The 230,686-nt window shown below is 41.3% G+C and carries 217 protein-coding genes and 1 tRNA gene (2 of these 218 running past the window's edge); 80 read left to right on the top strand and 138 right to left on the bottom strand.

Going from position 1 to position 230,686, the window contains the following annotated elements:
- On the top strand, positions 1–654 hold the 3' portion of the coding sequence (locus AAU57_RS06405; RefSeq protein ID WP_055412124.1) for a lycopene cyclase family protein. 492 nt of this gene lie to the left of the window's left edge; the window shows 654 of its 1,146 coding nt (coding positions 493–1,146); the start codon falls outside the window, past its left edge; the stop codon is at positions 652–654.
- Here the strand turns inward: AAU57_RS06405 and AAU57_RS06400 are convergent.
- Positions 646–1,359 carry a hypothetical protein gene (locus tag AAU57_RS06400; protein ID WP_055412123.1) on the bottom strand — a complete coding sequence of 238 codons (714 nt, stop codon included), beginning with the start codon at positions 1,357–1,359 and terminating at the stop codon, positions 646–648. The two genes, AAU57_RS06405 and AAU57_RS06400, sit on opposite strands and share 9 nt — an antisense overlap.
- 98 nt (positions 1,360–1,457) lie before the next feature.
- On the opposite strand from AAU57_RS06400, the gene ggt reads away from it, so the two are divergent.
- From ggt to AAU57_RS06385, 3 genes are read left to right on the top strand one after another with little or no spacing between them, the layout of a single operon-like run.
- Entirely contained in the window at positions 1,458–3,146 is a 1,689-nt protein-coding gene (gene ggt / locus AAU57_RS06395; protein ID WP_055412122.1) for a gamma-glutamyltransferase, read from the top strand.
- Complete coding sequence (locus AAU57_RS06390) at positions 3,097–3,852, top strand: acyloxyacyl hydrolase (RefSeq protein ID WP_156340018.1); 756 nt, start codon at positions 3,097–3,099, stop codon at positions 3,850–3,852. The genes ggt and AAU57_RS06390 overlap by 50 nt, the downstream gene beginning before the upstream one ends.
- Before the next feature lie 60 nt (positions 3,853–3,912).
- Positions 3,913–4,695 (top strand): SDR family NAD(P)-dependent oxidoreductase, encoded by a 783-nt coding sequence (locus AAU57_RS06385; protein WP_055412120.1) that lies wholly within the window; start codon positions 3,913–3,915, stop codon positions 4,693–4,695.
- Positions 4,696–4,818: 123 nt separating this feature from the next.
- On the opposite strand, the gene AAU57_RS06380 is transcribed toward AAU57_RS06385, so the two are convergent.
- The 5 genes from AAU57_RS06380 to AAU57_RS06360 all read right to left on the bottom strand — a co-directional run bounded on the left by AAU57_RS06380 (position 4,819) and on the right by AAU57_RS06360 (position 12,749).
- On the bottom strand, positions 4,819–7,086 hold the full coding sequence (locus AAU57_RS06380; protein WP_055412119.1) for an aconitate hydratase: 2,268 nt from the start codon (positions 7,084–7,086) through the stop codon (positions 4,819–4,821).
- Between the two features lie 419 nt (positions 7,087–7,505).
- Positions 7,506–8,459 (bottom strand): AAA family ATPase, encoded by a 954-nt coding sequence (locus AAU57_RS06375; RefSeq protein ID WP_055412118.1) that lies wholly within the window; start codon positions 8,457–8,459, stop codon positions 7,506–7,508.
- A gap of 19 nt (positions 8,460–8,478) precedes the next feature.
- A complete protein-coding gene (locus AAU57_RS06370; protein ID WP_055412117.1) occupies positions 8,479–9,966 on the bottom strand; it encodes a peptidylprolyl isomerase in 1,488 nt (495 codons plus the stop codon).
- A complete protein-coding gene (locus AAU57_RS06365) occupies positions 9,926–10,774 on the bottom strand; it encodes a hypothetical protein (protein ID WP_231717779.1) in 849 nt (282 codons plus the stop codon). The genes AAU57_RS06370 and AAU57_RS06365 overlap by 41 nt, the downstream gene beginning before the upstream one ends.
- Positions 10,767–12,749: a peptidylprolyl isomerase gene (locus tag AAU57_RS06360; RefSeq protein WP_055413694.1), complete on the bottom strand. Its 1,983-nt coding sequence runs from the start codon at positions 12,747–12,749 to the stop codon at positions 10,767–10,769. Before AAU57_RS06360 ends, AAU57_RS06365 begins: the two co-directional genes overlap by 8 nt.
- Before the next feature lie 122 nt (positions 12,750–12,871).
- Between AAU57_RS06360 and AAU57_RS06355 the strand changes: the two genes are divergently transcribed.
- The gene (locus tag AAU57_RS06355) at positions 12,872–13,345 is read left to right on the top strand and encodes an SRPBCC family protein (RefSeq protein ID WP_231717778.1); all 474 of its coding nucleotides are present in this window, start codon (positions 12,872–12,874) and stop codon (positions 13,343–13,345) included.
- A gap of 45 nt (positions 13,346–13,390) precedes the next feature.
- Here AAU57_RS06355 and AAU57_RS06350 read toward each other — a convergent pair whose 3' ends face one another.
- Positions 13,391–14,026, bottom strand: a complete 636-nt coding sequence (locus AAU57_RS06350) for an SDR family oxidoreductase (RefSeq protein ID WP_055412116.1) — start codon at positions 14,024–14,026, stop codon at positions 13,391–13,393.
- Between the two features lie 91 nt (positions 14,027–14,117).
- On the opposite strand from AAU57_RS06350, the gene AAU57_RS06345 reads away from it, so the two are divergent.
- Positions 14,118–14,357 (top strand): hypothetical protein, encoded by a 240-nt coding sequence (locus AAU57_RS06345; RefSeq protein ID WP_055412115.1) that lies wholly within the window; start codon positions 14,118–14,120, stop codon positions 14,355–14,357.
- On the top strand, positions 14,342–15,727 hold the full coding sequence (locus AAU57_RS06340) for an FAD-binding oxidoreductase (protein ID WP_055412114.1): 1,386 nt from the start codon (positions 14,342–14,344) through the stop codon (positions 15,725–15,727). The genes AAU57_RS06345 and AAU57_RS06340 overlap by 16 nt, the downstream gene beginning before the upstream one ends.
- A 79-nt stretch (positions 15,728–15,806) precedes the next feature.
- Here the strand turns inward: AAU57_RS06340 and bglX are convergent, their stop codons facing one another.
- The 12 genes from bglX to AAU57_RS06280 form a co-directional block, all read right to left on the bottom strand.
- The gene (gene bglX / locus AAU57_RS06335) at positions 15,807–18,050 is read right to left on the bottom strand and encodes a beta-glucosidase BglX (RefSeq protein ID WP_156340017.1); all 2,244 of its coding nucleotides are present in this window, start codon (positions 18,048–18,050) and stop codon (positions 15,807–15,809) included.
- A 388-nt stretch (positions 18,051–18,438) separates the two neighbouring features.
- On the bottom strand, positions 18,439–19,779 hold the full coding sequence (locus tag AAU57_RS06330; RefSeq protein ID WP_055412112.1) for a T9SS type A sorting domain-containing protein: 1,341 nt from the start codon (positions 19,777–19,779) through the stop codon (positions 18,439–18,441).
- 279 nt (positions 19,780–20,058) lie between these two features.
- Positions 20,059–20,967 (bottom strand): glycosyl hydrolase family 17 protein, encoded by a 909-nt coding sequence (locus AAU57_RS06325; protein ID WP_055412111.1) that lies wholly within the window; start codon positions 20,965–20,967, stop codon positions 20,059–20,061.
- A 1-nt stretch (position 20,968) separates the two neighbouring features.
- The gene (locus AAU57_RS06320; RefSeq protein WP_055412110.1) at positions 20,969–23,308 is read right to left on the bottom strand and encodes an MFS transporter; all 2,340 of its coding nucleotides are present in this window, start codon (positions 23,306–23,308) and stop codon (positions 20,969–20,971) included.
- 16 nt (positions 23,309–23,324) lie between these two features.
- Positions 23,325–24,839 carry a glycoside hydrolase family 30 protein gene (locus AAU57_RS06315; protein WP_082438559.1) on the bottom strand — a complete coding sequence of 505 codons (1,515 nt, stop codon included), beginning with the start codon at positions 24,837–24,839 and terminating at the stop codon, positions 23,325–23,327.
- Positions 24,832–26,115, bottom strand: coding sequence for a glycosyl hydrolase family 17 protein (locus AAU57_RS06310; RefSeq protein WP_055412109.1), 1,284 nt, complete (start codon positions 26,113–26,115; stop codon positions 24,832–24,834). The genes AAU57_RS06315 and AAU57_RS06310 overlap by 8 nt, the downstream gene beginning before the upstream one ends.
- 68 nt (positions 26,116–26,183) lie before the next feature.
- Positions 26,184–29,645 (bottom strand): hypothetical protein, encoded by a 3,462-nt coding sequence (locus tag AAU57_RS06305; RefSeq protein ID WP_055412108.1) that lies wholly within the window; start codon positions 29,643–29,645, stop codon positions 26,184–26,186.
- A gap of 123 nt (positions 29,646–29,768) precedes the next feature.
- On the bottom strand, positions 29,769–30,614 hold the full coding sequence (locus tag AAU57_RS06300; RefSeq protein WP_055412107.1) for a family 16 glycosylhydrolase: 846 nt from the start codon (positions 30,612–30,614) through the stop codon (positions 29,769–29,771).
- A 10-nt stretch (positions 30,615–30,624) separates the two neighbouring features.
- A complete protein-coding gene (locus AAU57_RS06295) occupies positions 30,625–32,568 on the bottom strand; it encodes a glycosyl hydrolase family 16 (RefSeq protein ID WP_197275393.1) in 1,944 nt (647 codons plus the stop codon).
- 7 nt (positions 32,569–32,575) lie between these two features.
- Entirely contained in the window at positions 32,576–35,743 is a 3,168-nt protein-coding gene (locus AAU57_RS06290) for a glycoside hydrolase family 2 TIM barrel-domain containing protein (RefSeq protein ID WP_055412106.1), read from the bottom strand.
- Positions 35,744–36,033: 290 nt separating this feature from the next.
- Entirely contained in the window at positions 36,034–38,817 is a 2,784-nt protein-coding gene (locus AAU57_RS06285) for a triple tyrosine motif-containing protein (RefSeq protein ID WP_055412105.1), read from the bottom strand.
- Between the two features lie 58 nt (positions 38,818–38,875).
- Complete coding sequence (locus AAU57_RS06280; RefSeq protein ID WP_055412104.1) at positions 38,876–39,643, bottom strand: 3'-5' exonuclease; 768 nt, start codon at positions 39,641–39,643, stop codon at positions 38,876–38,878.
- 180 nt (positions 39,644–39,823) lie between these two features.
- On the opposite strand from AAU57_RS06280, the gene AAU57_RS06270 reads away from it, so the two are divergent.
- Both AAU57_RS06270 and AAU57_RS06265 read left to right on the top strand, forming a co-directional pair.
- Entirely contained in the window at positions 39,824–40,234 is a 411-nt protein-coding gene (locus AAU57_RS06270; protein ID WP_156340016.1) for a hypothetical protein, read from the top strand.
- Positions 40,235–40,236: 2 nt separating this feature from the next.
- Entirely contained in the window at positions 40,237–40,617 is a 381-nt protein-coding gene (locus AAU57_RS06265) for a hypothetical protein (protein WP_055413691.1), read from the top strand.
- Here the strand turns inward: AAU57_RS06265 and AAU57_RS06260 are convergent.
- The 5 genes from AAU57_RS06260 to argS form a co-directional block, all read right to left on the bottom strand.
- On the bottom strand, positions 40,614–41,903 hold the full coding sequence (locus AAU57_RS06260; protein WP_055412101.1) for an O-antigen translocase: 1,290 nt from the start codon (positions 41,901–41,903) through the stop codon (positions 40,614–40,616). The genes AAU57_RS06265 and AAU57_RS06260 overlap by 4 nt on opposite strands.
- Complete coding sequence (locus tag AAU57_RS06255; protein ID WP_262491944.1) at positions 41,900–42,973, bottom strand: DegT/DnrJ/EryC1/StrS family aminotransferase; 1,074 nt, start codon at positions 42,971–42,973, stop codon at positions 41,900–41,902. Before AAU57_RS06255 ends, AAU57_RS06260 begins: the two co-directional genes overlap by 4 nt.
- Positions 42,974–43,038: 65 nt before the next feature.
- Complete coding sequence (locus AAU57_RS06250; protein ID WP_055412099.1) at positions 43,039–43,338, bottom strand: hypothetical protein; 300 nt, start codon at positions 43,336–43,338, stop codon at positions 43,039–43,041.
- On the bottom strand, positions 43,335–44,282 hold the full coding sequence (locus AAU57_RS06245; RefSeq protein ID WP_055412098.1) for a GNAT family N-acetyltransferase: 948 nt from the start codon (positions 44,280–44,282) through the stop codon (positions 43,335–43,337). Before AAU57_RS06245 ends, AAU57_RS06250 begins: the two co-directional genes overlap by 4 nt.
- Positions 44,283–44,338: 56 nt before the next feature.
- Positions 44,339–46,123, bottom strand: a complete 1,785-nt coding sequence (argS, locus tag AAU57_RS06240) for an arginine--tRNA ligase (protein ID WP_055412097.1) — start codon at positions 46,121–46,123, stop codon at positions 44,339–44,341.
- Between the two features lie 79 nt (positions 46,124–46,202).
- Between argS and AAU57_RS06235 the strand changes: the two genes are divergently transcribed.
- Positions 46,203–46,628, top strand: a complete 426-nt coding sequence (locus AAU57_RS06235) for a hypothetical protein (RefSeq protein ID WP_055412096.1) — start codon at positions 46,203–46,205, stop codon at positions 46,626–46,628.
- On the opposite strand, the gene AAU57_RS06230 is transcribed toward AAU57_RS06235, so the two are convergent.
- Positions 46,625–48,301 (bottom strand): LIC_10190 family membrane protein, encoded by a 1,677-nt coding sequence (locus tag AAU57_RS06230; RefSeq protein ID WP_055412095.1) that lies wholly within the window; start codon positions 48,299–48,301, stop codon positions 46,625–46,627. The genes AAU57_RS06235 and AAU57_RS06230 overlap by 4 nt on opposite strands.
- A gap of 209 nt (positions 48,302–48,510) precedes the next feature.
- On the opposite strand from AAU57_RS06230, the gene AAU57_RS06225 reads away from it, so the two are divergent.
- From AAU57_RS06225 to AAU57_RS06215, 3 genes are all read left to right on the top strand, one after another.
- A complete protein-coding gene (locus tag AAU57_RS06225; RefSeq protein WP_055412094.1) occupies positions 48,511–49,410 on the top strand; it encodes an ABC transporter ATP-binding protein in 900 nt (299 codons plus the stop codon).
- Between the two features lie 3 nt (positions 49,411–49,413).
- Positions 49,414–53,085, top strand: a complete 3,672-nt coding sequence (locus AAU57_RS06220; RefSeq protein ID WP_055412093.1) for a M1 family aminopeptidase — start codon at positions 49,414–49,416, stop codon at positions 53,083–53,085.
- 104 nt (positions 53,086–53,189) lie between these two features.
- On the top strand, positions 53,190–54,617 hold the full coding sequence (locus AAU57_RS06215) for an SDR family oxidoreductase (protein ID WP_055412092.1): 1,428 nt from the start codon (positions 53,190–53,192) through the stop codon (positions 54,615–54,617).
- A gap of 56 nt (positions 54,618–54,673) precedes the next feature.
- On the opposite strand, the gene ctlX is transcribed toward AAU57_RS06215, so the two are convergent.
- The 37 genes from ctlX to rpsL form a co-directional block, all read right to left on the bottom strand.
- Positions 54,674–55,618 carry a citrulline utilization hydrolase CtlX gene (gene ctlX, locus AAU57_RS06210; RefSeq protein WP_055412091.1) on the bottom strand — a complete coding sequence of 315 codons (945 nt, stop codon included), beginning with the start codon at positions 55,616–55,618 and terminating at the stop codon, positions 54,674–54,676.
- Positions 55,618–56,538: a dimethylarginine dimethylaminohydrolase family protein gene (locus AAU57_RS06205; protein ID WP_055412090.1), complete on the bottom strand. Its 921-nt coding sequence runs from the start codon at positions 56,536–56,538 to the stop codon at positions 55,618–55,620. Before AAU57_RS06205 ends, ctlX begins: the two co-directional genes overlap by 1 nt.
- Positions 56,539–56,671: 133 nt before the next feature.
- On the bottom strand, positions 56,672–57,958 hold the full coding sequence (locus AAU57_RS06200; RefSeq protein WP_055412089.1) for a citrate synthase: 1,287 nt from the start codon (positions 57,956–57,958) through the stop codon (positions 56,672–56,674).
- A gap of 287 nt (positions 57,959–58,245) precedes the next feature.
- Positions 58,246–59,535 (bottom strand): phosphopyruvate hydratase, encoded by a 1,290-nt coding sequence (eno, locus tag AAU57_RS06195; protein ID WP_055412088.1) that lies wholly within the window; start codon positions 59,533–59,535, stop codon positions 58,246–58,248.
- On the bottom strand, positions 59,532–60,650 hold the full coding sequence (carA, locus tag AAU57_RS06190; RefSeq protein WP_055412087.1) for a glutamine-hydrolyzing carbamoyl-phosphate synthase small subunit: 1,119 nt from the start codon (positions 60,648–60,650) through the stop codon (positions 59,532–59,534). Before carA ends, eno begins: the two co-directional genes overlap by 4 nt.
- 76 nt (positions 60,651–60,726) lie before the next feature.
- On the bottom strand, positions 60,727–61,203 hold the full coding sequence (gene rplQ / locus AAU57_RS06185; protein WP_055412086.1) for a 50S ribosomal protein L17: 477 nt from the start codon (positions 61,201–61,203) through the stop codon (positions 60,727–60,729).
- A gap of 30 nt (positions 61,204–61,233) precedes the next feature.
- Positions 61,234–62,226 (bottom strand): DNA-directed RNA polymerase subunit alpha, encoded by a 993-nt coding sequence (locus tag AAU57_RS06180; protein ID WP_055412085.1) that lies wholly within the window; start codon positions 62,224–62,226, stop codon positions 61,234–61,236.
- Between the two features lie 20 nt (positions 62,227–62,246).
- Positions 62,247–62,852: a 30S ribosomal protein S4 gene (rpsD, locus tag AAU57_RS06175; protein WP_055412084.1), complete on the bottom strand. Its 606-nt coding sequence runs from the start codon at positions 62,850–62,852 to the stop codon at positions 62,247–62,249.
- Between the two features lie 85 nt (positions 62,853–62,937).
- Positions 62,938–63,327, bottom strand: a complete 390-nt coding sequence (rpsK, locus tag AAU57_RS06170; RefSeq protein ID WP_055412083.1) for a 30S ribosomal protein S11 — start codon at positions 63,325–63,327, stop codon at positions 62,938–62,940.
- 12 nt (positions 63,328–63,339) lie between these two features.
- Entirely contained in the window at positions 63,340–63,714 is a 375-nt protein-coding gene (gene rpsM / locus AAU57_RS06165; RefSeq protein WP_055412082.1) for a 30S ribosomal protein S13, read from the bottom strand.
- Between the two features lie 3 nt (positions 63,715–63,717).
- Positions 63,718–63,834, bottom strand: a complete 117-nt coding sequence (ykgO, locus tag AAU57_RS06160) for a type B 50S ribosomal protein L36 (RefSeq protein ID WP_015361145.1) — start codon at positions 63,832–63,834, stop codon at positions 63,718–63,720.
- A gap of 1 nt (position 63,835) precedes the next feature.
- Positions 63,836–64,051, bottom strand: coding sequence for a translation initiation factor IF-1 (infA, locus tag AAU57_RS06155; protein WP_015361146.1), 216 nt, complete (start codon positions 64,049–64,051; stop codon positions 63,836–63,838).
- A gap of 2 nt (positions 64,052–64,053) precedes the next feature.
- Entirely contained in the window at positions 64,054–65,388 is a 1,335-nt protein-coding gene (gene secY / locus AAU57_RS06150; protein WP_055412081.1) for a preprotein translocase subunit SecY, read from the bottom strand.
- A 9-nt stretch (positions 65,389–65,397) separates the two neighbouring features.
- Positions 65,398–65,850 (bottom strand): 50S ribosomal protein L15, encoded by a 453-nt coding sequence (rplO, locus tag AAU57_RS06145; protein WP_055412080.1) that lies wholly within the window; start codon positions 65,848–65,850, stop codon positions 65,398–65,400.
- 5 nt (positions 65,851–65,855) lie between these two features.
- Positions 65,856–66,035: a 50S ribosomal protein L30 gene (gene rpmD / locus AAU57_RS06140; RefSeq protein WP_055412079.1), complete on the bottom strand. Its 180-nt coding sequence runs from the start codon at positions 66,033–66,035 to the stop codon at positions 65,856–65,858.
- A gap of 5 nt (positions 66,036–66,040) precedes the next feature.
- On the bottom strand, positions 66,041–66,565 hold the full coding sequence (rpsE, locus tag AAU57_RS06135) for a 30S ribosomal protein S5 (protein WP_055412078.1): 525 nt from the start codon (positions 66,563–66,565) through the stop codon (positions 66,041–66,043).
- 17 nt (positions 66,566–66,582) lie between these two features.
- Positions 66,583–66,930 carry a 50S ribosomal protein L18 gene (gene rplR / locus AAU57_RS06130; RefSeq protein ID WP_055412077.1) on the bottom strand — a complete coding sequence of 116 codons (348 nt, stop codon included), beginning with the start codon at positions 66,928–66,930 and terminating at the stop codon, positions 66,583–66,585.
- A gap of 12 nt (positions 66,931–66,942) precedes the next feature.
- On the bottom strand, positions 66,943–67,485 hold the full coding sequence (gene rplF, locus AAU57_RS06125; RefSeq protein WP_055412076.1) for a 50S ribosomal protein L6: 543 nt from the start codon (positions 67,483–67,485) through the stop codon (positions 66,943–66,945).
- A 9-nt stretch (positions 67,486–67,494) separates the two neighbouring features.
- Positions 67,495–67,893 (bottom strand): 30S ribosomal protein S8, encoded by a 399-nt coding sequence (gene rpsH / locus AAU57_RS06120; protein ID WP_055412075.1) that lies wholly within the window; start codon positions 67,891–67,893, stop codon positions 67,495–67,497.
- Between the two features lie 19 nt (positions 67,894–67,912).
- Positions 67,913–68,182, bottom strand: coding sequence for a 30S ribosomal protein S14 (gene rpsN, locus AAU57_RS06115; RefSeq protein WP_055412074.1), 270 nt, complete (start codon positions 68,180–68,182; stop codon positions 67,913–67,915).
- 2 nt (positions 68,183–68,184) lie between these two features.
- Entirely contained in the window at positions 68,185–68,736 is a 552-nt protein-coding gene (gene rplE / locus AAU57_RS06110; protein ID WP_055412073.1) for a 50S ribosomal protein L5, read from the bottom strand.
- A gap of 2 nt (positions 68,737–68,738) precedes the next feature.
- Positions 68,739–69,050 carry a 50S ribosomal protein L24 gene (rplX, locus tag AAU57_RS06105; protein WP_055412072.1) on the bottom strand — a complete coding sequence of 104 codons (312 nt, stop codon included), beginning with the start codon at positions 69,048–69,050 and terminating at the stop codon, positions 68,739–68,741.
- Between the two features lie 7 nt (positions 69,051–69,057).
- Positions 69,058–69,426, bottom strand: a complete 369-nt coding sequence (rplN, locus tag AAU57_RS06100) for a 50S ribosomal protein L14 (protein WP_055412071.1) — start codon at positions 69,424–69,426, stop codon at positions 69,058–69,060.
- Positions 69,426–69,683, bottom strand: a complete 258-nt coding sequence (gene rpsQ, locus AAU57_RS06095) for a 30S ribosomal protein S17 (RefSeq protein ID WP_055412070.1) — start codon at positions 69,681–69,683, stop codon at positions 69,426–69,428. Before rpsQ ends, rplN begins: the two co-directional genes overlap by 1 nt.
- A gap of 11 nt (positions 69,684–69,694) precedes the next feature.
- The gene (gene rpmC, locus AAU57_RS06090; protein ID WP_055412069.1) at positions 69,695–69,877 is read right to left on the bottom strand and encodes a 50S ribosomal protein L29; all 183 of its coding nucleotides are present in this window, start codon (positions 69,875–69,877) and stop codon (positions 69,695–69,697) included.
- A 9-nt stretch (positions 69,878–69,886) separates the two neighbouring features.
- On the bottom strand, positions 69,887–70,306 hold the full coding sequence (gene rplP / locus AAU57_RS06085; protein WP_041494977.1) for a 50S ribosomal protein L16: 420 nt from the start codon (positions 70,304–70,306) through the stop codon (positions 69,887–69,889).
- An 11-nt stretch (positions 70,307–70,317) separates the two neighbouring features.
- A complete protein-coding gene (gene rpsC / locus AAU57_RS06080; RefSeq protein WP_055412068.1) occupies positions 70,318–71,034 on the bottom strand; it encodes a 30S ribosomal protein S3 in 717 nt (238 codons plus the stop codon).
- Positions 71,035–71,039: 5 nt separating this feature from the next.
- Positions 71,040–71,447, bottom strand: a complete 408-nt coding sequence (gene rplV / locus AAU57_RS06075) for a 50S ribosomal protein L22 (protein WP_055412067.1) — start codon at positions 71,445–71,447, stop codon at positions 71,040–71,042.
- 8 nt (positions 71,448–71,455) lie between these two features.
- The gene (gene rpsS / locus AAU57_RS06070) at positions 71,456–71,734 is read right to left on the bottom strand and encodes a 30S ribosomal protein S19 (protein ID WP_041494981.1); all 279 of its coding nucleotides are present in this window, start codon (positions 71,732–71,734) and stop codon (positions 71,456–71,458) included.
- Positions 71,735–71,737: 3 nt separating this feature from the next.
- Positions 71,738–72,562 carry a 50S ribosomal protein L2 gene (gene rplB / locus AAU57_RS06065; RefSeq protein WP_055412066.1) on the bottom strand — a complete coding sequence of 275 codons (825 nt, stop codon included), beginning with the start codon at positions 72,560–72,562 and terminating at the stop codon, positions 71,738–71,740.
- A gap of 13 nt (positions 72,563–72,575) precedes the next feature.
- Entirely contained in the window at positions 72,576–72,866 is a 291-nt protein-coding gene (gene rplW, locus AAU57_RS06060) for a 50S ribosomal protein L23 (RefSeq protein ID WP_055412065.1), read from the bottom strand.
- Between the two features lie 3 nt (positions 72,867–72,869).
- Positions 72,870–73,499, bottom strand: coding sequence for a 50S ribosomal protein L4 (rplD, locus tag AAU57_RS06055; RefSeq protein WP_055412064.1), 630 nt, complete (start codon positions 73,497–73,499; stop codon positions 72,870–72,872).
- Positions 73,499–74,116, bottom strand: a complete 618-nt coding sequence (rplC, locus tag AAU57_RS06050) for a 50S ribosomal protein L3 (protein WP_055412063.1) — start codon at positions 74,114–74,116, stop codon at positions 73,499–73,501. Before rplC ends, rplD begins: the two co-directional genes overlap by 1 nt.
- Before the next feature lie 71 nt (positions 74,117–74,187).
- Positions 74,188–74,493, bottom strand: a complete 306-nt coding sequence (gene rpsJ / locus AAU57_RS06045) for a 30S ribosomal protein S10 (RefSeq protein ID WP_041494987.1) — start codon at positions 74,491–74,493, stop codon at positions 74,188–74,190.
- Positions 74,494–74,503: 10 nt separating this feature from the next.
- Positions 74,504–76,645 (bottom strand): elongation factor G, encoded by a 2,142-nt coding sequence (gene fusA, locus AAU57_RS06040; RefSeq protein ID WP_055412062.1) that lies wholly within the window; start codon positions 76,643–76,645, stop codon positions 74,504–74,506.
- Positions 76,646–76,647: 2 nt separating this feature from the next.
- Complete coding sequence (rpsG, locus tag AAU57_RS06035) at positions 76,648–77,124, bottom strand: 30S ribosomal protein S7 (protein WP_055412061.1); 477 nt, start codon at positions 77,122–77,124, stop codon at positions 76,648–76,650.
- A gap of 54 nt (positions 77,125–77,178) precedes the next feature.
- Entirely contained in the window at positions 77,179–77,553 is a 375-nt protein-coding gene (gene rpsL, locus AAU57_RS06030) for a 30S ribosomal protein S12 (protein WP_055412060.1), read from the bottom strand.
- Positions 77,554–77,831: 278 nt separating this feature from the next.
- On the opposite strand from rpsL, the gene AAU57_RS06025 reads away from it, so the two are divergent.
- The 5 genes from AAU57_RS06025 (at position 77,832) to rlmB (ending at position 85,747) form a co-directional block, all read left to right on the top strand.
- Positions 77,832–79,370 carry a hypothetical protein gene (locus AAU57_RS06025; protein ID WP_156340013.1) on the top strand — a complete coding sequence of 513 codons (1,539 nt, stop codon included), beginning with the start codon at positions 77,832–77,834 and terminating at the stop codon, positions 79,368–79,370.
- A gap of 117 nt (positions 79,371–79,487) precedes the next feature.
- Positions 79,488–82,538 carry a SusC/RagA family TonB-linked outer membrane protein gene (locus tag AAU57_RS06020; RefSeq protein ID WP_055412058.1) on the top strand — a complete coding sequence of 1,017 codons (3,051 nt, stop codon included), beginning with the start codon at positions 79,488–79,490 and terminating at the stop codon, positions 82,536–82,538.
- Positions 82,539–82,550: 12 nt separating this feature from the next.
- Positions 82,551–84,053, top strand: a complete 1,503-nt coding sequence (locus AAU57_RS06015) for a RagB/SusD family nutrient uptake outer membrane protein (protein ID WP_055412057.1) — start codon at positions 82,551–82,553, stop codon at positions 84,051–84,053.
- Between the two features lie 17 nt (positions 84,054–84,070).
- Positions 84,071–84,922 carry a hypothetical protein gene (locus tag AAU57_RS06010; RefSeq protein ID WP_055412056.1) on the top strand — a complete coding sequence of 284 codons (852 nt, stop codon included), beginning with the start codon at positions 84,071–84,073 and terminating at the stop codon, positions 84,920–84,922.
- Positions 84,923–85,015: 93 nt separating this feature from the next.
- The gene (gene rlmB, locus AAU57_RS06005) at positions 85,016–85,747 is read left to right on the top strand and encodes a 23S rRNA (guanosine(2251)-2'-O)-methyltransferase RlmB (protein WP_055412055.1); all 732 of its coding nucleotides are present in this window, start codon (positions 85,016–85,018) and stop codon (positions 85,745–85,747) included.
- Between the two features lie 2 nt (positions 85,748–85,749).
- Here rlmB and AAU57_RS06000 read toward each other — a convergent pair whose 3' ends face one another.
- A complete protein-coding gene (locus AAU57_RS06000; RefSeq protein ID WP_055412054.1) occupies positions 85,750–86,430 on the bottom strand; it encodes a rhomboid family intramembrane serine protease in 681 nt (226 codons plus the stop codon).
- Between the two features lie 88 nt (positions 86,431–86,518).
- On the opposite strand from AAU57_RS06000, the gene AAU57_RS05995 reads away from it, so the two are divergent.
- A complete protein-coding gene (locus tag AAU57_RS05995; RefSeq protein ID WP_055412053.1) occupies positions 86,519–87,814 on the top strand; it encodes a replication-associated recombination protein A in 1,296 nt (431 codons plus the stop codon).
- Here AAU57_RS05995 and AAU57_RS05990 read toward each other — a convergent pair.
- From AAU57_RS05990 to AAU57_RS05965, 6 genes are all read right to left on the bottom strand, one after another.
- Positions 87,793–88,488, bottom strand: a complete 696-nt coding sequence (locus AAU57_RS05990; protein ID WP_055412052.1) for a YjjG family noncanonical pyrimidine nucleotidase — start codon at positions 88,486–88,488, stop codon at positions 87,793–87,795. The two genes, AAU57_RS05995 and AAU57_RS05990, sit on opposite strands and share 22 nt — an antisense overlap.
- A complete protein-coding gene (locus AAU57_RS05985; protein ID WP_231717776.1) occupies positions 88,481–89,788 on the bottom strand; it encodes a DUF7033 domain-containing protein in 1,308 nt (435 codons plus the stop codon). The genes AAU57_RS05990 and AAU57_RS05985 overlap by 8 nt, the downstream gene beginning before the upstream one ends.
- Positions 89,785–90,483, bottom strand: coding sequence for a RadC family protein (gene radC, locus AAU57_RS05980; protein ID WP_055412051.1), 699 nt, complete (start codon positions 90,481–90,483; stop codon positions 89,785–89,787). Before radC ends, AAU57_RS05985 begins: the two co-directional genes overlap by 4 nt.
- Positions 90,484–90,494: 11 nt before the next feature.
- Positions 90,495–91,256, bottom strand: a complete 762-nt coding sequence (gene yaaA / locus AAU57_RS05975; protein WP_055412050.1) for a peroxide stress protein YaaA — start codon at positions 91,254–91,256, stop codon at positions 90,495–90,497.
- Positions 91,257–91,329: 73 nt separating this feature from the next.
- Entirely contained in the window at positions 91,330–92,364 is a 1,035-nt protein-coding gene (locus AAU57_RS05970; protein ID WP_055413689.1) for an RluA family pseudouridine synthase, read from the bottom strand.
- Positions 92,357–92,986 carry a PASTA domain-containing protein gene (locus AAU57_RS05965; protein WP_055412049.1) on the bottom strand — a complete coding sequence of 210 codons (630 nt, stop codon included), beginning with the start codon at positions 92,984–92,986 and terminating at the stop codon, positions 92,357–92,359. Before AAU57_RS05965 ends, AAU57_RS05970 begins: the two co-directional genes overlap by 8 nt.
- Before the next feature lie 136 nt (positions 92,987–93,122).
- Here AAU57_RS05965 and AAU57_RS05960 point away from each other — a divergent pair, with 136 nt between their 5' ends.
- The 3 genes from AAU57_RS05960 to AAU57_RS05950 are packed head-to-tail and all read left to right on the top strand — an operon-like array spanning position 93,123 to position 96,309.
- Positions 93,123–94,103, top strand: coding sequence for a D-alanine--D-alanine ligase (locus tag AAU57_RS05960; RefSeq protein WP_055412048.1), 981 nt, complete (start codon positions 93,123–93,125; stop codon positions 94,101–94,103).
- A complete protein-coding gene (gene coaD / locus AAU57_RS05955) occupies positions 94,100–94,555 on the top strand; it encodes a pantetheine-phosphate adenylyltransferase (RefSeq protein ID WP_055412047.1) in 456 nt (151 codons plus the stop codon). Before AAU57_RS05960 ends, coaD begins: the two co-directional genes overlap by 4 nt.
- On the top strand, positions 94,552–96,309 hold the full coding sequence (locus AAU57_RS05950) for a M14 family metallopeptidase (protein ID WP_055412046.1): 1,758 nt from the start codon (positions 94,552–94,554) through the stop codon (positions 96,307–96,309). The genes coaD and AAU57_RS05950 overlap by 4 nt, the downstream gene beginning before the upstream one ends.
- Here AAU57_RS05950 and AAU57_RS05945 read toward each other — a convergent pair.
- A complete protein-coding gene (locus AAU57_RS05945) occupies positions 96,306–96,905 on the bottom strand; it encodes an NUDIX hydrolase (protein ID WP_082438558.1) in 600 nt (199 codons plus the stop codon). The two genes, AAU57_RS05950 and AAU57_RS05945, sit on opposite strands and share 4 nt — an antisense overlap.
- Here AAU57_RS05945 and pyrE point away from each other — a divergent pair.
- Together pyrE and AAU57_RS05935 are read left to right on the top strand one after the other, a co-directional pair.
- Positions 96,904–97,554 (top strand): orotate phosphoribosyltransferase, encoded by a 651-nt coding sequence (gene pyrE / locus AAU57_RS05940; protein WP_055412045.1) that lies wholly within the window; start codon positions 96,904–96,906, stop codon positions 97,552–97,554. The two genes, AAU57_RS05945 and pyrE, sit on opposite strands and share 2 nt — an antisense overlap.
- Positions 97,555–97,556: 2 nt before the next feature.
- Positions 97,557–97,943 (top strand): hypothetical protein, encoded by a 387-nt coding sequence (locus tag AAU57_RS05935; RefSeq protein WP_055412044.1) that lies wholly within the window; start codon positions 97,557–97,559, stop codon positions 97,941–97,943.
- Here AAU57_RS05935 and AAU57_RS05930 read toward each other — a convergent pair.
- Positions 97,940–98,653, bottom strand: a complete 714-nt coding sequence (locus AAU57_RS05930) for a biotin--[acetyl-CoA-carboxylase] ligase (RefSeq protein ID WP_231717775.1) — start codon at positions 98,651–98,653, stop codon at positions 97,940–97,942. The genes AAU57_RS05935 and AAU57_RS05930 overlap by 4 nt on opposite strands.
- A gap of 78 nt (positions 98,654–98,731) precedes the next feature.
- Here AAU57_RS05930 and rsfS point away from each other — a divergent pair, with 78 nt between their 5' ends.
- From rsfS to AAU57_RS05900, 6 genes are all read left to right on the top strand, one after another.
- Positions 98,732–99,103 carry a ribosome silencing factor gene (rsfS, locus tag AAU57_RS05925; protein ID WP_055412043.1) on the top strand — a complete coding sequence of 124 codons (372 nt, stop codon included), beginning with the start codon at positions 98,732–98,734 and terminating at the stop codon, positions 99,101–99,103.
- A 15-nt stretch (positions 99,104–99,118) separates the two neighbouring features.
- Positions 99,119–101,155: an ATP-dependent zinc metalloprotease FtsH gene (gene ftsH, locus AAU57_RS05920; RefSeq protein ID WP_055412042.1), complete on the top strand. Its 2,037-nt coding sequence runs from the start codon at positions 99,119–99,121 to the stop codon at positions 101,153–101,155.
- Between the two features lie 143 nt (positions 101,156–101,298).
- Entirely contained in the window at positions 101,299–101,844 is a 546-nt protein-coding gene (locus AAU57_RS05915) for an LUD domain-containing protein (RefSeq protein WP_231717774.1), read from the top strand.
- Position 101,845: 1 nt separating this feature from the next.
- Positions 101,846–102,667, top strand: coding sequence for a phosphatidate cytidylyltransferase (locus AAU57_RS05910; RefSeq protein ID WP_055412040.1), 822 nt, complete (start codon positions 101,846–101,848; stop codon positions 102,665–102,667).
- Positions 102,657–103,307: a phosphatidylserine decarboxylase family protein gene (locus AAU57_RS05905; RefSeq protein WP_055412039.1), complete on the top strand. Its 651-nt coding sequence runs from the start codon at positions 102,657–102,659 to the stop codon at positions 103,305–103,307. The genes AAU57_RS05910 and AAU57_RS05905 overlap by 11 nt, the downstream gene beginning before the upstream one ends.
- Positions 103,307–103,585: an acyl-CoA-binding protein gene (locus tag AAU57_RS05900; protein WP_055412038.1), complete on the top strand. Its 279-nt coding sequence runs from the start codon at positions 103,307–103,309 to the stop codon at positions 103,583–103,585. Before AAU57_RS05905 ends, AAU57_RS05900 begins: the two co-directional genes overlap by 1 nt.
- A 106-nt stretch (positions 103,586–103,691) precedes the next feature.
- Here the strand turns inward: AAU57_RS05900 and AAU57_RS05895 are convergent, their stop codons facing one another.
- Positions 103,692–106,325 (bottom strand): valine--tRNA ligase, encoded by a 2,634-nt coding sequence (locus tag AAU57_RS05895; protein ID WP_055412037.1) that lies wholly within the window; start codon positions 106,323–106,325, stop codon positions 103,692–103,694.
- A 108-nt stretch (positions 106,326–106,433) separates the two neighbouring features.
- Here AAU57_RS05895 and AAU57_RS05890 point away from each other — a divergent pair, with 108 nt between their 5' ends.
- Positions 106,434–106,811, top strand: a complete 378-nt coding sequence (locus AAU57_RS05890) for a DUF1573 domain-containing protein (RefSeq protein WP_055412036.1) — start codon at positions 106,434–106,436, stop codon at positions 106,809–106,811.
- Here AAU57_RS05890 and AAU57_RS05885 read toward each other — a convergent pair whose 3' ends face one another.
- Positions 106,812–108,152, bottom strand: coding sequence for an aspartyl protease family protein (locus tag AAU57_RS05885; RefSeq protein WP_197275392.1), 1,341 nt, complete (start codon positions 108,150–108,152; stop codon positions 106,812–106,814).
- Between the two features lie 73 nt (positions 108,153–108,225).
- Between AAU57_RS05885 and AAU57_RS05880 the strand changes: the two genes are divergently transcribed.
- The 7 genes from AAU57_RS05880 (at position 108,226) to AAU57_RS05850 (ending at position 116,268) form a co-directional block, all read left to right on the top strand.
- Positions 108,226–109,416: a pyridoxal phosphate-dependent aminotransferase gene (locus tag AAU57_RS05880; protein WP_055412034.1), complete on the top strand. Its 1,191-nt coding sequence runs from the start codon at positions 108,226–108,228 to the stop codon at positions 109,414–109,416.
- Complete coding sequence (gene murB, locus AAU57_RS05875; RefSeq protein WP_055413686.1) at positions 109,416–110,444, top strand: UDP-N-acetylmuramate dehydrogenase; 1,029 nt, start codon at positions 109,416–109,418, stop codon at positions 110,442–110,444. The genes AAU57_RS05880 and murB overlap by 1 nt, the downstream gene beginning before the upstream one ends.
- A gap of 45 nt (positions 110,445–110,489) precedes the next feature.
- Positions 110,490–110,696, top strand: coding sequence for a hypothetical protein (locus AAU57_RS05870; protein WP_055412033.1), 207 nt, complete (start codon positions 110,490–110,492; stop codon positions 110,694–110,696).
- The gene (locus AAU57_RS05865) at positions 110,697–111,803 is read left to right on the top strand and encodes a glycosyltransferase (RefSeq protein WP_055412032.1); all 1,107 of its coding nucleotides are present in this window, start codon (positions 110,697–110,699) and stop codon (positions 111,801–111,803) included. It begins immediately after the preceding gene.
- Between the two features lie 47 nt (positions 111,804–111,850).
- Positions 111,851–112,723: a lipoyl synthase gene (gene lipA / locus AAU57_RS05860; protein WP_055412031.1), complete on the top strand. Its 873-nt coding sequence runs from the start codon at positions 111,851–111,853 to the stop codon at positions 112,721–112,723.
- A 28-nt stretch (positions 112,724–112,751) separates the two neighbouring features.
- Positions 112,752–113,747, top strand: coding sequence for a type I glyceraldehyde-3-phosphate dehydrogenase (gap, locus tag AAU57_RS05855; RefSeq protein WP_055412030.1), 996 nt, complete (start codon positions 112,752–112,754; stop codon positions 113,745–113,747).
- A 154-nt stretch (positions 113,748–113,901) separates the two neighbouring features.
- Positions 113,902–116,268 carry an ATP-binding protein gene (locus AAU57_RS05850; protein WP_055412029.1) on the top strand — a complete coding sequence of 789 codons (2,367 nt, stop codon included), beginning with the start codon at positions 113,902–113,904 and terminating at the stop codon, positions 116,266–116,268.
- Here the strand turns inward: AAU57_RS05850 and lpxK are convergent.
- Positions 116,246–117,232, bottom strand: a complete 987-nt coding sequence (gene lpxK / locus AAU57_RS05845) for a tetraacyldisaccharide 4'-kinase (protein ID WP_055412028.1) — start codon at positions 117,230–117,232, stop codon at positions 116,246–116,248. The genes AAU57_RS05850 and lpxK overlap by 23 nt on opposite strands.
- A gap of 47 nt (positions 117,233–117,279) precedes the next feature.
- On the opposite strand from lpxK, the gene AAU57_RS05840 reads away from it, so the two are divergent.
- The 3 genes from AAU57_RS05840 (at position 117,280) to msrA (ending at position 119,927) form a co-directional block, all read left to right on the top strand.
- The gene (locus AAU57_RS05840; RefSeq protein ID WP_055412027.1) at positions 117,280–118,371 is read left to right on the top strand and encodes a Nif3-like dinuclear metal center hexameric protein; all 1,092 of its coding nucleotides are present in this window, start codon (positions 117,280–117,282) and stop codon (positions 118,369–118,371) included.
- 4 nt (positions 118,372–118,375) lie between these two features.
- Positions 118,376–119,155: a zinc ribbon domain-containing protein gene (locus AAU57_RS05835; protein ID WP_055412026.1), complete on the top strand. Its 780-nt coding sequence runs from the start codon at positions 118,376–118,378 to the stop codon at positions 119,153–119,155.
- Positions 119,156–119,276: 121 nt separating this feature from the next.
- The gene (msrA, locus tag AAU57_RS05830) at positions 119,277–119,927 is read left to right on the top strand and encodes a peptide-methionine (S)-S-oxide reductase MsrA (protein WP_055412025.1); all 651 of its coding nucleotides are present in this window, start codon (positions 119,277–119,279) and stop codon (positions 119,925–119,927) included.
- Here the strand turns inward: msrA and AAU57_RS05825 are convergent.
- Positions 119,924–121,186 carry an NRAMP family divalent metal transporter gene (locus AAU57_RS05825; RefSeq protein WP_055412024.1) on the bottom strand — a complete coding sequence of 421 codons (1,263 nt, stop codon included), beginning with the start codon at positions 121,184–121,186 and terminating at the stop codon, positions 119,924–119,926. The genes msrA and AAU57_RS05825 overlap by 4 nt on opposite strands.
- Before the next feature lie 185 nt (positions 121,187–121,371).
- Here AAU57_RS05825 and asnB point away from each other — a divergent pair, with 185 nt between their 5' ends.
- The 10 genes from asnB (at position 121,372) to AAU57_RS05775 (ending at position 130,395) form a co-directional block, all read left to right on the top strand.
- Positions 121,372–123,033 carry an asparagine synthase B gene (asnB, locus tag AAU57_RS05820; protein ID WP_055412023.1) on the top strand — a complete coding sequence of 554 codons (1,662 nt, stop codon included), beginning with the start codon at positions 121,372–121,374 and terminating at the stop codon, positions 123,031–123,033.
- Positions 123,034–123,224: 191 nt separating this feature from the next.
- A complete protein-coding gene (locus AAU57_RS05815; RefSeq protein ID WP_055412022.1) occupies positions 123,225–124,631 on the top strand; it encodes an anthranilate synthase component I family protein in 1,407 nt (468 codons plus the stop codon).
- Positions 124,632–124,633: 2 nt separating this feature from the next.
- Entirely contained in the window at positions 124,634–125,113 is a 480-nt protein-coding gene (locus AAU57_RS05810; RefSeq protein ID WP_156340010.1) for a hypothetical protein, read from the top strand.
- A complete protein-coding gene (locus AAU57_RS05805; protein WP_055412020.1) occupies positions 125,106–125,681 on the top strand; it encodes an anthranilate synthase component II in 576 nt (191 codons plus the stop codon). The genes AAU57_RS05810 and AAU57_RS05805 overlap by 8 nt, the downstream gene beginning before the upstream one ends.
- Before the next feature lies 1 nt (position 125,682).
- The gene (gene trpD, locus AAU57_RS05800) at positions 125,683–126,675 is read left to right on the top strand and encodes an anthranilate phosphoribosyltransferase (protein WP_055412019.1); all 993 of its coding nucleotides are present in this window, start codon (positions 125,683–125,685) and stop codon (positions 126,673–126,675) included.
- Between the two features lie 55 nt (positions 126,676–126,730).
- Complete coding sequence (trpC, locus tag AAU57_RS05795) at positions 126,731–127,534, top strand: indole-3-glycerol phosphate synthase TrpC (RefSeq protein WP_055412018.1); 804 nt, start codon at positions 126,731–126,733, stop codon at positions 127,532–127,534.
- On the top strand, positions 127,531–128,169 hold the full coding sequence (locus AAU57_RS05790; protein ID WP_055412017.1) for a phosphoribosylanthranilate isomerase: 639 nt from the start codon (positions 127,531–127,533) through the stop codon (positions 128,167–128,169). The genes trpC and AAU57_RS05790 overlap by 4 nt, the downstream gene beginning before the upstream one ends.
- On the top strand, positions 128,166–129,341 hold the full coding sequence (trpB, locus tag AAU57_RS05785; protein ID WP_055412016.1) for a tryptophan synthase subunit beta: 1,176 nt from the start codon (positions 128,166–128,168) through the stop codon (positions 129,339–129,341). Before AAU57_RS05790 ends, trpB begins: the two co-directional genes overlap by 4 nt.
- Before the next feature lie 3 nt (positions 129,342–129,344).
- Positions 129,345–130,127, top strand: coding sequence for a tryptophan synthase subunit alpha (gene trpA, locus AAU57_RS05780; RefSeq protein WP_055412015.1), 783 nt, complete (start codon positions 129,345–129,347; stop codon positions 130,125–130,127).
- A 4-nt stretch (positions 130,128–130,131) separates the two neighbouring features.
- Positions 130,132–130,395 (top strand): hypothetical protein, encoded by a 264-nt coding sequence (locus AAU57_RS05775; protein WP_055412014.1) that lies wholly within the window; start codon positions 130,132–130,134, stop codon positions 130,393–130,395.
- A gap of 164 nt (positions 130,396–130,559) precedes the next feature.
- Here the strand turns inward: AAU57_RS05775 and AAU57_RS05770 are convergent, their stop codons facing one another.
- From AAU57_RS05770 to AAU57_RS05745, 6 genes are all read right to left on the bottom strand, one after another.
- Entirely contained in the window at positions 130,560–131,636 is a 1,077-nt protein-coding gene (locus tag AAU57_RS05770; protein WP_055412013.1) for a hypothetical protein, read from the bottom strand.
- 8 nt (positions 131,637–131,644) lie between these two features.
- Positions 131,645–132,196, bottom strand: coding sequence for a hypothetical protein (locus tag AAU57_RS05765; RefSeq protein ID WP_156340009.1), 552 nt, complete (start codon positions 132,194–132,196; stop codon positions 131,645–131,647).
- A gap of 11 nt (positions 132,197–132,207) precedes the next feature.
- Complete coding sequence (locus AAU57_RS05760; RefSeq protein ID WP_055412011.1) at positions 132,208–132,702, bottom strand: hypothetical protein; 495 nt, start codon at positions 132,700–132,702, stop codon at positions 132,208–132,210.
- Positions 132,703–132,965: 263 nt separating this feature from the next.
- Entirely contained in the window at positions 132,966–133,274 is a 309-nt protein-coding gene (locus tag AAU57_RS05755) for a hypothetical protein (protein ID WP_156340008.1), read from the bottom strand.
- On the bottom strand, positions 133,252–134,151 hold the full coding sequence (locus AAU57_RS05750; protein ID WP_156340007.1) for a hypothetical protein: 900 nt from the start codon (positions 134,149–134,151) through the stop codon (positions 133,252–133,254). The genes AAU57_RS05755 and AAU57_RS05750 overlap by 23 nt, the downstream gene beginning before the upstream one ends.
- Before the next feature lie 6 nt (positions 134,152–134,157).
- Positions 134,158–135,471 carry an OmpA family protein gene (locus tag AAU57_RS05745; protein WP_156340006.1) on the bottom strand — a complete coding sequence of 438 codons (1,314 nt, stop codon included), beginning with the start codon at positions 135,469–135,471 and terminating at the stop codon, positions 134,158–134,160.
- A gap of 108 nt (positions 135,472–135,579) precedes the next feature.
- Here AAU57_RS05745 and AAU57_RS05740 point away from each other — a divergent pair, with 108 nt between their 5' ends.
- From AAU57_RS05740 to hisIE, 12 genes are all read left to right on the top strand, one after another.
- Positions 135,580–136,119, top strand: a complete 540-nt coding sequence (locus AAU57_RS05740) for an RNA polymerase sigma factor (RefSeq protein WP_055412007.1) — start codon at positions 135,580–135,582, stop codon at positions 136,117–136,119.
- A 1-nt stretch (position 136,120) separates the two neighbouring features.
- Positions 136,121–136,867, top strand: coding sequence for a tetratricopeptide repeat protein (locus AAU57_RS05735; RefSeq protein ID WP_055412006.1), 747 nt, complete (start codon positions 136,121–136,123; stop codon positions 136,865–136,867).
- Positions 136,868–136,964: 97 nt separating this feature from the next.
- Entirely contained in the window at positions 136,965–138,590 is a 1,626-nt protein-coding gene (locus AAU57_RS05730; protein WP_197275391.1) for a T9SS type A sorting domain-containing protein, read from the top strand.
- A gap of 7 nt (positions 138,591–138,597) precedes the next feature.
- Positions 138,598–141,555 (top strand): CHAT domain-containing protein, encoded by a 2,958-nt coding sequence (locus AAU57_RS05725; protein WP_055412004.1) that lies wholly within the window; start codon positions 138,598–138,600, stop codon positions 141,553–141,555.
- A gap of 283 nt (positions 141,556–141,838) precedes the next feature.
- On the top strand, positions 141,839–142,690 hold the full coding sequence (hisG, locus tag AAU57_RS05720) for an ATP phosphoribosyltransferase (RefSeq protein WP_055412003.1): 852 nt from the start codon (positions 141,839–141,841) through the stop codon (positions 142,688–142,690).
- On the top strand, positions 142,690–143,982 hold the full coding sequence (hisD, locus tag AAU57_RS05715; protein WP_055412002.1) for a histidinol dehydrogenase: 1,293 nt from the start codon (positions 142,690–142,692) through the stop codon (positions 143,980–143,982). The genes hisG and hisD overlap by 1 nt, the downstream gene beginning before the upstream one ends.
- Positions 143,983–144,042: 60 nt before the next feature.
- Positions 144,043–145,227, top strand: coding sequence for a pyridoxal phosphate-dependent aminotransferase (locus AAU57_RS05710; RefSeq protein ID WP_055412001.1), 1,185 nt, complete (start codon positions 144,043–144,045; stop codon positions 145,225–145,227).
- Between the two features lie 66 nt (positions 145,228–145,293).
- Positions 145,294–146,403, top strand: coding sequence for a bifunctional histidinol-phosphatase/imidazoleglycerol-phosphate dehydratase HisB (gene hisB, locus AAU57_RS05705; protein WP_055412000.1), 1,110 nt, complete (start codon positions 145,294–145,296; stop codon positions 146,401–146,403).
- Positions 146,400–147,044 carry an imidazole glycerol phosphate synthase subunit HisH gene (gene hisH / locus AAU57_RS05700; RefSeq protein WP_055411999.1) on the top strand — a complete coding sequence of 215 codons (645 nt, stop codon included), beginning with the start codon at positions 146,400–146,402 and terminating at the stop codon, positions 147,042–147,044. Before hisB ends, hisH begins: the two co-directional genes overlap by 4 nt.
- A gap of 145 nt (positions 147,045–147,189) precedes the next feature.
- Positions 147,190–147,954: a 1-(5-phosphoribosyl)-5-[(5-phosphoribosylamino)methylideneamino]imidazole-4-carboxamide isomerase gene (hisA, locus tag AAU57_RS05695; protein WP_055413685.1), complete on the top strand. Its 765-nt coding sequence runs from the start codon at positions 147,190–147,192 to the stop codon at positions 147,952–147,954.
- A complete protein-coding gene (gene hisF / locus AAU57_RS05690; RefSeq protein WP_055411998.1) occupies positions 147,951–148,769 on the top strand; it encodes an imidazole glycerol phosphate synthase subunit HisF in 819 nt (272 codons plus the stop codon). The genes hisA and hisF overlap by 4 nt, the downstream gene beginning before the upstream one ends.
- A 141-nt stretch (positions 148,770–148,910) precedes the next feature.
- Positions 148,911–149,570 carry a bifunctional phosphoribosyl-AMP cyclohydrolase/phosphoribosyl-ATP diphosphatase HisIE gene (hisIE, locus tag AAU57_RS05685; protein WP_055411997.1) on the top strand — a complete coding sequence of 220 codons (660 nt, stop codon included), beginning with the start codon at positions 148,911–148,913 and terminating at the stop codon, positions 149,568–149,570.
- 97 nt (positions 149,571–149,667) lie between these two features.
- On the opposite strand, the gene AAU57_RS05680 is transcribed toward hisIE, so the two are convergent.
- Positions 149,668–150,741 carry a hypothetical protein gene (locus tag AAU57_RS05680; protein ID WP_055411996.1) on the bottom strand — a complete coding sequence of 358 codons (1,074 nt, stop codon included), beginning with the start codon at positions 150,739–150,741 and terminating at the stop codon, positions 149,668–149,670.
- Positions 150,742–150,890: 149 nt separating this feature from the next.
- On the opposite strand from AAU57_RS05680, the gene AAU57_RS05675 reads away from it, so the two are divergent.
- Positions 150,891–152,003, top strand: coding sequence for an alkene reductase (locus AAU57_RS05675; protein ID WP_055411995.1), 1,113 nt, complete (start codon positions 150,891–150,893; stop codon positions 152,001–152,003).
- Here the strand turns inward: AAU57_RS05675 and AAU57_RS05670 are convergent.
- On the bottom strand, positions 152,000–152,566 hold the full coding sequence (locus AAU57_RS05670; protein WP_055411994.1) for a TetR/AcrR family transcriptional regulator: 567 nt from the start codon (positions 152,564–152,566) through the stop codon (positions 152,000–152,002). The two genes, AAU57_RS05675 and AAU57_RS05670, sit on opposite strands and share 4 nt — an antisense overlap.
- A 47-nt stretch (positions 152,567–152,613) precedes the next feature.
- Here AAU57_RS05670 and AAU57_RS05665 point away from each other — a divergent pair, with 47 nt between their 5' ends.
- Together AAU57_RS05665 and AAU57_RS05660 are read left to right on the top strand one after the other, a co-directional pair.
- Positions 152,614–154,296: an aromatic amino acid hydroxylase gene (locus tag AAU57_RS05665; RefSeq protein WP_055411993.1), complete on the top strand. Its 1,683-nt coding sequence runs from the start codon at positions 152,614–152,616 to the stop codon at positions 154,294–154,296.
- Positions 154,297–154,409: 113 nt separating this feature from the next.
- Entirely contained in the window at positions 154,410–156,371 is a 1,962-nt protein-coding gene (locus AAU57_RS05660) for a sensor histidine kinase (protein WP_082438555.1), read from the top strand.
- On the opposite strand, the gene AAU57_RS05655 is transcribed toward AAU57_RS05660, so the two are convergent.
- The 14 genes from AAU57_RS05655 to AAU57_RS05590 all read right to left on the bottom strand — a co-directional run bounded on the left by AAU57_RS05655 (position 156,368) and on the right by AAU57_RS05590 (position 167,470).
- Positions 156,368–157,015, bottom strand: coding sequence for a response regulator (locus tag AAU57_RS05655; protein ID WP_055411991.1), 648 nt, complete (start codon positions 157,013–157,015; stop codon positions 156,368–156,370). The genes AAU57_RS05660 and AAU57_RS05655 overlap by 4 nt on opposite strands.
- Positions 157,016–157,027: 12 nt before the next feature.
- Positions 157,028–157,399, bottom strand: coding sequence for a hypothetical protein (locus AAU57_RS05650; protein ID WP_156340005.1), 372 nt, complete (start codon positions 157,397–157,399; stop codon positions 157,028–157,030).
- 9 nt (positions 157,400–157,408) lie between these two features.
- Entirely contained in the window at positions 157,409–158,374 is a 966-nt protein-coding gene (locus AAU57_RS05645; RefSeq protein WP_055411989.1) for a hypothetical protein, read from the bottom strand.
- A 95-nt stretch (positions 158,375–158,469) separates the two neighbouring features.
- The gene (locus tag AAU57_RS05640; protein WP_156340004.1) at positions 158,470–159,420 is read right to left on the bottom strand and encodes a hypothetical protein; all 951 of its coding nucleotides are present in this window, start codon (positions 159,418–159,420) and stop codon (positions 158,470–158,472) included.
- Between the two features lie 30 nt (positions 159,421–159,450).
- Positions 159,451–160,182 carry a hypothetical protein gene (locus tag AAU57_RS05635; RefSeq protein ID WP_055411987.1) on the bottom strand — a complete coding sequence of 244 codons (732 nt, stop codon included), beginning with the start codon at positions 160,180–160,182 and terminating at the stop codon, positions 159,451–159,453.
- A gap of 8 nt (positions 160,183–160,190) precedes the next feature.
- Positions 160,191–162,236, bottom strand: a complete 2,046-nt coding sequence (locus AAU57_RS05630; protein WP_055411986.1) for a hypothetical protein — start codon at positions 162,234–162,236, stop codon at positions 160,191–160,193.
- A gap of 73 nt (positions 162,237–162,309) precedes the next feature.
- Positions 162,310–162,663 carry a hypothetical protein gene (locus AAU57_RS05625; protein ID WP_055411985.1) on the bottom strand — a complete coding sequence of 118 codons (354 nt, stop codon included), beginning with the start codon at positions 162,661–162,663 and terminating at the stop codon, positions 162,310–162,312.
- Complete coding sequence (locus AAU57_RS05620; RefSeq protein ID WP_055411984.1) at positions 162,656–163,567, bottom strand: hypothetical protein; 912 nt, start codon at positions 163,565–163,567, stop codon at positions 162,656–162,658. The genes AAU57_RS05625 and AAU57_RS05620 overlap by 8 nt, the downstream gene beginning before the upstream one ends.
- Positions 163,568–163,598: 31 nt before the next feature.
- The gene (locus AAU57_RS05615; protein WP_055411983.1) at positions 163,599–164,519 is read right to left on the bottom strand and encodes a hypothetical protein; all 921 of its coding nucleotides are present in this window, start codon (positions 164,517–164,519) and stop codon (positions 163,599–163,601) included.
- A gap of 2 nt (positions 164,520–164,521) precedes the next feature.
- Positions 164,522–165,415 (bottom strand): hypothetical protein, encoded by an 894-nt coding sequence (locus tag AAU57_RS05610; protein ID WP_055411982.1) that lies wholly within the window; start codon positions 165,413–165,415, stop codon positions 164,522–164,524.
- An 85-nt stretch (positions 165,416–165,500) separates the two neighbouring features.
- Positions 165,501–165,947 (bottom strand): hypothetical protein, encoded by a 447-nt coding sequence (locus AAU57_RS05605; protein WP_055411981.1) that lies wholly within the window; start codon positions 165,945–165,947, stop codon positions 165,501–165,503.
- A complete protein-coding gene (locus AAU57_RS05600; RefSeq protein ID WP_082438554.1) occupies positions 165,944–166,639 on the bottom strand; it encodes a hypothetical protein in 696 nt (231 codons plus the stop codon). Before AAU57_RS05600 ends, AAU57_RS05605 begins: the two co-directional genes overlap by 4 nt.
- A gap of 96 nt (positions 166,640–166,735) precedes the next feature.
- On the bottom strand, positions 166,736–167,080 hold the full coding sequence (locus AAU57_RS05595) for a hypothetical protein (RefSeq protein ID WP_055411979.1): 345 nt from the start codon (positions 167,078–167,080) through the stop codon (positions 166,736–166,738).
- Positions 167,081–167,083: 3 nt separating this feature from the next.
- Complete coding sequence (locus AAU57_RS05590; RefSeq protein ID WP_055411978.1) at positions 167,084–167,470, bottom strand: hypothetical protein; 387 nt, start codon at positions 167,468–167,470, stop codon at positions 167,084–167,086.
- A gap of 348 nt (positions 167,471–167,818) precedes the next feature.
- Between AAU57_RS05590 and AAU57_RS05585 the strand changes: the two genes are divergently transcribed.
- The 3 genes from AAU57_RS05585 to AAU57_RS05575 all read left to right on the top strand — a co-directional run bounded on the left by AAU57_RS05585 (position 167,819) and on the right by AAU57_RS05575 (position 170,718).
- Positions 167,819–168,658, top strand: a complete 840-nt coding sequence (locus AAU57_RS05585; protein ID WP_055411977.1) for a hypothetical protein — start codon at positions 167,819–167,821, stop codon at positions 168,656–168,658.
- Between the two features lie 142 nt (positions 168,659–168,800).
- The gene (locus tag AAU57_RS05580) at positions 168,801–169,643 is read left to right on the top strand and encodes a helix-turn-helix domain-containing protein (RefSeq protein WP_055411976.1); all 843 of its coding nucleotides are present in this window, start codon (positions 168,801–168,803) and stop codon (positions 169,641–169,643) included.
- A 142-nt stretch (positions 169,644–169,785) separates the two neighbouring features.
- Positions 169,786–170,718, top strand: coding sequence for an isoaspartyl peptidase/L-asparaginase family protein (locus AAU57_RS05575; protein ID WP_055411975.1), 933 nt, complete (start codon positions 169,786–169,788; stop codon positions 170,716–170,718).
- A gap of 35 nt (positions 170,719–170,753) precedes the next feature.
- Here the strand turns inward: AAU57_RS05575 and AAU57_RS05570 are convergent, their stop codons facing one another.
- A complete protein-coding gene (locus AAU57_RS05570; protein WP_055411974.1) occupies positions 170,754–171,617 on the bottom strand; it encodes a cyanophycinase in 864 nt (287 codons plus the stop codon).
- 90 nt (positions 171,618–171,707) lie between these two features.
- On the opposite strand from AAU57_RS05570, the gene cphA reads away from it, so the two are divergent.
- Together cphA and AAU57_RS05560 are read left to right on the top strand one after the other, a co-directional pair.
- Positions 171,708–174,350 carry a cyanophycin synthetase gene (cphA, locus tag AAU57_RS05565; protein ID WP_055411973.1) on the top strand — a complete coding sequence of 881 codons (2,643 nt, stop codon included), beginning with the start codon at positions 171,708–171,710 and terminating at the stop codon, positions 174,348–174,350.
- A gap of 152 nt (positions 174,351–174,502) precedes the next feature.
- Positions 174,503–177,646, top strand: coding sequence for a VPS10 domain-containing protein (locus tag AAU57_RS05560; protein WP_055411972.1), 3,144 nt, complete (start codon positions 174,503–174,505; stop codon positions 177,644–177,646).
- Positions 177,647–177,728: 82 nt separating this feature from the next.
- Here the strand turns inward: AAU57_RS05560 and AAU57_RS05555 are convergent, their stop codons facing one another.
- Together AAU57_RS05555 and AAU57_RS05550 are read right to left on the bottom strand one after the other, a co-directional pair.
- Positions 177,729–178,127 (bottom strand): hypothetical protein, encoded by a 399-nt coding sequence (locus AAU57_RS05555; protein WP_055411971.1) that lies wholly within the window; start codon positions 178,125–178,127, stop codon positions 177,729–177,731.
- An 80-nt stretch (positions 178,128–178,207) separates the two neighbouring features.
- Positions 178,208–178,858 carry a MarC family protein gene (locus AAU57_RS05550; protein WP_316931645.1) on the bottom strand — a complete coding sequence of 217 codons (651 nt, stop codon included), beginning with the start codon at positions 178,856–178,858 and terminating at the stop codon, positions 178,208–178,210.
- A gap of 263 nt (positions 178,859–179,121) precedes the next feature.
- Here AAU57_RS05550 and AAU57_RS05545 point away from each other — a divergent pair, with 263 nt between their 5' ends.
- Positions 179,122–181,479, top strand: coding sequence for a transglycosylase domain-containing protein (locus AAU57_RS05545; protein ID WP_055411970.1), 2,358 nt, complete (start codon positions 179,122–179,124; stop codon positions 181,477–181,479).
- Between the two features lie 144 nt (positions 181,480–181,623).
- On the opposite strand, the gene AAU57_RS05540 is transcribed toward AAU57_RS05545, so the two are convergent.
- The 8 genes from AAU57_RS05540 to AAU57_RS05505 all read right to left on the bottom strand — a co-directional run bounded on the left by AAU57_RS05540 (position 181,624) and on the right by AAU57_RS05505 (position 190,714).
- The gene (locus AAU57_RS05540) at positions 181,624–185,223 is read right to left on the bottom strand and encodes a ShlB/FhaC/HecB family hemolysin secretion/activation protein (protein ID WP_055411969.1); all 3,600 of its coding nucleotides are present in this window, start codon (positions 185,221–185,223) and stop codon (positions 181,624–181,626) included.
- Between the two features lie 177 nt (positions 185,224–185,400).
- Positions 185,401–185,814: a DUF6691 family protein gene (locus tag AAU57_RS05535; RefSeq protein WP_055411968.1), complete on the bottom strand. Its 414-nt coding sequence runs from the start codon at positions 185,812–185,814 to the stop codon at positions 185,401–185,403.
- 3 nt (positions 185,815–185,817) lie between these two features.
- Positions 185,818–186,375 carry a YeeE/YedE family protein gene (locus AAU57_RS05530; protein WP_055411967.1) on the bottom strand — a complete coding sequence of 186 codons (558 nt, stop codon included), beginning with the start codon at positions 186,373–186,375 and terminating at the stop codon, positions 185,818–185,820.
- Positions 186,376–186,505: 130 nt separating this feature from the next.
- Positions 186,506–187,198: a VIT family protein gene (locus tag AAU57_RS05525; protein ID WP_055411966.1), complete on the bottom strand. Its 693-nt coding sequence runs from the start codon at positions 187,196–187,198 to the stop codon at positions 186,506–186,508.
- A 10-nt stretch (positions 187,199–187,208) separates the two neighbouring features.
- Positions 187,209–188,537: an MBL fold metallo-hydrolase gene (locus AAU57_RS05520; protein ID WP_055411965.1), complete on the bottom strand. Its 1,329-nt coding sequence runs from the start codon at positions 188,535–188,537 to the stop codon at positions 187,209–187,211.
- Between the two features lie 140 nt (positions 188,538–188,677).
- Entirely contained in the window at positions 188,678–189,049 is a 372-nt protein-coding gene (locus tag AAU57_RS05515) for a rhodanese-like domain-containing protein (protein WP_055413683.1), read from the bottom strand.
- A 175-nt stretch (positions 189,050–189,224) separates the two neighbouring features.
- Positions 189,225–190,028: a sulfite exporter TauE/SafE family protein gene (locus AAU57_RS05510; protein WP_055411964.1), complete on the bottom strand. Its 804-nt coding sequence runs from the start codon at positions 190,026–190,028 to the stop codon at positions 189,225–189,227.
- 59 nt (positions 190,029–190,087) lie between these two features.
- Positions 190,088–190,714 (bottom strand): Crp/Fnr family transcriptional regulator, encoded by a 627-nt coding sequence (locus tag AAU57_RS05505; protein ID WP_055411963.1) that lies wholly within the window; start codon positions 190,712–190,714, stop codon positions 190,088–190,090.
- Positions 190,715–190,939: 225 nt separating this feature from the next.
- On the opposite strand from AAU57_RS05505, the gene AAU57_RS05500 reads away from it, so the two are divergent.
- Positions 190,940–192,100: a BamA/TamA family outer membrane protein gene (locus tag AAU57_RS05500; RefSeq protein ID WP_055411962.1), complete on the top strand. Its 1,161-nt coding sequence runs from the start codon at positions 190,940–190,942 to the stop codon at positions 192,098–192,100.
- 190 nt (positions 192,101–192,290) lie between these two features.
- Here AAU57_RS05500 and AAU57_RS05495 read toward each other — a convergent pair.
- The 17 genes from AAU57_RS05495 to mraZ form a co-directional block, all read right to left on the bottom strand.
- Positions 192,291–192,364, bottom strand: a tRNA-Arg gene (locus AAU57_RS05495).
- Complete coding sequence (locus AAU57_RS05490; RefSeq protein ID WP_055413682.1) at positions 192,342–192,602, bottom strand: GIY-YIG nuclease family protein; 261 nt, start codon at positions 192,600–192,602, stop codon at positions 192,342–192,344. Before AAU57_RS05490 ends, AAU57_RS05495 begins: the two co-directional genes overlap by 23 nt.
- 90 nt (positions 192,603–192,692) lie before the next feature.
- Complete coding sequence (locus tag AAU57_RS05485) at positions 192,693–193,139, bottom strand: GatB/YqeY domain-containing protein (RefSeq protein ID WP_055411961.1); 447 nt, start codon at positions 193,137–193,139, stop codon at positions 192,693–192,695.
- Between the two features lie 41 nt (positions 193,140–193,180).
- Positions 193,181–193,702 (bottom strand): hypothetical protein, encoded by a 522-nt coding sequence (locus AAU57_RS05480; protein ID WP_055411960.1) that lies wholly within the window; start codon positions 193,700–193,702, stop codon positions 193,181–193,183.
- Between the two features lie 127 nt (positions 193,703–193,829).
- Positions 193,830–195,827 carry a cell division protein FtsZ gene (gene ftsZ, locus AAU57_RS05475; protein WP_055411959.1) on the bottom strand — a complete coding sequence of 666 codons (1,998 nt, stop codon included), beginning with the start codon at positions 195,825–195,827 and terminating at the stop codon, positions 193,830–193,832.
- 83 nt (positions 195,828–195,910) lie between these two features.
- Entirely contained in the window at positions 195,911–197,269 is a 1,359-nt protein-coding gene (gene ftsA, locus AAU57_RS05470; protein ID WP_055411958.1) for a cell division protein FtsA, read from the bottom strand.
- Positions 197,269–197,991, bottom strand: a complete 723-nt coding sequence (locus AAU57_RS05465; RefSeq protein WP_055411957.1) for a cell division protein FtsQ/DivIB — start codon at positions 197,989–197,991, stop codon at positions 197,269–197,271. The genes ftsA and AAU57_RS05465 overlap by 1 nt, the downstream gene beginning before the upstream one ends.
- Positions 197,988–199,346: a UDP-N-acetylmuramate--L-alanine ligase gene (gene murC, locus AAU57_RS05460; protein ID WP_055411956.1), complete on the bottom strand. Its 1,359-nt coding sequence runs from the start codon at positions 199,344–199,346 to the stop codon at positions 197,988–197,990. Before murC ends, AAU57_RS05465 begins: the two co-directional genes overlap by 4 nt.
- The gene (gene murG / locus AAU57_RS05455) at positions 199,339–200,430 is read right to left on the bottom strand and encodes an undecaprenyldiphospho-muramoylpentapeptide beta-N-acetylglucosaminyltransferase (RefSeq protein WP_055411955.1); all 1,092 of its coding nucleotides are present in this window, start codon (positions 200,428–200,430) and stop codon (positions 199,339–199,341) included. Before murG ends, murC begins: the two co-directional genes overlap by 8 nt.
- On the bottom strand, positions 200,417–201,616 hold the full coding sequence (locus AAU57_RS05450; RefSeq protein WP_055411954.1) for an FtsW/RodA/SpoVE family cell cycle protein: 1,200 nt from the start codon (positions 201,614–201,616) through the stop codon (positions 200,417–200,419). Before AAU57_RS05450 ends, murG begins: the two co-directional genes overlap by 14 nt.
- Position 201,617: 1 nt before the next feature.
- Positions 201,618–202,979: a UDP-N-acetylmuramoyl-L-alanine--D-glutamate ligase gene (murD, locus tag AAU57_RS05445; RefSeq protein WP_055411953.1), complete on the bottom strand. Its 1,362-nt coding sequence runs from the start codon at positions 202,977–202,979 to the stop codon at positions 201,618–201,620.
- Complete coding sequence (gene mraY, locus AAU57_RS05440; protein WP_055411952.1) at positions 202,979–204,211, bottom strand: phospho-N-acetylmuramoyl-pentapeptide-transferase; 1,233 nt, start codon at positions 204,209–204,211, stop codon at positions 202,979–202,981. Before mraY ends, murD begins: the two co-directional genes overlap by 1 nt.
- Positions 204,211–205,677 (bottom strand): UDP-N-acetylmuramoyl-L-alanyl-D-glutamate--2,6-diaminopimelate ligase, encoded by a 1,467-nt coding sequence (locus AAU57_RS05435; RefSeq protein WP_055411951.1) that lies wholly within the window; start codon positions 205,675–205,677, stop codon positions 204,211–204,213. The genes mraY and AAU57_RS05435 overlap by 1 nt, the downstream gene beginning before the upstream one ends.
- Entirely contained in the window at positions 205,674–207,653 is a 1,980-nt protein-coding gene (locus tag AAU57_RS05430) for a penicillin-binding protein (RefSeq protein WP_055411950.1), read from the bottom strand. Before AAU57_RS05430 ends, AAU57_RS05435 begins: the two co-directional genes overlap by 4 nt.
- Complete coding sequence (locus AAU57_RS05425; protein ID WP_055411949.1) at positions 207,640–207,966, bottom strand: FtsL-like putative cell division protein; 327 nt, start codon at positions 207,964–207,966, stop codon at positions 207,640–207,642. Before AAU57_RS05425 ends, AAU57_RS05430 begins: the two co-directional genes overlap by 14 nt.
- A 1-nt stretch (position 207,967) precedes the next feature.
- Positions 207,968–208,885 (bottom strand): 16S rRNA (cytosine(1402)-N(4))-methyltransferase RsmH, encoded by a 918-nt coding sequence (gene rsmH / locus AAU57_RS05420; protein WP_055411948.1) that lies wholly within the window; start codon positions 208,883–208,885, stop codon positions 207,968–207,970.
- Positions 208,860–209,327: a division/cell wall cluster transcriptional repressor MraZ gene (gene mraZ, locus AAU57_RS05415; RefSeq protein WP_055411947.1), complete on the bottom strand. Its 468-nt coding sequence runs from the start codon at positions 209,325–209,327 to the stop codon at positions 208,860–208,862. Before mraZ ends, rsmH begins: the two co-directional genes overlap by 26 nt.
- Before the next feature lie 260 nt (positions 209,328–209,587).
- On the opposite strand from mraZ, the gene AAU57_RS05410 reads away from it, so the two are divergent.
- Positions 209,588–210,352 (top strand): alpha/beta fold hydrolase, encoded by a 765-nt coding sequence (locus AAU57_RS05410; protein ID WP_055411946.1) that lies wholly within the window; start codon positions 209,588–209,590, stop codon positions 210,350–210,352.
- A gap of 12 nt (positions 210,353–210,364) precedes the next feature.
- Entirely contained in the window at positions 210,365–210,967 is a 603-nt protein-coding gene (yihA, locus tag AAU57_RS05405; protein WP_055411945.1) for a ribosome biogenesis GTP-binding protein YihA/YsxC, read from the top strand.
- On the opposite strand, the gene AAU57_RS05400 is transcribed toward yihA, so the two are convergent.
- The 4 genes from AAU57_RS05400 to AAU57_RS05385 all read right to left on the bottom strand — a co-directional run bounded on the left by AAU57_RS05400 (position 210,964) and on the right by AAU57_RS05385 (position 213,062).
- On the bottom strand, positions 210,964–211,206 hold the full coding sequence (locus AAU57_RS05400; RefSeq protein ID WP_055411944.1) for a DUF3820 family protein: 243 nt from the start codon (positions 211,204–211,206) through the stop codon (positions 210,964–210,966). The two genes, yihA and AAU57_RS05400, sit on opposite strands and share 4 nt — an antisense overlap.
- An 8-nt stretch (positions 211,207–211,214) precedes the next feature.
- Positions 211,215–211,598, bottom strand: coding sequence for a hypothetical protein (locus AAU57_RS05395; protein ID WP_055411943.1), 384 nt, complete (start codon positions 211,596–211,598; stop codon positions 211,215–211,217).
- A 138-nt stretch (positions 211,599–211,736) separates the two neighbouring features.
- Positions 211,737–212,084, bottom strand: coding sequence for a gliding motility protein GldC (gene gldC, locus AAU57_RS05390; RefSeq protein ID WP_055411942.1), 348 nt, complete (start codon positions 212,082–212,084; stop codon positions 211,737–211,739).
- Complete coding sequence (locus AAU57_RS05385; RefSeq protein WP_055411941.1) at positions 212,085–213,062, bottom strand: hypothetical protein; 978 nt, start codon at positions 213,060–213,062, stop codon at positions 212,085–212,087.
- A gap of 50 nt (positions 213,063–213,112) precedes the next feature.
- Between AAU57_RS05385 and nadE the strand changes: the two genes are divergently transcribed.
- Both nadE and AAU57_RS05375 read left to right on the top strand, forming a co-directional pair.
- Positions 213,113–213,901, top strand: a complete 789-nt coding sequence (gene nadE, locus AAU57_RS05380; RefSeq protein ID WP_055411940.1) for an NAD(+) synthase — start codon at positions 213,113–213,115, stop codon at positions 213,899–213,901.
- Positions 213,902–214,007: 106 nt separating this feature from the next.
- A complete protein-coding gene (locus AAU57_RS05375; RefSeq protein WP_055411939.1) occupies positions 214,008–214,637 on the top strand; it encodes a response regulator in 630 nt (209 codons plus the stop codon).
- Between the two features lies 1 nt (position 214,638).
- On the opposite strand, the gene dnaG is transcribed toward AAU57_RS05375, so the two are convergent.
- The 6 genes from dnaG to era form a co-directional block, all read right to left on the bottom strand.
- On the bottom strand, positions 214,639–216,603 hold the full coding sequence (gene dnaG, locus AAU57_RS05370) for a DNA primase (protein ID WP_055411938.1): 1,965 nt from the start codon (positions 216,601–216,603) through the stop codon (positions 214,639–214,641).
- Positions 216,600–216,722 carry a hypothetical protein gene (locus AAU57_RS15285; protein WP_262491929.1) on the bottom strand — a complete coding sequence of 41 codons (123 nt, stop codon included), beginning with the start codon at positions 216,720–216,722 and terminating at the stop codon, positions 216,600–216,602. The genes dnaG and AAU57_RS15285 overlap by 4 nt, the downstream gene beginning before the upstream one ends.
- 33 nt (positions 216,723–216,755) lie before the next feature.
- Positions 216,756–217,862: a hypothetical protein gene (locus AAU57_RS05365; RefSeq protein ID WP_055411937.1), complete on the bottom strand. Its 1,107-nt coding sequence runs from the start codon at positions 217,860–217,862 to the stop codon at positions 216,756–216,758.
- Between the two features lie 78 nt (positions 217,863–217,940).
- Entirely contained in the window at positions 217,941–218,699 is a 759-nt protein-coding gene (locus tag AAU57_RS05360; protein ID WP_055411936.1) for a hypothetical protein, read from the bottom strand.
- On the bottom strand, positions 218,689–219,252 hold the full coding sequence (locus AAU57_RS05355; protein ID WP_055411935.1) for an RNA polymerase sigma factor: 564 nt from the start codon (positions 219,250–219,252) through the stop codon (positions 218,689–218,691). The genes AAU57_RS05360 and AAU57_RS05355 overlap by 11 nt, the downstream gene beginning before the upstream one ends.
- Positions 219,253–219,453: 201 nt before the next feature.
- On the bottom strand, positions 219,454–220,344 hold the full coding sequence (gene era / locus AAU57_RS05350; protein ID WP_055411934.1) for a GTPase Era: 891 nt from the start codon (positions 220,342–220,344) through the stop codon (positions 219,454–219,456).
- A 189-nt stretch (positions 220,345–220,533) separates the two neighbouring features.
- On the opposite strand from era, the gene AAU57_RS05345 reads away from it, so the two are divergent.
- The 3 genes from AAU57_RS05345 to AAU57_RS05335 all read left to right on the top strand — a co-directional run bounded on the left by AAU57_RS05345 (position 220,534) and on the right by AAU57_RS05335 (position 223,416).
- Entirely contained in the window at positions 220,534–221,475 is a 942-nt protein-coding gene (locus tag AAU57_RS05345; protein WP_082438553.1) for a mechanosensitive ion channel family protein, read from the top strand.
- 224 nt (positions 221,476–221,699) lie between these two features.
- On the top strand, positions 221,700–222,569 hold the full coding sequence (locus tag AAU57_RS05340; protein ID WP_055411933.1) for a flagellar motor protein MotB: 870 nt from the start codon (positions 221,700–221,702) through the stop codon (positions 222,567–222,569).
- Positions 222,570–222,765: 196 nt separating this feature from the next.
- Positions 222,766–223,416: a fasciclin domain-containing protein gene (locus tag AAU57_RS05335; protein WP_082438552.1), complete on the top strand. Its 651-nt coding sequence runs from the start codon at positions 222,766–222,768 to the stop codon at positions 223,414–223,416.
- Positions 223,417–223,981: 565 nt separating this feature from the next.
- Here the strand turns inward: AAU57_RS05335 and AAU57_RS05330 are convergent.
- The 3 genes in view from AAU57_RS05330 to AAU57_RS14985 are tightly spaced (at most 32 nt apart) and all read right to left on the bottom strand, a layout consistent with a single transcriptional unit that may run on beyond the window.
- Entirely contained in the window at positions 223,982–225,961 is a 1,980-nt protein-coding gene (locus AAU57_RS05330) for an OmpA family protein (RefSeq protein WP_055411932.1), read from the bottom strand.
- A gap of 9 nt (positions 225,962–225,970) precedes the next feature.
- Entirely contained in the window at positions 225,971–226,912 is a 942-nt protein-coding gene (locus AAU57_RS05325) for a type IX secretion system membrane protein PorP/SprF (protein WP_055411931.1), read from the bottom strand.
- Between the two features lie 32 nt (positions 226,913–226,944).
- Positions 226,945–230,686 carry the 3' end of a gliding motility-associated C-terminal domain-containing protein gene (locus AAU57_RS14985; RefSeq protein WP_055411930.1) on the bottom strand. The gene runs 12,293 nt beyond the window's last position, so the window shows 3,742 of its 16,035 coding nt (coding positions 12,294–16,035); its start codon lies off the right edge, out of view; the stop codon is at positions 226,945–226,947.

The following is a 230,686-nucleotide window of genomic DNA, read 5'->3' as shown; positions in this document are numbered from 1 at the left end:
CTAGGTTGGGTAATCAAAACAGAAAAAGAGATTTTTGATCCATCCAGATTCTTGATGATGGATTACCGCCTGCGAGATCCTGGCACGACAAGTTTTACCTATATCCTACCCTATTCTGCCACAGAAGCTCTGGTAGAGTTCACATATTTCTCTTCAGAAATCGTGAGTAACCGGACCTACGAGAAGTATCTCAAAACATATTTGAGCGAGTACTTTAATATAGAATCTTATGAAATCATCGCGACGGAACAAGGAAATATTCCAATGACGACGTACCGATTTGAGCAGCACAATACAGGATTGGTGCATAAAATAGGAACTGCTGGAGGTTGGGTCAAACCCAGCACAGGTTACAGTTTTAAGCGCACTGAAAAGTTTGTGGGAATTTTGATCGACAATTATCTAAAAGGCAAATCTCTGGAGACTGGGATGTTCTTGAAGAAGTTTCGCTTTTATGATGACATCATGCTCGATGTTCTAAAACTTCATAATGATCGTGGCCATCTCTTGTTCCAGAACTTGTATAAAAACAATCCCATCAAACGAATCTTATCATTTCTAGATGAGGAAACTGTACTGGCAGAAGAATTAAAAATCATGTTGCCACTTACCTCATGGCCTTTTATCAAAGGCTTTTTCAAAAAATTATTTTAGAGCCTCTGGGATTTCAAATTCTGGCCAGTCGCCAGCAATTTTATAGGGCTGGAATCTGGTAAAGAGTTCTTCTTTGTACCACTGCAGTGCTTGGGTTTGTTGCACGGCATGCCTATGGTTCTTACCACGATAGGCAAATTTCTTGAGGGCCTCTACATCATTCCACAAACTAAATGTAGCCATTTGGGTAACTGGTCTCTCGCCTATTCCAGCACTAAAAAGCAGATTGGGATTATCGACAAGATCCTTTTGAGAAGTAGGCACATATTTCCAGAATCTCCTAAGCATCGATAGTTTTATAGTCGCTCTGGTAATCACAGCAATGAAAGGATTTTCTGGATGCAGATCTTGAGAAACCTCAAACGGATTCTGGCTGGACCATTGACCGTAAGCTTTAATATTTTTCAAATAAAAAGTCAGTTGGTGGCTGCTATGTCGCTCATAACGGTTACTCAAATTAGAACTTGAAAAATATTCCTGAGCATGCGACGCATCATCCCAAACCTGCAGCACTCCATAAACGGAGAAATCGGGACGTGGATCAAAATGTTCACGACCACTTCCCAGTAACTTATAAAAATGCAGTCCTTTCGTTTTCTTGAGCTTGCTATGAGCAAACTGCATCATCGCAAAAGCCCATAACTGATCCTTCCAGTTGGCATACTTGTAAAAGGTAAGCGTGGTGATTTGTTGAGTAGCTTTCATAGTCTATCGCAAAGTTATGGATAACTTGTTCTGTGGTCGTATAAAATCGAGACTGCTATCCACAATAGGTTGTATCTTTTTACCCTTAAAATGATACTATGCTGGTTTGTACCAAAAGCTTTCTAATCTTTATCCTTGTCAACCTCAGCTGGACCATTGGTTATGGTCAAACCTATGCTCGCAACGGCATGGTGGTTTCTGACAACAGCATAGCTAGCGAGATAGGTGTTGACATAATGAAAAAAGGTGGTAACGCTATTGACGCCAGCGTAGCAACCGCCTTTGCTCTGGCCGTAACGCATCCCGCGGCAGGGAATATAGGTGGTGGTGGTTTTTTAGTGTATCGTCCTAATACTGGTGAAGCCACCACAATTGACTTTAGAGAAAAGGCACCTCTAGCAGCACATCCTAAAATGTTTTTGGATAAAAATGATTCATTGATTGTGGGCAGCAATCACAACAGCGCACTGGCTATAGGCGTTCCAGGCACGGTTGCAGGATTGTATCTCGCACACCAAAAATATGGAAAGCTGCCATGGAATCAATTGGTTGAACCATCCATTGAAGTAGCTAGGAATGGATTCCCATTAACCTGGGCGCTTTATAACGAGGCGAACTATTTGAGAAATTCGACTAGCGCTCCTTCCTTTTTAAAGAAATACTTTTTGGATAACGATGGACGTGCGCTGGAATTTGGCGACCTATGGAAACAATCTGAGCTGGCCCAAACCTTACAGATCATCGCAGATCAAGGACATGAAGGTTTTTATAAAGGTCAAGTCGCCCAACAGATTGAAAATTTCATGAAAGAGTCTGGCGGTATCATTACTAAAGAGGATTTAGGGAAATATCAGGCCATAGAGCGTCAACCTATTGTTTCTACATTTGAAGAATTTACTATTTACAGTATGCCACCACCTAGTTCTGGTGGTGTTACCATGGCTGCCATGCTCAACATTATGGAACTGGCAAATAAGGAGAGCATACCGTTCAACAGTACCGCTTATGTCCACTTAATGATCGAGTCCATGAGACGAGGCTTTGCAGATCGCGCTGAATTCCTAGGTGATCCAGACTTCAATCCAGACTTACCGGTAGATCGCTTGATATCCAAAGGACACGCTAAAAAAAGATTTGAAAACATCAATATGGATAAGGCGTCCGTGAGTGATCCTCAAACATTTGGTCACCCATATGATGGTGACAACACCACGCATTTCTCTGTAATTGATAAAGATGGAAACGCGGTAAGCGTTACCTATACTTTGGAACAATCCTATGGATCTGGATTAGGTTCTAGTGAACTTGGATTTATTTTCAACAATGAGATGGGTGACTTCAATCCAGTGCCAGGAGAGACCAAGACCAATGGCCAGATAGGAACTGATCCCAATCTTATCGAGCCCGAAAAACGCATGTTGTCGTCCATGAATCCTACTATCGTGGTAAAGGACGACAGGCCATTCTTAATCATGGGAAGTCCAGGCGGGCGCACCATTATCAATACCGTATTTCAAGCCGTCCTCAACGCAATGTTATATGATATGGACGTGAAACAATCCATAGAGTCCATGAAAATCCATCACCAGTGGTTACCAGATGTCACCTATTACGAGCAAGGCAAGCTGTCACCAGACACAGTGAAAAACTTGAAAGAAATGGGACATCAAATGGTTCCTGTGGATCAGCTGGGTCGCCTCATGGGCATACAGTTCAACCCATCTGAAAACATCATTATTGGAGCGTCAGACAGCTCCAGCCCAGACGGTGCCGCCATTGGTTATTGAAGACTTTTCTATGCAACAAAAATATTTATGGAGTTCGCTTTCGCGAAAGCGTCACTTTCCACAATTCCGTTTTCAAACCACCGTCCTTTTCCTTATTTGCTTGCTCATTGCACAATTGGCAATTGCACAGATCGAAACAGTTGCCAATGATAAAGGCAGAAGAATTGGCTTGAATCTAGGGTATTCACAGCAGGATCGATTCCCCTTCAATGATGAGGATTATGCACATATTACTAGGTCCATAAAAATTCAATTAGCGCAGGAAGTTTGGAAAAAAGACCAACAAGCCCTAGAAATTTTGATCGAGCCATCAGTGTATTTTGTGAACCACCAGCTTCTCAATCTGTTTTTTATAAAGCCAGACAAACCCAATTTTGAGGCACAACGCGCTCTTTTTACACAAAACCGATCTTATGAAGAGTACGCGCTCAATCTAGGATTATCCTACAGTTATAATTTGACACGCGATTTGCTTACCTACGGGTTGGTCAGCATAGGTCCGATGACAGCAACTGCCGATACAGAACGACAGAAAAAAGGGTTTTCATTTTCTGATGTTTTGGGCGCTGGAATGCGCTATCGAATTGAAAATCTGTCGTTTGACCTAAGGTTTAGTTTGAGACATGTGAGTAATGCCAACCTACGATCACCCAACAACGGTCACAACAGCGCTGGAGTCGAATTGGGTTTTTCTTATCATTTGTGATATTTTTTGAATATGGATCGAAATTTGTAAAGTAGATTTCCATATTGCTACTAAATTGATATGAAAGAAACTGCCCTAATCACTGGTGCCAGCAGCGGCATCGGTAAAGAAATGTGTATCCTACACGCCCAAGCTGGAAAAGATCTGGTCATCATTGCTAGAAATGAAAAAGACCTCAACGGATTAAAAGCCCAATTAGAATCCCAATATGATATTCAGGTTCATGTGATCTCAAAAGATCTCACTGACGCTACTGCCGTCGATGAAATTATCGAGGATCTTGAGCAACATAATATACAGGTGGAATACCTCATCAATAACGCAGGATTTGGAAAGGTAGGAATGTTTGCCGATAGTGATTGGGAAACTAGCTTGAGCATGATACAACTCAATGTGATTGCATTAAGTCACCTATGCCGTAGAATATTACCGCAAATGCTAGAACGCAATAGCGGTAGAATCTTGAACGTCTCTTCAACGGCCAGTCTCATGCCTGGTCCTTTACAAGCCGTATATTTTGCTTCTAAAGCCTTTGTTAGATCCTTTAGCAATGCATTGTCAGAAGAGCTTAAAGAGTCCAATATTACTGTAACGAACCTCATGCCTGGAGCTACGGAAACAAATTTTGCCAAAACCGCAGGATTACAAGACACAGCTTTATTTGACGATACCGCGAGCGCACATTCTGTAGCATCCACTGGTTATAAAGCTATGATGGAAGGCAAAATGGATGTCACTGCCGGTATCACTTTAGGTCAAAGCCTTATGCTCAAAGCAATCCCATTTACTCCGAAGAAATTGGTACTTAATCAGGTGCGAAAAATGCAAGAAGATAATTCATAGCTTATTAGCTTGGAATCATATTGACTTCATACCAATTCGGCTTTGAGTTAGATTTCATTTTATCCCATAAAAAAAGCGTTGCCAACGGCAACGCTTTTCTTTTAGGTATAAACTAAGCTTTTATTAAGCCGCGTTTTCTTCTTTGATCAAGTTCAATGCACTTCCCTTGCGATACCATTTTATCTGGGCATCGTTATAGGTATGATTTACCTTAAATGTATCCTTAGAACCATCTTTGTGAACCAATTCTACTGTTAAAGGTGTATCTGGCGCAAAATTTTCTAGATCTATGAAGTTGAATGTATCATCTTCCTGGATCAAATCATAGTCAGACTCATTAGCAAACGTGACACCTAACATACCTTGTTTCTTAAGGTTGGTCTCGTGTATACGTGCAAACGATTTAACGATAACTACATAAACACCTAGGTGTCTGGGCTCCATCGCAGCGTGCTCTCTTGAAGAACCTTCACCATAATTATGGTCTCCAACTACAACAGTTGGGATACCAGCAGCCTTGTAGGCGCGCTGTGTTTTAGGAACGGCATCATATTCTCCATCAATCTGACTCTTAACTAGATTGGTTTGCTTGTTAAATGCGTTTACTGCACCTATCAGACAGTTGTTGGAAATGTTGTCCAAGTGGCCACGATACTTCAACCATGGACCTGCCATGGAGATATGGTCTGTAGTACATTTTCCAAAAGCTTTGATCAATAGTTTTGCGCCCATAAGGTTCTTTCCATCCCAAGGTTCAAAAGGAGTCAATAATTGTAAGCGGTCGCTATCTTCTGCAACGCTTACTTTTACATTGCTTCCATCTTCTACAGGAGCTTCATAACCAGCATCCTCTACTTCAAAACCTTTAGGTGGTAGTTCAATCCCTGATGGCTCTTCCAACATCACCTCATCACCATCTTCATTGATCAGCTTATCTGTCATTGGGTTAAAATCCAATCTACCTGAAATCGCAATCGCGGCAACCATTTCTGGCGAACCAACAAAGGCGTGTGTATTAGGGTTACCGTCTGCACGCTTAGAGAAGTTACGGTTGAAGGAGTGAACGATCGTGTTTTTCTCATCACCTTTCATATCACTACGATCCCATTGACCTATACAAGGTCCACAAGCGTTAGTAAATATGGTAGCATCCAAATCTTCAAAGATCTTAAGGATACCATCGCGCTCTGCGGTGAAACGTATCTGCTCAGATCCAGGGTTGATCCCAAAGTCTGATTTAGGTTTTATTTTTTTCTTGACAGCCTGCTCTGCAATAGATGCAGCTCTGGTCAAATCTTCATAAGAAGAGTTGGTACACGATCCTATCAATCCCCAATCTACCTTAAGTGGCCAGCCGTTCTTTTCGGCTTTTTCACCTAATTGACCTACTGGTGTAGCAAGGTCTGGTGTAAATGGTCCATTTAAGTGCGGTACCAATTCGTCTAGATTGATCTCAATAACTTGGTCAAAATACTGCTCTGGATTTGCATAGACCTCATCATCTGCCGTTAGGTATTCCGCTACTTTGTCTGCAGCATCTGCAACATCTGAACGATCTGTAGCGCGTAAATAACGAGACATGGACTCATCATACCCAAAGGTGGATGTCGTCGCTCCTATTTCCGCACCCATATTACAAATGGTTCCTTTACCTGTACAGGATAGGTTTTTTGCACCTTCACCAAAGTATTCTACAATGGCTCCAGTTCCACCTTTTACGGTTAGGATACCAGCCACTTTAAGGATAACATCCTTGGCGCTGGTCCATCCATTAATTTTACCGGTTAGTTTTACTCCTATCAATTTAGGGAATTTCAATTCCCATGGCATCCCTGCCATAACATCAACGGCATCCGCACCACCAACTCCTACAGCGACCATTCCCAATCCACCGGCATTTACCGTATGGGAATCTGTTCCTATCATCATACCACCTGGAAATGCATAGTTCTCAAGAACTACCTGGTGGATAATACCAGCACCTGGCTTCCAGAATCCAATTCCATACTTATTGGAAACAGATCCCAAAAAGTCAAAAACCTCACTACTTACATCATTTGCGCGAGCAAGATCTTTTGCTGCACCTTGTTTTGCCTGGATCAAGTGATCACAGTGCACTGTAGTAGGTACGGCAACTTTGTCCTTACCAGCTTGCATGAACTGCAATAGCGCCATCTGGGCCGTTGCATCTTGACAAGCGATACGGTCTGGAGCAAAATCAACATAATCCTTACCTCTTGTAAAAGGCTTATCTGTGGTTTCATCCCACAAGTGTGAATAAAGGATTTTTTCTGAAAGTGTCAATGGTTTACCTACCAGTTCACGAGCTTTATCCACTCGTCCAGGCATGGTCTCATACACTTTTTTGATCATGTCAATATCAAAGGCCATATATATGTTTATTTGTTAAAATCTTAATGTAGCGAATTTACGAAAACCTAGGGCTTTTTTAAAATAAAGCGCTTAACAAAGAGGTGTTCTTTAAAAGCACAGAATTCATTCCTAAAGACCGTAAATATTCCGATAATGGCAGCGAAATGATGTTGTAATTACCAGATTCACATTCTTATTGTGAGGATGGGTAGATAGTTCGCTTTCGCGAAAGCGAACTATCTACCCATTCACTGATTATCGACGGCTTTTCAACCACGTTTTTACCGCAAGTACAATCGCAACTGCATCGATAAAATAACCTAAATAAAAGAGGACTGTAGATAATACCGTGTTAACTTCTCGCAAGGGCGCACTTATTGCGACTAGTAGGCCGCCTAGAAACAATAAAAAGAGTGGCAAGGAGTAAGCGGCCATGTTTACAGAATCTGAGAAATCAGACTGTCCTCGGTATGACCTTCTGCCTCGGCTTTGTAATTTTTGATGATGCGATGCCTGAGGATTCCAGTTGCCACGGCCTTTACATCTTCAATATCTGGACTGTATTTTCCATGAATTGCTGCATGCGTTTTTGCGGCAAGAATCAAGTTTTGGGAAGCTCGTGGTCCAGCGCCCCAATCTAGGTATTGTTTGATGACCTCTGGCGCGGTATCTGATTTGGGTCTGGTCTTCCCTACCAACTTTACCGCATATTCAATCACATTATCTGCCACTGGAATGCGACGTACCAACTGCTGGATGTCTACTATTTCCTGAGCATTGAATAAGGGATTGATGACGGGCTTGTGGTCTGAAGTGGTTGATTTTACAACCATTACTTCTTCCTCATAAGTTGGGTATTCCAAATTGATGGCAAACATAAAACGGTCCAGCTGTGCTTCTGGCAATGGATAGGTTCCTTCCTGCTCGATAGGGTTTTGAGTGGCTAGTACAAAGTATGGATTAGCCAGATCATAACCATGACCTGCAACGGTAACAGATCGTTCTTGCATTGCTTCCAGCAATGCGGCCTGTGTTTTAGGTGGTGTGCGATTGATTTCATCTGCCAGGACGATGTTTGAAAAAACAGGTCCTTTGATAAACTTGAAATTGCGACTCTCGTCCAGGATCTCACTACCCAAAATATCTGACGGCATCAAGTCTGGCGTGAATTGAATACGCTTGAATTCTAATCCCAAAGCTTTAGAAATGGTGTTCACCATTAAAGTTTTGGCAAGTCCAGGAACACCTATCAATAGCGCATGACCACCAGAAAAAATACTGATCAATATCTGATCTACCACATGATCTTGACCTATAATGATCTTAGAAATTTCTTTCTTTAATTCTTTGTGTCTTACTACAAGTTGATCAATAGCGGCAACATCTGACATAATCTATAATGGGTATTTTCTATTTATTCCACTCTTGAAGCAACTCACAATCATCAAAGTCGTCACCTATCTTGATGTAGGTATCCTTGATTTTTTCCTCGCGCCATTTTTCAATCTTGCGCACTTGCTTGTCTCTAAGAGCAAGATCCTTGATCTTACCATAATCTGAGGAATAATCTGCCTCGTGGTCTTTTACTTTTCTAATCAGGTTCACGATGGTAAAAGAAGTAGATCCTGTACCTCTAGGATCCTTTTCTTCAATAATCCCACTAACATCACCTTCCTGTAAAAACTGTACGGAAGAAACGATACTGGATGATATGTATCTAGGAGCAATTTTTGCTAGGTCCAACAAATTTTCACCAGTAATAGGATTCACGAACTGACCTCCTTTTTCTGCAGTTTCCTTTTCATCGCTTATGGCTCTTGCAGCATCTGCAAAAGTAGTGTCTCCTTGAACGATCTTATCGCGCATGGCATCAAGCTTAGCGCGAGCTTTAGACTCTTGCGCTCGACTAATATATGGATACAAGAGAATGTGTCGCACGTCTCTTACCTGACCGCGTATTTTTTCTACGTACAAAATGTGCCACCCGAAGGAAGTTTCAAACGGCTCACTGATCTCACCTTCTTCCAATGAAAATGCCGCTTCCTTAAACTCCTTTGCGTATGGATCTGAACGTCGCATGGACAGTACGCCACCTTGACGCTCTGTACCTATATCCTCAGAATACAAGGTTGCTTTGGCGGCAAAATTGGCACCGTTATTCAATACGTCGTCTCTATACTGATTGAGCTTGTCTATGGTTTCTTGAATTGCTTCTTCACTAGGTTTTGAATTCACAACGATACGTGCAATCTCCACTTCTGAATTGATGAAGGGCCTTTTGTCTTCTGGGATGGAATAGAAGAACTGACGCACCTCTTCTGGAGTGATTTGTACATCTTCAGTAAGTCTTTCCTGCATACGGCTGGCGAGTAATTCTTCTCTATTGAGCACATCCAACTCATCTCGCAGTTGTTGGAAACTATCCTTTCTAAAGAATGCTGCCATTTCTTCATCGCTGGCTCCATTCATTTGACTACGTAAAAAGTCAATACGATTGTCTGTAGCACTAGCGATTTCTCTGTCAGAAACCGTGATACTATCCTGTATGGCATGGTGAGCATAAAGCTTTTGTCCCATTAGGGACTGCATCACATCACATTTTGTAATGTCAGAAGCTCCAGTGCTTCTTCGTGCTTCTTTCAATTGCTTGTCGATATCGCTATCCAGCAACACATAATCACCTATAACGCCAGATACTCCATCGATCTTACGACGTATTTTGGTAGGCTTGACGGTATCATTCAACGCAGCCAGCACTTCTTGCTTGATGGCTTCATCCTGTTGAACGTTAGATGTTGTAGAGGTTTGTGCTGTTGCCGCTTTCGCGAAAGCGAACACTACCAAAACACTCACCCAGCTACGGATTGATTTTAAGTCTATTGCTTTGAATTGCATCATTTAATAAGTCCTTTTCTATTTTTTTAATATAAGCCAACTTGCGCTGGTTGCGTAAAATCTGTTTAATGGTTGGGTTTACGTAGGAAAGAGGAGCCTGCTCGCCACGTCGCAGGATATCTTTAATGTGCAGCAAATATACGCCAAGACTATCTTCCAGCTTCCAGGTGCGACCGGGAATTAGGTATTGGGCCTCGTTTGCCGCAGTGATAGGTGTCAAGCGTTCCAGCAATATGCTTTTCTTGATCCAGATGCTGTCGTTGAAAGAATAATTGCGGAATCCCAACGACATGTCTTCCAGTTCCTTCAGGTTTTTTGTGCTGCCACCTTGAAAGAGCTGGTTCACCTTCTCCAATTCTGAATAGGTCTGATCTACCAGTAGATATCTGAATTTGACCAAATCCTCATTGAGTATGAACTCATCTCTATGCTGCTGGAAATAATCCTTAGTTTCAGATGTGGGTACGGTAGTGTCTAGATTTTGCTTGATGAGTTCCTGTAGGTAGGCCTGAGTGTACAGCTCTGTTTTATAACGTGAGATGAGTAGATCCAGATCATCCTGCTTTTCCTCACTGATGTTTTGCAAGGCGTTCTTCATCAACATCTGGTCTGTGGTCCAGTCGTCAATGTATTTTTGAACGATCAAAACAGAGTCATTAGATGTATAATCTGCCGGTAGGATATTCTGAATTTCAGAACGCAAGAGATAGGAATCACCTATTTGAGCAATAGCGTCCACTTCTTGTTCCTTTTCAAAATAGGAACATGAAATGATGGTAAGCGAAATGATTCCTACTATAAGTCTACGCACGCGTTTTCTCTTCTATTTCCTTTTTGACTTTTTTGAGCACCTTATCGTGGATCTTAATGTCGCGACCTTCTCTTAAAGATTTCATCCACTCGTTCTCCAATTGCTGCTGGTAATCGTTGATGACCGCGCCACGAGCTTCTTCAAAAGTCTTTGCGGTAGGCTCTAACACTTCCTTGACGTTGACCACCTTATAAAATCCACTATCTTCTTTATCATAAACTCTGGAAACACCTTCTTTCACCTCAAAATTTTGGGGTAATCTAGAATAACCTTCTTCTACCACACCGCTGGATACCATCACCTTTGTATTTCCTTTTTCATTGATTTGCTCTTTGATTTGATCAAGAGCTGTTCCGTTTTCCAACATTTGCTTCACCTTGACAGCGGCTTCTTCCGTTGTGTTTTGAGTGAGATCAATGTCTAGTCTACGTTTCCATTGGTACTTTTCCTTGTTCTTTTCATAATAGGCCTGCTGCCCTAAAGAATCTACTTTGGCAGCTTCCCAAATTTTCTTCTCCATTAATTCAAACAACAACAATCCCTCTTTGTATTCTCCATAGATGAAGGCAAAATCTTCATTGTCTCTTTCCAGGTGGTCGTCGTAATAATCAATAACTGATTGGTTGACAAAATCATTGAAATACACCTTCAATTTTTCTTCAAGACTTCCAAACTTCCTATAATCCTTAACCTGTTTCTCTTGCACAAACTGGTAAAAATCATTTTGCGAATACTCTTTCTCTTCAATCTCAAATAAGCTAGCTGGCGCTACAGTACCAACCTCCATGTTCCAACTACCTTGCATGAGAGAATCTGTTACCACAGGAAATCTTTTCTTATAAGAATTGATCCTCGGTAGTTTGACGTCATATTTTGCTAAAAGTTTATTGGTAAAGGACTCAGTAATTTTTCTGGATCGTGCAGATTTTTTGATTTGGTCTCTCAAACCAGACTCAGCATCTTCAAAAGATGGCACTGGGAATCTTTCCAATAACTTGATAATGTGCCAACCAAATCTTGTCTTCACCGGCTCAGAATAGCTTCCTATTTCGGTCAAGTCAAAGGCAGCTTGTTCAAATTCAGGAGCATTCAGTCCACCAGTTCCAAACCTAGGAAGCTTGCCTCCGTTTCTAGCCGAATTGATATCCTCAGAAAACTCTGTCGCCATCGCACTAAAATCTCGTCCAGATTCCAATTGTGCATAAATCTCATCGATACGCTGTTTTGCAGTTATTGTAGTATCCTGACGCTTGTCGTAGGTCATGATATGAGCCACGACCACATCATCTGGTGTAGTCCTTCTATCATTCACTTTTAGGATATGATAACCAAAATCAGTTCTAAAAATATCGGATACCTTGCCAGTCTCGGTCTCATAAGCCGCAGTTTCAAACTCAAAGACCATTTTAAAGGGACCAAACCATCCCAACTCACCACTTTCCTTGGCACTAGGTCCTTCACTGTGGTTTCTAGCCACGGTGGCAAAATCTTCACCGTTTTGTACTCGATCCTTGAGCTCTTTGATCCTATTGTAGGCTACTAATGTATCTGCCGGTGCCGCACTGCGATCTACTTTGATCAAAATGTGGCTCGCATTGACCTCATTATTCATGCGCTCATAGGCCTCTTTCACCAAAGCTTCAGTGACTTCGTTATCAGTCAGATATGATTCGGCGAGACCGTCGCGGTAGGATTGTAATTCTGTTTTGTAAGACTCGTTGTTTTGCAAACCCATTTCTTTGGCTTGCAACAGTTTAAGGCGGTAATCAATGTACAGCTGTAGATAATTATCCAGGTCCTTTTGGGATTCATCTTGAACGATATCTAGGTTTTTAAGGTAAACACGCATAAACGTACCAGCGTCATAATCGTTCCCATCAATGGTCAACAAGGTTTGGTCCTTCAAATCTTGGGCAATACAAAAAACTGAAAAACAAACAGTTACTAAAAACAATAAATTCTTTAATCGATTCATGATCATGTTTTAACCAGAGCGTTCAAAAATAGGTAAATCACTCAGGTGAACAAAACGCAGGCGACACCAGCTTATTATGTGAATTTTGTTAAGTTGACGGCTTATTCTCGTACTTAAGAACTATGCAAAACGAGTACCGTATCACAATCGACCAGCCATTGGAAAAACTCATGGAGTTATTTCTCAATCAAGACAACTTCAAGCACTGGCAACGCGGACTCATAGGTTTTGAAAACTTGACGCCCCAAATAGGCATGAAAGGCAGCAAACGCAAGCTCAAGATCAAAACGCTGTTGGGAACGGTTACCATGACCGAAGAAATTACGAAACGAGACCTGCCTCGCCAGTGGGAAGCCACCTATCGCACAAAAGGGGTCGTGAATTATCAGAGTAATCGCTTTCGCGAAAGCGAAATAAAAACAGAGCACGGCATCCAAGTTCAAACCGTCTGGGAAGCTACCAGTATTTTTAAATTCACCGGAATGATGCGGCTGGTAGCCGCCGCAAAACCTGAGCTTTTTGAAAAGCAAACGTTCCAATTCATGCAGGATTTCAAGGATTTTGCCGAAAACGGCACCTCTGTCAGTCAGCTATAAAAAAAGCGAGCCTAGAGCTCGCTTTTTATCAATATTCATTTTGGATTACGACTCAGATTTTTGTTCCAGTGCTTTACCTATCAAGGTATCACCTTCTAAAATCTCGAACGTCGAATGGTTTGCCACATCATCGTGCAATACACGACTCAAGACTTGTGCTACATCTGCACGCGGTATTTCTCCCTTTTTCTCTAGTTTGTCGGTGAGCACGATATGGTCTGTCGCGTCATTGTTGTTTAACGTTCCTGGTCGCACGATAGCATAATTAAGATTGGACTTTTTCAAATGCTCATCGGCATTGTGTTTTGCCCATAAATAATCTTGAAGATCTTCTGCATTGGATGGAGCGTCTGCACCTCTCGAGCTGAGCATCACAAACTTTTTAATGTTGTGTTTTTGAGACGCGTCGATCAGTTTTTTGGCGCCTTCTTGATCTACTTCCACCACTTTTTTACCACCAGAACCAGCTGCAAAAATGACTTTGTCCATACCTTCTACGGCATGAGCGACATCCTTTTCTAAATCTGCCATGACGGTCTTGATGTTCTTGCTCTCAAATTGCTCTCTTTGTTCCTCTTTGCGTATCATCGCAATAGGCTCAAAGTATTGAGATTCCTGCAATAGATTTACTATTATATTTCCTGTGGTACCTGTTGCACCTGCTACTAATATTTTTTCCATGGCTCCAAGATACAAGCAAAACCAGAGTGACATTGTGAATACTATGTTGTTTAACGCCTCTTTAATACGCACTGTTTAGTACTTTTAACCCATGAGAAACCTCAAACTGATCTGGGATTTTAAAGGTCCCGATGCTGCACAAACCGCGAGACATCATTTAATACACCTCAAAGAATATATAGAGCGCAATGAGGTAGACACTCTAGCTACTGGTGTTGAGGAAGTCACACCAATGCATCACTTATGTTTTGTAGCGGTCAAGGAACCTGATATGCCACAAGTGCGAGACGATCTTAAACCACATCGCGGACAATTATGGATGGAATCATAAAACAACTTAAAGATCTTTTGCCGCAGGCCAGGCTATTGATGGGCGATTCTTTAAAAGAACGCTATAGCCACATATGGCGCATGAATGAGTCGCTAGAAGCGAAGTGTCTCTTGTTACCAGAGTCCACTGAAGAAGTGAGCCAAATTTTGAAGATATGTCATCAACACGATCAACCTATCGTTGTTCATGGTGGCTTGACAAATCTTGTAGGTGGCACAGAAACTAAGGGACATGAGGTCGTCATCTCTCTGGAGCGCATGAATGCCATTGAAGAAATTGATGAAAGTAGTCGCACCGCGACGGTACAATCTGGAGTGATTCTGGAACATCTACATCAATCTGTTGAGAATAAAGGACTGTTATTTCCGCTCAATTTTGGGGCACGAGGCAGTGCACAGATAGGTGGTATTATTTCTTCCAACGCTGGTGGTTTACGCGTTCTCAAATATGGTATGACCCGTCAATTGGTTTTAGGAATTGAAGCTGTCATGGCAGATGGCACCATCATCAATTCCATGAAAAAGATCATAAAGGATAACTCTGGTTATGATCTCAAACAGCTTTTTATAGGATCTGAAGGAACTTTAGGGATCGTTACTCGAGCGGTATTGCGTCTGCAGGAAGCACCCAGCAGTAGAAACGCCGCGTACCTTGCCGTCAATGATTATGAATCTGTGGTCACATTACTTAAATATTTTGACCAAGGACTGGCCGGTAAACTAAGCGGTTTTGAGCTCATCTGGAAAAACACCTATGAGCAAATGACGGCAACCGGTGAAGCGGTGCGGCCGCCATTGCCCTATGATTATGAGTTCTACATCCTAGTAGAAACACTAGGAAGCCAGCCAAAAACCGATCAAGCAGAATTTCAAGAAATGTTGGAAAATGCCATTATTAATGAAATGGCTCTGGACGCAGTGATGGCGCAATCGCCTAGCGATGTGGATTGGTTTTTTAGGATTAGAGAAGATGTCAATAATCTGACCGACTTTATGACGCATGATCAACATTTTGATATCAGCATGCCGGTAGCGCTTATAGGCAGCTACATACAGTCCTGCTATGATCGACTAGAGCACATCAAAGGTATTGAACAGATTTATGCCTTTGGCCACGTGGCAGATGGAAATATCCATTTCATGATTGGGAAGGAAAACCAGAGTGATGCCTTGAGACTGAAAATCAATGATGTTATCTACGGTGGAATTGAAGCCATAGGCGGATCTGTAAGTGCAGAGCATGGAATAGGAATTGACAAAAAAGCCTATCTCAAAATAAGTCGCACAGCTCAGGAAATTCAGCTTATGAAAACGTTGAAACTTGCCATGGATCCTAAAGGCATTCTCAATCCCAATCGCATTTTTGACTAGATGGAGAAAAAGTTCGCTTTCGCGCCTGCCTGTCGGCAGACAGGAAAGCGAACCCATCAACAATCATATTGCTCACCACCTATTGCTCCAATGTGAATCTTGCCATTAACTTCGCTTGTGACGAACCGCCTATCCAGACCTTAAACGCGCCATTTTCCAGTATCCAATCACCTTGATTATTGAAAAAACCTAATTGATCTCTGGTCAATTCAAAAGAGACTTGCCTTGATTCACCTGGCTGCAGGGTTACTTTCTCAAAGCCCTTCAACTCTTTGACAGGTCTGATAGTGGTCGCAAACTCATCCTGAATATATAGCTGAACAATTTCAGTTCCAGCAACATCTCCTGTGTTGGAGATCTGAGCCGTGACAACAACTTTTTGATTTTGGCTGTAATTATTATCTACCTGTACATCATCATACTTAAAAGTCGTATAACTAAGTCCAAACCCAAACGGCCACAAGGGTTCATTAGGAGCGTCTTGATAATGCGAGTAAAAAACCGTTCCCTCATTATAACCGTCGGGACGACCGGTATTCTTATGGTTATAGTAAATAGGAACCTGTCCTACATCAACGGGAAAGGTCATGGGCAACTTACCTGACGGATTGTAATCACCGTGCAAAACCTGTGCGATGGCGTGACCGCTTTGGGATCCCAACTGCCAGGCCTCTACGATAGCCGGAATGTTTTTCTTTGCCCATGGCAGCGCCAACGGACGACCATTAGTAAGAACTAAAACGATATTGGGATTCACCGCGTGAATTTGTTCCAAAAATTCCTGCTGTAAACCTGGTAATCCTAGATCTGTTCTACTGCGCGCCTCACCACTTTGAAGCCCGTGTTCTCCCAGCATGACGATGACCACATCTGCATTTTCGGCAGCTTTTAGGGCGGCAGCGGTTCCTGTAGTATCGGTCTTATTGTAAATTAACTCTTGGGTGAATTCTGCTTTTTGGTCCACAAATACAGGACCGCGTTCAAATACGACTGTGTTCTCAGTATAATTTGCAATGCCTTCTTTTAGACTAATGGCAGTGTCGTCTATGGCTCCTATTCTCCAGTTGCCCAGCACGCTGTTTTTATCTATCGCGAGATCGCCCAGCACGGCAATTTTACGTCCGCGTTTTAAGGGTAGCATTTCATTCTCGTTCTTTAATAAAACGATGGATTTGAGCGCCATGTCGAGTGCACCAGCTTTCATTTCTTCACTATTGATCACTTGCTTCTCAATAACCTCATCGCAATATTTGTAGGGATCGTCAAAAAGGCCCAATTCAAACTTGACCTTGAGGATGCGTTTGACCGCATCGTCAATGATTGTTACAGGTACTTTTCCTTCTCCAACGAGTTGTTCCAAGTGGTTCATATATACATAGGATTCCATGTCCATATCAATACCGGCATTGACTGAAAGTCTGGCAGCAGCCTCATCATCTGGAGCATAATGGTGATTGATCATTTCTTTGATGGAAGCCCAGTCAGAGACTACAAAACCTTCAAAACCCCATTGATTTTTGAGAATATCCCTAAACAAGAATTCGTTAGCTGATGCTGGAATACCGTTCAAATCATTGAAGCTGCTCATAAATGTACGAGCGCCTGCATCTACTGCCGCTTTGAATGGTGGCAACACCACATTGTATAGCGTAGAATTACCAATATCTACGGTGTTATATTCACGTCCTGCTTCTGAAAAACCGTAGGCCGAAAAATGCTTTGCACAGGCCGCGATGGTAAATCGGTCAGATAACTCGTTTCCTTGAAAACCATTGACTCGAGCGGTAGCAATCCTACTACCTAGATAAGGATCCTCGCCTGCGCCTTCCATCACACGACCCCAACGGGCATCTCTTGAAATGTCCACCATAGGTGCAAACGTCCAGTTCAATCCTGCTGCGGCAGCTTCTTTGGCTGCCAGTCGTGAAGAATTCTGGATAGCCTCTAGGTCCCAACTCGCAGCCTCGGCCAGCGGTATGGGCGCCATGGTCTGGTAACCGTGAATCACATCAAAGCCGAAAATCAATGGAATACCCAAACGTGTTTCTTCCACCGCTATTTTTTGAACCGCTCGTACATTCTCGACGCCTCTCACATTAAGCATGGAACCCACCAGTCCATCACGTATGTCCTGCGTTTTACTTGCAGCATCGTTCGTTTTAGAAACCGGACCTGTAAAATCCCTAAATCCAGAGTATTGGTTCATTTGACCTATTTTTTCCTTTAGGGTCATCATATTCAAAACAGAATCTACTTTTCTGTCTAACTCGTTTACAGGCATATTTTTTTCTTCTTCTACTTTTGGGGTAAGACTTTGGTTCATTGATGTGTGACAAGAATAGATGGGGACCAATAAAATCAGCATCACTATTCTATTTAAATAATATTTGAAACTCATAAGGTTTTTGGCTTGACTAATTGTAATGGCTGTAGGTGAACGTTCAGGATCTACCGAGAATCACAAAGATCTAGATTTTGAATTGTAAAAACGAATCACAGCTTTCTAAAGCTTTGGAATTGTGGTCAGACCAATGGATGTGAAATGATCCTGGGGTATTTCGCTTTCGCGAAAGCGAAAACACCATAAGATTATCATAAGTATTGATCCATTTGATGCTAGTTTCTTTCAAACTTTATACTCAAGAAACGTAAAAATGCTTCATAAAAAAAGCTGCCTTTTCAGGCAGCCTTTTATCAATAAATCTTATTGCTTAGTTTTTCGATAACTTAATACTGCGAACCTCTCCGTCAACAGAAGAAATTTTTGCAATATATAAACCTTGCGAAAGGGCAGATCCATCAATCGTCGCAGAAAGAGATGATTCTTTTTGCTCCTTAACCAGCTTACCAGTAATGTCGTAAACAGCAATAGAACTAATTGCAGATGCAACAGATTCAATGTTCCAAACATCTTGGGATGGATTAGGATATACTTTAAAGAAAGTTCCGTCTACTTGATCTACACTTGCAGTAGTTCCTTTGTGGAAATAAACATTATCAATATAAACAACGCCTAAATTTGATGAGAAAATCAATTGAGCAAATCCATCTCTTGTCAAGTTATTAGAAAAGGGAGGTGTCGTTATATCAACATCTACAGAAACCCAACTTCCAGTCGCAATAGCAGGTCTTCCTCCAGATAACGGCACACTTTCCAAATTAAGCTCCATGGCAGAAACTTCGCCGTTTGTTGTTCCCCACTGAGAAAATTTAGTATTGAATACCTTACCGTCTAAATTAGAATTGCCTGTCCAAAAATCAATGTGAAATTTTGTCATTCCAGAAGCGTCAATTCGATTATTCAAAAACTCTGCACCTAGGAAATTAGTAAAAGAAATCTTTTTAGTATCATTCCCTTCAATAAGAATATCTTCAGATGTTGAATCATCAAAAGCTGCGTTCCAAGTTTCTACCGTAGTATTATCATACTGATTACTATACAAAGAAATGACATCTGCCGCTGGCCTGTTGGGAGGCGTTGGCGCTGCAACCGTAGGAACTGGATCAGCAACTGGCTCCACACCAATACCAGAAATATTATCTACGTAAAAAACTCTATCAATTGCTGGATTGATGAATCCAGTATTATCTGCTTTCCATAAGTAATAAATTACCAAAACTCTATACACTCCATTTGCCGTAGTCGTATTATCGTATCCTTTATCGTATGTAAAGGATAGCGTTTCCCAACCACTACCTGTGTGAGTTGCTGAGGTTGTTGAATCTGGTGCTCCATCAATTCCTGATACCACTTTAGGCGCAATAGTGATTGGAGAATTGGAAAAAACATCCATCGTCATTGTTTTATTGGATGTTAATTCAACATTTTTAGTAAGGTCTATGTTAATCCCTTGAAAAAATTCTCCAGAAGCGGAAGCTGTTAGTAATGCAACTTGGCCTCTAGAACCTCCAGTGTCAGGATCAGCTACTAGTGAGAATGATGCACCTCCAAAAGGATCTCTAGGACCTCCGCTTTCAAAATCTTGCAACACTTCTTGTGAAAAACCTACTGAAGTAATCAATAAGCTTAATAATAAAGTAATTTTTTTCATTTGTTGTTCTTTTAGATTATTAGAGTTTAATTGTTTTAAATATAAATTTTAAGTCATTAAATTAAGTAATTCACAATGCTACAAAAAACATACAGTCATAATTTTTCCAAAACATAAGGGAAATCAGCTAATACGTTGGTTTATAAGGTTATCTAGCTACAAGCTCATCGATATTATCACCTGATGATGTAGTAATGTTGTATTGTTCATTAACAATTTGATAGACAAAGACCTTTACTAAATCGTTTGAGTATATAGTACTTTTGAGGTTTTTTGTGACTAGAACTTTAAGTTCTCATGCTTATCCCAAAGTCCCCAGTAAGCACCTACTTCACCTTCATCACCTTTTTTCCAGGATTCATCAAATGAGGAGAAATAAAATACATCAATGTTGTTTTCGTCAGACCAGCGTTGCGTATCGATAAAATATTTCATCGCATTAACCTCAGACGGATGAGCTCCTTTTAGACTTTCACCTCGGCTAGGCCATCCGGTTTCGGTTACGATAACAGGTTTTCCCTCACAAACAGAAGTTCCCTGGTGGTACATGTTATTCATGTGTCCCAAAGAGTATTCAACAGGAGTGCCTTCCCAGAACGGATAGCAGTTGGTCAGTATGACATCTGAGTTTTGAACCAATTCTGGATGTACTACAAACTCATAGTATGCGTCCACATAACCTACTGGAATATTTGGTAGCGCATCTTTTACTCGTTTCATATAATCCAACAGTTGTTGCAAAGTGAGGTCGTTGCGATATAACACCTCATTTCCTACCGCTGCAATATCGATATGACCATTTTTGCCTAAATCGATAAGTGCCTCGATCTCCTGCTCGTTCTTTTCTAAATCATCACTGAGCCATGCACCAACGAGCGTTTTCAAACCTTGTTCATGGGCAATCTGTGATACGTACTCGTTTCCTTCTATACAAGAAAACGATCTGATCCATTTGACATGTGGCTTAAGGATTTTAATGCGTCGTTCTACCTGCTCTCTGGTGATATGATCTCCTGGTTCTTGACCATCTTCATACATACTAAAGCAAATCCCATGCATACCTCGATTTAACGTATCACGCCATAGCTGTTTTAGACTCTCTTCATTAAAAGAATCTACATTGATTCCTGTGGTTTCCGTAAAGTTCTTACTGTTCCCTTTTACGAATTGTTCTTCTCTAAATGACATGTCAATATTTTAAGTTTTCGTTTTTATCCCAAATTCCCCAACGTGCACCTACTTCTCCTTCTTGACGCGCTTTCCATGATTCGTCAAAGGATGAGAAGTAGAAGGTTTCTACATTTTTTTGTGAAGACCAGTTATTGACGTTGATAAAATATCTCATCGCATTTTCCTTAGAAGGAACTGCGTCTTGATTTTCCTTTCCTTGATTAGGCCATCCTGTTTCTGAAACGATGACTTGTTTCCCTTTGGAAACTTCAAAAACCGCACTATACATCCCATCCAGATAAGCTGTGGATTTGTCGATGTGACAACCTTCCCAGAATGGATAACAGTTGGCCAGTATGACATCAACTTCTTCAATGAGTTGTGGATTCTCAACAAATTGATAATAAGCATCTACGTATCCAACTTTTAAATTAGGCAACTCTGCCTTGACACGTTTGATATATTCAATAAGTTCAGTTACAGATAAGTCTTCTCTCAATAACACCTCATTACCTACAACAGCAATATCAACCATACCGCTTTTGGCTTGTTTCAACAAACCAGCGATCTCCAGTTCATTCCGATCTCTATCATTACTGATCCAGGCTCCGGCGATACTTTTGATTCCTTTGGATCTTGCAGAAACCGGAATGAGTTCATTACCATCAGTACACGAGAATGATCTCACCCATTTTGTATAAGGCTGAATAACTTCCATCCTACCATCAATTTGGGTTCCTGTGAGTTGGTCACCTATATTCTGTCCTTCCAGATAAGGACTAAAACACAAACCGTGAACTCCGGCATTTAAGGTTTGATGAAATCGAGCTGCCAAGTCATCATGAGATAATCCAGACTCCACATCTGTTGGATAATTTGCCTCGCTATTAACGGCAATTAATGATTTGAGCTTGTTAAGTGCATAGAAGGATGATGTAGGTCTAATAGCTTTTCTCATTCTTCGTTTGGCAAGTTCTGCACTAATGACATGAGATTTCTGCTCAGTTAATTCATACTTACGCATGATCCACATGGCACCTAATGTTCCAGCAATAGGCAGACCTGAATAGAACAATCTAATTCCTGTAACGGATGCTTCTGTGTTTTCAGCATCAGGAACAAAGCCTACTAAAGTCATGATGGCTCCAGTTAATAAACCTGCGATTGCAAATCCAAATTTTACCATCCACCAATAAATAGCTCCAAAAACGCCTTCTCGACGCTTTCCAGTGTTGAGCTCGTCCACATCAATAACATCAGAGGTCATTGACATCATTAGTGTGAACAAACTACCTATACCAAAAGAGAAAAATGGTAGTGCAAACAAGAATAGATAAGGCTTACCAGGCACAAACAAGAACCATAGCATGATATAACCTAAAATGGAAATTCCCTGAGATACTAAAAAGGCTTTCTTCTTACCTAGTTTTTTGGACATTCTTGCTACTATCGGAATTACCAAGAATGTCGTTACTAACGCACCTATACTCCCCAAAAGCGTAGGCCATATTCCAGCAGCTGCGGCATCACCTGCAAACAAATAGTAGACGACTATAAAGAAGGAAAAACCAGCTACCGTGTTAAAAGCGTTGAATATCAGAAATGTAGCATAACACAACCTTTTAAAGTCGTCAATTTTAAAGGCCTCTTTAAAATTCTCCACAATTTCCTTTAAACTACCACCAACTGTTTTAAGCGTTAATGGCGCCAGGCTATCATCATCTTTAGTGGATTTACTGTCTACAAAAAATGCAGGAATCATTGCCAAAATCGCACAAATCACAGCCACCCATATAGCTATGGTACGTGTTGCGACCGCCGCATTTTCAAACCAGTCTGGATCGTACATGATCACCCAAAACCATGGTGCAATCACCCAAGCCCATTGCCCTATCCATTGAGCGACTGCCATGATATCAGTACGCTCGTGAAAATCATCACTCATCTCATAACCCATCGCCACATAAGGAACACTAAAAACCGTCAGACCCAAATAAAAGACCAGCGACCATAGCAGGAAATAGGTGAAATTATAACTCAAGCTATCCACTTCATACAACTGCCACATCATGGAGAAGGAAATTCCCATTACTATGGCACCAATAAAAACATACTGCCTACGTCTACCCCAGACCGACCTTGTATTATCAGAAATGAATCCCATAATGGGATCTGTAATGGAATCAAAAACCCGTGGTAAAAAGAACAAGATTCCCCACATCCAGGTAGGGAAACCCAAGTTTTGAACCAATACTACCATGAATATTCCCAGCGCAGCTGGAAACATTTGATTGGCCAGCATCCCTAAACCAAAGGCTACCTTCTGACCGAAATGAACTTTGTTTTTTGCAGTGGACATAATGTGATGGTTTAAGTTAGTTGTTTGGAAGGATCACGGTTTGTAAACTTTGTGGGCCTAGCTTGATGTTGATCTCGCTTTCGCGAAAGCGTAATGCATAATCCTTCTGCTCCATTCCTTCATTGAAAATGACAAATGCAATACTTCCGTCAGGATTCTTGGCTGCCGTGGCGACAAGATCCTTATCTGTGTTTTCTACCTCTATCATTTGCGCACCTGGCCTGATAAATTTGCTGAAATGAGCCATGGTGTAATATAGAGGCGTGAAATAGACCTCATCTGCATCTGGATCTACAATAACAGGTGCTACGCACCAGTTCTCAAACCAGTTGGGACCACCTTGTCTATCGAGCACCATGTTCCAGTCTACCCATCCATCTACCCAGTTGTTGAGACAACCTATAATGTCGCTCGCATAGCGGTTAACGGGCGCATATTTGGGATGCAAATATTGTTGGTCTTCACTGGCCCAATCCCAACCCCAATCCGTGGCTTCCTTGGACCAGTACCATGCGTCATCTTTCCAGTGCGGGATTTCAGAATCCACACAACCTTCTGTTTCAATCAAATACTTTTCTGGTGCCTTGTTATGCGCATATTGTAATTCTTCTGGAAAAACTTCATAAGTACTTTCATACCAGTGGATTGCCGTACCGTCAAAATATTTGGAGGTTTCTTCATTTTCATACATCACATCTACCCATTCTCTCAATCCAGCTCTATTCTGATCGTATCCTAGGATGATCTTATCACCATAACCATCGGCTTCAAGTTTAGGTCCCAAGTGAAACTGAACAAACTCTGTCATTTCCTTAGGTGTGAAATGCATGCTTTCCCAGTTGTTCCCATTGCCATGTGGTTCATTCTCTACCGTAAATCCCCAGATGGGAATACCTTCTGCCTCGTAGGCATCGATGTATTTTGAGAAGAAAAGAGCCCATGTGTCGTAGTATTTAGGCAATAAACTGCCGCCTAACCATGCGTTGTTATCTTTCATCCATGGCGCTGCGGTCCATGGTGAGGCAAATATTTTGAATCCATCTTGTGAGGCTGCCATGGCGTCCTTGATCATGGGAATTAAGTCATCACGATCTTCTTCAATCGTAAAGTGTTCCAATTCCATATCATCCTCTACCGGTGAGTATGAATATTGATCCAAAGAAAAATCGCAACTGTTCATGTGCGTGCGCGTTAGCGAGTAATTGGCTCCTTCTCGAGAGAAGTAGGCATCGATAATCGTGTCCCGATTTTTTTTACTCAATCGATTGAGTAAATAGGCCGAAGATTCAGTAAAAGCGCCGCCAAATCCAGTAATGGTTTGAAACGTTTTTTGGTCATTAATAGTAATGATACGGTCGCTCTTAGAATCCTGCGATGCTTCTACTTTAGCAAGATGGTTTCCAGCTGCAGAGGTCTCGTAGATCTCCACATTCAAAGCAATAACTGGTTCCTTGGTGTCCTTACAACTCATCAATATCAATATAAAAATGGCTGACCATATTCCTTTTGAGCTGTGTATCCATTTATTCATAGCCTTTAAAATTTAGTCTCACTGGCGGCAGTTTAACGTGGCCCAATAATTTTTTCTCGTCACCGTCAAAACTTTTGGTAATCGCATGACCATTTCTGGTTAATCCTTCAAACGTTCCTTCATCCACCAGATTCCACATCGCATATTTTGCCTCACCATCAATATTGAAGAGACCAAAATGATTCTCTGACCCTTGAGGATTTCCAGCATCCTTCCATTGTTCATCAAAAGCCTCAAAATAAAAACAGGAAATATTGTTTGATGTCGTCCATTCTCTCATCAAGTGATAATAACGACCCGACTTGTACTGATCTGCCGCGTGGGAACCTTCATCACCATAAAGATCGTTGGCATAGGTCGCCCAACCTGTTTCACCTATATGTATGGGCTTATCAACGTCTAGCGATGTCATGTATGCCTGAACACGGTTATATTGATCCTTGGCATAATTGACCGACCTGATCATCGCATTTTCCACTTTTTGCTTTTTGGACAACAGCATATTTTTAGGAGAAACTCCCCAAAAAACGGGATTGTAATGAGTATCGTGCATGGGATAGGTATGCATGGAAACATAATCCACAGCCTTAATAAGCTCCTCTAATTCTGGTACATGATATAGGTCCTCGCCGCCGCCCCAAGACGCAAAATTATCTGAACTGGTGATCCATAAATCCTTAGGTAATTCTCCTGTGGCTTTGAGATTTTGCAAGTGATTGACCCATTTAAGAATGACCGCTGGCTGCACATAATAACTGGTAGCCCATTTGACCATGGCTTCATTACCTACCGCAATGACCTTGATGATTTCTGGATATTCCTTAGCTAGCGCTACAGCCCGATCTATTTCGGCAGCATTAAGCTCACTCTCTACATTATGGTCAGGTGCCTTATCCGTCCAGGCATTCTTACAGTCAATCCATGCTCCCAGCATCACATACATTTCAAAACCAGGTTGTTCCTGCTTGAGTTGTGCGATGGCCTTAACCACATTTGTGGCATGCGGCAACTGCATATTATAAGTGCGTAAAATTCTAACGCCCATAGCAGATAGAATTTTCAAATCATCCTTAAGCTGCGGTATGGTGGGCTGTATGGTACGCGTGGTATCGCGATAGCCACCATAGGAAATCGCTAGGTATTCTGGATTTGATAGGATATCACTTGCTGTCATTGACTTCTCTTCTGTTACTGGTATTTGAATTGGAGCCACATCCTTACAACCCATTGCGAGCAGCAACAGCATTGCGATCATTGATGTGATTCTTGTTCTCATACCTCAATGGTTGTGTAGATGATTTTTTATTTCGCTTTCGCGAAAGCGAACTCATTCACAATCCCTTTTTATTTATCAATAAATACCTCTATATGGTCGATCTCATCAGTGCGTTTGAACAATTGATGGCTTGTAGCAAGGTCCAGTTTCAAGTCATCAAACTGCTTTGTTTTCCCATCCTTGAAGGTAACTGTTACGTATTTCTTATCGTTCAAAGTGTACACTACCGGCACCTGACAATAGGTGAATGCCAGCGATCCTGATTTGATCTCAATGGTTTGTTTATTCTTGTGCAGATCTATATATTCAAAATCATGCGCCGATTTCAAAAATTCCTGCTTGCGCAATAAACTAGGCTTGAAATTCAAGATGCCGTTTTCCACAACCAATCCCAATTCGCCAAAACGGCTCAAGATATCTTCTTTCACCTGACCGGTCATACCTGGTTGTTGAGCACCCTTTGTTGCAGGTGTGTGCGAATAAGGGTCTGTAGGTACTGCGCCATAAAGTTTAGGCGATTTATGTGAGCCTATTCCCGCCTGGATCTCGTAATAGTGATCCAACATTTTACCTACAATTTCATCACTCGCGCCGTTGCTGATAGCATCAAGACAGCACTCCTGAACGGCCAGTAATAGTTTTGAAACCATGTGCCAGTAGATAGAACCCAAACCTTCATAGCCGAAGAACGTACCTGATCTACCGGTAAAGGCTTTGTGGTTGAATACTGCTTCAAAGGTTTTTTCCAATTGCTGTTGTTCCTTTTCAATCAAGCTGCCGTAAACAGATGGTGGAAGTTGTTTCAAGGCTGCCTTTAAACTATTGGCATTGTTGAAATTAGCATTGAAGTGGTAATCGCCATGGTTGTCCTGTACGACCACTTTTTGATTGCCATCCTTCAATAATTGCTGCAGTAGCTGTGACTGTTGCACATGATCTTTTGGGATGATATTCTTCTCCTCAAAACCAGGCAACTGCTTGTTGGGATATAAAATGTAACTGTATTGGTCTTCTCTAAAGAGGGCGCTGGACTTGAGGCCATCCATAACCGATAATGCCTGAGTTGGGTTAAGGTAACCAGAACTTAAAACAGCCACTTGGCCTTCCAGCATTTCAGATAAATAGGAAATACTGATGTCCCCATTGTCCTCAATGGTCATAAGATTGTATGCATGATACATTCCATCTTGACGCAAGTTGGCATCTATACTATGATCCAGAAACTCCAAGGAAACAGTGGCAAAATCCAACAGGTCCTTTTTTGAGACGCTATTTTTATCTCCAGAGAAATTCTGGCTGTAAATTTTTGATCTATAATCACTAGCCGGTTGTGCCACACCATCCAGTATCAAACGACGCTGGTGATCATCTATGGAACCACTGATGACGTCTTTATGATCACTCAAGGTCTTGTGAACAGCATTGAAAAACTCATACAACTCAACAGATATTGAAGAATCTTCAAAGCCTGAATCTGTAATGAATTCCTTGAAGTAATTCAGGAATCTTCTTAGGTAATACAAAGTCACCATGGAAACACCATTTCCAACTAGGGCATTGTTAGCATCGTTCCATTCAGGTCGTTGTGTGTTTAACCAGATACCACCTTCTGGGATGAAATTGGAAACTTTGGCCAGTGTGGTTACCAATAGTTTTTCCAATAAGTTGACACGATAGATATCACCAGATTGATTCTTGAGCAAGGCGCCATCAGCGCCTAGATGGTTGCGTCGTTCCTCTATGGTTTCCTGGAGGTCGTAACCAAAGTCTATAGTATCCTTAGGGTTCTTTTTGATATCTGCATAGCTCTTGATTTTATATGGAACGTTAGCGTACACAAAAATATCCTCATTAAGGAAACCTTCTAGCTTCTCTGGATAATAGGATTTAATAAACTCCAAGAATTTGAGCAAATAAATAATCTGGTGGTCACCCCAATATCCTATGTACGACCATGGATCATCTTCTTCAATGACTTCCCAGTCAAAACCGCCTTTTGTGACTCTGTAAGGATTGTACCCATCGAGCGTTGTGGCGTTTAAAAATTTGTGGATCATCCCTTCAATAAATTCAGGGTAGGAATGTGCTAGGGCTTCCCAGTTTTGAAAAATGTCGCGCCAGTTTCCTTCGTAATCTAGAATCTTTGAACCATCTACCTCGCTGCGCGTATTGATGGAGAATTTGTTCCAAGGACGACTAGGGTCGCCATGTCTACGGCTAAATTTAAGTGGCAGATATTCTATCGCCAGACGTTTGAAATCTGGATTATCGTGAGCATTTGCAACCTCAATAAGCTCCTGCTGATTGAAATCTGATGAAAGGTGTTCCAACCATGGTTGCGCTTCTTTGAAAACCTGAGCGTTGGCCGCTTGTAGGTACTCTAAAAAATCTTCCTTTTCAACAGTATAATTATCGTCAAAAATACCACCACGCATGATGTTGAACATGGTATTTGAAAAATGACGATTGTTAGTCAAAGGATCTGCGGTGCATTGCAATCCATCAGATGCTGCTACCAGCACATTTAATTTTTGGGATCCCAATTCGATATCATCGTTGATCTTTTGAATCAAGTCTTTATCACCTTTGATCTGTGCAGAAATTTCGTTGATGGTAACGATGTTCTGATTGACATCAGCTAGGTAATACCATTCCTTTTTGTCTCCTGCCGCGATGGTCATTTCTGAAACCGTAAAATAGGCGCCTTTTTCTGCCTTGACATCTGTTTCTGGAGTTACTTGGTGACCCTTTCTAAATGGATCCAATTGCAATGATGAAATAAGGTACGTAGGGTTTTCAAGACCTAGTGACCACGCAATGTTTGCCTTGAGTGCCTCGCTAGGCTCTGCCTTATCGACGATTACAGCACTTAACGCAATGATGCCTATGCCAGTGTCTTCCTTTAATTCTGTTCTTTTATAGGCATCTACTAAGTTGCTGGATGCTTTTTGAAGGTCTTCACCAACGGTCGCCGGCAAGATATTCTGCAATCCATCTAGTAAGGTTAGATTCACTTTTTGATCTCCATCATTGATCAATTGCGATCTCTTGACAAAGCCATATTGATCACTTGAATTCCAGTGATATCGATAGGTTAATTGTAAGTCTTCATTGATCTCTTCAAAAATGAGTTTGTTCCCGTAAACATTTTTATAAAGATTTCGGGTGATGGCATAAATACCCGTGTACCTATTGGAGAACGGCTCCCAAAGCTGGTCGCGATCGCTGGTATGCACTCTTATGATGGTTTTGCTTCCCGTAATATCAAAGGACTCTGTAATCTTATCGTCCGTATAATAGGGAAACAATGCTGAGTCACTATTCTTGCGACCTGCTGTAAGCCCGCCATTACTGGAGATGAACATCCAGTGGTTGGAATCGCTAACGATGCTCATGAAAAATGGGCGCATCGCGTCGTGGTTACTTATCTTATAATAGGTTTCGCCTTGGAAATCTACCAGTTCTCCCTTCACTTCGTGGTTAGGGAAAGTGGCTTTTTGTTCTCCTAGATAGGTTTTGTTATCGGTCATTTCTTTGGTCAGATTCTACTTTCTTACTTGTTTAATTGGTCTGTATGAAGCACATGGAATATGGAAATGTTACGCTTTCGCGAAAGCGTATTCCCTCAAAATCTCATGAACTAGAATTATTTCTTACTCGTAAACCCTCACGTAATCCACAAATAGAGTTTGCGGAAGCACGGTGTTTTCATTGGGTGCGCCTACAAAGGAGCCGCCTACAGCAAGATTGATCAACATATAAAATTCATTGTTGTTAAAAACCCACTCGCCATCGACATCGTCTGGTGTGATTTGATTGTAAAGCACATCATCCACATAATAGTTGATGTAGTTAGGTCCCCATTCTATTCCAAAAATGTGGAAATCTGTATCAAACCTATCATTGGTAAGCATGTAGGATTTTGATTGCGCATTGCCACCAGAATATCCTGGTCCGTGAACGCTTCCTAAAACTTCAGTAGGATTCTGACCGCGATACTCCATAATGTCGATCTCGCCCAATTGTGGCCAGACCAATGTACCATTTTGATCGTCGCCCAGCATCCAGAATGCCGGCCAGATTCCCTGGCTGTAGGGCAGCTTCATTCTGGCTTCAAAGCGCCCATATTTCTTTTGGAATTTATTTTTAGTCAGAATTCTAGCTGACGTGTATTGAGATCCCTGAAAGTTTTCTCTTATCGCAGTGATCTTTAACATGCCATCTTCCACCACGATGTTTTCTGGTCGGTCGGTGTAAAATTGGAGTTCATTGTTTCCCCAACCTACCAGTCCACGTGCCGTACCATCGCCTAGATCGTAACTCCATAAGTTAGGATCTGGCGCACCGTCCACATCAAACTCCTCTGCAAGGACTAATTTATTCAAAGTGGTCACCGTCTGCTTTTCATCATTCTCACAGCTTACTGTTGTCATAACTATTAAGGCCATCGTGAACAAGCCCCAAAAATGAAGAGGTCTATCGTTTCTTATCTTTCTCATAGCGGTAGTCTTAATTTAAAATTTTTATATCATCAAAATAGTAGGTACTGCCATCACCATTGCGACCTGGAACAAATTCAAAGAATACTACAACTCGCACCAAGTTTGATCCAGGATTAAGTCCACTGAAATCCCATTCCAATTCTTCCCATTCATTTGATGTAGTGGTAGTCGCATCCAGGAATTTTCTTGCCCCATCAGTATTAGCGGCATCTTCCAGTTGTATTCTTATGGGAATTCCTGATTTAGGAGATAAGACCTTCATCCTGAATTTTTGGGAACTGGAAAAATCTATAGGAGCATCCAATTCTAAAATGTTACCCGCAAAGAATGCTGCGTTATTACTTTTTAAGGACTGTACCACATTTGCAGTAGGGTTGATTCCTGACGGCATAGGATTAGCGGCTCTTTCAGGCACTGCACCTTCAAATCCTGTCAAATCGTAATTGAGCGTTGGAGATTCAAATCCTATGGGTAGTGCGACTTGGGTTGCAGCAGCGTCGTTCACATTTCCTGATGGCTGTACCACATCCTTATAGAAATAAATATTGTCCACATAAATATTTGATATTGTAGGAACGTTTGCTGCATTATTTGAGATGAAGAATAGTAAACCGATCGCATCTCTAACGCCTAGACCTGTAAATTCTCCTAGCGGTATATCAAAGCCTACCCATTCATTAGTTCTTAAATCTGCACCGCTGATGACTTTTCTTCCAGAAGTTTCATTAGCGGTTTGAACTCCATTCAACAATTGCAGTGTCAATTGATCACCAGCTTGAATAGCTTCCTGCACGTTAATGTCGACGTGAATATGCGTCATTTGGGATGCATCAATGGGAGAAACATCCATAAAAGCACCGATACCCACAAAGTTTAAGTTTGTATAATTGATTACTTCTTGTCCATTGATATTGATAGGTGGTGCACCACCAAGGGTTGTTTGTCCGTCTCCATTAAAGAACCCGTTGTAATAATCTACAGGTACATTGTTATAGGCATCACTAAAAATAGAAATGACATTTGCAGGATCACGATCTGGTGTAGGTGCCTGTTCAAATTCACCTAACGATTCTAATGTTAGTGATCCAGCGGCTTCTTCTCCTAAAATGGTCGCAGTAATCAGTGTCGTTCCAGTTCCAGTTACATTGATTACTCCACTTTCATCAACCGTTGCTACTGATGGATTTGAGGATGTATATTGAAAATAAGCTGGAGCAGGAATAACTGTGACGTCCTGACCATTTGCAGTATTAAATGTTTGAGTAATACCAGTAACGCTGACCGACGCACCTATAAATGTTTGTTGATTCACATCTTCACCATTAAAGATTGCCGCTCTAGGTTGAGCTACGGTCCCAAGTCTTTCAAACTGAACCGTGTCCAGCCAAAAGGTATAACCATCACCATCTTCAGGACCTTCTGCATACCACAACAATCCAGATTCTTGAGTAAGTACAGAAGGGTCTGGAATAGGAATAATATATTTCTTCCAATTAGTAGTCAATCTCAAGTTTTGTCGAGTTACTAAATATTTAGCATCTCCAAAGTCTTGACCAAATCCAATTTCATTTATGGTACCAGCCGTAGTAGCTTTTGCGTAAAAAGTCAACGCATCGTACTTAGTCAAGTTGCGTCCTCCATTCAAATCTCTGAAAATGGCACCTGCGAAAGCCCCATCTGGATCTCCAACATTAGGCACATCAAATCGCATCGCTGCAGACCCTTCAAAAACTGTTTCGGTATCTACCGTAAAGGCATCTAGTTTAGAACCTCCAAATGGGAAATAGTCCAATCCAGAACTGAATTCGTCAATAAAAACGTCTGGATTATCTGAGAACAACGCTTCTACAGCATCGTCTGAAATTTCACGTTCACAACCTATCAAAATAGCTGCGGCCACGCCCAGAAGTGCTAGGCTTTTCCAAATTATATTATATCTCTTTTTCATCATTGCTATATTATTTTCCAATATTGATATGAACGTAAGTTCTTATTTCCCATTCAGATCCATTAGGGAATCCAACAGGACTGATGGTTGGTTGGTTGGCAAATTCGGCAGCATTATTAGGGCTGTATCTAGGTGAGAATTGATCTAAAGATCTCCAGGTACCTCTTATACCCATGACTGTGCTTGGTAAAATGAACCAATCTGGTTTACCTATCGAATAAGAAAGATCCAACATCAATTGCAGCGGGAATGTTAGGTTAAAGTCTCTGTGATAATCATAAGGACCCCAATCATTTACCTTAACTTCTGAAACCAGCTTCATTTTATTGTACACCAATCTTACATCACCACCATATCGATAGATTAGTCTTTCACTATCTCCATTCGGTTGGGACTTACCGTAATATAGATTACCGATTAATGCCAGTTCTGGGGAAATCTTAGAAACTACTCTACTATTAGCTTCCCATAAATCTTCAGCAGGAACTGAATCTGGGAAAGGGAAGAAAGTTCTATTGGCATTAAAACCAATGTGGGCGTCTTGCTTCGTTGGTAAATGCCAGAAAACAAATCCCGCACTAAATGCCAGCGGAGCGTCTTCAGATCTATCATTGTCCCATTCATAAAACCATGTACCAGGAGTCGGGTCAAACGTCAGCAGCAATTCTCCAGCGGTAGTTTCACGATTAGCTCGTACGGCAAATGGGTCATCAATAACATTTCTCAATCTTGCGGGTGCTCCAGCATCATTAGGGATCGCCTCAACTAGTGGTTTCTGGTATAAAAAATTGGGTGCTATTTGCCAATCACCTAAAGAATAAGTAAATCCAGTAAGAAAATTAGACATGTTACCACTACCTATGTCCTTCAACCTCCAACCGGTAAATGTTTGTGTTTGATCTGCACCGCCTTGAGCTACCAAACCATTAATACCACCTTGTGCATACCAATTGATTTTACCGCCTTGGTATGTGATTTTGGCTTTTCCACCCCAATTGTCGCTTGACTTGACTCTATCTTGAAAAACAGTATAGTTTCCAGGACTACCTGCAACATCTTGATAAGTAGTTCCATTAAGAGGACTTCCAGCCCAAATACCTCCTAAAGTAAATCCAAATTTACCAATCTCCTTTTCTAAAACGATGGTCGCTCTTTCTGTTGGGAATGGAGGAATAATACCACTACGTAATTGATTGGCATCTAATTCACGACGGCCATCATCTCCTAAAATTATTTCAGTTTCAACATCGCGATGGTAGATTCCAGTAACATCTACTCCAGCTATCTTTCTACGGTACTTGAAGAGAGCGGTTGGGTTGGCACCCCACCAAAGTTGTGGTCCAAAAGCTGCTTTTGCACCGTCTAATACTCCTTTTCCATCGATTTCAGCTCCTAAGATTTCACCGCCGTAAATATCTAAGTTAGGTCCGTAATTTGCTTCTGGATACAATCCAAAGAAGTCACCTTCATAACCCCAATGATAATGTCCGGTCCTATAGAATCCACGTAAATCAAAGTCTTTAGCATTCCATTCAAACTCTGCATCATAAACATTTACACGATTCACATCGTCAATGATAACACGCTGATTATTCTGATCCAAGGAGACAACTGGTCTCGCCCTGTTCTCATAAAATATTTCATTGATAGGATTTTGCGCGACTTTGCCAATGACGTTGAAGTTGACATTAGCACGCATATTAGCAGCTGGCTTTCCTTCTATACCTATAAAATAAGATTGCATGTGATCAAAGCCCAATTCATCTGGAAAGGCGTTGGAATCTGGATCTGCTGTCTCTGGAGTGGTGATTAAGGATCCACCAGTAGTAAAAGTGGTGAATCTGGCACTAAGGTTACTGATTGCTAATTTGGGCCCACTACCGCCACCACCTAAAGCAGCTGCATCACCACGACCACGTAGCACCGCATCCATCAGACTAATGCTGTCAAAGTAATTCTCCATACTTTCTAAAGTCATGTTACTGGCATATGGATTAAGTTGATGAACTTCTTTTAAGGTATAATAGGCCGCTCGCGGATACAAATCATAAAGACCTCGTTCATTTGAAAATCCTTTGGCACAGATCCCAAACCATTCTTCATTCATGTTTTTGGTGGTGCCATCGGTATCCAAGGTATAACCACCGCTCAACCAACTTGCTTCTGTATTATGAATGTCGAGATCTTTGGTTTGTCCACGTTTCCACCAACCGTCACTAAATTGAAAAGTGAACCCTCCTAAGGAATTTTCAGCTTTTCCTAATCCAGCAACGTTCTCGTAAATCTCTTTCCAATTATTGAGCATGTAATACGCCTGCATTTTTTGATCTTCACGATTGTCCAATGCGTTAAAGGCATCTGCACCAAACTCTGAAAACATGATGGGCTTACCTAATTCATTTTTCACCCTTTCAAAAGCGTCACTAAAAGAAACACCACGATACATGTTGGTAGCATAAATATCAATGTCTGTACAGTATTCAGCCACTAGGTCTAAGTATAAAAGGTCTCCATTACAGATTGCCACTGGATGCTGTGTATCTAGTTTTTTCATCTCAACAACAGCCTCATTAAACAATTTATACATTGCTCTAGCTCTTGTGATAACTGTACCTTCTGTCTCTATAGGAATATCTTCGGTCTCTGCTCCACCCCAAGAAAGTCCGTAGTTGTTTTCATTTCCTAGCATAAACATCAACAATCCAGGCGTGTCCTTAAACTCCTCAACCATAGCTTTCGTTTCCCTAAGTAGTAGCTCTTGAGTGGCTGGATCAGCATACTCTGTATTTGGGAACCAAGTGCCATTGATGGTCAAACCATAACGCCCAAAGGAATGATTGATCATGGTATATATTCCATAATTCTCATATATGAACTGAACCCATTTAGGTTGAATACCTACATAGACACGTATCGTATTCACTCCCATATTTTTTAGCAATCCCATCTCGCTGTCTAAGGCTGCCTTTATAAAGTCATCCGACTGTGCCCAGAAATTATAGGAGTAGTTCTTACCAATAGGTACATAATCCCAGTTCATACCATTAATGATGAATGGTTTGCCGTCAACAATCAATGTCTGACCGTTAACATCGTCCATCACTGATACTTTCTGAACCTGAGAAAAACTCAGGGATATTGAAAAAATCAATAAAATGCTTAAAAAGAACTTTTTCATACGGGTCAGTTATTTAAAAATTATGTAATCCTTGATCGAAAATTTATAGAACATGATACGTCCGCCGATAAGATTTATAAATATAGCTTTAGTAAAATTTTAAGTAAAATTTGACACCTCTACAATAAATATACAATGAGCAACTAATCGTGAGATCATTAAAAATAAGACAGTTTCTTTATACTTATCTAAGAAACAGCGAGATTAAATTATGTTCTTGGTAAAGATTGTTGTGAAATACTGGTTTTGATGTAGTGATGTTGAGTTGATTTTAGGAAAAATATTCTTAATTAAATCTCAACAATGTATCCAGTAAGACTATCATCTCGAGATAATCCCATTTTTTTACGCAAACGATATCGCTTAATTTCTACACTACGAGGAGAAATATTTAAAAGCGGAGCGATCTCTTTAGAAGAAAGATTGAGTCTTAAATACACACATAGGCGCAAATCACCAGACGTCAAATTAGGATGTTTCTCCTTTATCTTTTTGAAAAAGTCTTTATCCGCATTATTGAAGGCTTCTTCAAAAGCGACCCAATCTTGTTTACTGTTTAAACTCTTATCCAGCATCTTTTTTAAGGATTTGGATTCTTGAGTAGTAGGTAAGTTATCTAACTCGCCTCTCAACTGATTAAGAGTTTCGTTCTTCCTAATCATAGCCATTGTTTTAATGGCTAAGTCTCTGTTTCTGGATTCAATATCAGAATTAAGTTGTTGATTTTTAAGGTCAGCGATATCCTTTTGACTTTTTAGTAGATCAAGCTCCATTTGCTGACGCTGCTTCTCTAGATCCAGATTTCTTTTTCTATTGTAATACCATTTAAAAATGCGTCCTACAAGGAATAGAATACCTAAGGATAAGATCACATAAATTACGATTGCTGTCCTTGAAAGATAAAACGGCGGTTCGATCGTGAAGGCAAAAACAGCCTCATCCTCTGAAATCGAACCGTTAACGATAGACCTTATCCTAAGTTGATAGTCTCCATGATTCAAATTTTCAAAGAGAATGGAACCCTTCTCAAAAACATCAGACCATGAATCACTGTCTCCATCTAAAAAGTATTGATACTTAACACTGTCGAACACGTTGTAATCGGTCACATGAAAAAAGAACTCAACTACATTAGTTCTGTGATCCATGCTGTTGTCTTGATCAAGATCCAATAGTTCGTTAGAGCCATTCCTATTGCTTATGCGCACCCTATCGATTACTATTTTTCCATTGACCTCTTCAGTCTCCCTATTATCCCAAAGCAGATAACCTTGAGACGTTGCGATGAGATAGTTTTGGTTGGGTAATTGAATCAGGCTTTCATACCCTTTAGTTTCAGATCTTTTAAAGTGCGGTATCAAGATGTTCTTAGCTTCAAACGTATCGTTGATGGGCTCTTTGTTAATTTGAATCAATGATTGATCAGAAAACATCCAGAAGGAACCTTCATTGATTTTGATCATCTTACCAGAAGTATATCCATTGGATTCTATAAACGATGATAGCACCTCATTTTTTTTAAAACTATCAGATGTCTCGGTCTTGACATAAATACCTCGTGGTGTGGAATACAGAACGTCACCACCTAATTGAATCACATCAGAATTAATTCCAGTACCTACGGCATCTATAAGTTTATAATTTCCAACGGTGCGGAAATCGTCGCTTACATCAAGTTCATACAATCCTTTGTACTCATGTCCTACATAAATCTGTTGACCATCTATCACCAGATCTTTAGAGCTTATGTCAAATCCTTCCAGTTTATTTCTGAGACTCCACGTGTTATTTTCTCTTTGTAAAACAAAAAGACCACTATAATTTCCCTGAAGTATAAGATCTGTAGTTCCTTCTAGTGGTTGTACGTCCCACGTTCCTTCCTCAAAAGCAATTTGGGTGGCTATCTTACCGTCGATGATAAAGGTTCCAAGGTTGTGACCACAGAATAAGGTTCCATCAATCTCCTTTAAAGCCCATACCTGACCTTTAGTTCCTCCAATAAATTCAAACGTTTTTTGATTGGGTGGTCTAACATACAATCCTTGATTCGATCCCAGATACAGGTGTCCTTTATGATAAATAGCATCATAAATAGTTCCCAGCTTACCTTCTCTATCTATGAAAGTTTTGAACCTTGAGGTAAGGTTGATATAATCAATACCATTATCTAGACCTGCCCACAAATTGTCATCTACATCCACAAATACAGATAAAACGGTATTGTTTGACAAGCCATTGGATTGATTTATTTGATAGTCCACCACACCAGTACCATCCATGACTAACAAACCGTTGGATATGGTTCCTAAGGCAAAACCTTCACCTTCTATGGCCACTGCAGAATAAACCGTGACCGGCCTGGAAAATTGATTGGTCGAGATAAGTTCCAGAGAATCATTCTCAAATACATAAAGGGAATTTGCGGCAGTAACAAGCTTGATTCCTCGATCACTATCTCGCATACCTATGACGTTGCCATCTATCAAATCCTGCTTAATGATGAGCTGCGGCTCGCCACTTACAATCTGATAAAGGCCTTGCCCATTTACATGAAAGTAGATCCCATTGCCAACTTTGAAGATTTTGGTGAGCCCTTGTTTTTCTACGACGATTTGAACCGTTTTATTTTCTGGGTTATAGGCATAAATACGACCTAAGGACTGTATTAAAACAATAGATTCACTAGAGATGATGTCCCAGAATTGCTCATCTTCCAGTATGGGAACGTTGAGGGAATCAACAATGGATGTATAAGCCAGCGTCCCATCGTTTTGTCGCTCCCAGTAACCAAAATCCATATAAGATCCTGTATAGACACGATCTTCATGCCACTCAACAGACCGCATGATGCTCTCGTTAGGTGTTGGATATAGATACCAATGTTCTCCATTGTACTCTAACAGTCCTTGATTATTCGCGAAAAATATATTTCGGTCCTCAGACTGTGCGATCTTCCAGTTTTGATTTTCGGCGCCGTAGGTTGCTGGTGAAAAGTTGCGCACCGGTGGCAACTCTTGCGCCTGCACCAAGAGAAAACTAAAGAAAAAGCTGGCAATAAATAGAAATACCTTCAAGCAAGAGTTTTGCCTAAAGCTAAGATAAATCTCAATAATTTTAGGGAATTAGATTACTCTACTGGTTAAATCCGCGCAGTTTGATGGCAGTCAAGACCTTTTTTGTATAAAGTGGGAAATCTGCGTTCTGGATCCAGCTATAATAACCTGGCTCATTTTCAAGCACATCCACGACAAGTTTGCCTTTGTGCTTACCAAAGTTGAAGCACTCCTCACCTTTCTCATTATAAGCTAGCATACCTGCAAAATCCACAGGTTTGCGTCTGGTAGAAAATTCTGCTAGGGATTTCATGTCATTATCAAGCTCCGGATAACGTTCCAACTGGCCCTTGAGCACCTCATAGGTCGCGATGGTATCTGCCTCTGCGCTGTGTGCGTCAGTAAGGTCCTTATCACAGTAGAATTTATAGGCCGCGACTAGCGTGCGCTGTTCCATTTTGTGGAAGATATTCTGCACATCGATCGCATTTCTATTGCCCATATCAAAGTCCACATCGGCACGCAACATTTCCTCGGCTAACAATGGGATATCAAAACGGTTGGAGTTGAACCCAGCCAGATCAGAGTCCTTGATAATCTTATTGATCTCGCGGGCAAGCTCTTTAAAAGTGGGCTCATCAGCCACCATATCATCTGTAATACCGTGTACTGCAGTAGTTTCTGCTGGAATCGGGACTGTTGGATTCACCCTGTAGGTATACGTCTTTTCACTACCATCAGGAAACACCTTATGAATGGAAATCTCAACAATTCGATCCTTGGAAATATTGGTTCCAGTGGTTTCCAGATCAAAAAAACAGATGGGACGATGTAGGTTGAGCTTCATGGGTATTGGTTCTTTAAAATGGATTCAGGTCAGTATTTGACGTTGAGGATGTTTTGATGTTTCGCTTTCGCGAAAGCGAACTTAACTAAAGCCAGTAACTTATTTACCCTCAATTTTATACTTTTACAAAGATAGCTGGTCAAAACAGGATAAACCTTCTTTCCATCCATAAGAAACATCATGAAATATTCTTTACTACTACTTCTATTCCTTACAGCACAGCTTTGCGTGGCACAAGTCGTCATCAACACCGGTAAAAAGTCAGAGCAACAACCTGAAAATCTAGAAGTTCTTGTCGCTAATTCCAATCCATCTGTTTTACAACCCATAGGCCAGAAAGGCACCAGCTCTGGTCTGGTATATGTTACCTTGGGAAGTTTGACGGGTCAGCTTAGTAAGTTTGAAGTTTTCTTTAGACAATATCTTATCCAGAATTACAATGTAGGCTATGAATTCTACGGTTGTAATTTGATAGGACCTGAACTGGCTTACATGAATAAAAAGAACAAAGAATTGACGGACGCATTTGGCGAAGACTTCATTGCCACCCAAAGAGAGAAAGCCAAAGAATTGTTCAATAAAAAAGCATGACCATGTTAAAGTACCTCTTATGGATTCCCATCTTTCTGTTTCATAATGCCAGTCAAGTACCGGACGGCATCGAGATTAGCGTCAGAAAAGAGCATAAGAAAATTGTTTATGTTGCCACTAATGTAACAGACAAACCTTTGAGCCTGTTCTTTAAAGTGGAGAGCGATGGTTTCCGTCGACGGGCAGATCGTCCCATCATTACTAGCATTCCTGCAAAATCCTCCAAAGATCTACTGACGCTTATCCCGAAAAAGGATGCAGATACCACACATACCTATGTGGCGGTAGTAACTAAACCACAGGATAATATCCAAATAAGAAAAACCGATAGTCTGGGACGCGAGATACGACGCATCGATACGGACAGCGTTCGCAGTCGTTAATTGTTGAATAATTCCTTACGCAACATCACCACAATCGCTACTAGATAAATCAAGTAACTGGCGAGGTGAGCCATGACGACGCCTTGACTGCCATAAATTCTGATCAAAAAGTAGTTGGCTATAAAAAAAGAGGCCAAACTCACCACCTCAGCAATCGCATAACGCTTCAAGTCATTCACCGCAATGAATCTAAAGGCAAGAACCGTGGTGATTGCTTTGATGAAATCACCAGCGAGCTGCCACTTGAATAAAGGTAACATTCCTGTAAACTCTTCAGAAAAGAGGTAGCTGACAATAAGATCTCTACTCAAGTAAATAGCGACCAAACCTAAGCTGATAGGAATCAATATCGTTTTATAGAAATGGAAAACAGTAGATCTGTAATTCTGATAAGATGCGTCTTTACTTAAATTAGGTAATACATACAAACTCACTAGGGTTGTTACGAACATCATGTAGTATCCAGAAATACGTTGTAAACCTTCCCAATTGCCTGCGGTGGTATCGCCCAAAACGCCTCGCACATCCTGTCGTACCGCAATGAAAGTTACTGGTATCAACAAGGCACTGATCAACGCCATGCTGCTGTAGCTCATCAATGGCTTGAATTTATCTTGAGAAAAGCCATTTGATAGCAATTCCTTTAAAGTAAAAGTCCTTTTCAAACGCCACCAGATAATCACCGCGATCACACACTGTAGTACTGGAGTTGCGACAATGGCAATCATCGCTCCATCCAACAAATAATTGTAAATCAATAATACGCTAGTTCCAAAAGCGATCAAATTGATCACAATATTAACTGAGACATAGGTCTTATACCATTCAAAACCTTGTAATATGGAACTGACCATGATGAACAGAATATAGAACGGCATGGTGATCGCAAGACCTCTAAAAATGAAGGCGTAGCTGCGATCTAGGCCAATGAGATAAGCATCTAGACAAGTAGCCATAAAAAAAACGGTCACTCCTATAAGCAAAGATGCCGCAAGCGCTGCGATCCATGCGGTAGAGAAAATGGATTTAAGTTCTTGTATATTGTCTTTATGTTGGGCTGCATAGCGCACCAATCCATTTTCCATTCCTAAAACACTAAAGGTTTGCAGCCCTTGAAAAAAGTTGCGGAAATTTCCCATCACAGCCATTCCTGTCGTGCCCAGAAAATTAGCCACTACCCAAGACATGACCGCACCAGTAGCAATGCGTATAACAATGTGAATGGAATTGAAACCGGCAACTTTAAGCAACAAATTGCGATTGAAGTATCGCAGCAATTGTCTCATGAATACTCGTTTATGGCAATCACGATTTCCTGGACCTCATGATCTTCCAGTAAAGGATGACAGGGCAAACTTACCTCACTATCATGAAGATATTCCGTTTGTGGGAAGCTCATGTCATTGAATTCCTTAAATGCCAGTTGCTGGTGTGGTGGTATGGCATAATGCCTATTGGTTTGAATGCCGCGATCTTCCAGATAGGCCACAAATTGATCTCTTTCTTCCAGAAAAATTGGAAACACATGAATGGAATTAGACTCTAGAAAATCAGTTGGAGGTAGTTTGACTCTAGGATTCTCAATCTGCTCCATGTAAACCTGCGCGATCTTTTTCCGTTTTTTATTGTCGTTATCCAGAAATAGCAACCTGTTATTGAGAAATGACGCCTGCAAAGGATCCAGCCTGCTGTTAACACCTTTCATATCATTGACAAACCGTGAGGTCCTACCATAATTAGCCATACGACGTGCCATTACGGCAAGTTCTTCGTCATTGGTCGTGATCGCACCAGCATCTCCTAGAGCGCCCAGATTTTTTGTGGGATAAAATGAAAATGCGCTGGCCATACCACGACTTCCAGATCGTTCACCGTTGCTGGTTTTAGCTCCATGGGATTGTGCCGCGTCTGTATAGATGGGTTTGTGGTTCGCTTTCGCGAAAGCGTACACCTCATCATCCACCAGTTTTCCATAAATATCTACGGCAACTATCGCATCCACATTTTCAAGGTGTTTCTCTACCACATCCTTAGTGATCAATAGATCGTGGACATCCACGGGAATAGGATGCATGCCAGCCTCTGTAATGCTTAAAAAAGTGGCGATGTAGGTATGCGCTGGCACGAGTATACGAGCATTTTCAGGTAGTCTTCCCAACTGTTTTTCGGCACGTAGGATGATCGTCAGTGCATCGAGTCCGTTACCGGTCCCTATACAAAATTGAGTGCCACAATATTGGGCATAATCCATTTCAAACCTTGTAACAGGCTCACCACCAATGTAAATACCCAGATCCTGCAATTCCTGCAAGGCCTCGCTATCTCTTTGGGAAAAACGACGCTGTAGTGCTTTGATATCCAGATATGGAATGTGAAAGTCGATAGGTTCTAGATTAGGTTATCGTAAAAGTAATCAAGTATTTAGGAAAATGCCTGTGAGATGCTAGATAGATTTTGGAGCGTGTGGTAGGTGAGTAACAACGCTAGGCCTATGTTCACCACCAGAGCAATGTGCTTTTTCAAACTCGCCTTTTCCTTAATGCTGAGTAGTGCCAGTACAAAACCGATGATCACCGTTACAAAAAATAGGGTGATCAGATAGCCCACCACACTATCCAAAGCAGTACTTCCATTCCTGTTGCTCATGGACAAAATGAGAAAGGCCACCATTAGAATGATGGAAAATACAGAGAAGTGAAAACTGCGTTTGGAAAAATTCATAAGCTTAAAGTTAATTCAAAAACTGAGGTGGTTGTGGCGCCTAATTGCTGTTTGAATCTCTTAAGGCCTTTATTGACGCTGCCATCTGGATGATTGACAGTTCCCAAGTCGACGAATTCTTTCTTCTGCTCTTTAGCTTCCTTTATGATTTCTAGGTATAAAAAGTCCATCGCGTTGTGCTCAAAGCCTTGCTTATTTGCGGCGGCATATTGAATCTTAAGAATGTTGCCAAAATCAAACAAAGTGATACCAGCAACTAACATATCATCAACCTCAACGCCATATTGTAGGATTTGATCAGGAAACAACTGTTGCAGCAATTCAATTTCCTCAATACTGTGTACCGGTCTCGCTTGATGTCTGGCCATTAATTGAGGTTCTAATAAATCACTCCAGAAATTTTTAAGATGAACGTCCTTCATCAACCTCAACTTTTCAAACTTCCCGTTGCGATAGCCAATCGTTTTTTTGGGACTAGGTTGCCATTCTTGGGTCAAATCCACTACTAGATCTACAGATTCCTGGCTCGTTTCAAAACTGTTGTTTTTGAGAGTCAACCATTCCGCATTAAAATTCGGATTATAATACTGTGGTGGCAGCTTGAGGTTTAATATTGCTAAATCCTCTGCTTTGGCATAATCGATTAATTCTTTTGTTAGCGCCCGATAAAATTTTGGATGATCGCTTGCCTGGCAAGCATAAGTTGAAATCAGAAAACTCCCATAAGTCAAACCTTTATGGCTTTTCAAACTCTTGTCAATGATGTGCGCGGGAAAACAAGCAACAAATGTATCGTTATCAAAAAACATTAGGCTATGATCTTCAAATCGATGTGCGTGATATTCCATAAAATCACGCTCATGCAAGAAACAACCACTATGAGACTCGCGGACGCATTGATCCCATTGGTCTTTAAATTGTGGTGTGTAAAGGGTGATTTGCAAATTCAGAAAATTGAATTGTGAATATAACCTAGTAAAACCAAAAGCCTATCGATGCCTTACATCTGATCTGGCACCTGGATGCCTAGAAGGGCGCAACCGCTCTTAATAATGCGAGCTGTTTTGTAGCACAACAAAAGTCTAAAGTGTTTGAGGTCGGCATTTTCTTCCTCAACAATCTTAGGCACGTTTTGATAAAAACTATTGAACTCCTTCACCAAATCAAATAAATAGTTGGCTATCAATGCCGGACTATAATTGCGAGCTGCTGAAGCTACTGTTTCTGGATATTGCTGGATCAACTTGATGACCGCAAGATCTTTCTCAATGAGCGGTAAATCTATAGCGGCCTGTAGGGCGTGATCATTAAAGTTGGACTTCTTAAGAATCGACTGAATCCTAGCATGAGCATATTGGATAAAAGGACCTGTATTACCCTGAAAATCTACAGATTCCTTAGGGTCAAACACCATGCTCTTTTTAGGATCAATCTTGAGCATGAAATATTTCAAGGCGCCCAAACCTATCATATGGTACAACTCTTCCTTCTCGTCATTGGATAGACCTTCCAACTTGCCTTGCTCTTGGGCGATTTCGCGAGCGGTATCGGTCATCTCTTGAATCATATCGTCAGCATCGACAACGGTACCTTCACGGGATTTCATTTTACCAGACGGCAATTCGATCATTCCGTAACTTAAGTGGTACAGGTTATCTGCCCATTCATAGCCCAGTTTTTTCATGATCAGGAACAACACCTTGAAATGGTAGTCTTGCTCATTACCAACGGTGTACACCATCCCATCCACATCATGGTCACGTACGCGCTGGATCGCGGTACCTATATCTTGCGTCATATAGACGGCAGTACCGTCGCTACGCAATACAATTTTTTCATCCAGACCATCGTCAGTCAGATCGATCCATACCGATCCATCTTCCTTTCTATAGAATACACCGGTGTTAAGTCCGTGGGCAATCACATCCTTTCCTAATAGATAGGTGTCACTTTCATAATACAAACTATCAAAAGTGACGCCTAGACTGCGATAGGTCGTATCAAAGCCAGCATAAACCCAGCCGTTCATCATTTTCCATAATCGTACTACCTCATCATCGCCATTTTCCCATTTACGCAACATTTCCTGCGCTTCAAGAATGGACGGCGATCGTTTTTTAGCTTCTTCTTCTGGAATACCTTCGCGTATCAACGCAGCAACTTCCTTCTTGTATTCTTGATCAAACTTTACGTAAAAGTCACCTACCAGCTTATCTCCTTTGACACCGGCAGATTCTGGCGTCACTCCTTCACCATACTTGAGCCATGCCAGCATGGACTTACAAATGTGGATGCCTCGATCATTGATGATTTGCGTTTTGACTACGTACTTACCTGTAGCTTCTATGATCAATGCGGTAGAATATCCCAGGACTATATTTCTAATGTGTCCTAGGTGTAATGGTTTATTGGTGTTAGGCGAGCTATACTCTACCATCATTCCAGGTACATCACTATTCACAGGCGTGGTGCCATAATTAGAATCCAGTAAAATGGAATTAAAATCTTTGAGGAATGCTTTATAAGAAAGCGTCAGGTTAAGGAAACCTTTAATCACTTCAATATCAGAAACCAGGTCACTTTCCACTCGCAGGCGTTCACCTATCTGCTTACCTATCACCGCTGGATTGCCTTTGATATGGCGCAACATAGGGAAAACCATAACGGTATAATCGCCTTGTTGATCTTTACGGGTGAGCGATATATCTACTTTATCCAGCGTTACATCAAACAGCGAATAAACAATTTCAATCGTACTTTTTTCCAGTTGTTCCGGCAGTGTCATAGGTAATTTGTAAACGCACAAATATAACTATTATGAAAGGCTTGTCCCTAGGCACAGACTAAGATTGTAACTTTACGCTATGCTGTACAACGTCTCCTACAACAACCCAAAGATCGATAGAGAAATACGTGAAAAAGTGGGCAATATGCTTACTTTAAAAGAACGCTGGAAAATCAAGGGTTCCGGATCGCCCAAATTGATCATGACCAGCTGCAGCATCCAGATCCACAACCTCATGGTACTGGACAACAATGCCAATACCTGCAATATTGAAATAAGAGAAAAAGGGATAATACTCAGATTCAGGTCTTTGTTGGAAACCTATGCGCTACCTATCCCGTTCTACAAGTTGACACTGTACAAAGGCCAGTCAGAAGAATATAGTGTCTATATGGATAATTATTTTGTCAAGATAAATGCCGACCGCAAAAGCATACATAAATATTTCAACAAGCTGCAGGATATCAAAAACGACCAAGGCTTCACCTACGTGGACGACCTCTAGTTTTTCACTGCTCTAAAACCTTCTGCTGGCGTATCGCCACGATACTCTGGCGAGACCTGGTAATAGGTTTTGAAATAATCCAGATATTCTTTCTGGGCTGCCGGCAAGGGCACGTCATAAGTCCCATAAAAGAAATCATCACCTGTGGGATCGTTGTACTGGATGTTGTTGATGTTCGCTTTCGCGAAAGCGTCACTATACCTACTTCTTTGCGATGGAAACAGCAAGTTGCCAAGTTCAAACTCAGGTACATTTTTCATGCGCTCATTATCTGTTGATAGCCGAATGATGGATGGCAATAGCAAAATAGAGACACCAGAAATCACCGCGAACCTTGCAATTCCCAAACTATAGTTCCTTGCCATGCTTAAGGTGGAAAGCAACAACACCATGGTTGCGGGAATCAAGAAAGGAAGAAAAAATCGCGCTTGCGGCGAACTTAACGCCATGATCAATGCAAACGACACAAATACCAAAAGCACGGTGACGATTTTGGGTTTATGCCTGTAAAAAAAGGCTCCACAAATACTTGCGATGACCACTAAAAGAATCCCTTTATTCATCAAACCTTCCATTCCAGCTTGCTGGATCCAGAGCAAAAAACGCTGCCATCCATCCACCTGATTCAATTCTGTAAAGGAAATTCCATAAGCTTGCGCGACTGTCGCATCCGTATAAAACCGAATCATTTCCTCAGGCACTAGCCAGTCGACATCCAGAGAAACAGACGTCAACGGAAATAAGGGGTAGCCACTTGCTACAATGTTTTTAGCCATAAACAATCCGCCAAATAGGAGACCTAATCCACAGAAATGCAACGTAGATCGCCATCGATCTTCTTTAAGCCTAAATATCATGAGCAACGGGAAAATACCCAGTAAAACAGATGTAATCTTGAAATAGCAAGCCATAGCAGTAAGCACGCTCATCATAAACACATTGGTCCACTCGCTAGCTCCAAACAAGAATTTATATATCACATAATAAGACAACAAAATGACGGGAACGTCTGGCGACGGAGCAGTTCCCAATAAGAGTAATAATGGGAATGTAATAGCAAGCAAATTTCTATAGGCCTTTTGAAAAACTGATTCCCCAATGCTGCTGGGAAGTATGGACCATAAAATCATCACAAGGGTTATGAAAAGTCCAAGATCATTAAATTCTAAATCTAAAAATTCCAAATTCACGGCGGACTCCAAAATATGAAAACCACTTTGTTGCGCCAGAAAAAGATGCCAGTTTGCAATTCCAGGAACCAATCCATGTGTATCCAACCATTGGATGGTTTGCAAATAATAACTGTCGTTATCCAGTACATAACCAGAGAGCGTTCCAGCTGCCAATACCAATACCGTGCATATCACGACCCAAACCAAGTTCTTAGTTGTAATCGTTGATATAAATTGCTTCGCGCTGGAACACTGCAATTTAATCATGTCCTGACACACCCATATGGTGAGAATAACAGAACTTATCAATACGATCACAAACTTGAAATCCAAAGGCAGAAACAAGCACCAGACGCCGGCCATGATGGTAATAAGGGCTATGCCTAACCAGAATAGATCGAGCAGTGATAACGCCTGGATTCTCATGATTTTTTGAATGAGCAATCCACAGGGTACGGTGACGCCAATTAAAAAAATAAAATACAGCAGCAATACAATCACAGTTAGGACTTCTTTAAATCAAAAGCTGCTACAATACTAGGATATTTTGAGTTCATCACTTGCACAGCGCTTAAACAGAGGTTGTGTAAATTTCTACACCAGTTCTTCTAAAAGTTAAGAATTTCTGAGAGCGGTTCACCTCCATTTCCCTAACATTTCTGTAACGTTTTGTACTTTGGGCAGTCCAACTGCAAACTAAAAAGACTGGAATGATACTAAGTTTAAAAAACGTTTCCAAAACATATAACAACGGCGTCAAGGCGCTGGATGGAGTTACTATAGATATACACAACGGCATGTTCGGCCTGCTGGGACCCAACGGTGCCGGGAAATCCTCTTTAATGCGTACCATCGCGACCTTGCAAAGTCCTGACAGTGGAGAAATACATCTAGAAGACTTGAACGTTCTCGAAGAGAAAATTGAATTTCGCAAAACATTGGGGTATTTGCCTCAAGAGTTTGGTGTCTATCCTAAAATGAGTGCCGAGGATCTCTTGCATTACTTCGCCAGTCTTAAAGGCATCACCAATAAATCAGAACGCAACGCTATTGTAGAGAAAGCATTGCAGGTAACTAATCTAAGTGATGTCAAGCATAAGCACGTCGCAGGTTATTCTGGTGGTATGAAGCAACGTTTTGGTATTGCCCAATTACTGCTCAATGAGCCTAAACTTATCATTGTAGATGAACCTACCGCAGGTCTGGACCCAGCAGAAAGACACCGTTTCTTAAATGTCCTGCGAGAGATAGGAACCAATCACATTGTAATTTTCTCAACGCACATCGTGGATGATGTCAAGGAGCTTTGCACGGATATGGCAATCCTTAATGGCGGTAAAATATTAGCTCACGCAACTCCTAAAGAGCTTGTCGCAAGTTTACAAGGGAAGATTTGGACCACTGTTGTAGATCGAGAAAATATTGAGGAGCTTCAAAAACAATACAATGTTATTTCCTCCAGTTTTGACGAGAACAACAATCTTAAGGTTCGGGTGCTTGCCATAACGCAACCCAGCGATCAATTTATTGCTGGCGCTCCTACATTGGAAGATGTTTATTTCACCACATTGAGCAACGACGAGTTGGTCGCGCAACCTGAAACCCTATAGTCGATGTTTACAACTATTTATACACACGAGATAAAAACCTGGTTCAAAAAACCATTGTTTTATATCTACGCAGGTGCCCTATTCATACTCGCAATGTTATTATCTGCTATCGCTGTAGGTGTATTTGACAGCGATAATGTGACGGTAACCTCATCCATCGAACTCAACAGTGCGGTGGGAATTTATAGCATGCTTGGTTTTTTTGCGTTGCTCACCTACCTATTGATTCCTTCCGTCATGGGCGGCACCATACAGCGTGATTTTGACAATAACATGCACAATGTCCTGTATTCATATCCGCTAACTAAGTTTACCTATCTGGTCGCAAAATTCAGCGCTGGAATGACGATCACTTTGTTAGTCATCTTCGCCAGCGTCTTAGGTACCACGTTAGGTTTCTATCTGCCAGGTGCTAATGAAGCATTGGTAGGTCCTTTTGAGATCATGAATTATTTGCAACCATTCCTGTTGTACATCATTCCTAATGTATTTTTCTACGGGATTATTGTATTTTCCATTACAGCCTTCTTACGCAACATCAACATAGGCTTCATGTTTGTGTTGGTAATGATTATTCTGCAGCTAACGGCAAGTTCGAGCCTACAATCCATGGATGATACCTACTGGGTAGAATTGCTGGAACCTACTGGTGATGCCGCTACCTACATCCAAATAAGATATTGGTCTCCAGAAGAGCAAAGCAATCAACTCATACCGGTAGAAGGCACTTTATTATATAATCGTTTGTTATGGTTGGGTATCTCACTCATCATTTTCTTTGCGGTTCTATTTGGTTTTAATTTTTCACAAAATCCAACCAGTCTAAGGCTAAAGCCTAAAAAAGCCCAACGTGCCGTCAAGCGCAATTTTGGAACCATTCAGTCCATTAAGATGCCTAAAGTCACTGCAGACTTTTCTTTTATGGGACAGCTCAAAACAGCTTGGGTTCTGGCAAAATCAGACTTGAAATATATCGTGACCGGTTGGCCCTTTATCATTATTGTCGTCATCGCATTTGCATTTTCCCTGGTGACCATGCTCGTGTCTGGAGAGATTTATGGTACAGGTATCCTGCCTAAAACCTGGTTAATGCTCAGCATCGTCACGGGACTCTTCACCATATTCATCTACTTGTTGATTTTTCTCTATGGTGGTTTGATTATGGATAGAGCCAACTCGTCACATCTTAAGCAAATGATTGATGCGACACCTACACAAAACTGGACCATCCTGATATCCAAGTTTATCGCGTTATTCCTCATGACATTGACCTTATTGCTAATAGTCATGATAAGCGGTATGATCATCCAAGGTTACAACGGCTTCTTTGATTTTGAGATACCGCTATACCTTTTTGACTTATACGTCATCAATTCCTGGAATTTCATCCCATGGATCCTACTTACCCTATTGGTTCACACATTGATCAAAAACAAATGGCTGGGATTATTGACCTTATTAGTTTTTGCGGTAGGCGTACCACTATTAATGAGTGCGATAGGCGTTGAGCAGGGACAATTCATCTTTAATCAAGGTGGCAGTTCTCCATCGCCTAGCGACATGAACGGTTATGGTGTTGGACTACCTAGTTTCTACACGTATCGCATGTATTGGATTGCTTTGGGAATAGCCTTATTTACACTGGCCGTCTTGTTTTACCGTCGTGGCATGGGAAGCAGTATGAAGGAGAGATTCGCTTTCGCGAAAGCGAGAACCACAACAACCACTACTGCAACCATCGCAGTTTCATTAATCGTATTTCTAGGTATAGGTGGCTATTTGTGGTACCTCAACAATGTCCTGGATGAGCAAATGACAGGCAAGGAACGTGAAGAGCTACAGGTCAACTTTGAAAAAGAGTTGGGCAAGTTTGCTGGCGTGCCGCAACCTATTACGGTCGCCATCAACACTTATATGGATATCTATCCAGAAACCAGAGATTTCAAGGCTGGCGCTACGTATACCATGGTCAATCAGACGCAGTATCCCATTGATACCCTGCACGTGAATTATCCTGATCGTCCCACAACGATCGAAATGGATCGCAACAGCGAAATTGTTTATGACAACGAGGATTATGACTATCGCATGTATCAATTTGAATCGCCACTCATGCCAGGTGATACACTTCAATTTTCATTTACTACAGAAAATGAACCCAATACCTTACTCAAGAACAATTCACCGGTTTTGGATAATGGTACATTCATCAATAACGGAATTTTTCCCGCGATAGGTTACAACGAGCAAGTTGAAATACGCAACACTCAAGTGCGTGAAAAATATAACCTACCGCCTAAGGATCGTCTACCAGCTCCAGAAGCTCCTGGCGCTAGAGATCGTAACTATCTAGGACCTAATGCTCACTGGATTGATTTTGAGGCGACCGTGAGCACGTCACCTGACCAGATCGCGATAGCGCCTGGATATTTGATCAAGGAATGGGAAGAAGATGGGCGCAGATACTTCCACTATAAGATGGATTCCAAAATGCTGAACTTCTATGCATTCTTGAGTGGTCGCTATGCGGTGCTCAAGGACAACCATAAAGGTGTGGCGCTTGAGATTTATTATCATCCACAGCATGACTACAACATCGACAGGATGATGAAGGGTCTCAAGAAAGGACTGGATTATTATAATGATAATTATACGCCTTACCAGCATAGACAAGCTCGCATTATCGAGTTCCCTAGAACTGGTGGCGGTTTTGCGCAGGCATTCCCCAATACGATCCCATTTAGCGAGGCGATAGGATTTATTGCAGATGTAGATGATGAGTCCAATGACAATGTAGATTATCCATTTAGCATCACGGCTCATGAGCTTGCACACCAGTGGTGGGCGCATCAAGTAATAGGAGCTAATGCAAAAGGTGCCACACTCCTATCAGAAAGTATGTCAGAATATAGTTCGCTCAAGGTTCTTGAAAAGACCAATGGAAAATACCAGATGCGCAATTTCTTAAAAGATGCCATGGACGGCTATCTACTGGGAAGAACAACAGAAAGCATAGGTGAGAATCCTTTGATGTACAACGAGAACCAGCAATACATTCACTATCAAAAGGGATCGCTTATTCTTTATGCAATTAGTGATTATATAGGTGAGAAGAACTTTAATAACGTGGCAAAGCGTTTTGCAGAAAAGTACCAATTCAAAGGAGCTCCTTATCCTACCGCTACAGAATTTGTCGATGATATAAGAGCAGCGACACCAGACAGCCTTCAATATTTGATTAAGGACATGTTTGAAACCATCACGCTCTATGACAATCAGATAAATGATGGTAGCTACATACAACTTGCCGATGGTACCTATGAGGTGGACATCAATGCACAAGTGATAAAAGCGAGAAGCAATGCCAAAGGAAAACTGCGTTACAAAAACGAGATGAACGACAGCATCACATTCACTCCAGAAGGTAAGAAAAAAGCTCTGGAATCTCTACCGCTGGCAGATTACATAGAGGTTGGCGTCTTTGGCGAGAATGATGAAGAAAACGATCAGCCTAAAGTGCTGTACCTTCAAAAATTGAAGATAACCGACATCAATAATGATTTCAAAATCAAGGTAAATGAGAAACCGGTAGAAGTAGGTATCGACCCGTTCAACAAATTGATTGATCGCAACACTCAAGACAATCGCAGGAACATATCTGAAAAAAAGGAATAAGTCTTTATTCCACTAATTATACAAACGTCGCTCCCAGGAGCGGCGTTTGTTGTTTTAACACCATCGTATCACAACCACGAGCTACCACCACCTATCTTTATAATATGAAGGTACTACTTACAGGAGCAAACGGTTACATAGGCGTGCGCCTACTCTACGAACTACTCAAAGAAGACCACGAGGTCGTCTGTGCCGTGCGTAGTGCGAGTCGATTATCCGTGCCTGATGAGGTGCGATCGCAGGTCGAGATTATCGAGATCGATTTTCTGGACTTACCAGAGGTCAATCCCATTCCTGCAGATATTGATGTGGCGTATTACCTGATCCATTCCATGACCAGTAGTACAGAGAGTTTTGACAAAATGGAAGCCGATAGTGCGACCAATTTTTTGGAACAGCTGGCTCACACAAGTTGCAAACAGATCATCTACCTATCTGGAATTGTGAACCAAGATGTGTTGAGCAAACACTTGCTTTCGCGAAAGCGAGTTGAAGAAATTCTTAGTGCAAGTGACATTCCTACGACGGTACTACGTGCTGGAATCATCGTGGGCAGCGGTAGTTCTTCCTTTGAAATCATACGTGATCTATGCGAGAAATTACCTATCATGATCACGCCTAAATGGGTCAATACCAAGACACATCCTATCGCGATACGCAATGTGATGAGTTTCCTGATAGGTGTATTGGGTCGCGAGGTGAGTTATAATCAATCCTATGATATAGGCGGCAAGAATGTACTCACCTACAAACAGATGATGCAGCAATATTCTGAAAACAGAAATTTGCACCTGACCATCCTGACGGTACCGGTCATGACTCCTAAACTAAGTTCCTACTGGTTGTACTTTGTGACGAGTACTTCCTATAAATTAGCACGCAATCTGGTAAACAGCATGTCTGTCGAAGTGGTAGCCAAGGAAAACTCACTTGCGGAAGATCTAGGCATCGAGCTTTATACCTATAAAGAAGCCTTGAATATGGCTTTTGCCAAAATCGAGCAAAACAACGTCGCCAGTAGTTGGAAGGACAGTATGGTGAGCGGTAGGTTCAAGTACAACATCAACAAGTTCAAACAGGTTCCACGATTTGGTTGTCTGCGCGATGCCCAAACCTATAAAACAGAAGAACCTGAAGAGGCGCTCAATCGCATATGGGCGATAGGCGGCAACAATGGATATTATTATGCCGACTTCCTTTGGAAAATACGCGGTTATCTGGACAAGCTTTTTGGTGGCGTTGGTCTGCGCCGCGGACGCACGAATCAGACCAAAATACATTCTGGTGATTCATTGGACTTCTGGCGTGTTCTCGTAGCAGACCGTCAAGAAAGACGCCTTTTACTTTTTGCCGAAATGCGCGTCCCAGGAGAAGCCTGGTTAGAGTTTGAAATCGATGAAGATAATGTCGTTCACCAGACGGCTACTTTTAGACCACGAGGACTTTGGGGCAGGTTGTACTGGTACAGTATGTTGCCCTTTCACTATTTTATTTTTGCAGGAATGATCAAACATATTGCGACTGGTAAGTAGTTTCTTATTCCCGATTCAAAATGGTAAACACAAGAAACCGCCCTATGTAATACCAGCTACACTTTTCTAGGCAAAAAAACCTCTGCCATCATACAGCGTACGCTGCCACCGCCTAAGGTCTCTATAGTTTTAATGTCTGGATGGATGATTTCGTTGTACTTCTCTAGTTTGTTGATCTGCGCTTCGGTAAGTGATTCATAGGCCTGGTTGCTCATGACGAGAAACTTCTTGCCTTCGCTATTCTTCACTTGTATCATATTTCCAGCAAAACTTTCGACTTGCGCTTCAGTAATATTGATGACTTCCTTATTGGTGCGCTTTAAATGGTGGAGCACGTTTTTGACCTCGGCTTTACTATCAATAGCATCCAGACAGATCACAGCATATTCTTCACCTAGAGCCATCATCACATTAGTATGATAAATGGGTAATCTGGCATCGCCTACATTTTGATAGGCCGTAAACACGACTGGTGTGTATTCAAAATCTTCACAAAACTCAATGAATAAATCCTCGTCAGCTCGTGGCGATATGCTGCAGTAAGCGACGTCGTTAGCGCGATCTAGTAGAAGGCTGCCAGTTCCTTCCAGGAAGATCTCCTCATCTTCAGCGCTGGTGTAGTCCATGACATCTTCTATTACAAAGCCGTTTTCTTCCAGCGCTTCTAGAACTTCTGGCCTGCGTTCCAGCCTGCGGTTGGGTGCAAACATGGGATACAAAACTGCGGTACCATTCTCGTGTGTGGACAGCCAGTTATTTGGGAAAACCGAATCTGGAGTGTCATGTTTGTTGTCATCCTGGACGATGATAACGTTGATGTTGTTGTCTTGTAACGCTTTCGCGAAAGCGTCAAATTCTTCCTGCGCTCGTTGATTGGCAACGGCGTTTTTGATCTCCTTATGGAACTGCTGATCCTGATAATAGTTATTTACTGCAGTCTCTTCATTCAATCGGAACTGCACTGGACGCACCATGAGAATGGTATCGGTAATTTGTTTCATTAATCTCTAATTAGGGGCAATGTGGAACAACGTAAAAGGCCTTCTTGTTTTGAAATTTCGGCATAGGGAACTTCTTCTACGGTAATGTTATGGCTGCGCAACCAGTTATTGAGTCTGGTAAAATTACGCTCTGAAACCACTACATCTGGCGCGATGGAAAACACATTGGAGTTCATGTGGTACATTTCTTCTCTAGTAATCTCAAAACAGTTTTCTTCACCAAATAGATCTACCAAAAACTGATATTCCTCTTCCTGTAAAAAACCACCTTTGTAAATGATGCATTTACCATTTCCTACGGGTTGGAAGCAGCAATCCAAGTGTAGTGCATTGTTGTAGGGATCTAGGTTATCCTTCCGCAGATTGAAGGATACTACTTTTTTATGTGGGAACGTTTCCTTGAGCCAATCAACTCCTTCTACATTCGTCCGGGCAATGATATAATCAGCATAATCGGCACCGCGATAAGTACCTACAAAAATGTACTCTCCAAAAAGCATCACGTCGCCACCTTCAATATGGACTTCTTCTGGCGGTCTAATCACTTTCTTTGGGTCGACTAGATCGATGACGTGTTTGATCGCCTCGAGTTCTTCCTCGCGATCTGGTAGAATATTAGCCTTGACAAAAACATCGTCAATAACAAAGCCTATGTCCCTGGTAAATATCTGGTTGCAATCTTCAATCTGTTTGGGCCTAAAGACCTGAACATCATACTTTTCAAAAACTGTAGCAACGGCTTCCATTTCACTCACCATATCCTCAATTTTAGGATAGGTACCTGCAAGGATATGCTGTCTGGATTTAGGATCATAAGCGTCCTTAAGATCTGGCACAGGCCCATTGCTGCGCGCCGTTCCCAGCACTACGGCTCTTAATCTTGAGGTCTCGTCCTTAACATGTAAATTCAGTCGATTCATAGGTCAAAAATACTTTCTTACTTCAGGATAATGGTCGTAAAAATTATTGTTTTACCATTTTTTATCACACGATAGATACCAAAAAACCCAAGCAAGTTTGCTTGGGTTTTCAAAGTTGATTTTTCTAATAGTTCTATCGTTCAGAAACTTCTTTGAAAGGTCTGTGCGTCTCACCAGTGTAAATTTGACGAGGACGGCCTATAGGCTCTTTATTCTCACGCATTTCCTTCCATTGTGCGATCCATCCTGGCAACCTACCTAGAGCAAACATTACTGTAAACATTTCTACAGGTATGTTCATGGCTCTATAGATAATTCCTGAATAGAAATCTACATTAGGATACAATTTGCGATCTACAAAATAAGGATCGCTCAACGCTTCTTTCTCAAGTCCTTTGGCAATATCAAGAATTGGGTCATCAACACCTAAGTCTGCAAGTACCTCGTCTGCAGCTTTCTTGATAATTTTCGCTCGTGGATCAAAGTTTTTATATACCCTATGTCCAAAGCCCATCAAACGGAAAGGATCCTCCTTATCCTTAGCTTTGCCCATATATTTCTTTGTATCACCACCATCTTCCTTGATTGCTTCCAACATTTCAAGAACGGCCTGATTAGCACCACCATGTAATGGTCCCCATAAGGCATTGATACCTGCACTTAAACTTGCAAACAATCCTGCGTGTGAAGATCCAACGATACGTACGGTACTAGTAGAACAATTCTGCTCATGGTCAGCATGAAGGATAAGTAATTTATCCAGTGCATCTACAACTACTTTATCTGCTTTATATTCTGAATTAGGTTTCTTGAACATCATTTTAAGTATGTTCTCTACATAACCCAGGTTGTCATCACCATAATCCAATGGTTGTCCAGTTCTCTTACGCAAAGCCCATGCAACCAAAACTGGGAATTTACCCATGATATTGACAATGGCCTTATACATGTCTTCTTCACTCTCCACATTTACAGAAGCTGGATTGAAGGCAATGAGCGCGCTCGTCAATGAGGATAGAACACCCATGGGGTGAGCCGACTTAGGGAAACCATCAAGGATTTTTTTCACATCCTCATCTACGTGAGATTGAGCCTTGATATCTGAGTGAAATTTATTGAGTTGCTCCTTTGTAGGAAGTTCTCCAAAGATCAATAGGTAAGAGACCTCTAGAAAGCTTGCCTTTTCAGCAAGATCTTCAATGGCATAGCCACGATATCTCAGGATTCCTTCTTCTCCATTTAGGAACGTGATTGCGCTCGTACAACTACCCGTATTTTTATATCCAGGGTCGATGGTTACAACACCATTAGTTGCGCTGCGCAAGGATTTGATATCGATTGCTCTTTCGTTCTCTGTTCCAGTTATAATGGGAAACTCAAACTTTTCTCCATCTATATCCAGTATTGCTTTATCTGCCATTATTTATTTTTTCATTATCGTTCTCTCAAAAATACGACTGGAACTTATCAAATTGAAATTTTATCAATTGATGTTTCGGACTTTAGTATAAATTTTGGAATAATCGTAGTGAATCAAGGTCACCAAATGCAAGAAACTAAAATTGTAGGTTAATTTAAGATAGTTCGCTTTCGCGAAAGCGAATACAACCATCAACATCACCACTCCAAATACCATAGGGAGAACAAAAATTCATAACGCAAAAAGCCATCCCGAAGGATGGCTTTGCTTTTAATTGACAAGATCAATTAAGAAATTCGGAATGCCTTGCGTCCTGGGAAATAAGCTGACGAGTTCAACTCTTCCTCGATGCGTAGCAACTGGTTGTATTTTGCCATACGGTCAGATCGAGAAGCAGATCCTGTTTTGATCTGGCCGGTACTTAGGGCAACGGCAAGGTCTGCAATGGTATTATCCTCAGTTTCACCACTACGGTGTGACATTACAGAAGTATAACCTGCTTTATGCGCCATATTTACGGCAGCAATCGTTTCAGTTAATGTTCCTATTTGATTTACTTTGATCAAAATAGAGTTTGCGATATTCTCTTTAATACCTCGTGATAAACGCTCTACATTAGTTACAAAAAGATCATCACCAACAAGTTGGACTTTATCGCCTGCAATTTCAGTCAGCATTTTCCATCCATCCCAGTCGTTCTCGTCCATACCATCCTCAATGGAAATGATAGGATATTTTGATGCTAGGTCTGCAAGATATTCTGCTTGTTCCTTACTGGTGCGTATCACGCCTTTGTCACCTTCAAATTTGGTATAATCATATTTGCCGTCTACAAAGAACTCTGCAGCAGCACAGTCTAGCGCAATCATGATTTGTTTGCCTGGTGTATAACCAGCATTTTTAATGGCCAATAGTATAGTATCCAAAGCATCCTCAGTACCATCAAGTGTAGGTGCAAATCCACCTTCATCACCTACTGCGGTACTAAGTCCTCTATCGTGTAGTACTTTTTTCAAGTGATGGAAAATCTCAGTTCCCATTTTAAGGGCTTCGCTAAAGGATTCTGCCTCAACAGGCATTACCATGAATTCTTGAAAGGCAATAGGAGCATCACTATGCGAACCACCGTTGATGATATTCATCATAGGCACCGGCAAGGTCGCTGCGCTCATACCACCAATGTACTTGTATAGTGGTTGATTCAACTCGTTTGCTGCAGCTTTGGCTACGGCAAGGGAAACGCCTAGAATAGCGTTGGCTCCTAGATTTGCTTTGTTAGGAGTACCATCAAGTTCAATCATGGTTTGATCAATAAAGTTTTGCTCAAAAACAGAAACTCCACGCAATTCATCGGCAATCGTTTTGTTGACGTTGTCGACAGCTTTCATAACACCTTTGCCCATGAAATCACTGCCTCCATCGCGCAATTCCACTGCTTCATGTTCACCAGTAGAAGCACCAGAAGGAACGGCCGCTCTACCCATGATACCATTTGAAGTAAGAACGTCTACTTCTACTGTTGGATTCCCACGGGAATCAAATATTTGTCTTGCATGAACATCTATTATCGTACTCATATTGCTTGTTTTTTTGTTGATTGAATTAATTCTAAAAATTGATCGAAAAGATATGTGGCGTCGTTAGGTCCTGGTCCCGCTTCTGGGTGATACTGCACTGAGAAACATGGCTTGTCCTTAATACGTATGCCAGCTACTGTATGATCGTTTAAGTGTGTATGTGTAATTTCTACAGCTGGATTCGATTCTGCATCTGATTTGTCGATGGCAAAACCATGGTTTTGAGATGTAACTTCACCTTTACCAGTCACCAAATTTATAATAGGATGATTGATACCGCGGTGACCATTATGCATCTTGTAGGTTTTGATACCATTTGCCAAAGCAATGATCTGGTGTCCCAGACATATTCCAAATAATGGATGGTTGTTGTCAAGCACCTTTCGCGCAAGCGATATAGCTTCTTTTAAAGGCTCTGGATCACCAGGACCGTTAGAAATAAAATATCCATCTGGCTCAAAAGCTGCTAAATCTTCATAGGAGCTATCGTACGGAAACACTTTTATATAACAATCACGGCTGGCGAGGTTGCGTAAAATATTAGTCTTGATTCCCAAATCTAAGGCGGCGATACGGTAGGTAGCATCTTCCTTACCAAAGAAATAGGGTTCTTTAGTGGAAACTTGTGAGGCCAGTTCTAAACCTTTCATGCTTGGTATTTGAGAAAGCTCCTTTTTAAGAGCGTCACGATCGTCAACACGAGAGGAAACGATGGCATTTTGCGAACCATGTTCACGAATATGCGCAACCAAAGCTCTCGTATCTACATCTGAAATGATGATCAGATTTTGCTGCTGCAAAAACTCTGCTAGTGATGTGGAAGCCAAAGGCCTTGAAAAATCGTTGGAGAAATTCTTGCAAACTAAGCAAGATATCTTGACCGAACTAGATTCCAGATCTAAGTCTGTAGCACCGTAATTACCGATGTGTGCGTTAGTAGTTACCATGATTTGACCATAGTAAGACGGGTCTGTAAAAATCTCCTGATATCCTGTCGTACCAGTATTGAAACAGATCTCGCCGGTTGCGGTTCCTTCTGGTCCTACCATCTTACCGTGGAAAATGGTTCCATCATTCAAAAGAATGATCGCGTCTTTCTTCTCTAAGTATGCCATAATTCAAAAATAATGATAAAAAAAAAGGATCAATGCCGAAACATTAATCCTTTTATAATTGTTTATGAAGGGTTTTTTACTCTTCCTCATTAGTTGCTTCTGTAGTTTCCTTTTTAGGAGCTTCAGTTTTTGCCTTTCCACCACGACGACTACGTCTTGTAGTTTTCTTAGTGTCAGCGCCTGCTTTGTAAACATCGTTGTAATCAACCAACTCGATTAATGCCATATCTGCATTATCTCCTAGTCTATTACCCATCTTTATAATTCTAGTGTAACCACCTGGACGGTCACCGACTTTTGCAGCTACTTCTCTGAACAATTCTGTCACTGCTTCTTTGCTACGTAATTGAGCAAAAGTCAATCGACGATTGTGAGTTGTGTCTGCCTTAGATTTAGTTATAAGTGGCTCTACGAATTGTTTAAGAGCTTTTGCTTTTGCAACAGTAGTGTTAATACGCTTATGCTCAATTAATGAACAAGCCATATTAGAAAGCATCGCCTTACGGTGTGCTGTCTTTCTACTTAAATGATTTACTTTTTTTCCGTGTCTCATTGTCTTCTATTTCTACAACTAGGTGAAAACCTAGTCACGGTCTAATTTATATTTTGAAAGATCCATACCAAAATTCAAACCTTTCACGTTTACCAACTCTTCTAACTCTGTCAAAGACTTCTTACCAAAGTTTCTGAACTTCATTAGATCATTCTTGTTGTAAGAAACAAGATCTCCAAGAGTTTCAACTTCTGCAGCTTTCAAACAGTTGAGGGCACGAACTGAAAGTTCCATATCCACAAGTTTAGTTTTAAGCAACTGACGCATGTGAAGACTTTCTTCATCATAAGTTTCAGTCTGAGCAATTTCATCTGCCTCAAGAGTAATTCTCTCATCAGAGAATAACATGAAGTGGTGAATCAAAGTTTTTGCAGCCTCAGTAAGAGCATGCTTTGGATGAATGCTACCATCTGTGATGATTTCAAATACCAACTTCTCATAGTCAGTTTTTTGCTCTACACGATAGTTCTCTATACTGTATTTCACATTCTTGATAGGTGTAAAAATACTGTCGATTGCTATAGTTCCAAGAGCAGCGCTGCTGTTCTTGTTTTCTTCAGCTGGTACATATCCTCTTCCTTTCTCGATAGTTAATTCAAGATTAAGATTTATGGAGGATTCTGTATTACAGATTACCATTTCTGGATTCAATACTTGAAAACCAGAAATATATTTTTGCATATCACCAGCGGTAAATTGATCCTTTCCAGAGAAAGAAACATTTACTACTTCACTATCTACCTCGTCGATTTGACGTCTAAATCTAACTTGTTTGAAGTTTAGGATTATTTCGGTAACATCTTCAACCACTCCTTCAATGGTAGAGAACTCGTGATCAACGCCTTCAATTCTGATAGATGTTATTGCGAATCCTTCCAAGGAAGAAAGTAATACTCTTCTAAGAGCATTTCCAACGGTCAATCCATATCCTGGTTCTAAAGGTCTGAACTCAAACTTACCTTCAAAATCGGTTGAATCGATCATGATTACTTTATCCGGCTTTTGGAAATTTAATATTGCCATAAGAATAATGTGGTTAAAAATTATTTAGAATACAATTCAACAATTAACTGCTCCTTGATGTTTTCAGGTATCTGAATTCTTTCTGGAACTGCTACAAATGTACCAGACATGCTGGCCTTGTTGAATGTAATGAAATCATATACATGCTCATTTGAAGAAAGTGCATCGTCAATAGCTGTAAGTGATTTTGATTTTTCTCTAACTGCAACAACATCACCTGCCTGCAATTGATAAGATGGAATGTTTACCAACTGACCATTTACGGTAATGTGTCTGTGTGAAACAAGCTGTCTAGCACCTCTTCTGGTACGAGCTATTCCCATTCTGTATACCACGTTGTCCAAACGAGACTCTGCTAGCTGAAGTAAAACTTCACCTGTAATACCAGAACTACGAACTGCTTTTTCAAACATTAAGCGGAATTGCTTTTCAAGAATTCCGTAAGTGTACTTAGCTTTTTGCTTTTCCTTAAGTTGTACCGCATATTCAGACTCTTTTCCACGTCTTCTTGCGTTACCATGCATTCCTGGAGGATAGTTTTTCTTCTCCAATGCTTTACTAGGGCCAAAAATTGGTTCTCTGAATCTACGAGCAATTTTTGCCTTAGGACCTCTATATCTTGCCATTATAAAATTGTTTAAAAGTGATGTACTGTGAATTCAGGTCTATATCCTTCAGCAGTCTGATAATCACCAGATATTATTAAATTAATTATACTCTTCTTCTTTTTGGAGGGCGACATCCATTGTGTGGCAATGGAGTAACATCGATAATTTCAGTCACCTCAATACCAGCATTGTGAATGGTACGTATCGCACTTTCACGACCATTCCCTGGTCCTTTTACATAGGCCTTAACCTTTCTAAGTCCTGCCTCGTGAGCAACTTTAGAAGCATCCTCTGCAGCAAGTTGCGCTGCATATGGAGTATTCTTTTTTGAACCTCTAAAGCCCATCTTACCAGCAGAAGACCATGAAATGACTTCTCCTTTTTTATTTGTAAGCGAAACAAGTATGTTGTTAAATGAAGATGAAATGTGAGCCTCACCTACACTTTCAACGATTACTTTACGCTTTTTTGCTACTGTTTTAGACTTTGCCATATCAGTTACTTATTATTTAGTTGCTTTCTTCTTGTTAGCAACAGTCTTACGTTTTCCTTTACGAGTACGAGAGTTATTCTTAGTACGCTGACCTCTTAATGGAAGCCCAGATCTGTGACGTATACCTCTGTAACAACCGATGTCCATCAAACGCTTGATGTTCATTTGAGTTTCAGAACGCAATTCACCTTCAATGGTAAATTCACCGATGGCATTACGAATCTTACCGATCTCGTCATCATCCCATTCACTTACCTTCTTATCTACACCAACACCAGTCGACAATAAAACTTCTTGAGCTCTACTTCTACCTACACCATAGATGTAAGTAAGTGCTATTTCTCCTCTTTTGTTTTTAGGTATATCTACCCCTGCGATTCTAGCCATAGCTTAACCTTGTCTTTGTTTAAATTTTGGGTTCTTTTTGTTGATAACGTAAAGGCGACCCTTACGGCGTACAATTTTACAATCTGCACTTCTCTTCTTTATCGATGCTCTAACTTTCATATCAATATCTATAAGTAATCCTTGCCTTAGTCAAATCGTAAGGGCTCATTTCTAATTTAACTTTATCACCAGGAAGTAATTTAATGTAATGCATGCGCATCTTTCCTGATATATGCGCTGTAACAACATGACCATTTTCCAACTCTACCCTAAACATCGCGTTTGATAAAGCTTCTATTATTGATCCATCTTGTTCTATCGCTGATTGTTTAGCCATAATTATGCTACTGCTTTTCTATTTTTACCAGTCTTTATAAGACCGTCGTAATGTCTATTCAATAAATATGAATTGATTTGTTGCATTGTATCAATTGCTACACCTACCATAATCAACATGGAGGTACCTCCATAAAATAATGCCCATGACTGAGTCACACCCATAAGTGATACAAATGCAGGTACAATCGCAACTAGTGCTAAAAAGATCGAACCTGGAAGGGTTATCTGAGACATGATACGGTCCAAATACTCTGAGGTTTCAGTTCCCGGTCTAATACCAGGGATAAATCCACCATTTCGTTTCAAATCATCTGCCATCTTATTGGTAGGAACCGTAATCGCAGTGTAGAAGTAAGTAAATACTATAATCAACAATGCAAAAACTAAATTGTACCAGAACCCGAAAATATCACCAAAAGCCGTAGCCACAGAAGTTGCCCAATCTGACTCCAATTGACCTAAAGCTTGAGGTACAAACATCAATGCCTGTGCAAAGATGATTGGCATAACACCAGAAGCGTTAAGTTTTAAGGGAATATATTGTCTTGATCCAAAAACATTCTTTTCATATCCACCAGAAGCAGTTCGTCTTGCGTACTGAACTGGTATCTTTCTTACTGCCATTACAAGCATAATACATGCCATGATGACTAATAACCAAATAACTATTTCAATAATTATAACAAAAGGACCACCTACACCCTCAAATCGAGATACAAATTCTTGTGCAAAAGCTTGAGGTAAAGTAGCAATAATACCTACCATAATTAAGAGAGAGATACCATTACCAATACCTTTATCAGTAATTTTTTCTCCTAACCACATGGCAAACACACATCCAGTGACAAGAATAATCGTCCCTACTACTAAAATCAACGTTTGATTATCGATCAAGTAAGCTTCAGGTGGTACACCTAAAGAACCTAGACTTAATAAATAACTAGGAGCTTGTACTAAACAAATACCTATGGTAAGCCATCTTGTGATCTGATTGATTTTACGTCTTCCAGACTCACCTTCCTTTTGTAACTTCTGTAAATATGGAACCGCAATACCCATTAATTGTACAACAATACTTGCAGAAATGTAAGGCATGATACCTAAAGCAAAAACGGAAGCATTCGCAAACGCTCCACCCGTAAAGGCATTAAGTATGGAACCTATACCACCACCTTCAAAATTAGAGGCAAATCCCGCTAACTGAGTGGAATCTATAAAGGGTAATACCACCTGAGCACCAAAACGGTACACAAGCAATAAACTGAAAGTCATAAGAATACGATCTTTCAGTTCCTCAATCTTCCAGATATTTTTAATTGTATCAATTAACTTCATTGGGATTGATTATGCAGTTTCTATTTTACCACCAGCCTTTTCTATGGCAGCTTTCGCGGAAGCGGTAAATTTATGAGCTGTAATGGTAATAGCTGAATTAATTTCACCTCTACCTAATATCTTAACAAGATCGTTTTTGTCAACCAAACGCTCTCTGATTAAATCTTCTACAACAATTGTATCACCCAATCTACCTTCTGCGTGGTACGCTTGAAGAGTATCCAAGTTAATTCCTTTATAGTCCTTACGGTTAATGTTTGTGAAACCAAACTTAGGAACACGTCTTTGTAAAGGCATTTGACCACCTTCAAAACCGATCTTTTTAGAATAACCAGAACGAGACTTTGCTCCTTTGTGACCTCTTGTTGCTGTGCCACCTTTACCAGAACCTTGTCCACGACCAATAATCTTTGCAGATTTCTTTACGGAACCTTCAGCAGGTTTTAAATTATTTAGACCCATTGTACTTATGCTTTTTCTACGGTGACTAAGTGAGACACTTTTGCTATCATTCCCATAACAGCTGGTGAATCATCATGCTCAACTACCTGATTCATTTTATGCAAACCTAAAGCTTGCAGCGTTTTTTTCTGACGTGCCGTGCGGTTGATTGCACTACGCACTTTTTTTACGTGTAACTTGGCCATGATGCTTATCCGTTAAATACTTTATCTATTGAAACACCTCTTTGTTTTGCCACAGTCGCTGCATTACGCAGTTGTAACAAAGCATCAAAAGTTGCTTTCACCACATTGTGTGGATTTGAAGAACCTTGGTTTTTAGAAAGTACGTCGTGTACACCAACTGCCTCAAGTACGGCACGAATAGCACCACCTGCGATTACTCCAGTACCCGTTGCTGCAGGAAGTAATAAAACTCTTGCACCGCCAAACTTACCTTTTTGCTCATGGGGAATAGTTCCCTTTTGCAAAGGTATGCGGACTAGATTTTTCTTTGCGTCTTCTACTGCTTTACTAATAGCTTCAGAAACCTCTTTAGATTTTCCTAGACCATGTCCAACAACACCGTTTTCATCACCAACTACTACAATTGCAGAGAAACCAAAGGCACGACCACCTTTTGTTACCTTAGTAACACGTTGTACACCAACAAGGCGATCTTTAAGATCTAAACCACCTGGCTTTACAGTTTCAATATTTTTATACTTCTGATACATTACGTAAATCTTTCTAATTAAAATTTCAAACCGCCTTCACGAGCTCCTTCAGCTAGAGATAAAACTCTACCGTGGTAAAGATAACCACCTCTGTCAAAAGAAACAGACTCAACGCCTGCAGCCTTTGCTTTTTCGGCTAGCTTCATTCCAACTTCTTTTGCAGCATCCTTCTTAGGTGCAGAAGATTTCAACTCGCGTGAACTAGCTGAAGCGATTGTTATTCCATCTACATCATTAATAACCTGAGCATAGATCTCTTTGTTACTACGATATACTGATAGACGTGGACGATCTGCAGTACCAGAAACGGTTTTTCTGATTCTACGACGGATCTTTTGTCTTCTAACTGACTTTGAAAATGCCATAATACTATATTCTTATGCTGATTTACCAGCTTTTCTTCTAATTATTTCTCCTACGAACTTGATTCCTTTTCCTTTGTACGGCTCAGGCTTTCTAAAAGCTCTAATTTTTGCGGCAACTTGTCCTACCAACTGCTTGTCAAAAGAAGTCAACTTCACGATTGGGTTTTTTCCTTTTTCCGAAATAGTTTCAACCTTAACTTCTGGAGCAACGTCGATAACGATATTGTGTGAAAAACCTAAAGCAAGATCCAACTTTTGACCTTGATTAGAGGCTCTATAACCTACACCAACCAACTCTAATTGCTTTGTCCAACCCACAGAAACACCCTGAATCATGTTATTCACGAGTGAACGGTATAAACCGTGCTTAGCCCTGTGATCCTTAGAATCTGAAGGACGAGTTACAAAAACTTCATTATCCTCAACTCTAATTTCAACATCAGAAAATGGCTGAACCAATTTTCCTAGTTTACCTTCTACGTTAATCTCACCGTCAGCAACCTTTACTTCAACTCCTGATGGTATTGCTACCGGATTATTTCCTATTCTAGACATAACTCTTTTTTAATAAACGTAACAAAGAACTTCTCCACCTACATTCTCAGATCTTGCCTGCTTATCAGTCATTACACCTTTTGATGTAGAGATGATAGCGATGCCTAATCCATTTAGAATTCTAGGAAGTTCAGTAGACCCAGCATATTTTCTAAGACCAGGCTTAGACAAACGCTGAATATCCTTGATCACTGATTCTTTTGTGTCGCGGTCGTACTTAAGTGCAATTTTGATAACATCTTGAGTAGACTGTTCCATGAACTTATAACTCAAGATATAACCTTGATCAAAAAGGATTTTTGTAATTTCCTTTTTCAAGTTAGATGCTGGTATCTCAACTACTCTATGATTCGCACGCACAGCGTTACGAATTCTTGTTAAATAATCTGCTATTGGATCTGTATTCATAATCTTATCTTTAGACTAGTTACCAACTAGCTTTTTTAACACCAGGTATTAAACCTTTATTCGCCATTTCTCTAAACATTACTCTGGACAAACCAAATTGTCTCATATAACCTTTAGGACGACCAGTTAACTTACATCTATTGTGTAATCTTACTGGAGATGAATTTTTAGGCAACTTTTGAAGCTCTTCATAATCACCTGCCTCCTTCAAAGCTTTACGCTTTTCAGCGTACTTTTCTACTAGTGCTTCTCTTTTGCGCTCACGCGCTTTCATTGATTCTTTTGCCATCCTTAGTCCTTTTTAAAAGGTAAACCTAGCTCACCTAGGAGTGATTTAGCCTCTTTATCTGTTTTAGCAGTAGTAACGAATGTAATATCCATACCTGCAATTTTATTTACTTTGTCAATATTGATCTCTGGGAAAATGATCTGCTCAGTAATACCAAGATTGTAATTTCCTCTACCATCAAAACCAGTAGCTTTAATCCCTTGAAAATCTCTAACTCGTGGTAGTGCTACGGTGATCAAACGATCCAAAAACTCATACATGCGTTCACCTCTAAGAGTTACTTTAGCTCCAATAGGCATGCCCTTTCTCAATTTGAAAGAAGCTACATCCTTTTTAGATAATGTCGCTACCGCCTTTTGACCAGTAATCATGGTAAGTTCCTCTACCGCATAGTCGATAAGCTTTTTGTCAGCAACCGCTGCACCAACACCTCTACTCAAAACAATCTTTTGAAGTTTAGGTATTTCCATTACATTGGAATATCCAAACTCTTCTTTGAGTGAAGTAGCTACACGCTCTTTATATTCTTCCTTAAGTCTTGGAATGTATGACATGACTATATTTCTTCTTTAGTTGTACGTGCAATACGTACTTTTTTACCATTCTCTAGTTTGTAACCTACACGAGTAGTTTTACCATTACCATCCACAAGCGAAAGGTTGGATACTTGAATAGCAGCTTCCTTTTGCTTTATTCCTCCTTGAGGATTTGTTGCACTAGGTTTCTCATGCTTGGAAACCATATTCACACCTTCAACGATGGCTTTGTTCTTATCCAACAATACTTTAGTCACTTTTCCTTCGCTGCCTTTATGTTCACCAGCAATGACTCTTACAGTATCTCCAGATTTAATTTTCAATTTTCCCATAGCTTAATTATAATACTTCTGGTGCGAGTGATACAATCTTCATGAATTGACGATCACGTAACTCTCTTGCAACCGGTCCAAATACACGAGTACCGCGCATCTCAGAGTTAGGGTTTAAAAGAACGCATGCATTATCATCAAATCTGATGTACGATCCATCAGGACGACGTACTTCTTTTTTAGTACGTACTACAACAGCAGTAGATACAGCTCCCTTTTTAATATTTCCGTTAGGTGTAGCTTCTTTTACAGAAACAACAATTTTATCACCAACAGACGCATAACGTCTCTTAGTACCTCCCAAAACACGAATACACAAAACCTCTTTGGCTCCAGTATTGTCTGCGACCTTTAATCTTGATTCTTGTTGTAACATTATTTAGCTCTTTCTAAAATTTCGACAAGTCTCCAAGTCTTGGTTTTACTAAGTGGACGAGTTTCCATGATGCGAACAGTGTCACCTTCATTACACTCATTCTTTTCATCGTGAGCAACGTACTTCTTAGTATTCAATACGAATTTTCCGTACATAGGGTGTTTCTGTCTCTTTACTTCTGCAACAACTATAGACTTATCCATTTTGCTACTGCGGACAACACCGATACGCTCTTTTCTTAAATTTCTTTCTTCCATTACAATTCGTATTATGAATTATTAAGTGCTGTTTTAAGTCTAGCAATCGTTTTACGTGCCTTAGTAATCTGTGATGGATTTTCTAATGGCGAAACAATATGCGTACGCTTCAAGTCAGCATATGACTTCTGAGACTCTGCAAGTCTGTCTTTCAATTCTTCCTGAGAATAACCTTTAACCTCTGATTGCTTCATGATATGCTTTTATTCTTGATAATCGCGAGCGACTATAAACTTGGTTTTTACTGGTAACTTTTGTGCAGCAAGTCTTAATGCTTCTTGTGCAGTAGCTAGTGGTACACCAGAAACCTCAAAGAGAATTCTACCTGGCTTCACAACAGCTGCCCAATATTCTACAGCACCTTTACCTTTACCCATACGAACCTCAAGAGGTTTTTTGGTGATAGGCTTGTCTGGGAATATTTTGATCCATAAAGAACCTTCACGCTTCATATATCTAGTAGCCGCAATACGAGCTGCCTCTATTTGACGAGAATTGATAAATTCTGAATCTAAAGACTTGATACCAAAAGTACCATAGGCTAGTTGATTACCTCTACCAGAATCTCCTTTCATGCGGCCTTTCTGCTGCTTTCTAAACTTTGTTTTTCTAGGTTGTAACATCTCTAGCTATATTATTTTCTACGACGACGACTGTTTCCACGGTCAGCGCCACCTTGTTTACCTTGTTTCTTTGAAAGACCAGCTAATGGAGAAAGTTCACGTTTTCCATAAACCTCACCTTTCATAATCCAAACCTTTACACCGATTCTACCGTAAGTAGTATGAGCTTCAACTAATGCATAGTCGATATCTGCTCTAAAAGTTGAAAGTGGAATACGTCCATCCTTGTAAGATTCACTACGAGCCATTTCAGCACCGTTCAACCTACCAGAAATCTGTATCTTAATACCTTCAGCATTCATTCTCATCGCTGCTGCAATAGCCATTTTAATGGCACGACGATAAGAAATTCTATTCTCAATTTGTCTAGCAACACTAGCTCCAACTAAATGAGCATCTAGTTCTGGTCGTTTGATCTCATGAATATTGATTTGAACATCTTTTCCAGATATTTTCTTCAATTCTTCCTTAAGACGATCAACCTCTTGTCCACCTTTACCGATAATAATACCAGGTCTGGCAGTCATGATAGTTATGGTAACTAATTTAAGAGTGCGCTCAATTATGATTCTTGAAACGCTGGCCTTAGCCAAACGAGCATGGATATACTTTCTAAGCTTATCATCTTCTGCAAGCTTATCTCCATAATCGTTTCCTCCGTACCAGTTAGATTCCCATCCACGGATGATTCCTAACCTATTACCTATTGGATTTGTTTTCTGTCCCATATTAACTATTTCTTCTCGGTATTGGATTCACCCAACACTAGAGTGACATGGTTAGATCTTTTTCTAATTCTGTGAGCACGACCTTGTGGAGCTGGTCTTAATCTCTTAAGCATCGTTCCACCATCAACTCTAATTTCTTTGATGAACAACCCTGCATCTGCAACATCACCATCTTCATTTTTAGCTTGCCAGTTAGATACAGCAGACAAGACTAACTTATCTAGTCGTCTAGCTGCCTCTTTAGAAGAAAACTTAAGAATATTAAGTGCGTCCTCTACTTTCTTACCGCGAATAATATCAGCAACCAATCTCATTTTACGTGGAGATGTTGGGCAATTATTCAACTTTGCAAAAGCTATGCTCTTCTTTTCTTCCTTCAACCTTTCGGCCGTTTGTCTTTTACGAACTCCCATAGCTTAAGTTATTTTTTTCCCTTATTCTTAGCAGCTGCGTGACCACGGTAAGAACGTGTTGGAGAGAATTCTCCAAGCTTGTGTCCAACCATATTCTCTGTTACATAAACGGGAACAAATTGTCTACCGTTATGAACTGCTATAGTTTGTCCAACAAAGTCAGGTGTGATCATTGATGCACGAGACCAAGTCTTAATTACTGTTTTCTTTCCAGACTCAACATTTTGAGCCACCTTAGATTCCAACTTATGAAATACATAAGGTCCTTTTTTTAATGAACGAGCCATAATTTATTTCTTTCTACGTTCTAAAATATATTGAGTACTTGCCTTGTTCAAGTCACGTGTACGATATCCTTTAGCAGGAACACCATTACGAGATCTTGGGTGACCACCTGAAGCGCGACCTTCACCACCACCCATTGGGTGATCGACTGGGTTCATCGCAACCGGTCTTGTTCTTGGTCTTCTACCTAACCATCTGCTTCTACCAGCTTTACCACCAACCACAAGTTGATGATCACTGTTAGAAATCGCACCGATAGTAGCAAGACATTCTTGTAAGATCAATCTGATTTCACCAGAAGGCATCTTAACCGTAGCATACTTACCATCTCTTGCCATTAATTGTGCAAAGGATCCAGCACTACGAGCTATAACAGCTCCTTGCCCGGGTCGTAACTCAATACAGCTAACAATCGAACCTAATGGAATATTTGCAAGCTTCATTGCATTCCCGACTTCAGGAGCAACATTATCACCAGAAACGATATTTTGACCTACTTGCAATCCATTTTGAGCAATCACATAACGCTTCTCTCCATCTTGATAGTTTACAAGAGCGATAAATGCCGTTCTATTAGGATCATATTCAATAGATGCAACCGTTGCGGGCACACCATGACGATTTCTTTTGAAATCAATGATACGGTAGCGTCTTTTGTGACCACCACCTAAGTAACGCATAGTCATACGACCTTTTGCATTACGACCACCAGAACGTTTGTTCGGAGCGAGCAAGCTCTTCTCCGGCTTATCAGTCGTGATGGCATCATAGCCATTCACAACTCTAAATCGCTGTCCTGGAGTTACAGGTTTTAATTTTCTTACTGACATTACAGTATTTTATTTATAGATTACTATAAAGATCGATGGTATCACCATCCTTGAGTTGTACAAAAGCCTTCTTAACTGCTGATGTTTTACCAACTTGCGTCCCTGTTTTAGTATGTTTAGTTTTACGAGCTATTCTAGTATTCATAGTTCTTACTTTAAGAACAGTCACACCGTACACCTCTTCAACTTCTTTTTTTATTTGAACTTTGTTAGCCTTGGGAGACACCTCAAAACCATATCGATTCAACAGCTCACTATCGCTAGTCGCCTTTTCTGTAATTATGGGTTTTATTAAAATGCTCATGGCTTATTTACTTAAATTTTCCTGAATTCCTTCTAGAGAACCTTCCAAGACAACCAAATTATTGGCATTAATAATCTTGTAAGTGCTTAATTCTGAGTAAGTTATAACTTCTATACCCTTCAAATTTCGCGAAGACAAATATACATTATTATTTGATTCACCCAACACAAACAGGGATTTTTTATTTGAAAGTCCCAAGCTGCTCAAAACTTCCTTGAAATCACTGGTTTTAGGAGCATCAAAATTGAAGTCTTCCACCACCTGCAAATTACCTTCAGAAACCTTCAAGCTTAAGGCACTTTTACGTGCGAGACGCTTTTGTGCTTTATTAAGTTTGAAAGAATAATCTCTAGGCACAGGACCAAAGATTCTACCACCACCTCTAAACACAGGTGACTTGATAGATCCGGCACGAGCAGTACCCGTACCTTTTTGCTTTTTGATCTTACGTGTACTACCTACGATCTCTGCACGTTGCTTAGCTTTGTGAGTACCCTGACGTTGATTAGCCTGATATTGCTTAACATCTAGATAGATAGCGTGATCATTAGGCTCAATTCCAAAAACATCATCTGATAACTCTATCTGACGACCAGTTTCTTTTCCTTTAATGTCTATAACTGCTACCTTCATTATTTCTGTACGATTACATAAGCATTCTTGTGACCAGGAACACAACCCTTAACTACAAGGATATTTTGTTCTGGAACAACTTTAAGAACTCTTAAATTTTCAACTTTTACTTTTTCGTTACCCATCTGTCCAGCCATGCGCATTCCTTTGAATACACGTGCAGGATAAGATGCCGCACCGATGGAACCTGGAGCTCTCAAACGGTTGTGTTGCCCGTGTGTCGCTTGACCTACACCACCAAAACCGTGGCGCTTCACAACACCTTGAAATCCTTTTCCTTTTGAAGTACCACTGATATCGACAAATTCACCTTCAGTAAACATATCAACACTTACAGTGTCACCTAATTTGTACTCCTTATCAAAACTCTTGAATTCAGCAACTTTTCTCTTGACAGCAGTACCAGCTTTCTTAAAGTGCCCTTGAGCAGCTTTAGAAGCATTTTTGTCTGATTTGTCATCGAAACCTAATTGCAGCGCGGCATAACCGTCTGTTTCTTCAGTTCTGACTTGGGTAACTACACAAGGGCCAGCTTGGATAACGGTACATGGCATATTCTTACCATTCTCGTCATAGATGCTGGTCATCCCTATTTTTTTTCCTATTAACCCAGACATAATTATTAATTAATTGTTATTGTATTTTGTTTGTTACGCTTTCGCGAAAGCGAAATATCATCAAATATTTATCACACTTTGATCTCAACTTCAACTCCACTAGGAAGTTCAAGTTTCATCAATGCATCAATCGTTTTTGAAGAAGAACTGTAGATATCCAACAATCTCTTGTAGGAACTAAGTTCAAACTGCTCACGTGACTTTTTGTTTACGTGAGGAGATCTCAATACGGTAAATATTTTTTTGTGAGTAGGCAATGGAATTGGGCCAGTTACGACTGCTCCAGTACTTTTCACGGTCTTTACAATCTTTTCAGCAGATTTATCTACCAGCATGTAATCGTAAGACTTTAACTTGATTCTGATTTTTTGACTCATCTCTTGAAAATTAATTGTTACCTTTTGCTGCTGCGATTACTTCTTCACTAATACTAGAAGGAGTTTCTGCATAGTGAGCAAATTCCATAGTGGATGTTGCACGACCTGAAGAAAGCGTTCTAAGAGTCGTAACATAACCGAACATCTCTGAAAGAGGAACTTCTGCCTTTACCACTTTAGCACCAGCTCTATCGCTCATATCATTTACTTGCCCACGGCGACGGTTCAAGTCACCAACGATATCACCCATGTTTTCTTCTGGAGTGATTACCTCTACTTTCATGATAGGCTCAAGAATTACGGCACCAGCAGCTTTTGAAGCAGCTTTGTAACCCATTCTAGCAGCAAGTTCAAATGATAGAGCATCAGAGTCTACTGGGTGGAAAGATCCATCCTTAAGAGTTACTCTCATACTATCCATCTCAAATCCTGCTAAAGGACCGTTATTCATTGCTTCTCTAAATCCTTTCTCAATCGCTGGGATAAATTCCTTAGGAATATTACCACCTTTGATTTCATTGATAAATTGAAGACCTTCTGCTACTTTACCTTCTGCATCTTCATGAGCAGGCTCCATAGTAAATACGATATCCCCAAACTTACCACGTCCACCAGATTGCTTTTTGTAAGTCTCACGGTGATCTGCAGATCTAGTGATGGCCTCTTTGTACTCTACTTGAGGTGCACCTTGATTTACTTCTACCTTGAACTCACGTCTCAAACGATCAACGATGATATCTAAGTGAAGCTCACCCATTCCTGAAATGATCGTCTGGCCAGAAGCCTCGTCAGTTCTTACTTGGAATGTTGGATCTTCTTCAGCCAATTTAGCCAAAGCCATACCCAATTTATCAACGTCTGCTTTGGTTTTAGGCTCTACCGCAATACCAATTACCGGATCAGGGAAGTCCATGGACTCCAATACGATTGGATGCTTTTCATCAGACATGGTATCACCAGTCTTGATGTCTTTAAATCCTACCGCAGCACCTATATCTCCAGCCTCGATATAATCGATAGCGTTTTGCTTGTTGGAGTGCATTTGGTAAATACGTGAGATACGCTCTTTCTTACCTGAACGATTGTTCAATATGTAGGAACCGGCATCCAAACGACCTGAATAAGCACGGAAGAACGCCAAACGACCTACAAATGGGTCAGTAGCAATCTTGAATGCAAGAGCTGCAAATGGTGCAGTTACATCAGGCTTACGTAATTCCTTTTCATCAGTATCAGGGTTGATACCAACGATTCCTTCCTTATCAGTTGGAGCAGGTAGGTATCTACATACAGCGTCCAATAGGAATTGAACACCCTTGTTTTTAAATGCAGAACCACAAATCATTGGAATGATTGCCATATCCATTACTGCGGCACGTAGTGCTGCATGCACTTCCTCCTCAGTTATGGAATCTTCATCTTCCATATATTTCTCAAGAAGGCTCTCGTCATAAGTAGCTACCTCTTCGATAAGCATACCTCTATATTTACGAGCCTCAGCCTTAAGTTCTTCTGGGATTTCAATAACATCAAATGTTGCGCCTTGAGTATCATCATGCCATACAATCGCACGATTTTTTACAAGATCAACTATTCCTTTGAAGTCACCTTCATCACCAATATTCAATACGATAGGCACCGCATTAGACTTCAACATATCTTTTACTTGCTGACATACAGCAAGAAAGTTAGAACCTTGACGGTCCATTTTGTTTACGAAACCTATACGTGGTACTTTATAGTTATCAGCTAGTCTCCAGTTTGTTTCTGATTGTGGCTCAACACCATCAACCGCACTAAACAAGAATACCAACCCATCAAGTACACGCAATGATCTATTTACCTCTACAGTAAAGTCAACGTGCCCAGGAGTGTCAATAATATTAAAGTGATAATCCTTAGTTTCTGGTAACGGCTGTGCGTTCTCCATAGGGAACTTCCAGGTACAAGTTGTAGCTGCAGATGTGATCGTAATACCACGCTCCTGCTCTTGCTCCATCCAGTCCATAGTAGCTGCACCATCATGCACCTCTCCTATTTTATGGCTTACTCCAGTATAAAAAAGAATACGCTCTGTCGTAGTGGTTTTACCCGCATCAATGTGCGCAGCAATTCCAATATTTCTTGTGTATTTTAAGTCTCTTTGTGCCATTTTTAGAATCTAAAGTGTGAGAATGCCTTATTGGCTTCTGCCATTTTATGAGTATCTGTTTTCTTCTTAACTGCTGCACCTTCTTCCTTTGCCGCGGCAAGGACTTCAGCAGCCAGTTTTTGGGAGAAAGACTTCTCATTACGCTTTCTAGAATAGCTTATCAACCATTTCATTGCGGTTGAAATCTTTCTATCTGGACGTATTTGCATTGGAATCTGGAAAGTCGCACCACCTACACGACGGCTACGCACCTCTACGTGAGGCATTACGTTTGATAACGCATCTTTCCATATTTCAAGTGAAGTCTTTTCCTCATCTTGGTTTTTCTCTTCAACGATATCCATCGCATCATAGAAAATTTTAAATGCTACTGACTTCTTACCATGCAACATCATCATGTTGACAAATCGAGTCACTAGCTGGTCATTGAAACGCGGATCTGGAAGGATCGGGCGTTTTTTTGCCTGTCTTTTTCTCATTTCTTCTCTTTGAGTTTGTTATTAGATGCCCACATTGTGAACACTAAAAGTTAATTACTTCTTAGGGCGTTTTGCACCATACTTAGACCTACGTTGCGTGCGATCTGCAACACCTGCGGTGTCCAGCGCCCCACGAACGATGTGGTATCTAACTCCTGGTAAATCCTTTACCCTTCCACCTCTAACCAATACTATCGAGTGCTCTTGTAGATTGTGTCCTTCTCCTGGAATGTATGCATTCACTTCCTTACCATTGGTAAGTCTTACACGTGCCACCTTTCTCATTGCTGAGTTAGGTTTCTTAGGTGTAGTAGTGTAAACACGAGTACAAACTCCACGACGTTGAGGACAAGAATCTAAAGCAGCCGATTTGCTCTTCTTGGTTATTTTGGACCTTCCTTTACGTACTAATTGTGAAATCGTTGGCATATTGTTTTACGCTAATAAATTAATCCCCTATTTTAGGGTCGGCAAAGGTATGAATAATATTTACTTATTCAAATCTCATTTCCAAGTTTTTACCATAACTTTTTTTGACATAATCTTAAAAAGATTAGTAATCCCATTTTTGCGGCATAAGCTAAATAGAGATTCCCTTGATAAAGAAATCAGTCCTTATTATATATATACTTTTTAGCATTGGTCTTTTTGCGCAAACAGATCACACCCAAATATTCTTATTACCAGATGCACAATCGATACAGCCGATGGATACTATTTTTCTAAAGAAAACAGAAAATCAGATCTCCAGCCGGCGATTAGATAGCATTAAAATCAATTTGATCCGTAAAGGCTACCTCAATCTAATCATTGCGGACACATTAAGAAAAAACACCAACCAGTTAAGTATCGTTCTCAACAAACCTTTCACGACAATCATCATGAAGGAAGATGATAACATGGAAAATGGAATAATAATGGAGAGTTCGCTTTCGCGAAAGCGACCTAAAAAAACAACACCAGATAAATTTCTTGAAGAACTTGAAGCAGTTCAAAAAAAATACAACAATCAAGGTTCTCCTTTTGCAGAAGTCATTATCAACCGTTGGAATTTCACCAAGCAAGACACGGCCACCTTATTTTATGAGGTGAAAAATATCGAGCAGCGGCAAATTGACAGAATTATTGTGAATGGATACCCAAAGTACCCAAGAAATGTTATCGAAAATCTTGTAGCCAACCATACAAAACTTAACAGCAAAAATGTAAATCGCCTCTCGACGAGGTTGGCAAATTTGAAATACTTGGAAAGCATCAAAGAGCCAGAAGCTCTTTTTAAAAAAGACAGCACCCTACTTTACGTTTACTTAAGAAAAAAAAATGCGAATAAAGCCGATGGGTTGATTGGTTTCAATACTGATGAGGATGGAAAACTGAATATAAATGGGTTTGTCGATGCCAGTCTGATTAATAATTTTAATCGTGGAGAGCGATTTGACTTTGAGTATCGCAATGATAATAATGATCAAACTAATATCTCGTTACAACTAAATGTTCCATCCTTATTATTTGAACGAATAGGAATTACAAGTAGCCTTGATATAACGAGAAGGGATTCTATTTATCAAAACTCAAGTTTTGTGGCAGGATTGAGTTACCAATTTTTGGGCAGCTGGAACACGCAACTGAATTATTACAGCAAATCCTCTACTGAGGAAAACAATCTGATCAATGTAAACAACTTTCAAACACGCGGTGTTGCAACACAATTAACTTATGGAGGGAATTCCGCAAACACGCTTCAACCAGAAACCCTGAGCTTTTTGTTAGGCATGGGCTATTACCATAGAAATTTGGAAAATCAGTCCAATGGTCAATATTCAATGGACTTGTCGTTTGAAAATCTCTGGCCGTTATTGAATAAGTTGAGCTTAAAAACAAGTATAAATGCACACCTTTTGAAAACGGAACGATTGCAATTTAACGAATTGACACAAATAGGTGGAATCAAGACAATTAGAGGATTTAATCAAAATAGCATCGATACAGCGGCATACACCTTACTGCAAACTGACTTTAGATACAGTTTCAACGACCGGTTTTACATCAACTTATTGAACGACGGTGGCGTTTTTGAAGATTATATACAGAGAAAACCTCAATTTTTATACTCGTTTGGTGCAGGATTCGGAATACTAACTCAAGCAGGAATCCTAAGACTGGAGGTCGCTAACGGACGATTTTTAAGTTCTAATGAAAGCATTTCCAACACTATAGCCCATCTAAATTTTACTATATTATTTTAGTAAAGTTACCTTATTGTTAAGCTGCCCTTAAATAATTCCATAAATTAGTCCTGAAAAGTTGTTTTATTAACTGTTTTTTGGCACTTTTGGCGCTGGCTAATTCAAATAAATCTAAACATGAAAACAAAATTAAATGGAATTTTGACGCTTTTACTAGCGTTAGTTGTGCAAGTAGCTTTTGCGCAGCAAACGGTTACCGGTAAGGTAACTGACCCAGAAGGAGCTCCTATACTTGGAGCAACGGTACTGGTAAAAGGTAGTTCAAACGCTACCACAACAGATTTTGATGGTAATTATACCATTTCAGCAAACTCAGAAGATACCCTGGTATTTTCCTTTAGTGGTTATGACAGTGTAGAGAAGGTGGTGGGAAATCAAACCACGATTAACACTACTCTTTCAACTTCTCTTGATGCAGTAGTTGTACAAGCATATAGATCTGCCAGTTCAGCGACTAGCAACGTAGCGGCTACTACGGTTTCTGGTGAAGACACTCAAGACAGACCCAACGCGTCCATTCTGCAACGATTACAAGGGCAGGTGCCTGGATTAATCGTACAAACAGGAACAGGTCAACCTGGCGCTAACTCAACAATACAATTGCGTGGTGCCAGCTCCATAAATGGAAATACTGAACCTTTGATCATTGTTGATGGTGTACCTGTTGATGAGGATACTTTTAGATCATTTAACCCAAATGACGTTGAGTCCACTACTGTGCTTAAAGATGCTGCAGCTACAGCGATTTACGGTAACAGAGGTGCTAATGGTGTTATCATCATAACGACTAAAGGTGGTAAATTCAACTCTCCATTGCGTATCAGCTATAACGGTACAACTTCTTTCTCAAGTTTTATAGAAAGAGATTATGATCTTTATGATGCATCTGGTTACTTAAGGTTAGAAAGAAGACAAAACACAGGATTAGGTCAATCACTTACCGATGCTGAAATTGATAATTTTACAGTTAGTCAAAGTTTTCAAGATTACTTTTTCAGAACAGGTGTAAATCAATCGCATAACCTTAGTTTGACTTCAGGTGGCGAAAATTCTACTCAGTTTACATCATTAAACTATACTAATCAAGAAGGTACTTTGATTAACACTGGTATCCAAAGGTTTAACTTTAGAACTAATATCACTGGTAAATCAGAAAACGGTAAGTTTAGATATTCCACAAACGCTTTGATGGGTTACTCAAAAAATGAGTCTCAAACAGAAACGACTAATGGAAGAAACAACTTTATCTATTTTAGTTCTATCCAAGCGGCCTTTAATGCAAGACCGTATCTAGATCCAGCAGACTATAGACAAGACCCAGCCTCATTGTTAAGCTATTTCAATGGAATTCAATTATCTCCATTCGTTGTTATTGACAATAACCTTCAAAACATCAATCGCGATGATGAATTAAAGCTTATACTAGGTGGTGATTTTGCTTATGATCTTTCGGACGAATTTACATTACGTTACCGCTTAGGGGTAGATTATCAAAACGTCATAGGAATTAGAGCTAACCCACCAACGTCAGCGCTTTCATTGATTAGAGGTGCCGGTCAGTTAGAAGGTGATCAAAGTGAAAGTTTCCTAAGAGATTTTCGTTTTAATTCTAACCTAAATTTAGGATGGGAAAAAAGATTTGGTAGCGGAACTGAAGCTCAGAAAAAACACAGAGTTCTTGCCAATGCATATGTTGAATATGTAAAAGGTGAATTGAAATCCTTCAACTACAACCAAAATGGTCTAGATCCTAGAACATTTGCATTTGGAGATGGCGCAGGTTACCTACAAGATGGTGGTGCAGACGACATTTACGTTCCTACTGTTGGATCTAACAAAAATACCGTTGGGCTATTCTCCTATTTTGGTGAAGTAGATTACGACTATGACGAGAAGTATGGATTTACGGGAACTCTTAGACGTGATGCATCTTTCCGATTTACAGATGACAACGCCTACGGAACATTCTACTCCGTTGCAGGTAGATGGAATATCCATAAAGAAGCCTTCCTAGCAGACTCTGATGTTGTAAATAACTTAAAGTTAAGAGTAAGCTATGGTGTAACAGGTAACGATCGAATAGCAGGAGGTTATTACGCAGGTCTAAGTAATATTAGACAGCTCTTCGTTACAGGTACAGGTTATAACGACACTCAAACTTTCGTAAGATCAAATGTACTTGCTAACCCAGATTTGAAATGGGAGAATGTATCCACATTAAATATTGGATTAGAATTTGGTTTGTTTGATAATAGATTAAGAGGTTCGTTAGAACTTTATGATAGAGAGACAACAGATTTATTCTTTGACACTTTCGTATCGGGTATTAACGGTGTATACTCAACTACAGCAAATATTGGTGATCTATATAACCGAGGTATTGAATTAGGGGCTAATTACGACTTGATTCGTGCTGAGAAGGATGGTGATTTTGCAATGAGCGTGTATGCCAACGTTGCCTACAACGAGAATGAAGTGACTTTCGTTGACTTACCAGATGGAAGACAAGACAATACTGGTTCAGGTACTGTTATTGAAATTGGAAGACAAATTAGCGAATACTTCGTAGTACCATACATTGGAGTAAACCCAGCTAATGGTAATTTATTATTTGAAGATATTGATGGTAACATTACTGAAAACATTACCGCTGAAGATCGCAGACATACTGGCACTAGCTTTACACCAGATTTCCAAGGAGGTTTTGGTACTAACCTAAGTTTTAAAAACTTCTTCCTTTCTGCGGACTTTGTCTATATGACTGGTATCGATAGATTTGACTTGCAAGCTGCTGATTATTTAGATCCAGATAATATTGGTCTGTATCAGGTAAGTAGTGCTTTTGAGAGAGCTTGGACTCCAGATAATCGTATTACTGATATTCCAGCTATTAATGCTACTAACCTTGCGGCTAACGGTATTAACACAGACCGTTTCTTAAGAGAGTCAGATTTCTTGAGATTGCGTTTCCTTCAATTCGGTTATAATTTGCCTCAGTCGTTAGTTGAGAAATCTTTCATTAATTCTGCGAGAATTTATGCTAATGCTGAGAATCTATTGACATTCACTAAATGGAGAGGTAGTGACCCAGAAAGACCTAGCAATATCGACCAAAACAGATATCCTACATCACGAATAGTTTCACTAGGTGTTGATATTAATTTTTAAAAAAAGAAAAAGATGAAAAAAATAGTAACATTAATTGCAGCGGTAGCCCTCACATTTGCTTGTGAGGACGCTACTGAAATTATACAGCCAGGAGAACTTCTGGCAGCTAATGCCTTTGCAAATGTCGACGATTTGAAGACAGGTGTTTTAGGTGTTTACTCTGGTGTTAACACTGATAACGAAATTGCATTCACAGCAATTTTTACAGATGAAGCAGCCGCTGGCCGTGTAGGTGGTAGTGGTGGATCATTGCACCAATATAACCTGAATGAGACGACAGATATTGTCAGTACCATATGGGTAAATAATTATGGGGCAATTTTGGATGCAAACGTTCTTTTAGACGCTGCAGAAAACATTGAGCCAGCTGATGCTGATGAGCAAGCTTTATATAATGAAGCGATAGCTGAAGCTTTAACCATCAGAGCCTATGCTCATAGTAAATTGTTGAGCTATTTCGCAGAAGACTTAGCAGATAACTCATCATTAGGAGTTATTAACTTGGATTTCGTTCCTGCCCAAACTACTGTTCTACCTAGAAATACAGTCGGAGAAACTTTGGAATTCATTTATAATGACCTGCAGCAAGCCGAAGATTTATTCGTTTCCGCAGGAACGACTGCGAGTCAAACGTTCATTGACGCTCGATTTGTAAGAGCACTTAGAGCTAGAATGGCACTATATAATAGAGATTACCCAACTGCGGTAGCGGCAGCCAACTCTGTATTAGCAGACTATACATTACCAGCAACGGCGAGTGAGGAAGATTATAGAGCGATCTGGCAGGATCTACCTGGATCTGGAGAAAATGAAATCATTTTCAAATTAGAGCAAACGTTGAATACGACTGCTAGACCAGGTCAAATATTCAACACTAACAGGAGCGATTTTGAAGGGGCAGTTAATTATGAGATGAGCCGTAACCTGTTTAACTCGTTACAAGCAGATTTTGACGCTTTCGGCGATATTAGAAGACCTGTCTTTATTGACCCAACTTCTGTAATTTCTGATGATTATGACAGTGAACTTGATCCACGTAATGCAGATGTACTTGTTGTAGATAAGTATCCTGGTGACCCAACCCTAAACGGTTTGATAGCTGGTTATACGAACGACCTTAAAGTAATGAGAGTTGTTGAGATGCATTTTATACTTGCTGAAGCAGCAGCGAATGCAAGCAACTTTGTGGAAGTAGGGCGACAGTTGAAGATAATTCAAGATGCAAGATATACAACTCAAACTGCGGCTCCTGCATATACAACGCAGCAACAAGCTTTTGCAGGTATCTTGGAAGAACGTAAAATTGAATTGTTTGCAGAAGGTCATCGTTACATCGATATCAAAAGAATTGGTGAATTAGCTAACCAAGGGTATGACAGAAATGAAACCGATTGTACCCTTTACCCATCATCAGTTTGTGATTTACCTTTCAGTGATTTCCGTTTGAACGCATTACCAATTCCTCTAAATGAAACTAGAGTGAATACAACAATTCAACAAAATCCTGGATATTAATTTTAAAAATTAAAAAAATGAGAAAACTTATAATTTTTGGATTAACTGCAGTCATGGCTGTAGTATCCTGTGATAATGAAGATGTAGATGTTATATACGATGGAAGCAATAGGGAGACTTTACTTAGTTTTGAAGTAACAACAGTAGATCTACCTATTACGATTAACTCTGATGGAGCGGTAACTATTCCTGTTGAAGCTTCTTCTCTTTCAGATGTAGATCGCACCTATAATGTATCAATTGTTGATGAAGCTACTGATGTAGTGGCTGGATCAGTATCAGTTCCCAACACGGTTACTATACCAGCTGGGTCTTATGAAGGTGATTTAACGATTACTGGTACAGACATAAACGGAGACGTTGAGGTAGATGCTCGTCCATTAGTTTTGGAATTAAGTTCACCTAATGCAGCTGATAATTTCACAAATCAACGTGTAACCGTCAATGTATTTCAAGTTTGTCCTGTAGACAACACGGCTTTCACTGGTGATTATCAACTTACACAATTGAGTGGCGGCTATTTTGCACCACCAAATAGTACTGTATTTGAGCCAGGTGAAATTATCACACTTACGAATGCCGATAACAACCTTCAAAGACAATTTGTATCTGATTATGCACCGTTTAATGCTTTTCCTGACCGTACTTACAGAATGAATTTTGTTTGTAACAAAATTCGATTTGTGGATCAGGGAACTGGAAATGGTTGTAGTGTTCAATTGTTTTTAGGTCCAACGACTGATCCTGCAGTTGATTTCAGTGAATATGATCCTAATGATGATTCTCAATTCACCATATCATTGCGCCAAGATACTACCGAAGACTGTGGTCCTGGAAATACAGCGACAATACTAGCAACTAAGGTTTAGCAAATCTTTTAATGTTTATCCAAAACCCGTCTAGAACTTCTAGACGGGTTTTTTGTTGGTAGAAACTTTTGATAGTTCGTTTATCTTTGCCTTATGGAATCAAAACAACAAATTCACGGTCTTAGGCCGATTTTGGAAGCTATAGAAAGTGGAGAAGAAATCTCAAAGATTTACTTTCTGAAGGAAGGAAATGGAGTGCTATTCAATCAGCTGAAGTTTGCTGCTAAAAAAGCAGGGATAGTGACATCCTTTGTTCCAGAAGAAAAGCTTTATAAACTTACTAAGGAAAATCATCAAGGTGCCGTAGCGGTCCTTTCCCCTATTTCCTACCAAAATCTTCAGGAAGTTTTAGAAGCTACCGATCTGGAAACAAATCCCGTATTTCTATTACTTGACGGTATCACAGACGTTGGTAATTTTGGTGCCATTATTCGTACGGCAGAATGCACTGGTGTATCTGCAATTATATTGTCTGAAAAAGGATCAGCTCCTGTTAATGGAGTGGTTGTAAAAACAAGCGCTGGTGCAGTTTTCAACATCCCAATGAGCAAGGTGAATCACCTTAAGGATGCGATATACCTAATGCAAGCTTATGGAATAGCCACTATTGGGGCTTCTGAAAAAGCCGTAAAATCGATTTTTGATACTGAGCTTAAAAAACCTATTGCCATAGTAATGGGTTCTGAAGATCGAGGTATCAATCCTTCTACCCTAAAAACATTAGATGATACTTTTAAATTACCTATGCTAGGTAAGATAGCGTCTCTAAATGTATCTGTAGCATGTGGAGCGATGTTGTATGAAGCGGTGCGTCAAAGACAATAGACCTACTCTTCTTCATCAACAGGAATCGGTGAGAAGTTTCCATCTTCATCAAATTGTTGCAGGAACCAATCTTCCTCATCCGATAATACTTTCTGATTCACCTTTGCAAAAGGCTTTTCTTTCGGGATGTTTACCTTTAGAAATATGGCAAGTATCAAACCGGCAACGGCACCGCTTAAATGACCTTCCCAAGACATATTGGGTTTGATAGGCAGCATGTACCACACAAGGCTACCATACAAAAAAACGACAATCAAACTGGCGGCAATTTGGCGGTAGTTATTGAGAAATATTCCTTTGAAGAAAATGAAACTGGCTAAAAAGTAAACGATACCGCTAGCACCTATATGGTATGAATCTCTACCGATGAGCCATGTCAATATACCGCTCATCAAAATCCCATATATAAGCACTTTAGAACTCCACTTATAATAGAATAGACTCAGGAAAAATAATAGTACGGCGATAGGCGCAGTATTACTCCATAGATGGGAAAAACCTGAATGAATGAACGGACTTGTAAAAACACCAAGGATACCTTCCAGAGTTCTAGGCCGAAGACCGTATTTTGTAAAATCTGTATGGAATCGCATCTCGATCCAGAATGCAAGCCACATCAGGAACACGAATATGATAGGCTTCATCAACCACTTCATCTCAAATGTGGATACATTGTTGTTCATAGATCTGTGAAATCAATAACCTAGCCTTTGTGACAAGAGCCGTAATATTGTCATAGGAACATATACCATTATAAGAAACCATCGTATCATGACACAAATACCTTTAGCGGAACGAATACGACCTACTAATCTCACAGAATACTTAAGCCAATCGCACCTTGTCGGTGAAAAGGGTGCGTTAAGAAATCATATTCTCAATGGTACCATTCCTTCCTTTATTTTATGGGGACCACCTGGTACGGGTAAAACAACACTGGCAGAAATAATAGCGCAAGAATCCCAACGACCTTTTTATAAGCTTAGCGCAATCAATAGTGGCGTTAAAGACATACGAGAGGTAATTGATAAAGCTAAAAATGCTGGTGGAATATTTACCCAAAAGAATCCGATTTTATTTATAGACGAGATCCACAGGTTTAGTAAATCGCAACAAGATTCGCTACTAGGTGCTGTAGAACGCGGCTGGATTACATTAATAGGTGCAACTACCGAAAACCCAAGTTTTGAGGTGATTCCTGCTCTGTTGAGCCGCTGTCAGGTTTACGTGCTTGATGCCTTCTCTAAAGATGAACTGGTTCAACTACTTCATCGAGCGTTGACCACAGACAAATACCTTAAGGAAAAACAGATCGAGCTCCAAGAAACAGATGCACTTTTGAGAATTAGTGGTGGTGATGCCCGTAAACTCCTTAATATTTTTGAGCTGGTTATCAACTCCCAAAACGATCCAATGATCACCATTACCAACGAAATGGTACTGGATCAAGTGAGTTCCAATCCTGCCAGATATGACAAAACCGGTGAGCAACACTATGATATCATAAGTGCATTCATAAAAAGCATAAGAGGTAGCGATCCTAACGCATCTGTATACTGGCTCGCTAGAATGATAGAAGGTGGAGAAGATCTCAAATTTATTGCACGACGCATGTTGATCCTGGCCAGCGAGGATATTGGAAATGCCAATCCTACAGCACTAATAATGGCTAACAATACCTTTCAAGCCGTGAGTACTATAGGCTATCCAGAATCGAGAATCATATTAAGTCAATGCGCCATTTATCTTGCAACTAGCATCAAAAGCAATGCCTCCTATCTCGCCATTGGGAATGCACAAAAAATAGTGAAGCAAACTGGTGATTTATCGGTTCCATTAGGTTTGCGTAATTCACAAACTAAATTGATGAAAGAATTGGGCTACGGCGATGACTACAAATACGCTCACGACTTCAGTGGCAACTTTGCCTTCAATGAATTTTTGCCTAAAGAAATTAGCGGCACTACCCTGTTTGAACCAGGAAACAATCCAAGAGAGAAATCACAGCGAGAATTTCTGGAAAAACGCTGGGGCAAACATTACAATTACGGCAGCAGCAAGGAGTGAATCTGCTTAAGATCACTTACCGCGATCTCATCATGGGTATGATGAGCGGTATCTGTGAACCAAATGGTACGCAAACCGATCTTGCGAGCGCCCAAAATATCTGCCTCATGGCTATCTCCTATCATTACGCTGTTGCCGATGGTTGCACCTGTATCTTTCAAAGCGCGCTCAAAAATAGCTGGATCCGGTTTTTTCACACCAGCCGTTTCAGCTGTGAGCACATATTTAAAATAAGGCGATAGCCCAGAGTTCTGCATTTTTCTTGCTTGAACCTCATCAAAGCCATTGGTGATGATGTGCAACTCAAATTGATCCTTAAGGGTGTCTAACAACGGCGTACAATTGGGAAACAAATGATTATGATTAGGCAAGTACTCCAGATACATATCTGCCATTTTGTTGATGTGATCGTCTGCCACACTAAAATCACAGGCATCAAAAGTATCCTTGAGTCTGCGGTACCTCAACTCTTCTTTGGACATCTCGCTTTCGCGAAAGCGTTTCCAATATTGCAAATTCAAAGGCTGGTACACCTCGATAAACTTTTCGAGATCCAGGCCTATCTGTTCTTCTTCAAAGATCTGTGCATAGGCCATTTTGCTGTTTCGGTCAAAATCCCACAAAGTGTGATCCAGATCAAAAAAAACGTGCTTGATTCCCTTAAAGTTACTCATCTATTATAGATTCTAATATTTCCAACGCGTGACTCTTGATGTCACGGTCAAAATGTTCATAATGAAACTGTACGATAAAGTTTCCATGCACGTTGTCGACCACTTCCTGTATTTCTTTCAATATGGATTGCTGGCCACTGCGCGTTTGCAATGCCATCGTGTTATAATGCAAACAATACGGATGGATAAGCAAAGGCGTTTGCACCTCATAATCCAGATCATAGAAATAAAAAGGCAGGCTTGTGGAGGCTCTAAAACCAGGCTCTGCCACATAACCCATGCTATAATCCTCCATGGTTTTTGTATCTACCAGCAGCTTGTAGTGTCCTGGCATACTTATTTTGGAATTTGCCGCCATGGTGTGCTGTAATGGTCTTTTTACCAGTTCCTCAAAGCGTTTTTCTTCTTGATACACATCATCACTGGATGTGTTTGATGAGAAGCGTAAACCTACTTTTACATAGTCTGCAATATGTTTGATCGCCTCAACATAGCTTTTGCTCTTGTAGGTAACACCTGTGTTGAAATCATTATAATTCCCCAAATGGAAGAAGAAAACCATGTCCGCACGATTTTTTCTATCTCGAGACCTATCAAACCTTATTTTCTTGATAGGTACCAGGATATCATCACTGTTGTCATAGGGATCTTCGCGTAAATTGAGCAAGGTTTTGATCTGCTTCCAGGCGCGGTTGAGTCGTAAATTGCGCACGTGTCGTGAGAAAAGGGTCGCATTGACAATAAGTCCTCTTTTTCTGTATTTATTGAAGGTAGCTACTTCTATGGCGACAGTTCTTTTGGGAGTTCGCTTTCGCGAAAGCGATTTAAAATCCTGCTTCAACACTACTTGAGAAAATTTCTTGATCCAAAGATCTATGAGCGGCTCTCGCAAAAAATCATACTTATAGGCGATACTCTCGTAAGGACTGTATCTTCCCAAATCATCTTTTACCTGCGGGAAATATTCCTCATACCTTGTGATAAGGTAAAACGATGCCGCAAAAATATCGAAAGGAACATCGCTCCTTTCTGGTGCCTGGAAAAATGCCGGTAAATCATCCCATTGTATAATGTCGATGTCATGATCGTCAATACCGTGCTCGCTTAATAAACCATTAGACCAGATAAAAGTTTCCTCACCTAATGGTTTGTCTCCATAAGAAAATTTAGTTCCCTCATGACCCACAAACACGTTGAGCTCTCCAGTGATCTCATACTCCACTTCCAACATCCTGCGGAAGATGTGCTTGAAAATATATTGCTTTCTAGAAGTTAGGTCAGGACAATAAATGAGTATCATAGGAGCTGGTTATCTGCAAAGCTATAGTAGTTTTCTTGCGTAACGATCAAATGATCCAATACTTTTATGTCGAGTGTATCACCAGCCGTTTTGATCTTGCGCGTGATATCTTGATCTGGTTTACTGGGCTTGAGCGTGCCGCTGGGATGATTGTGTGCGATTATAATGGCCACGGCACCAGCAGCTATGGCTTGCTTAAACAACAACCGATGATCTACATGGGTTGCGGTGATGCCGCCTTTGCTTACCTGATGTTTCTCCAAAACTTTATTACTGTTGTCCAGCAACAATACCCAGAACTCTTCATGAGGTAGCTCGCCTATAATGGGCTGCAATACCTTGAACGCGTCTTGCGAGGATGTGATCTTGACTACTTGGGCAGGCATCTCCATAGCCCTGCGTCTTCCTAGTTCCATGGCTGCAGCGATGGTAATGGCTTTAGCCTCTCCTATTCCTTTATGAACCATGAGCTCTTTGAGCGTCTTCTTCCCTAACTGTTGCAGTGACTGTCCTGCATCGCTCAAGATGTTTCTGCTCAACTCTACAGCACTCATAGAAACGGTCCCGCTACCCAAAAGAATCGCAAGAAGCTCTGCATCTGTCAAGCTCCTGCTGCCTTGTTGTAGCAATTTTTCTCTAGGGCGATCACTTTCTGACCAGTCCTTTATGGATATGTAAGATCGCGGTGTCGCCATATCTTAATGACCTATCTTGTGAAGACTGGTTCGTTCTCCTTAACGGTATCCTTCTCGCTGTATTTATAATCGTCTCCACTAAATTTCAAAATGTCTTCCAGGCTATTGGCCTTTTGTTCCACAAGAAATCTTGCCATCGTTCCTCTGGCTTTTTTGGCATAAAAAGCGATCACTTTAAGTTTACCATTTTTATAATCCTTGAAAATGGGACTTATAAGCTTGCCTTTCTGATTCTTCTTATCAACTGCCTTGAAATATTCATTGCTGGCTAGGTTTACCAGCAATTCATCATCTTCCATCTCATCATTAAGGCGTGGTGTAATTTTGTCTTTCCAGAATTCGTAGAGATCTTTATTTCGTTCTATGGGAAGCTTGGTTCCCATTTCCAAACGATAAGGTTGCAGCAGGTCCAAAGGTCTCAACACTCCATACATACCAGATAGAATTCTAATACGATCTTGCGCAGCGTCTAAAAGTTGGGTATCTAAAGAGTAGGCGTCAAATCCAGAATACACGTCACCTGCAAAGGCATAAATCGCAGGCCTCGCAACAGATTTGTCATGTTCTTCCTTAAAATCCTTGTATCGCTGGTAATTGAGATCTGCTAGATTTTCAGAAATACCCATAAGATCCTGAATGTCTTTTTTGGACTGACGCTCCAGCTTGGCGTTGATCTGTACCGCTTCTTCTACAAAAACAGGTTGAGTTCCTCTTGTTGTAGGAAGCTTTGTTTCATAATCCAAAGTTTTTGCTGGCGAAAGTAGAATCTTCATAGAAATGTTTTAAACCTCTAAAATAAGGATTGAAGGCCAAAAAATAACTACACTATTCTGCTAGTTTGAATTACTATAAGTGCGCATGACTGGCATAACTGCGCCATTTTTCAATGCAGGCTGCCATATCTTCTGGAATATCACTTGAGAAACTCATCCATTCCTTAGTAACTGGATGTTCAAAGCCTAATGTTTTGGCGTGTAGCGCCTGTCTGGGCAGCACTTTAAAACAGTTATCTACAAACTGTTTGTATTTGGTAAAGTTGGTCCCTTTTAAAATGCGATCACCACCATAACGCTCATCATTAAACAAGGTATGACCTATATGCTTGAGGTGTACCCTAATCTGGTGCGTGCGACCCGTTTCCAGTTTACATTTAATGACAGAAACATATCCCAAATCCTCGAGGACCTCATAATGCGTTACCGCAGGTTTCCCTTTATCGCTATCATCGCCTTCCCAGACGGTGTTCTGTAATCTGTTTTTAGGATGCCTGCCTATGTTACCTTCGACTGTTCCCTTTGGTTCTACAAAGTTTCCCCAAGCGATGGCCACATATTCACGCTCACTGGTTTTGGCAGCAAACTGGGCTGATAAGTAAGACATGGCGTGTTCTGTCTTGGCAACCACTAACAAGCCACTGGTGTCCTTGTCAATCCTGTGGACCAAACCTGGACGTTCACTTGAATTATTGGGTAAGTTCTCAAAGTGATAAATAAGTGCATTGATCAAAGTACCTGAATAATTACCGTGACCTGGATGAACCACCATTCCTGCTGGTTTGTTGACTACAACAAGTGTGTCATCTTCATAAACAATATCTAACGGTATATTTTCTGCCACCAGCAGGTTCTCGTGCGGTGGATGATTCAATAGTACCTTGATATCGTCCTCTGGTTTTACCTTATAATTGGATTTTACAATATCGCCGTTGACCCTTACAGATCCGTCCTTGATCGCACTCTGGATTTTATTGCGTGTGGAATTCTCGATAAAATTCATCAAGAATTTATCAATCCTTAAAGGTACCTGACCAGCACTCGCAACAAAATGGTAATGTTCATGGAGATTATCCTCATCCATGTCCTCATCATAGCTATTAAGCATCATCTTCAACAGCTTCTACATCGATATTCTCATCTTCGATATCCTGAGATTCTTCTTCATATTCCTGACCTTCTCTAGTTCCATCGCCTAGGACCAGATCAATGACTGATGCCTTGCGCAGCTGCGTTCCAGATTCTAGATTCTCACCTTTATGCTTGATTTCAAGCACCATATCCTTAGCGATGTTCTGTTTGTAAGTAATGTCACCTATTTTAAATCCTAGGGCTTCTAGTGTAGGTATGGCTTGACGTTTAGTTTTGAAAACTACGTTAGGCACCAACACCTTTCCATAACCAGAAGGATTGAGCTTGATGTATATCTGTCTATTTTCTTTAACAAATAAACCAGCCTTGGGATTTTGTTCGATCACTGATCTAGGTGGGAAATCAGGATTGAAGCTGGCACTGTCAATGATATGACGGCGCAGATCCAGTTCTTCCAATATTTCATCAGCCTCTGACAAACTCTTGCGGGAAAGATCTGGAACGGTGATTTGTTGACCGTGATTGGTATGCCAGTCCAGCCAGTAGAGATAACCAAAACACAAAACCACCACCAATAAGACGGCAAGCAACATTTGAACCCAAAAAGTCTTGGTAAACATGAACTGCAAAAAATTCATAAATCAGGCGTTTCATCTTGAAGCACAAGGCCTCAAATTAGGGATTAAAATAAGTCTCAAAGATAAGAATGTATGATCTAACTAAGAACGACACCTTTCGTAACTTTGTTGTACCTCTCCAATTCAAGAGTACTTTATGAGAAACATCGCAGTCATCATGGGCGGCTATTCCAGTGAGAAAGAAATTTCCATCAAGAGCGGTCACGTCATTATGGAAAATCTAGATCCTAAATTATTCAAGGGGTTTCCCATAATTATTGAAAAAAATAGATGGTTTCTCAAGACCGAAAACAACACCTATGACATTGATAAAAATGATTTTACAGTAAATGTTGATGGCGAGCGTATCAATTTTGATGCGGTTTACAATACGATACATGGTACGCCAGGCGAGGACGGTATTTTCCAGGCTTATCTGGAGCTTCTTGACATGCCGCAAACTTCTTGCGACTCCTATCAATCTGCCATTACTTTTAATAAAAGGGATTGTATTGCGGTGTTAAAACCCTGGAGCATCCATACCGGCAGGCATTTGTATCTTAATGAAGGTGAAGACGTTAATTTTGATCATATTGTAGAAGTGGTAGGTCTGCCCTGTTTTGTAAAGGCAAATCGCAGTGGTAGTAGTTTTGGCGTTTCAAAAGTCTATGAGGTTTCCGCTTTCGCGAAAGCGTTACAAACCGCATTTGCAGTGGACGATGAAATCATCATTGAATCCTTCCTGGATGGAATGGAAGTATCTGTAGGCATATATCAAATAGGTGACACCGTTCATTCTTTACCTCCAACTGAAATCGTGAGCGAAAACGACTTCTTTGACTATGAGGCAAAGTATATGGGTAAAGCCCAGGAAATCACGCCAGCACGACTCACAGAGTCTGCCACACTGGCGGTTCAAGAATTAAGCAAACGCATTTACAGCATTTTGAAATTAAAGGGAATTGCAAGGGCAGACTTCATATTCCATGAAGGAACACCGCATTTTATAGAAATCAATACCAATCCTGGGATGAGTCGCGAGAGCATCATCCCACAACAAATCAGGGCTGCAGGTAAAGAACTTAGTACCGTACTGACTGCCATTATTGAAGACACCATAAAAAACCACAAGAAATGAGAAGAGCCGTTTTCCCGGGAAGTTTTGATCCCATAACCTTAGGGCACAGCGATATCATCAATCGTGGATTGAATCTTTTTGACGAGATTATCATCGCTATAGGTATCAATGCAGACAAGAAATACATGTTTGAATTGGATCAACGTGTTGCGTTTATAGAAGAACTTTATAAAAATGAGCCTAAGATCAAGGTCATGACCTACTCAGGACTAACGGTGGACTTTTGTAAGAAACATGAAGCCAATTTCATTCTAAGAGGCCTACGCAATCCTGCCGATTTTGAATTTGAAAAAGCTATAGGCCATACCAATAGATTATTAAGCGAGATAGAAACCGTGTTTCTACTCACCAGTGTGCGTACCAGTTACATATCATCTTCCATCGTACGTGATGTGATGCGCAACAATGGTGATTACAAACTACTTGTCCCTAATACCGTAGAGAAAAAATGAGAAAAACCTATTTACTAGCCATCGCTTTTGCAGTTTTAAGTTGTAAGGACACGTCGAATGACACCAATTCAGCTACTACAACCACAGATACAGAATATCTTACTCCTTTTGAAAAAGGTAATGGCAACCAAACCGCTACCTATCAAGAATGTATTGATTTTTACCAGCAGCTGGCCGCAGGTTTTAGCACCATCACGATAGAAGAAGTGGGCAATACAGATGCCGGTAAACCACTTCACGTCGTACACTATTCCAATAAAAGCATAGATTGGGATTCTCCTAACGAGGATCGTATCAAGATCATGATCAATAATGGTATACATCCAGGAGAAAGCGATGGTATTGATGCCACCATGATGTTGATGCGAGACCTTGCCACAGGCAACTTAAAAGTAGACGACAACGTCATCTTTAGCTCTGTCGCGATTTACAACATAGGTGGTTCCCTAAACCGAAACTCTACCACAAGAACGAACCAAAACGGCCCAGAATCTTATGGTTTTAGAGGAAACGCGAGAAACTACGACCTCAATCGTGATTTTATAAAGGCAGACAGTCGCAATGCCAGAGCCTTTGCCACTGCATTCCATAAAATCAAACCAGATCTTTTTATTGACAACCATGTGAGCAATGGTGCAGACTATCAATATACCCTGACTCATCTTTTTACACAGCACAATCGATTGGGCGGAGCTGCAGGAGATTATCTGCATGACAGTCTGCAACCTACACTGGAAAAAGCGCTTGAAAAGAGATCGCTACCTATTACACCTTATGTAAACGTTTTCAATCAATCGCCAGAAGACGGCTTTAGCCAGTTTGTGGATTATCCCAGATATTCTACGGGATACACTTCGCTGTGGAACGTGCTGGGAATGATGGTAGAAACACACATGTTGAAACCCTATAAAGATAGGGTGGTGGGAACCAAGGCGATCATGGAAGAAATGATTGCCATAGGCAGCAGGGACATCAAAAAAATCAAAGAAGTTAGAAAGTCAAACTTCAAGGATTTTCAAGAGAATCCGTTTTATGCTTCCAGCTTTGAGTTGGATCAAACTAAGGCCGATACGCTTAACTTTTTGGGCTATGAAGCGATCAACGAGGTAAGTGATTTGACGGGAAACAAATTACAGACTTATGATAGGAAACAGCCATTTAGCAAGAAAACGGCTTTTCAAAACTATTTCAAGGCGACAGACTCCATTCGCGTTCCTGAATATTATGTGATCCCGCAGGGTCAATGGGAAGTGTTGGATCTATTGAGACTCAACAATGTGATCATGAAACCTCTGGAAAAGGATAGCACCTTTACGGTAGGAACCTACAAAATAGAAAGTTATGACACGGCCAGCAACGCCTATGAAGGTCACTACCCGCATAGCAATATTGTTGTTAGTGAGAAGGTTGGGAAAGTTCGCTTTCGCGAAAGCGATATCATCATACCTACGGCACAACCTGGAATCAAATACATTTTAGAAACGCTAGAGCCCGTTATGTCTGACTCTTTTTTTAAGTGGAATTTCTTCGATACGATACTACAGCAAAAAGAAGGTTACTCTGCCTATGTTTTTGAAGCTACGGCAAAAAAGATGCTGGATGAAAATGAACAACTTAAAAGAGAATTTGACTCACTCAAGCGTGCCGATGCTCGTTTTGCCGCCAGCAATGGTGCCCAGTTGTCATGGCTTCATAAAAGGTCTCCCAATTATGAACCGGCGCACCTTACGTATCCTATCTATCGATTGAATTAATCGTTGAGAAATACGTCTTTGATATTGGCATAACTCTGTTCCAGTGATTCACGAGCTTGCTCATCATTGAGCCATACGGCCTGATCAATACCTTCTTTGTCTTGTGGAACCAGTTGACCGGTATAATCGGTGGTCATGGCATACCAGTGTGTCAGTTTAAGCCTGTACTTGTTATTGCGTGAAAACACATGGTAGGTAGGCCCTATATAATTGTTGATGGAAAGATTTTCTACACCAGTTTCTTCCTCTACTTCCCGAAGAGCCGTGGCTTCCATGCTCTCGTTTTTCTCGGTCTTTCCTTTAGGCAAGTCCCATTTTCCATTACGGTGAATGAATAGGTACTCGCCTTTTTGGTTTTTTACCAGGCCGCCTGCGGCCAGTACGAGTGGTATTTTTTTGTGCAAACGTTTGAGCAGCTTGTCTTCATTCTTAGAGTAAAGTAAAGGTCGCTCCACTTTATTTTTCTTGATGGCCTTGATCAACTTTTTGAAATTGACCGTTTTGAGATTGAAAGCATCATGATCAGGAAAAAGATCCCTGTCAGAGGTCACGATAACCGCGATGTCTTTGACAAAAACTTTATACATTTGCGGCATGGTCAGAGATAAAAACGTTGGGATAAAAACTGCTGAATTGCTGTTGCAAATAAAGGCAATAAAATTACAACCACAAAAACCTTTCACATGGGCCAGTGGTTGGAAATCTCCTATCTACTGTGACAATCGCATCACGCTCTCCTATCCTAGCGTTCGCAATTATCTTAGAGAACATCTAGCTTCCCAAATTGAACACCTTTACGGCAAACCAGATGTGATCGCTGGTGTTGCCACAGGCGCCATAGGTATAGGTATGCTGGTAGCAGATTATATGAACCTACCTTTTATCTATGTACGGCCAGAAGCAAAAAAACACGGTCGTCAAAATCAGGTAGAAGGGCAACTTAATAAAGGGCAAAAGGTTGTGATCGTAGAGGATCTGATCAGTACTGGAATGAGCAGCCTTAATGCTGCCACCGCTTTAAAAGATGCTGGTGCAGAAATTAAAGGCATGGTCGCTCTTTTCTCCTATGGATTTGACTTTGCTGTTCAAAACTTTGAAGATGCCCGTATGGAACTCACGGTTTTGAGCGACTACAACCACTTGATAGAAGTAGCTACCAAACAAGGTCACTTTGACAGTAAGACTCTTGAATTACTCACCAGCTGGAGAAAAGATCCCAGCAACTGGAACAACAGTAACTCCTAATTATGAATCTAGAAAGCCGTGTTGCCAAAACACAAAAATCACCAGAAGAACTTTATAATTTTCTGACCCAAGTAGAGAATTTCAAACACCTCTTGCCTGATGATGCAAAATTTGAACTGTTAGGAGAAGACAAATTCCTGTTTGGCCTCAAAGGCATGCCAGAAATTAAGCTAACACTTAAAGAATCTACTCCATATTCAAAGGTTGTACTGGGTTCACTAAGTGATAAATTGTCGTTCACATTAACGGCAGACATTGAAGAAGATCCTCAAGGTGCCGCAGCACAACTGTTTTTTCAAGGAGATTTTAATGCCATGATGGCAATGATGATCAAAGGACCTATCAATAAGTTCTTGGAGCAACTTGCTAACGGTATCGAGAAACTCTAGTAGATCCAGAAGACTTCCTTTAGTCCGTAGGTTTTTTCAGTTCCTTTGACGGATAGTCTTAGTTTACCATCTGGGGTCACACCTTGAACTAGTGCTTCGAATACCTCATTTTGACATTGAAACGTCGTCTTGCGACCCAATTTGAAAAGTAGCGATTCATATCTATCGATAGATTCCTGTGGCGATTGAATACTATTTTCCAAAAAAGTCATAAAGTCGATAAGCAAACCTTCCAGATCCCAAGATTTACCAGTGATCTGTTTTAGGGAAATTGCCTTAGGCAGCTCCTGAAAATCTGTTTGATTGATGTTTAAACCTATACCTATGATGGTCGCCTGGCGCTTGCCATTTTGTAAGATGTTTTCGATTAGAATCCCGCCTAGCTTATGATTTACTGACAGGATGTCGTTGGGCCATTTTATAACTGCCTGTATTTGTAATTTTTGACGCAACCACTCTACTACTGTAACGGCCACCCATTTATTGATTTCAAAATCTGTTAAACCATCAAGTAGATCAGATATCAATATACTGAATGTCAGGTTTTTACGTGGTTCTGAAAGCCACTTTGCTCCCATTTGACCTTTGCCGGCCATCTGGTGGTTTGTATATAGCGTGGTGAGTTGTGGCGGTTCGCTTTCGCGAAAGCGAACTTTCAAATCCTCGTTAGTGGACTCAGTGGCATGTATTTTGACTAATTGAAAGGACACAAATAGGATAAGTTTGAAGGACCTTATTTTCAAGGACATTCAAAAAAAGAATAAATTTGTGGATACAAAAAATTTTTAATGATTAAAGAAAATGTTTCTACCGATGCTCTTATCTCGCAAATCGTTGCTGGGATTGAAGATGTAAAGGGAAATGATATCACGATACTAGACTTGAGAGAAATTGAAAATACGGTAACCAGCTATTTCATTATCTGCAATGGTACCTCAAATACTCAAGTAAACGCCATAGTAAATTCAGTACAACGGAAGGTAAGCAAGCAACTTCAGGAAAATGCCTGGCATGTTGAAGGTGCGTCTCAAGGTGAATGGGTGCTTATGGATTATGTCGATGTAGTGGTTCATGTTTTTCAAAAACAAATACGTGAATACTATGATCTGGAAGGATTGTGGGGCGATGCCGTTACCACGAATATTGAGAGTACTTACTAATTTCAAAAAAACTTAATGTCTCAGGATAATAATAGTAACCCAAAAAATAAGGCGCCTAAAAAAATGGGCTCGCCACTTAATCAAAAACCTAAGTTCAGTATATGGTGGGTCGTGGTACCCATCATATTGCTTTTTCTAGGCTATAATTTTGTTTCTAGCCAGTTGACGGCGCCGCAAGTAACTACTCCTAATGATTTCTTTGAATATCTGGAGAATGGTGAAGTGAGTAAGGTGGTAGTTGTCAAAAACAGAAGTATTGCTAGAGTCTTTCTTACCCAAGAAGCCTTGAAACTTCAAAAACACAGCAAAGCCATTAAAGACGGTGTTTTAGCTGGTGGTGATATTCCACAATACAGTGTTGAATATGGGGATCTTGAAATTTTTGAGCGCAAGATTGATGAAATCATTGCAGAAAAAGATTTATCAACCACTTTAAAATTTGATGCGGAAGATGATGGTCTATGGAGCTTGTTGATCAACGTGCTGCCTTTCATCATCATTATAGGTATCTGGATATTCTTAATGCGACGCATGTCTGGCGGTGCTGGTGGTGGCGCTGGTGGACAGATATTCAACATAGGGAAATCCAAGGCAAAACTTTTTGATCAAAAAACCGATGTAAAGACGACATTTAAAGATGTTGCTGGACTGGAAGGTGCCAAAGAAGAAGTTCAAGAAATTGTTGACTTCCTTAAAAATCCGGAAAAATACACCAGTCTAGGTGGTAAGATTCCTAAAGGTGCGCTTCTTATAGGTTCCCCAGGAACCGGTAAAACATTGCTGGCCAAAGCAGTCGCTGGTGAGGCAAAAGTTCCATTCTTCTCATTGAGTGGTTCTGATTTTGTCGAGATGTTTGTAGGTGTAGGTGCCAGTCGTGTACGTGACCTATTCAAGCAGGCAAAAGAGAAAAGTCCTGCCATCATTTTTATCGATGAGATTGACGCCATAGGTCGTGCTCGTGGAAAATCCAATTTCTCTGGGTCAAACGACGAGAGAGAAAACACGTTGAACCAGCTGTTGACTGAGATGGATGGTTTTGGAACCAATACCAACGTGATTGTTCTTGCAGCAACAAACCGTGGTGATATTCTAGACAAAGCGTTAATGCGCGCTGGACGTTTTGACCGTCAGATCTATGTAGATCTTCCAGACGTACGTGAACGTGAAGAAATTTTTGAAGTACACTTGAGACCTATCAAAAAGGTTGCTAACGAACTTGATATCGAATTTTTAGCAAGACAAACGCCTGGATTTAGTGGTGCAGACATTGCAAACGTTTGTAATGAAGCGGCACTTATCGCAGCACGTAAAGGAAAGAAAGCAGTTGACAAGCAAGACTTCCTAGATGCGGTAGACCGTATTGTAGGTGGACTTGAGAAAAAGAACAAACTGATCACACCTAGTGAGAAGAAAACGATCGCCTATCACGAGGCTGGACATGCTACAGTAAGCTGGATGACAGAGCATGCGGCACCGTTAGTAAAAGTAACCATCGTACCTAGAGGTCAATCATTGGGAGCTGCTTGGTATCTACCTGAAGAACGTCAGATCGTGAGACCAGAGCAAATGCTTGATGAAATGTGTGCTACAATGGGTGGTCGCGCAGCTGAAAAAGTCATTTTTGACAATATTTCTACTGGTGCGTTGAGTGACCTTGAAAAGGTAACTAAACAAGCTCGTGCCATGGTAACCATCTATGGTCTAAATGAAAAAGTAGGTAATATTACCTATTACGATTCTAGCGGTCAACAAGAATACAATATGACCAAACCTTATAGCGAGGCTACTGCGGTCACTATTGACGAGGAAATATCAAAGATCATTGAAGCGCAATATCAACGAGCGATCAAATTATTGACAGATAATAAGGATAAATTGACGGAGCTTGCAGAGTTACTTCTTGAGAAAGAGGTGATTTTCAAAGATGATCTTGAAAAGATTTTCGGTAAACGTGCTTTTGTAAAAGAAGAGCCCATAGCCTTAAAGTCCTCAAGTCGTTCTATCGCTGCACCAGAAACTACTGAAGTAACTGACGTAAGCGAGGAAGAATAGTTTGTCTTCCATAAATAAGTAGCTATATTTACATTAATCTGCTATTATAGGTAAGATCAACAATGGGCATATTCAAAAAAATCTTCAGGAAGGTTTCCGTTACCAGTGAATCTGGGCGGTCAACCGCTGAACGATCGAAATATATGCCAGAGGAAAAACTACCTCTAGATGAGCAGTTTATACATAATTTCTCTAGACAAGGCGGTCGTTTTTTATATGCCGTTGATGAGAATGAAGTACAGCAACATTTTGAGGATATCCTTGTAGAACACGACTTTTTTGAAACACCTGTTTTTTGCTATGACGAGCAATTGAAGGAACGTTTCAACGGTTTTAATCTAGATTTTAATCAGCATTTGCGAGAAAGTAGTTTTTTTCTAAGCACTTGCGAATACATCATTGCTGACAATGGTGCGATATTATTTTCTTCAAACCAGATCAAAGAGAATAAACCCAAACAACTGCCAGATACTTTTGTAGTCTTAGCAAGTACAAGTCAAATTGTAGAATCTATAGGTGAAGGATTGAGAGGCATCAAACACCACAATAGCAGAGGTTCTATTCCAACAAATATTACCACTCTAAAAAACTTCCAAGATCAAAGCCTGACCAAAGAGAAAGAAAAAGATCTCATGAATTATGGAGTACCTAACAAACGTCTTTATCTCATCCTATTAGAAGACTTGTAGCATGAGAGAATTGTTAGTTAGATCCATGTCGGGAATCATTTATGTCTCGTTGGTGGTCATTAGTGCGCTATACGCACCAGAATGGGTTTTTACGTTACTGTTTTGCATTTTTGCCTTTATATGTTTGGTAGAATTGATGCCCATGATACGTTTAAGGCAATGGGTCATTTATCCTATGCTACCATTAGCCTATTACTTTATTGTATGGAAAGGTGTCCCCATCAATTTCATTTACCTACTGCTTATCGCTACCCTATTAGTAAACATCTACTTGATAAGGGATTTAGTATTAGTAGACCGTATCGCACTTTTCAATACCAAAAAGCACATTATAGCTCTTTTGTATCTCATAGGATCTAGTTTGTTCCTAGCCTTGCTTCCCAACATTGTGGAAACCTATCGCCCAGAATTACTCATTGGAATTTTTGCCATTATCTGGACGAATGACAGCTTTGCCTATATCTCAGGTAGATTGTTGGGAAAGCACAAATTGATGAAACGTATATCTCCCAAAAAAACGATTGAAGGCTTTATAGGTGGTTTAGTCATGGCCATTGTTGCGGGAATTGCACTGCACTACTATTTAGTTTCTACCGGTATCGACGACTATTCTGTTTATGATTGGGCCATTATTGCTTTTGTGGTTGCGTTTTTTGGCACCATAGGCGATTTGATACAATCAAAAATCAAAAGACAGGCTGCAGTCAAGGATAGCGGTAGCATCATGCCAGGGCATGGTGGTATATTTGATCGTATGGACAGCATTATCTTTGCAGCACCTTTTGCATATCTCACTTTTTTAATCATCAATCATGTTTCATAAAGAAGGTACACCATCCATAATTATCGCCATCATTGTATCTGCAATATTGGTGGGCGTCGCATTTAGCGTTCCCATGCCTATATGGTTGCATTTTTTGCTGGTTGGGCTTGCCATTTTTGTCATTGTCATCATCCTTCAATTTTTTAGGAACCCAAAGAGAAAAACCATTCTAGATGATGCCACCATCGTGTCACCAGTAGATGGTAAGGTGGTCGTGATTGAAAAGGTTACAGAAAACGAATATTTCAAGGATGAACGTATCATGATTTCTGTATTCATGTCGCCTATTAATGTACATGTGACCAGATATCCTATAGGTGGTAAAGTGGCGTTCTCAAAATACCATCCTGGAAAATACCTGGTAGCATGGCACCCTAAGGCTAGTGAAGAAAATGAGCGCACCACGGTAGTAGTAGAACATAAAAACACCATACAGATCATGTACCGACAAATTGCAGGTGCTTTGGCTAAGCGGATCGTGAACTATGCTGTAGAAAATGAGGAAGTTGTCCAAGGATCTGACAGCGGATTCATTAAATTTGGTTCCAGAGTTGATGTTTACTTGCCACTTGATGCCAATATCAAGGTAGAATTGAACCAAAAAGTACGTGGTGGCGAGTCGATCCTTGCAAATTTTTAATGACCGAAGAAGAACTAGATAAAGAATTTGAAGCCGCTTTCGCGAAAGCGAGCTCTCAAGAGCAGTCTGAGGTACCTCTTGAACTGCAGTTACATCTTTATGCCTATTACAAAAGAGTCATTGACGAGCCCTATGTGAGCAATCGTAGTTTTGAGACGAACGACTTGAGGTCTGGATTTAAAATGAATGCTCTCATTCAAGTCCAGCAGCTCTCCAAAAATGAAGCGAAGGAACGCTACATTGAAATCATCAAAAAGCTTTACCCAAAGCCCTGGTAAGTAGCAGCGCTATTTACTTTTTTCTCATGATGTAGATCGCGAGTGCGATCAAACAAATCATCATCGCCCCAAAAAATATAATGATAAAATTAAATGGATTCATGATTTATGATTCTAGGGCGGTAAGGCTGGATTGAATGGTTTCGATTTTGGCAAGCGCGTCAGCCTCCTTTTTGCGTTCCATGGCTACGACCTGTTCTGGAGCACCGGCCATAAATCGCTCGTTGGATAACTTTTTCTTTACGCTCATCAAAAAGCCCTGAGCATGTTGAAGTTCTGCTTTAAGCTTCTCAATCTCGACAGCCGTATCGATATTTCCTTCCAGCGGCACAAAATATTCATTAGATCGTACGCGGTAACTGGCAGCACCAGCTACCTGATCCTCAACGATCTTTATAGACGTTATATTACCCATCTTTTTGATGAGTTCATCATAAGCGCTGGAAAGATTCTCATTATTGATGACCAAAAGATCAATTTCATTCTTAAAGCTTATCTGCTTTTCCTTACGCACTTTGCGCACTCCTGAAATAGCTTCCTTAACCAACTCTAAATCGGTAAGTAAATCTTGATAAATCGTTCCAGTTTCTGGCCAGGTATTGATACACAAGGCCTCACTAGGCTGGCGATCATGAATGCTTTGCCATATTTCTTCTGTAATAAATGGCGTGAACGGATGCATCAACCTCAGGTTATCCTCAAATAGATCAATTACTTCAGCCAAAGTTTGTGCATCAATGGGCTGCTGGTAGGCTGGTTTTATAATTTCCAGCAACCATCCACAAAAGTCGTCCCAGATCAATTTATAACTGGTCATGAGCACATCGCTGATGCGGTATTTAGAATAGTGATCCTCGATCTCTTCCATCGCCTGTGCAAACCTACTACGGTACCAGGCAATGCCTTGCGCGGCGTAATCTGGCTGCGGTAGTTGTTTGTCCACTTCCCAACCTTGTGTGAGCCTAAAGGCGTTCCACATCTTGTTGACAAAGTTTTTTCCCTGTTGGCAAAGATCCTCATCAAACATGAGGTCATTACCGGCGGCACTACTCAACAGCAATCCTACACGCACGCCATCTGCGCTGTATTCTTCCAATAACTTCAAGGCGTCTGGTGAATTACCCAGCGATTTGGACATTTTGCGACGTTGTTTATCACGTACCAGTCCCGTGAGATACACCTTATCAAAGGGCTTTTCATCCCGCAATTCATATCCAGCAACGATCATGCGCGCTACCCAGAAAAACAAAATATCTGGACCGGTTACCAAATCCCTTGTGGGATAGTAATAATTGATCTCTTCGTTCTCGGGTTCCAAAACTCCATTAAAAACGCTTATGGGCCATAACCAACTTGAGAACCAGGTGTCGAGAACATCACTCTCTTGACGTAGATCCTTTTCTGTTATGGTGTTGTTGTTAGTTCGCTTTCGCGAAAGCGAAACAGCCTCTTCCATACTACTTGCCACCACAAAATCATCTGTACCATCACCGTAGTAATAAGCAGGAATGCGTTGTCCCCAAACCAGCTGGCGTGAGATGTTCCAATCGCGCACATTTTCCATCCAATGGAAGTAGGTACTCTTGAATTTTGAAGGCAAAAGCTCAACAATATCTTCCTTAACCGCTTTGATAGCAGGCTGTGCCAGTTCTTCCATCTTTAGGAACCACTGGTCTGAAAGTCTGGGCTCAATGACTGCTTTGGTACGTTCACTAGTACCCACTTTATGAACATGGCTTTCTTTTTTGACCAAGAAACCTTTCTCTTCAAGCTCTATTGAAATTTGCTTGCGCACCTCAAACCGATCCATTCCTTCATAGTGCAAACCAAAACTGTTGAGTGTTGCATCTGCATTGAAAATATCGATGACTTCAAGATGGTGCGTTTCTCCTATCTTTTTGTCATTTTCGTCATGGGCTGGCGTGATTTTCAAACAACCAGTACCAAACTCCACATCCACATAATCGTCTGCTATTACTGGGATTTCCCTATTTACGATAGGAACAATGACCGTCTTACCGATTAAATGCGTATAACGCTCATCGGCTGGATTGACACAGACCGCGGTGTCTCCCAATATGGTTTCGGGTCTTGTTGTGGCAATGGTGACCTTATCGCTACTTCCTTTAATGGGGTATTCTAGGTAGTATAAATTCCCATTGCGCTCTTCATAGATGACTTCTTCATCACTCAAGGTTGTTTGCGCCACAGGATCCCAATTGACCATGCGGTACCCACGATAGATCAAGCCTTTGTTGTAAAGATCTATGAAGACCTTTATCACGCTGGCAGACATACCATCATCCAGTGTGAATTTTGTTCTGGACCAGTCACAACTGGCACCTAATTTTTTAAGTTGCTCGAGAATGATCCCGCCATACTCATGTGTCCACTGCCAGGCATGCTCCAAAAATTCCTCGCGAGTCAGGTCATTCTTATCAATTCCTTGTTCCTGCAGCTTTTTAACGACTTTAGCCTCTGTCGCAATGGATGCGTGATCTGTTCCAGGAACCCAACAAGCGTTATATCCCTTTAAACGAGCACGACGTATGAGTACATCCTGAATGGTATTGTTCAACATATGACCCATATGCAACACGCCAGTGACATTAGGTGGCGGTATGACTATGGTATAACTCTCTCTATCATCTGGAACTGATGTGAAAAAGTCGTTCTCCATCCAGTATTTGTACCACTTTTCTTCGGCGGTTTTAGAGTCGTATTTGGATGCTTGAGTCATGTTTGGCTTAATTATTGGAATTGAATGGCAAAAGTAATTATAACTTAAATCATAAGCCAATAAGCAGGCAATTATGAACTTTGAGTATTTTTATAAAAACAACTGGTTATGAAACCTATTTTAATTCTGATTTCGACACTATTTATTGGATACAGTTCTCTGGCACAAACTGCTGAAATGACATCTATAGAATTTGAGAACAAAGTCATTGATTACGGCTCGATTAAAAAAGGTGAAGATGGAAAACGCACTTTTGTGTTTACCAACACTGGTAATGCTCCTTTTGTGGTATCAGATATTTTCTCTTCCTGCACCTGTGATGTTATCTCTAAACCAGAAATGCCTATAGCTCCAGGTGAGAAAGGTAAAATTGTTGTGACCTACGACACTAAAAAATTGGGGCCTATCGTAAAAACTTTGACCGTCAAAGGAAACATCCCGCAAGGAATCATCCCGTTAAAATTGAAAGGTGTTGTGGTGGAGTAGCTAGATGACTGGAACCAATTCAAATTTAACTTTGAAAATGGCCTCATCTCTCTTGACGGTAAATCTGATGGTAGAATAAGGTTTTCTGAAAAATTTTTTTGAAACATTTGTCAAGCTCAAACTCGATTGGGAAACGCTGTTGACTTTAATAATCTCATCTCCTACTTTGAGACCAGCTTTATCAGCTGGAGATTCTGGCCTGACGTAGCTTATCAAAAGTTTAGGTGTAATTTTAATGACCCTTCTTCTTGAATTGGGCTGAAAACCATTGTTGCTGCTGACGTTACTGTAATTACCTTTTGAAAAGTCTGTCTTAGCATTTTCAATGGTGGTAAATACTTCTAAATCACCTTCAATCAATTCAAGTCCAGCCATGTTGTAGAAAAAACCTTCTTCTAGATTTGATTCAGGTCTTATGTACATGGACTCATTTTTGTAATCTAAAACAACTTTAAATCTGCTCAGAACCTCGCCACCTATCGAGCCCTTATAATCCTCTTGTTGATTGACATCAACATTTCGGTTGGTAAGGCTTTCCATTTCTGGTAAGGATACAGTAACCTTATTTAATTTGTGCTTACCAAGATAAACTCGGTCTACTTTAGATCTTTGTCCTTTTACCTTACCGCTCAATCCCATCCCCAGAAAATCCTCAAAACTTTTATTAGGAATTACGGCTTGTTTTAATGGAGGTAACAACCAGAGCGCATCACCATTTCCAGTATCGATTAAGGTATTCAACTCTATCTTACTACCGTTATTTTGCACTACAGATTGCAGATAAGGCTTTCGGTTTTTAATCGTTATGGGTATACGGGTAGATCGGCGTAACTTCCTTTTTATGAAAGATGGATCGCGATAAAGTTTCAAGACTTCGTTCTCATAATCTATGACTACTAGAAAATCAGCGAAGAAATCATATCCCATCAATCCATGAATGGTAACGCCCAGAAAACCCGATAAATTGATATTATCGTTAGCCATCACAAACAAGCCCGCATTCTTATTAGCGTAACCATAAGTGTCCAAAACGTTTTTATCGCTATAGTAAACATCAAACGGTTCTCGTTCACCATAACCTGAAATTTTAAGAGGTTGACCAGTCCGTAATTCAAGAGAATCAATTTCTTGCAGATTAAAAATGATGGACCTAGAGGCACCAGTATCTAGTATAAAGTTCAAAGCTGTCCCATTGACTTTTACGGGAATCACAATGAGATTTTGGGAACGAGTAAATGGAATAGTCACCTCATCAACACCGTCAGGTAAAGAAAAACCCTGCTGCCCTAGAGCAGAAAAACAGTTCAAGAAAAAGAAAACACAAACTAAAAGTCGACTCATAGTACTAAATATACGCCATCGCATTTGAGCGAGACATGCCCTATTCATACCTTTGCACTGCAAAAATAATTCCATGCCACAGATATCAGAAAAAGGAAGGTCAATGCCTTCATCTCCAGTTCGTAAACTTGTCCCATTTGCAGAAGCTGCAAAACAGCGAGGAACACACATCTACCAGCTTAACATAGGCCAGCCAGATATTAAAACGCCTAAGCAAGCCATTGATGCGGTTAGACAAAATGATATGACCATCCTTGAATATAGTCATAGTGCAGGGAACTTAACTTACAGAGAAAAGTTGATATCTCATTACAATAAATTAGGCATGGACCTTTCCATCGATGACATCATCGTTTCCACCGGTGGTAGCGAAGCGTTGTTGTTTGCCATGGGAAGCATTTGCGATTACGGCGATGAAGTCATCATTCCAGAGCCATTCTATGCCAACTATAACGGGTTTGCCACAGCTAGCGGCGTTACCGTAAAGCCTATCACAACCAGTATTGAGAATAATTTTGCATTACCATCCATAGCAGAATTTGAAAAGTTAATCACAGATAAAACCAAAGCCATTCTCATCTGTAATCCAGGAAATCCTACTGGGTATCTTTATACTCAGAAAGAAATGGATCAACTGGCTGCGCTGGTCAAAAAACATGATTTATTCCTTGTGGCAGATGAAGTCTATAGAGAATTTGCCTATGATGGACGTGAGCATTTCTCAGTCTTGAATCAAGCAGGTCTAGAAAACCACGCGATTATGATTGACAGTGTGAGCAAACGCTACAGTATGTGCGGTGCACGAATAGGCTGCATGGTTTCCAAAAATAAGGAAGTGGTAGCTGCAGCAATGAAATTTGCTCAGGCCAGATTAAGCCCACCAACATTTGCCCAAATAGCAGCAGAAGCCGCTCTTGACACCCCACAATCCTATTTTGACGACGTGATACAGGAATATATTGAGCGTCGGGACATTCTTATATCCAGCCTTAAAAAAATCGACGGTGTAGAAGTAGCAAATCCAGGTGGCGCCTTCTATTGTGTCGCTCAGTTACCAGTAGATGATACTGATAAATTTGCTCAATGGCTACTGGAATCTTTTGATTTTGAAGGCGAAACGATAATGGTGGCACCAGCAGCCGGTTTCTATAGCACACCAGGCATGGGTAAAAACCAGATCAGGATCGCATATGTACTCGAGAAAGATTCTTTGGTAAAAGCAGTAAACATCTTGGAGAAAGGACTCAAGGCCTATTTATCGTGATTGAGATTTCACATGGATACTCTTTAAAAAAGCACAATACTTTTGGTATTTCCGCTTTCGCGAAAGCGTACACCTCAATAACCACCATACAACAATTAGAAGAAGCACTCGCCTATTTTGTTGGTACGGAAAAATTCTTGTTAGGTGGCGGCAGTAATATGCTTATCCTGAATGACATTGAAAAGCCGGTCCTACAGATCAATTTAAATGGGATTGAAATAGTAAAAGAGGATGGCAATAAAGTTCATTTAAAGGTGATGGCTGGTGAAAACTGGCATGAACTGGTACTCTATTGTGTCAACAATAACTTTGCAGGAATTGAAAATCTCGCTCTCATTCCAGGAAATACAGGCACTGCTCCTATCCAGAATATAGGCGCCTATGGTGTGGAGCTAAAAGACGTTTTTGTTTCTTGTGAGGTGATGGATCTGGAAACCAGAGCCGTGAAGACCTTGACTAAAGCAGACTGTAATTTTGGCTATCGCGATTCGATTTTTAAGAACGAAGCCTTAGGCAAATTTGTGATTACCTCAGTCACACTAGAGCTAACTGATCTTGCAAAAACCAATGGTTATCAACTCAAGGTCGATTATGGTGCCATCAAGGAAGAAATGCAGCAATTGCCAGGTGAAGACACTATAGGCAAAGTCGCTCAGGCGGTCATTAATATTAGGACCAGTAAACTACCAGACCCTAAAGTGATAGGCAATAGCGGCAGTTTTTTCAAAAACCCTGTCATCGATAAAGAAACCTATCATAAACTTGTCGAATCCTTTCCAGACATGCCTAGCTATCAAGTAAATGATCAACAGGTTAAAGTACCTGCTGGATGGCTGATCGATAAATCTGGTTTTAAAGGCAAACGATATGGTGATGCAGGAGTTCATGATAGACAAGCCTTAGTATTAGTCAATCACGGCAACGCTACGGGAATGGAAATCTTGAGTGTGGCAAGAGACATTCAAAAAAACGTGAAGGAAACTTATGGAATCGTCATTGAGACTGAGGTCAACCTTATAGAGAATTAGTATAATCACAAGGTTTAATCATCGCCAAATTATTAAATTTGCATCATGGAATTACTATTGATCACATTCGGTTTGTTAGCTCTAGCGTTTGCTGGGATTGCCATTAAAATTTGGGGTAAAAAGGATGGTAAGTTCGCTGGAACATGCGCCAGCCAAAACCCATATTTAAATAAGGATGGACAAGCCTGTAGTATGTGCGGTAAACTGCCAGAAGAACAAGGTAATTGCGATACCAGCGATAAAAAAGCATAGATGGCAATAGGTTTATTCTATGTAATCCTTTTGGGTTGTGTCCTACTCAACGTTTGCTTTTACTTTTATTTTTCCAAGGTTTGCTTTTCTAATCCAGCGACTTACGATAAGAACGTCACACCAGTATCGGTGATCGTTTGTGCAAAGAATGAAGAGGAAAATTTAAGGAGACTTGTTCCTCAACTTCTTTCTCAGGATCATCCCAATTTTGAAATCATCTTGATCAATGACGCCAGTAGCGATGATACTCGGTTTGTGATAGAAGATTTTATGGCGCAACATCCACAAATTAAAATGGTAGATGTAGTCAACAACGAGACCTTTTGGGGCAATAAAAAATATGCTTTAACCCTAGGTATAAAAAAAGCAGTCAATGACCATTTAGTCTTTATTGATGCAGACTGTGAGCCAGCAAGTAACCAGTGGCTGTCTCTAATAAGCAGTCCATTGAAGAACGATACTACCATAGTTTTGGGTTACAGCGGCTATCACAAGGCCAAAAATTCCTTACTCAACGCATTGATCCGGTTTGAAACTGTTCTTGCAGCGGTTCAGTATTTGGGCTATGCCATGAGAGGCAACCCTTATATGGGCGTGGGCCGCAATCTGGCTTATACTTCAAAACAGTTTTATGATGTGAGTGGTTTCATGAGCCATATGAAAGTAATGGGTGGCGATGACGATCTTTTTGTGAATGAAGCTGCTACTGGAAACAATACTGCAGTGGTCATTGATTCAGAGGCCTTTACCATGAGCAAGCCAAAACAAGAATGGAATAAATGGTGGACCCAGAAAAAAAGACACGTCCAGACGTCAAAACTCTATAAAACCAGACACAAGCTGAGTCTTGGGCTGTTTTTCACTTCTCAGATATTCTTTTTTATAGCCACCATCTTGGGGTTCTTTTTTGGCCTTCAGTGGGAAGCTATCCTATCGCTGGTTCTAATAAGATACGTGATCGTGTGGATCGTGATGGGGAAAGGATTATCTCGCTTTCGCGAAAGCGAACTCATTCCATTCTTCCCATTATTGGAACTATTACTGGTATTTCTTCAGGCCGGTCTATTTATCTCAAACATTACCCACAAACCTAGTCGCTGGAAGTAGTCAGGTTTTAACTCTTTGAACGACTACATTATCCTTAACTTTGTTCTATGAATACAGCAGAAACAAGCGTTGCGCCACCTAAGGGAAAACCAAAATGGTTGCGCGTCAAATTGCCGGTAGGTCAGAAATATAAAGAGTTGCGCGGTGTGGTCGATAAGTACGATCTACACACGATATGTACCTCTGGAAGTTGCCCCAATATGGGCGAATGCTGGACTGAAGGTACCGCGACATTCATGATTTTAGGGAACACCTGCACACGCTCTTGTGGTTTTTGTGGTGTGAAAACCGGCAGACCAGAAGATGTCGACTGGGCAGAGCCTGAAAAAGTTGCCCGCAGCATCAAGCTCATGAATATCAAGCATGCCGTTCTTACAAGTGTGGATCGTGATGATCTCAAGGATATGGGTAGCATCATCTGGAAAGAAACCGTTGCCGCAGTGCGACGCATGAATCCTACAACTACTCTAGAAACTTTGATCCCAGATTTCCAAGGAGTGACTAGAAATATTGACCGCATCGTGGCCGCAAATCCAGAGGTGGTATCCCACAATATGGAGACCGTGAAACGACTGACTCGTGAGGTGCGCATACAGGCAAAATATGAACGTAGTCTCGAGGTGTTGAGATATTTGAAGCAAGAAGGCATCAACCGAACTAAATCAGGTATCATGCTGGGACTGGGCGAGCAAGAAAGCGAAGTCATTCAGACCATGGAAGATTTGCGAGACAATAACGTGGATGTTGTCACTATAGGACAATACCTGCAACCTTCTAAAAAGCATCTTCCTGTCAAGGAATTTATAACACCAGATCAATTCAAGAAATACGAGACTCTAGGCCTGGAAATGGGCTTTAGACACGTGGAAAGTGGCGCGCTGGTTCGCAGTTCTTACAAGGCGCACAAACATATTCTATAGATTTCCTTAAAGGTAAATTAGCACAGTTATGATACAGGTTGCCATAAATGGCTTTGGACGCATAGGCCGTACGTTTTTACGCACCACACTATTGAATCCACAAGTCAACGTTGTGGCAATCAATGATCTTGCCTCTATTGAAGTCATGGCGCACCTTTTTAAGTATGATTCTATTCATGGAGTCCTACCTAATGAAGTGACCCATGATCAGGATCATTTGATTATCGATGGCAACAAGATCAGGTTCACGCATCATTCCTCTTTAGACCAACTCCAATGGAACGGCGTTGATGTGGTCATAGAATCGACAGGCAAGTTCAAATCTGTTGCAGACCTTAACAAACATCTTACTGCAGGTGCAGGAAAAGTTATTTTGAGTGCACCAGCCGTAGACGATGCTATTAAAACGGTGGTTTTAGGAGTGAATGACCACATCCTTGAAAAATCAGACCGCATTGTTTCCAATGCCAGTTGTACGACTAATAATGCCGCGCCTATGATCAAGGTTCTCGATGAACTTTGTGGCGTCGAGCAGGCATATATCACAACGGTGCACAGCTACACGACTGACCAAAGTCTACACGATCAACCTCATAGAGATTTAAGGCGTGCCCGCGCAGCTGGACAATCCATAGTGCCTACCACTACCGGTGCCGCAAAGGCGCTTACCAAAATCTTTCCTCATTTGAGTGATGTCATAGGTGGTTGCGGTATACGTGTACCGGTTCCCAATGGCAGCCTGACAGACATGACCATCAATGTAAAGCAGGAAGTTACCATTGATCAAGTGAATGATGCTTTTATCGCTTTCGCGAAAGCGAACCCATCCACCTTTAGTTATACCGATGTACCGTTAGTTTCTATCGATATATCGGGATCTCCTTTTTCATGTATTTATGATAGTCAGATGACTTCGGTCATCGGGAAATTAGTAAAGATTATAGGCTGGTACGATAATGAAAGTGGATATTCCAACCGACTTCTAGATCTTGTGGTGAGATTAGATAGCTTGAACAAAAGTTAATAACTGCACATCTTTATCGATAAACGGATGATCTCTCGCCTAAAACAAGGGTAGATTCCGCATCTTGATTCTAACCGTTTATATTTGTTATTCAAGTTTTTGTGTGAAAAGAGTAATTTTTTTAGCAATCACCATTCTATTAAATTTTTATGGAATGGCGCAGGATACAGACAGCAGGCTATCTCAGGAAGGCCAGCAAATCGCTGTTGATGCCATGCTGGAGCGCGCAAATCTTGAACTACAAAGCAACCGTTTTGCCGAAGCCCAGAAAACACTGCAGGCCGCCATGGAAATTGCAAGTGACTCTGCCATCCATCTAAGGACACAGGTCGTTGAGGCGAACTTCTTTATATATACGGGACAATTAGACGAGGCTCAAAAAAATGTGGATCGTCTTAAAAGTCAGATACCGCTAACGTCAGATTTTTATATAGATCTACTTCTTATCCAAGCGGATATTCACATTAGAAAAAAAGAATATCTCCTAGCTGATGAGATTTTGAAGACGATCAATATTGCGTTGACAAAATCCCAGGACAGCACGAATGCACTTAAGGCTCGATACTTATCGGCTAATTTGAATTTAAGTACTGCCAACTATACGGAAGCACTAGAAATCTACAAGGATATCATTCCCAAACTACGTGAGCAAAGTTTATTCTACTTTGAGTCTAAAGCCACCTTTAACCTTGCGGAAACGAATTTTGAAAAAGGTGACTATGATAGTGCCAACGAGGTTGTGGAGCAAGCTATTTCTAAAGCAAGTAGTTATGGATTTACAGGTATATTACTTAGCTGCTATTATTTAAAAGCGTCCATTGAAAAAGGATTGGGCAACTTTGAACAAGCGGTGATATTCCTAGAGAAATATCAGCAACTTAAAGAAAGTCAATCCAACGATACCAATTCACTAGCAACCAGCGCAGCATCCATTGATAAAGTAGGTGAGCTTAAAAAAGAGCTTTTAGCAAAAGACCAACTTATAGCAGATCAAGATACTAAATTGAAGGGTCGTGGGATGCAGAACATCCTGTTTTTTGTATTGCTAACGCTCATGTCTTTATTGACCATGTCCTTATTTAAGAACAATAAGCTAAGAGCAAAAAGTAATCAAACTCTAGAAGGCAAGAACTCTGCGCTTATGGATGAACGTGATAGAGCGCAAGATGCTGCCAAAATAAAAGCAGATTTCTTATCTACTATTACTCACGAACTGCGTACACCTATGTATGCCGTTACCGGTTTGACGCACTTATTATTAGAGACTGAACCTAGACATGATCAAAGAGAGCATCTAGAAACGCTTCAATCTTCAGGTGAATATCTATTATCATTGATCGACAATATTCTGGACTTCAATAAACTAGAAGCCAATAAAGTCGAGCTGGAGCAGATTCCGTTTGACCTTAAAAAGCGAGTGGAAGACATTACGACGTCTCTAACTAATCAAGCTAAGGATCAAGGAAACAGCCTAAGCCTAGAATTTGACAGTAGAATCCCAAGTCGTATTAAAGGTGATCCTGTTAAGATGTCTCAAATTCTTATCAACCTTGTGGGCAACGCCATCAAGTTCACCAAAAACGGTAATGTTTGGATTAGAGTGGATCAGGTAAAACAAGTTGAGGATAGATGCCTTATTCACTTTGAAGTAGAGGATAATGGTAAAGGAATATCTGAAGAGAAACAACAAGACATCTTTAATAACTTTACTCAGGAGGGTTCCAGTACCACAAGAGAATATGGTGGTACCGGTCTAGGATTAGCCATTGTTAAAAACCTTGTGAGCCTAATGGGTAGTCAGATCGTGTTGGATAGTAAAATAGGAAGAGGTAGTATTTTCTCTTTTGATCTTTGGTTTGAGCTACCAGATACCAATAAGTTTTATGAAGATAAAAACTTAAAGATCTACGAAACTGAAACAGAAGAAGATTATCCAGAGTACAAGAAACCAGTAAGATCTCCTAAGACTCCAAAAGAAGATAAAACCGCTTCCATCGAGAAGACGGAAAAAATAGAACCAGTTACTGCCGAAGAAAATAAAGCACCACAGAATCAAGAAGACGCTGCCAAAAAAGAAACCCAAGAATCATCAGAAGGTAAAAACAACGATGTTATAGGCCTCAAAAAAGCCACTCCTATTGAACTTATCTCTAAGAAAATTCTGATCGTTGAGGACAACAAGATCAACCAAATGATCACTCGCAAGATTCTTGAAGGAAAGAATTTTGACTGTGACATTGCAAATAACGGGATTGAGGCATTAGGTAAGATCAAGGAGAATACATATGATCTAGTTTTGATGGACATACACATGCCAGGCATGGATGGTAAGCAGTGTACTCGTGAAGTACGCAAGTTTGATCGTGAGCTCCCAATTATCGCCCTTACCGCTGTGACGCTGGATGAATCAGAGAAAGAATTCTATGAGATAGGGTTTGACGATATCATTCCTAAACCATTTAAAATGGATGAATTCTTTGAAAAGATCCAAAAGGCTTTTACCAACTACCAGATATATTAATCCGAGGCTCTTCACCTATGAAGACGGTAGTGATTCCCACGTAGTATAAATTTTCCAGATTAAATTCTTTGAGTCTCACGTAATCCTTTTCGGTGGTGAGAATAATGTCATCTTTTTGAAGACCATCCAGATCTGAAGCTTTGAAATTATAATGATCTGGGAATTTCAAATGCTGAATATTCGCAAAGTTTTCTAGAAATCGAATGAAGTATTCTGGTTTTGCTATTCCTGTAATCACCTTGACATCTTTTCCCTTTAGACTAGACAAGGCTAGTTCATGATGCTTCCCGATAGCTTGATCACTATAAGAGATTTTTGAAAAATAAACTTTCTGATAGTCTTTTGGCTTGATTCGTTCCTTAATGGAATTCATTTCAGCTTCAGTGAGTCCATCTAGACATTTTGTAACAATGATGCTTTGCGCACGATCGGCTCCAGCTTTGGATTCCCTTAGATTACCAGCAGGCAACAGTGCATCATTGAAGTATGGCTGGCTGTAATCTGTCAATAGCACATAATGGGACGCCTTGACATATCGATGTTGGAAAGCATCATCCAGTATAATGAGATCTAAATGATAATCTTCTAAAAGTCGTTTGATACCATCCACGCGTTTTTCACAAACCGAAACTATCAATTGATCCCTAAATTTCAGTTTGAACTGCAAAGGTTCATCACCTACCTCTGTCGCCTTACTAGATTCAAAAACTTCTAAATAACCTTTAGAACTACGACCATAACCACGACTTAGGACAGCGGTTTTATGGCCAGCATGCTGCCTTACGAGGTATTCCACCATAGGAGACTTGCCAGTGCCACCAGTACTTAGATTACCTACGGCGATGATGGGAATTTCAAATGATGTAGCGTTGATCCAGCCTTTATCAAAACCGTAGTTGCGCAAGCCGGTAACACCATCATAAAGAATCGAAAACGGATACAACAAAAATCGCAGGCCTGTCATGACTTCAAAAGTAGCTTAAATTTTATCTTTACTATTTTACGACATCTATGAAAATCAAGGATATTACAGACCATATTGAACAATTGGCACCGCTACACTATGCGCAGGATTTTGATAATGTTGGATTGCTGGTTGGAGAATACACAACTCAGGTTACCGGTGTTTTGATCACCTTGGACTGCCTAGAGAGTGTGGTGCAGGAAGCGGTAGAAAAAAAATGCAACTTGATCGTCACCTTTCATCCCATCATCTTTTCTGGCTTAAAGCATCTCAAACCTACCGATTATGTGAGGCGAGCGGTTCTTAAAGCCATCAAACACGACATTGCCATATATGCGACACACACAGCATTAGACATGGCCTATGGTGGCGTGAGCTATCGCATGGCGCAAGAGTTGAAACTTCAAAACGTTGAGACCCTAGTCCCAGAAAGATCAGTGATCAAAAAACTGCAGATTCATGTTCCAGAAACTCATAAAAACAACCTTCAAGAAGCCTTATTTATGGCTGGCGCTGGGCAATTGGGAAATTATAGCGAGTGTAGCTTTAGCATTACAGGAACCGGAACCTTCAAGGGAAACGAGCACAGTAACCCAGCGTTGGGCTCTCCAGGTGTTAGAGAAGAGGCCAGCGAGGTCCTTCTGGAAATGACATATCTGCCGCATCTGGAACGATCGGTCTTGAGCGCAATGAAGGAGCACCATCCTTATGAAGAGGTCTCCTACTCCATCCAGACGCTAGAAAACGAGTACGCTAGAATCGGTATGGGAACCGTTGGAGAATTGGAACAACCACTAGCCAGCGATGAATTTTTAAAACTCGTAAAGACAACGTTTAACGCTGGTGTGGTGAGAAGTTCGCTTTCGCGAAAGCGAAACATCCATAAAGTAGCTTTATTAGGCGGTTCTGGCTCCTTTGCCATTAAAGATGCCATCAATAAAGGTGCAGATGCGTATATCACCGCAGACCTGAAATATCACGACTTTTTCCAAGGCGAAAACATCTTACTTTGCGACGTGGGACACTATGAAAGTGAGCAGTTCACAAAAAACCTATTGCAGGAATATATTAGCGAGAAATTTAGTAGTTTTGCAATCCTTTGCGCACAGACGCAAACAAACCCTGTAAATTACACATAGACAGATGGCAAAAAAGACCGAGGCAACTGTAGAAGACAAGTTAAGAGAACTTTACGACCTACAATTAATCGATTCTAGAATTGATGAGATACGCAACGTTCGTGGGGAATTACCTCTAGAAGTTGAAGATCTTGAAGATGAAGTGGAAGGATTGAAGACACGTCTTGCAAAACTAGACACGCATCTAGAAGAGCTTAATGAGCAGATCAAGGGCAAGAAAAATTTGATTGAAGAGGCAAAGACCTTGATCAAAAAATATTCTGAGCAACAAAAAAACGTTCGTAACAATCGTGAGTTCAACTCTTTATCCAAAGAAATTGAATTCCAAGAATTGGAAATGGAACTGGCTGAAAAGCACATACGTGAATTCAAAGCACAGATTGAGCAACAAAACGAAGTCATTGCAGAAAGCAAAGAGCGTCTTGAAACTCGTGCAGATCACTTAAAGCACAAGCAAGCAGAACTTAAGGAAATCCTTAAAGAGACTGAAAAAGAAGAGCAAGCTCTTATCAAAATGTCTAACGAGCATGCAGAAAGCATTGAGCCAAGACTTATGAAAGCCTATGCTCGTATCAGAAAGAATGTAAAGAACGGCCTTGCTGTTGTGCCTATTGAAAGAGGTGCCTCTGGTGGTTCTTACTTTACCATTCCACCACAGGTTCAAGTTGAAATAGCATCTCGCAAGAAGATCATCACTGATGAGCACTCTGGAAGAATTCTTGTTGACGCTGCACTTGCCCATGAGCAGGCAGAAAAAATGAGCGCCACATTTGAAAAGATCTAAAACCGATCTTTTCTTTTATAAAAAGCCCGTCTAGGTCAATCCTAGACGGGTTTTTCTTTTAACTAGGATTTAAGGGATGAACACCCTACCGACTCTACTTTTGAAGAAAATAAATAATATTATGAAACTAATAAGCATAATACTGTTGATGTTTGCAGCAAACAGCTGTAACCAACAAGATAAGGACATGGAGCAAACAGAGGCTGCCATGAATTCAGAACCTATTGAAGTAGCCGCAACGCAAGAAGGAATGGAAAAAGCATATTTCGCTAGTGGATGTTTCTGGTGTGTGGAAGAAATCTATGAGAGTGTCAAAGGTGTAGAAGAAGCTATCTCTGGCTATAGCGGTGGAACTTCTACCAACCCAACCTATGAAAACCATGCAGACCACGCAGAGGCTAACGAGATTATTTACGATCCAAAGGTTGTTTCGTTTGAAACACTGGTAGATGTATATTTTGCCTCACAGAACATTGAACAGGTAAATGGTCAAGGACCCGATCGCGGAGAATCTTACCGCAGTATTATTTTCTACCAAAACGATGAGCAAAAACAGATCATTGATGCTAAGATCAAAGAGCTGGAAGATGCTGGATATGATGTAGCTGCAGAGGTGAAAGCTTTTCAGAAATTTTATGTCGCAGAAGATTACCACCAAGACTATGCAGAAAATCATCCAACAAATGGATACATAGAAAATGTATCAGTTCCTCGATGGAGACGTTTTGCCGCAGCAATGCCTAACGTTATTAAGGAAGGTGTAAGCCACTAGTCAAAACCTCCAAAGTAGTAGAAGATATATACAACTGAGAATAAAATCAGCACAGTAATTCCCAAAAGAGAAATCGACCTCATCAAAAAGTTAGGTTGGTGTTCTTTTGGGAATTTTCTATTGGTGACCAATTTATAATTGAGAACCGCTACAATAGGTGCAAATAGAAAGGATAATATAGTGGCTATATCTACGAGCAATAAAAATCCTTTTGGGTTATCACTCAAAACATAATTGATCACAAAACCTCCTGTAGCCGTTATAATCAAAGCGACCAAGTACCATTTTGAATTTACTTCAGTTCCTTTTAGGAATAGAACCTCGCAAGATCTTTTAAGCGCTCGAGAATAACCATCCAGCACGCCTATACTCGTGCCGTACATGATACAAAAAGCCGCAACTGCAATTACATAATAGGACCACTCACCTATCGCACCAGTGAACAGACCTATGACCTGATTAAAAAAATCTGCACTACTGGATGCCACTAAAGTATCTGTACCATACACCAAATAAGAACCTAACGTCAAAAACATCACAGCTAGAACTGCACTGATCCAATAACCTAAGGCAAATTCCCCAGTAGCTTGCTTTACCGTAGATTTATATCCGCTAGATTTTTGTTTTTCAAGAGTCCATAAACTATTCCAGGTACTTAAATCTACAGCGGTAGGCATCCAACCCATTAAAGCAATAGCAAATGGTATGGTGGTAAGAGACCATAACTCTGGCGCTACAAAATTTGAGGATGGTATGGCAGGACCTTTAATCAAGACCAAAACAAGGGATACCAAGGTGCAAACGATCATCAAAAAGCCTACAATCTTGATGAGATGATCCAACAATGTAAACTTCCCAAAAGCCAAAATCCCAAAACAGGACACGATCACCAATAACAATGGGACAAAAGCGCTAGTTGGTGTCTGTATTTGGAACAGCTCCTTCATAAAGACGGCGGTTACATTAAAAACGGCGGCACTAACAAAGAATAAACTCACGATCATTACAAAAAAATAGGACCCTATAGCCCATTTCCCCATACGTCCATAGCCGTCGATAAGACTTTCTCCAGTACCTGCAGCGTATCTGGTTCCGTATTCAAAAAAGGGATACTTCAATATGTTGATCACCACTATTGCCATCAAAAATCCAAATCCATAAATCATTCCAGCTCTGGTGCTTTGAACCAAGTGGCTTACTCCAATGGCGGTGCTGGCAAATATTAAACCTGGACCCAGTATCTTAAGAAATTTACTCATCGCTGATTCATAGCATTAAATTTGTTTACTAAGAATTTTTAATTATGTTTGTCTCGTTATGTCACAAAATAATAATTTCAGAACTAATAATAATCCTTCACAAACGTAGGGTAGTCTCTGATATTTAATAATATTCTAAAGGTCTACTTCAAAGTAGACCTTTTTTCATTTAAAAACCAATCATTATGTGCGGAATCGTAGGAGTATTCGATCTAAAAAAAAGCAGTGCAGACCAACGACAGGATGTACTTGAACTTTCAAAAAAACTAAGACATCGTGGTCCAGACTGGTCAGGAATCTACTGTGGTGAAAAGGCCATCCTCGCTCACGAGCGCCTGACCATTGTGGATCCACAATCTGGTGGACAACCGTTATATAGTCCAGATGGCAAAATCGTTTTGGCGGTAAATGGGGAAATCTATAATCACCAGAAAATACGTGAACAATACACTGATTATAAATTCAAGACAAAATCAGATTGCGAAGTTATCCTTGCCTTATATCAAGATAAAGGCGTCAATTTTATGGATGATTTAGTTGGCATGTACAGTTTTGCGCTTTATGACAGCGATAAGGATGTATTCTTATGTGCTCGCGACCATCAAGGAATTATACCATTGTATTATGGGACAGATGAAATGGGACAGTTTTATGTAGCAAGTGAATTGAAAGCCTTAGAAGGAACCTGCAATGAAATCGCACCGTTCCCACCAGGGCACTACTATTATAGTGAGGACAAAGAATTTACAAAGTGGTACGATCGCGATTGGAAAGACTATGATGCCGTAAAGGACAACACAAGTTCAGTAAAAGAGTTGCGCAAAGCGATGGAAGATAGCGTTCACAGACACCTGATGAGTGACGTACCTTATGGCGTGTTGCTTTCTGGTGGACTGGACAGTTCTATTGTCAGTGCCGTAGCAAAAAAATATGCCGCAAGGCGTGTTGAGTCTGGCGATTATGCAGACGCTTGGTGGCCACAATTACACTCCTTTGCGATAGGTCTTGAAGGCAGTCCAGATCTTGCAGCTGCAGAAACGGTTGCGGAACATATAGGTACCGTGCACCACAGTGTCAACTTTACGATTCAGGAAGGTCTTGATGCCATAAAAGATGTCATTTATTATTTGGAAACCTATGATGTGACCACGGTAAGAGCTTCCACACCTATGTATTTATTGGCTCGAGTAATCAAATCCATGGGTATTAAAATGGTTCTATCTGGAGAAGGTAGTGACGAGATTTTTGGAGGTTACCTATACTTTCACAAAGCACCTAGTCCAGAAGAATTTCACAAAGAAACCGTTCGCAAATTGGACACGCTACACCTATATGATAACTTGAGAGCCAACAAATCCTTGGCTGCTTGGGGAATTGAAGGTCGCGTGCCTTTCCTTGATAAAGAATTCATGGATGTTGCCATGCGCTTGAACCCTAAGGATAAGATGTGCGGTAAAGGCAAGATGGAAAAACACATATTACGTGAAGCCTTTGAAGACTACTTGCCAAAAAGTGTGGCCTGGAGACAGAAAGAACAATTTAGCGACGGTGTAGGATACAGCTGGATCGATACTCTAAAGGAAACTGTAAACGAACAGGTTACTGATGAAATGATGGAATCTGCTAAATACAAGTTCAAAATCAACCCACCACAAAGCAAGGAAGAGTACTATTATCGCAGCATCTTTAGCGATCACTTCCCTAGTGATGCCGCAGCTAGTTGTGTGCCATCAGTAAAATCTGTGGCCTGCTCTACTCCTATTGCTTTAGAATGGGATGCCGCATTCAAGAATATGAATGATCCATCTGGTAGAGCGGTTGCTGGAGTTCACGATGATGGATATTAAAATGTGGGCTTAAAATGTTTGCGCTTTCGCGAAAGCGTAATTATCTTTACACTTCAATGGAAAGAACAAATCATACTTGGTGGTGGAATAACATAGCTCAACAGCCGTGAAGTCACCCGTATGAATGAATATACAAGGTCTGCTTTACGGCAGGCCTTTTTTATTAGCCTATTTCCATTTAAAAAGATATAATGAAAGTTTTTAAACCTACTACTTCGCACCAAACAGTCCTGGCAGATACGATGACGCCTGTGGGCATTTACATGCGACTGCGGGACAAATATCCTGGCAGTATTTTGCTGGAGAGTAATGAATATGGGCAACGCAGTAACAGCTATTCTTTTATTTGCTGTAATCCTGTAGCGACTTTTGAGATTGACTATGATAAAGTCTCCATCGCAACACCAGATGGTAAGATAGATGAGCAGAATTTTTCTACAGATTATAATCTCGTAAAAGGGCTTGAGAATTTCAAAAACCTATTTGATCCTGGAGCGACAGAGTTTCCTTTTCCCACGAATGGGCTTTTTGGGTATCTTAGTTATGATGCGGTACAGCTGTTTGAAAATATCGAATTCTCAAAAGAAAAAATCGTTGATGAGGAAGCGATCCCATTAGTGCATTATCAGGTATTCCAAAATGTGCTGGTCTTTGATCATTATCACAATCAACTATATGTTTTTGATCACGTTTATGAAAAAGGTACTTCAAAAATGGAGAACCTCATCAACATCATACAGCATAGAGACATCGCAAAATATGATTTCTTCACTGATGGCGCAGAAGAATCTGAAATGACAGATGCCGATTTCAAACATCTTGTAGAAAAAGGCAAGGACCACTGCAAGCGAGGTGACGTTTTCCAGATGGTACTTTCCAGAAAGTTCACCCAAGCGTACAAAGGCGATGACTTCAATGTATATCGTCAATTGCGAGCGATCAATCCTAGCCCATATTTGTTCTATTTTGATTATGGAAATTTTAGAATTTTCGGCTCTTCGCCAGAGGCTCAATTACTCATAAAAAATGATAAAGCGAGCATCCAGCCTATAGCAGGTACGTACAAAAGAACTGGCAATGATGCAGCAGATCTAGCTGCCGCCAAAGAATTAAAAAACGACCCTAAAGAAACGGCAGAACATATCATGCTGGTGGATCTTGCACGAAATGATTTAAGTCGCCACGCTCGTGAAGTACAAGTGACTGACTATCAAAATATTCATTTCTACTCTCATGTGATTCACATGGTTAGCACAGTCACTGGTGTGATTGAGGAAGAAGACCGTATACCGCTTATAGGCGATACTTTTCCAGCAGGAACGTTAAGTGGCGCTCCTAAATTTAGAGCCATGGAGCTTATTGATAAGTATGAAAAATCTGCTAGACAATTTTACGGTGGCGCTATAGGATACCTAGGTTTTGATGGTAGTTTCAACCATGCCATCGTCATAAGAACCATTCTATCCAGTAATAATAAGATGCAATTTAGAGCTGGTGCTGGAGTAGTTGTGGAAAGCAATCTAGAAAACGAGACCCAAGAAGTTTACAATAAAACAAATGCCTTGAGAAAGGCAATCCAACAAGCAAATTTGAAATGAAAATGAGATTATTAACTCTGATAGGTATAATTGGAATATTGGCGTCCTGCTCAAATGATAAACCCATATTTAAAGTGGACATTATTGAACAAGAAGCTGGAGATAAAGTTGAGTTTGTTCCCAATATGCCTTTTGAAATCATAAGAGATAGTAGCTACTTCTACTTTTCTAAAGAAGATTACTACAAGGTGTTGGGTGCAGAGATTTCTAAAGGAAAACAGATCTACAAGTCCGATAAATTTGAGATAAGAGTGATTCTTAGAAAATATATGAATGCTAAGGGCACTTCCTTTGAATTTGTATTACGCTCATTCAGTAAAGATTTTAAGATTATTGATTCCTATGTGATGGCAAGTTCCGTGAAAGATTTGAATTGTAATGGTGTCATTGATGGCAAGCTCAACATAACTACCACTTGTGCCGATGGTACCGTTACTACGGCCACAGTAGACGAATACGGGAAATTTATTATCAATGAATAATAAACCCAACATATTAGTCATCGACAATTACGATTCATTTACCTACAATCTCGTCCACTATCTGGAAGATCTTGAGGCAAATGTCACCGTGATGAGGAATGATAAGATTGCACCAAAAGAATGTTTAGCCTACGACGCCATCATCCTTTCACCTGGTCCCGGCATTCCCAGAGAAGCTGGGAAATTGATGGAGATTATCGACACGGTAAAAGACACGGTTCCCATTTTGGGGATTTGTCTGGGACACCAGGCCATTACAGAAGCCTTCGGCGGTACGATTATCAATCTAGAAAAAGTCTACCATGGTATCGCCACTATTATGGAGCACGACAATAGTGCATTCTTTAATGATGTGGACCAACAATTTGAAGCAGGTCGCTATCACTCCTGGAACGCCCAGGAATCTGATTTCCCAGACGTACTTCAAATCACCGCCCGAGATGAAAACGGGCAGATCATGGCCTTGAAGCATAAGGATCTACCCATTTACGGAGTACAATTTCACCCAGAAAGCGTGATGACGCCACAGGGAAAAACCATGCTCAAAAACTTTTTAGCAACACTCTAGGATGAAGGAAATACTCAACGAATTATTTGAACACAAAACGCTTTCGCGAAAGCGTGCTCACGACATCCTTACTGCCATCACCGCAGGTGAGGTCAACGATTCCCAAATTGCTGCTTTCCTTACGGTTTATGGAATGCGCAGCGTCACCGTGGATGAGCTGGCCGGATTTCGTGACGCCATGTTGGAGCAGGCCTTACTGATAGATCTAGAGAAGTACAATCCTATAGATTTGTGTGGTACCGGTGGCGATGGTAAGAATACCTTCAATATAAGCACACTCGCAAGTTTCGTAACGGCTGGCGCTGGAGTTAAGGTGGCTAAGCATGGTAATTATGGAGTAAGCTCAGTGAGCGGTTCCAGTAACGTAATGGAATCCATGGGCTTTAAATTCACTAATGATTTTGGCACCCTAGAGAAGCAAATTGACGAGTCAAACATCTGTTTTCTTCATGCACCATTGTTTCACCCAGCGATGAAAGCGGTAGCGCCTATAAGAAGAGCACTAGGAATCAAAACGTTTTTCAATATGTTAGGGCCGTTGGTGAATCCTGCGAGACCTAAATTACAAAGTGTTGGTGTCTTCAATTTACAGCTGGCCAGAAATTACGAATATCTTTTCCAAAACGAAGAAGGAAAACGATACGCCATACTCCATGCACACGATGGTTATGATGAGGTGAGCTTGACGGGAAAAACAAGAATCGCGGGCAACAATGGTGTCACTGATGTCAAGCCAGCAGATTTTGACTTGCCTCAACTAACTTTAGAGCAAATATCTGGCGGTGAGTCGCTGGAAGAAGCAGCTACGATATTTAAAAACGTTTTGGAAAATAATGCTACTGATGCTCAAAAGTCAGTGGTACTGGCAAACGCGGCCACAGCCATTGCTGTTGCTCAGCAAGTTTCTTTGATAGAAGCTGTTGGTAAGGCGCGTGAGTCACTGGAATCTGGGAAAGCACTCGAGTGTTTTGAAAAATTGCTAAGCCTTCAATAGCGCAGGTTTCCACCATTACGGAAGAATACTTTAAAACTTTATACCAACGACCACCTTGGAAGACATACTTAAAAAAATAACCGATCAAACACGAGAAGACCTCGTAAAACGCAAGGCAAAAGTTTCTTTAGATGATCTACGACAAATGCCACATTACCTTCGAAGGACCATCTCAATGCGCAATGCGATCGCCAACGGTAGTGGGATCATAGCAGAGCATAAGCGACAAAGCCCATCAAAAGGTTCTTTTAATTGCCCAGCAACTATTAAAGAGGTGGTAAAAGGATATGAGGCCGCAGGTGTAAGCGCGATCAGTTGTTTGACTGATGAACCCTTCTTTGGTGGTACGCTACAAGATCTTATAGACGCCAGGGAAAGCGTTGATATCCCTATCCTGCGCAAGGATTTTATGATCGATCTATATCAAATTCATGAGGCCAGAGCCTATGGCGCAGATGCTATCTTGCTTATCGCTGCCTGCCTCAATGATGAGGAATTGAAGACCATGGCCGCAGAAGCACTTAATCTGCAGCTTGACATATTGTTTGAAGTACATGATTTGGAAGAATTAAATCGCGTGAAGCACCTAACAGAGTCCTTATTGATCGGTAAATTCATGATAGGTGTCAACAATCGCGACTTAAAACGCTTCAAAACTGATATCCAAAACAGCAAAGACCTGCTACCCCATTTTCCTGAAGACGTTTTGGCCATTTCTGAAAGCGGAATTTCAGATCCGGCGATAGTAAAGGAATTGGCTGGATTGGGATATAAAGGATTTTTGATAGGTGAAAACTTCATGAAAACCAACGATCCAGGTCATAGTTGTAGCGAATTTATAATAGCGATACAGTCATGATGATCAAGGTATGCGGCATGCGAGAAACTGAAAACATCAATGCACTGCAGCAGTTGGACATTGACTTTATGGGCATCATAAGATATCCTAAGAGCAAGCGATACGTGGATGATGCTCAAAAGTCTCATATCGAGCAACTCACCATGAACAAAGGAACGGTTGGAGTCTACGTCAATGCTACGCTTCAAGATATTTTGCAGGATATCATTCCTTTACAGTTAGATGTGGTACAGCTACATGGTGATGAGGATTCCGCTTTCGCGAAAGCGTTACTGGAATTAGACATCAAGGTTTTCAAGGCATTTCAAATGCACGAAGACTTCGATTTCAAAGCTCTGGAAGACTGGCTGGAATTGGGAAAACAGTATCCTGGAAAATTATTTTTCCTTTTTGATACAGCTACCAAGAATTATGGTGGCAGCGGCAAGAAATTTAACTGGCAAATACTCGACTCTTATAACGGCAGTGTTCCCTTTTTGTTAAGTGGCGGCATTTCTGAAGACGATGCGACAGTCGTCAAAAATATAAAGCACGATATGCTTCTAGGTGTGGACCTCAACTCACAATTTGAGGATGAACCTGGATTGAAGAATATCGAGATGATTAAAAGTTTCATAGAAAAATTGAGAAAATGAGCTATCAAGTAGACGAGAAAGGATTTTATGGAGAATTTGGTGGTGCATTCATACCAGAATTGCTCTATCCCAACATTGAGGAACTTCAGGAAAACTACCTGAAAATCGAGAAAAGTGAGGAGTTCCAGACCGAATTTCACCAGCTGCTCAAGGACTATGTAGGCAGACCTACGCCATTGTTCCTAGCCAAAAGGCTATCAGCAAAATACGGTGCCGAAATCTGGTTAAAACGTGAAGACCTTTGCCATACGGGCGCTCATAAAGTCAACAATACCATAGGCCAGATCCTACTTGCCGAAAAACTAGGCAAGAAAAGAATCATTGCAGAAACTGGTGCTGGTCAGCATGGCGTTGCCACGGCAACCGTTTGTGCTCTCAAAGGTTTGAAGTGTATCGTCTACATGGGCGAGAAGGACATCGAGCGCCAGGCGCCTAACGTTGCCCGTATGAAAATGCTGGGTGCCGAAGTACGACCAGCCATGAGCGGTTCCAAAACCTTGAAGGACGCAACAAACGAAGCGATGCGCGACTGGATCAATAATCCTGAAGATACGCATTACATTATTGGATCCGTCGTTGGACCACATCCATATCCAGATATGGTAGCGCGTTATCAAAGTGTTATCTCCAAGGAAATCAAAGAACAAATGCAAGGCTTGCCTGATTATGTGATCGCTTGTGTAGGTGGTGGTTCTAATGCCATGGGTGCTTTTTATCATTTCTTGGATGATCCATCAGTCAAACTCATAGGTGTAGAAGCTGCTGGACTAGGCGTGGATACTGATAAAACTGCAGCAACATTGACACTAGGAACGCCTGGTGTATTACACGCCAGTAGATCCATCATGATGCAGGACAAAGATGGACAGGTAGTTGAGCCGCACAGCATTAGTGCTGGATTGGATTATCCTGGTATAGGCCCAGCACACGCTTGGTTAAAAGTATCTGATCGTGCTCAATACATGGCGGTAACAGATGCAGATGCTCTCAAAGCAGCCGTCGAATGCAGTCGACTGGAAGGAATCATTCCCGCGCTGGAAACTGCTCACGCATTTTCTGTGCTAAAAGATCTGGATTTAAAGCCAACCGATCGTGTGGTGATTAATCTCTCTGGTCGTGGCGATAAGGATATGGATACGTATATGCGCGAACTCAAACTCAACGAACTTTAAGCCATGCAGAACAAACTCACCCAGCTATTTGCTAGCAAACCTAAGGACTTGCTCAATATATTTTTCACCGCTGGTTATCCTAAGCTAGAAGACACCACTGTTATTTTAAAGGCCTTGGAAGATTCTAAAGTGGATCTTGTAGAAATAGGCATACCTTTTAGTGATCCGCTAGCAGATGGCCCAACTATTCAAGAGAGCAGCAAGAAGGCGCTGGAAAATGGGATGTCCATCGAGAAACTGTTCACACAACTGGATCAGTTTAAATCAGAAAATCCAGATTTCAGCACACCGGTATTGCTCATGGGATATTTGAATCCTGTTATGCAATATGGATTGGATAGATTCTGCGCACGCTGTGCTGCGGTAGGTGTGGATGGATTGATCATTCCAGATCTACCTATGTATTCCTATCAAATGGAATTTAAGGACACTTTTGAAAAGCATAACATTTCCAATGTTTTCTTGGTAACACCACAGACTTCAGAAAAGCGCATACGTGAGATTGATGAAAACTCTACAGGCTTTATCTATGCGGTGAGCAGCGCGAGCACAACAGGTTCCAAGGCAGACTTTTCAGCAGCTGCAGATTATCTAGGTAAATTGAGAGATATGGATTTGAACACGCCGGTACTGACTGGGTTCAACATAAAAAATGCCCAAAATTTTAAGGATGCTTGCAAATACGTGGATGGAGCAATCATCGGGAGTGAGTTTATTCGCCAGATAAGTAACGCTACTGACATTTCCAGCACCGTACAGCAGTTTGTAAAATCTGTAAAGGGTTAGTTTTATGGCTGATTCAGAAAACCTATACACCGACGATAATCCAGAAACCACCGTTGAGGGATTGGGTTTTGCAAGCAAAGAGAAAGCTGAAGAAAGCGTTGAAAAAGTCAAGGCTTTACTAGAAAACGGTGAGATCGATCAAAACCATGCCAAGCAAATTTGTGTCACTATGGAGCAGCGATCCAAGCATCACCCGCATCGCAATGATGACATGAAAGCTGCTGAGAAAGTCTGGAGAGACTATCTAGAGCAATTGAAAAGTAAATGAACCTAAAGCCTTTTAAAAGGTAGATAGTTTCCTTTTCGGTAGAAATCTAACTACATAGCTCCATTTGCTTAGACCTCCAAAAGTTATGAATACTTGTAAAAATGACAGTTGGGATTACGCTTTCGCGAAAGCGCAATCCCAAAAATCACCGTCTATTTTAATAGTTATCTGTAGAAATCAAAGCCATATATCAACTCTTGAGAATCCAAATAAGGAAACTCTTGTTCTACTCCATTTTTCCAGATCGTAGAAACTAGATTGTCTTGCGCATCTCTATAAATGCCCAAGCAATATACATCACCATCGATCACTTTTATCTTTATCGCGTTAGCGCTTGTAGCACTTTGGGCCAATACTGCGACAGATACGTTGTTTTTAAAATATTGCAGGGTTCTAACTCCTGAACCATCCGTAGACAAAGTCCTACCTATGGTGTAAACATCTCCTTCGTAAACATCTATCGATTCCAAAACCAAGCTCGCTTCAGGAATTCTAATACTATATAGCAATTGATCATTCCTCCATATCTTTCCTATTGAGGATGATTGGTCTGATTCGTATCCAGCCACATAGTGATCTTCGCCGGCAACTACGATAGCCCTAGCATCGGCCGAAACAGCATTTGGGTTACCAGGAAGTTCCATAAGCATCTGGTCCTTCCAGATGACAGCTCTGGAAGAACCTCCCAAAGTAGGCCTGATGTATCCACAAGTATATGACTCTCCACCTTTAATCGCGATGGCATTCGGTATAGACAGTGCAAATGATGGAGTTTCCAAATCCTTTAAAACACCATTTTTCCAGACCTTAGCAAGGTTACTTGTTCCAGGAACAATTTCTCGACCAGCAATATAAATATCGCCCTTATCTATGGCAATGTCTACGGTGTATACTCGGTTTCCAGTGTCAGTCAAACGTTGTGCGGCTGTACCTTGCCAAAACACTCCATTCCATTCATTATTGTTTTTATAGTAACCAGAGGTATAAACAATGCCATTGTCAACTGTCATGGCACTCACGTTATTATCTGGTAGCATTTCTAAAGGTATTGTCTCTGATTCACTTTTGATGCTCACTATTTCAGTTCCATTTACATCTTTTGCTGCCAAAATAACAAGCTCTGGTGATGGATCTACCGCAGCAGCATCGTCGTCATTACTGCAGGAGAATGTTACCATACCAAGTATGAAGAGGTATGAGTATAAAAATTGATTTTTGAATTTTAGGTCTATTGATTTCATGATTGTATTTAATTAAAAGTTGCTAAATATTCCCTTGCGATCTGGATGGATCTTTTTTTGTGAGTAGCCTCATCATAGAAATCACGGGCAGGTTGTGTAACTACTATCTTCAATCCCTTATAGAAAAGGGTAAGTGACTTTTGATATACGTTCCCACCATACCAGAAAGCTGGATAGCCTAAGCCTTGAACACGTTCCATTTGCATTTCTTGCAATACTTCCAGATCTGTGTTTAATTTTTCCAAAGACGGATAGTCGTACACTTGTATCCCTACATCTGTGTCTGTCGTCCCAGCATAGAATGCCGCACTGCAAGAGTTTTCAAGACCTTGATTGCTAGGCTTTGAAAGCCATACTATCTTTTCTAGACCGTACCATTTTTTGATATTATCTTCCGTTAAATGGTCGCAGGCATAGGTAATGTCACTTACCCTCAACAATTCACCATTGTATCTCTGTATGGGTTGGTCTGAAGAAATATGCTCGTTGGGGTCAGTATGACTATTGTTTTGGCATGCGATTAAAAAAAGTAGCATGCTTGTGATTAGGTAATATTTCATGTTCATTTTTTTTAGATAAATATGACTAACGATACTGGTGCAATTTCACCTTTAACTCCTATCATTTTTGCGGTTAACCTCACCTCATAGGTGCCTGGAGCGACTTTGCCAGGATAGCTGGAGCTAGAAAACTTGCTGGCTGTTGTAGATAGTAAGTTGATGATGTCAAAAGCCTCAACCGGCTCTAACATTTCTCCAGGAAAAAATGGCATGGGTTGACGTTTTACCGCTCCAATTTGCTTTCCGTTTTTAAAAAGGGTTGTTTGAAATTCTACCAGCGCAATCTGTCTTTTTTGCTCATCTCTAGGTAGACCTTTACCCTCAAAAATAAATTTAATCTGGTGGGTTCCCATTTTAAATTGCTTGAATAGATCCACCGCATTGCCATCCTTAAGTTTGATCTCGATTTTTGAAGAGTTATTGATGAGTAATTTTCCATCTACCTGCTGGGCATGGGATAAGCTCGTGACGATAAAGAATATGGTGAGGTACATTAATGATTTCATTGTTTTAGTTTTTTTGATTTTTGATTTGTAAAGTTTCCGTTATGGATCTATAGGTCATTTGTCTTTTACAGCAACCATCAGTTCAAACGCTGGACTCAGTTTTCAAGCTGAGAGCTATCCAATCATTGTGCGCTAAGGTTCTCTAGGATTTCTACAACTAGAAAAATTGATTGAAAGGTTTTTAAGATTCGCTTTCGCGAAAGCGAATTCATACCAATCTTTACCATTCACAAAATGAGGTTACTGAATGTCGTAGTGGGATTTTATCGCAATTCTAGCGTGTAGAAGTAACCCCATTTATCATTGTCTCCATACTTGATAAATGCATAGCCACGAACCTTGCGTTTACCGTTTGACTCTGTAAGCCAGAAGGTGTGGTCTGTTCCAGGTACTTTTTTGCGACCATCGGGACCATCTATAAAACTGGTTGGGTTTCTTTTAAAATTGAGATATTCCAATAATGGTTTAAGAGGGATGGATGTGGACACAAGTCTATCCTGAAAATTACTGATCGTACGTTGTCTATCGTGAATAAAGGACATCTTCAAGCTAGGATTGCTGTAGTCCATCATTATTGAAGCTGTAAAATATATCTCTAGAGGCGAGTGCATTTACCTCATACGCCTTTCCTTCTTTATAGGTTTTGTGCCTGGTGTCTTTATACAGATCTTTTGTAAATAGCATGCCTTTATCATCAAACAAACCAGTAGAAATGGTGATTTTTCCCTTTTCTTCACCGTGCATGAGACCTCGATTTTCATAGTTCTTGATGGTCTGTAGAACCACTTCAAGCTTATTTTTAAAAGAATCTCCTCTAAACGTTTTTTTGTTATAACCAGGAATGGTAGCGGCGCCATAAATTCCAGTGTTCCACTCAAATTCTATATTTTGGCCTGTGTTGCACTCTATACTGCTTTCATCTGTTGTGATGTATCCCTTAAATTTGTTGTTTTGAAAATTACCATAGACGTAATATTCCCTGTCGTGAGCATATAGAAACCCAGCTACCTTTCCTTCTTCATTTTGTATCAGGTCCAACGTTCCTAGATCAGTTTGAAAAGTTTTGTTCAAATCATTACGCTGCAGCCTGTTATCCGTTTTGAAACTACCGTTCCATTTACCATCCCAATTGTTTGCTCCTGTAGTTGTCTTCCATCGCCACTCGCCACTCCATTGATTTGTTGAGGTTACCATAAATGAAACCAAGCCGTTTTTACAATTGTTTGAGAATGCTCCTGTATAAACAGTACCTCTACCGCTTATGGAGAAAGGAGACAATAGCAAGAAGCCCCTAGAATTGTACAAGCCAACGGCCTTTTTATTAGACTTACTATTGAGAACATGAATATTTCCATGGTCAGAGGTGTACATTCCATCTTTTAACTTGTCTGCTGCCAGTGTTAGATTAAATGTTAAAACTGTAAATAAGATTGACATTAATGTTTTCATGATAAGTTATATTTTTTTGATTTCTACCCTACGGTTTTTTGCTTTGTCCATTAGAGTTGTTCCATTAGAAATAGGGTTCATTTCTCCCATTCCAGCAGTGCTAAGTCTCGATGGCTTTATAGAGTAGTTTTGAACCAGTATATCCTTAACTACCTGAGCTCGTTGCTCAGACAACACTTGATTCATGGCCTGATCGCCATCACTATCGGTATGACCTATGATCTGGTAGGAGGCTGCAGATTGCTGCATCTCTTGCGCTAGACGCTTGAGAACACCAGCAGATTCTGGTTTTATCATCGTGGTACCACTTTCAAAAGTGATTCCATGAGCTTGAAAGCTGCCATTCTCAAATAGAGATTCTGGGATTTCAACATCGCCCGCATACTTAAAGTTAGAAACGTAGAAATGTTGATCATTGGGAGAAATATTGGTGCCAAATCGTAAGGTTGTGTAGTTTACTGCTGGGTCAAGGGCTCTAACCATATCTATAACTTTATCTCCGTTGATATACATCTTTAGTCTTAATCCCTTTTTCACGATAGACACGTGATGTACTCTATCTATTGCAGTTTGCGCATAGAAGTTGTCATAGCTAGTTTTTGACGAGGCGTTTAAACTCTTTGTGGTGGCTTTCTTGTAAATCTGCGCACCATAGCCGCTGCCACCACCAGCGCCAATCCTTAAATATGTGTAAGCCTTACCTTCATAGGCATCTGTCAGATAGGAATTAGCGTCTTTTAAGTCAGATAAAATGATATCAAAATGTCTCTTAAAAGCAGATTGCTGGGGAAAGTCGTGAGCAATATCAAATTCAAGCGTGAAGTCTTCTTCCCAATTATTAACAATATCATTCATCACGAGAGTTTTTGATCCATTTCCGATTTTTAGCCATCTGCCAGGTTGTGAATTAAGCTCCACGACCTCGGCGCCAGCGTTGGAATTCCAATTAGAGGGAAAATCTCCAAGATCGGTACCTGAAAAATCTTCTACGGCCTTAATCGTTGAACCTGGCACAAAATCATAAGCGCTGTAGGCCTCTACAACTGCAAGATTTGAAGGGTTCTCTTGATTCATATCCATAGAATCCGGTGTTGAATTTGATAGGACGTCGTCCTCGACCATCGCCTCGCTATCTATAGCGCTCGAGTCGGTAGAAAAAAGCAAGTCATCGATACCTTTATCTACTTTTTTTTCAATTTTTTGTTCCGTTTGCTTAAGCTTCTTGTCAATTTTTGTCTTGAGCTTTTTGAAAAATTGAGCGTTTCCTGTTGAGGTGGAAAGGAGTGCCAGAAGACACAGCCATTTGATTGATGTTTTCATAATCTTAGTGGGTTTGTTAGTCACCTCTTTATGAACCCTTTTTGCAAAAGGTTAACATCCTTAACATCTAATTTGTAATTTTACCATCATACGCTTAGAGAATCCTCAATGAATAATCGAGCTATTCTGGACCTATTGCGATCAGGAGATCCTGCCTTTTTTAAAGAGCAGTACAACCTCTATCAAAGGGAATTTGTAGGCCATGCCCTAAAAAAAGGGGTGAATCAAGAAACGGCTACGGACATTTATCAGGATTCTTTCATTATACTCTTTGAGAATGCAGCATCTGGAAAATTGACATCGCTAACCAGTAGTTTGAAGACCTATATTTTTGGAATAGGGAACAATAAGATTCATGAAGTCCTAAGAAAGCAAAAGAAAACTGTTAACCTCAAAGAGCCACTAGACATTAAAGGAGGAATAGAACAGCTGGACCTGGATGAACAGGTTTTAAGTGAGAAACAACAATTGTTACGTGATGCTTTTGACAAACTGGGGACTCGTTGTAAAAACATCATCAGCTTATTTTATCTGGAGGGACTTACAATAAAAGAAATTATGAAAATAGAGCATTATACCAGTGAAAACACCGTAAAAGCTCAAAAAAGTCGCTGCATGAAACAACTCAAAGACAACATAAAGAGGTAATATGGAATTCTCCACTCTCATACAAAAAATCATTCATCAAAGAGCTTCAAAAGAAGAGTTGGAATTATTTGAAGACCTTATTAATAACAATACTCAATTTAAAGAATTGTACAATGAGGCTCTGGATATAAAGGCTGTTGCAACAGACCATAGAAAATCTGTATTGAGAGAAATTTTTAAAAAGCAAGAGCTAAAACATGAAAACCTAGATCTTGCTTCCAAAAAAACAAAAGATCAAGTGCTTCTTAAAATCATTCTACCGCTGGTAGGAGCAGCAGCGGTTATCTTGTTATTCCTGAATATATTTGGGAATGAGCCTAGCGCATTTGAGCTTTTTGAAAATAATTACGAGCCCTATAGAAACGTTATGGGTAGCATTGAGCGCGGCACAGAGATCAGTGACGATATGGTTAGTAGAGCATTTTACGCCTATGAGATCAAGGATTACGAGCTTTCTTCAAAGCTCCTAGATAGCCTATATCAGGCAGATCCACAGACCATATATCTGTTCTATCTGGCAAATTCTCAATTAGGGCTAGGTCACACAGAAAATGCGATTTCATTATACCAACGGCATCAAAAAGTTAACGATGATTTTTATGCGCGTTCCCGCTGGTATCTAGCTTTAGCATATCTACGCAATGGCAACGTACAGGAAAGCAAGAAAGTACTACAAGCAATTTCTAAAGCCGAGTCCTTCAATTATATCAAAGCACGTGAACTGCTGGAAGATCTAGAACATTTGTAAGAACTCGTTGGTGGTATCGCTTTCGCGAAAGCGAAATTTTCAAAGTAATTTGTGTTAACCTTTAGATTACTAAGTGCATAAAATGAAAACGTACCTCATGAAAACTCTTTACTTTTTTGTGGCATTGCTCTTAGGTAATCTCACACAGCTACAATCGCAATCTTTTATTTTACAGCAAAAACTAATACAGCCAGATCCATTTGCCGGCGACAATTATGGAAATTCTATTGACGTCACCGGTGATCTAATGATTATAGGCGATCCTAGTGATTATAATGACCTGGCTGGTTCTTTCACGACGTTCACCTCTGGTGCGGCCTACATCTATCGCCGGGACACTGATGGTATTTGGAATTTTGAGCAAAAGCTAGTATTCCCTAATCGTCCACGTCAAGTTGACTATGGCTATGAGGTAGAGATTGATGGTGATTATGCTTTTGTGAGCGCCATTTTTGGAGACTTTAGTACATCAGAGGAACAGCTCCTCGATCCTGGAAATCTATTCATCTATAAATTTAATGATCAGACCACTACCTGGGACTTATGGCAAAGTCTTGAGGCACCTGTAAGGGAAACTCGAGCTTACTATGGGATGGATTTTTCATATCAAAACGGTACTTTAATTGTAGGTGAATCCTGGCAAACCAGAGACCCTAACAATCCTGGCGCAGCGGTGAACGCCGCTGGAGTTGTTCATGTCTACAATTTAAATAGCGGCTCTGGTAAATTTGAACTGGTTCAATCATTAGTTGCTCCAGATCGGTCGCCTCAAGCAGCTTTTGGGTATAGCGTGGATTTTGACGGTGATAAACTAATAATAGGTGCCGCTAGAGAAAGGCACGAGATTAATGGCCAGGCCATTAATCTAGGAGGTTCGTCCTACTACTATCAAAAGGATGCGTCTGGAATATTTAATTTTGTCCAGAAAATAGTGCCAGACAATGTTGCGTCTGGTGATTTTTACGGATTAACCACGACCATCTCAGCCGACCTAATGGCGGTGAGCGCACCTTTCAAAAACATAACCAATTCATCTGGTACATGGTTCAAACAAGGTCTAGTTTATCTTTATAAGTACGATACGGTAACGAATAGCTGGAGCGAGATTGAGCAGATAACTACCACAAGTCTAGGCGGGAACATGTGGTATGGTCACGACATGGACCTGGAAGGTAATCGACTGGTCGTAAGTTCCTATCAAGATAGATTTATGGGACCTAGCGGCTTTCTAACACCAGCTGGTGCATTCTGGTTACACGAGCTGTCAACTGATGGTACAGTGGTAAATAGTTCACAGGTAAGTGCTTTAGATCAAAATCCTTCTAGCTTTGTTAGTGAATTTGGTTACAGTTGTGCCATCTCGGGAAACATTGTGGTGGTAGGTGCCCCAGATAATGAGTATGACCTAAATGATGATTTCACTAACGAAGAATCTGGAGCTGCGTTCGTCTATAAATTGGATCAAACAGCTGGATCCAGAGAGTCTGTTACACCTGCAATTTCCATTTATCCTAATCCTGCTAAATCAACTCTAAACGTAAATGCAGAAACAGATTTCTTTTCATACTCGATTCAGGATCTGACTGGCAAAGAAGTTTTGCAAGGTAAAAATCATAGGTCGATGGAAGCTATACCTCTTGACGACCTAGCCAGTGGATTGTATTTTATAAATGTTGAATTTCTTGATTACAAAGAAGTTATTAAATTTATAAAAATACAATAGACTTAATATGAAGCAATTATACCTCATTGTGCCATTTTTGTTTTTATTGGCAGGTTGCAACAATGGTCAGGAAGCAAAAAAAGAAAAAACAATTGCAACAAGAATAAAAAAGCAACAGGAAATTGACTCTGCCAGCATCGAATTACAGAAAAAGTATTACGATTCTGGCTTAAGTTTTTATAATGAACAACACTTAGATTCCTCATTATGGAACTTTGAAAAGGCATATGAAAATCGTGATTTGCGTGATTCGACATCCACCTCTTTATATGCTCAAACAACATTTTACCTTGATGAGCTCTACACAGCTAGTGAAAGGATTCAGGAACGAGAAGAACTGGTCAAAGATTTTTTGAACAACATCAATGGAATTAAACACATTGATCCCACTTCCATATCTTCAATGTTCGCTAATTTAAGTGGTATTCTTCAAAGAGCTGGAAAGTACCAGCAAGCTATAGACAACGCCATACTGCCTAATGCTAATCTTATAGATCAGAATCTGTCTGTAGTTAATGACCCAGAACTAAAAGCAGTTTGGGAAACGTTGAGATTGACAAATATGCGCAATCACTTAATGGCCATCACTGAATTGAGTGATAGTGAAGAAGAAAAAAAAGTCGCCTCACTTCTTGAAAAAACTCTCAGTAATACCGAGAAAACCCCAATTCTAGAAGATCGTCTATTCATGATATACGACCCTTTATTTGAGTATTACATAGATACAGGTGCTTATAAAAGGGCTGAAGCGCTTTTGTTACAGTGGAAAGAAATCAATATAGGAAAGCCTATCATAGAACAAATGATACTTGAGGATAAATATCTCCGTCTGGCAAACGCAAAAAAAGACCCTACCCTAGCAAAAAAATCAAGAGATCAAGTTTTTGAATATTACGCACAAGTGGATGAAAAATTCTATTATCACGATCATTATTATGTAAAAGCTCTTAACGACATTCTATTACAGGAGAACTTTGTAGAAACTAATCCTTACAAAAAACTGGATAGCATTGGAAATATCATCATCCAAAAAACAAATCAAAATGCAGTAAATATTTATACGAATCCACTTTCTGTATATAATTCAAAGGTCCACTACTTCGATTTTAAGAAACAGGCCGACAGTATGCTCTTTTACATTGATAAGCATTTCAAACTTGCTACTGAATTAAATCATAATTATGAGTTATTAAAGCATCTACAAAACAAATCTGACTATTACATTCTTATTCAGGATGCAGACAGTCACAATAAATCAATCCTTAATTATTTAAAAGATAAAGGCATTGAATCTATCGATAAGCTGAATAAAGAGGAAACTGCGCAATTCAACTCGTCAAACCTTTTGATTCATTCCCATTTGGCTGAAAACTCATACAACATTTTCAAAAAGAAAAACAATTTGGAAAGTTTGAAAATAGCGCACAATCTGTGGATGTTCAATTTGAAAATGCTGAATTCTTTCAGAAAAAATGGTCGCTATTCCATTGGGCAAAAAGAGATTCTATTAAAAACAAGAGAAGGTGTGCTGCTCACCTTTCAAGATTTGAAGAATTATAATTTGACAAATTCCAAAACTTCAATGATTGAATTACTTGAAGATAGCTATTCATTGGAACTGGTAATAGAAAACCTGTCGCGCGAAATAGTACCTAGTCCACAAATGTCCAGCTTGAATAAATTGAGAAAATCCTTAATGACAGAGGTTCAAAAATTGAAACTGGAACTGGATAGCGTATCTAACAACTCAAAATTGAAAAAATATAATGCCTCGTTGACAACAATTGACAGTGTGGTCAACGCGATGACTTCCATCAATCCAGTTTATGCCAGCATCTACTCTAGGGATTTCAAACTATCAGAATTTCAGCAGAAATTAAAGAAAAGAGACCTCTTTAGAGTCTACCAAACAGATAGCTTATTTTATCCAGTACTTATTAGTTCCAATTCATTAGACTTTCAAACGCCCATCAAAAAAGATCAACTATTAAGCTTGTCAAAAAGTCTAAGAAATCAAATACGTAGCAAAGAACCGTTAGAGGAAACCGTGACGCAACTTAAAGACCTTTATAATTTAAAATCTTTTGAAAATGATTTGGTAGTGATTACAGAAGGTGCAATGACATCCATCCCAATGGAGTTGATCCTTGATAGAGAAACCAACATTGTTCACGCACCATCTATAAATGCCTATCAAACATCATATCTAAGCCATGAAACGACGACTAACAGCTTTGTGGCTTATTCACCTTCCTACAATTCAGTCCCAGATAATCCCGTATCTCGAGATATAGAGCGTTCTGGAAATTACATGTTGCCGTATGCCATTGAAGAATCAAAATTCATCTCAAATCTTTTTGATGGTGAATTGATGACTAGAACTGATGCTACCAAGAAAAATTTTAAAGACACTGCAAAACACTACAACCTACACCACCTAGCGATGCATGCTGTGGTGGATGAAGGGAATAGCCGGGACGCAAAACTTCTTTTTTATGGTGATAAAGAAGACGATTATATGAACCTGGACGAGATCTATAACCTTGACCTAAATTCAAATCTAGTCACATTGAGTGCATGCAACACAGCTTATGGAAAAGTCGACCCTATTGAAGGTGTGATGAGTTTGTCGCGTGCCTTTCAATATGCTGGTGCCAGAGCCACATTGACTAGTTTATGGCGCGTTCCAGATCGTGAGACTTCCATAATCATGAAATCTTTTTATACACATCTCAAGAATGGAGACCACAAAGATGTAGCCCTTAAAAAGGCAAAACAGGACTACTTAAACGCTCAGGTAGAAGAAGAGTTGAAACATCCGTATTACTGGGCAGGATTTATTATTACTGGCGACGTAAGTCCTATAACATCACCATTTCACTGGTGGCATTATGCCTTGGGAATATTCTTGATGCTAGGTATATTCTTCATTTTGAGAGGACTCTTAAATCGTTCCAAAACCTAAGATTTAGATTTGAAGTAGATCGAAAACCAGTGTAAAGGTTAAAAAAAAGTAATTATTCATGAGTTCGCTTTCGCGAAAGCGAAACACCACCTACATTTGCACTGCAATGAAATCAAACAACACACATCACCATCATTTAAACACTTCCCGCAAGGCGAGCTAAAAATGTATTGATGTAACTCAACATATTTAAAAACCCGTCTTTTCTAGGCGGGTTTTTGCATTTCCATCAGGAACAAAAAGCAGCCTAAAAGAGACTCAAAAAGCTGAAAAGCACCAACAAATGATTAGAATAGCAGTACAAAAATCAGGAAGATTATCAGACAAATCCCTTCAACTCTTGAAGGATTGTGGGATCAAATTTGATAACGGGACGCGCAAATTGAGTTCTAAAGCAAAGAATTTCCCTATCGAGATTTTGTTTCTACGTGATGACGACATCCCACAATATGTGGCGCAAGGAGTTGCAGATCTTGGAATCCTAGGATTGAATGAGGTTGAGGAAAAAGACCAAAAAGTCGATGTGATCAAGCAACTGGGTTTTGCTGGTTGTCGTTTGAGTCTCGCCGTTCAAAAAGATGTGGACTACACTGGTTTGGAATGGTTCAATGGTAAACGCGTAGCGAGTAGTTACACAACCATTGTCAAAAAGTTTTTTGCCGACAAAGGCATCAACGCCACGACTGAGGAAATCGGCGGATCTGTAGAAATCGCACCAGGAATAGGCCTGGCCGAAGGTATCTGCGACATCGTTTCTACTGGTTCTACACTTATCATGAACGGCTTGAAAGAAGTAGAAACCGTCATGTATAGTGAGGCAGTTCTCATATCCAACCCATCATTGAACAGCGAGAAAAAGGAACTGCTGGACAAGCTCATGTTCCGTATGGAAGCCGTCATGAATGCGGCTAAAAACAAGTACATTCTCTTGAACGCGCCCAACGATAAGATTGAAGAAATCTCAGCATTGTTGCCAGGAATGAAAAGCCCAACTGTGCTTCCATTGGCCGAAGAAGGTTGGTCAAGTCTACACAGTGTCATTGAAGAAAATGACTTTTGGAACGTCATCGACCAGTTAAAGGATGCTGGCGCACAGGGAATTCTCGTGAGTCCTATTGAAAAATTAATCGCCTGATGGAAATTATCATAAATCCGTCGCAAGCGCACCAACAATCACTTTTAGAGCGACCGCTCAAGCAACGCTCTGAAGTCGATCACGCGGTTAAAGAAATTATCCAACTCGTACGCGAGAATGGTGATGAGGCATTGATCGCTTTTGCAAAGCAATTTGATAAAGCAGAATTAAAAGACCTAAAAGTAAGTCCAACAGAAATTTCTCACGCCTCCACACAAGTGGATGAAAGTTTAAAAACTGCGATTCAAACGGCTTACGACAATATTTATAAATTCCATAAGGCGTGCTACACTCAAGATTATCCTGTGGTAGAAACCATGCCTGGAATGACCTGTTGGAGAAAATCACTGCCCATCCAAAAGGTAGGATTGTACATTCCGGGTGGCTCTGCTCCGCTTTTTTCTACCGTTTTGATGCTGGGAATTCCTGCTAAAATTGCTGGCAATAAACAGGTCGTTTTATGCAGTCCTACAGATGCAAACGGCAATATCAATTCAGTCGTGTTACACACGGCAAACCTATGCGGCATAACCGAAATCTATAAAGTTGGTGGCGCTCAAGCCATCGCCGCAATGACTTATGGAACTGAAAGTGTTCCCAACGTTTACAAGATTTTCGGCCCTGGAAATGCCTTTGTGACTCGCGCTAAGGAACTGGCTCAGCAAGAAGGCGTCGCGATCGACATGCCTGCTGGACCATCAGAGGTGTTGATCATTGCAGATGCCGCCGCAAACCCAGCTTTTGTGGCTTCAGATTTATTGGCTCAGGCAGAACATGGCCACGATTCCCAAGTGATTCTATTGACGGATTCTGAAGATCTTGCCCATGCTGTTAATGAGCAATTAGAAGTTCAATTGAGTTCGCTTTCGCGAAAGCAAACTGCCGAAGCTGCTCTGGAAAACAGCAAAACCATCGTGCTGGAAAGTATGGATCAATGTGTGGAGTGGTCTGATGTATATGCTCCAGAACACCTGATTATAAATACAGAAAATGCTGATGAAGTGGCTAACCAAATCGCGGTTGCAGGATCCATTTTTATAGGTTCGTTCACTTGTGAAAGTCTCGGCGATTATGCCAGCGGTACCAATCACACGTTGCCAACCTACGGCTATGCGCGTAATTATAGTGGCGTATCGGTAGATAGTTTTGTGAATAAGGTGACCTATCAAAAAGCAACGGCTCAAGGCATTCAAAATTTAGGGCCAGCTGTGGAAAAAATGGCCGCTGCCGAAGGTCTGGATGCGCACAAAAGTGCAGTGAGTGTGAGATTAAAAAGTTTAAATAATGATTAAATCGTACCTGAACGATTTTCCCCTTTGGGGAAATGTCCGCAGGACAAAGGGGCTTGGAGCATGAGTACATTCAATTTACAAAATATAGTTCGCAAGAACATCTGGAACTTAAAACCCTACTCCAGCGCCCGCAGTGAATTCCAACTCTACGGTAAAACCGATGGAGCTGACTTGACTTTACTTGATGCCAACGAGAACCCGAACGATCCAGCAATATTGGACATGGATTTGAAGATTCGCAATCTGAATCGTTATCCTGATCCACTGCAAAGCGATATCAAAGAAATCTTGAGCGAGCAAAAAGGAATTGCTACAGATCAGATTTTTGTGGGTAACGGCAGCGATGAAGCGATTGATTTATTGTACCGCATTTTTTGCGAGCCAGGAAAAGATAGTGTGATTACGTGTCCGCCAACTTACGGGATGTACGAGGTGAGCGCTGCGATCAACGATGTTGACGTGGTTGAGTTTCCATTAACCAGCGACTTTTCTCTGGATATGGAAGAGATTTTAAAAAGTGACGCTTTCGCGAAAGCGAAACTCCTATGGATCTGCTCTCCTAATAATCCAACAGGAAATGCACTCCTAAAAGCTGATTTACAACACGATTGGCAAGCAGAAAATTATACCAAAGGTGGAATGATGGACATGCCGTATGCACCAGAATTTGAACGGGAACTCAAGGAAAATAAACAGAATCTGGATCGTCTAATAGGTGGTTTTAATGGAATCGTAGTGGTTGATGAAGCCTATCAAGATTTTACCGAGAATCAAAGTTTCGTACGCAGACTGGATGATTATCCTAATCTTGTCGTCCTGCAAACCATGTCCAAAGCACATGGTATGGCTGGTGCGCGTACCGGTTTTGCTTTTGCATCACCAGAGATCATCGCTTTGTTCAACAAGACCAAACCTCCATATAATGTCAATGAGCTGTCTCAAACGGCAGTCTTGAAAGCATTACAACTCACAGATCAAACGGATCAACAGATAAGCGAAATCAAGTCCAACAGAGAAATGTTGAGCACCTTGCTGGAAGATCTGGAATACGTAGAAGAGGTTTATCCAAGCGAAGCCAATTTTATTTTGGCCAAAGTCAAAGATGCCAGCGCTGTGTATAATTATTTGAAAGATCAAGGCATTATCATACGTAATCGCAGCAGCCAGATCCCGAATACATTAAGGTTTACCGTGGGAACGACTCAGGAATGTGAAGTGTTGATGAAGACATTGAAAGAATATTGAATAATGATTAACGATTTTTGATTTCAGATTAATTCTGAATTCAAAATTCAAAATTCAGAATTGATTTTGAAAAAAGTACTATTTATAGATCGGGACGGGACCATCGTCAAGGAACCACCTACAGACTATCAACTGGATAGTTTTGAAAAGCTGGAGTTCTTGCCTATGGCGATTACCCAGTTGCATCGCATCGCGAGAGAATTGGATTATGAACTGGTGATGGTGACCAATCAGGATGGTTTGGGAACCGATAGTTTTCCAGAAAATACCTTTTGGCCAGTCCATAATTTGATGATGGATATTTTGGAAAAAGAAGGCGTGACTTTTAGCGAAGTCTTGATTGATCGATCTTTTCCAGAACAAAACGCGCCTACCCGCAAACCTCAAACTGGCTTGTTGACCCATTACATCAAGGGCAATTATGACCTGACCAACAGCTTTGTCATAGGCGATCGCAACAGCGATATGCAACTGGCAAAAAACTTAGGATGTAAAGGGATTCAATTACCATCTATAACTGATGCTTCGACTTTTGAAGACGAATTGGTGGTCTTAAAAACCGATTCTTGGAAAGAAATTTTTCAGTTTTTGCGAGGTCAACCACGCAAAGTGTCGGTGAGTAGAAAAACCAATGAAACCGACATCAACATCACGCTCAATCTGGACGGTTCTGGGAATGGAACCATCGATACAGGATTGAAGTTCTACGACCACATGCTGGAGCAATTGCAACGTCATGGTTCGCTGGATCTGGATATCAAGGTGGATGGCGATCTGGAAATCGACGAGCACCACACCATCGAGGATACCGCTATTGCGCTGGGTGACGCTTTCGCGAAAGCGTTATCCACTAAAAAAGGCATCAATAGATATGGATTTTTATTACCCATGGATGATTCCTTGGCCCAAGTGGCCGTAGATTTTGGAGGAAGGCCATGGATCGTTTGGGAAGCCGAATTCAAAAGAGAATATGTGGGCGACATGCCTACAGAATTGTTCTACCACTTCTTCAAATCCTTCAGTGATGCGGCAAAGTGCAACCTGAACATGAAGGTAGAAGGTGACAATGAACACCACAAAATCGAGTCGCTGTTTAAAGCTTTCGCGAAAGCGATAAAAATGGCAGTCAAACAAACAGGCGACGGTAAGTTGCCCAGCACCAAAGGCACGCTATGATTGCGATTGTAAAATATAACGCCGGTAATATAGGTAGCGTCACCAACGCACTCAATAGATTAGGCATTGAAAATAAGGTGACTGACGATCCTGCAGAATTGAAAGCGGCAGACAAAGTGATTTTTCCAGGCGTGGGCGAGGCTGGAACGGCGATGAAGTATTTGCGGGAACGAGAACTGGATCAAGTATTAATTAACCTAAAACAGCCGTTTCTTGGGATTTGTCTAGGCATGCAATTGATGTGCAACCATAGTGAAGAAGGTGACACTTCATGTCTCGGTATTTTTGATACAAACGTGAAGTTGTTCAAATCAACCGAGTTTAAAGTGCCGCACATGGGATGGAACAGTTTGAATACGGAATATCGATCAACGAATGACGAATTAAAAACAGATTCAAATCAAAAATCAAAAATCGTTAATCAGCAATCGTTAATCCTTCAAGGCTTACCGCAGCAGGCAGATGTGTACTACGTTCACTCCTATTATGCCGAGCTTTGCGAGGACACAGCAGCGGTTTGCGATTACATATTACCGTTTAGCAGCGTTTTGCAAAAAGATAATTTTTATGCAACCCAATTTCATCCAGAAAAGAGCGCTGGAGTTGGCGAGCAGTTATTAAAGAACTTTATAGAACTCTGATTCCTGTACACGCAGGAATCCGGCTGGTTGATTAACTAGCACCTGAATTAAACACTAACCGATTCCGCTATGCAGCGGAATGACATTACAATTAATCGTAGGTGATGGATTCCATGAGATTCCTGCCTGCGCAGGAATTTGGCTTATGAGAATAATACCAGCAATAGACATCATTGACGGGAAATGTGTGAGGCTTTCTCAAGGAGATTATAATCAAAAAACCGTTTATAATGAAGACCCGCTTGAGGTGGCCAAGGAATTTGAAGCCAATGGCATTCAATACCTTCACTTGGTAGATCTTGACGGTGCCAAAAGTGCCCACGTGGTGAACTGGAAAGTGCTGGAACGCATTGCGAGCCAGACAGGTTTGAAGGTGGATTTTGGCGGTGGCGTAAAAACCGATGAAGACATCAAGATGGTGTTTGAAAGCGGAGCCAAACAAGTAACTGGTGGTAGCATCGCCGTGAAGAATTCCGATACTTTTGAAGGATGGATCGAGAAATACGGCAGGAATAAGATTATACTCGGCGCCGATGCTAAAGATGGCATGATCGCCACACACGGCTGGCTGGAAAGCAGCGAGCTGGAAGTGGTGAAATTCATCAAGGAATGGAATAAAAAAGGCATTGAATACGTCATTTGTACCGACATTGCCAAAGACGGCATGCTCGCTGGACCCAGTTATGAATTGTATAAAGAAATCCTAGCCATTGAAACCACAAAACCAGCAGATGCTATTATTCCGTCCGCAGATGATTTTGAGAATGGTATCAAGCTGATAGCTTCTGGAGGTGTTGCGGTGGCAGATGATTTACATCGCTTACGCGAAATGGGTTGTGAAGGAGCTATTGTGGGCAAAGCCTTTTATGAAGGTAGAATTAGTTTTAAGGAGTTGAGAGAGTTTATATGAGCCTGAAAAAAAGAATCATACCGTGTCTGGATATCAAAGACGGTCGCACCGTTAAAGGAATCAACTTTGTGGGGTTGCGAGACGCTGGCGATCCAGTCCAACTGGCGCAGCAATATGCAGATCAAGGTGCAGATGAGTTGTGCTTTCTGGACATCACGGCCACCGTAGAAAAAAGAGATACTTTGGTACCGCTTGTTAGAGAAATCGCAGCGGTATTGAACATACCGTTTACCGTTGGTGGTGGCATCAACGACGTGAAACTCGCCAAAGAAATCATCAAAGCTGGAGCTGATAAAATCGCCGTGAATAGCGCAGCGGTTCATAGACCTGAATTGATCAATGAACTGGCTGCAGAGTTGGGAAATCAGTGTGTGGTGGTGGCCGTGGATACGAAAAGGATTGCGAAAAATGACCAACAGATTCCGGGTCAAGCCCGGAATGACAACTATACTGACAAAGTCTTTGTCTCTGGCGGTAGAACCGAAACCGATAAAGAAACTATAGCCTGGTGCATTGAATGTGAGCAGCGAGGTGCAGGAGAAATCTTGCTGACGAGCATGGACCACGACGGAACCAAAAACGGATTTGCGTTGGAGATCACAGATACGCTTTCGCGAAAGCTAAACATTCCCATCATCGCCTCTGGTGGCGGTGGCACGGCAGAGCACTTTGAAGAATTATTCAAAGACACGCATGCCAGTGCTGGCCTTGCGGCAAGCATCTTCCATTTTGGAGAATTGCCCGTGCCGGTATTGAAAAAGCAATTGGCTGAAGCTGGAATCGCGATTCGTATTCCTGCTAAAGCAAAAATCTGAATTTGAGTAGTTGTAATACCTAACCGTCCTGCGACGGCTGGATAAATTAAGAACATTGTAGTCGGGAATAGAAGATTTCCGACTGCGCATAAAAACAGAAGGTGTTAAATCCAAGAGGTTTCCACCTTCAAGTGAATAATTATGAAATTAGATTGGAATAAAGGAGAAAACGGATTGCTACCGGTCATCGTTCAAGATGCTACCAGCAAGCAAGTGTTGATGTTGGGCTACATGAACAAAGAAGCATTTGAAAAGACCAAGGCAGAAAAGAGAGTGACCTTCTACTCGCGCAGCAAAAAACGCTTATGGACCAAAGGTGAGTCTTCAGAAAATTATCTGGATGTGGTCAGCATTTCTAACGACTGTGATCAAGACGCTATTCTAATCATGGCAAATGCTCACGGGCCAACATGCCACACGGGTGAGACTTCTTGTTTTCAAGCTGGTGAAGAAATTCACTTTCCTTCCTCGCCGGCAGGCAGGCGCGAAAGCGAGATCCTGAAAAAAGTTAAAGATGACAAGTTCACCATCAACGATCTGGAAAAAACCATTCATCAAAGAATCGATGATCAAGTAGAAGGATCCTACACGTACTCTTTGATTCAAAAAGGAATCAATAAAGTAGCCCAAAAAGTAGGTGAAGAAGCCGTTGAAACGGTGATTGATGCCATCAACGGTAAAGAGGAAGATTTTCTTTATGAGGCTGGTGACTTGATGTATCATTATCTAGTACTACTTAAAGCCAAAGGTTTCTCACTGGCTGATATCGAAGCAGAGCTTGCCAAACGCCATAAAAAATAATAAGCCGCAACTTCCCTAAGGCTGCGGCTCTTTCCAATTCTAAGACCTCTTAAGTTCCCCTAGATCATAAAGGCATATAGAATAGTTAGTCAACAAATCAATCTTGATATTGATACACCAGGTGATTCATTTGGTCATCAATAAATTTGGATCCAGATAGGTAAAGTGCATCGGCAAATTTTTGGCCGTCGACCTCAACCATTTTGGCATTTTCAGAAATAGTACTGGTCCACGTGGTTACTTTGTAGATAGCATTTTCATAGCTTGTTGCTGCCGCACCGCGGTTGAAGGATTCTACTTTAGTATCTTCAATGACGCCACCTATGTAGATAGACTTTGCCAGATAACCCTTCCAAAGTACCTTCTTGAGTCCAGAACCTTGTGCCACGTTAAAGTCGGTTTCAAGCATATAATAATCTTCTTTTCCTCTGGAGCCAAAACCACCACTAGATGGTGCAGATATGGCCTTGTTCCCTAAAGACAAATTAGTTTTGATCACCGCATTGGCACCAGCAAGACCAGATAACCAGCTACCACCGGTTTCACTCCAGCTCATAACCAGATTGATTTCCAAAATGATGGCATCATCCAGGTCTTTGGATAAAGCGTTGTTCCCACCAGAAGCCAATTTCCCAAGAGATTTCAAACCTGAAAACATACCTTGCTTTTTGGAATCACCTTTTTCGGCGACCTTTTCACTGGCCAAGCCGTTAAATTGGGTAGGAATAATTTCCAGCATTCCAGGGTTTACACTTTCGCGCAACACAGGTCCTTTCAGTGGTACTGCTTTTTTGTAAAAATCTGTGGCAGCAGCCTTGTCCACTCCTATGATGTTGAAACCTTTTGCTTGTAGGTCTGAAACCATGTCCGCATAAAGTTGATCCACTTTTTGCTGGAGCAGGTCAGCATTTACTCCTTTAAGACCTAGGGCCGCTTGAGAAGTTGCTTCTGCCCTACCTTTTCCTCTAAACTCGCGTTTTGCTTTGTAGTCAATATCTTCCCGGTACACCTCAACCAGCACGTTGAAGTTAGCGATGTAGACATCCTTTGAGGCCTTCTTCTTAGGCTTGACACCTAGATAGTCCACTTTGGTCTTAAAGTCGGAGAGCGTTTGAGCACTAACGCCATAACCCAAAAGGACAAAACAGCAAATCCATAAAATATTCTTCATGATTTATATTTTTAAAGTTGTTCAAATATCGCTTTCGCGAAAGCGTAATATCAATAAGGCAACTGTCGTATTCTACTAGGGCTCATCAATTAACTTGAACTTAACCGCAATTAATTGTACATACAATAACTTTGAGAAAAATCAGAAAAATGAGCGATAAACAAGAATTATTAGAACCTATAAAAATTGGAGCCGTAGCATTGAAAAACCGTGTGGTAATGGCACCCATGACCAGATGTCGTGCTACTAACGAGCATCAAGCTCCAGAACAAAAACACGTCGATTACTACACACAACGTGCCGGTGCAGGATTGATCATTACAGAAGGCAGCGAGGTATCAGAAAAAGCAAGAGGTTATCCTTTTGTCGCAGGTATTTTTAACGATGCCCAGGTAGAAGGCTGGAAAAAAGTAGTCAAAAGTGTTCACGATGCAGATGGGAAAATCTTTTTACAGCTGTGGCATGTAGGCCGTACCTCATTGCCAGATTACCATGACGGACAATTGCCATGGGCACCTAGTGCCGTGAATCCAGATACGGAACTGCGCAACGCCAAAGGTGAGAAGAAACAAACCGTGACGCCACATGCGATGAGCAAGGAAGAAATCCAACAAACCGTAGGCGAGTTTAGACACGCCGCAGCAAATGCTAAAAAAGCCGGTTTTGATGGTGTAGAGATTCACAGTTCCAATGGTTACTTGATCCACCAGTTCTTCAACAACAAATCCAATGTACGTACAGATGAGTACGGCGGTACCAATGAAAATCGGGCACGTTTTTTCTTTGAAGTGCTTGAGGCCGTCAAAGAAAGCTGGCCAGAAAACCGCATAGGTTGTCGTTTGAATCCATCCTTACATGGTGTATTTGGAATTGAAGGAACACCAGATACGATTCCATTCTTTGAATATTTGATCGACCGCTTGAACAACTTTGATCTTGCCTATGTCCACTTGTCAGAACCGTTTACAGATGTGAGCGACGTCGACTTTTTAGAAACAGACATTGCCAAACATTTTAGACCTATTTACAAAGGCAATTTGATGATCAATAGTGAATTTGATCGCGAGTCGGGAAATAAGGTCATTGCAGACGGTCATGCAGACCTAGTCGCTTATGGTAAATTGTTTATCTCTAATCCAGACCTGCCACACAGGTTTGAATTGAAAGCAGAAACTGCAGAATGGGATCAAAACACGTTTTATTCCCAAGGCCGTGAAGGATATACAGATTATCCAACGCTTGAAGAACAAAAAGCCAGCTAAGCTCTAAGTCCCGTCAACAAAATATTGGGTAATTCCTTTTTAAGATCAGCTACTTCGGTAGCTGATTTTTTTGGTATCCATAAATAGATGGATCGTAAAGTGCTCAACAGATTGAACAGTATGGTTTCCACACTCAGGTTTTTGAACTCGCCGCTGGCGATACCTTCTTTGAGAATCTGCTTGAAGTCCAGTTCGTATTTCTTACGCGATGCGATGTATTCTTCATAGGCAGCTCCTTCCAGGTGCATCCAGTCGGTATTCAAGACCGCGAGAGCATCGGTGTTTTCCACTGCTATTTTGATGTGTAGAGCTATGAGTTGTTCCGCTTTCGCGAAAGCGGTACCATCATCCTTCTTCACCGCATCCATTCCAGCCGTGAATTTGCGAGCCACCTCTAGAATCAACTGCTCCAGGATTTCCTGCTTACCCGAAATATGGTTGTAGAGACTTGCCGCCTTGATATCCATGGCTGCCGCAAGATCCCGCATGGTAACAGCGCTATAACCTCGTTGCTTAAAAAGTTGCGCCGCGGTGCGCACGATCTGTTTTTTACGAGTAGTCATGGCCACAAAGGTATGGCTTAATCAGATTTTAATTTAGCTTTGATCCTATGAAGAACGCCAGTGAGAAGATTGTCTCAAATCCCTTGATAGATAGGCTACCGCCGCATCTCAAGCAATTTATCAAGCCGCAAAATTATGAATTGTATACTGCTCAAGATCAAGCGGTATGGAGACACGTGATGCATAAAAATGTGGAATATTTATCGCAGGTAGCACATGGTTCTTATCTCAATGGCTTGAAAAAAACGGGAATCTCCATCGATGAAATTCCTTCTATGTATGGCATGAACCGCATCCTCAAGGATATAGGTTGGGCAGCTGTTGCTGTGGATGGTTTCATTCCGCCAGCGGCATTTATGGAATTCCAGGCGTATAAAATTCTAGTGATTGCAGCAGATATACGTCAGTTTGAAAATATCGAATACACGCCAGCACCAGATATTATTCATGAAGCCGCAGGACACGCACCAATTATCGCCAGTCCTGATTATGCAGAATATTTAAGGCGTTTTGGCGAGGTAGGCAGCAAGGCTATTTCAAGTGCACATGATCATGATGTTTATGAGGCTGTAAGAGAATTGTCAATTTTAAAAGAGTTACGCTCTGATCAAGAGAACCACGAGCTACAGGAAAAAATAAAAAATGCCGAAGCTCGAATCGTCGAACTCCAAAACAAAAAAGTGGCACCCAGCGAGATGGCGTTGATTAGAAATCTGCACTGGTGGACCGTGGAATACGGACTTGTGGGAACACTGGACAATCCTAAGCTTTATGGCGCTGGTCTGCTTTCCAGCATAGGAGAAAGTAAAAGCTGTCTGGATCCTGAAGTCGAGAAACGTCCCTATACCATCGATGCTGCCTACCAGGATTTTGATATCACGCGCAAACAACCACATCTTTATGTGACACCAGACTTTGCTCAGTTGAGCGAAGTATTGGAAGAATTTGCCAATACCATGGCAGTGCGCAAAGGCGGTTATCGAGGCCTGCAAAAACTGATAGACTCCAAGTCACTGGGAACTATTGAACTAAGCACTGGTTTGCAGGTTTCAGGAGTTTTTAAAAGGATGATCAAGAATGAAGATAACGAGGTCATCTTTTTTGCAACCCAAGGAAAAACAGCGCTCGCCTATCGCGATAAGGAATTGATAGGTCACGGTGCGGCCACCCACAAAAACGGATTTTTGTCGCCTATAGGGAAACTCAAGGGAATCAACCTTGCGATAGAAGATATGGGACCGCGTGACCTACAGGCATACAACTTTTACGACAACGAGCGCATTGAATTTACCTTTGAGAGTGGCATACGTGTAGAGGGCTTGAATGTCACCGGTATGCGTAATATTCACGGTAAATTGATCTTGATCCAGTTTACGGATTGTACCGTGACCTACAAGGATGAGATTCTATTTGCGCCCAGCGACGGCATGCTAAATCTCGCCGTAGGTAAGGAAATCGTTAGTGCCTTTGCTGGCCCGGCAGATCATCACAGTTTTGATCTCATATTTCACGCCGTGCCTGCCGGCAGGCAGGAGAGCGACACTAAGACTATCAAGCCTCAATACTCCAAACGTGAACTTGCGATCCATGAGCTCTATCACAAGTTGAGAACCTATCGAGAGGACGATAAAATCAATGTTTCTGTATTGGAAAAAATGAAACTTCAGGTCATGGAGCATTATCCAGAGCAGTGGTTGCTTGTCCACGAGATTGATGAATTGTTGCAGTAAAGTCGTTAGTTAATTCGCTTTCGCGAAAGCGGAATAATCTTCATCCTGATCACATATTTTCAGTTTGATATTTATGTAGGTTTACTATATTTAGTGTACCCAACCTACCGAAAATGAAACCATTACCCATTCTATTATTTTTAATGGGATGTTGCCTTTACGCACAAAACCCCATGACGCCACTGGAGTCTGCTCGTGTCGCTCTCCAGCAATCCAAAGAACCACAAGATAGTATTAAGGCCTACCAAGACCTGGCTTGGTATAGTCAAACCATGTTTATTGATTCGTCATTCTATTATAATGATCGTGCGCAAGTCATTATTGATAGAATTAAAGACACTCTAGGTGGCCTTACCAACATTAAGGAAAAAGCAGGTTACCTATATCGCTCTGGACAGTATGACAAGGCGATCCAGTCTTACATCAATGCCAGGTCACAATATCAAAAACTGGGCGATTCCTTAAACGTTGCAAAAATCAACAGTAATCTAGGTGCCGTCTATCAAACCTCATCGAGGCCTCAAGAAGCGATGAAGCAATACATCATGGCGTTAAAGTTCTTTGAGAGTGATCCTCAATTCGACCCCATTACGGCTAGCACGCTTACCAATATAGGCGTCCTGCACAATTCCATGGCAAATCGCAAACAGGCCATGGAATACTTTAAACGGGCAGAGCGAATTATAGATCAAGGGAATGATGTCATCCAGAAAGCCAATCTAAAAATGAACATGGGCGGCTGGTACATCAATGAGAAGCAAATGGATCTGGCTAAAGAGTACCTGGAAGAGGCTCGCGAACTTGCCATCGCAGGTAATAACTACACAGCGCTGGCAGCGGTAGACCAAAACCTGGGATTGATTGCCACAGACGAGAAAAAATTTGAAGACGCCTTGGTGTACTTTACAGAATCCCTTTCCATCAAACAGCAATTGGGTGATATGAATGAGGCTGCCACTTCGCAAGTTAGTCTGGCCACCATTCAAACAGAACTGGGAAATTACGATGCTGCCATTACGAATTTGAGAGAAGCAATTTCCATATTCGAAAAAAATAAAAACGAAGAGCGACTACTCATTGCTTATCCATCTTTGAACGTAGCTTATATCTATGCCAATGAAAAAGACAGTGCCTTTGTCTATCTGGACAAATACACATCGCTAAGGCAAAAAATGGCCGAGGATGATATCGCAGGCATCACCCTTGAGCTCGACAAAAAATATCAAACTGAAAAGAAAGACCGAGAACTAGCGGAACAGAAATCGGCTATTTTGCAGAAGGAACTAGAAGCTAAGCAGCGCAATCTTTATCTCATTCTATTGGGATTGGGACTGTTCTTTGCCGTGATCATAGGCTGGCTTATCATACGTCAAAAAACACTAAAGAATAACCAACTGCGACAAGAAAGCAAATTGAAAGCAGCCCAAGCCGAAATCGAGAAACAAAACAGCCTGCAAGAGCAGCGTCTTAGTATTTCGCGCGACCTACATGATAATATTGGATCCCAACTAACCTTTCTTATAAGCAGCATGGACAGTTTGCGCTATGCCAAACAGGTCGCACCGGAGACCGCCAATGATAAATTGGAAAACTTAAGTCAATTCACCCGCAAGACCATAGGCGAGTTGCGAGATACCATCTGGGCTATGAATCATGATGAGATCTCATTCCAAGATCTTCAGGAGCGATTGACGTCTCACATCAACACGGCAAATCAAGCATCTGCAACGACTCAAATTTTACTCAATATTGATCCTGAGATCAATAAAGCGCATTCTTTTGACTCTGTAAAAGGCATGCATATTTTCCGTTTGATACAGGAAGCAATCAACAATTCCATCAAATATTCGGGTAGCGATACCATCCACATTGATTTTGAAAAAGCAGACCTCAATGGTAAGAATGCCTTCAAAGTCACGATCAAGGATGATGGAAAAGGATTTGATCCTGATCAGGTGCCGTCAGGAAACGGCATGCGCTACATGAAAGAACGCGCAGAAGCTATTGAAGCAGATTTTAACTTGACTTCAAGTCCTGAGAATGGAACCTCGGTAATTGCCGTGGTGCCTTGCTAGATAAGATTGTTGTTGCGTGCCTTTTCTACTGCTTCCATTTTTGAGTGTACTTGCAGCTTTTTATAGATGTTCTCAATATGCTTGCGGACAGTGCTGGGTGACAAGATTAAATTGTCTGCAATCTTTGTATAACTCAATCCTTGTGCAAGTTGCTCCAGCACTTCGGTTTCTCGGGTTGATAGATCGTATTCCTTATCGTCTTTATGTTCTATGCTTTTGGGATTGCGCAGCAGTCGTAAGGTCTTCATCGCGATGGATGGCGTCATGGCCGCGCCGCCGTCCAGCGTTTCCAGTATTCCGTTTTTGAGGGATTCTGGGTCGACCTCTTTTAACAAGTAACCATCTGCACCTGCCTGGATCGCGTTGAAGATGTGGTCATCATTATCAAAAACGGTCAACATGATGATCTTGATATGTGGATACCTACTTTTTACCAGCGCGGTAGCCTCTACACCATTCATTACCGGCATTTCAATATCCATAAGGATCAAATCAATATGGCTGTGCTTTTCCAATTTCTCTAGGACGTCCTTACCGTGAATCGCCGTAAAACGCAGATCAAAATCATCAAAAAAAGATAGCTTTTCTTTAGTCGCATGAATCAGGAACGAGTTGTCGTCGACAATGGCATAACGTATTTTCATAAAGGTAACTGGTTAGTTATTTGAAAGATATGTAAATAATCGAATAAACATCTGCACATTTTCTATCACGATTTTCAGGCTATCGCGATACATTTTAGGTAGGCTTTTGGAGTCTTCAGAAACTACTTGATTCCATCGTAGCAGCAAGCTGCCATAATCTTTGAGATGTTGCTGTTGTAGATGATCACGTTGTTGCAGACGATGTATTTCCAGATAGGCAGTATCTAGCTTTGAGATTATAATTTGGTTGAGTTCGCTTTCGCGAAAGCGATCTATTTCCAGACCAACTGCTATACCAGAGCCTACCAGAAAAAGTACCAACATCAGTAAATATTCCAGTTGTGCCGGGTCAAAAGCAGCCATCGCTATGTGAGTTGCAGCCATCATCGTTGATTATCTCGCCACGCGCATCTGGAACATGAGGTCAAAATCTGTGGAACCTACTTCTTGACCGTCGGCATAAAAAAGTCTTCTAAAAATCATCCTACCGTCGCCGTTAGTGACCACATAACGCTTTGTCCAGTCGGGAAATCTCGTGTCGCGAGATTCTGAGGCGTACATGAGTTTATCGTGCTGGCGGTAGGTTTCACGCATCCATCGAGCAAAGGCAGATGGATCTTTGGCGCGTTGTTGCAGTAGTTTTTGAACCTCAGCAATGGAATTGTCGCTTTCAAAACCTATTCCCATTAGATTTACGTCAGACTCGTGATAGACCGCTCTATTCTCGCCTTCCATGGTAGAGAAAAGCGGTTTGCCACCTGCATAGAATACATATTTGGTCTGGAGTTCAGCGGTTGTGAAATCACCTTCTACCTGAGTGACACAGTACAATTCACCGTTTTTATATTCAAAATCAGTCTTGATCTCAAAACCGGTCTTGTTGACCGTGTGGATGTTACTTATCCTATTTTGTGAATCGTAACGATAGGTCGTGGTATAATTGGTATACACGCCTGTGCCTGTTTCTTTAACAAGCCTACCAGCGGCATCGTGTTCATAAACGACATTGGTATTGAAGTTGGCCGCACTAGCCGTTTTGACCAGACTGTCCAACTGCTGACCTTTATATTTATAATCCATCAAGGTCTCGCTGGCATAATCGCCCATGATGCGTAGGTATTCTTTATCTAGAAGACCTTGCTCATTAAAAATGAGCACCTTGAGCGATGTAGGTTGATAGCCAGTACTATCTGCTTGATAATAGACGGCTTCAGTTTTGGTGACTTTCTTCTCAAATCCATAATCTGCTTGATGGATGAGCGGCAACATTTGATGCAGGTTGGCATCTTTTTCATAGGATGGTTGGGAGTATGCTTTCGCGAAAGCGAAGAACACCCATAGAAAGAATACGTTTTTCATACCTTACTGTTTTCATCAAAATTGAAATTAAATCATGCGTGAACCTATAAGGCAATTGCCTTAATCACTGTGCATTGGCAAAATCGATATGTGCGCTAAAGTTTTTCCAACTGTGTAGGCAAAGAAGCCAGCCAATCCGGATCTGGAAGCTTACTTCCTTTAACGGTTCCATCGCTGTGATAAATGATCCCGGTGTCAATCCAGCGCAACGGCTGGCGTAAACTAGCGCCGAAGATTTTGGTCTTGGCCGTCCATGGTAACGTGTCATTATAAAAAGTCTGCTCTTCAAGGGTCCAACCCGTGTAGGATTTTTGAAAATGATCAAATGGACTTTCTATGACTGAAGGACTCGACCTTGCGCTTCTTAGCATCTTGCGGGCTTCTTTCAGTTCTTCATGTATGGTCTCAGGATTGGTCTGTTCGATAACCCCTTTTTCTGTACTCAAATAGCTCATCTCGCCATTGGCAAGATTAAAGGCTGCGTAAGGCTTATCGTCCTCATGGAATAGCACTACAAAATCCTTGATGATTTTTCCTGAAAGGATTCCAGTGACGGTTTCTCGTTGTTCCAGCAATTTCCCGCTGTCATTGTATTTGAACCTGGTGATGGATTTCCCCATAAATCCATCTTCTATTATGGAATCCAGCCGATTTTTACGGTCGTAATAGTAAACCTCTTGCTGATAGCGGCCCACGAGACCGTCACGACGGTAGAGCGTGTCTATTTTTCCAGAAGATGAATTGACGGTAACGATGTTTTGTAATACATCTTTGCTATAGGTGTAATGGCGCACCAGATCGTCGTGATGAAATTCCTTGATCTGACCTGCTTTATCAAACACTAGCTTATGAGCTGGCCTGCGCTGGGCCAAGGATCCATCCGCAGTGATTTTCCACTCAAATTCTATAACCGAATCCACAGGTTTTGAGAGCTCAAATTGCGAAAGTCTCGTTTTTTGAGGTAAGTAGGATTTGATGGTTTGGGCCTGTAGTGAGTTCGCTTTCGCGAAAGCGAGAAACATGAATATCACTATAACTTTTTTCATGTGCTATGATTTAAAAACGGCTTTTCAACGTTAGTAATACGTAACAACTCTTTTAGTCACACCACCATTCTCGACGCTTTGCTTTGTCCAGTTGCCATGCTTATCAAAAATGTAGCTGTAATGGGTGGTCTCACCGTACAAACTAGAAGAGCGCATGATACCGTCCTTGTAAGTGTAAACCTGTGGTTGCGGGTTGTTGGTACTTTCAATCGTGATTTTAAGGGTGTTATCCTCCAACGTCTCGTAGTGGTAAGTATCCTTTGAAATGGGGTCGTCGCCATAGGTGTAGTGCCAGGTGGTAACGCGTCCCAAATCGTCATAAGTGTAGGTAGTGCGATAAGGAATACCGTTTTCAACTCCATGGCTGCCTGCTAGAAGTCCGCTTTTATAATAGGTGAAATACTCCACATCATCACTGCCGTTATAGGTCATTTTTTCTATTTGTCCCTGCTCATTTTTGTAATAGGTATATTCCACATCGCCAGTAGTGAGTTTGATGTAGTTAGCCGTGTGCAGGTATGTATCATGAGAGCTTTCGGTGAGGTATCCTTCCTTGTTGAAATGGTCATCGCCAGCTCGTTTCACGTTTCCTTTCAATGCCAAGTCTGATTTATGAAAAAAGGCCACCACGGGATTCATGGGAGCACCATCATGCACTTGCGCAACTCTTACCGCAGAATATTCCACAGTTTCGCCACAAGAGCGGAATAAACCTTTTTGTGTGAAGGCAAGAAAGATCGCGAGAATGATAAGCTGTTTCATGACTTGGATTATTTCACAAATGTTTGACCTGTGTGTTTTGCCAATGCATAGTTTCCAGGAGTCTTTGAAGAATAGTTGGCCAGATAGTAGGCCGGCTTTTCATTGATGTAGAAATGTGCGTTGCCGGCTTTATCCAGATAATATTTGAAAGTGCCCAATTTGATGTATTCACCGTTTGAAAAAAGGGTCACTCCTTTTTCGTTTTTGTGGATCCAGTCGTTTGCTGAGTACGTATAACTCGCACCAAAACGGCTGTTGTTTTTATTTTCTACATCTACAAAAATGGTCTTGTTGAGCTTTTTGAGATATACCAGCCAGCGACCTGGTTGTACCACGGTCACCGCATAATCTGCTGGCGGGATCGTGGCGCCGTTATTATAAAAGTAGGCGGCTTTTCCATCCTTATACATTACGATCACCTCGTTTTCCTTTGCTATACGTCTGGCATTTGCAACACCATCCATTTCAATGTTCTTGTAATCTGAGATTACAAAATCTTCCAAGCCATAACCAAACAGCAGGTCCATATCGCCTAGGGCTATTGTGAAGTACTTGGGATTTTCAATACGCAGCCCGTTTTGGTAAAATTGAAAGGTGGTTTCTCCTGTTTTCTTAACCTCTATGGTCGCATTTTTATTAAAGGGTACAGTCTCTACACTACCAGCAGATTCTGATTTTTTAGGTTTAAAATCAAAAAGCTTCTCGCCATTGTATTTTCTACCCAGGTAGAGTTTCTTCTCTGTATTGGAGGAGCTGCCAGTGAGGACATAAACCGGTTTGCCCGCTTTCATAAAAACAAAATCTCCGTTTTCAATAGTCTTCCAGCTGGTGTTGGAATAATCCTCCATCAAGACACCATTCTCTATGATCTGGAATTCATTTTTTTGAGGATCCTGACCATAAGCCATGTAGTCACCTATTTTTAACTCTGCGTTATAAAATCCGTTTTCAGATTTATAATCGGGAACTGTGTAATGTCTTTGCAGCGTGCTATCTACCACGTAATAGCTGTTGCCATAATAGCGGCCTTTAAAGTTTTTCAAGGGTGTGCCCCTATCATAAAGCTTAATATATCCATCGTGATGTTCCATAACGTATGGGCTTCCTGCTGCTACTTCCGGCGCGATTCCTTTAACTCCTAAATCTTCGTTTGATACATAACCACCGTCACCCAGATAATAATGCTGTCCTACGTCAATGTAGAACAGGGCGCCGTTGCTGATGGATCTTCCGCCCATCCACTGTTTACTTACCGGGCGACCATGTAACATGACATAAGGGATCACTACTTTGCTGCCTTCCACAAAGGGTAGTTTTTCCCAGTTGAGCTTGCGGTCTTGAACGATCTTGTCCACATCGTCATAATAAACAATGCTGCGACCGGTAATGGTTGTGGTATATCGCGGATTGATGACTTTTTGAGTGATCCAATTACCCTTGTGGTCAAACGTGTACTCATATTTTATAGGTGGATCACTACCCCAGGATAGTTCCATTTGAAGACCATTCTTGAACTTTGTGGTACCATAATACGTTGTGCCATCGCTATTAGTGTTCGTGCTTGTCACCCACAACATATCTCCTTTCTGTTCATAGGTATACTGGGTGGTTTTTGTGGTTTTATCCTCTTTCCTGTAACTACTGGTTTCCATCAACCTCTTGCGGGAATCATATTTATAGCTGTGGATCCAGAATTGATTCTCTTCACGAGTCAGGCATTTTTGACTATCATAGGCGTAGTAGGTCGGTGAGTCTGAATAACTAGGCTTCTCTATGGTGATCAAGCCGTTTTTCATTTCTATAAAAGACTTTTTGTTAGCGATGGCTTCCTGTAAGCTGTAATCACTAGGTTTATATTCTTGTTTTCCATCTCTAGAATATTTTCTGTATTCCACACTATAAACAGATCCCTTGACGTTTCTGGCCGCTAATTCAGTGTAATATTGTCCCACGGGATTCATGGGAGCGTTGACCATGTCGATATGCACTTGCGCTTGTAGAAAGTCCGCTTTCGCGAAAGCGAATACCATTAAAATCAGTAAAACATGTTTCATGAGTTGGTTCTTTGAACCAAAATTGCCCTAAATCAACCATCGCTGAAATAGGGCAATTGACGTAAAGTCAATTTCAAGACCGCTCTAACGAAAACCAAATGGCCGTCACCAGCGCCAGTAACAGAGCCAAAATTTGAATAATGGCGATGCTCTTGATCCAGCGATGCCGCGGCTCACGTCTCCACAACATCAAGTTGAGCGCTACCGAGACCACAAAAAAGGGTAACGTGAAAAATAAATTGGCATAATAGAACCAGTACCATCCCGTAAGTAAGGCAAACACCGCCAGGACAAGTGAAGGTATCGCGAGTGCATTATTTTGATGGGTTCTATTTTTAAAAAGAACTTGAGATACTATGATGGAGATCACGAGAATAGCGCCGGCAATACTGCAGGTGGTTACCGCTAATTGAGAAGCGCTATTCATCAAAATTCTTGAGGCCGTATTGCTTTTTGGCGTCAGTGAGTAACTCGTCTAGAGTTGCTGTTTCCTTACCAGTAGTGACGCCTATTTTTTGATCATCTTCAAGGATATATTCAGTGATAAAGCCTTCAATTCTAGGCTTTTTGTCATATCCTTCATAGATCTCGATACGGGCGACTTCAAAGCCGTTGATCATCTTATAGGTATAGGGTCTAGTGTTAGTGGAACCATCCTTTTTCAAGGTGGTTTTGCTTATCAAGTTTCCCTTTTTGTATTTGAAGGTTTCTTGGGAGATGACCTGATCATTTTTGTCAAAAACCGTGTACTCTTCCGTTTTGCCTTTTTTGAGTTTAGTGACTCTTTTTTGCCACAGTCGGTCACCATCATACACGACTTGAATGGTCTGGTCTGGAAAATAGGAAGTTCTTGCCGTCAACTTATCATTGCCGTTATAGGAATCTTCCTGGCTTTTCTCTCCTTTTGCATTATAGGAAATAACCGTTTTAGGCGCGTAGGATCGGCTATGAGTGGCCGCCTCAGTTATCGTGACTGGATTGGTACCTGTATAGACATAGTCATACTCATATTTACCATCTGTCTTTGAACCGGTACGAAAGTGAATTCTATGTACCATTTGGTTTTTATCGTTATATGAGAGTTCATAGGAATCGGTACCACCACCTAATCCATAGGCCGTACGTTGGTAGATCAAATTACCTTTATTAAATTTATAGTTAACGGTCCTGCCGGCCTTCCAGCTTTTATTGTAGTTCTGGAAATCGTACTGACGTTCACTTACACCTATGGTTTTCTCTGGAAAATCATACTCACTTAGTTGGAGTTTTTCCTGAGCGATACTGGTCCATCCTATAAAAAGAAAGAACAAACTGGCTAGAGCTACTTTCATATATTGAAAATTTAAGAGGTTGATTGAAAAATTACTGGCGCTGTTTAGAGTTTTGCTTGATAAAAGCTTCATCCACCACCACATCACCACTCACGGTTCCATCTGCATAAGTAATCTTGCGGAAGTAATATTTATGCACCGATGGATCATGCTGAGGTTTATAAATCGCTGCGGTCCAGTCGCCTTTTTTGTTGGTTTTTGAAACAGACAGCGGTGCCTTCCTGTCAGATTCAGTAAGTTGGGAACTGATGAACTTGTTATAAGCCGCCACATCACTTACCGCTAGGTCTTTAAGTTTTCGAACATTAGAACCTGCTTTATCCAAGTCGAAAAATTTACTGGTCCCATCAAACGGATATAAGTAGGCCTCTACATACGGGCTATCGTCCTTATTTTTAAAAAGGATCTGATCCTTGTAAAAAACAAAATAATCACTAGACGGCGTCGACTCAATCGTAGTCACGGGACCGTAATACCTATAATAATCCTTTTTATCACTTTGTTGTGGATAATAAGTCTGGCTCAACCTACCGTTTTCATACATAAAATGAGCGGTGCCAATTGACTTGATCTGCCCATCATTGTTGACGATATAGTCAATCTTATTAGCACCATAATTGGAACCGGACATCTCGCCTACCAGCTTGCCGTTTTTATAGTTGTACTCAACGCCTTTCTGGATAAATTGGTTTTGATCCACATACTGCTTGATCGTGCCATTATCGTTAAAAACGTAACCCTTAAATTCCAGCGGCACCACTTTTTCCTCTTTGTCTCTCTCATAAACCGCAATCTCAATCTGCTTTACGGGTGCTTTGACATCGTAGTGTTCCCAGGAAACCTCCACAGGTTTGAACGGCATTTTAAAGTCATTAAGTATGATGTGTTGTGCTTGTAGGGAGTTCGCTTTCGCGAAAGCGAAAACCATCAACATCGCTGCTATCTTTTTCATCCTTAGTCTATTTTAATCTTCTTCAATTCCTTAATGACCTCATCCTCTGAAATGGAGGCATTTGTCTCGCCCTTGATTTCTCTCACGGCAAGATTTGCAACCATTCCAGATCCATAATCGCGTATCTCGCGCGACACACGCAACACCCAAGCATCGTTGTCGTAGGTGTAATAGTAGCCGTAACTTTCCCTGTCACGGTTCATATCTTGATCCAGCATCCAGGATCTTATCTGGTTACCGTTGTTGTCCAGCTCATATTCAACACCTCTGGTAGGGTTACCGTCTGCATCATACGTGGTGGATTTGACCTCAACGCCGTTTTTGAATTGCTTGACGCGTTTGGAACTAAGCTTACCATCGTTGGTATAGTAGGTAATAGTCTGCATATCGTCGCCAAATTCTGTGCGCTCACGCAAGACGTTATCATTATTGTAGATCTCTTCCACAGTTTTTTTATCGCCCTCAAAATGTTGGACGATTTTGGGCACATAGTTCTGACCGTTTTCTACCGTCACCTTGATTACTAGCGGGTTCGTACCTTCATAGGAATAGGTCTTGATGATTTCCTGATCGTAATTAGAATTGCGATCCACGATCTTGCTCAGCCTGCCTTGATCGTCATAGGTGTAGTTTTGGGAAATGGTTTGCCCTTCAGGAAACACTTGTTTGTGGGTCAGAAATTTGCCTTCATCATTAAAGGTAAATGTCGAGGTACTTTTAAGCTTGAGCTCGTCACTCGCATATTTATAGATCATGGTTTTCTCGACCAGTTCTGTTGTACCGGCAGGTGCATTCATTACGGCCAAATCATTTTCTGCTTGACTGGTTGCCGAGTTGCATGAGACAAGAATGATCGTGGCGATAAGCAATAGACTGATGTAGTGTTTTTTAATCATGATAATCTTATTGATGGTTAGAATTATGATGCGTTAAAATTGCAGCTATTAAGAGTATGATGCCATAGGGCAACTGCCGTAAAGTTCATTTACCATTTATGGACAGCACCGTATTGCTATGAAAACCTATACCTAGCTCAATGATTTGTCCCTTATGTACCTGATGGAAGTGCTTGTCGCCCAAATAATATTTGGCGTTGTTCATCACGATATATTTTGACTTGCTGCTATGCTTTCCTGTGTTGCTATAGGTGGAATAGTTGACTTTATCAGTCACGGCGCCTTTAAGCAGTCGTACCTCGCCATGGGCAAGGTCTTTCCACTGTTTGTACGCAAGACCAGCAAACATGAGAAATGCGATGGTAGGAATGACAAATGCAGCCAGCCTAAATAACTGGGGCAAGTTTTCAAAATAATAGGCCAGCGCGTAAAACAACAGCAACACCGGCAATAGCAACAGATAACCCATCAACTTGCGTCTTAAGCTACGTCGCTCCTTCTGGTTCATCAATCTGGTGGCCATGGTCGTCATTGATAATATGTAATGACGTGTTCTTGGGTAGTGTCGTAGGCTGGGCTGTAGAAGCTTATAATATTGCCATAATCGTCGAGAACCACGTCTTCATAATTATCGGCGCCCATAAATATGTAATTGACCATCACGCCATTGTTGTAAACAAAGTCAACTGTTGCGGTTCTATCAAATGCCCTTGTCTGGCGAATCATCAGGTTTTCGGGCGTACCATTGTAGGAATAGTTGGTGGTGTAAGCCTTATCATCTTGCCAGTCGGTCGTAGAGATCAACCGATTTTGATCGTCATAGGTGTAGGTCAATCGGCTTGTGTCACCATCGCTGGTAGTTATTTCCTCTATTAGATTACCGTTGCCATCATAGGTATAGCTGCCAGCATCGTCACTGCTGGCAACTGTGTAGCCAGTAATTTGATTCTTGTCATTGAGCTTGTAGGTAAAGACTTGTCCAAATTGTTCCACAAGGATGGCATCCTTAACATATTTAAATTTCTTGGGGCTGTCGCCAGTCTCAGTAACCAGGCGGCCTTGACGATCAAATTCAAGTTGGTCCACGGTTTTCACGGGACCCAAATAGCCATGATGCGTGGCTTTATATTTGAGCGTAACTGGATTTACAGGCGCCACGGATTTGTCTTGTGCTTGAATCGCCAAGCCAAAGAGGAGTAAAAAGAGGATCATTAATGATTTCATGAGAGTTGATTTAAAAGGTTAATGGGAGAAATGAAGTATGTGGAGTGTAACGCTTTCGCGCCGTGCCTGCCGGCAGGCAGGAAAGCGAACTAACTATTACCAGTGAAACACCCCAAAGAAAATGGCAGAAGTCACTGTCAATAGCACCAGAAGCGCATAGTTCCAGAGAATGATCTTAGTCAGTCGTTCTTTAGAACCTAGTTTTCTAACAAAATAGAACAAGACGACGGAGATCAATAGTGCCGGTAATGCCAGAAAAATATTGAGATAATAGAACCAGGTCCAGCAAAAAACCAGTGCCCAAACCGCACAAATCATACAAGGAATGGCAAGCGCGTAATATCTGGTTTTATCGTCTTTATTTTTAGTAAAGATCCACGCGATGAGAATAGCGGCGAGTGCTGCTAAAAATATAGCTATAGTGTACGACCACATTCCCATGACCTACTCGTTGCCATAAACTTCCAGGGATCTAACCCTATTGAAAGTGTTGTCACTTACATGTAATTGCACTCGTTCACCTTTAAAGATATCATGACTTAATAGCAAGCTTATCTCATTCAAAGCATAATCCATACTCTCGTCAGTATGATACTGATCTTGGGTCACCATATTGACATTGATGATGGAATCTTTGACCAATTGGAAACTCACCATTCCATCTTGTCCATATTCCAGGCTGTCCATAAGCATGGAAAATTGTGTGGCCTGTTCCTTTATTTCTGGATCATTGTAGTACACCTCAACACCGCCAGTGGCCACACGGTCGCCATAGCTGTGGCAAGATGTAAGTAAAACAATAAGAGCGAGTAGGTATATGATTCTTTTCATGCCTTCAGATTTAATGTTTCGATTTGATTTGAAATCAAAGAAACAATCTGATCATGCAATTAGAAATAGGGCAATTGCCGTAAATGATGACTAAAAATGAAAAAGGGAATCCCTATAAGTATTATTTAAATTCAGAAAAATCGCTTTACACAGCATTTGACGACAATCGCCCTAAATAAATTAATTATGTTAAAATTCAAAAATGTTTAGACGAACTGCACACTTCTTACAGAACATTCTTACAAATGTAGAATAGCATATGTATTTCATCGGTAAATTGACACTTAATCGGTTAAACTGACCTTTTAACAATTAATAACCTATATCATTGTCCAAATATTTGTTAAGATGTATTCCCCAAGTAAACGATTTTTAATAGTAAAAGTTTTAATAATACTTTTTTGTGCTCCTGCATTTTCGCAAGTTGGAATAGGAACTATAACTCCAGACCCATCTAGTATTCTAGACCTTTCTGGATCCAATAAAGGATTTTTGGGACCGCGTGTTTCCCTGAGCGATGTAGCAGATGCTAGCATCGATGGATCTGTGCCTAATGCAGAAGGTTTAATGGTTTATAACACTAACCCATCCATTACAAATGGATTGGGAAAAGGCTATTATGTCTGGAATGGTAGTGCGTGGTCCTCGTTAACAGCAACGCCGGCTGTTCAAACCGTTGCTGGTGATATCAAAAATGGCTTCCAACCTACAGATCATAATGGATGGTATCTATTGGACGGTAGAGCCGTTTCTAGCCTTCCACTTGCCGCTAGAACAGCAGCCGCATCATTAGGCTTTACCAGTAATTTGCCTAATGCGACCAATAGAGTTCTAAAAGCAAGAAATACAGGAGAGACACTAGGCGCAATATCTGGTAATAGCACAGGAAATCAGGTAACTTTAAATGCCAATCAAATTCCAGCCTTGACCGGTTCTACCGATAATTCTGGCGCACATGATCATCAATATGGTGATGAAGCGGCAGACCTTTATAGAATGGGATTTAGAAGCGGTAATAATTTTTACGCCTATATATCTAACGGTAACTATACAGATCTCCCAAGAAACACTTCTTCTTCTGGAGCGCATAATCACCAGGTGAATGTAAATTCTGGCACCAGCAACGCTCCTGTTTCCATTAGTCAGGCAAGTATTGTGACCAATGTATTTGTTTACTTAGGCCCATAAACACCAGCTGTATCATATGGAAAGCGTCCTGTATATGCAGGACGCTTATTTTGTTCTAGAACAGGTCAATCACCTACTTCTAGAATTGTAGTTGAAGATATGTATTGAAAGTGCGTAGGTGTTAATTTGGTATTTTTAAGTCATGAAACATGAATTTCGTGACGATAAGGATGATAGTCTCTTTGTACTTACCAGCTTTCAAGGTAAGCCATCACTAGACCTTCTAGATCTTGATGATCTTTATAAGATTATATGGTGCCATCACGGTAAGCAATCACTCGTCGTTGATGGGTATCGTATCACACTACAAGAAAATCAAATTCTATTTTGCACGCCCAACAATAAAATTCAGATCCAAGAAAAAGGCAACTCATTAAAAGCATCTCTATTTAACCGAGAATTTTACTGCATTAGAGATCATGATAACGAGGTTTCCTGCATGGGCTTGCTGTTTTATGGATCTTCCAGTGCGCCTGTAATTAAATTAGGCGATAAGGAAAAAACCACGATGGAAGCCATGTTTTTGATCTTCCAGGAAGAGTTTGAGAATAGGGACCATATTCAAGGTGAGATGTTGCGCACCTTACTTAAAAGACTACTCATAACCTGTATACGATTGATCAAAAAAGATGAACATATTCAAGATATGTCCATCAAACAAGTGGACCTGATCCGGAAATTCAACATTCTAGTGGAGCAACATTTTAAGCAACACCATCAAGTGGTTGACTATGCAGATTTGTTGTTCAAGTCACCCAAAACACTCTCCAACTTTTTCAAGAAACACGACATCCATTCTCCGCTTAAGATCATTAACGATAGAATTACCCTAGAAGCAAAACGATTACTCCAATTTTCAGATCAAACGGCTGAGGAGATTGCTTACGAGTTGGGCTACAAAGAACCCAGTCATTTTTCCAAATTTTTTAAAAAACAAACCGGCAAGTCACCTCTTCAATTTAGAAAGGAGAAGTCAGTGTTATAACACAATTCCATAGATACCTTTTTCACATCTTATTAGTAAACCATTACATGCCATTCTGGCCCTTACAAAATCGATCATAAAATCAGAGGCTTTACCACAGTTTTTTGAAACAATCACGCCAACTTCTGTAAATTCACTGCCTATGAAAAATTATACGATTGCCATTCATGGTGGTGCGGGAACGCTACTTAAACAGCATATGACTACCGAAAAAGAGACTGCATACAAACAAGCTCTAAGCATCGCCCTGGATCAGGGAACTGCGATTCTTGAAAATGGCGGCACGGCAGTAGATGCAGTAGCTGCTGCGGTAAGAAACATGGAGGATTCACCACTATTTAATGCTGGAAAAGGCAGCGTGTTTACAGCTCAAGGAACTCACGAGATGGATGCTGCCATTATGGACGGCAAGGATTTGAATGCAGGTGCTGTATCACTTATCACTGGTATCAAAAATCCCATAGATCTGGCAAGAGACGTCATGGAGCACAGCGAGCATGTTTTCCTTGCCGGCGATGGAGCCATGGAGTTTGCCAACTCAAGAGGTTATCAAACTGAAAAACCTGAGTATTTCTTCGATCAACTGCGGTATGATCAATGGCAGGAAATTAAAGATAGTGAAAGATTCCAGTTGGATCATTCTGTGAATAAGGATTCCAAATTTGGCACCGTTGGCGCCGTGGCCATGGATCAACAAGGAAATATCGCTGCTGCGACCTCAACCGGTGGCATGACCAATAAAAAATGGGGACGCATAGGTGACAGCCCCATGATAGGTGCTGGGAATTATGCTAACAACCATACGTGTGCCGTAAGCTGCACCGGTAGCGGTGAATTCTTCATTCGTGGAGTGGTAGCCTATGAAGTCAGTGCATTGATGGAGTTCAAAGGCTTGTCTCTAGAGCAAGCGGCGCATGAAGTCATACAAAACCGCGTCAAAAAAATAGGTGGCGATGGCGGTTTGATCGCGGTCGATGTTCAAGGCAATATCACCATGCCGTTCAATACAGCTGGTATGTATCGCGCTTTCGCGAAAGCGAACTCTCCCAAAACCATTGCGATCTACAAAGATTAACGGATTAATTTTAAAATTGCGTTGACAATGATCTGTTACGATTCTGCAGTGTGACTTTCGGCTGGAACGATTTTCAACTTGCGCTTTTTGATATTAAAGATATCGCCGTTGGATAGTACATGTGTGCGCATGTTTGCCACAGATAGGTTCTCGCCATTCTCGATGTAAGGCAAGTTGTTGTGGGTCACTTTTCTGGGATCAAAAAGAATGATCATTCCAGAACCTATAACCTCGATCGTCTTTCCTTTTTTGATCACGAGACCTGTATCTTCGGCAAGGCCTACGCCCAATAGATCTGGGAAGGTTGCAACACTTTCTGCAAGACGACCAAAACGGCCTCGACGAATAAAATGCGAGTCGATAATCAAACTGGGAATGAAAGACATGCCTTGACCTAGGCCTACGGCACCTTTGACAAAAGATTCTTTAGCACTGCCGCCAGTGATCATCTCTTTAGACATGCACATCGCACCAGCGCTGGTTCCAGCAATTACAAAATTGGTATTCTGATACTTGTCCATGATAATGCTGTGCAGTTCCGTGCCGCCTATTTTTCTGGTGATTAAGGACTGGTTGCCACCACTAAACATCACGCAGTCTGCCCTGCGCATCAATTCCAGAAATTCTGGTTTGAGTGAATCCTCACGTTCTCTTATGTCCATGATGTGGACATTTTCGCAACCTAGCTTTCCAAAAGCTTGCAAATAATTATTGCTTACCTCTACCGGTATTTGACTTGCGGTAGGTACCACGACTATGGTGGCATTAGTGCCACCAGTCTCGGCCACAACTCTTGCCAGAATCCCTTCTTGAATGAATTCCAAAGTATAGATTTCCTGCTCCTCAATTCCTTTATCCTCATTACCACCTATAGGTATAAGCGTTCCTTTGATCTCCATTTTTGTATGCTTTTTTGCGTCTACAAAAATACCATTTGTCTATAGAAAGGCCTACATTTAAAGGCTTTCATCCCAACTTAAACCGATTATATGAAAATCAGAGAGATCAACGCCATGCGCGGACCTAACTATTGGTCGATAAGACGTCACAAACTAATTGTCATGGTTCTCGATCTGGAAAAAATGGAGGATTATCCTTCCAATAAGATTCCCGGTTTTAGTGAACGACTGGAAGCCATGTTTCCTGGAATGTATTCTCACCGCTGTTCTGAAGGTTGTGAAGGCGGTTTCTTCATGCGTGTCAAAGAAGGTACCTGGATGGGTCACGTTATTGAACACATCGCCCTAGAGATCCAGACGATGGCTGGAATGGATACCGGTTTTGGACGCACACGTGATTATGGAGAAAAAGGAGTCTACAACGTAGTGTTCTCTTATATGGAAGAAGAAGTAGGACGCTATGCCGCAAAGGCCGCCGTACGCATTTGCGAAGCCTTGATAAGTGCAGAAGACTATGATCTGGATCCAGATATTCAAGAGATGCGAGTATTACGAGAAGCCAATCGTTTGGGACCCAGCACCGGTTCTATCGTAGAAGAAGCAGAAAGTCGTGGCATACCGTGGATTAGACTAAATAAATACTCCTTATGTCAATTGGGCTATGGAGCCAACCAAAAAAGAATACAAGCCACTGTCACCAGCGAGACCAGCAGTATAGGTGTAGAACTGGCCTGTGATAAAGAAGATACCAAATACCTGCTACAACAAGCCGAGGTTCCCGTGCCACGTGGTGAGATCATCACTCGTGAGGAATCGCTGGAGAGTACCTGTAACTATGTAGGCTTTCCTTGTGTGATCAAACCTATTGACGGTAATCACGGTCGTGGGATCACGGTCGACATCAACAGCCTGGAAGAAGCTAAGGTGGCCTTTAATGAAGCTAGGGATGTTTCCCGCAGGGTCATTGTAGAGAGGATGATCGTTGGAGAAGACTACAGACTACTAGTTATTAATAATACTCTTGTCGCTGCCGCGAAAAGAACTCCTGCACATGTCATAGGAAATGGTAAAGACACCGTGGAGGAACTAATCATCGAGGTCAATAAGGATCCGCGGCGTGGTTACGGACATGAAAATGTACTGACCCAGATAAGCATCAATGCTTTAACCAAAACCATTATTGCTGCAGCTGGATACACACTGGAAAGTGTCTTGCCAGATGGTGAGCGACTGGTTCTTAAAGACACCGCAAACCTCAGCACTGGTGGCACCGCAGAAGATGTTACCGAAATCGTCCATCCAGCAAACGTCTCGATGGCAGAGCGTATCTCAAAAATCATAGATCTTGATATTTGCGGTATAGATATCATGACCACAGACATCAGCAAACCTTTATCTGAAACTGGAGGCGCCGTACTGGAAGTAAACGCCGGCCCAGGATTTAGAATGCACCTTGCTCCTACTACCGGACTGCCACGTAATGTAGCCGCGCCAGTCGTTGACAAACTATTTCCATTATACGGCGATACCGGTCGCATTCCCATCATTGCCATCACAGGTACTAATGGTAAAACCACGACCAGTCGCTTGATTGCGCACATGGCAAAGTTCAAGGGCTATCGCGTGGGCTACACCACAAGTGATGGCGTCTACATACAAAACCGATTGCTTATGCAGGGTGATTGTACCGGTCCTGGAAGTGCAGAGTTTGTACTGCGCGACCCTACCGTTAACCTGGCCGTTTTAGAGTGCGCACGCGGTGGATTGCTACGCTCTGGACTGGGTTTCAAGAAATGTAATGTGGGCATAGTAACAAATGTGAGTGCAGACCATCTAGGCCTTAAGGGAATACACACCATTGAACAATTGGCTCGTGTAAAGGCGGTCATACCAGAAACTGTATTGCCTGATGGATATGCGATTCTAAATGCAGACGATGATCTTGTATATGACATGCGTCGCAATGTCAATTGTAACGTGGCTCTATTTTCTATGGACGAAAATAATCCACGAGTCAAGGCACTTCAAAAATTGGGCGGCATCACGGCCGTCTATGAAAACGGATACATATCGCTATGTAAAGGCCAGTGGAAAATGCGCATCATCAAAGCAGAAGATGTGCCACTTACCTACGGTGGCAAAGCCCAATTCATGATCAAAAACATCTTGCCAGCCGTGATCGCAGGTAATGTTCAGGGAATCAGTATTGAGGATATGAAGGCCGCACTGGAGAGTTTTATCCCATCTGCGCAGACCACGCCAGGACGTTTGAACATGTTCAAATTCAAGAACTTCAACATGCTTCTGGATTATGCCCACAATCCCGCAGGAATGCACGCATTAAAAAATTTCACGGACAGTTTTGAAGACACCTATAAAGTTGGAATCATAGCAGGAATAGGCGATCGTCGTGTAGAAGATAATAATGAAATGGGCGCCATTGCTGCCGAAATGTTTGATGAAATCATTATACGTCAAGACAAACAACTGCGCGGTAAAACCGAAGAAGAATTGATAAAAATGTTGGAAGATGGCATCAAGCAAAAAGATCCCAATATCAAAATCACGGTCATTCCGTCAGAACAAAAAGCCATCATGCACGCGGTAGAAAATGCAAGACACGGCAGCTTGATTGTGTGTTGCAGCGATGTGGTTCCAGACGCCGTGAATCTCGTTTCTTCCTTAAGGGAAAAAGAGGCCAATGGCGAGGCGCAGTATGCCCAGAAAAACTAGACTAAGACTTTCTTGAAATTCACAATACGGTCAGTTTCTAATAAACTGACCGTATTTGTTTTCGGCACACTTCGGCACTGGTTTATAGAAGTTGGATGCGATTCCGCCATTCGTCGCTTGTTTGCTATCTTTAGATTTCAAATTTTGAATTCATGAAGATATATTATGCAATTGCTGTCCTTTGTTTTTTCGCTTTCGCGAAAGCGAACTCCCAACAACTTCCAGAACCACCAGAGGCTCAAAAATATTATGAATCCCAAGAGTTTCGTCTTTTGGGGCCATTTCGAGGTGGACGAAGTGCAGCGGTAACTGGTGTTCCTGGAAAACCCAACCTTTTTTACTTTGGAGGCACTGGCGGCGGCGTGTGGAAAACTACTGATGGTGGTCGCACGTGGAGCAATATATCTGATGGATATTTTGGCGGTAGTATAGGTGCGGTAAGTGTGGCGCCCAGCGATCACAATGTGATTTATGTAGGTGGCGGCGAGAAAACGGTACGCGGTAATGTCTCCAGTGGTTACGGTATCTGGAAATCTGTTGATGCTGGGAAAAGCTGGACTCAAGCTGGATTGCCTGAAAGTCGTCACGTACCACGAATTGCGATTGATCCAGATAATCCTGATATCGTTTATGCAGCAGTGCTGGGTAATATCTATAAGGAATCTACTGATCGCGGTGTCTATAAATCCACTGATGGCGGTAAAACCTGGAAAAAAACCTTGTATACCAACGAACTGGCTGGTGCGGTAGATTTAATTATCGACCCTAGCAATGCCCGTAATTTATACGCATCTACTTGGAGAGTTCAACGTACGCCTTATAGTTTGAGCAGTGGTGGCGATGGCAGTGCCTTATGGAAAAGTACGGACTATGGAGAAACCTGGACAGAAATCTCCAACAATGAAGGCTTTGCAAAAGGCACTTTAGGAATCATGGGAATCACTGTTTCTGCGGTGAATTCTGACCGTCTTTATGCTATCGTCGAGAATAAGGATCAAGGTGGTGTTTATAGAAGTAATGATGCTGGACTCACCTGGACTAAAACGAATGACGATCGCAGCTTGAGACAACGTGCCTGGTACTACACCAGAATCTATGCTGATACTCAAGATGAAGATGCAGTCTATGTCGTGAACGTTTCCTACCACAAAAGTACCGATGGCGGCCGCAACTTTACCAGCGGTAGAGCGCCACATGGCGATCACCACGACTTATGGATCGCACCTGAAGATCCACAACGTATGATCATGGGTGACGATGGTGGCGCACAGGTCACTTATGATGGTGGCGAGACCTGGTCGACATATCACAATCAGCCAACCGCACAGTACTATAGAGTGACCACAGATAATTCGTTCCCTTATAGAATTTATGTAGCACAACAGGATAATGGTACGATTAGAATACCACATCGCACGACTGGTGGCTCCATCACAGAAACCGATTGGGAAGGAACGGCAGGTGGCGAGAGCGCACATATTGCAGTTGACCCCAATAACAATGACATTGTGTATGGTGGTAGTTATGGTGGTTTCCTAACCCGATATAATCACGCCACCAAGTCACAGCGTGGTATCAACGTCTGGCCAGACAACCCTATGGGTCATGGTGCCGAAGACATGAAATACCGTTTCCAATGGAATTTTCCCATCTTCATTTCCAAGCACGGTGACAATAAATTGTATGCATTCTCGAATAATGTTCATGTCACCAGTAATGAAGGCCAAAGCTGGGAAACGATTTCGCCAGATTTGACGAGAAATGACCCTACTAAACTGGTTTCCAGTGGTGGACCTATCACGCAGGATAATACCAGTGTGGAATACTACTGTACGATTTTTGCGGCAGCAGAATCTCCCATCAACCAAGGCGAACTTTGGGTAGGAAGTGATGATGGCCTAGTGCACTTGTCCAAAGATGGTGGTGAAAATTGGAGCAACATCACCCCTAAAAATCTACCAGAATGGGCTCAAATCAATAGTATAGAGCCTAGTTCTTTTGACCCTGCAGTTTGTTACATCGCTGCTACTAGGTATAAATTGGGAGACTTTGAGCCCTATTTATTTAAAACCGAGGACTATGGAAAATCATGGAAAAAAATAACCAACGGTATTCCTGCAGAGCATTTTACACGAGTCGTACGAGAAGACAAGGAACAACAGGGCTTGTTATATGCAGGAACTGAAACAGGCTTGTACATAAGCAGCGATGATGGTAACACCTGGAAATCCTTCCAAATGAATTTACCTATCGTACCTGTTACAGATCTTGCCGTTAAAGACGACAACCTGATCATCGCCACACAGGGTCGCAGTTTGTGGATCCATGATGATCTTTCCATGGTGCGTCAAGGTTTGGAAATGAGTCCGCTTTCGCGAAAGCGTAATACCTCAAGCCTTCCTGAAAAAGTAAAGCTGTTTAAACCTAAAGAATCCTACCGCATGGACGGTCGTGGTGGTCGCAGCTCATTGACCGCTGGAACCAATCATCCTGCTGGCGTACAAGTTCATTATTACCTGCCTGAGTTCAAGGAGAAAGACAGTGTTGCTTTACGTTTTATGGACGCCAATAAAAAGCTGATCAAGGAATACGCTACCTATTCCAAAAAGAATAAGCTGAAACCAGAAACTGGCGCTAACGCCTTTAATTGGGACACTCAATACGACGGTGCCGAAGAGTTGGACGGCATGATTCTATGGTGGGCAGATCTTTCAGGACCCAAAGCTGTACCTGGAAACTATACCGTGGAACTTGAAGTCAACGGTGAAACACAAACGCAACCTATCGTTATCAAGCGCACTCCAATTAGCGAGGCTACCGTGGCAGATATGAAGGCGCAATTTGAATTTGTAAGTGAGGTGAATGAAACGGTAGACAAGGCTCACAAATCCATCAAGAATATTAGGGACTTTAATAAGAAACTATCTGCGTTCAAGACGGTCTATGGCGATAGAGATGTGGAAGGGATCAAAGAAATGGTCACTCTAGCCGATTCTATGAAAACAAAATTTGAAGAAGTTGAAAAGGCATTGTATCAAACACAAAACCGCAGTGGTCAAGATCCATTAAACTTCCCTATCAAATTGACTAACAAACTGGCGCACCTTAATGCATTGGTCACCATGGGCGATTTTGCCCCAACAGCACAAGACATTGCTGTGAAGAACGAGCTTAGTGCTCAAATTGAAGCTGAATTGAATAAATTCAACGAGGTTCTGGATAGTGACATAAAAGAATTCAATAGTAAATTCAACGCTTTGAAACTGGATTATCTGGTGGTAGAAAAAGAGGATTGATAGAAAAACAATCCACTAAAAAACCGCTATTCTAAGGATGAATAGCGGTTTTTTTATTTTTTATAGCGTTGATAGAAGTTCTCTATTCTAACCGCGCGGCTTCTTTTGCTTTTCTAACTAGCCCAGCAGCCCATGCGATGCTATCTTCAAAGGTCTTGAATACTTTCAGTTCTCTCTTATAAAACAATTGCTCAAATTGAACACTTTTCTCGTGTAAAACATTATCTGTGATAATCGCCATACCCAACAAGTTATCAATTAACGTCACCTGTGGATAGACCAAAGGATCAACTGAGTAAGAGCCTACCCTATTTGAGATGTAAACTAGATTGCGACCTTCAAAGTTGTCCTCAATGATATCGCGCAATACACGAACGTGCTCCATGCTCACGGTCACGCCATCCTTGATTTGATTGATCAAATAATCCTGAAATATGAAAATTTCAGCATAACCTAGGTCAATGTAGTTTATAGGCTTCATGGATATTATTAAAACTTACCTGTGAACATAATCATCTGATTACTAATCTTAAATATAAGTATAAAGGAACTAGACCAATATTAAAAAGCGAGTTTCAATCCATCCACCACCATAGTTGTTCCTATGATAGCGATAATTAATCCCATGATTTTACCTATAACGGTGATCACGTTGTTTCCTATCTTCTCTACGATGAAGGTACTGTAGTTAAAAGCCAGATAATTCATCCAGCAGATCAAGGCCGCAATGGCAATGACGATACCTATATATAGATAAGAGGCATCTGTTACAAAGTTCATGGTCGTTACAATGGTACCAGGACCAGCGATCAAGGGAATGGCAAGCGGTGATATCGCGATGTTTTCATCCACATCAACTTGCTCCAAGGTTTTTAAATTGGACTTTTTGGATTGCAGCATTCTAAAACCTGCATAGAAAATAAGTAGTCCACCAGTAATCTTAAACGCCGGTATGGTAATCCCAAAGAAGTCAAAAATAAATTTACCCAATACCGTAAACAGTAGGATGATCATAAAAGCTGTGAACGTTGCCTTCTTGTTGATCCTGTGTTTCTCTACGCGGCCGGCACCTTCAGTCAAGCCTAGAAAAACAGGCACATTAGCAATAGGATTTGTGATCGCAAATAAACCAGTGAACACACTAATGGCAAATGCCCAGACATCAAGTATTACAAAATCTCCCATAATGCCGGCAAAGATAATCTGATTCACAAACATGACATCTAGCATTGCGTTAATAGGATGCTAACAATTGAATCGATTAAAGACCAACGACCATAGTCTGACCTGGAGCAACCTTGCCTGACCTTTCCAGGTTTGATGTTGGATTAGTTCGCTTTCGCGAAAGCGAACTGCCATCTAACTTTCATACACATAACCGGCGCAGATGATTTAAAATTACCTTTGCACTATAAATTGCGTGATTAAATTTTATCTTGGGAAGATCAATTCATTGTCAATAACAATACGACCCTATGGCCCAAAGCGTAAGTAATGATCAACAAGCTGGCTTCTTGCAGCAGATATTGCGTTATATCAAAAAACATCCTTTCAAATCTTTAGGGTGGGTTTTTCTTGCGGGTGTTTCCTTTGTGGTATTGCTATTTTTGGGGACTTGGGCTGGCGCTTTTGGGCATGTTCCCAACTCGAATGAACTAGCCAAACTTGAAAATCCCGTAACCTCAACGGTTTATGGAAGTGATAAGAAGCCCATTGCCTATTTCTACCTGCAAAACCGCAGCAACATTGACTCTACCCAGCTCAATCCCTATCTGGTTCAAGCACTAGTTGCGACTGAGGATGTGCGTTTCTATGAACACTCTGGAATTGATTATAGGAGCTATGGTCGTGTGTTTGTCAAGTCCATCTTGATGCAACAGGGAAAAGGTGGCGGCAGTACGATCACACAGCAAATTGCGAAAAACGTCTTTGGGAGAAAAGATCTCTGGCTATTGAGCACGCCTATCAACAAAATGCGTGAGGTGATCATCGCCAAACGATTGGAATCGATTTATTCTAAAGAAGAACTGCTCCTACTCTATTTCAACACGGTGTCCTTTGGTGAGAATCTGTACGGTATAGAAAAGGCTGCCCAGCGCTTTTTCAGTAAGTCTCCAGATCAGCTTAATTTATCAGAATGCGCAACGCTCGTTGGTGTTTTGAAAGCGCCATCGTATTACAACCCGAGGAAGAATCCGCAGAATTCTACCAATCGCCGCAATGTCGTCCTGCAGCAAATGGTAAAAAATAATGCGATTACCCAAGAAGAAGCAGACGCAGCAAAAACCGAAATCTCCCTTAAGTACAGTCCGCCAGAGAAAAACTCTTCCCTATCGGGTTACTACAAAGAATACATACGCACCGAGTTCAACAACTGGGCTGCAGAAAACCCAGATCCCGATGGCGGCATCTATGATCTAGAAATCGACGGTCTACAGATTTACACCACATTACAACCCAACATCCAGAAGTATGCAGAACAAACCATGGAACGCAACATGGTGCGCCTGCAAAAACTCATGGACCAACACTGGACCAGTAAAACCACTGATGGTGGTAAGGAAGCCTTCATTGCTAACCTCATGGCCATCCAGCCCAAAATCATCCAGATGAAAGAAAATGGAATGACTGATGAGCAGATCATGGACTACTGGAAAACCTCTAAAAGCCGTAAATACTGGGAAATAGGTAAAGGCTTTGAACCAAGACAGCAAACAGTCGAAGACAGCATCATTAGCTCCATCGTTAGGTTGCATACGGGCATTCTCGCCATGAACTCTCGCAGCGGTGCCATACTGGGTTATCTAGGTGGTATTGATTATGGGTTCTCACAAATAGACAACATCAAGGCAAAGAACCAGGTAGGATCCACATTTAAACCTATCACGTATTTAACGGCACTGGACCAAGGTATTGATCCTTGTGATTATTATGATAACTCCTTACGCACCTACAGCAAATACGAGGACTGGCAGCCTAAAAACAGTAGCGGCGGCTATGGTGGCAGCTACAGTTTGCATGGTGCTTTGACAAATAGTGTGAACACGGTTTCTGCGGCGTTACAACTGCAGGTAGGCGTGGATAACACGATAGAAAAGGCGCGCAAAATGGGTATCACGTCAGAGATTCCAGAGGTGCCATCCATTGTTCTGGGAACGGCAAACATAAGTTTGATGGAAATGGTCATGGCTTACGCCAGCATTTCCAATGGTGGCAACAAGGTAAATCCCTATATGATCCAGCGCATCACAGACCAACAGGGAACGGTTCTTTATGAAGCAAAACCAAAATATGATGGCGGCGTGGCGTCTGTAGCCAGCATCAAAGAATTGCAACAAATGATGGGCGAGGTCCTGACTGAAGGAACCGGAGCAGGATTTAGTAGATGGGAAATCCCATATAATATCATTGGCAAGACTGGAACCACTCAAAATAATGGTGATGGCTGGTTTATAGGTGCCTCACCAGAGATCGTAATAGGATCTTGGGTAGGTGCTCGCGACAAACGAGTGCATTTTGAGAAAACCTATATGGGTAGCGGTGCTAATACAGCCATGCCTATGGTCGCATCCATGTTCAAGAGTTTGAGCAGTTGGAGACGTCCTATGTTGACCAACTTCGAATACGCCAGACCCTATTTTCCATGTCCACCATTTACTGACCAAGTAGCGTCAGAGGCGACCAATTATTACAAAACCGACAGCACTTATCTGGAAGGTTTGAGGATCAAGGACTCATTGTTGAGAAATCCGCCTATCGTGGTGGACAGTGTGCTCGTGGATAGCTTATCCTTTCCAGAACCAGTTCAGGAGCAAGCTCCAGTTGATCAATAAGAATAGAATGTGAACCCAGAATCTTAATGATTCTAGGTTGACGTTGGAATAGTTCGCTTTCGCGAAAGCGAACTCCTTACTATCTATAACGCATAAAAAAAGGCTGGAGTTATTTCCAGCCTTTTGCTTTTTGATACGTTGACTTTAGAATCTAAAACCAGCGGTGAAAATAATACGATTGTCTTCATCACTTTGATAATAACCAATGTTTGCAGTAATCGCCTGGAAACCATTGATGAAAATCGATCCACCATAACTGTTTTTCCATTTTTCTGACGTGTCTGTATCGTCCCATACGCGACCGTAGTCAAACCCTGCAGTAACACCTATACGAATGGGTACATATGAAGTTCGGAATTTTGTGATACCAACGCGCAGGTCTGTGGATTGAAAAAAGGAAGTCTGTCCCTGGAACCTATCGTTGCGATAACCTCTCAAGCTTTCATTACCACCAACAGATGCTGCATGGTAAAACTCATAGCTCTCTCCTATATTGAACTGGGCTTGAGCTTTAGTGGCAAGTGCCGCAGCACCACTTTCATGAATAGGGTAAATGAAGGAAACCGTAGGTTGTACATAAGAAAACTCGTTATTGAATTCACTATCGACATTGCGTTTGTAACCTGCCACAACGCCTATCTCCATACCGCGGCGTGGATAGCTTATCAAGCCTTGCTTGTTGTTGTAGTTAAAACCTACTTCACCACCAGCGTACAACTGTCTTTCAAAAACATCGTTATTGGCATTGAATTGGGTTTCAATAAAACCACCTTGATCATCGACTACCTCGTTAGACTCTAACCTTGCCGCCACATGGGCTGTAAAGTCATTGTATTTTTTGAATTTCAACGAAGGTTGAACGTGCCATTGTCTGATTTCAGTACGGTTAAAGTCTAGACTTACTGCATCATCATCATAAAAAGTTCCATTACCTATCCCAAAGAAGTTGGTTGCATAATTCCCAGTAGTATAGCGAGCGTCCAGCCCAAAGTTCCAGTTGTAAAAAATATGAGCAAACTCACCAACATAATTAAATTCAAAACCTTGCGTGGCAGAGAAGTATTGAGCCGATATGGAGTGTTGTGCCGTAAATGGATTGCGCAATAATCCATAAGTAGTGTACGTATTGTTGATACCTGCATTGAATCCAGCATCTTGATCAAAGCCTATACTAGGTAAAATGACGTTTGTAGAATACACGCGTTTAGTAGGATCAAAATTGTTGATGTCATAAGAATCAGACAGCATTTTATTGACCGGCGTATTGAAGGTATTTTTCTTAGAAGCGTAATCAAACACTTTGACCTTGCGTCTATTCTCGATGTTATAAATATCATTCTCTTCACCACCAAAAATCTTTAAATCTATGTAGTTGCTGCCGTCACCAGTAACGTTTATCGTGTCATCACCATCCAACGCATACAACCAGATCTCTTTAGTTAAGTCACGATTATAGGTGTTCTCAAATATGGTCTTGTCTTTTTGGGTGATCTTGATATTCGTCACACCATTAGGAAGACGCTCTACATCAATTACATTGTCTTTTGTGGTAGCGACAACCGTTTCATATTTCTTGAAATAATCGTAGTAATCTTGGGCGATTTGCACGAGATTAGCTCTTCGTTTTTTCAGAATCTCCTTGATTTGGGCGGTGTTTTCATCTCTAGTATCTGGTAATAGATTCTCAAATGCGTTGTCGATCACCTCATCGGTCAAATTGTTTTGAATGTATTCTGCTTGTGCCTTCCAATCCTGCCAATCTGCTTCATTGATAAAGGTTTTATCCAGGTAATACCCAGCATTATTGAAGGTTTTGATGTTTTGGACCTCTGGTGCATAGGTTTGCATGTTACGGGCTAAGGGTGCTCCTAGCTTCAAAATGGTTGGGAATATACCGTCGTATTTAGGGAACGCTTGATCACGGTCTCTAGGAATAGGAACGTATACTTGTGTGCCGTCTTCCTTTTCAGTCATTGCCCAGCGCCATTGATCTTCATGACGGTCCCAATCACCTATCAACATATCAAAAAGTCTTGCCTTGATAAAGGCAGACTCGTCTACTTGGGTATCCTTGTCCTCGCGTATCTCGATCAATAAATCTGCAGTGCTGATGATGTCATCAGGATTTCCAAAAATACCTAGACCAATATTCTCATCGCCTACATGCTCTTCAAACATATAAAGTTTATCACCGTAGCTTTCATTGAATCGGCCCAAACGTTCTTGCTTAGGTAGGTACACCACTCGCGGATTTGCATGATAAATATCGACAGCATCCATCAATTCGTTCACGGCAAATTGTGCATAAGGATGGGCAGAAGTATAATAATCCTGAACGATTTCTTCTGCAATGGTATTTTTCATATACTCTAACACGTAATGGTCGTCAATGGAAGATTGGATAAAACGTACGGCACTCTTGCGCAATTCCCTAACGGTAAATTCGTTCTCGTTATCATCAATCAATCGCAAACTTCTGGATTGGTTCCCACCACCTTCAGTAATAGCTCTGACGTTGTTAGGTAAATCGTCTAGGAATAACACAGGTGCGGTGATTTCTTTGGAATACACTTCTCTATAATGATCACCCCAGAACCATTTGTACACACCAGACTTATCGGTTTCTTCTTTGGTATAAATAGAAGCGTCATAAGTTTCACCAAATTCATCTTTAGTATGGTATTCAAAATCTTCCAGGCTTCCTTTCTTAAGCTCAATTTCTGATGTGTGTACCAGCTCTACACTAGCTCCATCCACAGTAAAAATTTCTACCTGGGAACTACCATCCTTAAAAACGGTAAGCTTTGAAAAACCATGTTCACTATTGGAGAAAATTTCTTTTTTGGAATTATTGCGGGTTTTTTCTGTTCCTGCAGTAGCGCCACTAATCACTTGTGGGATGCCGTCATCCATCAAAAACTGCAGGTTTTTATGGTTTCCAGAAACGAAAACCACATCTTCAAACTGGCTTGCAATAGTTTCCAGTCGGCCTACCAAGTACTGCATCTGATTGTTGAAGTAGGATTGATTTGAAAAACCACCCATACGCTCAAAGAAACCACGACGGTTGGCACTTAATATAGGATGATGAATCGCGACGATGACCGTCTTGTTCTGCTCATCCTTGAGTTCATCTTTGAATTGGACAAAAAACTGTTCTCTTGTCTTGATCTCACAATCGTTGTTGATATAAGGATAATCATCCCAATCTTCCAGGTACCACTGACTGTCTACCATAACCAGTTCTACCTCATCACTTAAGGTCTCGCGTTCTATGGGACAGCCGTCATTAGGCCAGAATTTACCTTTACTATTGTCCTGTAAAAAGGACTCTAGATCATCAATATTGTTGTGACCACCTTTGTTCCATTCGTTTTTTCCAGGAATATAGATCACCTGGCCGTTGAAGTCTGCCATTGGATTTAGGACATTGTTGGTAAGATATTCCTCTTCCTGTTTTCTTTTGGTTTTATCCTTGGGATATCCATCCTTTCTAGTGGTATTTCCCAACGCCACAAAAGCAGCATCCTTATCCTTTTTTGAAGCTTCTACGATCGCCTTGAGAACATCGGCAGATTTGCTGTTGTTGTCATCACCTAGGTTTGCGGTGAGATACACACTTTTTGAAATCTCCTTATCCTGCTGTGCATAGGCTGCTGGTGCGCAAAAGGCCATCAGTAGCACTAAAAGATAAAGGTGATTAAGAGTACGTTCCGCTGGTTTTTTAGGGTAGAATCTGTCCATGAATCAAATGAGTTTATGGCACAAAACTCATAAATTAATAGGAAAATTCGGGTACGATTAACATTTCCTCTAAAATATAGAGTCGTCGATAGCACCTCTAGACTGAAAGCTATACGGTGAATGATCAAAGTAGTTTCGCTTTCGCGAAAGCGAACTCATCAAACAACCCAACACTACTTAATGTGGCAATTTGCTTTTCAACAAACCGTATAGGAATGTGCCTAAGAGTGCGCCAAAAATAACGACCAAAATAGCCGGGAAACCTGCTCCCAACAAGACGTACATGGGTCCTGGACAAGCACCAGAAAGCGCCCAACCCAAACCGAAGATCGTACCGCCTATCAAATAACGAGCAACGCCTTTATCTTTAGGTTTCAAGCTCATCTCGCTACCATCCAGTGTTCCTACATTTTTTCTTTTAAGCAGTTGAACGCCTATAACTCCTATAACCAGCGCAGATCCTATGATACCATACATATGAAAACTTCCAAACTGGAACATTTCATAAATACGAAACCACGATGCCGCCTCTGATTTGAACATGACAATCCCAAAAAATACGCCGATGACTAAATATGTGATGTATCTCATGTCCTAAAAAATTAAAGGGTAAATAAAGTTGATCATGATCAGGCCACCTATAAAGAATCCTATCACGGCTATTAAAGAAGGTAATTGCAGGTTACTCAATCCAGAGATCGCGTGACCAGAAGTACAACCACCAGCATATCGCGCACCAAAACCGACCAGCATACCACCTATCAATAGAATGGCAAGATTAGTTGGATCCATAAAATTCTCCAGCCCAAAGATTTCAGTTGGTAAGTAGGCTTCCTGCGCACTTTCAATGCCGTAATCTTGGGATAACTGCTGCGCCACTTCTGGATTGATTTCTACCGTGTTGTCGCTCATAAAGTTAGAGGCTATAAAACCACCTATTATGGCTCCCAGCACCACCATAAGATTCCAGCGCTCTGCTTTCCAGTCAAACCTAAAAAAATCTGCAGCCTTTCCAGCTCCTAATGCAGAGCAGGTCGTGCGCAGCGGTGAAGACATTCCAAATTGCTTACCTACCAGCAACAGCAGGAACATGGTAAGCGCGATTAAAGGCCCAGCAACATACCATGGCCATGGATCATTTATCCAACTCATAATTATAATTTTTTACAAACTTAGTGTACCCAACCCATTACCCGTGTAACCTTTGTTACCGCTCTAGAAATTATTAAGGTTGAGAAGTATCGCTTTCCTGCTTGCCTAGAGAAATTACCATGCAATCTTTCTAAGCCAGGTTCACATCAAAAAGATGCCCTATCAATGCTGTCATTCCCATAGCGATCGTTCCCCAAAACGTGATGCGCAATACCGGTTTCCAGATACTTGAACCACCAGCTCTCGCTGAAATTGCTCCTAAAAGAGCCAAAAACAAGATCGCAAATCCATATTGCACGTACTCCATTTGTTCCAACGGCGCCAGATAGGCTACTACCACTGGCATAAAACCACCTACGGTAAAAGCAATTCCAGAGGACAGCGCGGCTTGCAGAGGCTTGGCTTCTGTAATGTCCATGATGCCCAACTCATCGCGGGCATGTGCCTCAAGAGCGTTATGTTCGGTTAATTGCTGGGCGACCTCAAGAGCAGTTTCTTTTTTCAAGCCTCTATTCTCATAGATCTGTGCCAGTTCCAGCAATTCCTCTTGCGGAGTATCTTGCAATTCCTGCAACTCTCTTGCGAGATCAGACTTTTGCGTATCTGTTTGAGAACTAACGGAAACATATTCACCGGCAGCCATAGATAAGGCACCAGCTACCAGACCAGCGACGCCCGCGATAATAATGGGATCTCTGGTACTGCTGGCCGCAGCAACACCTATAATGATACTGGCCGTGGAAAGGATGCCGTCATTAGCTCCCAAAACACCTGCCCGCAACCAACCACTACGGTTGACGTAATGTCTCTCGTTATCCTGCAATACCGTCTTTTTATTTAAACTTTTCTATATCATCGCTCAAGTCGTAAATGGTCACGCCATTGACCTGTTTTTCAAGAATACTGCTGCCTGCCGCACTGCGATATCCACCGGCACAATGTACAACAATAGGCTTGTCAGTAGGTATCTCACCAGCCGTATCCCGCAATTCATGTAATGGATGTGAGAGTGCGCTCCCAAAGAATTTTACCTGTTCCACCTCGCTGGTGTTGCGTATATCTACGATTGTATAATTCTCTGGATGCTTAGTAAAATCCTCTAGATCTAATTTGTCTGTGGTTACAAGATCCTTATTTGCCAGAGTAATGACTTTAGAAAGCTGCTTTTCATAACCTATCTTGGCAACTCGATGCAGTAATTTGTCCTTGTTCTCCTCGTCATCAATAACAAGCGTAAATTCTTCTTGTGGCTCAATGATCGATCCCAACCAGGTTTCAAATTTTGCATTGTCAGACACTGCCTGAATGTTGAAACTTCCCTTAAGATGACCTTTTTTGAAGGTTTCCTCGTCTCGCATGTCAACGATAAGACCGCTGGCTGTGGCATTCTCTTCAAAAGGGATGCTTTCGATAGCAGGCTCCACCTTATCAGCACCTGTTTTATTGATATCCACATCGTACCCAAAATATGCTGGAATGAACGGTTGACCATCCAGCAAGGTGTCCATGAATTCTTCCTTAGTCTGGTCTTTAAACGCCCAATTGTTGGCACGCTCATCGCCCAGCGTGCTGCTGGCAGCATCGCTCATACCTTTACCACATAAAGAGCCTGCACCGTGTGCAGGATAAACAACGGCATCATCTGGTAAATCTGTGTATTTATGTTTTGTGGTGTGGTACATCATTTCGGCAAGCTCTTCTCGCTTTGCTTTCATATTGCCAGCCTTCTCACGCAAATCGGGTCTACCTACATCACCTATAAACAAGGTATCGCCAGTAAACATCGCGGTCTGGTCTCCATCTGTTGCAACTATGGTTATGCTGTCTGGAGAATGACCTGGCGTGTTGATCGCCTTCAACACAACCTTGCCCAGCTCGATCTGATCACCATCATCAAATGATTGGTGCGGATAATCGGCTCCCGTTTTTTTACTATTATAAATCGTGGCTCCAGTTTCCTGGTGAATTTCCAAATGCGAGCTCACAAAATCCGCATGCGGATGCGTTTCTATAATGGCGGTGATGGTGGCGTTATTCGCTTTCGCGAAAGCGTAATACTGCTCTGGATCGCGCTCTGGATCGATCACTGCCATTTTCCCATCGCTCAGTATGGCATAGGAATAATGGGACAGTGGCTTATATTCAAATTGTTTGATCTTCATAATTCTGTTTTATGGTTTAAAAATAAAAAAGGCAAAAACAAGATGTTGTAACCTTTGATACATAAGGGCATTGTCCTTGAAAAGCTATTGGTATTATTTCGTTTTACTTGATGCTAACCTTCGGTTCGCTCTTGCGATTATTATTCTTTGGTCCAGTCCAGATAGCCACCTTTTAAATCATAGATTTTAGTAAATCCAAGTTCTTCAAGGATGATTGCGGCCTTACCGCTGCGATTTCCAGACCTGCAATAGATGTAAATGGGCTTTGATTTGTCCAATTGTTCAAAGCTTTCTTTGAATTGATCCTTCTCAAAATAATCGATATTGATAGCACCGTCTATCGCTCCTTGATCAAATTCTGCTGAAGTTCGTACGTCCACTAATTGGACTTCGTTTTTCGTGATCGCCTCTTTGAATTCCTTCTTACTCAATACAGTGACCAGACTGTCAGATTGCGCTTGAATATTGCTGGAAAAGCCTAAAACTAAAAGAGCTATAAGTATATTTTTCATCGTTGGAATTTCTTTTTTAAAGTTACTAAAGATGGACGGCATAGGACGGATCTCGTTCGAGCAATATCATTTAGGCTGAAGCTTTTGCTATCATAAAGGTTTAATAATGTTTGAGAAATGGTAGATGAACTCGCTTTCGCGAAAGCGAAATATTTATCATCCATCTTGCAAAAGATTATATGGTAAGTTCCTTATAGATGATATAGACACCCATAATGAGCACGAACCATCCGAAAGCTTTTTTGAGCTTGCTGCCTTCCACAAATTTGTTGAGCCAGATGCCTATAAAAATCCCAATAATCGAAATCGCAGTAAACTTCAAAAGAAATGGCCAGTCGATGTCGTAGTTCTGTATATCGCCCAAAAATCCAATCAGCGAGTTGATGGCAATGATAAATAAAGAGGTGGCCACCGCATTTTTCATGGGTAGTTTTGCCAGCAACACCAATGCGGGAATTATTAAAAAACCGCCGCCAGCACCAACCAATCCGGTAATGAATCCAATTATCAATCCCTGGATACCTAATATGAAGTAATTGGGGTTTAGCTCTGCCTTCTTCTCGATGAGTTGTTCCTTGCTGTTGCGAATCATGGTTATCGCTGCCATAAGCATGATCACGGCAAAAAATACCATGATGGCCAAATCTCTGGTGACCTTGAAATTTCCAATATAAAATAAATCTTGCGGGACGGCAGGAATGATAAACGCTCGTGTCAAATACACTGCGGTAAAGGCTGGCACAGCAAAAATGATGGCTGTTTTAAACGCGACACGTCCATGAAACATATTTTTTACAGCGCCAACCATGGAGGTTGAACCTACCACAAATAAGGAGTAAGCGGTTGCGATAACTGGATTGAATGACAGCGCGTACACTAGAATAGGCACCGTGAGAATGGAACCGCCACCACCTATCAATCCCAGCACCAATCCTATGAAAAGCGCACCAACGTAACCTAAAACCTCTACAATCTCCATATTATCTTTAGATTCTGGACAAAGGTAGATGGAGCAGAAAGCTAGTTTGGTAACTGTTGTTACAGGACTTCAATAAAGCTGCGGTGCAATTTTATCTTGCCATCATTTTCCATTCGTTTCAATAGTCTTGAGATGACGACACGGCTGGTATGTAGGTCGCTGGCAATGTCCTTATGTGTGGTGTAGATGTGCTTGCTCTTGAGTACTTCTATTTTGTCATTTAGGTAATTCTCCAGCCGTTCATCCATTTTATTGAATGCGATATTATCGATGCTTTCCAGCATTTCCATCATTCTTGTATGATAGCTATTAAATACGAAGTTGCGCCAGCTTTTGTACTTGCTGGACCATTCTTCCATTTTGCCTATGGGAATCATGAGCAGTTTTGCGGGAGTTTCTGTCACGGCGTGGATTTCGCTTTTAGTATTTCCCATACAGCACGTCAAGGTCATCGCACAAGTATCTCCTTTTTCAAGATAGTAGAGCAACAGCTCATCACCTTGAGCATCTGCTCGCATGATCTTAATACTTCCTGATAGCAATAAGGGCATGAACTTTATAAACTCACCAACTTTAATGAGGTCTGTTCCTTCTTCCTCTTCTCTAAAATGAGACACTTTCTCGATTTCATGAAGTAAGTCCGGCTCAAATAAAGAGCCGTAAAATGCTGTGAATTCTGGTGTCATAATAATAAAGACATTGATATGAATATTCCTGGCATATTGAAATTTTCAAAGCGCATAAAAGATGCCTGGCCTTTATAAACTCTCAATAAGCAAAAGTACCTACATCATTTAAGATGTAACAGCAATACACTAAACGGATTTAATGTTTTCACAAAAGAAGAATTAGCTGGTCCAGTCTCATTTTGCTGATCTATTTTGCGTCACTTTTGTAAAAGATTTTCATATATGCCGACTGCCAAAAATCTTATTCTTACCATCTTATTGCTCCTCGGGCTAGTTTACACACCACAGGCTGATGCGCAATTTGAGAATTTGAAGGAGTTGTTCACTTTCTATCCCAATAGGAAAGCGGTAGAACGGGACTCAACATTGTATCCTTCTAAATTCATCGCTGCTCCAGTTGTGAGCTATTCTCCAGAGACTGATTTTGCCTTTGGTATTGGTGCTAAATATTTATTCAAGTTTGCAGGTAGTGGTGACGAGACGCGTGTTTCCAATATGCCCATCACTTTTCAATATACCTTGAACAGTCAATATTTCTTATACTCTGGTTTTGAAATATTTACCAATCAGGAAAAATGGGTGATCGAGGGAAATATTCTTTTTCAAAACTATCCCAGGCTATACTATGGTATAGGTAATGGCACTCCAGAATCTGCAGAAGAGGTTTACAACTACAACCAACTTCTTATAGAACCGATTTTTTTGAAACAGGCCTTCCTTAGACACCTTTTTGTAGGTGCTGGTATACGATACAATCATATCTACAATACAGATTTTGAGGAAGATGGACTTATCGCTACAGAACAACTGGACGGTTTTGATGGCTCCACATCAGTTGGTGTTGAAGTCGCAGCCCTTTATGATAGTCGTGATGTTATCCTGAATGCCTCTTCGGGTTGGTACTTAGAGTTTACCCATGGAAAATATGGAGAATTTTTAGGCGGCACCAACAAATTCAATTTAACGCGCATTGACCTTAGACATTTTTTGAAGGTTTCTAAGAAAAATAACGATGTGCTGGGTTTTCAGTTCGTAGGTAGAACGGTGCGCAATAACCAGCCATTTTCTGAATACTCTTTCCTAGGCAGCAGTGAAATCATGCGCGGTTATCGCGAGGGACGCTTTATAGACCGTGATCTGGTCGCCGCTCAGGCAGAATACCGCAAAAACTTTAAAGATTCCAGAATAGGTGCTGTGGTCTTTGTTGGTGCTGGTGACGTTTATAGAAACATTGACGAATTTCAATTCAGTAGCTTGAAGCCTAGTTACGGTGTTGGAGTGCGTTATAAGCTGGACGAATCAGAGAACCTCAACATAAGGCTGGATTGGGGTTTTGGTCGCGGAACCAACGAACTCTATCTAGGAATTGCTGAGGCCTTTTAGAACGACAAGCCAGCTGATGGCGCACAGCTTACAACTCGATTTGCAGACATAAAATACCTGAGCAAGTACTCACCATAAAACTATAAGGATTACCTAAAGGTGATCCTGGTGGAGCTCCGCTCTGAAAATACAAGCGCCCTAAAAATACCTGAGCGAGCTCAGACATTTTTAGGGCGTTTGTATTTATTCGTGACCGCGACAGGATTCAAACCTGTAACCGCTGGAGCCGAAATCCAGTGCGCTATTCAGTTGCGCCACGCGGCCTAATGACTTTCTTTAAATACTCTCTTCCTATTCCTGATTTGAAATACAATTCTCTCTTTCGGGCTTCTGCAAATGTGTCAAATTCTTCTTTGTGAACCAAGACCCAAGGGCGATATGGTCTAGTTGACGCTGTTTTTCCAGAATTATGTTGAGCCAGCCTTGAATCAAAATTCTTAGAAACGCCTTTGTACCAACGACCATCCAGCTCACTTTCAATCACATATACTACAAACTTCATGAACTTCCTTCAAGTGCGCCCTGCCTGCCGGCAGGCAGGTATTCAGTTGCGCCACGCGGCCGTTTTATTCGCTTTCGCGAAAGCGCAAACTTAAGACAATTTTGCTTTTACAATAGTGCTAATTGTTCTACCATCTGCTTTTCCTACAAGTTGGGTATTTGCCATTCCCATAACTTTTCCCATGTCCTTCATACCGTTGGCATTGGTGCGAACTATGATTTCTGCGACAACAGCCTCAATAGCCTCTTCACTTAATTGTTCTGGTAGGAATTGCTCAAGAACAGCTGCTTGAGCCAGTTCTGGTTCAGCGAGGTCTTCCCTATTTTGCTCGGAATAGATGCGGGCACTGTCCTTTCTTTGTTTGACAAGTTTTTGAACCAGTTTGATTTCTTCATCCTCACTCAAGCCATCAGACGCTCCTGAAGTTTTTGCCAGTAAAATTTCGCCTTTCACCGCTCTTAAAGCAGCAAGGGCTGTTTGATCTTTTGCCTTCATGGCCTCTTTCATCGCGGTCATGACATCTTTCTCTAAACTCATAATTCAAAATTGAATTACAAAAATAGGGATTCTGAAGGCAATTAAAAGCTACCTGACCAGTTACTACCGGGTAAATTAGCTGCAAGGAATACTCTTTCCTTAAATTGCCAAATCATGGTTCTTGTGGGCAAACCTTCTATGGATTTCACAAAAGACCATTCTGACTTCTCATCAAAATTACCTTTGAATTGCTCTGCATAATAGGCTCTGGCCGCTTCCTCGTTATTAAAATATATCGTCACCTGTCCCAATTCATGACCGGTTCCCTCAAGAAAAGTATACATGACGCCACGATAAGGTTGATCTAAGGCTTGAACAAAAAACTGATCTCGATTCTTGTTGGTATTATAAGGAAGTCCAGAAGCGAGCAGTTGCTGGTCAAAAGATGCCAGCGGATACCTAAATCCAATATTCTTTATTTGATCTGGCATGAACTCTTGATAATAAGCGACGTGATTTTTTTCACCTTCAATAAAAGATGATGGATTCGAGGTGTTTTCAGCAGGCTGCTGACCTAAAACTAAAAAGCTTGACAATAGAAATAGAATAAATAGAGATTTCATAGGTGTAAATTTGATTACCTAAACTAAAACTGATCCAGCATCCATACCATAGGGCAACTGCCGTATAAAAAAACCCGAAGCTGTTGTCCAGCTTCGGGTTTTTTAAAGGTTAAAATGTAGAACGTTTCTAGTCTACGTTATCGTGAAGGAAACTGTTGTTATTACCTCGCAACTGGATCTCATTGTTTTCGTCTGTAGACAAGGTCGTTCTAGATCTATCGCTTGATGTAGGAGTTTCATCCAGTTCCACACCATGTCTTAAATAAGCCGGCTTCTTTTCAATTTCTTCCAGTCTATGGCTGCTTTTGAACTTGAAGTTGTAGGCATGCATTTTACGTTTACGCTCTTCAGCACGCATTTTTAAAACCTCATTGATGGGTAGATCTGTAGGATCCAGATCTTCCATGACTTCTTTCTTAATCGTTTCTGGAGCGGCATTGATAGGAGCTTCAACGGTTCTGATGTTTACCTGTTCTGTTTCTGTTTTAGGTTTTTCAGTAGATCGTCTGGCGTTGTTCAACGTCTGCTCTACTTCCATATAATCGTCCAGTGAATATTTTCTAACGCCTTCATTAGAAACCTCCGTAATAGGAATGATTTCTACTGCATCGTTGACTTCAATGTCATCAAGATTGTATGTGATCTTTTCTTCTGCAGGCTCCTCATTTTTAGTCAACGGCAAGTCAAAGTTGAGCAAAAACTGATCTTCCTCTTCTTCTACCTCTTCCAGTTTGTGAACGACCGGTTGCTCTTCAACAACTTCTTCCTTAATGATCAATTGTGGTTCTTGATCCAGGACTTCTTCATAAACCACGTTCAGGTTCTTGATAAATTCCGTTGTTGGTATTAATGGATTCTCGTTTTTAGGAACGATAATTTCCTCTGGTTCTTCATCACCTAGTTCATGCATGATGATCAATGGCTCGCTGGATGGCTCTGGTTGTGATGGAGCTGGTTGTGATTCCGCTTTCGCGAAAGCGGACTCTTCTTCATCCTTCTTGCTTTCCTCGACTTCTTCATCCATGATAAGCGTTCCTGCAACCACGCGATCGTTGGTCTCTTCCAAAACCTGGGTGGCTCGCTGTTCCTCTTCCAAAGTGTGGATGATGCGCGTGCCTTCTGTATTTGAGATTTCGTTTTGCTGCTCTGCATTAAAACCCGTGGCAATCACGGTAACTGCGATGGCATCGCCCAGCGCCTCGTCCTCGCCCACACCCATGATGATGTTAGCGCCGCCGCCAGCCTCATTCTGGATGTGCTCGTTGATTTCACCTATCTCGTCAATGGTAATTTCTTCAGTTCCAGAAACGATGAGTAGCAACACGTTTTTGGCACCTGTGATCTTGTTGTCGTTCAACAATGGAGAGTCCAATGCTTTAAGAATTCCTTCTTGAGCACGGTTGGAACCAGTGGCCTGAGCACTTCCCATGATCGCTGTTCCAGAATTTGACAATACGGTTTTTGCATCACGCAAGTCAATGTTTTGCGTGTAGTGGTTGGTAATTACCTCTGCAATACCGCGTGAGGCAGTAGCAAGTACCTCATCTGCTTTTGAGAATCCAGCCTTGAAGCCTAGATTTCCATACACGTCTCGCAGTTTGTTATTATTGATGATCACCAATGAATCCACGTTCTTACGGAATTTCTCAATTCCCTTTTGTGCTTGTTCATTACGTACTTTTCCTTCAAAATGGAATGGTGTCGTCACGATCCCAACGGTTAAGATTTCCATTTCACGAGCGACTTGTGCAATGATAGGCGCAGCACCAGTACCAGTACCACCACCCATTCCTGCGGTGATAAATACCATTTTAGTTCTCGCATCGAGCATGGCTCTCACATCTTCTATACTCTCTTGTGCGGCGCGCTCACCAACCTCAGGATTTGCACCTGCACCAAGACCTTCGGTCAAGGTAACTCCCAACTGAATCTTATTGGGAACTGGACTGTTTTCCAAGGCTTGTGAATCTGTATTGCAGATTACGAAATCCACACCTTTAATTCCTTGCTGGAACATGTGTTTGATGGCGTTGCTACCACCACCACCTACACCTATAACCTTGATCACGTTGGACTGGTTTTTAGGTAGATCAAATGCGATACTATTAAAATCGTCGTTGCTCATATATTGCTACTTTTACCTTTACTACTTTATTGTTGAAGGTGGTTTTAAGGCCTTCGTTATTTTCTTTTTCTTTTTTATTTCTTCTATTCTGCTTTGTCCAGAAAGTCCTTGAACTTATTGGCCCAATTCTCAAATATGCCTTTGCTCTTTCTAGGTTGGGTTACCGTTTGCTGTTCTTCTGTTTCAGGTGCTTTAGGCTTTTCTTCTACCGGCGTGTTATTTTCAGCATTAGCATTGGAAACCGCTGCTTCTTTTTGCTGGCCTATTGCCGTGTGGAATTCATTTGCCTCTAATCCTTTCAATACCAGTCCTACCGCTGTTGCAAACAACGGGCTGGTACTTTCAGTATCGCTGTCGCCAGCTAGATGCTCGTTAGGGTAGCCTATACGACTGGGCATTCCTGTAACATATTCCGCTAGCTGTTTGATATGCTTGAGCTGGCTACCGCCACCGGTAAGCACCACACCAGCGATCAATTGCTTTTTAGGTTCGTCATGACCATAATTCTTGATCTCAACAAATACGGTTTCCAGAATCTCAATCACTCTGGCATGTATGATCTTGCTCAAGTTCTTTAGGGTAATCTCCTTAGGCTCTCTACCGCGCAAACCTGGAATAGAAACGATTTCGTTTTCCTTATTCTCGCCTGGCCAAGCACTACCAAATTTTGTTTTGAGCAGCTCTGCCTGCTTTTCAATGATCGAGCAGCCTTCTTTGATATCTTGAGTGATGATGTTACCTCCTTGAGGTATCACTGCGGTGTGACGAATGATTCCATCCTTAAAAATTGCGAGGTCTGTGGTACCACCACCTATATCGATAAGTGCTACTCCAGCCTCTTTTTCTTCCTGGCTCAAAACAGCATCTGCACTCGCGAGAGGTTCTAAAGTGATGTCTGACAATTCCAGATCAGCGCTTTTTACACAGCGACCTATATTTCTAATGGACGCCACCTGACCTACCACTACATGAAAATTAGCCTCTAATCGGCCACCATACATTCCAATGGGTTCTTTGATCTCTGACTGTCCATCAATCTTGTATTCTTGAGGCAGCACGTGGATGATCTCTTCACCTGGCAGCATAACGAGCTTAAATACCTGATTACACAACTTTGTAATATCATCTTGATTGATCACCGTTTCACTATCGCCACGAGTGATGTAATCGCTGTGTTGCAAACTGCGTATATGCTGTCCCGCTATACCTACAGTAACGTCTTTGATTTGTATACCACTCACGGCTTCAGCTTGTGAAACCGCTTGTTGTATGGAGGTGATCGTTTGCGTGATATTGTTGACCACACCACGATGAACGCCCAGACTTTTTGATCTTCCTACACCTAGGATCTCAAGTTTGCCGTACTCATTTTTGCGACCAATCATGGCAACGATCTTTGTCGTACCTATGTCTAGTCCTACTGCAAATTCTTGTGGTTCCATTATTCTTCCTTTTTAACTACAATTACCTGACCGTCAAACCTCAAGTCCATCGCTTTGATTTGATCGACTGCTTTGTCTTTTTCTACCTTGGCAAGCATTGCTTTAAAGTTGGTCATCTTACTATGCAACTTATCCAACTTGCCCAGTTTTAATCTCATATCATTGGAACGCAACATCAATGTGGCGTTTCCCTTGCTATCCAGAACGATTTGCGTGACTGCCGCATGAAGCAACTCATCATTTTCCAGATAGACTAAAAATTCATACAACTCTTCCTGAAATTCAGGCTTGAAACCCAGGACTACAGGAACCAGCGCCGTGTGTTCACTAGATAGCGGCATCATGCTATTATCACTATCCAGATAGACAGTAAGGCCTCCTAGCAATCTTGCTAGTGGCCTGCGTTGCTCTACCATGACATGTAGTTTCCCGTTAAGATCCACAGAAACCTCTGCGGCTCTGATCATTGGGTCTGCGACAAGTCTGGTCTCGCTCTTATTCAAATCTAATTTTTCTACCAGCCGATTATCGACACTATCTTCTTTTTGTATCAACAATTTATTAACGTTATCTTCAGATATAAACGGGTCACTGTAATCTGTAAATGAGATATTTATATCTACGATTTCGCGATTGTAATGACGCTTGTTAGCAAAAGAATACAGCGCCAAAATCCCAACAAGAATTACAGGTAAAATCAATAGATTGAATATCCTCTTCATCGTGCCAATTCTTTAACTACTCGTTCCACTTCGGCTCCTATATCACCAGCTCCCAGTAACAGCACTATCCTATTACCCATTTCTTTTACAAACTCTGCTATATCTTCCTTTTCCAGCAAGGTCGTCATGTGTGGCGATTGTTCCTGATTACGAATTAAATCACATAGCACTGCAGCATGGACACCTTCCATAGGCTCTTCTCTTGCAGCATAAATGTTAAGTATACCTACCTTGTGAAATTGCGATAAACTTGATGCAAAATCATCCATGAAATCCTTAGTGCGTGAGTACAAGTGCGGCTGGAAAATGACGGTGTATTCTCCATCAGGATACATTTCAGCGACGGCTTGATACACCGCATTGATTTCCGTTGGGTGATGCGCATAATCGTCAATGACGACAAATTTTTCAGTGTCTAACTTGTAGGAAAACCTGCGTTCCACACCTTTGAATGTGGCCAGTGCTTTTTTAAGTTTTTCAGGATCAGCACCATATTCAAGAGCCATGGCAACGGCTAAAATCGCGTTTGCCAGATTATGTCTTCCAGGCAACCTCAAACTCCAATTTTTTATGGTTCCCGATGGAGTTACCAGATTGAAGTAATAGGCGCCGTCGACGATGGTCAAATGACTGGTGTGATAATCGCCAGAATCAAAACCGATGGTATTACCAGAAAGCTTCACAGATTCATTGATAAACAACGCACCTTCAGGAACTAGCGCACCAAATTCTTCAAAAGCCTTTCTAAATTCTTCCTCGTTTCCATAAATGTCCAAATGGTCTGGATCAATAGCCGTTACACCTGCCACATTAGGCTCCAATTGTAGAAAAGACCTATCAAATTCATCTGCCTCAACGACCATAACATCGGTACCGCTATTGAGGTAGTTGGTGTTGTACCCTTCTAGAATTCCGCCCAGAAAGGCTGTAGTTTTAATGTCGCTTTGATATAGTAAATGCGCCAAAATTGCACTGGTTGTCGTCTTCCCATGAGTTCCAGCGATCGCCAGACAAGTCATGGTTTTAGAAATCTGTCCCAGCAATTGAGCACGTTTGGTGATGGGTATTCCGCTTTCGCGAAAGCGAACTAATTCATCAAAGGTTTGTGGTACGGCTGGCGTGTACACTACCTGTGCAGTTTCGGGATTTTTGAAGGCCGAAGGGATCTCATCAAATTTGCTTTGATAATGAATATCGATACCTTCATCTTCCAATCTTTTTGAAAGTGACGTGACGATACGGTCATAACCAGCAACCTGCTTGCCTTGCTTGTGCAGATAACGCGCCAGCGCGCTCATCCCAATCCCGCCGATGCCGATGAAATAAAAATGGGTTATGTCTTTCAAATCACGCATCAATGAGTTCTTTAATATGGTTGACGATCTCTACGGTCGCATTGGGTTTTGCGAGTTTGGAGAGGTTTGCAGACAATCGTTGCTGTAACGCTGTATCACTGGAAAGCTGCTTCCAGATCATCGGGAAATTAACGTCCAGTTCCTGTTCTCTTATCATGAGCGCCGCATCTTTATCCTGGATGGCGAGCGCGTTTTTAGTCTGGTGATCTTCGGCGACGTGCGGCGATGGTATAAAAATGACGGGCTTGCCTATAAGTGCCAACTCTGATATCGTACCGGCGCCAGCACGGGAAATTATAATATCTGCCGCAGCATAGGCCAGATCCATGCGGTTCAAGAAAGCATTTACCTTAACCGTGTTGCCATCGTGTTTTTTATATTGATCATAGTACAGCTTCCCGCATTGCCAGATGATTTGGGTGTCCTGCTGGAGTTCCTCCAATTGACTTTCAATCAATTGGTTGATCCTGTGGGCACCTAGGCTGCCACCTAAAACTAAAAGTGTTTTTTTGTTAGTATCCTCAAATCCGAAATGTTGTAATGCTTCAGCTTTTGAAGTTTTTTGATCTACAAGATCCCGACGGACCGGATTGCCAGTAAAAACTATTTTATTTTTCGGGAAAAATCGTTCCATGTGATCGCTCGCCACACAAACTTTATCCACTTTCTTAGCAAGTAGTTTATTGGTTATCCCTGCATAGGAATTTTGCTCTTGGATTAAAGTTGGTACACTTTTTTTATGTGCCATAAACAATAACGGACCACTGGCATAACCGCCAGTTCCAATAGCGACATCAGGCTTGAATTCACTGACAATCTTGCGGGCATCCAGTAGGCTTTTCACAACCTTCAATGGAAAGGATAGATTTTTGGCAGACAGCTTTCTTTGCAAACCGCTTATCCACAAACCCTTGATTTCATAACCGGCCGCTGGAACTTTCTCCATTTCCATACGGTCGTTAGCGCCTACAAATAGAATAGCACAATCGGGCCATCTACGACGGCATTCATTTGCAATCGAGATCGCAGGGAAAATGTGGCCACCTGTGCCACCGCCAGATATGATGATTCTACAAGGCTTCACTCAATACATCTAATGGGTTCAATTCTTCCTCAGGAGTTTCCTGAGCTTTTATAGCTTGTCTTTTTGCACTTACGCTTAAAATAATTCCTATTGCCATACACGTCATCCAGATGGAGGTTCCACCACTGGAAATCAACGGTAAGGTTTGCCCTGTTACTGGGAATAGATTCACGGCTACCGCCATATTGATCAATGCTTGTAAAACAATGGGAAAACCAACACCTATGACTAGTAAGGTTCCAAAAATGGTATCAGCTTTATTGGCAATGACCACTAGTCTGAATAAGACCAGCATATAGACCAGCAACACGACGGCACCACCTATAAGACCAAATTCTTCAATGATAATCGCATAAATAAAGTCGCTGCTGGATTGTGGTAAAAAGTGTTTTTGCTGGCTTTTGCCGGGACCTTGTCCCCAAACGTACCCAGTTGCTATCGCTGTTTTTGCCTTGTCAACCTGATATTCTGAATCTGAGGTTCCGTCACCAGAGAAGCTTTCAATACGACTTACCCATGTGTCGACGCGATTAGGGAATGCGTCTGGAAAAGCCTTTGCGGTAATGATAAATAAGGTCAACACCAATAGACCGCTACCAACGATAGCTAATAAGTATTTCCATGGATAACCGCCTATAAAACACACTAGCAATACCATTAAAAACAATATCGCTGTCGTTGAGAAATTGGATGGTAATATGAGTGCCAAGATCAATCCTACTGGCAACCACAAAGGCAAAAGCGATTTCTTGAATTCAATCACCTTTTCCCTCATGGCATTAAGGTAGCGAGCTACCCAAACCATTAAAACCACTGCGGCTAGCGTACTGGTCTGGAATCCTACACCTACAATCGGGATTTGAATCCAGCGACTGGCGTTTGCTCCATCCATTTCAGTTCCTTGAAATGCAGTGAATATGAGTAGCAAAATCACGATCGGAAGCATGATAAAACTCAATCCCTTGAAATAATTATAGGGTATTTTGTGGAAGGTATAAGCGATGCCCAATCCCAAAACTAAATGTGCAAAGTGCTTGATCACATATTTAAGCGTATTCCCTTCACCACCATTGAGGTAGGCCAAATTACTACTGGCACTATATACCGGTAAAAACGAAAATATCGCCAGTATCAATACCAGTGCCCATAAAAAGGAATCGCCAGATATGTAGTCTTTGATCTTCAAATTATAATCCTCTTACTGCTTTTTTAAATTGACGGCCACGATCCTCATAATTGTCAAACAAGTCAAAACTCGCACAGGCTGGACTTAGCAATACGGTATCGCCTGCGTTGGCCAATTTATAGGCCACTCGCACGGCATCTTCCATGGAGTTGGTTTCTACCATTTGCTCTACACAGCTACCAAAAGCTTCTACTATTTTAGAATTATCGACACCTAGGCAAACGATCGCTTTGACATGCTTGTTGACTAGATGGTACAGTTGTGAGTAATCGTTGCCCTTATCCACGCCGCCAACAATCCAAACTGTGGGCTGTTCCATACTGTCCAAAGCATAAAATGTAGCATTAACGTTAGTGGCCTTAGAGTCATTGATATATTGAACCTTGTTGATTTTAAGCACTTGCTCTAGCCTGTGCTCCACACCTTGAAAAGATTGCATACTTTGTCTGATCGTCTCTTTACGTATCTTCAAAAGTTTTGCGGTGGTAGCAGCAGCCATAGCATTTGCAGTGTTGTGTTGTCCCTTGAGGGAAAGTTGTTCTAATGGCATAGTAAATGGGGTTTGATCGATGGCGATCTTAATTGTGTTGTTTATGAGTGATGCACCATATTCCAATTCTTTTGTCATCGAGAATGGAACCAGTGTGGATCTTATTGGGGTTGTTTTTAAAGCCTGAACTATAGCTTCATCGTCTGCATTGTACACCAGATAATCATCTTGATCCTGGTTCATGGCGATGCGCATTTTTGAAGCCAGATAATTTTCAAATTTGTAGTCATAACGATCTAGATGGTCTGGCGTCACATTAAGCAATACAGCGACCTTAGGCTTAAAATTATTGATACCGTCCAGTTGGAAACTACTTACTTCAATTAAACGCACCTCAGCGGGCGATTCGGTGACTTGTTGGGCAAAACTTTTGCCTATGTTGCCGCCCATGGTATGATCCATTCCCGCTTGAGTGAATAGATGTCCCAGTAGACTGGTAACGGTTGTTTTTCCATTGCTGCCTGTTACGGCTACGATGGTTTCGTCAGAATGTTCTGCGGCAAATTCAATTTCAGAAATCACGGGAATTCTAGCTTTAGTGGCTTTCTGAATGATTACGGCCGTATCTGGAATGCCGGGACTTTTCACAATTAGACTTGCAGCAAGGATTTTTTCAAGTGTATGAGCACCTGTCTCGTAAGGAATGTTGTGGGTTTGTAACGCTTTCGCGAAAGCGTCACTCAATTCATCCCTATTGCTCAAAAAGACCTTATAGCCACGACTAGCCGCCAGCAATGCCGCGCCCATGCCGCTAATGCCACCGCCTAGAATGACGATGTTAGAAAAATTATATGTGAATTTCTCCTGTGTCATTAACGTACCTTGAGTGTGACGATGGATATGATGGCGAGTAGAATACCGACGATCCAGAATCGCACAACGATTTTAGATTCATGGAAACCTCTTTTTTGATAGTGGTGATGCAGTGGCGACATCAAAAAGATGCGGCGTCCTTCACCAAATTTTTGCCTGGTGTACTTGAACCAGCTAACCTGCATGACTACCGAAAGGTTTTCCATGATGAATACACCGCACAAAATCGGGATCAAGAGTTCCTTGCGAGTTGCTATGGCAAGTACAGCGATAACACCACCTATGGTGAGGCTACCGGTATCGCCCATGAATACTTGCGCCGGAAATGTGTTGTACCATAAAAACCCAACCAACGCTCCAGCGAATGCGGTAATAAACACCACCATTTCTCCAGAATTAGGGATGTACATAACATTGAGATAATCTGCAAAAACGATGTTTCCTGAAATCCACGCAAACAATGCCAACGTGACCACGACAATAGCACTGGTTCCAGCGGCTAATCCATCGATACCATCAGTGAGATTAGCACCGTTTGATACGGCAGTAACGATAAATATGACAATAGGAATAAAGATCAACCATGCAAAAGGTGCTAGATCTGGATCGATCCAAGTGACTAATGATTCGTAATCAAACTCATTCTCTTTCACAAAAGGAATGGTAGTTTTAGTAGAGTGCACTGCTGGACCAAATTCTGCCAATGAATTCTGGGTAATTAACTCTTGAGAATTTACTGGGTTTACCAATTCCTCTTTGATTGTAACGTCTTCATTAAAAAACATGATCGCACCTATAATCAGGCCTAAACCTACCTGACCAATAACCTTGAACCAGCCTTTAAGACCGCCTTTGTCCTTTTTGAATATCTTGATGTAATCGTCTGTAAAACCTATACAACCCATCCAGACGGTTGTGATCAATAGCATGATTACATAAATGTTGTCCAGTTGACATAACAACAAAGCCGGAATCAACGTACCTAAAATAATGATGACGCCACCCATGGTAGGTGTTCCTGCTTTTTGAGCCTGACCTTCCAGACCTAAATCGCGTACGCTTTCACCTACCTGTTTTCTTTGTAGATAATTGATGATACGTTTACCGTAAATGGTGGAGAAACCTAATGAGAAAACAAATGCTAGTGCTGATCTAAATGTGATGAATCCAAACAAGGATGCACCAGGCATTTGAAACTCACTCTCCAAATATTGAAATAGATAGTACAGCATTATTTATCAAGGTTTTTGAGGATGGTTGTAATCTTAAGGCGATCATCAAAGTCATGACGCACGCCATTGATCTCCTGATAGGTTTCATGGCCTTTTCCTGCGATTAATATGATGTCTTGAGGTTTCGCCATATTGGCCGCTGTCTTGATGGCTTGCTCACGATCTGCAATGGTGATGGCCTTCTTATAATTCTGTGGTTCCACGCCAGCTTCCATTTCTTTCAAAATCGCTTGTGGATCTTCAGTTCTGGGATTATCGCTGGTTAGGATGACCATATCGCTCAATGTAGTAGCGACATTTGCCATAATGGGTCGTTTGGTGCGATCTCTATCGCCACCGCAACCTACTACCGTAATGACCTTTTCGTTTTTGGTACGTATGCTGTTAATGGTTTCCAGTACATTTTTAAGAGCATCTGGAGTGTGTGCGTAATCTACTATAGCAGTGATCTTATCCTTTACAGTCGTGAAATATTGAAACCTTCCAGAAACACCATCCAATTTTGATATGGCCTCAAGAACTTCCATTTCTTCCAATCCCAATTCTATAGCGCATGCATAAATCGCTAGCACATTATAGGCATTGAACTCACCAATCATCTTAGTCCATAACTCGTGACCATTGACTTTTAACAGCAAGCCACCAAATTGATTTTCGAGCACATTGGCTTGGTAATCTGTATAGGTTTTTAAAGCGTAGCCTAGTTTTCTAGCCTTAGTATTCTGAACCATGATAGGTCCATTTTTGTCATCTTTGTTATAAAGAGCAAAAGAACCTGCAGGCAAGCCGTCAAAGAACCTCTTTTTGACATCGCGATATTCTGCAAACGTGGCGTGATAATCTAGGTGGTCGTGAGATAGGTTGGTAAAAATACCACCTGCAAAATGCAATCCTGCCACACGCTCCTGTGCGATACCATGACTGCTCACTTCCATAAAACAATAATCCACACCAGCATCTCGCATGGCAGCAAGATGATCGTTGATTGTGAGAGGATCTGGAGTCGTGTGCTTTGTTGGGATGGATTTACCGTTGATCAAAATTTCTACCGTAGAAATAAGCCCAGTTTTGTATCCCAAGTTTTTAAAGAGTTGGTACAGCAAACTGGTTGTTGTCGTTTTACCATTTGTTCCTGTAACTCCAATGAGCTTGAGATCTCTTGAAGGATTCTCGTAGTAGTTTGCCGCCATCAAAGCGAGTGCTTCATGAGAATTTTCAACCACTACATAAGTTACGTTTTCTTTCTTGTCAACAGGGATATCTTCTACTACGATTGCCTTTGCACCTAACTCAATAGCCTTGTCTATAAAATCATGACCATCACTTACCGTTCCCTTGAGAGTTATAAACACGTCGCCGTTCTTGACCTTACGGGAATCAAAGTGAATATGATTTACCTTAAGATCAGTAGATCCTATTACCGTATCCAGTCTTACTTTATACAATATGTCTCTTAGTATTTTCATGATAGCGTCAGGATTACTTGATGAGACGTATTGATCTTGGTTCCAGGCTTAATACTTTGAGACTTGACTTTACCTGCGCCAACAATTTTTACTTTAGCGCCCATATTTTCAATAATGGCAATCGCATCCATGGCATCCATGCCTCTTAAATCTGGTAGATCTTTCGAGGTTTTTTGTGCCTTGGTATAGTAGGACTTTAAGCTGTTCTGGATTTTAGTAGGAACGCTGTTGGGTAGCTCGACCTCATCAGCTTGTGGATTGCTGGCGTAGATTTTCTGGGCGATTTTTTTGAAAACCGGTCCTGCGACGATGTTCCCGTAATAACCTTTGGATGTGTTTGGTTTATGAATTACCACTATACAGCTGTATTTGGGCTTATCCGCTGGAAAGTACCCTGCAAAAGAGGCGATATAGTTACCGCTGCCTTTCCAGTATTCGGTTTGACAGGTTCCAGTTTTACCAGCCATGGAAAAACGGCTGCTATATAAATTGTCTGCGGTACCGCGCTTGACCACATTTTCCATCATGACCTTTACCTTGTCGATTGTCTCTTGACTGCAAATGGATGGATTGATGATCTCGCGATCGTATTTCTCAATCATCTTATCCTTAGACCTAACTTCCTTGATCAAGCGAGGCTTGACCATCACACCGTTATTAGCCACAGCATTATAGAAGGTCAAGGTTTGTAGAGGCGTTAAACGCACACCATAACCAAATCCCATCCAGGGCAGCGACAAGCCACTCCAATTCTCATCATCTGGATGTGGAATCATAGGCTTCCCTTCACCAATAATGGGCAGGTTGAGCTTATCATTAAGATTCATGCTATACAAGCGGTCGACATACTTTTCAGGATCATTACCATAGTTATCCTGAACCATTTGGACCAATGCTGTATTGGAGCTCAATTCAAAAGCTCTCGCAACACTGATCTTACCGTAACCACCATATTTTGAGTCGCGCACATTGCGACCATAATAGGAAATTTTCCCGTTTTGGGTATCAAAAACGGTACTGGTATCAATCACTTTATCTTCAAGAGCAGCAATCACACTCATTAATTTGAAGGTCGATCCAGGCTCGTGAGATTCCCAAAGTGCATAATTGCGTTTCTCAAAATACTTACCATCAGACGAGCGGCCTAGATTTGACAAGGCTTTGATCTCGCCAGTCGCGGTTTCCATCACGACTGCAGTACCATGATCTGCCTCAAAATATTCCAACTGCTCAAGCAACGCATGGTGCGCCACGTCTTGCATGTTTACATCGATGGTTGTGTAAACGTCTAGTCCATCCTTAGGCTCAATCTCATTGACGTTGTTGATAGGTTTCCACTGGTTGCCTGATATTTTTTGTTCCAATCGGGAACCGTTTTCACCTTTCAAAAAGTTGCGGTAGGCACCTTCCAACCCAACTCTAGGTTTACCGACCTCATCATAACCCACAAGACGTTCTGCCATTTTTCCAAGCGGATATTCACGCTCTACATGTGGCTCTACAATCAAACCGCCACGATTGGCACCACGCTTGAACAACGGGAAACTCTTCAACTCCATCAAGTCGTTATAATTGATGTCGTCTATGATGTGCAGGTATCTGGAGTTATTGGTTCTCGCCTTTCTGAATTTGGTTAAGAAATAGGATTTAGGTTTGTTCAGCTTTCGCGAAAGCGAACTCGCCAAAGGCTCTATCTCACTATTAAAATCCTTTTGACTAGGAGCAACGGCATCAAAACGGATGTCATATTTAGTGATCGAGGTCGCCAAAAGTTGACCATTGGAATCATATAGATTACCACGGTTTGCCTCTACCATTTGATTGCGGAAGATGCGCTCTTCGGCTTTGGCACGATAGGCATCGCCTTCAAAAAACTGAATACGAACGATTTGGGCCACAATAGCGATCGCTACCACGGCAAAGAAGATGCTCACGGCATATACCCTATGCAATATGTTCTTATCAGTCGTTGCCATGAGACGTGTTTATAATGAGTTTGTAAGGCGGCTCTTTTGCTGGAGCGATACCGGTTTCCTTGAGCCTGCTGGCCACAGTGCTCTCCATTTGAAGAAACATCAATTGTCGCTGGCCATCAACATACTGGCTGCGCAACTCGCTCACCTCATCATTGAGCTGGCCTATGTAATGCACTTTGCTCTCAAAGTTGTGACCCGTATAAATCATGATCAATGCGAGACCGGTCACGAACAAGATGAATTTCCAGTTCTTGAGCGCATCCCTATTGGTTAGAAAATTGCCGCGTAATATGTCATAGAATTGTGCTGCCATATTATTCCTGTTCCATTCGTTCTGCGATGCGCAGTTTTGCACTGCGAGCACGGCTGTTTTGTTTCAATTCTTCTTTGCTGGGCACGATCAGGTTGCCTACTTTTTTAAAGGGTACACTTACACGACCGTACACATCCTTTTCTGGCTCACCTTCAAAAAGACCATTGCGTATGAATCTTTTTACTGGTCGATCCTCTAATGAGTGGTAAGAAATTACGCTTAGTCTGCCACCAGGCTCCAACAAATCCTTGCACTGCTCCAAAAACTCATGAAGCACATCCATTTCTTGATTCACCTCTATACGTATGGCTTGAAAAACTTGAGCCATTTGTTTATTCTCTATTCTTGCAGGAACTAGTGGCGCACAAATATCCTTGAGATCCTGAACGGTTTGAATGCTTTTGGTTTTGCGCGCTGCTACAATCTCACGCGCGATGCGTGGTGCGTTGCGCAATTCACCGTATTCCTTAAAAATGCGACGCAGTTCTTGCTCGTCATAATCATTGACAATACTTACGGCATCCACGGTCGCTTTTTGATTCATACGCATATCGAGTCGTGCATCAAATCGTGTGGAAAAACCTCTGCTGGCCTCATTGAATTGGTGCGAACTCACACCTAGATCTGCCAGGATACCGTCGACTTTTTTATGGCCGTGCAACCTTAAGAATCTCTTGATGTATCTAAAATTCTCGGGAATGAGCTCAAATCTATCATCATCAATGATGTTTGCCAGCGCATCTGGATCTTGATCAAATCCATATAACTTACCGTCAGGACCTAATCTTTTCAGGATTTCTCTGGAATGACCGCCACCACCATAAGTAACATCGACATAAACACCGTCTGGCTTTATATCGAGTCCATCAACAGATTCCTTCAAGAGGACTGGATCATGATAAGAGGTCATTTGTGTCATCTCCCATTACTTCTTGTGCGAGATCTGCAAAGTCTAGTGCAGACTCGTCAATGGCATTCTCGTATTTGTCTTTATCCCAGATTTCAATGATGTTCACAGCACTGGCGATGGTCAAATCCTTGGTAATTCCAGCAATGGCTTTAAGGTCACTGGGAATCAACAACCTACCGTTACCATCCACTTCTACCATCTTGACGCCTGCCGTAAAACGGCGTATGAAATCATTATGCTTTTTATTGAACCTGTTGAGCTTGCCTATTTTTTCCATCACGGCATTCCATTCACTCATGGGATACAGTTCAAGACAAGGCTGGAACACAGACCTGCGTATCACAAAGCCATCGTCCAGCATGGGAAGCAACTGCTTCTTGATGGCGACGGGCATCATGAAACGCCCTTTGGCGTCTGCTTTGCACTCGTATGTTCCTATAAAATGATTCATTAAAAAGCTGGATCTGCGGCTTATGTAATCAAATATAGAAAAGTATTTACCACTTGTTCCCACTTTTTACCACAATGTTGATAAAACGCTCCATTCTTGAATAACTATGCCACTTATTAACAATCTGGTGATCGATGAAGTTGAGGATTAGCTCACTTTCGCGAAAGCGAACTCTAAACAATCCCACCACAAGATCAATGGCTCATTTGCAAGATTTCATAAAACCAAAACGCCTATATTTGTCTTTGACACTACCCAATATGACGCACGATTTAATTAAGGATGGTAAGTTTGAGTACTACACTTCGGGAGAAGGAACTCCGATAATTATCTTACACGGTTTGATGGGCGGCCTGAGTAATTTCCAGGGCGTTATTGACTATTTTCCAAAGTTGGGCTATCAAGTCATCGTGCCTACTTTGCCTTTGTACACCATGCCGTTGATCAAGACGAGTGTGGGAACTTTTGCAAAGCACATCAATAAGTTCATCGATCATATGGGATTCAAGGAAGTGATTCTTCTAGGTAATTCTTTGGGCGGTCACATAGGTCTAGTAACCACAAAATTGTATCCCAAGAAAATCAAAGCCCTTGTGATTACCGGTAGTTCTGGACTGTATGAAAGTGCCATGGGCGAGAGCTATCCCAAGCGTGGCGATTATGACTACATCAAGAAAAAAAGTGAGGACGTCTTTTACGATCCAGCGGTAGCGACAAAGGAAATAGTCGATGAAGTTTTTGGCGTTGTGAATGACCGTAAAAAATTGATCAAGACACTTGCTATTGCAAAAAGTGCGATACGTCACAACATGGCAAAGGATCTGCCTAAAATGACTACGCCTACCTGCATCATTTGGGGAAAACAGGACGGTGTAACGCCACCTAATGTGGCAGAAGAATTTCATGAAAAACTACCGGATAGCGACCTATTCTGGATCGACAAATGCGGGCATGCTGCCATGATGGAGCACCCTGAAGAGTTCAACGAGATCCTTCACAAATGGCTGGAAGAACGCCAGTTCTAAACTCCTTCTATTATGAAAATCAATAGCGCCGAATTTGTTATTTCAAATCAGGAAGTAAAAAAGTGCCCTACCAATAAGTTACCTGAGTACGCGTTTATAGGTAGATCCAACGTGGGTAAATCCTCTTTGATCAACATGTTGACTGATCGTAAAAATCTGGCAAAAACCTCTGGAAGACCAGGGAAAACACAGCTTATCAATCACTTTATCATCAATAAGAATTGGTATCTAGTGGATTTACCAGGTTATGGTTATGCAAGGGTTTCCAAAAGCAGCAAAGCCAAATTCCAGAAGTTCATCACCAATTATTTTGAAAAACGCCAGCAGCTAGTCAGTGCTTTTGTACTGGTAGATGTGCGTCATGATCCACAGCCTATCGATACAGAATTCATGGAATATCTAGGTGAAAACGGTATTCCATTCGGGATCATATTTACCAAGGCCGATAAATTGAAACCCAATGCGCTGGAGCGCAATGTGGAGAATTACAAGAACGCTTTGCTAGAAGGTATTTGGGAAGAAGTGCCTCCTTATTTTGTCACTAGCGCTTCCAACAAAACCGGTCGCGACGAATTACTAGCTTATATTGATGGGATCAATCAAACGATAGATTAGTGATCGTTTACCGTATTCTTACGTATTTCCCTTAGCAAACTCTCAATACCGTTGACTTTCATGTCGCAAACGGTTTGCATGTAGTTGCCTAATTTCCCTTGCGGGAATCCTTGCCTGCGGAACCAGATATAATAAGGCTCTGGCAACTCACTCAAAAACTTACCTTTATGCGCACCGAATGGCATTTTGTACCATGCCAGTTCGATGAGTTGTTTATGGTCAAAGGGTAGTTCTGACATTTGTTATTTTAAGGTTTATTGTTCAATGGTTCATTATGCCAAAAACTTACGATCTCATTTACAACTCTATTTCTTTTCTCATAACGAAGATGGATGTCCATTTCATGACAGAATAAAATTTCAGTTTGAAGCTCTGGAATAGTTATGAATAAATCATTTGCTCCAAACTCTCCAACTCCTTTTTTTTGAGCGAGTACTATTTCATTTTTAATTTCTTGAACTGGAACCTTAAATTCTTTCCAGTCTTTATAATCATTACCCCAAGAAAACCCAAAAAGCAGATCAACTTGTTCGTGACCGCACATCTTTAGAATATTGATGATGGCATCCAAGTTAATACTATAAATCTCTTTACTTAATATCGGAGAACACAGCTGGTTTATATAGTCCATCTGATTGTTATTATATGGGATTAATTATTTTGCGTAGAAAAAGCGATTTCAAGCTATGTGTCAACCCCATCACTATTCCCGTTTGTAGCAAATTTTGTTTCTTAATCGCATGTTAGGTATGCTCTCGTATCTAGATTCTTATTTAGAATCCCCTTTCTTCAACTCCAGCTTTTCTGCAAAGTAGTCGCAAAAGTCTAGCATGGTGTCACGCATTTTTTCGTCATTGGTGGCGCGATGATAGGTATCTGCCATGCTTACCAAGGTCTGGTGGAAAAACACGCGCATCTCATCCACAGGCATATCTTTTGTCCACAGATCGATACGGAAACTTTCCTTCTCTACACTATCCCACATGGACACCATCATGGCTTTACTTACTGCAGTATCCACGCCACCGTCTGGAGCGCTCCATACGATGTTTTCTGGCACACGGTTCTCATCCAGTTCTATTCCTATCTTGATTTCTGATCGTTTGTTCTTTGACATTTAGGATCTTGGTTTGTATCGGGATTGATTAAAAATTTCTTCGGCAGGTGTGTTGATCACATCCTGTAGGCTTGCATTATTGTTTTCGGCATAGCTGGCTACTATTTGCCATCCTATATATTGTGCCACGCCGCCTGGCGTCTCGTTATCTATTTCCAGATAAAACTTAGAAAAAGGCGCCGGCAGGATAAATCTGGTAAGTAGCTTTGGATCTGTACTGTATAAAAGTTCCCTATCCACAAAATAGCGGTAGATCTGTTCTTCATTCTCTAGTGAGAATTGAGCCTTATCTTCTGCATAACCCATGATCTGGGCGATACTGGATGATGGTGCAAAGTTTTGTTGTAGATAATGAAGCTTGCCGTAATAAATCATTTGCTCCAAGAACTGACGGCTGTTAGTAGGCGGAACAAACAATTTAGCATATGCCAATGCAACATCTGCCGGTATGCGATCCCTTTCCAGCGTGACCGCTTTGTATCTATTGATGCCTGCATAGAGCTCATGGTCTGCACCTAGATAGTTATCAATACCTATGATAAGATAATTAGGCGTAGGCAACACTTTAAGATCATTGTCTACCTCACTAAGCACCGTAATTATGGGAGTTGGTTCAAACTCTGGGAAATAATATTCCACATGTTTCATGACCAGCTCTATCTCTTCTTTGATTTCTTCAAAATCAAAACCGGCATTACCAACTGCTTCTTCAAGAACATTTTGAATGGTATCGCGGCCTTCCATTTTATCCATCCATACGCTATCTGGAACGTATTTGGGGAAAAATGCTGGGTATTTGCCCTTAAGGTTATCCAAATCATTGGATGGTGCCGTGGCAAATTCTTCATGAAACTGGATAAGGTCCACTTGCAATGGGATCGATTTGATTTCCTGCTCTTGTGGGTTTGCGGTATGGCATGATATGATCGCTTTCGCGAAAGCGAGAACCACTAAAACCGTTTTAATCCTGTTAATCATATAGGAACTGTCCGACTTAAGAAATAACTTTGAAAGGCAAAAATACGATTATGCAAACAGAAAAAGTAGCGACGGCGATCGCAAAATGGCTTAAGGATTATGCACTCAACGCTGGTGTTAAAGGTTATGTTGTGGGCGTAAGTGGTGGTATTGACAGCGCAGTAACTTCTACACTATGCGCCATGACTGGACTTGACGTGCTTTGTGTGGACATGCCCATACACCAGCATGCAGACCATGTGACGCGTGCCCACGAACATATCGCGCAACTCAAGGAGCGTTTTGTAAATGTAAGAGATGAGCGTAGTGATCTCACGCCTGTGTTTGACACTTTTGTAAAGGCCATGCCTGATGGTGGGCCAGATGCCGTACGAGCACTAACTGAAGGTAATACCAGAGCGAGGTTGCGCATGACGACACTCTATTTTCATGCAGGCATGAACAGCTTACTGGTTGCTGGTACGGGAAATAAGGTTGAAGATTTTGGCGTTGGGTTTTACACTAAATATGGTGATGGCGGCGTGGACATCAGTCCTATTGCAGATCTAATGAAAAGCGAGGTATATAAACTGGGAGCACACTTAAAAGTGCCAGAGAGCATTATGAAGGCTGCGCCTAGCGATGGACTTTATGGTGCAGAGCGTACGGATGAAGATCAAATAGGCGCTTCCTACGATGAATTGGAATGGGCCATGAACCAACTAGCTGAAGGCAAGTCAATTGACTCCTTTACAGGTAGAGAGAAAGAAATACTTGATATCTACTTTTCTTACAACACAAGAAACCAACATAAAATGAAGCCAATTCCTGTTTGGGAATTTACTCACAATTTAAGATAAAAGAACTCATAAAGTATTGTAAAGTAGGTTTATACCTACGAATGTTTGTGTAGGAAGTATTATAGTTGAATTTATATTTGTACCAATCAACATTTAACTTTTGTAAATGAAAATACTTATAGCTGATCATCATCCCGTATTTCGTCGTGGACTGAAATGTATGTTGAAAGGCGACAAGACATTTGAATTTAAAGGAAAAGTTGAGGATGGTAAATTTTTGATTTCTGAAATACAAAAACAGGAGCCAGACGTCCTGATTCTAGAAATTGATTTACCCAACTCTAATGGAGTAGGTTCTCTAAGACAAATTAGAACTCATTTCCCAGATCTTAAAGTACTAGTAGTAAGTTGCCATCCTGAAGAGATTTATGCCGTTTCTTCATTGAAAGCAGGAGCTCAAGGTTTCATTTCTAAAACCCGTACGGTCAAAGAAGTAAAGCACGCATTACTGACTATTGTTAAAGGTGAAAGATTCATTTCTGAAAACATCAAAAACAAAAAGAGTTCTGATTCTGAAAAACAAGAAATCCTTAAATTCAAAACGCTTTCTACTAGAGAGATAGAAGTACTCAATCTACTGTCTAGAGGTAAACGTAACAAGGAAATCGCCCAAGATCTTTCCATCAACGAGAAAACGGTAAGCACCTATAAAACTCGCCTGTTGAAAAAATTGAATGTGGATAATATTGCAGATTTGATCCACCAATCCAGATTACTACAAATCACTACCAAGTAAATTAAATTACTCGATTAAGCCTTTTTCCTAAGTGTTGGTTCAATTTATTGTAATCAATAACAGAGGCTAGAGCTTCCAGATTATCTTCTTCATCTGTAGAAGGTTTTAAATCTGAATAGAGTGCTTTTACCTTTTCTGCAATCATCAACCTACGGAAGTTAAGAATGGTGTCTGTCACATAGGTAGCCACAGTATCATCCTTTTGCTTGACAAAAATTTGTTTCTCTTCCCATTTGCTCAATTGGTAACGGTCTTCATCCATGATGAGATCTGCAATAAGTTGGGCTTCTTGATCCTCTAATTCTGACATCACGGTATTCACATCAATTTTTCCTTGCATCAAGAAAATATCGATCAGTTTAGGGTATAGGTTTTTGAAGTAGGCATTTGAGAATTCTACCTCATCTTCTTGAAGGTCCAAGAATATCTTCTCATAAACAGGTTTACTTTCCTTTTTCTTAATGACCTCGATTTCATTACCGTCAGGCTCCTGGATATATTCCTCAATGAACTCTTCATTACGATCACCGTAAAGCAATAGGATTCTAATGATGTTGCGCTCCAGCACTTCACGTCGATCCACCACCGCAGCCGCTGGTGCGTTAGGGACCTTTTGCATCGTCTGTGCTTCCTGCTCGCGACGATTCTTTTTTCTTACCTCACTAATCTCTGCATTGCGCATTTGAGCCAATGTGGAAAACAAGACATCTTCACCTATATCCAGAATTGCGGCGCTTTCCTGTACGTAGATTTCGCGTGAGATCTCATCAGGAATCTTAGAAATACTTTGGACGATCTCGCGTATCATTCCTGCCTTCTTGATAGGGTCACCAGCCGCCTCATCCTTCAACAATCCAGATTTGAATCTGATAAAATCAACAGCGTTGTCCTTCAAGAAGGTTCTTATCTCTGATTCTGTATGGGATTTTGCAAAGCTGTCTGGATCTTCACCTTCTGGAAAAGTACAGACACGCACGTTCATTCCTGCTTCAAGAATCAAATCGATACCACGTATGGCGGCTCTCAATCCAGCAGCGTCGCCGTCATAGAGTACCGTAATATTTTTGGTAAGCCTGCTTATTAATCGTATTTGCTCAGTAGTAAGTGCTGTTCCAGAACTGGAGACCACGTTCTGTATGCCTGCTTGATAGAGTTGTATTACATCTGTGTAACCTTCTACCAGGTAACACAAACCTTCTTTGGCCATGGCTTGTTTTGCTTCATAGATGCCATAAAGCACCTTGGACTTGTCATAGATCTCACTTTGTGGTGAATTGAGATACTTTGCTGCCTTTTTGGAACTGTCCAGAATCCTACCGCCAAAACCTAAAACTCTTCCAGACATGCTTCTTATGGGAAACATCACGCGCCCTTTAAAGCGATCAAACTGCTTATCGTCCTTAACAATGGTAAGTCCAGTTTTTTCAAGAAAGTCAACTTTGTAGCCAGCCTTGATAGCGGCATCTGTAAAGGCGCTCCATTGTTCTGGAGAGTAGCCTAACTGAAAGTAATTGATCGTCTCGTCCGTAAAGCCGCGTTCCTTGAAGTAACTATAACCAATGGCGCGACCTTCATCAGTTTTGAGCTGTCCTGCAAACCATTCTGCCGCAAACTTTGAGACCAGAAACATGGACTCCTTTTCATCCTGCATCTGTTTTTGCTCGTCGGTTTGCTCGGTTTCCTCTATTTCAATACCGTATTTGTTGGCGAGGTATTTAATGGCTTCTGGAAAGGTGAAATGTTCATGCTCCATGATGAAAGTGACGGCATTGCCACCTTTACCACTGGAAAAATCTTTCCAGATTTGCTTCACTGGCGATACCATAAAACTAGGCGTACGCTCGTCAGAGAATGGACTCAGGCCTTTAAAATTAGACCCTGATTTTTTCAATTGCACAAAATCACCTATCACCTCTTCTACTCGAGCGGCGTCAAAAACTGCATCAACAGTGGTACGTGCGATCATGGGATTTTGGCATTGGGCAAGCGGTTTGAGATACGCTGCCTGGAACCTTCAAAAATAGGAAAAATGATGGTGATGGGTTCGCTTTCGCGAAAGCGAGACCAACAAAAAAGTCCCTGCATACACAGAGACTTTTTATGGGCTAATTCAAAAAACTACTGAAACCTTATCCCAAAGGCTACATATTGACCATCTACAGAACCTGATTTGAAGATATCATTCAATCCCATTCTACCAAAAAGCACAAGGTCACCTTTACCAAAATATGCGTCAAGACCATATACAAAGGCATTGTTATCAAAGGCGTTCACATTGGTTTGCTTGATGTCTTCACCACCCAATTCATATTTGTATTTCAAACGTGAACTCAAATTAAACCCTGCATAACCACCGATACCAAATTTGAATTTATCATAATCAAGATAGCGCACGCGACCATCTTCATACTCCTTGCGGTCTGTTCCACTAAATTCAAAATGAACGGGTACCACTAATTGGTCCTGACGGAATTTTGCCTTATCAAAATCAAAGTTAAGTCGCTCTATTTGAGTATTATTAGGATCTGAAATGGTAAAGGCACGATTACCATTCAACTCTGTTCCTTGGGTTTGATATTCAAGACCGTACTTAAAACGCAGTGTCTGACTTTTATTAAGCGCGGTCACCCAATTGTAACCCAATGAAAAATAATTGTTGTTCCCATAGCTAAAGTCATCGATGCCTAGGTTCTCACCATCGATATAGTTATAGCCAAATCCTAGCGTGAACCCGGAGTTGGTGTACACATTCTTCTCTAGTTGCTTATTTCTCTTTTTGATAGAAATATTGACACCATCACTGAAGTCTGCCACGACTGCTGAACCTTCACCGTTGGAGAACTGTTTTACTTTGGCAAATTCGATTTGTGAATCGATCATCTCATTGTGTCTGGATATTTTTTCGGCATAGAACGCGGCTACAGTTTCCTTATCTTTTTGAGCCATCGCTTCAGTATAGTTTTTCCATTTGCCTACTCTTGAATTGATTTCTTCAATTTGTTCTGCAAGGGCCGTTCTCTGGTTGGACTCATAGAGTTGCTTTTCTTGTTCCAGCGCCTTGATTTCCTTATCAATCTTATTGCCCCAATCCTGCGCTGATTTATCGGTAACAGTGATGACTGTTTTACCATCTACATAAGTGGTGTCTCTTGTGGTTTGTGCCCAGCTGGCAAACATTCCAGCAAGCATTAAAATGATGGTAATAAAGTGTAATTGCTTTTTCATGATTGTTGAGTTTAAAATGAGAGGTTCCTGTCTGCTATATTTAGATAGCTGATTATTATTATTTTATGTTGTTTTGATTTACTGGTTTCTATCGATAAGCGCGACGGCTTCTCGTTTCAATCTGCCTAGACCATCGAGCAGTGTATTTTCCAATTTATTGCGGTTTTGAGCTTCTATGTCCCATTCGGTTTCTCTTAAAAGCTTTTGCGGATTTACCGAACTACTGCTAATCGCTGCCACGCTGTTATTGATTTGCTTTTTACGGGCTATTTTTTTCATCGCATTGTCCAGCAGCTGATCTACCTCGTTTAAAGAAGAAGTATCTTCTTGTTCAACGGTTTCCTGTGTATTAAAATCTGTCGTGGATGCGGCGATAGCGTTTTGTTCTATTATTTCATCCTTTCGTTCTATAGATGCAATGTCTGTCACCTTCTTGGGTTGGATAGGTAACTTCTTACTTTCTAATGGTACTCTTTTAGCTTTTACTTCATCTGTTACAGCTGCATCCTTATCAGTTATTGCGACAGCATCTTGTGGTTGCTCTTTGATGACAGGAACCGGTTCCATAGCTTCTAGATCAAGATCCTTTTGCTGGGTAGATGTTTCTTCAATGACGATTTCACTTCCAGTTGGGTCTATGGTATCATTAAAGAGTATGGCAGGCGCTGCCAGTAGTCCCAAAATTAGGATGGCGGCGATACCACTTAACCAAAGTACTACAGGTTGCTTTTTCTTCTTCTCGATGGTAGAAAGTCGCTCAGAAAGTCGGTCCCATGAGTCAGCGCTGGGCTGTATCTCACGATCGTCAAATTTGTTCTTTATATTATTAAGCTTCATAGCGCTTCTTTTTAATCTCGTTAATTTCTTCCTGCAATAGCAATCGTGCCTTTCTAAATTGTGATTTGCTGGTATTCTCACTAATGCCCAACATTGTGGCAATTTCATGATGTTTGAGGCCATCAATCACATACATTACAAAAACACTTTTGTAACCGTCTGGCAACTGGTCAATGCATTGCTGTATTTGATCCAGCGGCACATCCTCAGCTTCCTCTTCGGGTTCGTCTTCAAACTTTCCTTCATCAATCTCACTGCTCCATTTGAATGGATCCTTTTTACGCAGGAAATTCAAACATTCCCTAATCATGATGCGTCGCACCCAACCTTCAAAACTTCCCTCGTGATTAAAGGTCTCCAGTTTTGTAAACACCTTGAAAAAACCGTTAAGCATGATTTCTTCTGCGGTCTCGATAGGTGAAATGTACTGGCGACAAACGCTCAACATTTTACCGGCATGCTTGTCATAGAGCCTGCGTTGCGCCTTACGGTCACCTTGCGCAGCTTTCTCAATCAGCTTTTTCTCGTTGGTATAAAGTTGAATCACCTTCACTTTTTGGTTGCTTTCTATTTACATAGACACAACACTTTTTAAATGGTTGCCTGAAATTTTAAAAAAATCCTGAAATCTTTGGTGAGGTCAAAGTACATCAAAAAAAATGCTCCCTATTCAGAGAGCATTTGATTTGTGATGGTTGATGTTGAGGTGTTTCGCTTTCCTGTCTGCCGACAGGCAGGCGCGAAAGCGAACTTCTTATTTATTCTCGCCTTTATAACCAAAGCGTTTTAACTGCTTCTCGTCACTACGCCAGTTCTTGTTGACCTTGACGTACAATTCCAAGTGTACCTGCTTGCCAAAGAATTTTTCCAAATCCTTGCGGGCTTCAACGCCTACACGCTTGATGGCGGTTCCCTTATGGCCTATGATGATGCCCTTCTGGGTCTCGCGCTCTACCATGATGACAGACCGTATGCGTATGATGGTCTCGTCCTCAAAGAATTCTTCAGTATCAATCTCTACGGAATATGGAATTTCCTTTTTGTAATGTATAAGGATTTTCTCGCGTATGCTCTCGTTGACAAAAAATCGTTCTGGCTTGTCAGTCAAGGCATCCTTAGGATAATATGCTGGTGATTCTGGTAGCATCTCTATGATCCTATCCAGCAATTGCGGTACTCCAAAGTTTTCCAAGGCACTTATCGCAAAGATCTCTGCATTGGGAAGTCGTTCTTTCCAGTGTTTCATGGCTTCGGCGAGTTGGGTCTCGTCACCTTTGTCAATCTTATTGATCAACACAATGATAGGAACCTCTGCAAAGGTGAGTCGCTTTTCAAAGTCCTCGTTCTTCAATTCCTTTTCGCCCAGCTCCACCATATATAGGATACAATCGGCATCTTCAAAGGCGTTCTTTACAAACTCCATCATGCTTTCCTGCAGTTTGTAGGCTGGCTTCATGATACCAGGTGTGTCACTTAAAACAATTTGGAAATCGTCACCATTGACGATACCCAAAATCCTGTGTCTGGTCGTTTGTGCCTTACTAGTGATGATGGATAGGCGCTCGCCTACCAGCGCATTCATCAATGTGCTTTTCCCTACATTGGGATTCCCAACGATATTTACAAATCCTGCCTTGTGTTCCATGGGACAAAGATAACGGCATTTTTATAGATGCGTGCGATATTAAATGAATCGTCGCACCTGTGACACATCCTTTGATTTATGAAAAAACTCTTAAAGATGTTTAAAGAAATAGCACCAACCTTGAACTAAAAGCGTTAAAAGCTGTTAAGCCTTATAAAATCCAGAAATAAAGAAATTATTTTTGAATCTATGATGACATTTTTACAAGAAGCGGCAGCGCAAACGCAGGAAGCCGCAAAAAAAACCACTGAAATTAAAGATAGCGGCGAGTTGATCTGGGATCAACTGGCTGGATGGTACAACTCATTTATTGCACACTTACCTAATATAGGTATCGCAATCATTGTATTGATCATTGCCTATTTTGTCTCCAAGTATGTAGATCGAGGTATTCAAAAAGTGCTGCAAAGCAAGGTGTCGCAAGCGAGTGTTCGAAGACTTGCTGGTAAAGCGGTAGCTATAATTGTAGTTCTGGGCGGCATATTCATCGCCATGAGTGTTCTACAGCTCAATGATGCGGTTCAAGGTATCATTGCAGGTGCTGGTATCTCTGGACTGGTAATAGGTCTTGCACTACAAGGCTCGATGTCTAACGTTATTAGCGGTATCATCCTGTCATTCCGTAAGCAAGTGCGTGTGGGCGACTGGATAGAAACGACAGACTTTGCTGGTGAGGTCATGGAGATCCAATTGGATAAATTCATCATTAAGCAGTCCGATAACAACTTAGTAATCATTCCCAACAAAACGATCATTGACAACCCGTTAAAGAACTTTTCTTTGACACCACGCATGCGTGTGGTTGTGGGATGTGGCGTAGGCTATAAAATGGACCTAGAATTTTGTAAACAACTGGCCATTGATGCCGTTAGCGAGAAATTCCCGCAGAAAGATGGTGAAGAAGTGGAGTTTTTCTATCAGGAATTTGGCGATAGCAGTATCAACTTTATCATTCGATTCTGGGTGGATGCCGTCAAGAATAAGCAAAATTTACAAGCGCAAAGTGATGCGATCCTGGCGATCAAGAAAGTATATGATGCTAACGATATCAACATACCGTTCCCTATCCGTACACTAGAATTCAACAATAAATTACAGATGGACGGTACCGCGCCTTCAAGTGCGGAATAGTTGGAACTAAAAATTAAATGCAAATCCCAAGGCTTTGAGTCTTGGGATTTTTTTGTGTTACGCTTTCGCGAAAGCGATGCCACCACAATCCATTTGCACTTAACTAACCAGTTTTGAAAGGACTCACTTTGTAAAACCTTAGCATTCTTTAACAAAACTCTAATACCAGGATTATACTAGATCAAAAATATGAGGGTTTTCAATGCAACCTAAAAACCCTAATTATGAATAACAAGTTAACCAAGGCTGTTGGTGCCCTAACCATGGCAGCCGTTCTAGCAAGTTGTGTATCAAAGAAAAAATACAACGAACTGGAAACCGATTACAACAACACCAGATCTGAACTATTGAAGACGAGAGTCGAGAAGGAAGATCTAGAAGCCAAATTTGCTGCGATTGAAACGCGAGTTGATCGCTACAACGAGAAGATTGCGTCCCTGCAGTCTGACAAGGAAGGCATGCTGGTCACCTCAAACAATGGCGAGTTTGCCGTTTCTGAAAAGAACAAGCAAGCCATGAGACGTACGCTTAAAAATGTACCTCAAGAACAACTGGCAACAGCGACCAATCTTAAGGACAGTCTCAACCTGGCCATAAGCTACAAGATGTCACAACGTTTGCAAGGCGAGAATGCTGGTAAGCAGGTGGATATGAAAATTGAGAATACTGTGGTGATGATTCAAATTGCCGACGATTTGCTATTCGGCGACAGTAGTTATCGCGTGGGAAGCAAAGCAGACGGTATTCTATCAAAGATTGCTGCAGTGGTAAATTCTGAGCCATCACTTGAAGTTCTCGTAGAAGGTCATACCGACAGTCGCACGGTGAAAGAAGGCAGCTACATTAAAGACAACTGGGATTTGAGTACAGAACGTGCTGCTGCCATTGCTCGCAGATTGAATTCCAAATTTAGCGTACCACAAGAGCAGCTAATCGTTGCAGGTAGAGCTAGCTATGATCCAATAGTGGCCAATGATTCCAGAGAAAACATGGCAAAAAATAGACGTACGCAGATCGTGATCATGCCTAATCTAGATAAATTCTTTGCGATGCTGGATAGTGATCTAGCCGTTTTGGACGAATCTGAGAAGTAAAAACACCCATTTTTGATAAGAAAACCGTCTGAACAGTTGTTAAGGCGGTTTTTTATTTGCTTGAATATTAGGATATTATATGTAAGAAACCAGCCTTATTGTTAAATATTAGCTAATCAATTGATAAACCTACGTTAGACGTAGTTTCTAATGGTGTTTCCCACAATATATTTACACCTCAATTAAATCAACAATTATGAAATTTACACAAGTATTAAGCGTAGCAATTCTAGCAGGAACACTAACCATGGTGTCTTGTAAAGATGCTGAAAAAGAAAAAATGGAAGCTGAAAAAATGGAAATGGAACAGCGCACTGCAGACTCTCTAAGAATGGAAGAAGAGAGAATGGCAGAACGTGAAGCTATGGCTGTTGAAGTAGGTGGTGCAAAAATGTACGCTGACCAAACTATCGTAGAAAATGCTTCTAAAGCAGATAATTTGACTACTCTAGTTGCAGCGGTACAAGCAGCAGGTCTAGTAGAAACTTTAAACAGTGATGGACCATTTACAGTATTTGCTCCAACCAATGCAGCTTTTGACGCATTACCACAAGGAACTGTAGCTACATTGCTAAAACCAGAAAACAAAGAACAATTATCAGGAATCTTAACTTACCACGTAGTAAGTGGAAACGTTGATGCTGCTAGTTTGATGAACATGATCGAACAAAATGGTGGTACTGCAACTTTAGATACCGTCAACGGTGGACAACTAACTGCAAGTGTTGTAGATGGTAAAGTTGTTATTACTGATGCAAAAGGTGGAAAATCTACTGTAATCATTGCTGATGTAAAACAATCTAACGGTGTTGTACACGCAGTTGATACTGTATTGATGCCTGCATAATCTTTTAGATTATAACTTTTAAGGAAAGCCTGAAACATACGTTTCAGGCTTTTTTTGTGCGTTAATTTTTAGGGTAAGTAAGCACTTAAACATCTTTATTAAAAGCCTGAGAATTGGCTTAATTATGATTGGCAACTACATTCTGAGTTAGATAAAGGTGCATTCCAATTAAATAACTAATAGTCGTTCTGGAGGCAGTAATTAAGTGATCACCAAGTAGTCATGCGAATTTGCTTTATAGGCTCTCTGATGGGCCGCAGACAAATTTCTGTAATACTTTTACTTGTTAAGGCTTGGTACGTTTATGAGCTTTTGTAAGATTACATCTAGATGCTTAATGATTACTCGATCTTACGGTTCTAGAAAGCCGTATACTCTATTATTTAGCGTTGCACATCTGTTTTAAGCAGATTGGACAACGACAATGGTATTTCAATATAATTCTAATAAATCCAAGGCTAACTGTTTAAATTACGCTACAAGCAATGCTTCTAAAACTCAGACAAGAAAAAAGAGTCGCTTAATAGCGACTCTTTTTAAAGTGATTATGAATGATTCTTGAGTTTTACATGGATATTATGATAAACTCAGATCTTCTATTATCCTGATGTTGTTCTTCAGTACATTCCACACCATCAGAACATTTGTTGACTAATTGACTTTCACCATAACCTTTTGAAGTCAATCTAGCCTCGTCAATTCCTTTAGAAATTAGATAGTTTCTCGTACTTGCTGCACGTCTATCTGATAACCTCTCGTTATAGGATTTGGTTCCTCTACTATCTGTGTGCGAACGAATATCAATGGTCATCGTTGGATTATCTTCCAGAACCGACAGTACTTTTTGCAGTTCTAATTCAGCATCCTCACGTATAAAGGACATATCAAAATCAAAGTAGATCGGGTTCAAATTGAGAAGCTTAGCTAAATCATCTCCAACTCTACCTTTATAGGATTCTGGATCAAGTGCCAGGTCAACTTCAATAACACCAGTAGTTGTAGGTGTATTAACAAGTTCCTCTGCAGTATTGAATTCTCGCTTTTCTGCTCTAATGAAGAAAGTCTTATCACATTCTAGTTTTAAAGCGTACTTCCCATTTCTATCTGACCGTCTGGTAACGACAATGTTGTTGTTGATATCCACCACAGAAATCATGGCGTCCTCTAGAGCTTCTTTGGTGATCGCATTGGTCACGGTGCCTGTAATGATTTGCTCACAGGTTTCTCTCAGGTCTTCAATCTGTACAAATCTATAGATGTCGTCATTCTCGCCTTGGCTCACCCTATTAGAACTAAAGTAACCCGTATTGACACTTTCATCAACGATGAAAGCAAAGTCATCATCTGGACTATTTGCAGGCTCACCTATATTGACTGGATTACTAAGCGATCCATCTTTATTGATGGTAGAGACAAAAATGTCAAGTCCACCTAAACCTTGCAGCCCATTACTGGCAAAATACAGATTGCCGCTACGGCTGATATAGGGATAGCTTTCACGGCCTTCTGTATTAACAATGCTTACGTTTTCTAGATCACTGTAAGAGCCGTCGTCTTCAATAGTGACTCTCCATATGTCGGTTTCCTTGAAGGTACTTTCAGTTCCCATAGTTCCAGGCATATCGCTTGAAAAGTATAGTGTCTTCCCATCAGGCGTAAGCGCTGGATGTGAAGTACTGAATCCGCCTTCAGCAAACTCGACGGCTTGCGGCTCACTCCATTTACCGTCCTTTCTTTCAGATTTAAAGATCTGTAGTCTGCTTACTCGCTCGTCATCCTTTCCTAATGTGCCATCTTCATAATTGTTACGAGTGAAATAAACGGTATTCAAATCCTTAGAAAATGTAGGTGTACTCTCATGAAAGATGGAATTGATCCTAGAATCAAACTTCTCTACATTACTCATGTTCCCTTGCTGATCACGATCTGCCACATAAAGATCCAGGAATGGTTTCTCATTCCAGGAATGACGTCTCTTGTAGAAAACACCGGTATCTCTTGCGCTAGCAAAAACCACTTGCGCTGGTCCGTAATACGCCGTTCCAAAATCCTGATAATTTGTATTTATGGAAACGGGTTCTACCTCAAATCTTCCCTTTTGGAAATCAACTATCGTTAGATAATTGGGTGCATTTTCCAAAGATTGTAATCTGCTATCCTTTTCGCCTTTGACCGCAAAAGTTTTTAGCAACCGGTCTGCTTTAGCATACTGGCGGTCACTTTTCAACGCTTGGGCGTATCTAAAATAATATTCTGAAGGAATGGTCTCATTATCCAACTTGAAGAGTTGATTGTACCATTTCAACGCATTTTGATAATCGTTGTTAAAGTAATACGTGTCTCCAAGTTTTGAGAAGATCTCCACACTCTTGAATCCCTTATTGGCCATCTTTTCAAAGATTTCCCTTGAATCGATAAAGGCGTATTTGTCGTACTCTCTTTCTGCCTTTGGTGATGTTTTGTTGGGGTTTGTTTGCGCTTTCGCGAAAGCGAACACAAATACCAGCAACATTGCAATACCATATCTTCTCACGTTGTTTGTCATAACTAGGTCTTAGAAGAATCTAGGCGTCAACATGCGATTGTAGGAGTTAAAGAGTTCAAATCGAACAAACACCTCAAAACTACCATCGTCAAATTGTGTGTTACCAAGCTCTGTAGTCTCACGGTCATAGGCAAAACCAAGGCTTACCTGATCACTTACCTGATATCCTATCAAACCACTAACTGCAGCGTCCAATCTATACGCAGCGCCTAAGGTCAACTTCTCACTGATCAAGAAATTAGCCGTAAGATCGACTTGTAAAGGTGCACCAGCAACAGCTTTTATCATGGTACTAGGTTTGAATTTCAAAGTAGGGTTGATATCAAATACATAACCACCGGTCAAGTAATAGTGAATACGCTCTGCTGCTACAAATGATGAATTGTTATTGGTATTGTTTGAAGCTTCAAAATGCTCGTTACGCAATAAGTTAGGCGCACTCAAACCGGCATAAAATTTATCTGTATGATAATAGATACCTGTACCAATGTTAGGTGTCAAACGATTGTCAATATTGTTTTCAAAAGCAGGATCAACGGTTCCAGGAGGTAAATTCAACTTATTGAAATCGACGTCGAGCACATGAGCACCCAATTTTAAACCAAAACTCAATCGCCCTTCCACACTGGTCTGTATGGTATAACTAATGTCACCATTGAAATAGGTTTCACTAGATGGACCCAACTTGTCATTAACAATTGAGAGACCTAGTCCCAATCGCCCAAGACCTACTGGACTGTGTAGACTTATGCTTTGGGTTTCTGGTGCTCCATCAAGTCCAACCCACTGACTGCGGTGTAATGCAATCGCACTCAACATACCGCGATTCCCAGCATAAGCTGGGTTAATCGCGATGGTGTTGTACATATATTGAGTGTATTGAGCATCTTGCTGTCCAAAGGCGCTATAACCTATTAAAAGAAGAAATATGCTAACTAAAAATTTCATCATTCCGTTTTTGTTGTTATTAATTCTCATAATTTCTATCTCTGTATATAGATGTATCCAGCCTTAGATTGTCCATTGCCATCAAGGTCTATGTAGTTAAATACATAGTAGTAAGTACCTACTGGCAACTCATCACCTTGCTCAATGGTTATTCTACCTTCAGATATTCCTCTAAAGACATTTCCATCTTGACCATAATTATCTGTGTTATACACTTCAACTCCCCAACGATTGAATATCGCTAAGTTGTTCTCTGGATAACATTCAATTTGATCAATTACTAAGAAGTCATTGATGTTATTACCATCTGGTGAGATACCATTGTAAACTTCTGGATCTCCACACACTGTTGGTGGTGGTGGTGGCGCATCAAACTCTAGGTAATCGAAGATTCCGTCGCCATCGGTATCTCTTGTATTACCAGTGTTCGGGTTTTGATCTCCATCAGGATCTGGACCTTCATCAATAGTTGGGAATGGGTCGCCATCATCATTATCATCAAGATAATCTGGGATACCATCAGAATCTGTATCCTGATCTGTTGGATCATTATCACCATCATAATCTTCATAGATAGTGTCCACTGTATCACCATCATCATCCACGTCTCTGTAATCGACATCTTCAGTTCCATCAAGATCTGGAAGTACGCTAGGATCTCCATCTACTTCTAGTCCATCTGGATCTCCAAAGCCATTCAGGTCACCATCGTAATTGTCATCCAATCCATCGATATCAACATCTGCTCCACTAGGTAATACATCTGCGATACCATTATGGTCAAAATCATGTCCTTCCAAACGATCTGGTACGTTATCATTATCTGAATCTGTGTCGATATAATCAGGACTACCGTCACCATCAAAATCAAACTCCTCGATTGGTGATCCATTAATGTCATACGCATCGTCCACTCCATTGCGATCTACATCATTCCCGGTAGGTGCGATGTAGCCAAAGGTTTCTTGAGACTCTACATTATCTGTGATACCATCGTTATCTGCATCTTGATCTAGATAGTCTGGGATTGCATCTAGATCTGTATCTCTAGGAGCTTGAGAAACACCATTTCCATCAATACCGCCATCTTCAGCAGCATCAGGAATACCGTTTTCTCCTTCAGGTCCATCAACCATACCGTCATTATCAGCATCAAGCGCAGAGTTACCCGTTTCATTCACATCATAGACACCGTCGTTGTCACTATCTAAATCTAAATGATTAGGAATGCCATCACCATCAGTATCAAATTCTGGATTGACAACTCCATCATCATTTCCAACCAGTGGATCGTTGTCATCATCGTCGAGGTATGCAGGCACACCGTCATCGTCATTATCAATATCTGGATTAGAACCAACTTCTACGATATCTGGTATACCATCATTATCATCATCTAAATCAAATAACGCAGTATCATCAATAGGATCTAGATAGTTAGGTGTACCGTCTCCATCTGTATCATCATTGGTAGGATCGCCATCATTATTGACGTCTTCACCATTATTCGGATCATTATCAGGTCCACCAGGCTCAAAAGTCAACAATCCATCTTCATCATCATCTTGATCTCTAAAATCAGGATTGTCATTCAGACCGTCACGGTTAGGTAGATCGAAGGCATCATCCATAACTAAGACACCATTTGGATCGTCAAGATCACCAATTGAACCATCAAAAGCATCGTCTAAACCATCGTTATCAGCGTCAGTTCCAGAAGGTGTTAGATCAGGTATACCATCTGCATTGAAGTCAGTACCTTCAATAGCATCAGGAACATTATCACCATCAGAATCCAAATCTAGATAATCAGGCAACGCATCTTGGTTGGTATAGTTGAAATCAACTTCTGTATTCACCGGATTGATTGGTGTTCCCAAAGTATCATAAGCGTCATCGACACCGTTACCATCAGAGTCAACGCCACTAGGTGGGACATAACCACTTGATGATTGCGACTCTATGTTGTCAGTTATACCGTCACCATCAGAATCCTGATCTTTATAGTTTGGTACGTCATCAGCATCTAAATCAGACTCAAGAGGATCGCTGCTAACGCCAGCTCCATCAACACCACCGTCTTCAGCAGCATCAGGAATACCGTTATCACCAGCTGGTCCATCTACCATACCATCATTATCGGCATCTAAATCACCATTACCATTTTCAACAACATCATAGATTCCATCGTTGTCAACATCCAAGTCTAAATGATTAGGGACCCCATCGCCATCTAAATCAGTAGTTGGGTTTACCAGTCCATCTTCATTTCCAACAAAGAAATCATTATCATCATCATCTAAGTAAGAAGGAACACCGTCATTGTCGTTGTCAATATCTGGGTCTTGGCCGTCCAGTTCGACAATATCTGTTATACCGTCGTCGTCGTCATCTAAGTCAATAGGATCTGGTATTCCATCTCCATCAGAATCAAAATAGACAATAGTTGGATCGTCTGGATCGCCATCACCGTTTTGATCAATATCAGCTGGATTATTTGGATCATCAGAAATATCGTTCACAACATCTCCATCTGGATTAGTAGCTGTCCCTAATATGGAGTTGATAGCTCTCTTGTTTCTAACGTCAGCCTCTGTAATAGTGTGACTAGCCACCGCTGTCACTGATTCACCAGGTGCTATAGAGGCAAAACTGGAAGGAATCAATGTTCCTGGATCTGCATTATCATCAGTCAAAACAAGATTACTCAACGTTTGATCACCAGTGTTTGTCACCGTTATACTGAAAGTAAGTACATCACCAACCTGTGTGAATGTTGTTTGATCTGCTGCTTTCAAAATACTGAAGCTGCCATTATTATTTGGAAGGTCCGTATCCGTTGGATCATCTGGGTCGCCGTCGCCGTCAGGATCCTCATCCCTCGGGTTGTTAGGGTCATCAGAGGTATCCGTCACGTCGTCCCCATCAGGGTTCGTTCCCGTGGCAAGTGCCTGGTTCGATACCGTTCCCGCATCAATGTCGGACTGCTGGATCGTGTAGCTTCCCGTAAACGTGGTCTCATCCACATCCCCTGGGGCCAGTGTAGCGATAGGTCCGCCGGTCAATGTACCGTTGACACCATCAAGTAGTGGATCCGTGATCGTGATATCCGTCAACGTAGTCGCTCCGGTGTTCGTTACGGTGAAGCTGTAGCTGATCGTCTCGCCCAACTGTGCGAAACCGTCGCCGTTCTCATCCGTGAACCTGCTCTCCTTCAACAAAGAGATGTCACTGTCATCCGGAAGGTCCGTATCCGTTGGATCATCCGGGTCACCGTCGCCGTCAGGATCCTCATCCCTCGGGTTGTTAGGGTCATCAGAGGTATCCGTCACGTCGTCCCCATCAGGGTTCGTTCCCGTGGCAAGTGCCTGGTTCGATACCGTTCCCGCATCAATGTCGGACTGCTGGATCGTGTAGCTTCCCGTAAACGTGGTCTCATCCACATCCCCTGGGGCCAGTGTAGCGATAGGTCCGCCGGTCAATGTACCGTTGACACCATCAAGTAGTGGATCCGTGATCGTGATATCCGTCAACGTAGTCGCTCCGGTGTTCGTTACGGTGAAGCTGTAGCTGATCGTCTCGCCCAACTGTGCGAAGCCGTCGCCGTTCTCATCCGTGAACCTGCTCTCCTTCAACAAAGAGATGTCACTGTCATCCGGAAGGTCCGTATCAGTTGGATCATCCGGGTCACCGTCGCCGTCAGGATCCTCATCCCTCGGGTTGTTAGGGTCATCAGAGGTATCCGTCACGTCGTCCCCATCAGGGTTCGTTCCCGTG

Origin of the sequence: Nonlabens sp. YIK11, assembly GCF_001413925.1 — a bacterium.
GTDB lineage: Bacteria > Bacteroidota > Bacteroidia > Flavobacteriales > Flavobacteriaceae > Nonlabens.
Note: the sequence above shows the minus strand (reverse complement) of the source record. Positions and strands in the feature narration are given on the sequence as shown.

Excerpts from the sequence above, each read along its gene's own strand:
- AAU57_RS06400 (WP_055412123.1), bottom strand. The coding sequence starts at position 1,359 with ATGAAAGCTACTCAACAAATCACCACGCTTACCTTTTACAAGTATGCC.
- ggt (WP_055412122.1), top strand. The coding sequence starts at position 1,458 with ATGCTGGTTTGTACCAAAAGCTTTCTAATCTTTATCCTTGTCAACCTC.
- AAU57_RS06385 (WP_055412120.1), top strand. The coding sequence starts at position 3,913 with ATGAAAGAAACTGCCCTAATCACTGGTGCCAGCAGCGGCATCGGTAAA.
- AAU57_RS06380 (WP_055412119.1), bottom strand. The coding sequence starts at position 7,086 with ATGGCCTTTGATATTGACATGATCAAAAAAGTGTATGAGACCATGCCT.
- AAU57_RS06375 (WP_055412118.1), bottom strand. The coding sequence starts at position 8,459 with ATGTCAGATGTTGCCGCTATTGATCAACTTGTAGTAAGACACAAAGAA.
- AAU57_RS06370 (WP_055412117.1), bottom strand. The coding sequence starts at position 9,966 with ATGATGCAATTCAAAGCAATAGACTTAAAATCAATCCGTAGCTGGGTG.
- AAU57_RS06360 (WP_055413694.1), bottom strand. The coding sequence starts at position 12,749 with ATGAATCGATTAAAGAATTTATTGTTTTTAGTAACTGTTTGTTTTTCA.
- AAU57_RS06355 (WP_231717778.1), top strand. The coding sequence starts at position 12,872 with ATGCAAAACGAGTACCGTATCACAATCGACCAGCCATTGGAAAAACTC.
- AAU57_RS06350 (WP_055412116.1), bottom strand. The coding sequence starts at position 14,026 with ATGGAAAAAATATTAGTAGCAGGTGCAACAGGTACCACAGGAAATATA.
- AAU57_RS06345 (WP_055412115.1), top strand. The coding sequence starts at position 14,118 with ATGAGAAACCTCAAACTGATCTGGGATTTTAAAGGTCCCGATGCTGCA.
- AAU57_RS06340 (WP_055412114.1), top strand. The coding sequence starts at position 14,342 with ATGGATGGAATCATAAAACAACTTAAAGATCTTTTGCCGCAGGCCAGG.
- bglX (WP_156340017.1), bottom strand. The coding sequence starts at position 18,050 with ATGAACCAAAGTCTTACCCCAAAAGTAGAAGAAGAAAAAAATATGCCT.
- AAU57_RS06330 (WP_055412112.1), bottom strand. The coding sequence starts at position 19,779 with ATGAAAAAAATTACTTTATTATTAAGCTTATTGATTACTTCAGTAGGT.
- AAU57_RS06325 (WP_055412111.1), bottom strand. The coding sequence starts at position 20,967 with ATGTCATTTAGAGAAGAACAATTCGTAAAAGGGAACAGTAAGAACTTT.
- AAU57_RS06320 (WP_055412110.1), bottom strand. The coding sequence starts at position 23,308 with ATGTCCACTGCAAAAAACAAAGTTCATTTCGGTCAGAAGGTAGCCTTT.
- AAU57_RS06315 (WP_082438559.1), bottom strand. The coding sequence starts at position 24,839 with ATGAATAAATGGATACACAGCTCAAAAGGAATATGGTCAGCCATTTTT.
- AAU57_RS06310 (WP_055412109.1), bottom strand. The coding sequence starts at position 26,115 with ATGAGAACAAGAATCACATCAATGATCGCAATGCTGTTGCTGCTCGCA.
- AAU57_RS06305 (WP_055412108.1), bottom strand. The coding sequence starts at position 29,645 with ATGACCGATAACAAAACCTATCTAGGAGAACAAAAAGCCACTTTCCCT.
- AAU57_RS06300 (WP_055412107.1), bottom strand. The coding sequence starts at position 30,614 with ATGAGAAAGATAAGAAACGATAGACCTCTTCATTTTTGGGGCTTGTTC.
- AAU57_RS06295 (WP_197275393.1), bottom strand. The coding sequence starts at position 32,568 with ATGATGAAAAAGAGATATAATATAATTTGGAAAAGCCTAGCACTTCTG.
- AAU57_RS06290 (WP_055412106.1), bottom strand. The coding sequence starts at position 35,743 with ATGAAAAAGTTCTTTTTAAGCATTTTATTGATTTTTTCAATATCCCTG.
- AAU57_RS06280 (WP_055412104.1), bottom strand. The coding sequence starts at position 39,643 with ATGAAGCTCAACCTACATCGTCCCATCTGTTTTTTTGATCTGGAAACC.
- AAU57_RS06270 (WP_156340016.1), top strand. The coding sequence starts at position 39,824 with ATGAAATATTCTTTACTACTACTTCTATTCCTTACAGCACAGCTTTGC.
- AAU57_RS06265 (WP_055413691.1), top strand. The coding sequence starts at position 40,237 with ATGTTAAAGTACCTCTTATGGATTCCCATCTTTCTGTTTCATAATGCC.
- AAU57_RS06260 (WP_055412101.1), bottom strand. The coding sequence starts at position 41,903 with ATGAGACAATTGCTGCGATACTTCAATCGCAATTTGTTGCTTAAAGTT.
- AAU57_RS06250 (WP_055412099.1), bottom strand. The coding sequence starts at position 43,338 with ATGAATTTTTCCAAACGCAGTTTTCACTTCTCTGTATTTTCCATCATT.
- argS (WP_055412097.1), bottom strand. The coding sequence starts at position 46,123 with ATGACACTGCCGGAACAACTGGAAAAAAGTACGATTGAAATTGTTTAT.
- AAU57_RS06235 (WP_055412096.1), top strand. The coding sequence starts at position 46,203 with ATGCTGTACAACGTCTCCTACAACAACCCAAAGATCGATAGAGAAATA.
- AAU57_RS06225 (WP_055412094.1), top strand. The coding sequence starts at position 48,511 with ATGATACTAAGTTTAAAAAACGTTTCCAAAACATATAACAACGGCGTC.
- AAU57_RS06220 (WP_055412093.1), top strand. The coding sequence starts at position 49,414 with ATGTTTACAACTATTTATACACACGAGATAAAAACCTGGTTCAAAAAA.
- AAU57_RS06215 (WP_055412092.1), top strand. The coding sequence starts at position 53,190 with ATGAAGGTACTACTTACAGGAGCAAACGGTTACATAGGCGTGCGCCTA.
- ctlX (WP_055412091.1), bottom strand. The coding sequence starts at position 55,618 with ATGAAACAAATTACCGATACCATTCTCATGGTGCGTCCAGTGCAGTTC.
- AAU57_RS06205 (WP_055412090.1), bottom strand. The coding sequence starts at position 56,538 with ATGAATCGACTGAATTTACATGTTAAGGACGAGACCTCAAGATTAAGA.
- AAU57_RS06200 (WP_055412089.1), bottom strand. The coding sequence starts at position 57,958 with ATGGCAGATAAAGCAATACTGGATATAGATGGAGAAAAGTTTGAGTTT.
- eno (WP_055412088.1), bottom strand. The coding sequence starts at position 59,535 with ATGAGTACGATAATAGATGTTCATGCAAGACAAATATTTGATTCCCGT.
- carA (WP_055412087.1), bottom strand. The coding sequence starts at position 60,650 with ATGGCATACTTAGAGAAGAAAGACGCGATCATTCTTTTGAATGATGGA.
- rplQ (WP_055412086.1), bottom strand. The coding sequence starts at position 61,203 with ATGAGACACGGAAAAAAAGTAAATCATTTAAGTAGAAAGACAGCACAC.
- AAU57_RS06180 (WP_055412085.1), bottom strand. The coding sequence starts at position 62,226 with ATGGCAATATTAAATTTCCAAAAGCCGGATAAAGTAATCATGATCGAT.
- rpsD (WP_055412084.1), bottom strand. The coding sequence starts at position 62,852 with ATGGCAAGATATAGAGGTCCTAAGGCAAAAATTGCTCGTAGATTCAGA.
- rpsK (WP_055412083.1), bottom strand. The coding sequence starts at position 63,327 with ATGGCAAAGTCTAAAACAGTAGCAAAAAAGCGTAAAGTAATCGTTGAA.
- rpsM (WP_055412082.1), bottom strand. The coding sequence starts at position 63,714 with ATGGCTAGAATCGCAGGGGTAGATATACCTAAAAACAAAAGAGGAGAA.
- ykgO (WP_015361145.1), bottom strand. The coding sequence starts at position 63,834 with ATGAAAGTTAGAGCATCGATAAAGAAGAGAAGTGCAGATTGTAAAATT.
- infA (WP_015361146.1), bottom strand. The coding sequence starts at position 64,051 with ATGGCTAAACAATCAGCGATAGAACAAGATGGATCAATAATAGAAGCT.
- secY (WP_055412081.1), bottom strand. The coding sequence starts at position 65,388 with ATGAAGTTAATTGATACAATTAAAAATATCTGGAAGATTGAGGAACTG.
- rplO (WP_055412080.1), bottom strand. The coding sequence starts at position 65,850 with ATGGGTCTAAATAATTTAAAACCTGCTGAAGGTTCCGTAAAGAAATCT.
- rpmD (WP_055412079.1), bottom strand. The coding sequence starts at position 66,035 with ATGGCCAAGTTACACGTAAAAAAAGTGCGTAGTGCAATCAACCGCACG.
- rpsE (WP_055412078.1), bottom strand. The coding sequence starts at position 66,565 with ATGTATCAGAAGTATAAAAATATTGAAACTGTAAAGCCAGGTGGTTTA.
- rplR (WP_055412077.1), bottom strand. The coding sequence starts at position 66,930 with ATGGCATTTTCAAAGTCAGTTAGAAGACAAAAGATCCGTCGTAGAATC.
- rplF (WP_055412076.1), bottom strand. The coding sequence starts at position 67,485 with ATGTCTAGAATAGGAAATAATCCGGTAGCAATACCATCAGGAGTTGAA.
- rpsH (WP_055412075.1), bottom strand. The coding sequence starts at position 67,893 with ATGAATACAGATCCAATAGCAGATTATTTAACAAGAATTCGTAACGCT.
- rpsN (WP_055412074.1), bottom strand. The coding sequence starts at position 68,182 with ATGGCAAAAGAATCAATGAAAGCGCGTGAGCGCAAAAGAGAAGCACTA.
- rplE (WP_055412073.1), bottom strand. The coding sequence starts at position 68,736 with ATGTCATACATTCCAAGACTTAAGGAAGAATATAAAGAGCGTGTAGCT.
- rplX (WP_055412072.1), bottom strand. The coding sequence starts at position 69,050 with ATGGGAAAATTGAAAATTAAATCTGGAGATACTGTAAGAGTCATTGCT.
- rplN (WP_055412071.1), bottom strand. The coding sequence starts at position 69,426 with ATGTTACAACAAGAATCAAGATTAAAGGTCGCAGACAATACTGGAGCC.
- rpsQ (WP_055412070.1), bottom strand. The coding sequence starts at position 69,683 with ATGGAAGAAAGAAATTTAAGAAAAGAGCGTATCGGTGTTGTCCGCAGT.
- rpmC (WP_055412069.1), bottom strand. The coding sequence starts at position 69,877 with ATGAAGCAATCAGAGGTTAAAGGTTATTCTCAGGAAGAATTGAAAGAC.
- rplP (WP_041494977.1), bottom strand. The coding sequence starts at position 70,306 with ATGTTACAACCTAGAAAAACAAAGTTTAGAAAGCAGCAGAAAGGCCGC.
- rpsC (WP_055412068.1), bottom strand. The coding sequence starts at position 71,034 with ATGGGACAGAAAACAAATCCAATAGGTAATAGGTTAGGAATCATCCGT.
- rplV (WP_055412067.1), bottom strand. The coding sequence starts at position 71,447 with ATGGGAGTTCGTAAAAGACAAACGGCCGAAAGGTTGAAGGAAGAAAAG.
- rpsS (WP_041494981.1), bottom strand. The coding sequence starts at position 71,734 with ATGGCTCGTTCATTAAAAAAAGGACCTTATGTATTTCATAAGTTGGAA.
- rplB (WP_055412066.1), bottom strand. The coding sequence starts at position 72,562 with ATGTCAGTAAGAAAATTAAAACCTGTAACTCCAGGACAGCGATTTAGA.
- rplW (WP_055412065.1), bottom strand. The coding sequence starts at position 72,866 with ATGAGCATTTTAATAAAACCCATAATTACAGAAAAGGCGACTAGCGAT.
- rplD (WP_055412064.1), bottom strand. The coding sequence starts at position 73,499 with ATGAAGGTAGCAGTTATAGACATTAAAGGAAAAGAAACTGGTCGTCAG.
- rplC (WP_055412063.1), bottom strand. The coding sequence starts at position 74,116 with ATGTCTGGGTTAATAGGAAAAAAAATAGGGATGACCAGCATCTATGAC.
- rpsJ (WP_041494987.1), bottom strand. The coding sequence starts at position 74,493 with ATGAGTCAAAAAATCAGAATCAAGTTAAAGTCTTACGATTACATGCTG.
- fusA (WP_055412062.1), bottom strand. The coding sequence starts at position 76,645 with ATGGCACAAAGAGACTTAAAATACACAAGAAATATTGGAATTGCTGCG.
- rpsG (WP_055412061.1), bottom strand. The coding sequence starts at position 77,124 with ATGAGAAAAAGACAGGCAAAAAAACGCCCGATCCTTCCAGATCCGCGT.
- rpsL (WP_055412060.1), bottom strand. The coding sequence starts at position 77,553 with ATGCCAACGATTTCACAATTAGTACGTAAAGGAAGGTCCAAAATAACC.
- AAU57_RS06025 (WP_156340013.1), top strand. The coding sequence starts at position 77,832 with ATGGATACTATTTTTCTAAAGAAAACAGAAAATCAGATCTCCAGCCGG.
- AAU57_RS06020 (WP_055412058.1), top strand. The coding sequence starts at position 79,488 with ATGAAAACAAAATTAAATGGAATTTTGACGCTTTTACTAGCGTTAGTT.
- AAU57_RS06015 (WP_055412057.1), top strand. The coding sequence starts at position 82,551 with ATGAAAAAAATAGTAACATTAATTGCAGCGGTAGCCCTCACATTTGCT.
- AAU57_RS06010 (WP_055412056.1), top strand. The coding sequence starts at position 84,071 with ATGAGAAAACTTATAATTTTTGGATTAACTGCAGTCATGGCTGTAGTA.
- rlmB (WP_055412055.1), top strand. The coding sequence starts at position 85,016 with ATGGAATCAAAACAACAAATTCACGGTCTTAGGCCGATTTTGGAAGCT.
- AAU57_RS06000 (WP_055412054.1), bottom strand. The coding sequence starts at position 86,430 with ATGAACAACAATGTATCCACATTTGAGATGAAGTGGTTGATGAAGCCT.
- AAU57_RS05995 (WP_055412053.1), top strand. The coding sequence starts at position 86,519 with ATGACACAAATACCTTTAGCGGAACGAATACGACCTACTAATCTCACA.
- AAU57_RS05990 (WP_055412052.1), bottom strand. The coding sequence starts at position 88,488 with ATGAGTAACTTTAAGGGAATCAAGCACGTTTTTTTTGATCTGGATCAC.
- AAU57_RS05985 (WP_231717776.1), bottom strand. The coding sequence starts at position 89,788 with ATGATACTCATTTATTGTCCTGACCTAACTTCTAGAAAGCAATATATT.
- radC (WP_055412051.1), bottom strand. The coding sequence starts at position 90,483 with ATGGCGACACCGCGATCTTACATATCCATAAAGGACTGGTCAGAAAGT.
- yaaA (WP_055412050.1), bottom strand. The coding sequence starts at position 91,256 with ATGAAGATTCTACTTTCGCCAGCAAAAACTTTGGATTATGAAACAAAG.
- AAU57_RS05970 (WP_055413689.1), bottom strand. The coding sequence starts at position 92,364 with ATGCTTAATAGCTATGATGAGGACATGGATGAGGATAATCTCCATGAA.
- AAU57_RS05965 (WP_055412049.1), bottom strand. The coding sequence starts at position 92,986 with ATGAATTTTTTGCAGTTCATGTTTACCAAGACTTTTTGGGTTCAAATG.
- AAU57_RS05960 (WP_055412048.1), top strand. The coding sequence starts at position 93,123 with ATGAGAAACATCGCAGTCATCATGGGCGGCTATTCCAGTGAGAAAGAA.
- coaD (WP_055412047.1), top strand. The coding sequence starts at position 94,100 with ATGAGAAGAGCCGTTTTCCCGGGAAGTTTTGATCCCATAACCTTAGGG.
- AAU57_RS05950 (WP_055412046.1), top strand. The coding sequence starts at position 94,552 with ATGAGAAAAACCTATTTACTAGCCATCGCTTTTGCAGTTTTAAGTTGT.
- pyrE (WP_055412045.1), top strand. The coding sequence starts at position 96,904 with ATGGTCAGAGATAAAAACGTTGGGATAAAAACTGCTGAATTGCTGTTG.
- AAU57_RS05945 (WP_082438558.1), bottom strand. The coding sequence starts at position 96,905 with ATGCCGCAAATGTATAAAGTTTTTGTCAAAGACATCGCGGTTATCGTG.
- AAU57_RS05935 (WP_055412044.1), top strand. The coding sequence starts at position 97,557 with ATGAATCTAGAAAGCCGTGTTGCCAAAACACAAAAATCACCAGAAGAA.
- rsfS (WP_055412043.1), top strand. The coding sequence starts at position 98,732 with ATGATTAAAGAAAATGTTTCTACCGATGCTCTTATCTCGCAAATCGTT.
- ftsH (WP_055412042.1), top strand. The coding sequence starts at position 99,119 with ATGTCTCAGGATAATAATAGTAACCCAAAAAATAAGGCGCCTAAAAAA.
- AAU57_RS05915 (WP_231717774.1), top strand. The coding sequence starts at position 101,299 with ATGCCAGAGGAAAAACTACCTCTAGATGAGCAGTTTATACATAATTTC.
- AAU57_RS05910 (WP_055412040.1), top strand. The coding sequence starts at position 101,846 with ATGAGAGAATTGTTAGTTAGATCCATGTCGGGAATCATTTATGTCTCG.
- AAU57_RS05905 (WP_055412039.1), top strand. The coding sequence starts at position 102,657 with ATGTTTCATAAAGAAGGTACACCATCCATAATTATCGCCATCATTGTA.
- AAU57_RS05900 (WP_055412038.1), top strand. The coding sequence starts at position 103,307 with ATGACCGAAGAAGAACTAGATAAAGAATTTGAAGCCGCTTTCGCGAAA.
- AAU57_RS05895 (WP_055412037.1), bottom strand. The coding sequence starts at position 106,325 with ATGACTCAAGCATCCAAATACGACTCTAAAACCGCCGAAGAAAAGTGG.
- AAU57_RS05890 (WP_055412036.1), top strand. The coding sequence starts at position 106,434 with ATGAAACCTATTTTAATTCTGATTTCGACACTATTTATTGGATACAGT.
- AAU57_RS05885 (WP_197275392.1), bottom strand. The coding sequence starts at position 108,152 with ATGAGTCGACTTTTAGTTTGTGTTTTCTTTTTCTTGAACTGTTTTTCT.
- AAU57_RS05880 (WP_055412034.1), top strand. The coding sequence starts at position 108,226 with ATGCCACAGATATCAGAAAAAGGAAGGTCAATGCCTTCATCTCCAGTT.
- AAU57_RS05870 (WP_055412033.1), top strand. The coding sequence starts at position 110,490 with ATGGAATTACTATTGATCACATTCGGTTTGTTAGCTCTAGCGTTTGCT.
- AAU57_RS05865 (WP_055412032.1), top strand. The coding sequence starts at position 110,697 with ATGGCAATAGGTTTATTCTATGTAATCCTTTTGGGTTGTGTCCTACTC.
- lipA (WP_055412031.1), top strand. The coding sequence starts at position 111,851 with ATGAATACAGCAGAAACAAGCGTTGCGCCACCTAAGGGAAAACCAAAA.
- gap (WP_055412030.1), top strand. The coding sequence starts at position 112,752 with ATGATACAGGTTGCCATAAATGGCTTTGGACGCATAGGCCGTACGTTT.
- AAU57_RS05850 (WP_055412029.1), top strand. The coding sequence starts at position 113,902 with ATGGCGCAGGATACAGACAGCAGGCTATCTCAGGAAGGCCAGCAAATC.
- lpxK (WP_055412028.1), bottom strand. The coding sequence starts at position 117,232 with ATGACAGGCCTGCGATTTTTGTTGTATCCGTTTTCGATTCTTTATGAT.
- AAU57_RS05840 (WP_055412027.1), top strand. The coding sequence starts at position 117,280 with ATGAAAATCAAGGATATTACAGACCATATTGAACAATTGGCACCGCTA.
- AAU57_RS05835 (WP_055412026.1), top strand. The coding sequence starts at position 118,376 with ATGGCAAAAAAGACCGAGGCAACTGTAGAAGACAAGTTAAGAGAACTT.
- msrA (WP_055412025.1), top strand. The coding sequence starts at position 119,277 with ATGAAACTAATAAGCATAATACTGTTGATGTTTGCAGCAAACAGCTGT.
- AAU57_RS05825 (WP_055412024.1), bottom strand. The coding sequence starts at position 121,186 with ATGAGTAAATTTCTTAAGATACTGGGTCCAGGTTTAATATTTGCCAGC.
- asnB (WP_055412023.1), top strand. The coding sequence starts at position 121,372 with ATGTGCGGAATCGTAGGAGTATTCGATCTAAAAAAAAGCAGTGCAGAC.
- AAU57_RS05815 (WP_055412022.1), top strand. The coding sequence starts at position 123,225 with ATGAAAGTTTTTAAACCTACTACTTCGCACCAAACAGTCCTGGCAGAT.
- AAU57_RS05810 (WP_156340010.1), top strand. The coding sequence starts at position 124,634 with ATGAGATTATTAACTCTGATAGGTATAATTGGAATATTGGCGTCCTGC.
- AAU57_RS05805 (WP_055412020.1), top strand. The coding sequence starts at position 125,106 with ATGAATAATAAACCCAACATATTAGTCATCGACAATTACGATTCATTT.
- trpD (WP_055412019.1), top strand. The coding sequence starts at position 125,683 with ATGAAGGAAATACTCAACGAATTATTTGAACACAAAACGCTTTCGCGA.
- AAU57_RS05790 (WP_055412017.1), top strand. The coding sequence starts at position 127,531 with ATGATGATCAAGGTATGCGGCATGCGAGAAACTGAAAACATCAATGCA.
- trpB (WP_055412016.1), top strand. The coding sequence starts at position 128,166 with ATGAGCTATCAAGTAGACGAGAAAGGATTTTATGGAGAATTTGGTGGT.
- trpA (WP_055412015.1), top strand. The coding sequence starts at position 129,345 with ATGCAGAACAAACTCACCCAGCTATTTGCTAGCAAACCTAAGGACTTG.
- AAU57_RS05775 (WP_055412014.1), top strand. The coding sequence starts at position 130,132 with ATGGCTGATTCAGAAAACCTATACACCGACGATAATCCAGAAACCACC.
- AAU57_RS05770 (WP_055412013.1), bottom strand. The coding sequence starts at position 131,636 with ATGAAATCAATAGACCTAAAATTCAAAAATCAATTTTTATACTCATAC.
- AAU57_RS05765 (WP_156340009.1), bottom strand. The coding sequence starts at position 132,196 with ATGAAATATTACCTAATCACAAGCATGCTACTTTTTTTAATCGCATGC.
- AAU57_RS05760 (WP_055412011.1), bottom strand. The coding sequence starts at position 132,702 with ATGAAATCATTAATGTACCTCACCATATTCTTTATCGTCACGAGCTTA.
- AAU57_RS05755 (WP_156340008.1), bottom strand. The coding sequence starts at position 133,274 with ATGATGGACTACAGCAATCCTAGCTTGAAGATGTCCTTTATTCACGAT.
- AAU57_RS05750 (WP_156340007.1), bottom strand. The coding sequence starts at position 134,151 with ATGAAAACATTAATGTCAATCTTATTTACAGTTTTAACATTTAATCTA.
- AAU57_RS05745 (WP_156340006.1), bottom strand. The coding sequence starts at position 135,471 with ATGAAAACATCAATCAAATGGCTGTGTCTTCTGGCACTCCTTTCCACC.
- AAU57_RS05740 (WP_055412007.1), top strand. The coding sequence starts at position 135,580 with ATGAATAATCGAGCTATTCTGGACCTATTGCGATCAGGAGATCCTGCC.
- AAU57_RS05735 (WP_055412006.1), top strand. The coding sequence starts at position 136,121 with ATGGAATTCTCCACTCTCATACAAAAAATCATTCATCAAAGAGCTTCA.
- AAU57_RS05730 (WP_197275391.1), top strand. The coding sequence starts at position 136,965 with ATGAAAACTCTTTACTTTTTTGTGGCATTGCTCTTAGGTAATCTCACA.
- AAU57_RS05725 (WP_055412004.1), top strand. The coding sequence starts at position 138,598 with ATGAAGCAATTATACCTCATTGTGCCATTTTTGTTTTTATTGGCAGGT.
- hisG (WP_055412003.1), top strand. The coding sequence starts at position 141,839 with ATGATTAGAATAGCAGTACAAAAATCAGGAAGATTATCAGACAAATCC.
- hisD (WP_055412002.1), top strand. The coding sequence starts at position 142,690 with ATGGAAATTATCATAAATCCGTCGCAAGCGCACCAACAATCACTTTTA.
- AAU57_RS05710 (WP_055412001.1), top strand. The coding sequence starts at position 144,043 with ATGAGTACATTCAATTTACAAAATATAGTTCGCAAGAACATCTGGAAC.
- hisH (WP_055411999.1), top strand. The coding sequence starts at position 146,400 with ATGATTGCGATTGTAAAATATAACGCCGGTAATATAGGTAGCGTCACC.
- hisA (WP_055413685.1), top strand. The coding sequence starts at position 147,190 with ATGAGAATAATACCAGCAATAGACATCATTGACGGGAAATGTGTGAGG.
- hisF (WP_055411998.1), top strand. The coding sequence starts at position 147,951 with ATGAGCCTGAAAAAAAGAATCATACCGTGTCTGGATATCAAAGACGGT.
- hisIE (WP_055411997.1), top strand. The coding sequence starts at position 148,911 with ATGAAATTAGATTGGAATAAAGGAGAAAACGGATTGCTACCGGTCATC.
- AAU57_RS05680 (WP_055411996.1), bottom strand. The coding sequence starts at position 150,741 with ATGAAGAATATTTTATGGATTTGCTGTTTTGTCCTTTTGGGTTATGGC.
- AAU57_RS05675 (WP_055411995.1), top strand. The coding sequence starts at position 150,891 with ATGAGCGATAAACAAGAATTATTAGAACCTATAAAAATTGGAGCCGTA.
- AAU57_RS05670 (WP_055411994.1), bottom strand. The coding sequence starts at position 152,566 with ATGACTACTCGTAAAAAACAGATCGTGCGCACCGCGGCGCAACTTTTT.
- AAU57_RS05665 (WP_055411993.1), top strand. The coding sequence starts at position 152,614 with ATGAAGAACGCCAGTGAGAAGATTGTCTCAAATCCCTTGATAGATAGG.
- AAU57_RS05660 (WP_082438555.1), top strand. The coding sequence starts at position 154,410 with ATGAAACCATTACCCATTCTATTATTTTTAATGGGATGTTGCCTTTAC.
- AAU57_RS05655 (WP_055411991.1), bottom strand. The coding sequence starts at position 157,015 with ATGAAAATACGTTATGCCATTGTCGACGACAACTCGTTCCTGATTCAT.
- AAU57_RS05650 (WP_156340005.1), bottom strand. The coding sequence starts at position 157,399 with ATGGCTGCAACTCACATAGCGATGGCTGCTTTTGACCCGGCACAACTG.
- AAU57_RS05645 (WP_055411989.1), bottom strand. The coding sequence starts at position 158,374 with ATGAAAAACGTATTCTTTCTATGGGTGTTCTTCGCTTTCGCGAAAGCA.
- AAU57_RS05640 (WP_156340004.1), bottom strand. The coding sequence starts at position 159,420 with ATGAAAAAAGTTATAGTGATATTCATGTTTCTCGCTTTCGCGAAAGCG.
- AAU57_RS05635 (WP_055411987.1), bottom strand. The coding sequence starts at position 160,182 with ATGAAACAGCTTATCATTCTCGCGATCTTTCTTGCCTTCACACAAAAA.
- AAU57_RS05630 (WP_055411986.1), bottom strand. The coding sequence starts at position 162,236 with ATGAAACATGTTTTACTGATTTTAATGGTATTCGCTTTCGCGAAAGCG.
- AAU57_RS05625 (WP_055411985.1), bottom strand. The coding sequence starts at position 162,663 with ATGAATAGCGCTTCTCAATTAGCGGTAACCACCTGCAGTATTGCCGGC.
- AAU57_RS05620 (WP_055411984.1), bottom strand. The coding sequence starts at position 163,567 with ATGAAAGTAGCTCTAGCCAGTTTGTTCTTTCTTTTTATAGGATGGACC.
- AAU57_RS05615 (WP_055411983.1), bottom strand. The coding sequence starts at position 164,519 with ATGAAAAAGATAGCAGCGATGTTGATGGTTTTCGCTTTCGCGAAAGCG.
- AAU57_RS05610 (WP_055411982.1), bottom strand. The coding sequence starts at position 165,415 with ATGATTAAAAAACACTACATCAGTCTATTGCTTATCGCCACGATCATT.
- AAU57_RS05605 (WP_055411981.1), bottom strand. The coding sequence starts at position 165,947 with ATGACGACCATGGCCACCAGATTGATGAACCAGAAGGAGCGACGTAGC.
- AAU57_RS05600 (WP_082438554.1), bottom strand. The coding sequence starts at position 166,639 with ATGAAATCATTAATGATCCTCTTTTTACTCCTCTTTGGCTTGGCGATT.
- AAU57_RS05595 (WP_055411979.1), bottom strand. The coding sequence starts at position 167,080 with ATGGGAATGTGGTCGTACACTATAGCTATATTTTTAGCAGCACTCGCC.
- AAU57_RS05590 (WP_055411978.1), bottom strand. The coding sequence starts at position 167,470 with ATGAAAAGAATCATATACCTACTCGCTCTTATTGTTTTACTTACATCT.
- AAU57_RS05585 (WP_055411977.1), top strand. The coding sequence starts at position 167,819 with ATGTATTCCCCAAGTAAACGATTTTTAATAGTAAAAGTTTTAATAATA.
- AAU57_RS05580 (WP_055411976.1), top strand. The coding sequence starts at position 168,801 with ATGAAACATGAATTTCGTGACGATAAGGATGATAGTCTCTTTGTACTT.
- AAU57_RS05575 (WP_055411975.1), top strand. The coding sequence starts at position 169,786 with ATGAAAAATTATACGATTGCCATTCATGGTGGTGCGGGAACGCTACTT.
- AAU57_RS05570 (WP_055411974.1), bottom strand. The coding sequence starts at position 171,617 with ATGGAGATCAAAGGAACGCTTATACCTATAGGTGGTAATGAGGATAAA.
- cphA (WP_055411973.1), top strand. The coding sequence starts at position 171,708 with ATGAAAATCAGAGAGATCAACGCCATGCGCGGACCTAACTATTGGTCG.
- AAU57_RS05560 (WP_055411972.1), top strand. The coding sequence starts at position 174,503 with ATGAAGATATATTATGCAATTGCTGTCCTTTGTTTTTTCGCTTTCGCG.
- AAU57_RS05555 (WP_055411971.1), bottom strand. The coding sequence starts at position 178,127 with ATGAAGCCTATAAACTACATTGACCTAGGTTATGCTGAAATTTTCATA.
- AAU57_RS05545 (WP_055411970.1), top strand. The coding sequence starts at position 179,122 with ATGGCCCAAAGCGTAAGTAATGATCAACAAGCTGGCTTCTTGCAGCAG.
- AAU57_RS05540 (WP_055411969.1), bottom strand. The coding sequence starts at position 185,223 with ATGGACAGATTCTACCCTAAAAAACCAGCGGAACGTACTCTTAATCAC.
- AAU57_RS05535 (WP_055411968.1), bottom strand. The coding sequence starts at position 185,814 with ATGAGATACATCACATATTTAGTCATCGGCGTATTTTTTGGGATTGTC.
- AAU57_RS05530 (WP_055411967.1), bottom strand. The coding sequence starts at position 186,375 with ATGAGTTGGATAAATGATCCATGGCCATGGTATGTTGCTGGGCCTTTA.
- AAU57_RS05520 (WP_055411965.1), bottom strand. The coding sequence starts at position 188,537 with ATGAAGATCAAACAATTTGAATATAAGCCACTGTCCCATTATTCCTAT.
- AAU57_RS05515 (WP_055413683.1), bottom strand. The coding sequence starts at position 189,049 with ATGAAAAATATACTTATAGCTCTTTTAGTTTTAGGCTTTTCCAGCAAT.
- AAU57_RS05510 (WP_055411964.1), bottom strand. The coding sequence starts at position 190,028 with ATGGAGATTGTAGAGGTTTTAGGTTACGTTGGTGCGCTTTTCATAGGA.
- AAU57_RS05505 (WP_055411963.1), bottom strand. The coding sequence starts at position 190,714 with ATGACACCAGAATTCACAGCATTTTACGGCTCTTTATTTGAGCCGGAC.
- AAU57_RS05500 (WP_055411962.1), top strand. The coding sequence starts at position 190,940 with ATGCCGACTGCCAAAAATCTTATTCTTACCATCTTATTGCTCCTCGGG.
- AAU57_RS05490 (WP_055413682.1), bottom strand. The coding sequence starts at position 192,602 with ATGAAGTTTGTAGTATATGTGATTGAAAGTGAGCTGGATGGTCGTTGG.
- AAU57_RS05485 (WP_055411961.1), bottom strand. The coding sequence starts at position 193,139 with ATGAGTTTAGAGAAAGATGTCATGACCGCGATGAAAGAGGCCATGAAG.
- AAU57_RS05480 (WP_055411960.1), bottom strand. The coding sequence starts at position 193,702 with ATGAAATCTCTATTTATTCTATTTCTATTGTCAAGCTTTTTAGTTTTA.
- ftsZ (WP_055411959.1), bottom strand. The coding sequence starts at position 195,827 with ATGAGCAACGACGATTTTAATAGTATCGCATTTGATCTACCTAAAAAC.
- ftsA (WP_055411958.1), bottom strand. The coding sequence starts at position 197,269 with ATGGAACCACAAGAATTTGCAGTAGGACTAGACATAGGTACGACAAAG.
- AAU57_RS05465 (WP_055411957.1), bottom strand. The coding sequence starts at position 197,991 with ATGAAGAGGATATTCAATCTATTGATTTTACCTGTAATTCTTGTTGGG.
- murC (WP_055411956.1), bottom strand. The coding sequence starts at position 199,346 with ATGCGTGATTTGAAAGACATAACCCATTTTTATTTCATCGGCATCGGC.
- murD (WP_055411953.1), bottom strand. The coding sequence starts at position 202,979 with ATGACACAGGAGAAATTCACATATAATTTTTCTAACATCGTCATTCTA.
- mraY (WP_055411952.1), bottom strand. The coding sequence starts at position 204,211 with ATGCTGTACTATCTATTTCAATATTTGGAGAGTGAGTTTCAAATGCCT.
- AAU57_RS05435 (WP_055411951.1), bottom strand. The coding sequence starts at position 205,677 with ATGAAAATACTAAGAGACATATTGTATAAAGTAAGACTGGATACGGTA.
- AAU57_RS05430 (WP_055411950.1), bottom strand. The coding sequence starts at position 207,653 with ATGGCAACGACTGATAAGAACATATTGCATAGGGTATATGCCGTGAGC.
- AAU57_RS05425 (WP_055411949.1), bottom strand. The coding sequence starts at position 207,966 with ATGGCAGCACAATTCTATGACATATTACGCGGCAATTTTCTAACCAAT.
- rsmH (WP_055411948.1), bottom strand. The coding sequence starts at position 208,885 with ATGACACAAATGACCTCTTATCATGATCCAGTCCTCTTGAAGGAATCT.
- mraZ (WP_055411947.1), bottom strand. The coding sequence starts at position 209,327 with ATGAATCATTTTATAGGAACATACGAGTGCAAAGCAGACGCCAAAGGG.
- AAU57_RS05410 (WP_055411946.1), top strand. The coding sequence starts at position 209,588 with ATGACGCACGATTTAATTAAGGATGGTAAGTTTGAGTACTACACTTCG.
- yihA (WP_055411945.1), top strand. The coding sequence starts at position 210,365 with ATGAAAATCAATAGCGCCGAATTTGTTATTTCAAATCAGGAAGTAAAA.
- AAU57_RS05400 (WP_055411944.1), bottom strand. The coding sequence starts at position 211,206 with ATGTCAGAACTACCCTTTGACCATAAACAACTCATCGAACTGGCATGG.
- AAU57_RS05395 (WP_055411943.1), bottom strand. The coding sequence starts at position 211,598 with ATGGACTATATAAACCAGCTGTGTTCTCCGATATTAAGTAAAGAGATT.
- gldC (WP_055411942.1), bottom strand. The coding sequence starts at position 212,084 with ATGTCAAAGAACAAACGATCAGAAATCAAGATAGGAATAGAACTGGAT.
- AAU57_RS05385 (WP_055411941.1), bottom strand. The coding sequence starts at position 213,062 with ATGATTAACAGGATTAAAACGGTTTTAGTGGTTCTCGCTTTCGCGAAA.
- nadE (WP_055411940.1), top strand. The coding sequence starts at position 213,113 with ATGCAAACAGAAAAAGTAGCGACGGCGATCGCAAAATGGCTTAAGGAT.
- AAU57_RS05375 (WP_055411939.1), top strand. The coding sequence starts at position 214,008 with ATGAAAATACTTATAGCTGATCATCATCCCGTATTTCGTCGTGGACTG.
- dnaG (WP_055411938.1), bottom strand. The coding sequence starts at position 216,603 with ATGATCGCACGTACCACTGTTGATGCAGTTTTTGACGCCGCTCGAGTA.
- AAU57_RS15285 (WP_262491929.1), bottom strand. The coding sequence starts at position 216,722 with ATGCAGGGACTTTTTTGTTGGTCTCGCTTTCGCGAAAGCGAACCCATC.
- AAU57_RS05365 (WP_055411937.1), bottom strand. The coding sequence starts at position 217,862 with ATGAAAAAGCAATTACACTTTATTACCATCATTTTAATGCTTGCTGGA.
- AAU57_RS05360 (WP_055411936.1), bottom strand. The coding sequence starts at position 218,699 with ATGAAGCTTAATAATATAAAGAACAAATTTGACGATCGTGAGATACAG.
- era (WP_055411934.1), bottom strand. The coding sequence starts at position 220,344 with ATGGAACACAAGGCAGGATTTGTAAATATCGTTGGGAATCCCAATGTA.
- AAU57_RS05345 (WP_082438553.1), top strand. The coding sequence starts at position 220,534 with ATGATGACATTTTTACAAGAAGCGGCAGCGCAAACGCAGGAAGCCGCA.
- AAU57_RS05340 (WP_055411933.1), top strand. The coding sequence starts at position 221,700 with ATGAATAACAAGTTAACCAAGGCTGTTGGTGCCCTAACCATGGCAGCC.
- AAU57_RS05335 (WP_082438552.1), top strand. The coding sequence starts at position 222,766 with ATGAAATTTACACAAGTATTAAGCGTAGCAATTCTAGCAGGAACACTA.
- AAU57_RS05330 (WP_055411932.1), bottom strand. The coding sequence starts at position 225,961 with ATGACAAACAACGTGAGAAGATATGGTATTGCAATGTTGCTGGTATTT.
- AAU57_RS05325 (WP_055411931.1), bottom strand. The coding sequence starts at position 226,912 with ATGATGAAATTTTTAGTTAGCATATTTCTTCTTTTAATAGGTTATAGC.